Genomic DNA, 230,686 nt, shown 5'->3' on the forward strand with positions numbered 1-230,686 from the left:
CGGTTCGGTCGGCATCGCCAACTTCCGCTCCGGCGGCGAGAACACCAAGACCGACACCTGGACCATCGGCCCGTTGTCGGTGTCGGTGCCGATCTTCGACGCCGGCCGGCGCCGCGCCAACGTCGACGCGGCCGGCGCGCGCTACGACTCCGCCGTCGCCAGCTACCGCTCCACCGTGCGCCAGGCCGTCAGCGAACTGGAACAGGCGCTGGTCAACCTGGACGGCACGGCCGCCCGCGCCACCGATGCCCAGACGGCGTTGGAGGGCTACCGCGTCAATTTCACCGCCGTCGAAGACCGCTACAAGAACGGCATGGCGAGCCTGTTCGAACTGGAGGACGCGCGCCGCACCCGCCTGGCCGCCGAGCAAACCGTCATCAACTTGCAGCGCGAACGCAGCGCCGCCTGGGTGTCGCTGTACCGCGCCGCCGGCGGCGGCTGGAGCGCGCCGGCCGGCGGCGCCCCGGCGGTCGCCACCGCAGGTGCCAACACCAATGCCAGCGGCACCAACGTCCAATAAAAACAACCTATTCGTCCAATCATGAAAACTCTGAAAACCAATCTGAAACCGCTCGCCATCGCCGTGTTGGCAGTCTTCGTCGTTGCCGGCATCGGCATGGCCGTGTACTCGCCGGCCACGCAGGCCGCCGATGAAAAGAAAGCCAACGCGCCCAAAGCCGCGCTGACCGTGACCACCACCAGGCCATCGACCGCCAGCGCGCCGATCAAGCTGGCCGCCAACGGCAACGTCGCCGCCTGGCAGGAAGCCAGCGTCAGCAGCGAATCGAACGGCTTGCGACTGACCGAGGTGCGCGTCAACGTCGGCGACGTCGTCAAGGCCGGCGACGTGCTGGCCGTGTTCTCGGCCGAGACCATCAACGCCGATATCGCCCAGTCGAAAGCCGCGCTGCAGGAAGCCGAGGCCAACGCCGCCGACGCCGTGGCGAATGCCGCCCGCGCGCGCACCCTGCAAAACTCCGGCGCCCTGAGCGCCCAGCAAATCAGCCAGTACAACACCACCGAGCAAACCGCCAACGCCCGCATCGCCTCGGCCAAGGCGGCGCTGGCGAACCAGCAGCTGCGCCTCAAATACACCAGGGTGGTGGCGCCGGACAGCGGCATCATCTCCGCCCGGACCGCCAACGCCACCGTCGGCTCGGTGTCGGCGCCGGGCACGGAATTGTTCCGCATGATCCGCCAGGGCCGCCTGGAATGGCGCGCCGAAGTGGTGGCCGCCGACCTGCGCAGCCTCAAGCCGGGCACCCCGGCCATCGTGAAGGCTGCCAACGGCAGCGAAGTGACGGGCAAGGTGCGCATGATCGCGCCGACCGTCGACCTGCAAACCCGCTCGGCGCTGGTGTATGTGGACCTGCCGCTCAACGCCGGCGCCGGCGAGGCGCCGTTCAAGGCCGGCATGTTCGCCAGCGGCCAGTTCGAGCTGGGTAAATCCGACGCGCTGACCGTGCCGCAGCAATCGATCGTGGTGCGCGACGGCTTCAGCTTCGTGTTCCGCCTGAACACGGACAGCAAGGTCAGTCAGATCAAGGTGCAACCGGGCCGCCGCCTGGGCGAGCGCATCGAGGTCAAGGGGGGCCTGACGGCCGACATGCAAGTGGTGCTGCGCGGCGCCGGCTTCCTCAACGACGGCGACCTGGTACACGTCGTCGCCGAGGGCGCGCCCGCGCGCGCCGCCGGCCCGTCGGCAGTCTCGCCTGCGGCAAAATAAGGACACGCGATGAATTTTTCCTCCTTATCGATCAAGAACCCGATCCCGGCGATCATGCTGTTCGTCCTGCTCACGTTGGCGGGGCTGATGGCCTACAAGGCCAATCCGGTGCAGGACTTCCCCGACATCGAACTGCCGATCGTCACCGTCACCGCCACCCTGGACGGCAGCGCCCCGGCGCAACTGGAAACCGAAGTGGCGCGCAAGATCGAAGACGCCGTCGCCACCTTGCAGGGCGTGAAGAACATCCACACGACGGTGCTGGACGGCGTCTCGACCACCACCATCGAATTCGTGCTGGAGAAGCAGATCTCCGACGCCGTCAACGACGTGCGCGACGCCGTGGCCCGCATCAAGGCCGACATGCCGGCCGAGCTGCGCGACCCCACCGTGACCAAGGCCTCCACCGCCGGCCGCGTGGTGCTGACGTTTACAGCCGCCGCGGCGCAAGTGCCCGGCGAAAAAATGGACCAGCAGGAGCTAAGCTGGTTCGTCGACAACGTCGTCGCCAAACGCCTGCTGGCGGTGCCCGGCATCGGCTCTGTCAAGCGCGTGGGCGGCGTGTACCGCGAAATCCGCGTGGAGCTGGACGAGGGACGCATGGCGGCGCTGCGCGTGTCGGCGCTGGACGTGTCGCGCCAGCTGCGGCTGGTGCAGAAGGAAGCGCCGGGCGGACGCGGTGACGTCAGCGGCGCCGAGCAATCGGTGCGCACCATCGGCACCGTCAAGAGCGCGGCCGAACTGGCGGCCATCGACCTGCCGTTGCCGGACGGGCGCCGCGTGCGACTCGACCAGGTGGCCACCATCACCGACACCGTCTCCGAGCCGCGCGCCATCGCGCTGCAGGACGGCAAACAGGTGATCGGCTTCGAGATCTTCCGCAACAAGGGCGCCAGCGAACTGGCCGTGGCCAAGGGCGCGCGCGCGGCGGTCAAGGAGCTGGAGGCGAACAACCCGAAAGTGGTGCTGAAACAGGTCATCGACAACGCCCTGCCGGTGGAGGAAAACTTCGACGGCTCGATGGAGCTGCTGTACGAAGGCGCGCTGCTGGCGGTGCTGGTGGTGTGGTGGTTCCTGCGCGACTGGCGCGCCACCCTGGTGGCCGCCGCCGCGCTGCCGCTGTCGGTGATGCCGGCCTTCCTGGGCATCTACCTGTTCGGCTACACGCTCAACACCGTCACCCTGCTGTCGCTGGCGCTGGTGGTCGGCGTGCTGGTCGACGACGCCATCGTCGAAATCGAAAACATCGCGCGCCACCTGCGCATGGGTAAAACTCCGATGGAGGCGGCGATGGAAGCGGCCGACGAAATCGGCATGGCGGTCATCGCCACCACCTTCGCGCTGGTGGCGGTGTTCCTGCCGACCGCCTTCATGAGCGGCGTCGCCGGCCTGTTCTTCAAGCAGTTCGGCTGGACCTCGGTGATCGCGGTGCTGGCGTCGCTGGTGGTGGCGCGTTTGCTCACGCCGATGATGGCGGCCTACCTGCTCAAGCCGATCGCGCATGCGGAGGAAAAAGACAGCTGGATGATGCTGCGCTACCTGCGCGTGATGCGCTGGTGCCTGAAGCATCGCGGCATCACGGCGCTGGCCGCCGCCGCGTTCTTCGTCGGCTCGATCTCGCTCGTGGGCCTGCTGCCGACCGGCTTCGTGCCGGCCGCCGACCGCGCGCAAACCCAGATCAACCTGGAACTGCCGCCCGGTTCCACCCTGGCGGAGACCAGCGTCATCGCCGAACGCGCACGCCAGGCCGCGATGGAAGTACACGGCGTCAAATCGGTGTTCAGCTCCATCGGCGGCGGCTCGAGCGGCGACGCCTTCGCGCCCGGCGCAGCGGCCGAGGCGCGCAGCGCCGTGCTGACCATCACCACGGTCCACCGCACCGACCGCAAGGAATCGATGGCCGACATCGACGACCAGATTCGCAGCCGTCTCGACGCCATTCCGGGCGCCCGCTTCAAGGTCGGACCGCCGGACAACGGCGTCAAGCTGCAGCTGGTGCTGCGCAGCGACGATCCGGTCGTGCTGCAAGCGACGGCGCAAAAGGTCGAACGCGAAATGCGCACGCTGCAAGGCGTGGGCAACGTGCGGTCCAGCGCCTCGCTGGTGCGTCCGGAGATCATCGTCACGCCGGACTTCGCCAAGGCCGCCGACTTGGGCGTGACCGCCAACGCCATCGGCCAGACCGTGCGTGTGGCCACGGCCGGCGACTACGACACCGACCTGACCAAGATGAATCTGCCGGAGCGCCAGGTGCCGATCCGCGTCAAACTGCCGGATTCCGTGCGCGCCGACCTCGATGCCATCGGCCGCCTGACGGTGCCGGGCAAAAACGGTCCGGTGCTGCTGGCGACCGTCGCCACCATCACGATGGAAAGTGGTCCTGCGCAAATCAATCGCCTCAACCGCAGCCGCAACGTCACGTTCGAAGTGGAGCTGGGCCGGCGCGCGCTCGGCGAAGTCGATGCGGAAGCGCGCGCGCTGCCGTCGCTGAAAAACCTGCCGCCGTCGGTCAAGATCGCGGAACTGGGCGACACCCAGGAGATGGCCGCGCTGTTCGCCAGCTTCGGCCTGGCGATGCTGATCGGCGTGTTGTGCATCTACTGCGTGCTGGTCCTGCTGTTCAAGGACTTCATGCAGCCGGTAACGATTCTGGCGGCGCTGCCGCTGTCGATCGGCGGCGCCTTCGTCGCGCTGCTGATCACCCGCAGCGCGCTGTCGATGCCGTCGATGATCGGCTTGATCATGCTGATGGGGATCGTTACGAAAAACTCAATCTTGTTGGTCGATTATGCTATTCTGGCGCGCCAGGAAGGCATGAACCGCTTCGACGCTTTGGTCGATGCATGCCACAAGCGTAGCCGCCCGATTCTGATGACCACCATCGCCATGGGCGCCGGCATGATGCCGCTGGCGCTGGGCTGGGGCGCCGACCCGAGCTTCCGTTCGCCGATGGCGATCACCGTGATTGGTGGCCTGATCACGTCGACGCTGTTGAGCCTGCTGGTAGTGCCGGCGGTGTTCACCTACATCGACGACTTCGAACATCTGCTCGGGCGTCTGGTGCGCAAACTGCGCCGCCACCCGGCGCCGGTTGACGAAAAGGACCAGCCGCTGCGCAAAGTCGCGGGCGGACATTAATCAAGCATCAGGAGACCAACATGGAATACGAGATCAAGGAATTACCGGCGGTGCGCGTCGCGTACCTGCGCTACAAGGGGCCGTTCGGCGCCGCCATTGGCGAGTTCTGGAAAGAGGTGTTCACGCCGTGGCAGAAAGCCTTCGGCCTGCACAACCGCGTGACGTACGGCGTGGCGCAGGACGACCCGGGCACCACGCCGCCAAGCGAATGCCGCTACGACGCCTGCGTCGGCGTGGCGGCCGATTATCCGATCGCCGAACCGGCCAAGGAAGCGACGCTGCCGGCCGGCCGCTATGCAATTGCGCAGTTCGAGGGCACGGCTGACCAGATGCCGGCGGCATGGGGAGAGTTCTTCGGGCGGATACAGTCAGAGGGCATCTTCGCCCCCGGCCTCTGCATGGAGCGCTATCCCGCCGATTATGCGATGAACCCCGAGACCGGTGTGTTCTCCGCTGAACTCTGCATTCCAGTCAAATAAGCCGCACGGCCCGTTTGATCGCCGACAACACGATGCAATGGCGATCCAAACGGGTTCGATGTACTATTGTTGGAGACACGCTTCAGGCACGACGCTCACCCTTGGGAGAGACAAATTCCGTCTATCATCGTTTCGCGAATAACATGGGGCCAAAGCGCGGAACCATTGTCCATTGGCGGAATGACTCAGGCCATTATCAACCGCCTGCAGTAAGGGCGAGTTATGCTGGGCTGCCTCTTGGATTATTTGTTGAGTACTGAAGGGGGTTCGCATGAATAACCAAACTCAGATTGAAATCAAGCTCAAAGGATTGGCATCCGAAGATGCGGCAAGTTTCCTAATGGAGACTTTTCCGATCGAAGCTGCAAACTACAGTGACGCTTTCAAAGTCATCCCGCATCGGTCATGGAAAAAAACCGATCAATTGCGCTTGGCGCGCTTTTACTTGAAGAAGACTCCGTTCGCAAGCTCGAAACCATATGAAGTATTTGCTTCATTCATGTCCTTGTCCGCGTTGATTTCGGTGGTCAAGGAGGCGATATCGAACAAGCCAAATGATCGCCAATTCATTGCGTATCATGTCGCTCCTGTGCTCAAGAAGAGCATTAAGACCGAGAAGGATCGCGATCTTGTCGCGCGGTTCATCACGGAGTTGGAGTCCTAACCAAGCCCCTTCTATCGATCTTTAAGCGCGGGACAACTCATATCCCCTTCCCGGCATTCCTGCAGCGCTTTGATCTCCTTCAAGCGGCTCTCGGTTTTCGCGGCGAGACAAGTGCTGCGCACCATCGGATATGCACTGCCTCCTTCCGCGCCCGAGCTCTCGAATGCGCACGACAGATCCCTGAACTTCACCCACGCAAGCTGCGCCTCCGTCAGCTTCTTCTTTTGCCCGGCATTCAGCCGGGCGCGATACTCGTTATAGGCGAGGTTCAGCTTTTTATCCGCCGCCGAATAAGCCTGCCCGGCGCACTGCGTCATCTCGGACTGGGTCGAGGGCGCGCTGCAATCCGCCCATGCGCTTGCGGACAGCAACGCCAGCACCAACGCCGGCAAGACAAATCTTCTCATCTCCATCTCCTTCTATAGTCAACCGGAGGTGGCGGGTTGAAACGCTATGACGGCCATGCCGCACAAGGCAAGCGCCGCACCCGCCAAGTCCCAGCGGCTTAGCGCAATGCCGTCTACAAACCGAAGCCACAACAACGCCACCACGAACAAACCAGCTAATTTCAAGATATCCAAACAAGCCCCTTGCGAAAGACTACGGCTGCGCCACCCAGCCGCCGCCCATCGCGCGATAAAGATCGACCGACGCCACCAGTATCCGCGTGCGCAATTGCAGACGTCCGACGTCGGCGCTGTACAAGGTGCGCTGGGCGTCCAGCTCCTCCAGATACGAGGCGTAGCCGTTGCGATAGCGATTGTGCGCGATGCGCAAGGTCTCGGCGGCCGTGGCGCGACGCGCGTCGTTCTGGACCGCCTGCTCGTTCAACTGATAGAGCGCCCCCAGACTGTTATCGGTTTCCGAGAACGCCGTGCGCACCGCGTTCTCATACGCGAAAGTCAGCTGGTCGCGCTGCGCCGCCACCGAGTCGGTCTGCGACTGCACGCGGTCGCCCTCGAACACCGGCGCGGCGATGGCGCCGGTCAGCCGCCACAGCGCCGTCGGCGAATTGAGGAAGTCGTGCATTTTCAGGCTCTGTATCCCGCCACCGGCCGTCAGCTTGAATGACGGCAGCAACTGATCGCGCGTGGCCCGCAGATTGGCATTGACGGCGACCAGATTGTATTCCGCCCGCGCGATATCCGGGCGCCGGCGCAGCAGTTCGGACGGCAGCCCCTCGGGCACCGGCGGTGGCGCCAGTTGCGCGAGCTCCGCTCCGCGCGGAATCGGCCCCGGATTGCCGCCGGTGAGGATGGACAACGCATTCTCCTGCTCGAAGATCGAACGCTTCAACTGCGGCACCTGCTCGGCGGTGGTCTGGTACTCGGCCTGCGCCTGCAGCCACTCCAGCCGCGAACTGTAGCCGACATCGAACTGGCGCTTGGCGAGGTCGCGCGACTCTTCACGCAGCTTGAGCGTCTGCTCGGTCAGCGCCAGTTGGGCATCCAGCCCGCGCAGGTTCAGATATCCGGTGGCGACGGTGGCGGCGATGGACAGGGCCACCGCGTCCGCGTTGGCCTGCTCCGATTGATAGGTGGCGGTGGCGGCGTCGGTCGCGGCGGCCAGGCGGCCCCACAGGTCCACTTCGTAGCTGGCCTGGATTTCTGCCTGATAGATGTTGGTGACATAAGGCTGGCCGTTGGACGCCAACTGGCGCGCGCGAGTCGGCGTCGCATCCACGACGACGTTCGGCTTTTGCCCCGCCGCCGCCACGCCCACCAGCGCGCGGTACTGCGCCACCCTGGCGCGCGCGATGCGCAAGTCGCCATTGTGTTCGAGCGCCTTGGTCACCAATGCGCTCAGCACCGGATCGCCGAAGGCCTGCCACCATTGCCGCTCGACCGGCGCGGCACTTTGGCCTGCGCCGATTTCGGACGCGGTACGCCATGCGGCGGGCGTCTCCAGCGTCGATGCGGGTGGCGGGCCAACCCTGGCGGCGCAACCGGCCAGCGCCAGCATGGCCGCGATGGATACGACGCGCAGCGCGCCGCGCCGGCTATGTAACCGTGTCCGGCACTTCATCGGCCTGCTCCGGCGCGCGCCGTGGCGCGCTTGCCATCCGAGTCATCCAGAACGGCGGCCGTGTCGATGCTGACGATCACCGACATCCCCGGCGCCAGCCGCACCGCCTTGGCCTGTCCCGGATCGATCCGTATCCGTACCGGTATGCGCTGGGCGATCTTGACGAAATTGCCGGTCGCGTTATCGGCCGGCAGCACGCTGAATTCCGATCCGGTGGCCGGCGAGATCCGCTCCACCTGCCCGGTCAGCACCGCGCCGTCCAGCGCATCGACCTTGAAGGTGGCGCTCTGCCCCACCTGAACATTGTTCATTTGCGTCTCTTTCAGGTTGGCGATCACCCACAGCTGGCGTGGCACCAATCCCATCAAGTTGGCGCCGGTGTTGACATAGGCGCCCTTGCGCACGGTGACCTGCCCCAGCTGGCCGTCCTCCGGCGCGATGATGCGGGTGTTCTCCAGATCCACCCTGGCCGCCTTGAGCGCGGCCTCCGCGTTGGCCACCGCAGCCTCCAGGGACAGCTTGTTGACGGTCACGGATTGCACCTGCTGTTTGGCGATATCCAGATTGGCGCGCGCCTGCGCCACGGCGGCAACCGTCTGCGCCTGGGCAGCCTTCGACGCGTCCTGCTCGCGCAGCGACAGCGAGCCGTCGGCCGCCAGCGAATTGACGCGGCCAAGGTCGGCCTGCGACTTGGCCGCCTGGGCCTGCGCGTTGGCCAGCGTGGCCTGGTTCAGCAGCACGCCGGCCGCCGCCGTCTTGCGCGACTGCTCCCAGTTGGCCAGCGCCGCCTTCTGCGCCGCCAGTTGCGCCTGCGCCTGTTCGTAGCGCTGCTGGTAGATGCGATCGTCGATCTGCACCAGCAAATCGCCCTGCTTCACTTGCTGGAAGTCCTGCACCTTGACGTCGACGACATAGCCGGACAACTGCGTGCCGATCAGCGTGACCTGCCCGCGCACCAGCGCATTCTCGGTCGAGACGATGGCGCTGGTGAAAGGCGGCAGCCGCCATGCGTACAGCACGATCAGCACGCCGATCAGGGCGACCAGCGAAAACGCGATGGTGGAAACGATCTGCCCGCGACGGCCGGGCGCTGCGGCCACCGGCGGCGGCGCGGCGGCGGGGGCAGGTGCGGCCGGGGCGGAAGGAGGAGCGGAAGTATCGGGAGTATTGGTAGCCATGTCGTTCAGCGTGATCCGGAATTGTTAAGAGAGACGTTGGCCATGCCGGTCTGCGCGTTTTGCGCGGGACTGGGTTGGCACACCACACAGATCGACCAAAGGTGGCGCGCCAGCATCCACGCGAGCGTGAGCACCGCCACCAGTGTAATCATCAGGAAGACATCGTTGTAAGCGAGGATGTTGGCCTCGCGCGAAGCGGCGGCGCCGAGCGACGCCACTCCTTGCGCATTGCGCATCGAGGGATCGGCCAGCGTCGCGCCAAGCGAAGCGCCGCCGCTTTGAATCCGCGCAGCCACCTGCGGATCGAGAAGGGTCAGATGTTCGACCAGGATGCTGGAGTGGTACTTCTCGCGCACCACCTGGAAGGTGCCGACGATCGCGGAGCCGAGCAAACTGCCCAGCGTTTGCGTGATCGAGAACATGACGGAGAAACTGACAAGATTACTTGGCGCCGCGATCACCGCGCCAAAGCCGGAGACGAACGTGGGCCCGATGAACAAGGCACCGCCGAAGCCGAGCAGGAACTGGCTGACATACATATCGACCGGACGTGTCAGATTGGTGGCGTTGGAATCCATATACGCGCCGATCGCCATCACCACCAGCGACACCATCAACTGCGCGGGAATGCGCGCCGGCGTGATCGTCAACGCGCTCGCCAGCAGGCCGGCCAGGGTGCCGATCATGACGATGATCCACAGCGTTTGCATCTGGTCGTTGGTCAGTCCGAGCGCCTGCAGGAAGCCCACCGTGCCGCTGGCCTCGGACTGCACGATGCGGATCAACAGCACCGACAACGCCAGCCGCGCGATGTTGGCGGTACTGAGCCAGCGCGTGTTGATCAATGGGCGGGCGCGGTTATGCTCGATCAGCAGCGCGCCGGAGATCAGCACGATGGCGCCGGCCAGGCAAAGACCCAGCCAGCGCGACTCGAACCACCATACGGTGCGGCCCAGCGCCAGCACCGCGGACAACAGCGCCACGCCCGGCGCGAACAGCGCGAAGGTGACGAAGTCCATTTTCTCGAAGGCCTTGATGCGGTCTCCCGGCGGCAGCTTGAGGAACAACACGCCGGCCAGCGACACCAGGGCCAGTCCCAGCTCGAAGAAGTACAGGCCGCGCCACTCGCCGAACTCCATCAGGTCCGACGAGAACAGGCGCGCCATCGGCAGCGCCAATTGTGAGAAGCCGATGCCCAGCACCACCGCCTTGACCCGGTACTGCGCCGGGAAGGCTTGCAGAATGTAATAGAGGCCGAGGGTGGACAACGCGGCGCCGCTCATGCCGTGGGCGGCGCGCACCGCGATCGCCGACGCCAGCCCGTGCACGAACAAGTGCGCCACGGTGGCGACCGCGTACAGCACCAGGAACAATTCGGTGAAGAGCCGCAGGCCATACTGCTGGCGGAATTTGACCAGCAGGAGGTTCATCGAGACGTTGGTCATCACATAGGCGGCCGGCAGCCACTGGATCTCGGCCGAGTAGACGCCGAGCGAGCCTTGGAGGTAAGGCAGGTTGACCAGCACCAGCGCGTTGCCCAAGCCGCCGGTGATGGCGACGATGAAGCCGATGACGAAGAACGCCAACCGGCGCTCGGTCGTGTGGATAGGACTCGATGGCGATCCGGGGAGTACCGGTCGCTCGTGCGGAAGCCAGACTTGAGGGGCGTACACGTCCATCGATGCCAGTTCTTATAGGTCTTTAAAGGAGAGAAGTTGTCGGGATGAGCATATCACTATGCACGCCATAGTTGAAGTTCTGGAGACCCGCCAAAAGGAAGGGGCGCCGGTTTTCGACCGGCGCCCCTTCGACCTAAACGAACTGCAGGTTACAACGCAGCCGCGTCAACCTCGCGCTGGAAGTTGCGGTGCGCGCCCAGGGCGGCCTTGAACTCCGTCAGCGCCGGCAGCACGCCGCCAGCCGCCACACACCACAGCGATGGGTCGGCCGTACCGTCTTCCAGCTTCTCCGGCACGCCGGCCTTGCGCAGCAAATCGGCGCCCGCGCCCACGGCCAGAATCGGTTTGCAGTGACGGAACTGCTGGCGCACGAAATCGAGTGCGTCGGCATCGCCCATCAACATCTTGGCACTGGCTTCGCCGTCGGCCACGATCACCGCGTCGTACAGCACCGGCGGGCCGCCCTGGATGGTGATTTCCACATCCAGCGCGCTGCCGTCGGCGGCGACCAGTTGGCCCAGGTGCGGCGCCACCAGTCGCGGCACCGCGCCGGCGGCCAGCAACTCGGCGTAGATCGCCTTGACACCGGCGGCGTCGACGCCATGCGCCGCCAGGATGGCGACCTTGCGCGCCTGGACACCGACGGCGCCGGGACGCGCCAGCAGCGACAGCGCCGGCGACGGTGCATAGTGGGGCTGCGGCGCGGTGGTCGCCAGCGGCATCGGCGCCGGCACCTCCAGGCCCAGGCCCTGCGCCACGCCTTCGGCCAGCACCGGATCGACGTTGGCCAGCATCGACAGCAGGCGCACGCGAATCGCAGGCGTCTGCACGCGACCCAGCTCGAAGCTGAAGGCGTTGACGATGTGGGTTTGCTCCGACGGCGTCTGGCTGATCCAGAACAGGCGCGCCTGCGAGTAGTGGTCGGCGAACAGTTCCGGCTTGCCGCGCACCTTGTCCTCCGGCGCCTGCTTCACGCTGCTGAAGGCGGTCTGGAAGCCGGCCATGCCGGCCTGGAACGGATTGCCGCCGGCAAGCGAGTTCGGTTCGTAGGCCACGCGTCCGCGCGCGATCGCCTGCCGATGCATGCCGTCGCGCTGGTTGTTGTGCACCTGCGCCACCGGCGTGTTGATCGGAATCTCGTGGAAGTTCACGCCACCGAGACGGCTGATCTGCGTGTCCAGATACGAGTGGATACGGCCTTGCAGCAGCGGGTCGTTGGTGAAGTCGATGCCCGGCACAATGTGCGCGGTGCAGAACGCCACCTGCTCGGTCTCGGCGAAGAAGTTGTCCGGATTGCGGTTCAACACCATCTTGCCGACGATCTGCACCGGCACCAGTTCCTCCGGCACGATCTTGGTCGAATCGAGCACGTCGAACGGGAATTGCTCCGCCTGTTCCTCGGTGAAGATCTGCAGGCCCAGTTCCCATTCAGGATAGGCGCCGGCTTCAATTGCTTCCCACAGGTCGCGGCGGTGGTAATCGGGATCGGCACCGATGATCTTGGCCGCTTCGTCCCATACCAGCGAGTGCGTGCCCGGCACCGGATTCCAGTGGAATTTGCAGAACACCGATACGCCATCGGCATTCACCAGGCGGAAGGTGTGCACGCCGAAGCCCTGCATGGTGCGGTAGCTGCGCGGGATGGCGCGGTCCGACATCTGCCACAGCAGCATGTGGGTCGATTCCGGCATCAAGGTGACGAAATCCCAGAAGGTGTCGTGCGCGCTGGACGCCTGCGGCATCGCAAAATGCGGCTCGGGCTTGACGGCGTGGACCAGGTCCGGGAATTTCATCGCATCCTGGATGAAGAAGACCGGCATGTTATTGCCGACCAAATCCCAGTTGCCTTCGTCGGTGTAGAACTTGACGGCGAAACCGCGCACATCGCGCACGGTGTCGGCCGAACCGCGCTCGCCGGCGACGGTGGAGAAGCGCACGAACACCGGCGTGCGTTTGCCTGCGGCGGCGAACGGCGCGGCGCGCGTGACGGCGCTCAAATCGCCATAGCTTTCGAAGTAGCCGTGGGCGGCCGAACCGCGCGCGTGCACCACGCGCTCGGGGATGCGCTCATGGTCGAAGTGGGTGATTTTTTCGCGCAGGATGAAGTCTTCCATCGCGGTCGGGCCGCGCAGGCCGACTTTGAGCGAATTCTGGTTGTCGGCGACCGGCACGCCCTGGTTGGTGGTCAGGCGCTGGTCGGCGGAATCGACACGCACGCGGTCCAGCGGCTCGATGGTGGCGTTGACGCTGTGTGGCGGCACGCCGCTGCCGACTTTGGGCGAAGCGGTGGTTTCGCCCGTGGTGCTGGCGCCGGCGATGGGATGCGGTGGTGCGACGGTCTGGCCGGGCTGCGGCGTGCGCGATGCGTCGCCATGTTCGCCCGGCTTATTGACGTTGAAGGGCATGCCCTCGGCGACCGCCTGGGTACCGCCCACTTTGGCCAGCAAGGCGGCTTCCTGGGGCACGCCGCCCAAACTGGTCGGGGGCGTAGAGGTTGATGGTCCTGCGACGGTGCTCAATACGGAGCCAGCCCCCATTACGGAGGCCGGCGTCTTTTTGCTAGTTGCCATTGGGTTTCCCTTGGTGATCGGCGCCCGCACGGGCCGCCGGTCGCACCAGCAGCGATACCGGTCGGGCAGCCTGGATTACTTGCGCGAGTTAAGCAGCTTGGAGATGCCGTAGCCCGCGGCGGCGGCGATCAGCACCGAGATCGCTGGGCTGGAGCGCACATGGCTGCGGCCCGATTCGGCCAGCTTCTTGTAGCTTTCGGTGACTTGCTTGCTGCGGACGGCCAGACGCTCGGAGACGCTGTCCACGGTGCCGGAAACGCTTTCGACGCCGTCAGCGACTTTGTCCACGCCGTTGTGGGCGCGGGTGGCCAGACGGTCGGCGGTTGGTGGAACCTTGTCGGCGACACGGTCGATGGCGGCGTGCGCGTCGGCGCGCAGGTCCTTGCCAATTTGGGTCACGCCGTCGCGGGTGCTGTTGCCGGCGTTGTTGCCGGTGTTATTACCAGTGGTACCGTTGATTTTAGTATCGATGCTGTTTTCCATGATGGTTCCTCTCGGTTGTTGGTCGTTTGTATTCAACACTGCAGGAACCAAGATAGGCTTGTTGGTCAAACGCTACCGTGCGCAATCTAACAAAAAGACGACCTCGGGCGAAGTTATCGGTTGATGCGCCGCTAAGTGAGTTGCCACACTGACGGGCCCGCCGATAAGGCGGATGCTCGGATAAAATACCGTCAAACCGATTCGAGGAGAGCGCTATGTTTCCCATCTCATCCACCACGCTGAGCGGGCCGAATCCGGCGAACTTTCCGCTGGTGTCGCCTGCCGCGTCAGTCGACGCTGTCAACTCCTCGACGATCGCCCCGGTCGGTTCCGCACTTGATGCCCCAGCGCAAGCATCGGTCCAGGTGGATTTGTCGCCGGTGGCCAACTTCTTGCTGACGGTATCGCAGTCCCGCGAGCAAATCGCCCAGTTGCAGACGGCGGTCGCCAACGGCGCCGATCCGCAAGAGGCCGCAGCCCGCGCCGCGACATTAAATGACGCCACGCAAAATGTAGTGAACGCCTTCAACTTATTGCCGAGCGTGGATTTCAACCAAGCCCAGCCGCCAGGGCCGTCCCTGCTCAACAATCTGGTGGACAGTTTGAACCGGCAGACTTTCGGTGCGCAGGCGTCACAGCAACTAAACCAGGCCAACCAGCCGAATCAACCGCAGAGCGCCGCCCAAAGCCTGGCGCAGAGCCTGTCCCGGATCGGCGTCACCTTGCAGCCGCCGCTGTTGTCGGACGCCGCGGCCGGCCTGTCGCTCGACAACGAGATCCTGCGCGCCTCCTTCAACACCGACAACCAGTCGACCACCAATACGCTGCAAAACACGCTCGACACCTTCAGCGAGCTGGCGACGCGCTTTGCGGAGCAGTTGAGCGCCGCGGGCAGCGGCGCCCTGCCCGCGCTGGCCAGCGCGCAGCAAAATGCGTTGACGCCGGAAGATCTCGTTGCCAACGCGCGACTGGACCTGGCGCGCGCCGAACTCGATCTGCTCAGGCAGATTCCGTTGCCCGACACCGCCGCCGACCGGCTGGCGGCGCAGCGCGCGGAGTTGGAGCAGCCGCTCGCGCCACGGGCGACGGCGCCGGATTCGCCGATCGTCAATCCGCTGCAGGCCTCCACCGCCGAAGTCATCGCCGCGCAGAACGCCGAGGCGCGGGAAGCGATCGCGCGGCAGGCCACCGCGCAGGCAGCCGACACGCAGGAAGCCAACATCGACGCGCTGCCATCCCAGCAAAGCCAAACCGCGCAGTCGCTGCAAGCTGCCGATCAGGCGGAGCGAAACCAGGCCACCGCGGCCGATACGGCGCAAGAGAACCAGGCAGCGGCCAATGCCAATACGGAGCGCAGCGCGGCGCAGGCGGCGTCCGACGCCGCGCAGGCCACGGCTGCCGCACAGGCGGCGCGGCAGCAGGCCGCATCCGGATTGAGCGCGGCAAGCGCCGCCAGCACGCAGGCGGCGGCGCAGGCCAACGCCGCGCAGAACGCGGCGGCCGCCGCAGCCGCCGCCAATTCCACCAACGCGACCGCTGAGCAGCAGGCTGTCGCGGCGCAAAACGCGGCGACCAATCTGGCGGCAGCCAACGCCGCCGCCGCGTCGGCACTGGCGCAGGCGCAGGCTGCGCAAAGCGCCGCCGACGCCTTGGCGGCGCAGAGCGCCGAAGCCAGCGCCCTGGCGGCGCAGGCACGCGCCGCGCTGGCTGCGGCAACGTCGCCGGAAGCGGCCAACGCCGCCGGCGCGATCGCCGCCCAGCAGGCCGCAGCCGCACAAACCACCGCCAGCAATCTGGCAGCCGCCAACGCGGCGGCGGCCGATGCACAGCAACAGGCCCGCGCCGCCCAATTGGCCGCCGTGCAGGCGTCCACGGTGCAAACCAATCCGCTGCAGGGCAATCCGGCACTGGCGGCGGCCATCGCCGCATACAACATCACCGACCCGGCGCTGCTGGGCGCCAATGCGCGCGCCACGCAATCGGCCGTCAGCGCGGTTCCGCGCGTTTCGGCCGTCAGCGCGACGGCCCGTGCCCGCGGCATCGGCCCTGGCCAGTAACGCCTGCGGCATGCAGCCCGCTGCATGCGGAAATCGGCACAAGGATGGCGCGTCAACGGCGCGCCATCACGCCACCGCCACATTTGACCACCTCCCGCCTACCGAATTAAATTTCGATCGCCCGGCATTTAAAGGCCGATCGTGTCAAATAATTCCCGATCCCGTGCCAAAGTCACACGATAATACGATTCGTTTTTAGCGATAATCACGGATTGCATTTCATAACCATCGACATCGGGAGTTCGCATGACTTTGAAGCACAGCGTGAAGCACAGCGTGAAGCACATCGCCGCCGCCACGGCGCTACTGGCCGCCACCGGCGCCTACGCCCAGGACACCGTGGTCAAGATCGGCCATAGCGGCCCGCTGTCCGGCGCCCAGGCGTTTTCCGGCAAGGACAACGAGAACGGCGCCCGCCTGGCGGTGGAGGAGCTCAACGCCAAGCCGATCACCGTGGCCGGCAAGAAGCTCAAATTCGAACTGCTGTCGGAGGACGACCAGGGCGACCCGAAAGCCGGCGTCGCCGCCGCGCAAAAGCTGATCGACAACGGCGTCAAATACGTGGTCGGCCCCTACAACTCCGGCGTCGCGATCCCCGCCTCGCGCGCCTATAACGATGCCGGCGTGCTGGTCGCCACCATCGCCACCAATCCGAAGATCACGCTGCAAGGCTACAAGGGCCTGTTCCGCGTCAACGCCAGCGACTCCCAGCTCGGCTCCAAGATGGCGCTGTACGCGGCCAATGAACTCAAGTTCAAAAACGTCGCCGTGATCGACGACCGCACCGCCTTCGGCCAGGGCGTGGCGGAAGAATTCAAGAAGCAGGCGAAAGCCTCCGGCATGACCGTGGCCGGACACGAGTTCACCACCGACAAGGCGTTCGACTTCAACGCCATCCTGACCAAGCTGAAAAACAAGAAGGTCGAAGCGATCTTCTTCGGCGGCTACGCGCCGCAGGCGGCGCCGATGGTGCGCCAGATGAAGCAGCTGGGCATCACCGCCAAACTGCTCGGCGGCGACACCATCTGCACCAGCGAGATGGGCAAGCTGGGTGGCGACGCGGTGGCCGACAACGTCCTGTGCTCGCAAGGTGGCGCGATCCTGGACAAGGCCTCCAGCGGTCCGGCCTTCAAGGCCAGGTACAAGGCGCGCTACAAGCAGGACGCCGACGTCTATGCGGCGTCGTACTACGATGCGACCATGATGTACGCGCAGGCGATGCAGAAGGCGAATTCGATCGATCCGCAGAAAGTGTCGGCGGTCATCGGCGCCGGTTCGTACAAGGGCATCGCCGGCACCTATGCGTTTGACGAGCGTGGCGACATGAAGCAATCGCCGGTGACGATCTTCACCTTCAAAGCTGGTCAGCCGGTGCCGTTGACCAGCTATTGACCCGCTTTTAATTCGATATCGAACCTGTGGCCGATCGCGCGCGGTTCAGCGCGATCAGGCTGTCGAAAGCCCGCCGGGCGCCGTCGCAGGCGTCGGCGATTTCCCGCGCGTCCACCACCTGTTCGCGCAGCGCCGCGACGAACTGCTGCCAGTGCGGACCTGGCGAACCGGCGCCGCGCAGATAGTTGAGCGGATGCGGCGCCAGCCGCTCCGCCAGCCTTTTATACAGCACCGCCCCGCCCAACTGCGAGCCTTCGATCACATAGCACGCGCCCCAGCGCCACGCCGCCCCGCTCTGGGCGGGCCAGGCCACCGCAGCCCCGCTGTGCGGCGCCGCCGGCATCCCAGCGAATGCAGCATGCGCCAGATCCTTCCTGATCGCATCCAGATAAGGCGGCAGCTTCGGCCCCTCGTCGAAGCGTTCCATCCACTCCTGGATCGGCGCCAACCACTGCTCCAGCAGCCGCAAATGATCGTGGTAAGCGCGCAGATCGACGTCGCCCGCCGCCAAAGGCGTGTTGGCGTCAAGCTCGGCGTGCCGCTGCGCGGTGGCCTGCCGCAAGGCGGCGAGCACATCGCGTTCCCTGACGGAAATTTCTTCCAAGATATTTCCCACTTTCTTATCGATGACAAGATTTTACACAGTGAAATGCTAGCGCGCGCACAGTAGACGCGCGCAACTTCTGGAAAAATGGAGCTAAGGTAAAATTTAATTACTATCAGCATACTGCCTATGAACCAAAACCAATCCCAGAACTGCTCCGTCCTGCTCATCGACGACGAGGCGATGGCCGAAGACCTGATCGGCTATCACATGGCGCGCCAACAAGGCATCACGCTGCGCTATGACAATCGCGCCGAACTGGCGGTCCAGTTGTGCAAGGAAGTCGATGCCAACGTGCTGCTGGTCGACCTGCGCATGCCCGGCGCCGACGGCTTCGATGTGATCCGCATGCTGCGCGCCGATCCGCACACCGAGCATCTGCCGGTGATCCTGCTGTCGTCCGAGGACGACGCCGATATCAAGGCGCAGGCCTTCGCGCTCGGCGCCAACGACTATCTGGTCAAGTGGCCGGAGGCGCGCGAGCTGGAGGCGCGCATCCGCTACCACTGCGCCGCCTACCAGGCGCGCCAGCAGCGCGATGCCGCCTTCCTGGAATTGCGCCAGCGCGAAGAGGAACTGCGGGTCAGCCAGGCCGCCCTGCACCAGGCGCAGAAAATGGAAGCGATCGGCCAGCTGACCGGCGGCGTCGCCCACGATTTCAACAACGTCCTGCAAATCATCAGCGGCAACCTGCATCTGCTGCAGATGGTCGGCGACGTCAACCCGCAAGGCATGGCGCGCATCGAGAACGCGCTCAATGGCGTCGAGCGCGGCGCGCGGCTGGCCGCGCACCTGCTCGCATTCGCGCGCCGCCAGCCGCTGCAAAGCGCGGTGGTCGACCTGACGCCGGTGCTGGCCGATATGGACGACATGCTGCGCCGCGTGCTCGGTCCGCGCGCGGTGGTCATCGCCGATATCGCGACGCGCTTGTGGAACACCGACGTCGATGTCGGCCAGCTCAATAATGTGATCCTGAACCTGGCCATCAACGCGCGCGACGCCATGGGCGGCGACGGCACCTTGACCATCCGCGCCCGCAACCTGCCTTCCGGCTCGGAACAGCTATCCAAGATCGGCGACGGCCAGGGCGACTACGTGTTGATCGAAATCGCCGACACCGGCTCCGGCATGTCGTCGGAAGTCATGCAACGGGCGTTCGAACCGTTCTTCACCACCAAGCCGACCGGCCAGGGCACGGGACTGGGACTGAGCATGGCCTACGGTTTCGTCAAACAGTCGGGTGGCGAGATCTGCCTGCAAAGCACGCTGGGCGCCGGTACCTGCGTGCAGATCTACCTGCGCCGCAGCGAGGCGCAGGCGGAACCGGGGCACATCGCCTCATTGCCGGCGTTGACCGGCGGCGTGGAAACGATCCTGGTGGTGGAAGACGAGGAGGCGGTGCGCGCCGCCACCGTCGACATGCTGTCGACGCTGGGCTACAAGGTGTTGAGCAGCGCCGACGCCGAACAGGCCACGCACCTGATCAACGGCGGCGTCCATATCGACCTGCTGTTCACGGACGTGATGATGCCTGGCCGCGTGAGCAGCCTGGAATTGAGTGAACTGGTGCGCGAGAAGCTGCCGACCACGCAGATCCTGTTCACGTCGGGCTATGCGGAAGGGGTGCTGTCGCACGATGGCAAACTGCCGCCGGGGGTCAATCTGCTGCAAAAACCCTATACCGTCGAAACCCTCAGCTCGCGCATCCGCCACCTGCTGCGCAAGCGCGTGGCGACTACCGCGGCCTAGCTACTGCGGCTTGACGTAGCGGTGCGATCCCGGCGGCGGCTCGTTGAGCACCGCCCAGAAAATCCCCAGGTCGGCGATGGCCCGCACAAATTCCTGGAAATCGACCGGCTTGACCACGTAGGCGTTCACGCCCAGCTCATAGCTGCGGATCAGGTCCTGCTCCTCGCGGGACGACGTCAACATCACCACCGGGATGCTTTTAAGGGTGGCGCTGCCACGGATCTCGGCCAGCACTTCCAGGCCGTCGACCTTCGGCAGTTTCAGATCCAGCAGCACCACGGCGGGGTTGCCCTGCTCGCGGTTGGCGAAAGTGCCGCGCGCGTGCAGATAATCGAGCGCGTCGGCGCCATCGCGCACGACGATCACTTCATTGGCCAATTGGCTGCGTTCCAGCGCAATCAGCGTCAGCTCCAGATCATGAGGGTTGTCTTCAACCAGCAGGATAGGCTTTAACATAGGCGTGCCTCAAACTTTATCGGTATTTGTATTGGTATTGGTCGGTATGGCGAAGGAGAACGTCGCTCCTTCTCCCGGCGCCGACCGCGCCCAAACGCGGCCCCCATGGCGCTCCACGATACGCCGTACATTCGCCAGGCCGATGCCCGTACCCTGGAAGTCCTCCATGCGGTGCAGCCGCTGGAAAACACCAAACAGCTTGTGCGCGTAATCCATGTTGAAGCCGACGCCATTGTCGGCGACGTGAAACACGGTCTCCCCGGGTAGCTGCTCGCTGGTGATGCGTATGACGGCCGGATCGCTCTGCGCGGTGAACTTGACGGCGTTGGAAAGTAGATTGTACAACGCCAGCTGCAGGAACGACGGATCGGCGACGATGACCGGCAGTGGCGACACCTGCCAATCGATGCGCCGCGCGGGCGTATCCGGAGCCAGTTTGTCGATGCAGCCGCGTACCAGATCGTCCATGCGCACGCGCACCGGCCGCAAGGCGGCGCGGCCCATCTGCGAAAAACTGAGCAAATCGTCCACCAGCTTGCCCGCCAGCCGCGCCGATTCCTTGATGTTGACCAGGAAGCGCTGGCGCCGTTCCGGATTGTCGCTGCCGGCGGTCTCCATCAGCAAGTCGGAGAAACCGACGATGTGGCGCAGCGGCGCGCGCAGGTCGTGCGACACCGAATACGAAAACGCCTCCAGCTCCTTGTTGGCCCGGCCCAGTTCCTCGGCCAGGTCGGCCATCTGCTCGGCGCGTTCGAGCGCGATACCCAGCAGCGCGGTGCGGAATTCCAGCGCCAGCTCCAGTTCACCCTCGTGCCACGGCGCGGAAGTGCCGTGCACCGCCTCGCGCCAGCTGGCGAAACTGGTGCGCGGCGACAGCATGCCGGGGGACTTCTCCATTTTTTCCGGGCGGCCGGCCCAGTCGATCGAGTACACCACCTCGGGACGGAACCACAGCAGGTAGTGCTGGTGGATGCGCGAGATCTGCATCGCCATCAAACCGCTGGCGGAGGCGGTGTAGGCGGCCGCCGGCGGATAGACGGTGCCGAGGCGGTCGCTGTGGAACAGGTCTTCGTGGACGTTGGCGCTGAGCCAGGCCACCAGGCCGCGGATCTGGTCGTCGTCCGGCGTGTGGCCGTAGCTGATCAACCGGTCGTCGACCACGATGGCGACGCCGCCGGCACGCGCGAAGCGCAGCAGCTCGGGCAGCACGCTGCGCAGGTTTTCGATGAAGTCCGCGCCCTGCGTCAGCCCGCCCAGCAGGTTGACCATCACGCGCCGCACCTCCAGCCGGAACTGCAGCTGGTCGGCATCGGCGCGGTTGCGGATGCGCAGCGCCAGGATTTGTCCCAACTGCTCGCACACGCTGCGCTGGTGGAAACTGAGGTGGCGCGCCTCCGAATGGTGGCAGGAAATCAGCCCCCACAGCTTGTCCTTGACGATCAGCGACACCGACATCGACGCCATCGTGCCCATGTTGCGCATGTATTGCAGGTGGATCGGCGAAACGCTGCGCAGCGACGCGAACGAGAGGTCGTTGGGTTTGCCGGTCAGCGGATTTTCGGCGGGCACCAGCCGGGAGGGCTGGTAGTCGGCGTCCTGGATCAGGCGGATGCGGTTGGCGAGATACAGCTCGCGCGCCTGGCGCGGAATGTCGCTGGCGGGGAAACGCTGGCCGACGTAGCCGTCGTAGCCTTCGCCGATACATTCTGCCAGCACGTTGCCGTGGCCTTCCTCGTCGAAGCTGTAGACCAGCACCCGTCCAAAACCGGTCAGCGCGCGGATCTCGGTGGCGGCCAGCTGGCACAATTCGACGATGGTGTCGGCGTCGGTGATCTTGTTGAGGAAATCGCCCACCAATGGATAGAGCTGCTGGATGCCGGCGTCGATGGTGCCGCGCGCGCGCTCGAATTCGAGCACCAGCAAGTTGTCGTAGGCGTGGGCCAGCACGTCGAACGGTTCGCCTTCCATGCCGACGGTGGCGATATAGGCGGGACGCTCGCGCAACTGGCCGCCGCGCAGGCTGTGCTCGAGCGCCTGCGCGCTGCGGGCGCCGATGACGTCCGTGAGTGGGCGGCCGAGCGCCTTTTCGGGCGCGATGCCGGTGAAATCGGCGAGATTGTCGCTGACCTGCAGCACCTCGAGCTGGGGCGAGAGCGCCAGCAAAAAGCCATGCGGCTGAATGCTGCCGGGCGTGCGTATAGGCTCGCTGTCACATGTCGCTAATTCGGTGTCGATGCTGGCCTGTGGCATGATGGCTGCGGGCGAACCCGGTGTTAACAAAGCCACATCATATCAACTTTTCGGCGGCCCCGACGCACGATGCGCCCCAATAACGGGTCAACGGCGCAGTCAACTCTAAGGGCGAAGCCCAAGACCCGTCAACCGAGTTGCAGCTCCCAGTAGCCCATATCGATCCAGCGGTCGAACTTGCGGCCCACCTGTTTGAAATGGGCGACTTTTTCAAAACCGAGGCGCTCGTGCAAGGCCACGCTGGCCGGATTGGGCTGCGCGATGCCACCGATGGCCATGTGGATTTCGCGCGCGCGCAGTTCCTCCAGCAGGGTTGTGTACAGCGCCGAGCCGATGCCCTTGCCGCCCTGCCCCGGCGCGACGTACACGCTGGTCTCCGCCGAATAGCGGTAAGCGCTGCGCACGCGCCATTTGGTCGCATACGCATAACCGAGCACGGTGCCCTCGGATTCGTACACCAGCCAGGGCAAGGTTGCCATCACGTCGCGGATGCGGCCGGCCATTTCGTCCGGCGTGACGGGGCGCTCTTCAAAACTGATCACCGTGGTGGCGACGTAGTGGTTGTAGATTTCGACGATGGCGCTGGCATCGTCCGGTGTGGCGGGTCTGATCATCGGTATATCAATACGTGTTGTAAAAGTCATCGAAAACAGGAATGATGGCGAGCGACAGCACCACCAGCGCCAGCGGGACGGTGGCGATGAACCCCAAGAATCTGAAACCGAACGCGCCCAGTAGGCCACCGAGCAGGAAAGCGCCCAGCAAGGAACATAGCAAGGATAACCGATTGCGGTCCGCCACGACCTTGTCCCGCGTCGCGCCATCTCCGCTTGCCTGCCCCACGTTCCAGTAAAACAGCTTGCCCAATTCGATGCCGATATCGGTCACCAGCCCGGTGACGTGGGTGGTGCGGATCTCGGCGCGCGAGACCTTGGTGACGATGGCGTTCTGAAGTCCCATCACAAAACAAAGCAGAGCGACGATCGCGGTGATATGGCCATGCTCCGCCAGCCCGCTACCCATCAGGCCAAAAACCATCAGCAGCGCCGCCTCCAGCATCAGCGGCAGCGCGTAGCGGCTATGCGCGCCGCGGCGGCGGCCCCAGTTGATCAGGATCGCGGAGGTGGCCGCGCCCAGGAAGAAGGCAACCAGCGAAATCGTCCCCGCCAGCAGCAGCGCCATGTCGCCCAGCGCGGCGTTGTCGGCCAGCGCAGAGACGATGCCCGACATGTGGGAGGTGTATTGTCCGACCGCGAAAAAACCGCCGGCGTTGACCGCGCCGGCCACGAAGGCCAGCGCGCGGCCAAGGCGGCGGTTGCTGATATCGGTGCGGTGCGGCCCGGTCAAGGCCCGCAGGTAGTGCATGGGCATGGCGGCCTCGCTTGCGTCTACAGTCGGCAAGACGATTGTAATCGATCCGGACACCTGGATCAGAAGTCGTGGTTGGCGGGGTAACCCGAATAGAAGTCGTTGTCCCACTTGAAATGGGTGGTGGAGATGGTGATGGTGACATCGAGCGCCTCGACGAAATGCCACCAGCCCACCGGCAGGAACAGGATCTCTCCCGGCGCCAGTACGCAGTCGGTCACCGGAACGTTCGCCATCATGGGGAAGCGCTGCAGATCGATGGCGCGCCCGTCGACCGGCGTAAAGCAGTGCCGCTGGTTATACAGATGGGGAATGTCGCACGGCGCGATCAAGCGCACGCGCTTGCGGCCAGCGATCTGGATCATGAAATTGTTGGTCAGGTCGTGGTGAAACGGCGTGAGCGTGCCGGCCGGCCCGAACCAGAAAAAGCCGCGCCGCTCGTCGTTCAGATACTCGGCCAGCGGCGGCAGGTCGGCCATCAGCTCCCGCAGCGCCTCGCGGTTTCTCTCGTCGTTATTGGCGGTCATGTAGAAATCGTTGGTGCGCCCGCTGGCGCGCACCAGTTCCACGTATTCGCCAAAAAGCATGCGGCGCTTGTGCGCCTGGCTGTTCAATTCGTAATTCGGATCGGCATCGCGGCCGAACTGCACCTCCACCTCGCGCTCGCCCAGATGCCCGCTCAAATAATCGAACGTCCATTTGGTGCGGGCGACGCAGTCGTCCAGCATGCCGGTGATGATCACCGGCCGGTTGCTGCGGTAGTGCTCTTCGAGGAAGGCATCGCCGGACAGGCGCGCGCGGCGCGGCACCCCGGTCGGCGCCAGACGGTTCAATCGCGACTGGATGCCCAGCACCCAGTCGCGCTTCGCCAGCCGGTTGTGCAAGCGCGACGCACCCTTGAGGTAAGGGCTGCGCAGCGCGGCGTCGACCTCCGCCAGCGCCTCCTGCTCGCTGACGCCGGACTGGATCAGAATGCCGACCAGGCCTTCCGGCCGGCCGCCCAGCATCAGGTTCTCGGCGATCCAGGTGCGCCATGCGTCGTTGACAGCTACGGGTGTAACGGCGGCATGACGCGTCATCGCTTATCTTCCTATCCAGACGGCGTTGGTGAGGGCGCCGTTGGCGTCGCCGTCCAACTCCCAAGAGAAGGCGCCGCGCAGGTTTTGATCGCGCACGTACTGCATCTTGGTCGCGATTACGGTGGGGTCGTCGTAGCTCCACCACTCACCGCTGCCGGTGTAGAGGTACAGCTGCTTCGTCACCGGATGATACCAGCGCGACCCGGTTTTGTTAATCAACACCTTGTAGTCGTCGATCCCCGCCTCGTAGGCGCCGGCCGCCGCGCCGCCGGTGCTTTGATACAGGCCGTTGCCGTTCGGTCCAGCCGCCACGCCTTTCCATCCGCGTCCATAGAACGGCACGCCGAGCAGGATCTTATTGCGCGGCATGCCTGCCGCCACCAGCGCGGTGATCGAATCGTGGCTGTTGTACTTGGCCAGATTGCCGGTCGATGGATCGGCCGGATCGTGGTACAGCGGCGCGTGGAAGTTGGTGGTCGATTCCCATCCGCCGTGGAAGTCATAGGTCATCAGGTTGACCCAGTCCATGTACTGGCCGTACAGCGCCGGTTCGGTCTGGGCGATCTTCTCGCCGCCCGCGCCGATGGCCGCGGTCAGCGCATAGCGCTTGCCGTCGATGGCGCCCTGCGCGTCGAGCTGCGCGCGGAATTCGGCCATCAGCAAGGTGAAGTTGCGCTTGTCGTTGACCGTGTCGACGGTGTTGTAGGTCTGGCCGCCACCGCCCGGGTATTCCCAGTCGATGTCGATACCATCGAAGACACCCTTGGCCGCGCCCGCGCCGCCGCGTCCATCCTGGACCGGCAGGTCGCCGGCGATGAACATCTTCACGCAGGACTTGGCCAGCTGCTTGCGCAGCGCGTCGGTCTTGGCGGCCGCCGAGAAGTTCTTCGACCAGCTCCAGCCGCCCAGCGAAATGAAGATCTTCAGGTTCGGGTGCGCGGCCTTGAGCAGCTTCAGTTGCAGGAAGTTGCCGCTCAACGGCGCATCCCACGGCACGGCCTGACCGTTGACGGTGCGCGCCGGCGAGCGCTGATAATCGGCGTAGGCATCGCCGCCGGTGCCGGCGTCCGGCGAACCGGGATTCGATCCGCCGGTTTCGGCCTTGGTCACCATGTCGCATTCATAGCCGCCGTTCTTGGCATAGGTATTGGCGAAGGCGTAGTTGATGAACGTGAGCTGGTCGGCGACGCTGGTCTGCACACCGTTGACCGGCGTTTTGGTGGTGTGGATGTCGGCCACTTCGTAACTGCGGCCGTAGACGCCCCATTGCGCGAAGTAGGAGCCGATTTCACGGCCGCCAGGGACTGGCGTGGGCGTTGGAGTCGGTGTTGGAGTAGGCGTTGGGGTGGGCGTCGGGGTTGGTGTTGGAGTGGGTGTAGGGGTGGGCGTCGGCGTTGGAGTGGGCGTCGGTGTCGGCGTGGTGGTTTGCAAAGCCCAAGGTCCCCACTGCTCCGTGCCTGGGACGTTATTCTGCGTCCACCACTTGGCCTTGTAGACGGCGCCGTTGTAGGTCACGCACATATCGACCGTGTAGATCGCCGTGGACGACCAGGCCGGACAACTATCGGCGGCCGCCGCAGCGGTTTGAACCGCCGCCAGCAACTTGTTCGATGTATCGGAAGCGGGGGTGTCGCTCCCCCCGCCGCACGCCGCCAGCATGCCGGCGATCAGGCCCATCACGGCCGCATTCCCCTTCACTGCATGTTCCATCATCTCTCCTTCGGGTGGGTGATCTATGCTTTTCTTGTTTTTTCAGGATGGAACCGAAAGAATTGGTAGTCAAGTGGTTTTAATAATTGCATCCACTCTAATACCAATTGCGCAAGGAAAACAGTCTCGGGAGAAATGAACCATAACAGTCACGACACAGATAGTAAGCGCCCACTAACGACGTCGACGAGATGCCTTATCTGGGCATGAAACTGGTAAAAGAGTACCCGCGGATAAACACTTTGTTTATCGGCGAGTACCAATTGGGCGGGATAAAAAAGTGGTACTAAAGCGGGTGTGAATATAAACAGATTAATTCGCGACTTGCATCACGGCGCGCGCAATACCGTCGTGGATTTCCAGGACCCGTGGCGAGCGTTTACCGAAACTCATTTTGTAGCAAACCTGGCCGTCTTTCCAGGCCGTCGGCAATACCATCAGCAATTGGAAAGCGCTCGGATCTTCGTCCTTGCATGGAAAGATCGTCGGCGTACCGGCAAGCACGATGGCCTGCATGGGCTGTTCGCCGTCGATTTCGACGTGATGGCCACGCACTGAGATAGCCTTGCTGGCGCCGGAAAAATCATCCAGCTGAACGTGGCCGACGACGCTATCGTTGCGCCCGTCGACGACAAGATTCAACCGCAAGGTCGGACCGCCATCGACGGGGCTGTTGACTTCATAAACGGCGGTAAATAGTTGACTCATGATGTACTCTCCGGTGGACGCAATGCATGGATGCACTGTAGCGGCCGACCGGGAATACCACCTTCCGTATACCTTCCGATCCTCAAGTAGCTGTTTTTAAAGTAGTTTTACCAATCAAAAAAAACAACTACAGGCGATATCAGCGCTTCGGCAGCCGCCAGTCCGGACGGACGTAATGGCAGGTGTAGCCGTTGGGAATACGCTCCAGGTAATCCTGGTGCTCGGGTTCCGCCTCCCAGAATGTACCTGCCGGCGCCAGCTCGGTCACCACTTTGCCAGGCCACAAGCCGGACGCGTTCACATCGGCGATGGTGTCCTCGGCCGTCGCTTTTTGTTGGTCGTCGACATAGAAAATAGCCGAACGATAACTCATGCCCACATCGTTACCCTGGCGATTAGCGGTGCTCGGATCGTGAATCTGGAAAAAGAATTCCAGGATTTTGCGATAGCTGATCACCGATGGATCGAAATGAATCTCGATCGCCTCGGCATGCGTGCCGTGATTGCGATACGTTGCATTGGGCACGTCGCCGCCGCTATAACCGACGCGCGTGGTTTCGACACCCGGCATTTTACGGATCAAATCCTGTATGCCCCAAAAACAACCGCCGGCCAGAATGGCTTTCTCAATCGTCATCATCATTCCTTTTCGATATTGGATCTGAACTCAAGTGGTGACGACCATGCAATTATTCAAGAAATAGAGCCGCTTATACGCACAGAAATGTTAAATACCTTGCCTTCAGATACTGGTTTAGCCCTATAATCTGGTTCAGGAAAGCAATTCTCTTCCTGCCCGCCGTGCCCAGATTCAACGCACGCGCAACCAAACCCGGCCTGGCCCCTGCCGAAAGACGCAACGCTTCAGTTGCTCACTTTTTCGATCGATATCATGGACCAGTCCAATTCCACCAAACGTCTACTCATCATCGACGACAACAGCCAGGCGGCGGACGTCGCGGCAGAGTTGCTGGGTCTGTACGGCTACCAGACCGCCGTCGCCTACAGCGGCGCCGAGGGATTGCAGAGCGCAAAGGACTTCGCGCCTGACGTCATCCTGCTGGACCTGGGCATGCCGGTCATGGACGGCTTCCAGGTCGCCGCCGCCTTGCGTGCGCAGCCGGAATTCAGCAATCTCGCGCTGGTTGCCTTCACCGCCTGGGGCGACAAGGGCACGCGCCAGCGCACGCACGATGCCGGCTTCGACCAGCACATCACCAAACCGGCCGGCATGGAAGAAATCCTGCGCGCCATCGGCACCGCGTGCGACATGCGCGCCAGCTTCGCCCGCAAGAGCGCGTAACGGCCGCCGCGCAGGCATGTGCCGGCGTGCGGTGGGTGCGCGCAAGGCCATTGCTTTTGTGATACTGTCCTCTTAACGACAGGAGGCCATATGATGACAGAACGACGTTCCCGACCCGACCGCGCCAAGGCCATCGCCGTGCACGCCGGCATCGCCATGCTTGAGACCGACGGCCGTGAAGCCGCCGCCATTTTCCTGGAAGACGCCGGCGTCCCGCTCCCGGTCATTGCCCGCGTGCTCAACGAGCCCGACAAGCGCCGCGCCGCCGACAATCTATAACGAAGACCGACAGCCGACGAGCCAATCTAAACCACGTAGGGCGGATTAGCGAAGCGTTATCCGCCATGCATGCGCCGCCAGCGGCCCACCGATCACACGATTACTTATCACCCACCAATTGCACCGCATCGATGACCTTATAGTCATGCTGCAGGTTGTTCGCGTAAGTCACCTTCACCGCCTTGGCCTTGTACGCGGTCTTGCTGAAAGTCTTCACGAACCAGGTACGGTTGCCGCGCTCGTCTTTCTTCACATCGCTCACGCCTTCCCACACGGTATTCCACTTGCCGTCGGTATCCTGCAACTCGACCTTGTTAACCGCCTCCACGCCCTGCCCGCTCGGCAGCACAAAGCGCACCTCGGTGGCGTTGACCGGCGTCGCGAAAGCGGTCTCCAGCCAATCGAAACCCTGATCGATATGGTTATTGGTCCACGTATTGCCATCGCTCGGACCGACCGCGTTCTTGGCCAGGTTGGAATCGGACGGCGTCTTGCCGTCCTGGTCGCCGAAGACCGAGCTGGCCTTGGCCTCCGTCGCCCACTGCGCGCGCGGATCGTTGATGTATTTATCCTCCATCACGCCGTAGGCCAGCAGCGCCTGCTTCTTGGCTGCCTCGCGCTGTTCGTCGGTCTGCTCGGCCGCCGGAACCTTGCCTGCGCCGGCGGGGTCGGGCGCGGTGACAGGCACGGGCGCGGCGACAACCGGTGCCTCCTCGACCTTCTCATGCTTTTTGCAAGCCGCGAGTGCTGCGGCCACGATCATGGCGCCTATGATGGCATTGCGTTTCATCCGGTATTCTCCCTAGTGAAGTAAGTTATCAAAATGATCTTACATTATTTAGGCGCTTGGGAGCGCACTTAACGCTAGAGGTTTGGCAACACGGAAGCATCAAATCGAGGCTGTGGTGGGTACGTGGAGCTACTTAACGCGATACAGCGCACACAGCTTATTCCCGTCCGGATCGCGAACATAAGCCAGATGCATCGCCCCCAAGCTGCCGTCACGCAGGCCTGGCGGCTCTTCGCACGACTTGCCGCCATGCGCGACCGCCACGTCGTGAAACTCCCGCACCTGCTCAGGAGAGTTGCATTTGAAACCAATCGTGCCGCCATTCGCGCAACTCGCCTGCTCGCCATTGATCGGCTGAGTAATGACGAAGGTATTTCCTTCGTGTCGATAAAAAAGCCGCTCATGGCCGGTAGCTGCGGTATTGCGGAACGGCTCACCCGCGCCCAGGACGCCAAGCACGGCGTCGTAAAACCGTTTGGAACGTTCGATATCATTCGAACCGATCATCACATGACTGAACATTTTCTAGGCCTTTATTCTATTGAAGTCGAGTGGCGATGCGCCGCAGCTAGTGTAACGCCATCGATCCGACCAAATCAATCGCGGCGCGTGTATGCTCTCGCCATGGACTCTTTGATCGCCGCCTCCGCGCGCAGTCCGTCAAGGTGCTCGGCGAAAGTGCACTCATTCGGACCGGATCCTGGCTGCTACAAGTCGCTGCCGTGACCTCTGCTCTCTTATTTCGCAGCGCTTGACTGCCACAGGTAACCGGTGCACCAAACGAATATCCGCTCCATCGCCATAGCCGCAGTAAACATTTCGTTTCGATGTACTTGACGCGAGAAATTCGAAGGCACAGTGGCACGATCTGGTGTAACCTTGGCCTTATGAAAACGCCCCTTTCCCCCATCGAATCGGAATTTGCTACTGCGGAAGATGCGGCAGCTTATGATCGTTGGTTCCGTGAACAAGTGCAGGCATCCCTCGACGACCCGAGTCCGAGCATTCCGCATGATCAGGTCATGGCTGAAATGCGAGCGCTAATCGCGTCCAAACGGAGTAAGAACAAACCGAGCGATGCATCGTGAAGCCAGAATGAATACAGGTTCGCTAAACTGTATTTTCTGGAGGATGGATGCTTCTGGTTCGGTGGCTTCCAAGGGCCAGGGTCAACCTGGCCACGATCATCGACTACATTGCGGAGCGCAATGACGTCGCCGCCTCCAAGCTACAGGATGAAATCGAACGCGCGACATCACAGTTGCCGCAGCATCCCTACCTCTACCGTGTTGGACGACTCGCCGGCACCCGAGAGATCGTTGTGCACCACAACTACGTGATCGTGTATCGCGTTTCGCCGAACGTAATCGAAATCGTGTCGGTACTGCATTCCCGCCAGCGATATCCAGCCGAACGACAGTAAACGACAAAAAACCCGCGCCTCCTGGGGAGAACGCGGGTTTCAAGACTTCTGGTACAGCAAACTACTGTGTTCTGGTGCCGCTTGCCGGAATCGAACTGGCGACCTTTTCATTACGAATGAACTGCTCTACCAACTGAGCTAAAGCGGCGAAGTCGCACATTCTAACAAATATTTCTTACTGCACGCTAGCCCTAAACCAATAAATTTTAGCCGTGCTGCAAAAATGTCATTGCTTTGTGCGCCAAACAGGCTAGAAACCGCCCAATCAGCCCTGATGGTAGCCCGTCACCACCGCCACCTCATCGCGCGATCCCAGGAACACCGGCACGCGCTGGTGCAGCTTGTGCGGCTGGATCTCCATGATGCGCTGGGTGCCGTCGGTGGCCGAACCGCCCGCCTGCTCGACGATGAAAGCCATCGGATTCGCCTCGTACATCAAACGCAGCTTGCCCGGCATCGACGTGTCGCGCGTATCGGCCGGGTACATGAAGATGCCGCCACGGTTCAGGATGCGGTGCACGTCGGCGACCATCGAGGCCACCCAGCGCATGTTGAAGTTGGTGCCGCGCGGGCCGGTTTCGCCTTCCAGCAGCTCGTCGACGTAACGCTTGACCGGCGCGTGCCAGTGGCGCGCGTTCGACATGTTGATGGCGAATTCCTTGGTCTTGGCCGGGATCTTCATGTCGCGCTGCGTCAGCACCCACGAACCCATTTCGCGGTCCAGCGTGAAGCAGTTGACGCCATTGCCGGTGGTGAGAACCAGCATGGTCTGCGGGCCGTACACGGCGTAGCCGGCGGCGACCTGCTTGGTGCCGGCCTGCATGAACGCTTCCTCGGTCGGTTCGCCCATGCCTTCCGGCGCCTTCAGCACCGAGAAGATGGTGCCGATCGAGACGTTGACGTCGATGTTCGACGAGCCGTCCAGCGGATCGAACGTCAGCATGTACTCGCCCTTCGGATAGCGGTTCGGGATCGGGTGGATGGTTTCCATCTCTTCCGACGCCATCGCCGCCAGGTGGCCGCCCCATTCATTCGCTTCGAGCAGGATCTCGTTGGAGATGATGTCGAGCTTTTTCTGCACTTCGCCCTGGACGTTTTCGGTGTCGGCGGTGCCGAGCACTTCGCCCAGCGCGCCCTTGCCCACGGCGTGGCTGATGGTCTTGCACGCGCGCGCGACCACTTCGATCAGCAGACGCAGTTCGGCCGGGATCGTGTTGTTCTGGCGCTGTTCTTCGACCAGGTATTGAGTGAGGCTGATGCGTTTCATGGTTTCCCTTGTGGTGAAATATAAATCGTTTAAATCGTTGTTAGTTCGCGAGTGCCTTGGTCACCACTTCGAGCACGTCGTTCGAGAGCTTGGCGCGGGCCGCGACCTTTTCCAGCGCGCGCTTCATCTTGGCTTGCAGCGCCGGGGCGTATCGGCGCCAGCGGTCCATGCCGCGCGCCAGCCGCGCGGCGACCTGCGGATTGATGGCATCGAGCTTGATCACGTGCTCGGCCCAGAATTCGTAGGCGCTGCCGTCGGCGGCGTGGAACTGCGACGGATTGCCGCTGGTGAAGTTGAAGATCAAGCTGCGCGCGCGGTTCGGGTTCTTCAGCGTGAAGGCCGGGTGCTGCATCAACTTGCGCACGCCGGCGACGTTGGTGGTCGGCGCCGACGCCTGCATGGCGAACCATTTGTCGATGACCAGCGCTTCGCTTTCGAAGTCTTCGTAGAAGTTCTTCAGATACGGGCCGGCTTCGGCGCCGCTGTGGATCATCGCCACCAGCGCGGCGGAGCGGTCGGTCATGTTGCCGGCCTTTTCGAACTGCTGCTGCGCGAGCTTGAGCTCCGCCATGTCCGGCGCCACCATCAGGTACGACAGGCACAGGTTCTTCAACGCCCGCTTACCGGCCGACAAGGCGTCCGGGCTGTAGTCGCCCGGCGTCTGATTGGCGTGGTACTGCGACAGCAGCTCGGTCTTGAGCGCGGCGCCGATGGTGCGGCGCATGAACTGGCGCGCGGTGTGGATCGCTTGCGGGTCGACCACGTCCATCTGCTCGGCGATGATGGTTTCCGACGGCAGGATCAAGGCCAGCTCGCGGAAGGCCGGATCGAGCGTGTCGTCGGTCAGCAAGGTGCGCTGGGCGGTGATGAAGGTGGCGTCCAGTTTCAGGCCGGCGTCGCTGCCGCCGGCGGCAGCCACTTGCGCGGTCAGCTTGAGCAGGCGCGCCATGGCCAGGCGCTGGCCCGCTTCCCAGCGGTTGACCGGGTCGCTGTCATGGCTGAACAGGTGCAGCAGTTCGGCGTCGGTGTAATCGTATTCCAGCACCACCGGCGCCGAGAAGTCGCGCAGGATCGACGGCGTCGGACGTTCGTCGACATTGCGGAAGCGGAAAATCTGCTCTTGCTCGGTCAACTCCAGGACTACCGTGGTGGCGCCCTTGGCGTGCTTGCCGCCTTCCAGGGTTAAAGGCAGGTCCTTACCGCTTGCCGACAGCAGGCCGACCGCCACCGGAATGTGGAACGGCAGCTTGTCCGGCTGGCCGGCCGATGCGGCGCAGCGCTGGCTGAGGATAATGTCGAAGTTGCGCTTGACGGCGTCGTAGCGCGTGCGCGCGGTGACCACCGGCGTGCCGGCCTGGCTGTACCAGCGCTCGAACTGGCGCAGATCGCGGCCGCTCGAATCGGCCATGGCGGCGCGGAAGTCGTCGCAGGTCACCGCCTGCCCGTCGTGACGTTCGAAGTACAGGTCCATGCCCTTGCGGAAGCCTTCGCGGCCCAACAGGGTTTGATACATGCGCACCACTTCGGCGCCCTTTTCGTACACGGTCACCGTGTAGAAGTTGTTGATCTCGACGAAGGAGTCGGGACGCACCGGGTGCGCCATCGGGCCGGCGTCCTCGGGGAACTGCGCCTGGCGCAGGGTGCGCACCTGGTCGATGCGGGTGACGGCGCGGCCGCTGTCGGTGCCGATCATGTCGGCGCTGAACTCCTGGTCGCGGAACACCGTCAGGCCTTCCTTCAGCGACAGCTGGAACCAGTCGCGGCACGTGACGCGGTTGCCGGTCCAGTTGTGGAAGTACTCGTGGCCCACCACCGCCTCGATGCCGGCGTAATCGACGTCGGTCGCCACGCGCGGATTGGCCAGCACAAACTTGGTGTTGAAGATGTTGAGGCCCTTGTTCTCCATCGCGCCCATGTTGAAGTCGCCGACGGCGACGATCATGAAGCGGTCCAGGTCCAGCTCCAGGCCAAAGCGCTCCTCGTCCCAGCGGATCGAGTTTTTCAGCGACTGCATGGCGTAGTCGGTCTTGTCGAGGTTGCCGTCCTCCACCCACACCTGCAGCAGCACCTCGCGTCCGGAGTTGAGCGTGTACTTCTCCTTCTGGCACACCAGGCGCGCGGCGACCAGCGCGAACAGGTAGGACGGCTTCTTGAACGGGTCTTCCCATTTGGCGTAGTGGCGGCCGTCGTCGAGGTCGCCCTCTTCGATCAGGTTGCCGTTCGACAGCAGCACCGGGTAGGCGGCCTTGTCGGCGCGCAGCATGACGGTGTACTTGGCCATCACGTCCGGACGGTCCGGGAAATAGGTGATGCGGCGGAAGCCTTCGGCCTCGCATTGCGTGAAGAAGTTGCCGTTCGATACGTACAACCCGGACAACGTGGTGTTTTGCACCGGCGCGCACAGCGTTTCAATCTCCAGCACCACATCTGCGGGGGCCTTCCGGATCGTCAAGGTCGAGCCGTCGAGCTTGTATTCGGTCGGCGCCAGCGCTTTGCCGTTCATGCGCAGCTGCACCAATTCGATCTCCTCGCCATGCAACACGATGTCCTGACTCTGGCTCGCCGGGTTGTGCCGCATCGTGATGCGGTTGGCCACCACGGTGCGGTCGGGATCGAGATCGAAGCCCAGTTCAACCGTATCGACCAGGAACGCTGGAGGGGTGTAATCTTTGCGATATATCGTCGTGGGGCTGCTATCTGTGCGCATGGGGGCTCTGGGTGGACGTAGGCAAAAGCCTATTTTACCAATACCAGCGCCTGTGGACGTGTGAATTGCCTGCGACGGACATGGCCGCGGCCAAGTTGGCGCAATAAGTTGCCATGAATAAGTTGCTTGTTTCCACGCCGCCGTAACAATCTGTAATAATCGTGCACGGTCCCGGCGCGCGTCGTAAACTTCAGTACTGGAAAATACCGTCTTACCTGAGAGGTCACCACCATGAAATATCTCGCCATCCTGGCGACTGCCGCCGTCATGCTGTTGAGCGGCTGCGCCACTACCATCCGCAGCAATGTCACCGCCTTCAACGACTGGCCGGCCGACCTGCCGGACAAAACCTATGCCTTCGAAGCGCCGCAGGGGGCCGACGACACGCTGGAATACCGCAGCTACCAAGTTCTCGTGAGCAATGAGTTGGGCAAGCTGGGCTTCCGCCAGGCCGCCGAGGGCCAACAGCCGAAATTACTGGTGGGCATGAAATACGTGACCATCGACCATCCGGTGCGCGTGCTGGAAGCGGACGATCCGTTCATGGGATCGTACTGGGGGCCGGGCTACGGCCGTTACGGCTGGGGTTATTCGCGCTGGGGCTACGGCTATCGCCCGTATTTTTATGATCCGTTCCGTTTCCACACGATGCGCGTGGAAGAGCGCATCAAGCACCAGTACCAGCGCCAGCTGCGCGTGACCATCAACACCACGACCGGCCGCAAGCTGTATGACGTAACGGTGCAAAATACCAGCTTGATCCAGGCCACGCCGTATGTGATGCCGGCCTTGGTGCAAAGCGCGTTCACCGGCTTCCCCGGCCAGAGCGGCGTGCCGCGCCGGGTCGACCTCAAGATCGATCCAAGCACCCAGACGGTGGAAGCGCCGGCGGCGGTGGCCGGGCAGGCCGCGCCGGCCCGCTGACACCGGCGCCAGTGGGCCCGGTGATTGCGACCGGGTTTCAACTTTGCTCCACAACCAAAAAGCCCCTGTGTGCCGAAGCACCCAGGGGCTTTTTTCAATTGCGACCTAAATTACTTGGTGGCGATTTTGGCGGCTTCTTTCAGGTCGCCGACTTTCTCTTGTACTTTACCTTCGGCTTGGTTAGCCAGGCCTTTGGCTTCTTGCTCTGGCGAGTCGATCAGATCGCCGACTTCTTCCTGAATCTTGCCGCCGATGTTTTTCAGCTTACCTTCGATTTGGTCTTTGTTCATGATGTTGCTCCTGTTTGGTGCAAACCGGAATGGCTTGGCTTGAGAGACAGAATAGCCAAGCTGAGCTAACTCATCTGTACGCTTGCGTACTTAACTTGCATCCTCGATTTTTTTTGCTCAACGAGACGCGAACCGTCGAGTTCGCTGATGTACACTGCGGACGTGCCACTAGCCCAGACCCCGCGAGACCGCACAACTTTTTACCGCGAAATCCGTCCCGGGTCCTTGGAGCTTTATGGAAACACACGATCACACCGCATTGATAGCGGCGAGCGCCGACGCGCTGCGCCAGCAGGCCCACCTGTCGATCTTCGAAAACAGCCCCGACTGCGTCAAGATACTTGGTATCGATGGCAGCCTGATGGCGATGAACATCAACGGCCAATGCGTGATGGAGATCGACGATTTTGGCGCCGTGTGCGGCGCGATGTGGCCCAGCCTGTGGCCCGAGGCGGCGCGCGAACACGTTGACCTGGCGATGGCCACCGCCCGTGCCGGCAGCATCGGTCAGTTCCAGGCGCTCTGCCCCACCGCCAAAGGCACGCTCAAATGGTGGGACGTGGTCGTCAGCCCGCTGCTCGGCAGCGACGGCTCGCTGCAAGGCCTGCTGTCGATCTCGCGCGACATCACCAAGCAACGCGACGCGGACGAGCGCGAACGCAAGCTCGCCACCAAACTGCGCTTCGCGCTGGAAGTGGCGCGCTACGGCGAGTGGGACCTGGACGTGCGCTCGGGCTGCATCAGCTTCAACGCCGCCTTCGAACAATGCTTCGGCCTCGACGACGGCACCACCGGCTGGCGCCTCGAGCACCTGCTCGCGCGCGTGCACGCGGCCGACCGCAAAAGCGTCTCCGCCGCCGTGCAATCGACGCAAACCGGCGCCGCCGGCATTGACCTTGAGTTCCGCGTCGTCTGGCCCGACACCAGCATCCACTGGGTCCACATGCGCGGCAGCCGCTATCTGCAACCGGGCTACGACAACCACCTGACCGGCCTCATCTCCGACGTCACCGGCCGCGCGCTCGACGCCGAGGCGCTGCGCGACGCCTACCGCAAGCAACACGAATCGGTCTCGGTGCTGGAGCGCCGCATCAACCAGCAGGCCGCCGACCGCGACCGCATGTGGCGCCTGTCCACCGATTTGATGCTGGTGGCCAACTTCAACGCGGAGATCATCTCCATCAATCCGGCCTGGACCGCGATCCTCGGCTACGAGGCGCCCGCCATCGTCGGCCGCAACTTCATGACCCTGGTGCATCCGGACGACCAGGCGGCCACCTCGAGCGAAGTGGGCCGGCTGGCCAGCGGCCTGACCACGCTGCGCTTTGAAAACCGCTACCGCCACGCGGACGGTTCGTGGCGCGACATTTCCTGGACGGCGGTGCCGGACATCGACCTGATCCACGCGGTCGGGCGCGACATCACCGACGAAAAACGCGCTGCCGAAGCGCTGCGGGAAACCGAATCGGCGCTGTTGCAGGCGCAGAAGCTCGAATCGATCGGCAAGCTGACCGGCGGCGTCGCCCACGACTTCAACAACGTGCTGCAGATCATCTCCGGCAATTTGCAACTGCTGCAACTGTCGGCCGGCGCCGACCAGGCCACCATGAAGCGGCTGACGACGGCCACGACCGCGGTCGAACGCGGCGCGCGGCTGGCCTCGCAGTTGCTGTCCTTCGCGCGCCGCCATCCCCTGAAACCGGTGGTGGCCGACCTGCGCGAGCTGCTGGGCGCGATGGACGACCTGCTGCAACGGGCGATAGGCGAATCTGTCGCGGTCGAACTGGCGGTCGACAACCACCTGTGGCACACGCTGATCGACCCCAACCAGTTGGAAAACGTGCTGCTCAACCTGGCGATCAACGCCCGCGACGCCATGGATGGCCAGGGCAAGCTGACGATCGAGCTGCGCAACACCGAGCTGGACGCCGCCTATTGCGCCGGCCATCCCGAAGTATGCGCCGGCCAGTACGTCATGCTGGCCGTCTCCGACACCGGCTGCGGCATCCCGTCCGATCTGTCCGACAAGATTTTCGAGCCCTTCTTCACCACCAAGCGCGAGGGCGAAGGCACCGGCCTGGGGCTGAGCATGGCCTACGGCTTCATCAAGCAAAGCGGCGGCCACATCAAGGTGTACAGCGAAGTCGGCCACGGCACGACGTTCAAGTTGTATCTGCCGCGTTCGATGGCGGAGCTCGATAGCTTGCCGGCGGCGCTCAACGGTCCTGTGGTCGGCGGCAACGAAACCGTGCTGGTGGTCGAGGACGACCTGCAAGTGCAGGAAACGGTGGTGGAGATCCTCAAGGGCCTCGGCTACACCGTGCTCAAGGCGAGCGACGGCCAAAGCGCGCTATCGATCATCGACAGCGGCTTGCCGATCGATCTGCTGTTCACCGATGTGGTCATGCCGGGCGAGCTGCGCAGTCCGGACCTGGCGCGCAAGGCCAAGGCCATTCTGCCGGGGCTGGAGATCCTGTTCACCTCCGGGTACACGCAAAACGCCATCGTGCATGGCGGTCGGCTCGACGCCGGGGTCGAGTTGCTGAGCAAGCCTTACCGGCGCGAGGATTTGGCGCGCAAGATCAGGTTCATGTTCGCCAACCGCCAGCACGTCGAAGCGCTGCACAGGGAAAGGTCGAGCATGAAGGCGGCGCCGGCACAGCCGGGCTGCGGCCGCCGCCGCAGTATCCTGCTGGTCGAGGACAACGAGGACGCGCGCATGCTGACGGCGGAGTTGCTGGAGTCGCTGGGGCACCTGGTCGACGCGGTGGGCTCGGCCGAAGAAGCCCTGCAGCGCATGGCGCGCGGGGATATCGAGGTGCTGCTGACCGACATCAGCCTGCCGCGCATGTCCGGCATCGACCTGGCGGCGCAGGCGCGCGCCGGGCAGCCCGGGCTTGATATCGTGTTCGTCAGCGGGCATGACAAGGACAATGCCGGATTGTCGGACGCGTCGGCCAAGTTTTTGCTGAAGCCGTTTAATTTCGCGCAGCTGGAAAACGCGCTGGGCTGAAGTTCAACGCGCTTTAAACGCCGGAATGCCGCTTCAAATACATCGGCATCAGCCACCACGCGACGGCGATCAACGCCGCCATGATGCCGGCCGTGGCCATGCCGACGGTGGACCCGAACACCTCCGAGATCACCAGGTCGGTGCCCAGCACCAGCGCGATCGCCAGCGCGAACGAGCCGGCCACGATCTGCTTGGTCGCCACCCGCTTGAAGCGCGCCCGGTCTTTCAATGGCCGCATCAAGCGGTGCTGGATCGCCGGCGCGCTCAGCAGCACCAGACTGGTCAAGGCCAGGAAAAACGTCGCCAGGAACAGCAGCTTTTCCGTATGGTCGATATGCGCGAAACCGGCGTTGAACGGCAGGATGATCAGGAAGGCCGACAACATCTGCGCGCCCGGCAGCAGGATGCGCATCTCACTGAGCATGTCGGAGAAGTCGCCGTCGTCTTCCTCTTCGTCGTCGCGCAGCTGCTTGCCCCTGACCTTGTCCTCCTCGAAAATGCTGCCGCTCATGGCAGTATGATCGTCGAGCCGGTGGTCTTGCGCGCTTCGAGATCGCTGTGCGCCTGGGCGACATCGGCGAGGTTATAACGCTGGCGCACGTCGATCTTGACCGCGCCGCTGTTGACGACGCCGAACAGCGACTTGGCCGCCGCCTCCAGGTCCTCGCGCGTGGCCATGTAGGCGCCCAGCGACGGCCGCGTGACAAACAGCGAGCCACGGTTGGCCAGCTCGCTCAGCGCGAACGGCGGCACCGGTCCGGACGCGTTGCCGAAGCTGACCATGGTGCCGAGCGGCGCCAGGCAGTCCAGCGATCCGATGAAGGTGTCCTTGCCGATCGAATCGTACACCGCGCACACGCCCTTGCCGCCGGTGATCTCGCGTACCCGCTCGGTGAAGTTCTCGCGGTTGTAGTTGATCACGTGGTCGGCGCCGTTCTCGGTCGCCAGCGCCGCCTTCTCGTCCGAACCGACGGTGCCGATCAAGGTCACGCCCAGCACCTTGGCCCACTGGCAGGCGATCAGGCCGACACCGCCGGCGGCGGCGTGGAACAGGATCGTGTCGCCCGCCTTCAGGTGCACGGTGCGGTGCAGCAGATACTGCACCGTCAAGCCTTGCAGCATCATGGCGGCGGCGATATCGAAGCCGATTTTCTCCGGCAGCACCAGCAGCTGCGAGGCCGGCATGTTGCGCGCCTCGGCGTAGGCGCCGTTCGGCCGGCCCGCATAGGCCACGCGGTCGCCGACCTTCACTTCGGTCACGCCCTCGCCCACAGCCTCGACGGTGCCGGCGCCTTCCATGCCCAGCCCGCCCGGCAGCGGCTGCGGATACAGGCCGGTGCGGAAATACACGTCAATGAAATTGAGGCCGATGGCGCCGTGGCGCACTTGCGCCTCGCCGGGGCCGGGCGGCGGCAGGTCCACGTCCACCAGCTCCATCACCTCCGGGCCGCCCACGCGGTTGATACGAATTGCCTTGGTCATGATTGCCTCCGTTACTCAATATCCGCAGTGTAACGCCGAATACAACTTCGGCCACACGCGACTGAAACAATCTAAACCACGTAGGGCGGATTAGGCGGAACGCCGTAATCCGCCATCTTTGAGCCGCCGACTACGCATACATGGCGGATTACGCTACGCTAATCCGCCCTACGTGATTTAACGGTTATTGCCGGGTTATCTAATTACCGGCGGCGGCGAGCGACTGCAGTTGCGACAACACCAAATGCGCCGACGACACGTTCGTCGCGCACGGCGTGTTGTGCACGTCGCACGCCCGCACCAGCGCGTTGATGTCCGGCTCGTGCGGCTGCGGCGTCATCGGATCGCGCAGGAAGATCACGCAATCGATCTCGCCCTGCACCAGCATCGACCCGATCTGCAAATCCCCGCCGAAAGGCCCGGAATGCTTGCGGTCCACCTCCAGCCCCAGCTCGCTGATCAAACGCCCGCCCGTGGTGCCGGTGGCAACCAGGTCGCAGGTCGACAGGAAAGCGCGGTATTGGCCCGCCAGCAGGATCATGTCGTCTTTTTTCTTGTCGTGGGCAATCAGGGCGATGCGGGTTTTCATAACGTTATCCATGTATACGGTTTATCCAGTTTTATTTTTTACTCTTGGACAGCAGATAAATCCCGGCGATCACCAGCGCGGTGCCGGCCAGTTGCCAGGACGTGACGGGTTCGCCCAACAGCAGCGCGCCCAGAAACAAGGTTGACACGGGACCGATCATGCCCGCCTGCGAGGCGGCGCCGGCGCCGATGCGCTCGACGGCGGCCATCGTCATAAACACCGGCATCACCGTGCACAGGATGCCGTTGACCAGCGACAGGCCGTACACGCCCATCGGCTGCGCCAGCGCCGACACCGGCCGCAGGATGAAAAACTGGGCGATGCAGGCCACGCTGGAGACGCACATCGCGTACGACACCAGCCGCAGCGCCCCGAGCCGCTTGACCATCTCCCCCGACAGCAGCAGGTAGACGGCGTAGGCGGCGGCCGATCCCGTCACCAGCATCGCGCCCAGCGCCACGTTGGCGCCGCCGTTGCCCAGGTCGTGCAGGAACACGAACACGATGCCGCAATAGGAGGTCAGCAGCGCCAGCCACTGCTTGCCGCTGATGTGCTGCTTGAGCAGGGTGGAGCTGATCAGCAGCACGAAGGTCGGCGTCAGGAACAAAATCAGCCGTTCCAGGCCGACCGTGATGTACTGCAGCCCGAGGAAATCGAGGAAACTGGATAAATAGTAGCCGACCAGCCCCAGGCCGATCAGGCGCCAGCGGTCCGCCTTCGACAGCGCCGGCCCGGTGCGCATCTTCCAGACGGCGACGGCGGCAAACACCGGCAGCGAAAAGATCATCCGGAACGCCAGCACGGTGACGGCGTCGAGGTCATAACGGTAGAGCAGCTTGGCGACGATGGCCTTGGTCGAGAACAGCACCGCGCCGCCGATGGCGATTCCCAGGCCGCCCAGATAGGCCGAACGGGCCGGGCTCACATTCGTTATGCTTTTGTCCATCCCTCGATTGTACGGCCAAACGGCCCCGGCCGCAGAGGGCGGCGGTTTCGGCGCCCTGCCTTATGTTAAAATACCGCCCTCACCGCATAGCAACGACTATCGCCAACCCCGAATAAAACCGCGCCGAAGGAAGACTGAACATGGCTGGACACAGCAAATGGGCCAATATCAAGCACAAAAAGGCCGCTACCGACGCCAAACGTGGCAAGATCTGGACACGTCTGATCAAGGAAATCACCGTCGCCGCGCGCATGGGCGGCGGCGATATCCAGACCAACCCGCGCCTGCGCCTGGCGGTGGACAAGGCGGCCGACGCCAATATGCCGAAGGATAACGTGCAACGCGCGATCACGCGCGGCACCGGCGGCGAGGACGGCGCGGCCTACGAGGAAGTGCGCTACGAGGGCTACGGCATCGGCGGCGCGGCCGTCATCGTCGACTGCATGACCGACAACCGCGTGCGCACCGTGGCCGAAGTACGCAACGCCTTTAACAAAAACGGCGGCAACATGGGCAACGAGGGTTCGGTGGCGTTCATGTTCAAGCATTGCGGCCAGTTCCTGTTCGCGCCCGGCACCAACGAGGATGCGCTGATGGAAGTGGCGCTGGAAGCCGGCGCCGAAGACGTGGTGGCCGATGAAGAAGGCGGCTTCGAAGTGCTGTGCGGCCCGCACGACTTCGCGACCGTCAAGGATGCGCTGGAAGCGGCCGGTTTCAAGGCCGAAGTGGCCGAGATCATCATGAAGCCGGCCACCGAAACCGTCATCACCGGCGACAACGCCGTCAAGATGCAAAAACTGCTGGACGCGTTGGAAGCGCTGGACGATGTCCAGGAAGTCTATTCCAACACGCTGATCGAAGACTGAGGATTTATGAAAATATTGGTAGTCGGCTCCGGCGGCCGTGAACACGCGCTGGCATGGAAATTGGCGCAATCGGAACGCATCCAGATGGTCTACGTCGCCCCCGGCAACGGCGGCACCGCGCGCGATTCGCGCCTGGTCAACGTCAACATCACCGATCTGCACGAACTGGCGACCTTCGTCGAGCAGGAGCACATCGGCCTGACCGTGGTCGGCCCGGAAACCCCGCTGGCCGGCGGCATCGTCAACCTGTTCCGCGCCCGAGGCCTGAAGGTGTTCGGTCCAACGAAGGAGGCGGCGCAGCTGGAGTCGTCGAAGGACTTCGCCAAGGCGTTCATGCAGCGCCACGGCATCCCGACCGCCAAATACCAGACCTTCTCGGACGTGGCGCAAGCGCACGCCTACATCGACGCCAACGGCGCGCCGATCGTCATCAAGGCCGACGGCCTGGCCGCCGGCAAAGGCGTGGTGGTGGCGATGTCGCTGGACGAAGCGCATCAGGCGGTCGACGACATGCTGGCCGATAACCGCTTCGGCGACGCCGGCGCGCGCATCGTCATCGAGGAATTCCTGGCCGGCGAAGAAGCGAGCTTCATCGTCATGTGCGACGGCAAAAACGTGCTGCCGCTGGCGACCAGCCAGGATCACAAGCGCCTAAAGGACAACGACGAAGGCCCGAACACCGGCGGCATGGGCGCCTACTCCCCGGCGCCGATCGTCACGCCGGCGATGCACGCCCGCGTGATGCGCGAGATTATCAATCCGACCATCGCCGGCATGGCGAAGGACGGCATCGTCTTCACCGGCTTCCTGTACGCCGGCCTGATGATCGACGCCGCCGGCAATCCGCGCACGCTGGAATTCAACTGCCGCATGGGCGACCCGGAAACGCAGCCGATCATGTCGCGCCTGAAGACCGACCTGGTGACGGTGATGGAACACGCCGTCAACGGCACCTTGGACACGGTCGAACTGGAATGGGACCGCCGCACCGCCGTTGGCGTGGTGCTGGCAGCCGCCGGCTACCCGGACGCGCCGCTCAAGGGCGCCGTGATCGAAGGCATCCCGGCCGAAACGCCGGAATCGGTGACCTTCCACGCCGGCACGGCCGAAGTGGGCGGCCAGCTGCAAGTGACCGGTGGCCGCGTGCTGTGCGTGGTCGGCCTGGCCGACAGCGTCAAGCTGGCGCAAAAGCAGGCCTACGAAGTGGTCGACCAGATCTCCTTCGAAGGCATGCAGTGCCGCCGCGACATCGGCTGGCGCGGCCTGAAACACTAAATACAATGCTCTCCGCCCCGAATCCAGCGGCTGTCAAGGCCTTCCTGCTCGATCTGCAGGCCCGCATCATCGACGCGCTCGAAGCGCTCGATGGCAAGGCCTTCCTGCGCGACGAGTGGGAGCGCCCGGAAGGCGGCGGCGGGATTTCGCGCCTGGTCGAAGAAGGCAACGTCATCGAACGCGGTGGCGTCAATTTCTCGCACGTGATGGGCGCCAAGCTGCCGCCGTCCGCGTCTGCCGCGCGTCCGGATTTGGGCGGCAACCCGTGGGAAGCGATGGGCGTGTCGCTGGTGATCCACCCGCGCAATCCATACGCGCCGACGGTGCACATGAACGTGCGCTTCTTCACCACGACCACCATCAACGGCGAGCCGGCATGGTGGTTCGGCGGCGGCATGGACCTGACGCCCTATTACGGCGACAAGGAAGACGTCAAGCACTTCCACCAAAGCTGCCACGACGCGCTGGCGCCGTTCGGCGACGACCTGCACGCGCGCTACAAGAAGTGGTGCGACGAGTATTTCTACCTGAAGCACCGCAAGGAGGCGCGCGGCGTCGGCGGCATCTTCTTCGACGATGTGAACGAAGAAGGCTTCGACCAGAGCTTCGCGCTGATGCAAAGCGTCGGCAATTCGTTCTTGACGGCCTACCTGCCGATCCTGGAACGCCGCAAGGACACGCCGTACGGCGAGCGCGAACGCGATTTCCAGGCTTACCGGCGCGGCCGCTACGTCGAATTCAATCTGGTGTTCGACCGTGGTACCCTGTTCGGCCTGCAGTCGGGCGGCCGCACCGAGGCGATCCTGATGTCGATGCCGCCGATCGTCAAATGGCGCTATCGCTGGGAACCCGAGGACGGCACGCCGGAAGCAGCGCTGTACACCGACTTCCTGCCGCACCGCGACTGGCTGGCCGCGTGACAAAGGCCATGGCACAGCGGGTAGCACTGCTGGGCGGCAGCTACGATCCGGTCCACCACGGTCATATCGCCCTCGGCGCCTATTTCGCGCAACTGCTGCAAGTGGACCAGCTGCGCGTGATTCCGGCCGGCTTGCCGTGGCAAAAAGCCATGCTCAAAGCGACGCCGGAACAGCGTGCCGAGATGGTGTCCATCGCCTTCAAGGGTCAGCCGTTCGACGTCGCCATCGACATGCAGGAAATCGAGCGCGCAGCGCGCGGCCTGCCGACCTACACCATCGAGACGCTGCGCCTGGTGCGCGCCGAACTGGGACCGGACGCCTGCATCGCCTTCGTGATGGGCGCCGACCAGCTGCAGCGGCTCGACACCTGGAATGAATGGCAGGCGCTGTTCGACTACGCCCATATCTGCGTAGCGGCCCGCCCTGGCTTCGACATAGGCGCCGCCGGCCTTCCGCCGGCGGTCGCCGCGGCGTTCTCCAGTCGTATCGGAACGCCTGAACAAATCCGCAACACGCCGCACGGTCTGACTTATCTGGCACAAGACTTCGCGGTGGATATCTCCGCCACCGAAATACGTGCGGCATTACAACGGGGGGAACAGGCAAACTCGCTTATCCCGCCGCTAGTGCTAGACTATATTGAACAACACAATCTATACAAAAGCTAAATGGACATCAAAAAACTGCAATCCCTCGTCGTTGACGCCCTCGAAGACGTCAAGGCACAAGACATCACGCTGTTCGACACCACCCACCTGACCAGCCTGTTCGACCGCATCGCCATCGCCTCCGGTACCTCCAACCGCCAAACCAAGGCGCTGGCCGCCTCGGTGCGCGACAAGGTCAAGGCCGCCGGCGGCGACGTCTACGGCATGGAAGGCGAGGACACCGGTGAATGGGTGCTGGTCGACCTGGGCGACATGATCGTCCACATCATGCAAGCGCCGATCCGCGCCTACTACCGCCTGGAAGAGATCTGGGGCGACAAGCCGGTCAAGCTGGGCGCCGCCAAGCGCAAGTCGACCAAGGAAGGCGAGGAAGCCGACGAGCCGAAGAAAATCTCCAGCCACCTGGCCGCCGGCAAAAAAGCCGTCGACGCCTCGCCGGTGATCGAGAAGAAAACCCCGGCCCGCAAAGCCGCCGCCGCCAAACCGGCCGCCGAGAAGAAACCGGCTGCCAAGAAGGCCGCGATCCCGGTCGGCAAAACGATCAAGGTCGGCAAGACCAAGAGCGCCGTCGCCTCGGCCGAAGCGCTGAAAGCCCTGCCACCGAAGCCGAAAGCGCCAAAGGCCGCCAAGCCGAAAGCCGACGAAGCGCCGGCCAAGACGGTCATCAAGCGTATCAAAAAAGTCGCGGAATAATCCACGATGCAGCTGATCATCGCTGCGGTCGGCCATAAAATGCCGGCCTGGATCGAAACGGGCTTCGCCGAATACGCCAAGCGCATGCCGCCGGAACTGAAGATCGTGCTCAAGGAAATCAAGCCGGTCGACCGTTCGGGCAGCAAAACCGCTGCCACCGCGATGGCGCTCGAACGCGAGCGCATCGAGGCGGCGCTGCCCAAATCGGTGCGCATCATCGCGCTCGACGAACGTGGCAAGGACCTGACCTCGGTCGGCCTGTCGCAGCAGTTGGAAGCCTGGCAGCAGGACGGTCGCGATACCGCCTTCCTGATCGGCGGGGCCGACGGCCTCGATCCGGAGCTCAAGGCGCGCGCCGAAGGCCTGATCCGGATTTCCAGTATGACGCTCCCTCATGGTATGGTACGGGTATTGTTGGCCGAACAACTGTATCGCGCCTGGTCGATCACCCAAAATCATCCGTACCACCGGGTTTGACGGCGTCAGAAAATATCAAATGAAATTCGTCGAAAAGAAGATCTACCTCGCCTCTAAAAGCCCGCGCCGGCGCGAACTGCTGCGCCAGATCGGCATCGATTTTGAATTATTGTTATTGCGTGCCGACGGCCCGCGCGGCGCCGACGTCACCGAAAACGTCATTGAAGGCGAAGCGCCGCTCGACTACGTGGCCCGCGTGGCGCAGGAAAAAGCCGCCTTCGGCTACAACCTGGTGCAGCGCCGCCACCTCAAGCCGCGCGCCGTGCTCACCGCCGACACCACCGTCACCATCGACGGCCAAATCCTCGGCAAACCAGCCGACCGCGCCGAAGCCAGCGCCATGCTCACGCAGCTGTCGGGCCGCACCCACCAGGTGCTGACCGCCATCGCCGTGCATTCGGCCGACTTCACCGGGCAAATCACGCAGGTGTCGGAAGTGCGTTTCGGCGTGCTGTCGCCGGCCGCCATCGCCGCCTACTGCGCCACGCTCGAACCGTACGACAAGGCCGGCGGCTACGGCATCCAGGGGCCCGCCGCGCAATTCATCGAACATATCGCCGGCAGCCATTCCGGCATCATGGGCCTGCCGCTGTACGAGACGGCGCAGCTGCTGCGGCAGGCGGGTTTGCCGCTGCCGTAAGTGGCGTGTATGATCAGTCTTCACATAGCCACAGAAGCCGCGCCAGCCGGCCGCCGAGACAAATGAACGAAGACATCCTGATCAACATCACCCCGCAGGAAACCCGGGTCGCCCTGATCTTGCAAGGCGCCGTGCAAGAGCTGCACATCGAACGCACGCTCACGCGCGGCCTGGCCGGCAACGTCTATTCCGGCAAGGTGGTGCGGGTGCTGCCCGGCATGCAATCGGCCTTCATCGACATCGGCCTCGAACGCGCCGCCTTCCTGCACGTGGCCGACATCTGGGAGGCGCGCCCGCACGACGGCGGCCAGAACGCCGCCCCCACCCCGATCGAAAAAATCCTGTTCGACGGCCAGGTGCTGACGGTGCAGGTCATCAAGGACCCCATCGGCACCAAGGGCGCGCGCCTGTCGACGCAAATCTCCATCGCCGGCCGCATGCTGGTGTACCTGCCGCAGGACGCCCACATCGGCATCTCGCAAAAGATCGAAAAGGAATCGGAGCGCGAAGCGCTGCGCACGCGGCTCCAAAGCCTGCTGCCGGCCGACGAAAAAGGCGGCTACATCGTGCGCACGCAGGCGGAGGACGCGTCGGACTCCGACATCGCCGCCGACGTCGAATACCTGCGCAAGACCTGGGGCGCCATCGTCCACGGTGCCAAGACGCGCCCCGCCACCACCCTGCTGCACCAGGATTTGAGCCTGGCGCAGCGCGTGCTGCGCGACTTCGTCCACGACGACACGGCCACCATCCAGGTCGACTCGCGCGAGAACTACCTGAACCTGGTCGAATTCGGCAAGGCCTACACGCCCGGCGTGCTGCCACGCCTGCAGCACTACACCGGCGAACGGCCGCTGTTCGACCTGTATGGCGTCGAGGAAGAGATCCTGCGTGCGCTGGGCCGGCGTGTCGATCTCAAATCGGGCGGCTACCTGATCGTCGACCAGACCGAGGCGATGACCACCATCGACGTCAACACCGGCGGCTTCGTCGGCGGACGCAATTTCGCCGACACGATCTTCAAGACCAACCTGGAGGCGGCGCACGCGATCGCGCGCCAACTGCGCCTGCGCAATCTGGGCGGCATCATCATCCTCGACTTCATCGACATGGAGAACAACGAGCACCGCAACGCCGTGCTGCAGGAGCTCAAAAAGACCTTGTCGCGCGACCGCACCAAGGTCTCGGTGTCGAACTTCTCGGCGCTTGGACTGGTGGAGATGACGCGCAAACGCACGCGCGAATCGCTGGCGCACATCCTGTGCGAGCCCTGCCCGGCCTGCGCCGGCAAGGGTCAAGTGAAAACTTCGCGCACCATCTGCTACGAGATCCTGCGCGAACTGCTGCGCGAAGCCAAGCAGTTCAACCCGCGCGAGTTCCGCATCCTCGCTTCGCAGGAAGTGGTCGACATGTTCCTCGAGGAGGAGTCGCAGCACCTGGCGATGCTGGGGGACTTCATCGGCAAGAAGATTTCGTTGCAGGTGGAGACGGCGTACCACCAGGAGCAGTACGACGTCATCTTGATGTAGCTTGATTAGCAACCGCCATCTGGAGATGGGCAATGAAGAAAATAAAACTGACACCCCTTCTTTGCGCGGTTGCGTTGACGGGGTGTGTTGGTGTCCACAGCAACTCGCTTGAATCAAAAAGTGCTAAGGCGCCACAGGCTGACCAAGCCACGTGGATTCAGCTATTCAACGGGAAAGACTTATCCGGCTGGACTCCGAAGTTCAAAGGCCATCAGGCCGGCGTCAACTACAAAAACACATTCAAGGTTGAAAACGGCATCCTCAAAGTCGACTACAGCGAGTACGACAAATTCAACGGCGAATTCGGTCACCTGTTCTGGAAGCAGAAGCTGTCGCACTACCGCATCCGGGCGGAATACCGTTTCGTCGGCAAACAGCTCGCGGGCGCTCCGGGTTGGGGCTTTCGCAATAACGGCATCATGATTTTTAGTGAACCGCCCGATACCATGGAACTCGACCAGGACTTTCCCGCGTCGATTGAGGTGCAGATGCTTGGTGGAGGCGGCCCAGGTGACCAGAACAACGGATCGTTCTGCACCCCGCACACCAGAGCGGTCTTCAACGGGCAGCTCACCACCACCCACCGCACTTCGGCCAAATCGAAAGTGTATATGGGAGACGAATGGGTAACAATCGAGGTTGAAGTTCGCGGTGGAAAATTAATCAAGCATATCCTTGATGGCGAGACCGTGATCAGCTACAGCCAGCCTCAGCTGGACCCGCGCGATCCCCACAGTCGCGGACTGATGGCGAAAGGCTTCCCCCAGATGCTGGAAAGCGGCTACATCGCCATCCAGGCGGAGACCCATCCAACGGAATTTCGCCGGATCGAAATCCTGCCACTCGATGAAACGCTTTAGGCAAACATGAAAACTGAGATGCCAGGCAGTTCAATCCGTGAGAATTCGCATCATCACATCGCCGCGACCATGCGCTTGATGGTGTCCGGCGCGATGCGCAGCAGCAACGGCATCAGTTTGGTGGCGCCGGGTAGCGCCAGCGGCCGTCGGCGTTCCAGCGCCTTCAGCGTAACCGCCGCCACCTCTGCGGTGGAAATCTTCTTCACCGTCAGGTTTGCGGTCATCGGCGTGTCGACCGTCGGCGGAACGACTTCCAGGACATGCGTTCCCCTCGGGGCCAACTGCCGACGCAGCGCTTCGGCATAGCCCCTCAATCCAGCTTTCACGGCGCCATAGGTGGGTGCGCGCGTGGGCGACACCAGCGCGAAGCCCGAGGTGACAAACACGATCGCGTCGATCGCAGGCCATCGATTCAGCACCTCGCCGGTCAGTTCGATTGGCGCCGTAAGATTCAGCGCGACCTCCTCCTCCAGACCTCCCGTGGCGTCGTCGCCCGAGGTGAAATCGCGCTCGATGAAGCTGCCCGCATTGTTGATCAAAACATCGAGCCGGCCGAAGCGCCGGGCAAGCTCTGCCAGTATGGCGCTGCGGTCCGCAGCGCTGGTCACGTCGGCCTTGATGGCGACAGCGGCCGGATGGTCGCGGGTAAAGCGTTGAAGCCCGGCGTCGGAACGGCCGCATACGACCACCTGCGCGCCGCGCCCGATGAAGGCATCGGCCAATCCGAGGCCGATGCCGGAGGTTCCGCCGGTGATCAAGACAACTTGTTTCATGTTTGGATAGCTCCTGTTGAGAAGGAGATACAATGGTCTCCTTTGGTTACCTACTCTATACAGGAAACCAACGTATGCCAAGGAGGCACTTTTGTGAAACCAAGTCACACCGATGAAACCGGCGGCTGCGCGCGCCTGACCTGCGCCCTTGCCAGGGTAGGCGATAAATGGTCGATGCAAACCGTCACGCAGCTCGATGCGGCGCCGTTGCGCTTTAGCGAACTGCGGCGGGCGATAGGGGGAATCTCTCAGAAAATGCTGACCGTCACGCTGCGAGGACTTGAGCGCGACGGCTTCGTTTCCCGGACCGTGTATCCGACCAAGCCGCCCAGCGTCGAGTACGCCCTGACGGAGCTTGGCCGGGAGATGGTCGAACCCGTCAGGGAGCTAGGCGCTTGGGTGGCGCGCAACCTCGACCGGATCGAAGATGCTCGGGCCCGGTTCGACGCCGGGGTCAAGCAACAATGAATGCCGGCTCGTCAAGCCAGATCCGCGTCAATGCCCTTGATAAGGCCATCAGCATTGACATGGATCCGGAGAGCCCCCGTCTCGTGGCCAAAGGTGCCGGTGAAATCGGCACCGGCAAGCGCGACCAGGTCGAGTGCTGCCATTCCTTGTAAGTAAGAGGTGGTCCTGAGCGATTAATGCTGGGGCGGAAACGGCGTTCGCTCAGGAGCTCCTGGGCTGAATCACATCCGATCCAGCGCGCCCTCCCCTAGTGCTTGATACCTTCGCGCTCCAGGTAATCGAGCAACGGTCCCGGCTCGTCGGTCTGGATGGTGTCGACGCCGGCTGAGAACAGCGCGCCCCACGTCTTGCCAGAAGTGCGCAGCGCCTCCAGGTCGCCACCCATGCCGATCACGCTGATGACGCCGACCGCCGTCAGGCTGTTGGCCCACAGCCTCACTTTGGCCTGCGACACCAGTTCGCGCAGCGGCTGGAACTGCGCCGACGGCAGGAAAACCAGCTCCACGCCGACCGGCTTGCGCCGCCCGGCCAGCTGCCGCTCAACGATGCGCGCTCCGCTTTGCGCCTTGGGCGCGCCGGACCACGGACCGATGATCGGCATATAGGGCACCGACGCGAACGGCAGCTGGTCGGCGACCGCCTGCGCCGTTCGCTCATCGACGAAACTTTTGACCAGCACGTACTGGCCCATGCCGTGTTTGACCGCTTCGGCGATGGTCTGCGCGTAAATGTCGTCGTCCTTGATATCCAGATTGAGCATGATGCGGCCCTTGGCCGCCTCCAGCATCTCGGCCAGCGTGGGCACGCTTTCGCCGGTGGTCTCCGGCGACATGGCGCCGCCGAGGTTCTGCTTGAGCCGCAGGCCTTTGATCTGCGCCAGCGTCATCGTCGACACCTTGCCGTGGCCGTCGGTGGTGCGGTCGACCGTGGTGTCGTGGATCACCACAAGGGTGCCGTCGGCGGCGCGGCGTACGTCGAGCTCCATCATGTCGACACCCAGCCGCACGCAGTGTTCCAGCGCCGGCCGCGAGTTCTCCGGCACTGCCGACAGCGCCAGCCGTGGCGAGGCGTTGTGACAGCCCCGGTGGGCGGCGATGAAAACGCCGGCGGCGGGATCGAGCAGCTTCTGGCGGATCTGCTCGGCCCTCGTGGTGGCGGTGGCGGTGGCGGACGCGGCGCTTAGCGCGGCGAGAGCCGCCAGCGCGAAGGCGGCCAGCCGGGGAAGGGAAAATAAAGAAGTCATGGGTTGCGGGTCCAGTCAAAACATTAAAAGTTCGGCGTGTAGCGCAGGCCGATCCACGCAACCATCGGCACCGAGTAGGTGTCCTTGAGCAGGCTCTGCGACGGGCCGGTGTAGCTGGTCATCCGGCGGCGGTTGAGGTTTTGCACCTGGCCAAACACCGTCCACTGCGGGGCTATCCGGTAGCTGGCCTGCAGGTCGATCTGCGCACGCGGCGCCCAATACAAGTCCTGCCAGGCGATATCGGGCACGATCGAGCGCAGCGCCTTGCCCTGGTAGTTATAGGCGGCGCGCAGCTCCAGCCCCTTGCTCGCATAAAACACTGTCAGGTTGCGGGTCTGGTCGGGCTGGCCCACCAGACGGTCCAGGCGGCGCATCCCACCGGCGGCTTTCAGCACGCTCATCTGGCCGTCCAGCAAGCTCCAGTTCGCGCTGAAGCCGACGTCCGCCAGCACCGGATGCACCCAGCCCAGCGAATTGACGACGACCGCCGCCTCCACGCCTTTGACCGAGGCGTCCGACGCATTGGCCGGCATCGACACCAGCGCGTTGGCGTACGTCACGCCTTGATAGGTGTAGCCGAGCGAGGACTGGTTGAAGATCTCGTCGCGGATCTCCTTGTTGAACACCGCCAGCGACAGCAGGCCGTTGGCCGCCTTCGGCAAGCGGTAGTTCAGCGCCAGGTCGGTATTGGTCGACAGGCGCGGCTTGATCTGCGGATTGCCCACAGTGACCGTGACGCCCTGCGCGTTCGGATTGCCGGCGTCGCCGACGTTGACGAAGCTGATCGACGTGCGCGCGGCGTAGGAATCATAGGTCGGCCGGCCGATGGTCTGGCTGGCGGCGGCGCGGATATCCAGTTCCGGCGTCGCCTGGTAGGTCACCTGCGCCGACGGCAGCAGGAAGTCGTACCTGGAACTGGTCGGCAAGCCCACCCAGCTGCCGGCCACGAGCGCGCGGCCGTTGGTTTCCTGTTCGGTGCGGTCCTCGCGCAGGCCGAACAGCGTTTTCCACTTGTCCGCGTTGAAGCTCACCTGCGCGTAGGCACCGACGGTTTTTTCCACGTGCTCGAAGTTGTCCTGGTTGCTGAAGTTGACCTGGTTGGTGGTGTTCAAGCCGCCGGCCGCCCGCAGCGCGGCGATCTGCGCGAGCGCCGCCTGCGGATCGATGGTGATCAAGTTGAGCCCGCTCCGGTTGTACTTCAGCGGCGCGCCGGGACCGGTGACGCCGGCGAGCGTCAGCGCCGGCATGCCGGTGTTGGGCTGCATGTCGTTGCGGAAGATGTTGTAGCTCGGCCGGTCCAGCGTGTACGACACGCCAGCGGCAAAGCCCAGGCCCGGCCGGTCGAGGTTGCGGCGGTAGTCGGCGCGCACGTTGCCGATGGTGTCAGTTGCCGAACGGACATAATTGTCGCGGTAATACAGCAGCTTGTAGTTGGCCAGGTTGTTGTAGGCGGCCGGTGAGACGTTGAACGAATGATTCAGGCCGCTGGTGTCGTAGTTGAACGCGTATTCCGGCGTCGCCACCGGCGTAGCGCCGCCAATGCCGGGCGCGCTGTAGCTGGCGTTGGTGGCGTATTTAATCATCTGGATCGGCTCGCGGTACGTTGCGCGCGAGACGTTGGCGCGCAGGCTCACGGTCTGGCTGTCGTCGATCTTCCAGTCGGCGCCGCTTTGCAACAGCTTGGTGGCGCTGGTCATGTCCTGCTGCGAGAAACCGACCTCCACGTCGGCGCCCGGGTAGGAACCGGACGTCGGCGTCTGGTTGAAGACCAGCGCCGTGTTGCGCGGGTCGATCAGATTTTCGTTACGCTGCATCAGGTCGCGGAAACGGTAATAGCCGGCCGTCAGAAAGCCGTAGACCTGGTCGTTCGGCTTGGCTTCCAGCTTGACCGTCAGGCCGAGGCGGGTGCGCTCATCCTGCACATACCAGTATTTGTCCTGCTGCGGGACGGCATAGCCGTTGCCCAGATTGTTACCACTGAGGCGGTTGCCTTTGCTGTCGTAGAAATTTTCAAAGACCGTGTCGGTGGTCATGTGTGTGTCGGTGCTCGTCTCCAGTTTCTGGTAATTGGCCGACACCACCGCGCCGTATTGGCGCGCCGGGCCGAAGGTGAAGCTGCCGGTGCCGACCGCGCGCTGGCCGACGCGGTCCTGGTCGCGCGGACGCGAGGTGTCGCTGGCCGTCCCGCCCGAACCCTCGAACGTGAAGAACGGCTTGCCGCCGCGCTCGAAGGCGCTGCGGGTTTTGAGGTCGATGGCGCCGCCGATGGCGTTCGGCTCCTGGTCGGCCGAGAAGGTTTTCGACACCACCAGCTCGCTGATCATCGACGACGGCAGCAGATCGAGCCGCACGCCGCGGCCGATCGAGCCGAGGTTGCCGTTCGGGGTACCGGGCGAAGCCAGCGGCGAGCCGTCGATGGTGACGTTGTTGTAGGCGGCGCCTAGGCCGCGCAGCACCGGCGTGGCCGCCTCGTCGCGCGGATGTTCGTTGTCCAGCGTTGGCAGCACCGACAAGCCGGGCACGCGGCGCAGGGTTTCGACGATGGTGTTGTCGGGCAAGCCCTGCACCTCGTTGGCGCTGACGACATCGGCGATGCCATTACGGTCGAGTTTGCTTTCGATGGCCCGCAGATAGGCACGCTTGATGCCGGTGACGTTGACGACGGCCGTGGGCGCCGCCTCGTCCGGGCTCTCCTTGCCGTCCTGCGCGTGGGCGTCGAGCGCGAAGCCCAGCGCGAACGCCGAGGTGGCCATCAGCCGGCAGCGCTTGGAAATGGTGTATTGCATGGTCATGCTCTCCGATCCAGGTGGTGGTGCGAAACGCGGTTTTCCGGCCGGTGCGGCCGGATCGCTTTCAACGCAGGGCAGTGTAGAGCGGCGCTCGCAAGTGTTTTTCCGTTTCACGGTGAAAAATCACCGTGAAACCCGGCGCATCGAACGAGGCGGGGCAATCGCGCGCGCGTTTCGCCCCGACGCCGGCGGCGCAACGACAACCAGGGAACAGGCCATGCGAGGGAAGGCGTCGAGGATCAGGACTGGTCGACGCGCAGGCCGAGCACCTGGATGTCGGTGCTGCCGTTGGCTTGCAGCACGCATTGCAATAGAACCTCGAAGCCGGCGATCGCGCCGTCCGGCCGCAGCGCCTGCTTCATCAGCGTCGCCATCGACGCCGGGCTCATCAGGTACTCGATGGCGGCGTCGGTCCCGGCCGAGGTGGTGCCGCCCAGCAACAGCGTGTAGCCATCGCCGCTGAGATTGCGCTTCAAGCCGATCAGCGCATAGCCGCGCCGGCCCGGGTCGCGGCCGGAGAACGCGTACAGCGCTTGCTCGCCCTGGCGCGGGCGGTCGTTGCGGATGGTGTAATCGCCCGAGAGTGGATCCCAGTCGATGTGGAAATTGAACTGCTTGCGGTACAAGGCCCACCACGGATTGGAGTTTTCGACGCCGACCAGGATGGCGTTACCGTGTTTGAGATCGGCAAGATGCACATCGCGCGCGAAGCGGACATGGAAGCGCTGCGGCGCGGCGCGCGCGCGCTTGCCCAGCTCGGACGCCAGCGTTACCGACGACATGGCGGTGTAGCGTCGGGCGCCATAGTGGACCACGCTTCTGGCGGCGCCCGCCGTGTCGGCATCACCGGGATAATTCGTGTTGTAATCGCTCAACCCGACCTGCCGGCGCACCTCGCTCTGGTACATCACCAGGCCGTTGTCGGCCACGATCAGCGAGGTATCGGTATCGCCCGGGAGCATGGCAGCCCAGAAGCGCTCGCTCGCGTCGACGGGCGTTGCCGCACCGCGTCCGACCAGCCAGGATGCCAGGCCCGCCAGCAGCGCGATCGTCAGCAGCGCGAACAGCCAGCGGCGGCGCGCCGGCATGGATGCGGCCATGGGCGCTGCGGGAATAGCAGTGGCAGGAGCACACCGGACGGCGGCGGGCGCAACGGACGCGCTATGCTCGATCGCGGTCGCCGCGACCGGCGCCGTGCTGTCAGCCGGCGGCTCGTCCCCGGCGCGCATTGACGCGGCCGCGTGCGCGCCGGTCGCGAAAGGCGGCGGCGCAGCGGCGGCTAACACCGGCACATAGGAACCGCGTGGGATGCTGATACGGAAGCGGTCATCGCGCCCCTCTTCCTCGTAATAGGTGGCCAGGCGCTGGCGCAGCAAGCGCGCGCTGCTGCGCACGATGGTGTCGTCGGAAGGATTGTAATGGTCCGGACGGCCGAAGACTGCGGTGCCGATATTCTGCTCGCACAACACTTTCTCGGCGCCCTCGGCGGTGGTCATGCACACATAGCGCAAGAATGCCGACAGCCTGGCGCTCTTCGAAAACGTGCGGCTGGCAAGAATGCGCGACATCGCTTCCATGAAATGATCACAATGGGCGGCCGGCAACGAGTTTTCGTCGGGCTTGATCGCTAATGCTTCCATGGACATCCGATGACTTCCTTTTTGACGTCATCAGTATAGACAGGATTTGTGACAGTCGCATGAAATCAAGGCAAGTGGATCGAGACACGCACCACCAGAAGCAGTACGACGCGATCTACGTGTAGCAGGATCTGGAAGACGCCAACAGGTGCCTGCTGCGATCGTCATTCCAGATCCGCGTCGATGCGATCGAGGGCGGCGACGGCGTTCCCGCTGCGCGTCACCGCCGCACAACTCCAGTTACGACCTGCGCGCGCGCGTCTTGTGGCGAACCGCCCCGCCCAACATGCCCAAGCCCAGCAAGTACATCGCCGCCACACCCGGTTCCGGTACCGGGCTGACAGTATTCCGCGCGATGAAGGACAGGTTATCCGCGTAGCCATCGTTGTCGCCCGAAACCAGACGCTCCATCGACAGCCAGAACGATAGCTTGCTGGTGCCAGCCGGCATGATTCCCGACGATTCCCGGTAGAACAGGCCGGTCTGGTTGCCGCGATCTTGCGGGGTGACGGGACCGATCGCCGCGCTTCCTATCTCATTGTTCCCCGCATCGAGAAACTGCACATAGAACAGGGCGTTGTCGCCCTGGTCGGTCCAGCCGCCGAGCCATCCGCTCAGGGAATAGGAACTGTTCTGGGCCGTCGGCACGCCGAAGTCCAGGGTCTGAACGCCCACGGCATACTGCCCGGAGCCGGCGAACATCTTGGTGCCGCGATCGACCGGGCCAGGCTGGGTGGGCAGGACCCAGTTGTTGCCATAGTCCACCGCCTGGAAATTGTTGTAATCGGAGTAGCCGGTCCAGCCGGTCAGGCCTGCTTCGGCATCGCCGTTGACAATGAGGTTCTGACCATAGGTAACGGCAGCGTTACCACTACACGCCACGGCGAACAACGCCGCGGCGACGAGAAATTTGCACTTCATGAAAAGCTCCTTGTAAAAATCAGACCACGCGGTACTGGTCAAGTTGCGCTGCCCCGCCGATCGCCGGGTCGCTGATCGACGGCAAGCCGTTTTCCAGGTGGCCGGCGAAGCGGCGCAACCAGCCCGGCAAGCCAGCCACGCGCACGCTGTAGTCGTACCAGTTGGAACTCGATGCCAGCGGCAGCCGGACGCTGCTCCGCGAACGTGCGACGACGCGCACTTCCATCGGCTTGTTCGCGTAATACTTGTTGGCGGTCAGTTCAAAGGTGCACGGTTGCGCGCCATTGTTGACCAGGTCGATGAGCAGCTCGCCGGCTTTGCGGTCGGCGCGCACGCTGATCTCCGGCCATGCGGCGTTGCCCGCACCGCGCACGTCCCCGACGATGTGGCGATGGAAGCCGTTCGGTCCCAGTATCCACAGATCGTAGGCGGCTGCGGTGTTCCAGCGGCCGGTCAGCTGTTTGCCGGGTTCGACCGTATAGCGGCGCGGGACCTGCTCCAGCGCCAGGCGGTCGTACACGTGGAACACCGCCCCGGCTTCGCCCAGGTTGTCGAATCTGAGCTCCACCAGGCCGCCGCCCGCCGGCACCTGCGCCTGCACCTGCAGCTCGTAGGGCAGCGCGCGTGCCGGACGCACGCCGGCGGCCTGGACGGGCGCCGTCAGGGTGGCCGGCGTTGCCGGCACCTTGGTGTTTGGCAGGCTCAGCGCCATCGAACGGCGCGCAGCCGTTTCCGGCAGCAGTTGCTTGAAGCCGTTGTCGTTCGGGTTGGCGAAGTCGAAACAGGACAGCAAGTCGCCGCTCACCGCGCGGCGCCATGGGCTGATCAGCGGCTCGCGCACACCGAAACGCGCCTCAATGAAACGTATCACCGAGGTGTGGTCGAAGACCTGCGAATTGACCCAGCCGCCCTTGGTCCACGGCGAGATGACATACATCGGCACGCGCGGCCCGAGACCGTAGGGGCGATGGTGGGTCCGCGCATCGGCGCCGTTGAGCACGTGATGGTACTCGCCGGTCGTGTCGACGGTCGATGCGCCGGCCAGCTGCGACTGCGCCGGATTGCTGCTGTAGCTCGTGTACGCCGGCACCGCCGGCGGTGGCATGTGGTCGAAGAAGCCGTCGTTCTCATCGAAGTTGATCAGCAGGACCGTCTTGCTCCAGCTCTCCGGATTGGCGGTCAGGGCGTCCAGCACGCGAGCGATGTAGTCGGCGCCCGACGCGGGACTCGAGGGGCCCGGATGTTCGGAGCCTTCGGCGGTGGCGACGACCCAGCTGACCTGCGGCAGGCGGTTGGCCAGCACGTCGGCTCTCAGCAGGTCGAGGTCGCGCGTTGTGGTGCCGCGCTCGCGCAGGGCTTGCGAATAGCCCGGCCGGCGGTACCACGCGTTGCGGAAGGAGCGGAATCCCGCCAGCGAGTTATCGGTGAAGTTGTCCGCCATGTTCTGGTAGACCTGCCAGCTGACGCCCGCCGCTTCGAGCCGCTCCGGATAGGTGGTCCACAAGTAGTCGGTGGACATGTCCGGATTGAAGTCGTCGCGGCTGTTGTCGGTCGACGGGCCGCCGGCGGCCGCCAGGGGATCGTTGTGACCGGTGAACAGGAACAGCCGGTTGGTGTTGGTGCCGGTCTGGGTGGCGCAATGGTAGTGGTCGCAGATGGTGAAGGCGCGCGCGAGCGCGAACTGGAAGGGAATGTCGGCGTCGGCGTAATAGCCCATCGAGTGGTTCTGCTTGACCGCGCACCAGTCGTTCATCCGTCCGTGGTCCCACGCCAGCTGGGCGTCGAGCCAGCTATGTGGCGTCCCGGCCACGCGCATGACGGGAAAGTCCTGCACCGTGTTGAGCCGGAACGGCGCGATGGCGCGGCCCTGTGGCCAGTTGGGCCGGCCGGGCACCGGCGCCCCGCCGGCAGAGCGCTGCACGAAGACCGATTTGCGATTGAAGAGGTTTTGCCGGTCCATCACGGGAATCGGGAACGGATCGCCGAATCCCCTTACCCCTTCCAGGGTGCCGAAGTAATGGTCGAAGCTGCGGTTCTCCTGCGTCAGCACGACGATATGCTCGACATCCTGCAGGCTGCGGGTGCGCTGGTTGGCGGGCAGGGCCAGCGCCTTTTGGATGGACGGTGGAAACGTCGCCAGCACGGCACTGGCACCGGCCGACTTGCCCATTGTGCGGAGGAAGTCACGGCGGCTCATGCATGCACCTGCGTGCGGGCGAGCGCAAATTTAAAAATATGCATTTGATTGATCCAGGTCGATTGTCGGGGGAAACACGAAAACGGCGGTCATGCAAGACAACAGCTTATGCACCAACGATGAAATGTTGATGACATGCCATGCATTTACTGCACTTTTCTTATTTCGGTAACAATCCTGTCCAAGCGGTACCCCCACACCCGCGCAAGTACCTTTCTTTGCGGCACCGCGTGCTAGACTAGTCGGCATCGACCGGCCCGGAACCTGTTCATGAGCGCGCGCCGGTCCGTCCAATCCGTTCCGACCCGTTTTACAATGGCAGCTGCCCGACCATGTTGATGTCCCTACCCCGCCTCTCGCTGCTACTTGGCCTGTTCTTGTCGGCGAGCGCCGTCGCCGCCACGCCGGCGCCGTTCGCGCAACCGCCCAGGTTCGCGCCGATCCCGGTGCTGTCGATCTTTCGTCCGGTACAGCCCAACGGCTCGGCAGACGACGCCCTCGCCAGCGGCCGGGTGGTGCCAGGCAAGTACCGCATGGCGGCGCCGGCCAGCAAGCACTGGCGCATCGCCTTCCTGTTCCCCCACCTGAAAGACCCCTACTGGGGCGGCTGCGCCTATGGCGTGGTCAGCGAAGCCAAACGCCTGGGCGTGGCCGCCGACATCCTGCCGGCCGAGGGCTATAACGACCTGGCCGGCCAGCTGCGCATGATGGACCGGGCCATCGCCGGCAAATACGACGCCATCGTGCTGTCGCCGATCGGCATGACGGCCAACAACGCCTCGATCGCCAAGGCGCGCGCCGCCGGCATTCCGGTGATCGAGCTGGCCAACGACAGCCGCAGCGAGGACCTGGCGCTCAAGGTCACCAGCTCGCTGCGCGGCATGGGCCTCGAGGCCACCCGCTGGGTGGTGCGCGACGCCCAGCGGCGCGGACTGAAATCGATCAACATCGCGCTGCTGCCCGGCCCCATGGGCGCGGGCTGGGTCAAAGGGGAAGTCGACGGCACCCGCATCGCGGCGCAGGACGCGGCCATCCCGGTCAACATCCTCGACATCCGCTACGGCGACAGCGATTTCGCCGGCCAGCAGCGGCTGGCGGCCGAGCTGCTGGCCAGGCACGGCGGGCAGCTCCACTACATCCTCGGCTGCACCGGCTGCGCGCCGGCCGCGCTCGAGCCGCTCAGGCAGGCCGGCTTGAGCGGCAAGGTGCGGCTGGTCGCCTACGACCTCACCGGCGAGATCGCACGGCTGATCCATAACGGCGACATCGACGCGGCGGCCGACACCAAGGGCGTCAGCCAGACCAGGGTGGCCATCAACGCCGCCGTCAACCTGCTGGAACGGCGCGCCCAGGAGACGCCGCACACCATCCTGGTCGAACTGGGCATGGTCGACCGCCTCAACTACGCCTCCTACCCGTTCGATACCTCGATCGCGCCGGCCGGCTACAAGACGGTGCTGTCCTACGATCCGGCGCACAAATAGGCCGCCGCCCGGATTACTTGGGCAACTTCGCCACCACCTTGATCTCGAACTGGAAGCCGGCCAGCCACGTCACGCCGACCACGGTGGCGGTCGGGAACGGCGCCTGGCCCCAAAACTCGGGCGCCACGTCGCCCCATATCATTTCGAAGACCTGGTCCGGATTGATCATGAAGATGGTGACATCGACCACATCGTCGAATGTGCAGCCGGCGGCGGCCAGGATCGCGTTGAGGTTCTGGAACGCCAGCCGCACCTGCGCCTTCAAATCCGGCTCCGGCGAGCCATCCTCGCGGCTGCCGACCTGTCCGGACACGAACAGCAGGCCGTCGGCGCGCACGGCCGGCGAGTAGCGGTGCTTTTCATACAGGGCGTGGCGGCCTGGCGGGGAAACAACATCACGGGTTGCCATGGGTAACTCCTCAAACTGTTTAGAAGACCGTCAGTCTAATGGCAATCAAACTGAAGATAAACGCCAGAAATATCCCATCACTGTTTGTATAATCCAAACAATCAATTGAGGGAGACGACATGGACAGGTTCGATGCGATGACGGCGTTCGTCCGGGTGGTGGAGACCGGCAGCTTCACGAAGGCGGCCGAGACGCTCCACATCAGCCGCACCAGCGCCACCCAGCTGGTGCAGCAGCTCGAGGCGCGCCTGCGCGTCAAGCTGCTCAACCGCACCACGCGCAAGGTCAACGTGACGGCCGACGGCGCGGCGTATTACGAGCGCGTGGTGCGCCTGCTGGCCGACCTCGACGACACCGAATCGGGCCTGTCCCACGCCTCGGCCCAGCCCAAGGGCAAGCTCAAGATCGACGTCCCCAGTCCGCTGGCGCGCATGATCCTGATGCCGGCGCTGCCGGCGTTCCACGCCCGCTATCCCGACCTGCAAATCGACATGGGCGTCAGCGACCGCACGATCGACCTGATCGGCGAGAGCGTCGATTGCGTGATACGCGGCGGCGAACTGCGCGACCTGTCGTTGAAGGCGCGCCACGTCGGCGACCTGCAACTGGGCGTGTACGCGGCGCCGGCGTATCTGGCACGCAACGCCGTGCCCGCCCATCCGCGCGAGCTGGAACACGGCGCGCATCGCGTGGTCGGTTTTTTATGGGGCCGCACCGGCAAGACCTATCCGGTGGTGTTGCGCCGCGGCGACGAGACGCTGACCATCGAGGGCCGCTACGTGGTCGCCGTCGACGACGGCAACGCCTATCTGGCGGCCGGCCTGGCCGGCATGGGCGTGCTGTGGCTGCCGCGCTATATGGCCAAACCCCATGTGGCCGGCGGCGAACTGCTGCCGCTGCTGGAGGACTGGCGCCTCGCCCCCATGCCGCTGCACGTGGCGTATCCGCAGAACCGCTACGTCAGCACCAGGCTGCGCGTGTTCATCGACTGGGTGGCCGAGCTGATGAAGGAGCATGCGCCCATCGGGGCCCGATGAAAAGCCGATGAGAGCGTCTCGGATTGTGATAACGTTGTCGAACAAATTACAATTAAAGGAGACAGTATGCGCAACAGCATCACCTTGAAAAGTTGTATCGCCTTTTGCCTGGTCCTGGCCGGACCGTTCGCACTGGCCGAGGCCCACTTGCCCGCGCCGACGCCCACGCCCGCCGTCGGCGACTCCTGGACCTACCAGTACACGGACGTCTGGAAAGGCGTCAAAGGCAACGTCAACAAGATGGAGGTGACCGCCATCGACGACGCCGGCGTGCATGTGGAGGTGCGGCGGGCGGCGGGCAACGCGCTGGTGGCCAAGCAGCTCTTCAGCCCCGAAATGAACCCGGTCGACCGTGGCGCGATGCACTTCTCGCCGTCGTTCGCGCGCTACGCCTTCCCGCTCACGCCCGGCAAGGAATGGAACACCGAGGTCACCGGCGACAACCCGAAACAGGGCAAGCACTGGCGCTACAGCATCAAGGGCAAGGTGCTGGACTGGGAAAAAATCAAGACGCCGGCCGGCGAATTCGACGCCATCAAGGTGGTGGTCGAGGCGCTCTACCGCGGCGACGAAACCAACAGCAACGGCGGCAACGGCCAGCTGACTGAGACGGTCTGGTTCGCTCCGGAACTGAACAACTTCGTCAAGCTCGACTACCGCGACACCGACTGGCAGGGCCGCACTTTCAACCGCGACAGCTGGGAGCTGACCTCCTACGTCCGCAACAAGTAACGGCGTGGGGACGCACCGTGGCCACGCAGTCCCCTTCCCCGACCCCGCCCGGCCCGCATAGCGACGGCCGGCTGCGCGCCCGTCCGGCGTTGCGGCCGCTGGCGCTGCTCGAGCAGCCGCCGCCGCTGCAACTGCCGCCAGGGCGCCACACGCTGGCCTTCGCCAACGGCCGCCAAGCGGTGCTGCACGTGCCGTCCCCGGTCGACGGCGCGCCCGCGCGTCCGTTGCAATTGATCGTGCTGCTGCACGGCGTGCGCCAATTGCTCGGCGGCGCCGACGACAGCGCCATCGCGCACGCGCAACGCCACGGCGCGCTGCTGCTGATACCGCGCTCGCTGACCGATAGCTGGGACGTGATACGGGGCGGCTACGGTCCCGACCTGGCCTTCCTCGACCGCGTGCTGGCGTGGACCATGCGGCGCTACAGCGTCGATCCGGACGCGCTGGTGATCGGCGGCTTTTCCGACGGCGCTTCCTACGCGCTGTCGGTCGGCTTGATGAACGGGGATCTGTTCAGCGACATCGTGGCGTTTTCGCCCGGCTTCATGAAACCGATGCGGCGCGTCGGACGGCCGCGCATTTTCGTCGCCCACGGCGCCGGCGACCAGGTGCTGCCGGTCACGCAGGGACGCGCCATCGCCAGCCAGCTCGCGCGCGAGGACTACGAGGTGCAATACACGGAATTCGACGGCGCCCACGTGGTGCCGGCGCCGGTCGCGTACAAGGCGCTGCGCCGGATCGCCGCGCGCTGATGGCTTACTTCGAAATGCGCAGGATGGCACTCGCCAGCTTGGAGAAGCATGGCGTCAGGTCGGCCTGGGTGGCGGCGTAGCAGTAGACCCCGATCGGCTTGGCGGGGTTGAAGCAGCGGCTCGGCGCGTCGGTGGCATTGGCCATGCATTTGAGCGTGTCTTCGCCCTTCTCGCCATCGGCGCCACTGCCGGCCTTGAGCGCCGAGCCCAGTCCGAGCGTGAAGACGAAGATCCCCTCGTCGCGCGATTTGGCCGCCATCGCCTCGACCAGGTTGCGCGCGGCGCGGTTGACATTGCGGTAGGTGATCGCGTTGGTCACCACGCGCGGCGAGTTGGTCACGATCGGGTACTCGTATTTCGTCGTCGGGTCGATGTACCTGTCATACGGAACGTGCGCGTTGTAGAAGGCCGGCAGCGCGGAGGCGCGGTTCTTCAGATAGGTGGGGTTGTTCTCCGTCTCCGGGGTGCAGCCGCCGCCAACGTCGTCGGATTGCTGGTCGAGTTTGTACAAGCCGCCAGGCTCGCCGCTACCGTCGTCATCGGTGGTCACGGTGCCGGGTGTTTTGCAGTTGACACCGTTGTTCCACGTCAGATAGCTGCCGAAGGAATTGGGCGCGCCGTCCGAGAAGAACACGATCACGCGCAGGTTGGAGCGATTCAGGTTCGCCGTCGGCACGCTGTTGATCTGCTCGCGCGCCATGAACATGCCTTCGGGCGAAGCCGTCGAGCCGGTGAACGAGTACCCCTTGATGTGGTTGGTCATGCTGGTGCGGTCGAAACCGCGCAAGATCGGACGTATCGGATCGTCGAGCACGGCGCCGTAGGAAAAATGCAGCAGGCCGACCCGGTCGCGCTCCGAATTGAATTGCTTGAGGAAGGTGATCGCCGAGCTGCGCACGGTGGCCGCCTGGCCGCTGAGCGAACCGGAGGTGTCGAGCGTGATGACCATGTCGAGGTCCTTGCGCTTGGTCTCGGTCAGCACACCTGGCGAGAGCGGCCCGGACACCACACCGCCCATCAGCACGCTCGGCATAGTGGCCGAGGCGCTGACGTTGATCGTCACCTCGCCGCCGTTGAAACTCACCTGGGTCTCGTTGAGCGTGGGGGTCGACAACAAATAGTTGGCCGGGAAGTTGGCGTTGAAAAACCGCGTCGCCGCCGCCCGCGCGTTGGCCGTCTGCGTGGCCTGGTCGCCGCCGATGCTGGTGGCGCGCGCGGCGGCCAGGCTGGCGGCGTCGGTGGCCGCGTTGAGCTTGGACTTGATCATGTAGCTCAGGCCGGCGCTGAGGACCAGTCCGACGAAGGCGATCAGCACCGTCACGCAGATCGCCAGCAGCACCGTCACCATGCCGCGTTGTTGGGGTTTGGAAAAGCGTCTCATCAGAACACCGTCATCGAGTAGAGGTCGGGGCCGATGGTCGAAGTCGACACCGAGCCGAGGGAAAATGGCGCGAACACCATGTTGAATTTGTAGAACGTCTCGACCACGTAGATCACCTCGCCGTCGGCGAGCGAGCCGCTCATCAGCGACACCGCCGGCGCGTTGGCGCCGGTCGGCACCGCGCAGGTGCCGGCCACGGCGCCGGCCCAGCTGCCGCACGTCCAGATCTTGCTCGCGGGCGCGTAGCCGCTGACGCGGAAGCCGCGGTTGTTGACCGAGTCGTCCCAGCGGTACTGCTCGAGCACGATGCTGCGCGTGGTGCCGTTGCTGGCCAGCCCCATGATGCGGGTCACATAGATCATGCCGCGCTCGTTCATGTCCAGCGGCGAGCCCGAGGCGGCGACCTGGCCGATGATGACCTGCGCGTTCTCCGACAATTGCAGCTTGCCGCGCGAGGCCAGGTTGGCGCCCTCCCGGCTCAGGTTAATCAGGATCATATTGGCCTGCACGCCGCGCGCGATGTCGACCAGCGCGACGATCAGCAGCAGCAGCAGCGGCAGCCACAGCGCGAACTCGACGGCGGCCACGCCGCCGGCGCGGCGGCGCGGCATGTGGGGGGGCGTGTGGAGTGGCATACGGCGCCTCATTGGTAGGTCTCGTTGCGCATCGTCGTCGCCACGGAAAACTTCAAAGTCCCGTTCGGGAACATCGCGCCGATGATCGGCGTAACGATCCGCCAGCTGCAATCGAGGCGGATGACGACCACGTCGTCCGGGCCGCCGAACATCGTTGCCGAATAGGCGTTGGCGGTGGCGTAGGTGGTGTTGTTGACCGTGATGACGGGGTTGACCGAATCGTACATTCCCACCGAATTGTCCTTGATCGACTGGATGATGGCCAGGTAGCGCTGGCGGTTGCTGGCGGCCGGGTCGCGGTCGCTCTGGCCGGTGATGGCGTAGCGCGAGCCCTCGCGCACGGCGTACTGCATCGTCAGCGACGTGAAGAAGATGATCGAGAACTCGAACACGGCCATGAGCAGCAAAAACAACACCGGCGCGATAAACGCCATTTCGACCGCTGCCGAGCCCTTCTGGCGCGCGCGCGGGTATCTGGATACATTCATAACAAGGCTTCCGTGAGGCGGACAGCAGGGGGACAGGCAAGAGCGCATGCGGCGCGGCACTGTGGTGGAGGCGATTCCGGTGGCTTGCATACCGGCGCCGGCGCCACTGGATCGGGGTGGCGGTACAGGCATTGTAGCGCGCTTATTTTGTTTCGCGTAGACATTTAATGTTTTTCCTCAACATCATCCACGCGCACTGTGCTAGATCCGGCTAGACAGGACATGCTTCTGTGCGTAGACTCCGACGTGTCGCCAGCGCAACTATTTTGACGATCATTTAATATATGTTCACTATAGTGAAACCAATGCTCTCGGGCAACCGTATAAGCTCCATGGGCCGTTAGAGAGCCACACATTGGACAGCTTAGCCACAACTTTCATGCAAATAGCAGCACAACCGCGCAACAACGACGTCGCCGGCGCCTCGATGATTTTCATCATGCGTCTGGTGCTGGCCGTCTCGGCGCTGCTGACTTTGTTCATCGCACCTGACGACATGGGCGCCTACGAGCGCCAAGGCGCACTGACCTGGGTAATCTTCATCGGCTACCTGCTGCACAGCGCCACCTTGCTGGTGGCGGTGCGCTACCACGGCAACCCGTTCTGGCATGGCAAAGTCGTCTATTGGCTCGACCTGGGCTGGTACTGCCTGATGATTTACTGCACTGGCGGCGGCAGCAGCTATTTCTACCCATTTTTCTTCTTCGTGATCCTGACCTCGTCGTTCCAATGGGGTTTCGACGAGGGCGCGCGCATCACGCTGGCGGCGGCGGCGGCGCTGACGGTGGCGACGTGGCTGGCCAACAACAGCACCAACCAGGGCCAGCTGTGGTTGCGCACCACCTTCGTGCTCGCGCTCGGCTACATGATCGCCTACTGGGGCGGCCTCGGCCTGATCCAGCGGCGCCGCCTGGCCCTGCTGCGCGAGGTCAGCCAGCTGTCCAATCCGCGCTTCGGCGTCGACCAGACCATCGCCTCGATCCTGCACCAGACGCGCGACTTCCACCATGCCAGCCAGTGCCTGCTATTGATGCGCGACGGACCGGAAGATCTGTGGCGCCTGCATTCGACCAGCGCGCGCGGACAAGCGCGCCAAGGCGCCCAATCCATGCTCAGCGAGGCCGCCGCCGCGCCGCTGCTGGCGTTCGGCGACGACGTGCTGGTGCACTACACGCGGGCGCTGCACCCGCGCCTGCCGCGCACGCTTGAGGCGGGGCAGCGCGGCAGCGGCGCGCCGGCCTGGCAGCGGCTCGGCGCGGACGCCGTCGAGCCGCTGGCAGACCTGCTCGACGCGGCCTCGTTCGTCAGCGCGCCGCTGCCGCTGCGCAAGGGCGAGGGCCGCATCTATCTGGTGTCGGACCAGCAACGCCTCAACCGGGGCGACGCCGTGTTCCTGCAGCAGCTGGCGGCGCAGGTGTTCCCGGTCATCGAAAACATCATGCTGCTCGACCGCCTGGCGTCCGACGCCGCCTTCCGCGAACGGCAAAAGATCGCCCGCGACCTGCACGACAGCACCATCCAGCCCTACATCGGCCTGCGCCACGGCATCAGTGCGGTGCGCCAGAGCCTGGAGGCCGAGCACGCGGCCGCCGCCGAACTGGACCGCTTGCTCGACATGACCGGCCAGGTCATCGCCGACATGCGCGCATTCGCCAAAACCGTGCGCCAGGGCGCGGCGCGCCAGGAGGCCGAACTGCTGGTGGCGCTGCGCCGCCAGGCCGGCCAGGTGCGCGCCTTCTACGGCATCACCATCGAGGTGCGGGCGGCGGACGACCTGAGCGTGAGCGACCGCCTGGCCGCCGAGGTGTTCCAGATCGTGAATGAAGGCATGAGCAATATCCGTAAGCACACGCGGGCGCGCGGCGGGCTGGTCGACCTGAGCAATGTCGACGGCCAGCTGCTGATCCGCATCGAAAACGACAGTCCGGAACCGCCAGCGGCCCCATTCCTGCCCGGTTCGATCGCCGAGCGCACCGCCGCGCTGGGCGGTACGATAGCGATCGAACACCTGGCGCGCGGCGCCACGGTGGTCAGCGTTGCCATTCCGGTCTAACCTGGAACTACCTCATGAGCACTGCCACCGCCACCCCGATCCGCCTGCTGTTGGTGGACGACCACAAAACCATGCTGTGGGGCCTCGAAAAACTGGTCGAGAGCGCCGGCGCCGAGCTGCAACTGGTCGGCACCGCCCACAACAACGACAGCGCGCTGCTGGAGGCGCGCCGGCTGCGCCCGGACCTGATCGTGCTCGACCTCGACCTCGAGGGCCGCAGTTCGATCGAGATCCTGCCGGCGCTGCTGGCCGACAGCGGCGCGCGCGTGCTGATCCTCAGCGGCAACCGCGACCAGGCGCTGCTGGGCGAGGCGGTGCGCCTGGGCGCGCGCGGCGTGGTCGGCAAGGAGGCGCCGGCCGAGGTGGTGCTGGCGGCAATCCGGCAAGTCCATCGGGGCGAGCTGTGCCTGGACCCGGCGCTGACCCACGCGCTGCTCAACAAGATGGTCACGGCGGCGCCGGCCGATCCCGAGGCGCCGCGCATCGCCACGCTCACGCCCAAGGAGCGCAAGATCGTCGCCGTCGTCGCCGACAGCAACGGCGCGCCCAACAAGGAGCTGGCCGCCAGGCTGTTCATCGCCGAGCCGACCCTGCGCAACAACCTGACCACGATCTACCAAAAGCTGGGCGTGGCCAACCGCCTCGAACTGTACGTCTACGCCACCCGGCACGGCTTGAACGCCTCCTAGACGCCCTCCTCCCCGCAACACCGCGCCAAAGGCCGCCCCCGTGACATTTGTCACGGCGCGGCCGGCGCACATCGTGACAATCCTCCCCCGACAAAGTGACATCCGTCTGATGTGGATCAAGACGGGCTTCCGTAGAATTCAATACATCAGCAGCGAACTTGAAACAGCTGAGAGGAAATCAGCCAGGAACGACCAACAGGAGTGCGGGATGCAAGGATCAAAAGGCAGGGGACGCGACATCGGCCGGTTCATCGGCGACGCCGGCGGCGCCAGCCTGATCGAATATGCATTGATCGGCGCGCTCGTTTCAGTGGTGGTCATCATTACGCTGCTAGCAGTCTTAGGACCTAAAACCTGACCCCCGTTTTAGTGGAATGCCGTAACACCATTTCGCAATCTCACATACATACATCGAAGGAACGACCATGAACGCCATCAAAAATTTCATCAATGACGAAGCCGGTGTCACCGCCATCGAATACGCTCTGATCGCCGCCGGCATCGCCGTCGTCGCCGGCGCCGCCGCCACGACGATGGGTCCGCTGCTCAAGGCCAAGTTCGACGCCGTCATCGCTGCACTGCGTTAATCGCTGCAAGCGACACCGCAAGACCGGCCAACGCCGGTCTTTTTTTTGCCTGGCGCAAACACGCTGCGCTACTATCGCAGCATCTCCCCTTTCCGGTCCAACGCGTCATGAACAAGCTGCCCCTGATCCTGCTGTGCACCCTGCTGGCGCTGGCCGTCTGGAACGACCTGCGCGCGCGCCGCATCCCCAACACGCTGGTGTTCGGCGGCGCCGTGCTGGGCATCGCGCTCAACTGCCTCTATCCGAACGGCGCCGGCCTGTTCATCGCGCCGCAGGGCGGGATCGGCTTCCTGGGGTCGCTGGCCGGCCTGGCGACCGGGCTCGCGCTGCTGGTGCCGATGTACGCCATGCGCGCGCTCGGCGCCGGCGACGTCAAACTCATGGCCATGGTGGGCGCTTTCCTGGGACCGTGGGGAACCGTCGTCAGCGTGCTGCTGACCTTGTTGGCCGGCGGCGTGCTGGCGCTGGCGGTCGCGGCCTGGAACGGCCGCCTGCGCGCGATGGTGCGCAACACCTACCACATGGGCGTGTACGCACTGATGCGCCGCCTCGGGGGTGAGGCGATCAAGATCGAGGCGCCGGCGGAGGCCAGCGGCCGCCTGCCGTACGCGCTGGCCATCGCGGCCGGCACCCTGCCCTACTTGGTGTGGGGCGCTATGCACGGGCAAGCGTTGTTTTCCTGAGAAGTGTGTCTTTTTTTAGCCACGCGATACACATGAACCGCGCATGATGTTGACCTGGATCAATTATCTGCCGACAATCTTCATATCCGTATCACGACAAGGAATTCATGCACGCCGAGCCGGACCTCATGGCCGCCACAGCCGAGCGCGACGCGCCGGCCAACGCCCGCGCGCCACGCAGCATCGAGGAAACTGGACTGCCATTCCTGTTCCTGACCGAACTGGTGGCCAAGGTCCTGTTCCAGCGCGGACAAGTGCGGCTGCCCGAACTGGCTAGCCACTTGAAATTGAGCATCAGCGCCATCACGCCGCTGGTGACCTTCCTAAAGACTGAAAAACTGGTCGAGGTCACGCGTAGCGGCCACAGCGGCACCGACGCCGACCTCACCTACAACCTCACCGAAGCGGGCGCGCAGCGCGCCGTCGCCTGCCTCAACCGCAACGCCTACGCCGGCCCGGCGCCGGTCACCCTGGCCGCCTACGTGGCCCAGGTGGCCGCGCAAAGCGTGCGCCACCTGCACGTCACGCGCGAGCACGTGCGCGCCGGCTTTCACGACGTGGTCGCCAACCAGGCCGTGCTCGACCAAATGGGCGCGGCGATGAACTCGGGCCGCGCGATGTTCATCTACGGCCTGGCCGGCAGCGGTAAAACGTTCCTGGCCGAGCGCCTGTGCAGCCTGCTGCACGGCGTCATCGCCGTGCCCCACGCCATCATGATCGATGGCGAGGTGGTGCCGTTCTACGACCCGGTCCAGCACCGCGCGGCCGCCGGCGACCAGCCGCCCGAGCCGGCCGAGGGCGGCGAGCTGCTGCGCCAGCTCGACGCGCGCTGGGTGCGCGGCGTGCAGCGTCCGGCCGCCCTCACCGGCGGCGAGCTCACGCTCGAAATGCTGGACCTGCGCTTCGACCCCAACACCCGCCTGTACCAGGCGCCGCCGCATCTCAAAGCCAACAACGGCATCTTCATCATCGACGACCTGGGGCGCCAGCGCTGCTCGCCGCTGGAGCTGATGAACCGCTGGATCGTGCCGATGGATCGTGGCGTGGATTATCTTTCGTTGCATACAGGCCACATTTTTCAGGTACCTTTTGATGTGGTCGTGGTATTCTCCTCGAACTTCTTGCCAGAGCGATTATCCGACGGCGCCTTTCTGCGCCGGCTGGCCTACAAGATCGAAGTGCCGCCCCAAACCCAGGCGGAATATGAGCTGCTTTTCAGACAGGCGTGCACGCAATACGGCATGGAGTTCGATGCCGACGCCTTTGCCTACCTGCTCAGCGAACACCACGCGAAAGAAGACACGCCGCTGCTGGCCTGCTATCCGCGCGACCTGATTCGTCAGGTACGCGACCTGGCCCGCTACGAGGGTGCGCCCGCGCGCGTCGACCGGCGCGCGCTCGACTGGGCGTGGAACAACTACTTCGCCGGCGCCGGCGCGCGCCGGGTCAACGATCAGCAGAAAAAAGAACGCGACCGCCGCGACCAGCCGCCAACGGCCTAACTGGCGCCTGGCCGCGCCCGCAGGCAACAACGACGAATAACCACGAAAGCACAGCATGAGAAATACGCGGGCCTTGACGATGATAGCGGTGGCGCTGGTGATGGCGCTGGCGGCGGTGGTGCTGGCCGCGCAGTGGATCGCCGGCCAGTCGGCCAGCAACAGCAACAAGGTCGCCGTGGCGCTGCTCGACATCGGCATGGGCACGCGCGTCGCGCCCGAGCTGATCCACATGGTCGACTGGCCGGTGAACTCGATGCCGCCCGGCGCCATCGTCGACGCCAAGTCGCTCGAAGGCCGCATCACGCGCACCAACATCCTGCGCGGCGAGCCGCTAATGGAAAGCAAGCTGGCCCCGGCCGGCACCAGCGGCGGCCTGTCGGCCGTGGTGGCGGCCGGCAAGCGCGCCATGACGGTGCGCGTCAACGACGTTGTCGGCGTGGCCGGCTTCGCGCTGCCGGGCAACTTCGTCGACATCCTGGTCAACACCCAGAGCGAGAGCGGCGGCGACAACGGCGTGCGCGAGCAGGCGATCTCCAAGATCGTGCTCGAACGCATCCTGGTGCTGGCCATCGCGCAGGAATCGAACCGCGACGACACCAAGCCCAAGGTGGTCAACGCCGTGACACTGGAGCTGACGCCGGAGCAGGTTGAAAAGCTCGACCTGGCGCGCAGCGTCGGCACGCTGTCGCTGGTGCTGCGCAACCAGATCGATCCGCTGTCGGCCAACACCGAGGGCGCCACCAAGAGCAGCCTGCTCGACGAGGGCAAACCACAGCCGGTGGCGCACGCGCCAGCGCCGGCACCGGCCCCGGCAGCCGCTGCGCCACGACCGGCCGCGCCGCGGCCGGCGCCGGCCGGCGACAAGGTGGAAATGATCAAAGGCCTCGACCGCAGTTCCCAGCAGTTCTAAACGATACAGCCCTCACCAGAGAGATAGCCTTGATGACTGCAACCACGCGCGCGGCCCGGCCGGCGCCCTCCCGTCTCCCGCTGCTGGCATGCGCCACCGTGGCCGTGCTGTGCGCGCTGCCGGCACTGGCGAACGCGGCCCCCGCGCCCATCGCTTCCGCCCCCGCCCTCACCGCCGCGCGCGGCACCGAACTGGCCGCGCTGATGACCTTGTCCGAAGGCAAGTCGACCCTGATGCACCTGCCCTATCCGGTGGCGCGGCTGGCCGTCGGCGACGCCAAGGTGGCCGACGTGATCCTGCTCAATCCGAGCGAAGTGTATTTGCTGGGTAAATCGACCGGTTCGACCAACCTGATCCTGTGGAACAAGGCCAACCAGGCCACCATCATCGACATCGTCGTCGGCCTCGACAGCACAGCGCTGCGCCAGCAGTTCGACCAGCTGTTCCCGACCGAGAAAGACATCCACATCACCGTCTCCGGCGGCGCGTTGATCCTGTCGGGCGTGGTGAGCGATTCGGTCAAGGCGGCCCAGATCGTGTCGGTGGCCGGCGCCTACCTGCAGCGCAACAGCCGTCCCGGCGCGGGGTCGGCCCCGGCGGCCCCGGCGGCTCCGGCGGCGGGCGGCGCCGATCCGGCCGCGCTGTTGTCGTCGGCCACGCCGGCCACCAGCGCGGCGGCCCCAGCCTCCCCGACCGGCGCCGGCGGCGCGGGCGGGCGCGTCATCAATATGCTGGCCGTGGCGGCGCCGCAACAGGTGATGCTGGAGGTGCGCATCGCCGAAATTTCCAAGACCTTGGTCGACCAGCTCGGCGCCAGCGTCGGCCTGGTGGGCAACAGCGGCAGCTGGACCTACACCCTGCTGAGCAATCTGCTCAGCGGCAACCCCGGCAAGCTCGACGCCTTCAACGGCAAGAACGGCAAGTTCCTCACCTTCGACGCGCAAAAGAACGACGGCCTGGTCAAGATCCTGGCCGAGCCGACGGTGATGGCCATCAGCGGCCAGGAGGCCAGCTTCCTGGCCGGCGGCAAGATCTATATTCCCGTCGCGCAAAGCAACGCCGGCGGCACCCCCACCATCACACTCGAGGAAAAGGAATACGGCGTGGCGGTCAAATTCACGCCAACGGTGCTCGAGGGCGGACGCATCAACCTGAAGGTGGCCCCCGAGGTGTCCGAACTGAACCGCGAAGGCGTCGGCATCGCCAGCGGCAACAGCGCAGCGACGACCGTGTTGCCATCGTTTACCACGCGCCGCGCCAGCACCACGGTGCAGCTGTTCGACGGGCAGAGCTTCGCCATTGGCGGTCTGATCAAGAACAACGTGACCACCAACATCAAGGCCTTCCCCGGACTGGGCGAGATCCCCGTGCTCGGCGCGCTGTTCCGCAGCAGCGATTTCCAGAGCGACCGCACCGAGCTGGTGTTCATCGTCACGCCGCACCTGGCCCGGCCCCTGCCGCCCAACCCCAAACTGCCGACAGACGGCTACAGTGAGCCGAGCCGCGCCGACTTCTTCTTGCGCGGCAAGCTCGAAGGCGGCGCGCCGCCTGCGCAGTCCGCACAGCCCGGCCCGGCCGGCTTCGACGTGAAATAGGACATCCAATGCCCGCACAACCTTCTTCGATGCGCCGCTGCGGCGCCCGCCTGCTGGCCCTGGCGGCTGCCTGCGCGCTGTCGGCCTGCGCCAACGCGCCCAATATTGACCGCCAGTTCGGCGCCAGCATGCGCGCGGCTGTTGCCGCGCAGACGCTGGACCCGGCCGCCGTCAACGACCGCCGCCCCGTCAACGGCCTCGACGCGAAAGCGGCGGCCGCCGCCTACGAGAACTACCAGCGTTCCCTGACCACGCAGGACTTGCAGCAAAGCGGCCCGACCATCGGTTCGGGCATCAGGTAACCGGCCGACCCACCCACCAGCGAGCAGGAATCAAATTGAAGATAGCTGTCATTTCCCGCGATGAGCGGCACCTGGCCGACGTGATGCGCATGCTGCGCGCGCGCTCGCCCTCGGACGAGGTCGACCACCTGGGCGGCGGCGTGGCGCGCCTGTCGATGCTGGGCGACGAACAGTTGCCGGACGTGCTGGTCATCGACCGCCCGTCGGTCGAGGACGGCGACCTCGACCTGCTCGAACGCTTCTCGGCGCAACACCCGCGCATCGCCTGCGTGGCCCTGTGCGAAGCGCGCGACCCGGAGTTCCTGATGCAGGCCATGCGCGCCGGCGTGCGCGAGGTGCTGCCGTCGCCGGCCACCAGCGCCACCCTGAACACGGCCATCGAACGCATCGGCGAAAAGCTCGAACGCCGCAGCCAGGCCAACGGCAAGGTGTTCGCCTTCATCTCGTGCAAGGGCGGCAGCGGCGCCACCTTCCTGGCCACCAACCTCGGCTACGCGCTGGCGGCCAGCGGCAAATACAAGGTCGCGCTGATCGACATGAACCTGCAGTTCGGCGACGCCTCGCTGTTCGTCTCCGACCACAAGCCGCTGGCGACCCTGAGCGACGTGGCCCAGCAGATCCACCGGCTCGACCCGTCGTTCCTGGCCTCGAGCATGCTCAACGTCACGCCCAACTACGGCGTGCTGGCCGCGCCGTCGGACCCGACCCACGCCAACGACGTCAAGCCCGACCACATCGACGCCATCCTCAAGCTGGCGCGGCGCCACTACGACTTCGTGCTGCTCGACGTCGGCCGCAGCCTCGACGCGGTCACTATCCGCGCGCTCGACCACGCCGACCAGATCTATCCGGTGCTGCAAACGACCCTGCCCTACATCCGCGACGGCAAGCGCATGCTCAACGTGTTCCGCTCGCTCGAATACGGCAAGGACAAGATCAGCGTCATCGTCAACCGCCACGACAAGGGCGGCGAAATCAAGCTCAAGGACCTCGAAGGCGCATTCGACACCGATGTCAGCATCACCATGCCGAACCACTACGACGCCGCCGCGCGCTCGGTCAACCAGGGCGTGCCGGTGATCCAGCTGGCGCCGACCAGTCCGCTGAGCGTGGCGCTGGTCGAACTGTCGCGCAAGCTCAGCGGCGAGGCCGCGCCCGAGCAGCAGGGCGGCGGCTGGCTGTCCAAACTGCGTGCGCGCAAAGCCTGACCCCGCGCCCCCTTACCAAGGCTAAACGACCATGTCCACACCTCCCATCTCCCTGCGCGAACGGCTCGAAAGCGGCGAAACCCGCGTGGCCGGCCAGCGCGCCGTCGCCATCGACAACCGCGCCTACCAAAAGCTCAAGCAGCGCCTGCACGCGCAGCTGCTCGACCGGGTCGACCTCGAAAGCATGCAGCGGCTGAGCCAGGACCAGATCCGCATCGAACTGCGCAACCTGGTCGAAAAGCTGCTCGAGGAGGACGCCGTCGTCATCAACGACGCCGAGCGCAAGACGCTCACGCGCGACATCCAGAACGAGATGCTCGGCTTCGGCCCGCTCGAGCCGCTGCTGGAGGACCCGACCGTCTCCGACATCCTGGTCAACACCCACCGCCAGATCTACGTCGAGCGGCGCGGCAAACTCGAGCTGACCGACGTCACCTTCAGCGACGACGCCCACCTGATGAAGATCATCGACAAGATCGTCTCGCGCGTGGGCCGGCGCATCGACGAATCGAGTCCGATGGTCGACGCCCGCCTGCCCGACGGCTCGCGCGTCAACGCCATCATCCCGCCGCTGGCCATCGACGGTCCGATCATGTCGATCCGGCGCTTTTCGGCCGACCCGCTGCGCCTGGCCGACCTGGTCGCCTACGGCAGCATGACGGCCGACATGGCCGAGGTGTTGCAGGGGCTGGGCAAGGCCAAGGTCAACATCCTGATCTCCGGCGGCACCGGCTCGGGCAAGACCACCATGCTCAACGTGATTTCCGGCTTCATCGGCCGCACCGAGCGCATCGTCACGGTGGAAGACGCGGCCGAGCTGCAACTGCAGCAGCCGCACGTCGTGCGTCTTGAAACGCGTCCGCCCAACATCGAGGGCAAGGGCGAGGTCAGCCAGCGCGCGCTGGTGCGCAACGCGCTGCGCATGCGGCCCGACCGCATCATCCTGGGCGAGGTGCGCGGCGCCGAGGCGCTCGACATGCTGGGCGCCATGAACACCGGCCACGAAGGTTCGATGGCGACCATCCACGCCAACACCCCGCGCGACGCCCTCACCCGCCTGGAGAACATGATCAGCATGGCGGCGGCCAACCTGCCGACCAAGGCCATGCGCCAGCAGATCAGCAGCGCCGTCGGCGTGGTGGTGCAGGTCTCGCGCATGACCGACGGCAAGCGCAAGGTCATGTCGATCCAGGAGGTGACCGGCATGGAGGGCGAGATGATCACGATGCAGGAAATCTTCACCTTCAAGCAGACCGGCCTGGGCGACGACGGCGCGGTGCACGGCCACCACACCGCCAGCGGCGTGCGCCCGCGCTTCATCGAGCGCCTGCGCAACTTCGGCATCAACGTCTCGACCGGCGCCTTCGATCCGGTGACCAAATAGGACCCGCCATGGACCTTCGTCTGATCCTGTTCGGCGCGCTCGTGTTCGGCGCCGTCGGCCTGCTGGTGTGGGGCGTGTTCACCGGCTGGAACAAGACCCGCAGCCCCGAGGCCGAGCGCGTTGCGCGGCGCCTGCGCGCGGCCATCGGCGACAGCGGCACCGAGCTGGCCGTATCGATCACCAAGGAGCGCACCTACAGCCGCGATGCGTCGCTCAACCGCCTGCTGGCGGCAGTGCCGGGCATCGCAAAGCTCGACCGCCTGCTGCTGCAGGCCGGGCGCACCATGAGCACCGCGCAGCTGTGCGCGCTGATGGGCGGCTGCGCGCTGATCGGCTTCATCGTGTTCTCCAGCATGGGCCTGCCCTGGGTGGGGCGCCTGGTGCTCGCCGGCCTGTGCGGCTGGCTGCCGGTGCTCGAGGCGATGCGCGCGCGCCGGCTGCGCATCACCACCATCGAGCGCCTGCTGCCCGAGGCGCTCGACATGATGAGCCGGGCGATGCGCGCCGGCCACGCCTTTCCGACCGCGCTCAAGATGGTCGGCGAGGAGATGCACGACGTCGTCGGCGCCGAGTTCCGCGTCGTCTTCGACGAGGTCAACTTCGGCGTGGCCATGCCGGACGCGCTGATGAACCTGGCCACGCGCGTGCCCAGCACCGACCTGCGCTACTTCGTCATCGCCGTGCTGATCCAGCGCGAGACGGGCGGCAACCTGACCGACCTGCTGAGCTCGATCAGCGCCATCATCCGCGACCGCTTGAAGCTGCTCGGCCAGGTGCGCGTGATGTCGGCCGAGGGCCGCATGTCGGCCTGGGTGCTGGGCCTGTTGCCGTTCGCCGTCGGCGGCCTGGCCACCTTGGCCAACCCCGGCGGGCTCGATCCCTTGTTCACCGATCCGCTCGGACGCAAGATGCTCTACGGCGCCGCCGGTATGATGCTCATCGGCGTCTTGGCCATCCGCAAAATCACCCATATCCGGGTCTGAGGAGCTTTGATGACGCTGATCCAGATCCTGTTCCTGGCCGTGCTGTTTGTGTTCGTCTTCGGCGGCGTGCTGCTGGCGGTGCGCCTGCTGACGGCCAACCCGGTCAAGGACCGGCTCGAGGCGCTGCAGGAACGCAGCCAGGTCACCCGCCGCGGCGCGCGCTGGCTGGAGACGGCCATCAATCTGGCCGCGCCGCTGGCCAAGCTGTCGGTGCCGGCCGAAGGCTGGGAAAACTCGCCGGTGCGCACCCGCTTCATCAACGCCGGCTGGCGCACGCCGTCGACCCCCGGTCTGTTCTACGCCGGCAAGACCGGCTTGGTCGTTGCCTTGCCGCTGCTGGTGTTCCTGTACCTGAGCAGCCGCGCCTCCGGCCCCGGCGACTTCAAAATGGTGTGGCTGGTCTCGGCCGCCGGGCTGGGCTACTACCTGCCCAACGTCGTGCTCAACCACGTGCTGAAAAAACGCCAACGCGACATCTTCGAAAGCTTCCCCGACGCGCTCGACCTGATGACGGTGTGCGTCGAGGCCGGTCTGGCGATGGACGCGGCGCTGGCGCGCGTGGCCAACGAGATCGGCCTCAAAAGTCTGGTGCTGGCCGAGGAGCTGCAACTGGTGACCCTAGAGCTGCGCGCCGGCAGCGCCAAGGAAAAGGCGCTGCGCAACCTGGCGCTGCGCACCGGCGTCGAGGACGTCGAGGCGCTGGTGACGCTGCTGATCCAGGCCGACCGCTTCGGCACCAGCATCGCCGATTCGCTGCGCGTGCAGTCCGAACTGCTGCGCACCAAGCGCCGCCAGCGCGCCGAGGAGCAGGCCGCCAAGATTTCGCTCAAACTGCTGTTCCCGCTGATCTTCTTCATTTTTCCGAGCCTGTTCGTAGTGCTGCTGGGGCCGGCGATACTGAACATCTACCGCAACCTGATACCGTCGCTGACGGGAAGCAACTGATGGCCGCGCGGCTGCTACCGTTGCTGGCATTGGGCGCCTTGCTGGCAGGCTGCGGCGCCGCGCCGACCCGGCCGCACTGGACGGTGGCGCCACTCATGCGTGTCGAGCACGGCGGCGACGAAGCCGACGCACTGTACCGCCTGGGCCGCTACCACCAGCAGCGCGGCGAGCAGGCCGCCGCCGACGACGCCTTCTCCCGCGCGATCGCGCTGCGTCCCGACCGGCTTGACGCCCGCAACGCCCGCGCCGTGCTGCTGGCCGGCGAAGACCGGCAGGCGGAGGCCGTCGACCTGCTGCGCCAGCTGGTGGCGGACTTTCCCAGGGAAGCCCAGCCGCTGAACAATCTGGGCTATTTGTACTATCTGCAAGGCCAAACCGGGCCGGCGCGCGCGGCCCTCGAGCAGGCGCTGCGCATCGATCCGTTGCACGCGCAGGCCCGCGCCAACCTGGCGCGCTTGGCGCCGGCGACGGCCAACGCGACACTGTCCGCCGCCACGGACGCTGCAACGCCGGCCCCGGCCGAACCGGTCGCGGCCGACGGCCCGGCACGCGCGCGCTGGCAACTGGTGCCATTGGCGCCAAACGAATTCAGCTTGCAGGCGGTCGCCGCCACATCGGCCACGGTGCCGTCGTCCCCGGCCTCCGCCGTAGCTAACCCGCACGATGACGCCGGCGGCATCCAGATCGTCAACGGCAACGGCACGCGCGGGTTGGGCGAGCGCACCCGGCGCCTGCTGACGGCCAGCGGCGCGCTCGGCATGGCGGCCGGGGTCGACATCGTCAACCAACGCGGCCACCATCAGCGCGACACCATCATCGAATATCTTCCCGGCCAGCGCGACCGCGCCGACCTGGTGCGCGCAGCGCTCAAGGGCCGCGCCCGGCTGCTGCCGGCGCGCGCCCTGCCCGGCGGCCTGGCGCTGCGCCTGGTGCTGGGCCGTGACCACGTCGCGCCGGGACGGGCCACGCGCGCCGCCCGCGCGACCGGAACCGCCGCACCCAAACGCTTGCCCGACGTCGCGCTGTTGACAATGAACAGCACCGCCGCCCCCCATTTCAATCAGGAGTAACCATGCTCAGAACAATACCGTCCCCGCGCTGGGCCAACAATTTAGTGGCCGCTTGCGCCACCGTGCTGGTCGCCGTCGCGCTGACCGCCTGCGGCGGCGGCTCCGGCGGCGCCAACGGCGGCTGCACCACCATCGATCCGAGCCGGCCCAGCAGCTTGCCCGGCTGCGGCACAACTCCCGGCGCGCCTGCCACCGGCGCGGCCGCCGTTACGCTGGCGTTGACCGACGGCAGCGGCGCGGCCGTCGCCAGCGTCACGCCCGAGCGCGGCGCCACCGTCACCGCCACGCTCAGGAACGCCGCCGGCCAGGCCGTCGCCAACACGCTGGTCACCTTCACCACCACCGACAAGACCGGCGTGTTCACGCCGGCCAGCGGCAGCGCCATCACCGACGCCGGCGGCAAGGCCAGCATCACATTGGCGGCCGGCGGCGTGTCCGGCGCCTTCGCCGTCAGCGCCACCGCTACCGTGGCCAACGCGATCGTCACGGCCAACGCCCCATATTCCGTGCAGGTGCCGCAGCTGACCCTCGGCGCGCCGGTGGCCGCCCCGACCACCCTGGCCGCCGGCGGCACCGCCAGCCTGACGGCCACCGTGCTCAATGGCGGCACGCCGTACGCGCCGGCGCAGTCGGTCGCGTTCACGTCGCCGTGCGTGGCCAATGGCAAGGCGCGCATCGCCTCGCCGGTAACCACCGTCAACGGCGTGGCCAGCACCTCTTACACCGACCTCGGCTGCGGCGGCGTGGACGTGGTCACCGCCAGCTTCACCTTCAACGGCAACCCGATCAGCAGCAGCGCCAGCCTGACGGTGCAACCGGCCAGCGCCGGCCAGTTGGCCTTCGTCTCGGCGCTGCCGCAAAACATCGCGCTCAAGGGCAGCGGCGGCGCCGGCCGCCAGGAAAGCGCCACCATCACCTTCAAGGTGCTCGACCGCAGCGGCAACCCGGTGGCCGGCCAGGCCGTCAACTTCTCGCTCAACACCACCGCCGGCGGCCTGACGCTCAATCCGGCCAGCGGCACCACCGGCGCCAACGGCCTGGTGACCACCACGGTGGCCGCCGGCACCGTCAATACGCCGGTGCGGGTGACGGCCAGTCTGCCGGGCACCAGCCTGAGCACGTTGTCGGACCAGTTGGTGGTGTCGACCGGCGTGCCGGAACAAAGCAGCTTTAGCCTCAGCGCCGTGGTCAAGAACCTCGAAGGCGGCCAGTTCAACGGTTGCCCGGCGCCGGCCGGCACGCTCGTCACCGCCCGCCTGGCCGATCATTTCCGCAATCCGGCGCCGGACGGCACCGCCGTCAGCTTCACCGCCGAGGGCGGCTCCATCGACGCCTCCTGCCTGACCGGCCTGACCAGCACCACTTTGACCGACGGCACCGTCATCACCCAGAAAGGCACGCCGGGCGAATGTACGGTGCGCTACTGCGCGGGCAATCCGCGTCCGGCCGATGGCCGCGTCACCATCCTGGCTTACGCGCTGGGCGAGGAAAGCTTCGTCGACGCCAACGGCAACAACCTGTTCGAGAGCGGGGAAAGTTATACGGATCTTGGCGAGCCGTTCCGCAACGACCGCGCCGTGACCGACGCCAACGCCAACTTCGGCGACGACATCTGGAAGAGCGGCAACGCGGCGCGCGCCAGCGGCGAGCAGTACATCGATTCGAACGGCAACGGCGGCTGGAACCAGGGCGGCAACGGCGCCTACAACGGCGTGCTGCAAGCCACGCCGAACGTCAACACCGGCGGCGCCAACACGGTGCACGTGCGGCAAGGGATGGTGATGGTGCTGTCCAACAGCACGGCCAATGTCTCGCTGCTGAATGAGGCGGCCAACGGCGCGCCAACCATCGGCACCCTGGCGCTGTCGCAATGCGTGACCGGCACCAAGTTCGACAACTTGCCGCGCAGCTACCAGTTCGCCATCCGCGACGACAATCCGACCGTGTTCGCCGGCAACCAGCGCGCGGCGCATGCGGGCGATCCGTTGTGGCTGTTCGACCGCCCGGGCAATCCGCTGCCGGCCGGCACCGTGATCACCTTCGCCGCCACCAACGGACTGCTGATGGGTGTGCCAAGCTACACGGTGCAAAACACGAGTTCGGCCGACTCGGCGGCGTGGACCTATAGCGTGACGTTGATCAGCGATGCCGGCCAGGACGCGTCCAGCTTGCTGTGCACAAACCCGGTGCGCTCGGGCGCGCTGACCATCACCGTCACCACCCCGAGCGGGGTGGTCAGCCGGTTCAATTATCCGGTCACGGATTAAGCGGTATTAAGCAGGCGCGGCCCGCACCAGCATGGGCCGCAAGCTATTCCACACCAATTCGGGCGCCATCTGCACCATGCAGTTCTGGTGCCCGAGCGGGCATTCGCGCTGTTTGCACGGCGAGCAATCGAGCCGCAGCGAAATCGACGCGGCCAGGTCCGAGAACGGCGGCGCGTGATCGGGATCGGTCGGCCCGTACAGGGCCACCACCGGCCGGTTGAGCGCCGAGGCGATGTGCAGCAGGCCCGAATCGTTGGCCACCACCGCCGCCGCGCGCGCGATCAGCGCGATCGCCTCGGCCAGGCTGGTGGCGCCGGCCAGGTTGAACACGGCCGCGCCGGCGGGCATGGCGGCGGCCACCTCGGCGCACGCCTCCATGTCCTTGGGCGAGCCGAGCAAGGCGATCTGCGTGGATGGATCGTTGGCCAGGATGGCCTGGCCCAGGCCGGCGAAATGGCGCGCCGGCCAGCGCTTGGCGCCGCCGAATTCGGCGCCCGGCGCGAACGCCACCAGCGGCCGCGCCGGATCGATGCCGGTGCGCGCGCACACGGCGGCAATCTGCGCCGGGCTGGCCAACAGGCGCGGACGCGGCAGGGCGGCGCGGAACGCCGCGCCCTGGAGCGCACCGTGCGCCAGCGGCGCGGCGGCCAGCGCCGCGTAAAACGCCACCATCGGGCGCGGCGGCGTCTCGTCATGGTGCATGACGTTGATCAGGCCGTGCCGGCTCTCGCCCTTGTAGCCGACCCGGCGCCGGATGCCGGCCAGCCAGGGGATCAGCGCATATTTAATGGTATTGGGCAGCACGTAGGCTTGCCCGTAGCCGCGCCGGCGCAGCAGCCGCGCGTATTTCCAGCGCTCGCGCAACTGCAGCGCGCCGTGGCGGAACGGCGTCTCCAGCACCTCGTCGACCTCGGTCATCTGCCGCCACACGGGCGACACCGCCGGCGGCGCCAGCACGTCGATCGGCTGGTCCGGATGGGCGGCGCGCAACAATTGCAGCAGGGGCTGGGCCATCACCGCGTCGCCGATCCAGTTGGGGGAGATGACCAGGATGCGCGGCGTGCCGCCGGCGAGGACTTTCTTTTCTTGCAACACGGGCTCTTTCCATCGTCGGGACGGCGCCCGGGGCGGGTCGATTATCGCCCATCGCCGCCACCGCGACAAGCCGCCGGACCCCGCTGCGAAGCCGGATAGTGCCACAATGAACTGCTATAATCGGCCTTTTCCGCTGCGGCCCTCCGGCCGGCCCGTGTGCCAATGAATACTGCCAGTAACCCGCCGCTGCTGCCCGAAAAAGGCAGTCCGCTCGCCTCCACGCTTCTGTTCGCCCTCCCCGCGCTGGCGCTCGGCAGCAAGTCCGGACTGGGCGCGGTGCAACTGGTGATCCTGCTGGTGTTCCTGATCCGTTTCCGCCCCGTCTGGAGCGCCTACCAGCAATACTGGTTCGAGCTCTCGGGCGTGATCCTGGCCTTTTCCGCCTACTTCTTCGTCTCGCTGGTGCGCCTGGTGCTCGACGACCAGGGCCTGCGCACCCTGGACGGGCCGGCGCGCCTGCTGCTGGGCCTGACCTGCATCGGCGTCATGTACCACCTGCGCCCGCGCGCGCGCTATTTCTGGATGGGACTGTGCGCCACCACGGTGGTGTCGGCGGCGGTGGCCGTATACCAGGTCGCCGCCGGCGTCGGCGACGAGGGCCGCGCGATCGGCTTCACCCACCACGCCATCACGTTCGGCAACCTGGCGCTGGCGTCGGGCCTGATGGCGCTGTGCGGCGTGTCGGCCTTCCGCGGCACGCGCCTGGCCTGGGTGCCCGGCGTGGCGCTGCTGTGCGGCTTGCTCGCTTCCATCCTGTCGGGCTCGCGCGGCGGCTGGCTGGCGCTGCCGCTGGTGATGATCCCGCTGGCCGTCTACGGCCGCCGCGTGCTGGGCTACAACATGCTGGTGCTGTTCGGCCTGCTGCTGGCGCTGGTGGCGGTGGCGTGCGCGGTGCCCGCGCTGGGCATGGCCGACCGCATCGCCATCGCCGTGGCCGAGGTGCAGCGCTACCTCGCCACCGGCGACGCCAGCACCTCGGTCGGCATCCGCCTGGAATTGTGGCGCGCCTCGGTCATGATGTTTGTCGACCATCCGTGGCTGGGCGTGGGCCGCGACGACTTCCACGCCGCGCTCAACGCGCTGGCGGCCCAGGGCCGGCTGCAACAGGGCCCGGCGCTGACCTTCAGCAGCGGCCACAACGACCTGCTGCACTGCCTGGCCACCGGCGGCCTGCTCGACGCCGCCCTGCTGCTGCTGCTCTACATCGCGCCGATGCGCTACTTCATCGGCCAGCTGCGCCGTCCGGACCAGGGCCAATACCCGCTGGCGCTGGCCGGCCTGGTGGTGGTGGTGGCGTTCATCGGCTTCGGCCTGACGGACGTGATGTTCTGGCTGATGAAGACCAAGGTGTTCTATGTGATGATGGTGGGCAGCCTGGTCGGGCTGTGCCTGGCCACGCAATACACGCCGCCGCCGCGCCGCATCATGATCACCCGCACCGACAACATCGGCGACGTGGTGCTGACGTTGCCGCTGGCCGGCTACCTGAAGCAGGTGTATCCGCAGGCCGAGATCACCTTCCTGTGCCGCCGCTACGCCGCCGCCGTGGTGGCCCAGTGCCGCCACGTCGACACCGTGCAGGCGCTGGAGGACTGGCACGGCGACCTGGCCGGCGGCATGGCCCGCAGCGGCTGCGACACGGTGATGTTCGCCTATCCGCGGCGCCAGCTGGCCGTGGCCGCGCGCCGCGCCGGCATCGCCCGCCGGGTCGGCAGCATCCGCCGCTTCTACCACTGGTTCACCTGCAACCGCCTGGCCCACATGCGCGCCAAGTCGCTGCCGATCCTGCACGAGGCGCAGCTGAGCTTCAAGCTGCTGCAGCCGCTCGGCTTCAGCCACATCCCGAGCCTCGACGAGATCGCCTCGCTGTACGGCCTGGACACGCCGCGCCATCCGGCCGCCGACGCCGTGCTGGCCGCCCCCGGCTTCAAGCTGATCCTGCATCCGAAATCGAACGGCAACGGCCGCGAATGGCCGCTGGAGCACTACACGACGCTGGCCAGGATGCTGGGACCGGACGCCGGCGTGCGCGTGCTCGTCACCGGCAGCGCCGCCGAGGGCGAATTGTTGGCCGGCCTGGCGCCGGAGTTGCTGGCGCTGCCGCACGTGGAGAACCTGTGCGGACGGCTCGACCTTGACGGCTTCACGGCGCTGGTCGGCGGCTGCGACGGCCTGGTCGCCAGCGGCACCGGCCCGCTGCACCTGGCCGCCGCGCTGGGACGGCCGGTGGCCGGGCTGTTCCCGCCGCTCAAACCGATCGACCCGTCGCGCTGGGCCGCGATCGGCCCGCGCGCAACCAACCTGGTCAACAGCACCATGTGCGGCCATTGCAGCGATCCGGCGCGCTGCACCTGCATGCTGGCCATCACGCCGCAACAGGTGTTCGCGGTGATCGAAGGCTGGCGCGCCGAGGCGGCGCGGGCGGCGGCCTGACCGGGCGTGCGCGCCGGCAAATCAAAATCCGTTACCATGGTTTTTTGTCCCAAGGAGGAAATGCCATGCGTGTGGATATTTATTGCCGAGATGAAGCAGAAGGTAAGCACAGCTATCTGGCCGTGCCGGAAGGAAAGCCGATTCCCGAGGAGGCGACCAACACCGACTGGCAGCCGGAGGCGCAAAAAGTGGAGGTCGACGACGACAGCGACGACCTGCCGCGCTATCACATCGTGCACCCGCTCGAGCAGATCGGCGCCAAGGGGTACGCGATCACCAGCCTGAACGAGCAGATTTAACATTTTCAACCCGTACCTCGGGCACACCGGGGTCTGACCCCGCAGGGTCAGACCCCATCGGGTCGGGTTGCGGGTGAATCCTCTTAGTACTCGATTTCGACCTCGCTGGCGCCCAGGCCCTGCTTGAGCGCCAGCTGCAGGTCGTCCGACGGCGCCACGCGCCAGCCCTCCCCCAGCTGCAACACGCACTTGACGCCCTGCGGCGCCACCTTCATCGCCACCGGCAGACCATCGGCCATGCGGTGCGGCGCCAGCAACTCGGCCATCTTCTTCGCGTCCACAGTGGTCGGCAGCGACATCGCCAGCTGCTTGCCGTAGTTGACCCGCGCGGTGACGATGTCGAACACCCGCTCGGCCGAGATCCGCAGCCCGCCCGAGAAGCGGTCCTCCGACACCTTGCCGACGACGGCGAGGAACTCGTCGTCCTTGAACATGCGCTTGTTCTCTTCGAACACCTCGGAATAGACGGTCACCTCGACCACCGCCGTCTTGTCGTCCAGGGTCACGATCAGGATCTTGCCACGCTGCGTCATCTGCGGCCGGATGCCGGTGATCACGCCGCACAACATGCGCGGCTCGCGCGACGGCTCCAATTCCGCCAGCTTGGTGCGGGCGAAGCGGCGCGCCTCCGGGGCGAACGAATCGAACATGTGGCCCGACAAATAGAAGCCCAGCGCGATCTTTTCTTCGGCCAGCTTCTGGCGGTCGGTGAACGGCGCGCACTTCACATACTCCGGTGGCGCCACCAGGTCGCTGTCGTCGCCGCCGAACAGGCTGACCTGGTTGGCCGCCTTGGCTTCCTGGTCGGCGCACTCCATCGCGAAGCCGACCGACGCCAGCAAAATCGCGCGGTCGATGTTGAGGCAATCGAAGGCGCCGGAACGGATCAGGGACTCGATGGTGCGGCGGTTGATCTGCTTCTTGTCGACCCGCTTGCAGAAGTCGAACAGGCTGGTGAACGGTCCGCCGGCGGTGCGCGCGGCGATGATCGCTTCGATCGCGCTCTGGCCCGAGCCCTTGACGGCGCCCAGCCCGTAGCGGATCTGCGTGACTTTCTTGCCGGTCACCGACGGCGGCGGGCCGTCCGGCATGAAGCGGTAGTCGGACTTGTTGATGTCCGGCGGCAGGATGGTCAGGCCGCAAATGTCGATCGAATCCTCGACCAGGATCTTGACCTTCTCGGTGTCGTCCATCGCCAGCGACATGTTGGCCGCCATGAACGCGGCCGGGTGGTGCGCCTTCAAATAAGCGGTGTGGTACGACAGCAGCGCGTAGGCGGCGGCGTGCGACTTGTTGAAGCCGTAGCCGGCGAACTTCTCCATCAAGTCGAAGATCTCGTCGGCCTTCTGCGCGGTCAGGCCGTCCTTGGCGGCGCCGGCGCGGAAGATCTCGCGGTGCTCGGCCATCTCCTCGGCCTTCTTCTTGCCCATCGCGCGACGCAGCATGTCGGCGCCGCCCAGCGAGTAGCCGCCGACGATCTGCGCCATCTGCATCACCTGCTCCTGATACACCATGATGCCGTAGGTTTCGGACAAAATGGATTCGGTGCGCGGATCGGGATAGTCGAATTTTTCGCCGTGCTTACGTTTGCAGAAGTCGGGAATCAGGTCCATCGGGCCCGGACGGTACAGCGCCACCAGCGCGATGATGTCCTCGAACCGGTCGGGACGCGCGTCCTTCAGCATGCCCTGCATGCCGCGCGACTCCAGCTGGAAGACGGCGACGGTTTTCGCCTTGGTGAGCAGCTCGTACGACGGCCGGTCGTTCAGCGGCAGGCGCGCCAGGTCGAAATCAGCTTCCTTCGGATCGAGCGCCTTGATGTAGCGTACCGCGCGATCCAAAATCGTCAACGTGGTCAGGCCCAAAAAGTCGAACTTGACCAGGCCCACGGCCTCCACGTCGTCCTTGTCGTACTGCGACACCACGCCGCCGTCGCCGCCCTGCGTGTACAACGGGCAGAAGTCGGTCAGCTTGCCCGGCGCGATCAACACGCCACCGGCGTGCATGCCGATGTTACGGGTGATGCCCTCGACCTGCTGCGCCAGATCGAGCAGCTGCGCCACCTCCTCCTCGTTCTGCTGGCGCTCCTTGAGCATCGGCTCCTCCTCGATCGCCTCTGCGATCGACACCGGCTTGCCCGGCTTGAACGGAATCAGCTTGGAGACGCCGTCGCAGAAGTTGTAGCCGAAGTCCATCACGCGGCCGACGTCGCGGATCGCGCCCTTGGCCGCCATGGTACCGAAGGTGGCGATCTGCGAGACCGCTTCCTTGCCGTACAAATCCTTGACGTGCTGGATGACGCGGTCGCGCCCCTCCTGGCAAAAGTCGATGTCGAAGTCGGGCATCGAAACGCGTTCCGGGTTCAGGAAGCGCTCGAACAGCAGATTGTATTTCAGCGGGTCCAGATCGGTGATCAGCAGCGAATACGCCACCAGCGAACCGGCGCCCGAACCGCGGCCCGGTCCGACCGGCACGCCGTTCTCCTTGGCCCACTGGATGAACTCCGCCACGATCAGGAAGTAGCCCGGGAACTTCATGTTGCAGATGGTATCGGTCTCGAACTTCAGGCGCGCCTCGTAGCGCGGCCTTTCCTTCTCGCGCCGCTCCGGGTCCGGGTACAAATGAATCAGGCGCTTTTCCAGGCCGGCCTTGGACTCGGCCACCAGGAACTCGTCGATCGTCATGCCCGGCGGGGTCGGGAAGTTCGGCAGCTGCGGCTTGCCCAGCACCAGCGTGAGGTTGCAGCGCTTGGCGATTTCCACCGAGTTTTGCAGCGCCGCCGGCAGGTCGGCGAACAGCGTGCGCATCTCGGCCTGCGACAGGAAGCGCATGTTCTCGTTGAAGCGGCGAACGCGCTTGTTATTGGCCAGCATCTCGCCTTCGGCGATGCAGGTGCGCGCTTCGTGGGCGATGTACTCGTCGCCGGAGATGAACTGCACCGGGTGCGTGGCCACCACCGGCAGGCCCAGTTTGGCCGCCAGCGCCACCGCATGGCGCACCTGCGTCTCCTGGTTGGCCTGGCCGGCGCGCTGGATCTCGATGTAGAAATGGCCGGGGAAGATCGCCGCCCATTTTTGCGCGTTCTTTTCGGCCAGCGCCGGGTTGCCGTTTTCGATGGCGATGCCGACGTCGCCGAAATGAGCGCCGGACAGCGCGATCAGGCCGTTGGCCGGATTATCGTCGGGCAGCAGGTCGTAGGTTTTCGATGCCAGCTCGGCCAGCCACTCGGTGCGGATCTCGGCGCGGCCCTTGTACTGGTTGGTCAGCCAGGCGGTCGACAGCAGCTCGCACAGCTGCAGGTAGCCCATGCGGTTTTTGGCGAACAGCATCAGGCGCGAGGGCTTGTCGCGGTTGTCGTCGTTGGTGATCCAGACGTCGACGCCGATGACCGGCTTGATGCCCTTGCCGCGCGCGCTCTTGTAAAACTTGACCATGCCGAACATGTTGGACAGGTCGGTGACGGCCAGCGCCGCCTGCTTGTCCTTGGCGGCGGCGCCGACCAGGTCGTCGATGCGCACCAGCCCGTCGACGATCGAATACTCCGAGTGCACCCGCAGATGGACGAAGGCCGGGCCGACCGGGGCCACGACGCCTTCATCCGGCGCCACTACGTGTTCCACCACTTGCTCGTTTGCTACCATGTTCATATGCTGCCCACCGCTGGTTCAATAACCGGCTATTTTACAGCGCCTGCGCACGAGCCGGGTTTTTGATATCCTGCCGACTGCCTATTTAATAAGCAAAAGAAAACGCGTATAATACCGGCTCTTCCGTTTTTTTGATCCCATCCATCATGCTCGCTAATACCGCTTTACAAGCTGAAGCGCATGCCGCCGCCATCGCAGCCGCTGCCGCCCACGTCAATATCGCCGCCTACAAGTTCGTCACCTTCGACAACACCGAAGAAATGCGTCCGCTGTACCAGGAGATCTGCCAGCGGCTCGGCCTCAAGGGCACCATCCTGCTCACACCAGAGGGCATCAATATGTTCCTCTCCGGCCCGCGCTCGCACATCGACGAGTACCTGGCCTGGGTGCGCAGCGACGCCCGCTTCGCCGACCTGGAAGTGAAGGAAAGCTATTCGGTCGAGCAGTCGCACAAGCGCATGCTGGTCAAGATCAAAAAAGAAATCATCACCATGCGCATGCCGCTGATCAAGCCCGAGGAAGGCCGCGCGCCGTTCGTCGACGCCCACACGCTCAAGCGCTGGCTCGACACCGGCGTCGACGACCACGGCAAGCCGGTGGTCATGGTCGACACCCGCAACGACTTCGAGGTCGACGTCGGCACCTTCGACAACACGGTCGACTACCGCATCAGCAAGTTCACCGAGTTCCCGGAAGTGATCGCCGCCCACAAGCCCGACTTCGACGGCAAGACCGTGGTGACCTTCTGCACCGGTGGCATCCGCTGCGAAAAAGCGGCGATCCACATGCAAAACATCGGCTACGACAGCGTCTACCAGCTCGAAGGCGGCATCCTGAAGTACTTCGAGGAAGTCGGCGGCGCCCACTACACGGGGGACTGCTTCGTGTTCGACTACCGTACCGCGCTCAACCCCAAGCTGGAGCCGACCGAAACGGTGCAATGCTTCGTCTGCCGCGCCGTGGTCACGCCGCGCCAGCAGTTGTCGCCGGAGTATGTGTACGAGAAGTCGTGCCCGCATTGCCACGGGAAGAAATAGCGGCGCTGGCATAAGCCGGCGGCGGCGGGCCGCCACGCCGCTACAGCATTTTCAGCTGTTTCCAGATCGGCAGCCTGTCGCGTAAAACCACCTCCACCCGCCGCCGCAATTCGGCCAGGTTGTCGGCCTCGCCGTCCACGCGCTGTCCGTCGCGCAGCATGCTGCGCCCCGAGGCGCTCACTTGCCGCCAAGCCTGGCTGGTCAAGTCGTCCACCCCCACCGTGCCCGCGGCCGCGGACAGCAGACCGAAAACGATGCGTTCCACCATATCGGCGTTGAGCCCGTTGCCGGTCAGCGGCGTCGCCAGGACCTGGTACTCGTCGCTGTAGCGCACCTGTCTTGCCAGCGCGGCGTTCATCCGCTTCGCAGCGGCCGGATCGGGCCTGGCGGCGCCGCCCAGGTAGGCCAGCGCCTGGCCGCTGGCCGCCAGCAAGGCCGCCACCTGCATCATATTGGCGATGCTCTGGCCGGCCGCGGCCGGCAGCGCCATCAGCTCGCCGACCGTATGGGGGCGCAGCGCCAGCGCGTCGCACACCGCGTTGTACAGCTCCGGCTTGCCGTGGAACGTGCCGATCGCCGTGTTCATCGCCAGATCGACGGCGCCACGCGCGACGGTCAGCGCCACGCCCACCCGCGCCAGCACTTCGGCCTGCCGCACCGGGCCCATGCGGCGCAGGCCGCGCACGAAGATGTCCTTGCGGAAACTCGTGTTGAGGAAGTAATCCTTCAGCGTCTCCTGCATGACCGCGTCGGGCATGGCGTCGACGACGGCCTGGCGCTCCGGGGTCAGATACAGCAGCGGGTAGGACATCGGCAGCACCGCCGAGCCGGCGAACTCCACCTTGGCCTGGGCGAAATCGCGCGCCACGTCGGCGTGGTAAAGCGGCTGCCAGTGCTTGTGCATGTACTCATGCACAAGATAGTTGCGACTGCCGGTCTTGAGCGTATCGAGCCGGCCTTTGAGCGAGGGATGATTGTCGATATACGCCGAGGAGGACTGCGCCAGTTTCTCGACGAAGGCCGCCGCCCCCTCCATCTGGATGTTGCTGCGGTTGGGAAAGGCGTCGCCGTATTCCACCAGCAGGCGCTGCAGGGGCTGCATGGCGGCCCAGCCCGGCATCGCGTTGTAGCTGGTGTAGACCGCGCCGCCCGGCTTGAGGTAACGCTTGATGAAGTCGACGATATGCTGGCGGTTCTCCGCCGTCACCCACGTGTAAATACCGTGCAGCGTGATGTAATCGAATAGCGGCAGGCCGGCCACGCTTCCCTGCGCCAGCTCCTCGAAACTGTTTTCGAGCAAGGTCAGATTGTCCAGCTGCGCCTCGGCCGCCAGCGCCCGCGCCCCGGCGACATGGGCGGGGTTGAAGTCGGCGGCGTAAAACGTGCCATGCGGGTTGCCGGCGGCGAGCACGTTGGCGGTCAGCCCGCGGCCGAAACCGAGCTCGCAATACGTGAACGGCGCGCCCAGCGATGGCGGCTCGCAGCCGTTGAGCGCGCACACCAGGTTCAAATACCCCGGCCCCTGCTCGGCGTAAAAGCCCGCCGTGTATTCGATATCCGACGCGTAACCAGCGGTCCAATCCATCAGCGCTCCCCCCGATTGTGACATAGAGCGGCCAGTATGCCATTGTTTCGCCGCGCCGGTAAGCTTGTCGTTTCGGCCAGGGCCGGGCCAGGACTACACCATGTCCAGCTGCCGCCAGATCGGCAGCTGGCCACGGACGATGGCCTCGACCCGCGGCAGCAATTGGGCGACGTTGTCGGCCTCGCCGCTCAACAGCGCGCCGTCGCGCGCCAGGCGGCGCCCGACCGCGTCCATCGCCGCCCACACCTCGCGGGTCAGCGCGTCGAGCCCGATGTCCTGGCGGTCGTCCCCGGGCCGCCGCGCCAGCACGCCATAGACGAACCGTTCGATCACGTCGGCGCCGACCGCGCCCCCCACCGACGGCGCGCACAACACCTTGAATTCATCGGTGTCGCGCAGGCGTCCGACCAGCGCGGCGTTCAGCCGGCGCGCCGGCGCCGGGTCGCTGGCGCCGCCGCCGCCGTGCAAGCCGACGCCGGCCTGGCCGCTGGCCGACAGCAGCGCGGCCACCTCCATCAGGCTGGCGATGCCGTTGCCCGCCAGCGCGGGCAACGACGCCAGCTCGGCCAGGGTGTGCGGGCGCCGCGCCAGCGCGTCGCAGACCGGATGGTACAGCGCCGGCGCGCCGTTGAGGGTGCCGAGCGGGGTTTTGAAGGCCAGGTCGACGGTGGCGCGCGGGACGGTCAGCGCCACGCCCACCCGCGACAGCAGCTCGGCCTGGCGCGCCGGTCCCGTCTTGCGCAGCCCCCGGACAAACACATCCTTGCGGAAACTCGTGTTGAGCAGGTAGTCCTTGAGCGTCTCGCGCATCACCGGGTCCGGGAAGGTGTCGATCAACGCCGCGTGCGCCGGCGTCAGATACAGCGGCGGATAGGCCATCGGCAGCGCCGCCGAGCCGGCGAACTCCAGCTTGGCCAGGGCCAGGTCGCGCGCCACGTCGGCGTGGTACAGCGGCTGCCAGTGCTTGTGCATGTATTCGTGCAGCAGGTAATTGCGGCTGCCCGAGCGGAGCGCCTCGAGCCGTGGCGCCAGCGACGGCTGGGCGTCGATGTAGCCGCAGCCCGCCTGCGACAGGCCGGCCACGAAGCGCGCGGCGTTGTCCATGCGGGCGTTGCCGCGCTCGGGGAAGGCGTCGCCATGCTCGACGAGCAGCCGCTGCAGCGGTAGCGCGCCGGCCCAGCCGGGCATCGCGTTGTAGCCGACATACACCACCCCGCCCGGCTTCAGGTAGCGGTTGATGAAGGCGACGATATGCCGGCGGTTCTCCGCCGTCACCCAGGTGTAGATGCCGTGCAGCGTGATGTAGTCGAAGCCGGGCAGGCCGGCGACGGCGCCCGCGGCCAGTTCCTCGAAACTGTTTTCGAGCAGCGTGAGGTTGTCCAGCCCGGCCTCGGCGGCCAACTCGCGGGCCCCGGCCACGTGCGCCGGATTGAAATCGGCGGCGTAGAAGGTCCCGCCCGGATTGCTGGCCGCCAGCACGCTGGCGGTCAGGCCGCGCCCAAACCCCAGTTCGAAATACGTGAACGGCCCCGCCAGCGACGGCGGCTCGTTGCCGTTCAGCGCGCACACCAGGTTCAGGTGGCCGGGCGCCTGCTCCGGGTAAAACCCGGCGGTGTATTCGATATCCGACGCGTATCCCGCGGTCCAGTCCATCCGTGCCCCTTGTCGATCGGTTGTGAAAACAACCGTCGGCAGTATGCCACAGGCCGTCCCCGCGCAAAAAAAAACGCCATCGCGCGGGCGCGATGGCGTCATGGCGGGGCCGGTGGCGGTCAGCGGAAATTGGCCGCCATCTCGCGCACGTCCGTCTCGTCGAGCGTGCCCACCGAGGCGCGCATGCGCAGCGACGTCAACAGATAGTTGTAACGCGCCTGCGCCAGGTCGCGCTTGGTGGTGTACAGCTGTTGCTTGGCGTTGAGCGCGTCCAGGTTGATGCGCACGCCACCCTTGATGCTTTGCTCGGTGGCCTTGATCAAGGTCTCCGACGAGCCCACCGACTTGAGCAGCGCGTCCACCCGCTTGACGCTGCTGGCCAGCACGCTGTAATCCTTGCGCAGCTCGAGCAACACCTTGTCGGTCTGCGCCTGCAGGTCGGCCTTGGCCTTCTCGCGGTTGGCCACCGCCTGCCGGGCCGCGGCGCTGGTCTGACCGCCCGAGTAGAACGGAATGTTGACCTGGATGCCGATGCTGCGGATCTTCTGGTCCTGGTTGAACGTGTTGATCGAATCGGAGGCGGTCTTGCCGTAGGTGCCGACCGCGTCGACCCGCGGCGCGTGGCCGGCGTAGGCCTTCCTGACCTCCTGGTCGGCGATCTCGACGCCGTAGGTCAGCGTCTTGATGTCCGGATTGGTGTCGATCGCGACGCCTTTCCAGTACTCGAAGCTCTGGCCGTCGCCGGGGCGCACGCGGAACTCCGGCACCAGGTCGTCGACGCTGTCGACCTCGGCGCCGACGATGGCGCCCAGGTTGGCGCGCGACAGCGACAGGGAGTCCTCGGCCTCCAGCATCTGCGCCTCGGACACGTCCAGCCGCGCCTGCGTTTCGAGCATGTCGGTGCGGGTGCCCTCGCCCTTGTCGAACATGCGGTCGTTGACCTTGCGCTGTTCGACATACAGTTCGTGCTCGACCCGGGCCAGCTCCAGCAGGTCGCGCTTGAACAGCACGTCCAGGTAGGCGTTGACGACGCGGAAGATCACCTCCTGCTTCTGGCTGTCGAACTGGGCCGCCGCGTACTTCGATTGCGCCACGCCCTGCTTGTAGCGGGCCCATCCGTCAAGATTGAACAGCGTCTGGCGCACCTGCACCGTGGCCGAGCGCGAGATGTAGTCGCGCGGCACGCTGAAATTACCCTGGGTCAAGGTAGTACGGTTCTGGCTGCCGCTCCAGGAGCCGGCCACGTTGGGCAGCAGGTTCGACAGGCCCAGATTGCGGTTTTCCTGGCCGGCGTCGTTGGCGTGCACGGCGGCGCGGTAGGCCGGATCGTTCTTCAGCGCCGCCTCGTAGGCCTGGTACAGCCCCAGCGCGGAGGCGGCCGGGCTGTACGCGAAGGCGAGCGCGGCGGCCAGCGCCAGGCACAATGGACGGGTGTTCAACATGGCGGCCACGATCATTCCTCCGTCAGCGAGGTTTTGGCGCGGTCCATGACCGGCTTGAGCAGGTAGCTGATCATGCTGCGCTCGCCCGTCTTGATGAACATCTCCACCGGCATGCCGGCCTGCACGTCGAGCTTCTTGTGCGCGATCGTCTTCAAGCCTTCCGGCGAGACCTTGGCGCGGATCTTGTAGTAGGCCGCGCCGGTGCGCTCGTCGGTGGTGCGGTCGGCCGACACCTGCGACAGCACGCCGGCGATGTGCGGCGTCTTGTTGGTGTTAAAGGCCGAGAAGATCAATTCGACCGGCAGGCCGACATGCACCTTGTCGATCAGGTTGACGGGCAGTTGCGCCTCGACCACGAAGGCCTCGCCGTTGGGCACCACGTCCATCATGTGGAAGCCGGACTGCACCACGCCGCCCTTGGTGAACACGTTCAGGCCGACGACCACGCCGTCGACCGGCGACTTGACGTTGACGTTTTCCAGGTCCGCCTGCAGCGCGCGCAGCTTGGTCTCGGCCACTTCGCGGTCGCGCTGGACGTCGGCGAGCAGGGTGTTGATCTCCTTCTGGTACTCCTGCAGCCGCTGCTGGCGGCGCGCCGAGATCTCGCCGATCTGGCGCTGGTAATGGCCGAGATTGCCGTTGATTTCGGCGATCGAGCCGTTGACCTGCGCGTAGTTGCGCTCGACGTCGAGCAGGCGGCTGCGGGCGACATAGCCGTCCTTGGCCAGGTCGCGCAGGTTCTCGACCTGCTCCTTGAGGATGGCGGCCTGTTCCTTGTTGCTGTCGCGCGAGGCCGTCAGGCCGATCATCTGGCTTTTCAGGCCGGCGACGTTTTGCTCGTAGGCGGCCATCTCGTTTTGCAGCGCCATCTGGCGCGCCAGCAGCAACTGGTCCTGCAGTGCGATGGCGGTGGCGGTGGCCGGGTCGTTGCGCTTGCTCAGCAGCGACTCCGGATAGGCGACCGTTTTCTTGCCGGCGCGCTCGGCGATCAGGCGCGCCTCGGCGGCGCGGTCGGCCAGTAGCTGGCTGCTGACCATATCGACCTGGGCGCGCGGCTGCACATCGTTCATTTTCACCAGCGTCTGGCCGGCCTTGACCCGGTCGCCGTCCTTGACCAGGATTTCCTCGATGATGCCGCCCTGCAGATACTGCACGGTCTTGCGGTTGCCTTCCGAGGCGACGGTGCCGACCACCGGCACGCCCTTGTCGAGCGGCGCGAAGAAGGCCCACAGGAAGAAGCCGCCCACCCCGAGCAGCACGATGAGCCAGCCCAGGCGCGCATAGGCGCGGGCGTCGGTGTTGACGGTCAGCGGCGTGACGTCATGGCTGATGACCTCGACGGCCTCGTCCTTTTTTTCGATCAATTGGTTCGACATCGTTTACTCCTGTTCCTTGATGGCTTCGGCCGCGTGCACGGCGTCGCGCGCCTGTTCCTGCTGGGCGTTCTGGGCCTGCTGCGCCTGGGCTTGTTGCAGGCCGGCGCCGGCCTGTTGCGCCGCCTGGCGCTGCGCCGCCTCCTGCAGCGCGGCCAGCACCTGGTTGGTCGGCCCGTAGGTTTCGGCCATGCCGTCGCGCAGCAGCAACAGCTTGCTGGTGGCGCCGATGATGCTGGTGCGGTGGGTGATCAGAATGATGGTTTTGCCGCGGCGGCGCAAATCGTTGATCGCCGCCAGCAGCGCCTGTTCGCCGATATCGTCCAGGTTGGAGTTCGGCTCGTCGAGCACCAGCAGCGCCGGGTCGCCGTACATCGCGCGCGCCAGGCCGAGGCGCTGGCGCTGGCCGCCGGACAGGCCGGCGCCGCCGTCGCCGAGCGCGGTGTCGTAGCCCTGCGGCAGGCGCAGGATCATCTCGTGCACGCCGGCGCGCTGCGCGGCCAGCACCACCTGCTCCGGATCGACGTCGCCGAAGCGGGCGATGTTGTCGCTGACGGTGCCGCCGAACAGTTCGATGTCCTGCGGCAGGTAACCGATGTGCGGGCCGAGCTCGGCCTTATTCCATTGATAGATGTCGGCGCCGTCCAGGCGCACCTTGCCCACGGTGGCCGGCCACACGCCCACCAGCAGGCGCGCCAGGGTCGACTTGCCCGAGCCGCTCGGGCCGATCACGCCGACCACGTCGCCCGGCGACACCACGAAGCTGACCGCCTTGAGTACCGGCGCCTTGCTGCCCGGCGCGGCGGCGCTGACGCCCTCGACGCTGATCTGGCCCAACGGCCGCGGCAGTTCCATGCCGGCCTCGCGCTTGGGGTTTTCCTCCAGCAGCTTGACCAGCCGCTCGTAGGCGCTGCGCGCGCCGCTCCAGCTTTTCCATACGCCGATCACCTGCTGCACCGGCGCCAGCGCGCGGCCCAGCAGGATCGAGGCGGCGATCATCATGCCGGGGCTGATGCGGTTTTCCAGCACCATCAGCGCGCCCAGGCCGAGCACCAGCGACTGCATCGACACTTGCACGAACTTGGTCACCGCCGAGACGGTGCCGGCTTTTTCGCTGGCCTCGGCCTGCAGCGTCAGGAAGCGGGTGTGCAGCTTGAACCAGCGCGCCATCAGGTTGGGCAACATGCCCATCGATTCGATCACCTCGGCGTTGCGCAGGTTGTTGGTGGCCAGGTTGGTGGCCATGATCGCCATGCCGCTGGCCTCGGCCAGCGGCTTTTTCGACACCGCCTCGTTCACGAAGGCCAGGATCACCAGCAAGATGGTGCCGCCCAGCGCGAACAGGCCGAGCCACATGTCGAAGGCGAAGATCACCGCCAGGTACACCGGGAACCACGGGGCGTCGAAAAACGCGAACAAGGCGTTGCCGGTCAGGAACTGGCGGATATTGGTCAGGTCCTGCAGCGATTGCCCGGCGTTGCCGCCGCTGCGCTTGAGGTTTTGTTCGAAGGCGGCCGAATACACGCGCTTGTTGAGCGTCATGTCGAATTTGGCGCCGACGCGCACCAGCACGAAGCTGCGCATCAACTCGAGCGCGCCCATGACGACGTAGGCGCCCAGCATGCCAAGGGTCAGCATCAGCAGGGTGATCTCGTTGCGGCTGCCCAGCACGCGGTCGTAGACCTGCAGCATGTACAAGGACGGCACCAGCATCAGCAGGTTGGTGATGCCGCTGAACACGCCGACGGTGTAGAACGTCCGCTTGAAGCCGGCCAACGCCAGCTGGATTTCATTTTTTGTATCGAGAAGTGTTTTCATATGGGTGCGTAAGCGGTGGAGGTGGCGCGGGCGGGCGGCCGTCCGTAATTTTCCAACAGGACAGATTATAAGCCAATCCGTGCGATTTATGTGATGCACATCACAATTTTCGCGATTCAAGCGACACCACGCCGGTGACACCCATAAAAAAACAGGGCCAGACTCGCGTCTGGCCCTGCTTCAGCTCATGCCGGGGGTAAGCCCGGCACTATTCCGGTGGGAATTAAGCTGCGACGTAGGTCACGATACCGGCGGCGCTGGTGGTGCTGGCCGACAGATCGACCAGACCGGTCAGCTTAACGATTTGATCAACACCGTTGGCGAACGAGGTGGCGGTCGAAGCGTCGTTGACAACGTAGGTGTCGCCACCGAACTGGAACCACTTGATTTCGCCAGCGGTGGCGCCAGCGGTAGCTGCGCCCAGGAAGTCGGCGAAGGCGGCGGTGCCGGCCAGGGCCAGTTTGGCGCCCAGGGTGGCCGAACCAGCGTAAGCGCCAGCGTCGGTGAAGGCGATGGTCTCACCAACGGTGAAGTCGGCGATGGTCGCGTACGTGTTGCCGTTGGTGACGGTCACGCCAGCCAGGCTGAACGAATCGGTACCAGCGCCGCCGGTAACAACGCTCAGGCCGGTGCCCAGGTTGATGATGTCGTTGCCTGCACCAGCGTTGACGGTGGCAGCACCCGAACCCAGGGTGATGACGTCGGCGCCAGCGCCGGTGTTGACAACAGCAACGCCCGAACCGGTGGTGATGGTGTCAACCGCTGCGCCACCGGTGACGGTGATTGCTTTGGTCGTAGCACCCAGGTCGAAGGTGTTGGCACCAGCGCCACCGGTGATGGTAGCGGCGGCAGCCAGGTCACCCGAAGTCCAGCTTACGGCACCCTTGGTCACGCCCGAAGCGTCGAACGAGGTCAGCGCGGTGCCAGCGAAGGTCAGCGCCAGGCCGGCGTCGCCGGTCACGGTGATGGCTTTAGCGGCAGCGTCGGTCAGGGTGGCGGCGTGCTGGATACCGGTCGTGGTGGTGGCGGTGTCGTCGGTTGCGAACTTGACGGTCTCGACACCAGCGGCGGCAACGGTACCGGCGCTGATACCAGCAACGGCAGCTTTGATGCTGACGTTCAGGGTGTCGGCGGTGCCGGTGTTGTCGGCCAGGTTGGCGGTGGTGGTCTGGCCGGTGGCGGTACCGGTGAACTCAACGGTGTTGTTCGCGGTCATGCCGTTGACGGTCAGCGCGGCGGTAGCACCAGCGACGATCACTTTGGTGATGGTGTTGGCACCAGCGTTGTTCAGGTTGGCCAGGTTGATGGCCGAACCGGCGCCGACAGCGCCCAGGCTCAGAACTTCGAAGCCGGTGACTTTGCCAGCCAGGGCTGCGTCAGCCGAAGCGGTGACAGCGTTAGCTGCCGACAGCGCCAGGGTGTCGGAGCCAGCGCCGCCGGCGATGGTGCCGGTCAGAGCAGCGACGGACAGGTTGACGACGTCGTCGCCAGCGCCCAGAACGATGGCTTTGGTGCTTGCGCCAACGGTGATGGTGTCGGCGCCGGCGCCGCCGGTGAAGGCCACGCCGCTAGCCAGCGTCGAGGTCAGGGTCAGGCCAGCCGAAGCCGAAGCGTCGATGGCGGTCAGGGCTGCGGTTGCGCCCAGGGCGACGGAAACGGCTTTGGCGCCGGTCACGGCCAGGGTGGTCGCTTTGTCGGCGGCCAGGGTCACGGTCGATGCTGCACCGGTGGCGTTCAGGGTCAGCGAGGTGGCTTCTGCGTCGGTGACGGTTGCGCCGCCGGTGACGCCGTCAACGTTGACGGTCAGTGCGCGGGTAGCGGCAGCTGCGGTCACGGTGGCGCCGACTGCGGTGCCTTTCAGCGACAGGCTGGTCAGCGCGTCGGACTGGATGGTGGCGGTCGCGCCGGTGTTGCCCGACAGCGAAACGTTGGTCAGCACGTCGACCGCGCCGGTGACAGCGGCGGTGTTGATGGCAACGTCCTTACCACCGGTAACGGAGACAGCGGTCAGGCCGCCGGCGTTGCCGTTGACGATGACGGTGCCGGCACCGTTGGTGATGGTGGCCGACTTGCCGCCAGCGACGGTTACAGCGTCGGCGGTGGTGTTGGTGATGGTCGAGCTAACGGTTTCAGCAACCTTGACATTGACAACGCCAGCGGTCGTGGCGTTGAGCGTGGTCAGGCCGGTGATCGTGGTGGTGTCATACACACTGCTGGCAGTGCCGGTGATGCCGGCCGAGGTGGTGACGTTGAACACCTGGATGTTCTTGATGCTCGAACCTGCTGGCAGGCCGGCGGTGAACGAACCGTCCGGATCGAGCACGGTCAGCATGTTGGTGCCGGCGCCGCCGTCGATCTTGTCGAGTGCGGTGAAGGTTTTGCCGGTGCCGGTGAAGACGTCGTTGCCGGCGCCGCCGAGCACGTTATCGGTGGTTTCGGTCAGCGCGGTGGTCACCACTGGTGGCGCGGTGATCACGCCGATGGCGGCGTTGATGTTCGCGTTGTAGGCGGTCAGGTCGGTGGTGTTGTTGACGCCGGTCAGCAGATCACGGCCGACGCCTGCGGCGGCGTTGCCCGAGTAGGCGTTGATTTCAGGGATGGTGTCCAGGGAATCGGTGAAGGTGGTGGCGACGGTGGTTTTGTTGGTCACGGTCTGCGCATCCAGCAAGCCTTGCGGGGTGGTGTTACCCAGCGCGCCCAGGGTGATGGCCAGTGCTGCGTTGGCTTTGGTCAGGTTGCCGTTGACGATGGCGTTGATCCAGAAGGTACCGCCTTCGGTGTCGGCGTCGCGGCCCAGGATGTTTTTGTAGATCGCGTTGACGAACTTGGAGATTTCGATGCGGCTGGTGCCGGTGCCGTACAGGTCGATCGACTCTTGTGCGTTATTGAAGCTCGAAACCAGTTGGCCGACGGCCGAATTCGGAGCGGCTTGCGCTGCTTCGTTCAGTTCGGTCAGGGTTTTTGGCGCGCCAGCGGCGTCCATGCGCTCAGCGAAGGCTTGCAGGCCATAGGTGTCTGCAGGACGGCCGAAGTAGGAAACGTACAGTTGTTGAACAATACCGAAGTAGTCAGATGCCGCCATGATGATGATTCCTTAAAAAGTTTTTGGTTTAAACCATTGAATTCCGCAGTTCAGAGCATACAGCGCCGTATGACACTGAACCCTTTTGCAGAAGGTAGGAGTATATTGCCATACCGCAGAACAATTGTTGTGACGGGCATCACAAATCAAAAGGTTTTTCCACGGAATTTGCAACAAGTTGTTAATTAGCAGTCGATTATGTATGCGAAAACACAAATAATCACCAATTCCCACTATTGCTTAAGACAACACTCTATCCGGCGCACTTTATATCACATCAGATCGTTTACGCAAAACGGGTGACGCCGCCGATGCCGCATCACCCGTTTTAACGGCACCGCGCGCGGGCGCGGCACCGGGATATTCACCGACGATATTAAATCGCTACCGACGCCAGGCAGTGGCGCCGTTGACCGTGACACCGAATGTCTTATATTGGAATAAATAAGCCGCCTCTTCCGCATTGGCGCCGCCGAGATAACCTTTGATGCGCGAATTGGTCAGCAGGGAACTATTGACCAGTTCGCCCAGCCGGGTGACGTCGCCGTTGATATTGACCGGCACCCGCATCTCGTCGCCCACCACGGTCATGCCGGTCTGGAAGGTGCGCGCGCCGAAATCGACCGTCAGGAACGCGCCCTGCACCGAAGCCGGCACCGCCACCCGGTCGGTGCGCTGCAACGTCGCCTCGCTGGCGGCCAGCGCGAACGAGGCCGTGCCCTCGCGCGGCGGGACGTACGCGCTCGACTTCAAGCGGGCGATCTGATAGTCGCCCAGGAACGCCGGGTTGGCGTAGCTGCCACTTTTGATCTTGTCGGTGACGGCGTTGTCGGCGGCGGCGCCGGCAATGGCGGCGTAGCGTCCCCAGATCACCTCGGTCGGCCCAGGATTGACCACCGGCGGCAACACCGTCACCGGCTGCGGCAACGGCGTCAGCGGCAACGGCGAGATGGCCACCTCGGGCGGCGGCTGCACGTTCGGCGCCGCCGTGCCGGCCGGGTTCAGTTGCTTGTTGCCGGTCAGGACGTTGCCCGACTTCTGGGCGTCCAGATTGACTTCTGCGCCGCCGGCGCCCGGGGCGCCGATCTTGCCGCTGGGCTCATCGGGGCGCGCCGGCGGGCCCTTCTCCGCCGGCGACAGCACCTGGCCGCGCAGCAGTTGCGGGCTGGTGTGGCCGCGCTCGACCTGCAGCATCAGCCCGGCCTGGCCGGCGAACAGTTCGCGGCTGCCGCCGCCCTCGCACGGTCCGCCGCCGTCGGGACCGCAGCCGCCGGCGAAACCGCTGACCACCACGCCGCCGGCGACCACCGTCACGCGCGAGGTTTTGTCGTCGGTGTAGACCACGAAATCGGTGCCGCGCACGCCGATCGCGGCGACCGGGGTGTTAAAGCGGAAATTCTGGCGCGCCTGCTTGACGCCGGTGCCCGAGATGCTGCGCGCCACCCCGCTCGTCAATTCGAACTTGACGCGCGTGTTGGCCGGATTCTTGTCGTCGATATGGTAGGCGACGATGCGCGCCTTGCTGCCCGGACGCAGCACCAGAAAGCCGTTGTCGACCGTCTTCACATATATATAGCCGTCGGCGCCGGTGGTGAGCTCGTCGCCCTCCTGCACCGCCGCGTCGAGCACGGCCGGGCGGGCGCCAAGCGTGGCGCCGCCAGTGACGAACACGACCGTTCCAGCCTGCCCGGCCAGCGCGCCGGCGCTCGCGCCGACGCCGCCGAGCAGCGCGGCGACTAATAAAACGAGATGAAATTGTTTGCGCATGATATTCCCCTTCAGTATCGCATTTTGCGCCATCCTGCTTTAAAGTATGTGACGAAGGTCACTTTCTTGCATTTGGATACAATTTGCGGCCAAAACCCGCACACGGCGAGCGCTGACGCGACATATTATTGTAATATAATTAATATTTGCTTGTTGGGGCGGCGATCGGGACGTTATACTCGCGTATTATTTTTACTACTGGGCAATAGCTTACAGCTTGACGCGCCCCCAGCGGCCGCCCTTCCCACCGACCACACTATTTTGCGCAGCCCGCCCTCCCTCACCGCCCTGGCACGCAACGGCCTCGCCATCGCGGCCGTGCTGATCACCGCCTGGTTCCAATGGGACCAGGGCGGCGTGGCCGGGCGCGCCAACGACTGGGTGCGCGACCAGTATCTGCGCCTGCAGGCCGACACCCGCCCCGATCCCCGCATTCTACTGGTCGACATCGACGAGGCGAGCCTGCAGCGCTATCCGTGGCCCTGGTCGCGCGCGCGCATGGCCGACCTGGTCGAGGCGCTGCTGGCCGACGGCGCGCGCGGCGTGGCGCTCGACATCCTCCAGGAAAAGCCGGCCGACGCCGGCGGCGACGCCCGCATGGCGATGCTGGCGCGCCATGCGCCGCTGGTGCTGGCGCAATTGTTCGACTTCGGCCGGCGCCAGGAGGCGCTGCGCGCCGGCGTGCTGGGCGCCGGGCTGGCGCCGGCGCCGGCCCTGGCGGCGGCGGCCGTCCCGGCGCACGGCTACATCGCCAACCACGCCGGCCTGGCCGGCGCCGCCCACGTCGGCAACATCGGCGTGGCGCCGGACGCCGACGGCATGCTGCGCCGGGTGCCGATGTACACCGCCTTCGAGGGCCGCTGGTACCCGACGCTGTCGCGCGCGCTGTTCGATTGCTGCGCCGGCGGCGCGCCGGCGGCGCCGGCCGGCGCCGGGCCGGTCCGGGTGCCGTACGCGCGCGCGTGGGACGCCTACACCTGGGCCAAGGCGGCCGACCTGCTCGACGGCCGCGTGCCGCCCGAGCTCGTCGCCGGGCGCCTGGTGCTGGTGGGTTCGTCGGCGCTGAGCATCGGCGACCGCGTGCCCACGCCGCTGGCGCCGCTCACGGCCGGCCTGCTGGTGCACGCCTCCATGCTCACCGGCCTGCTCGACCGCCAGGCCGGCTTGGCGCCGGCGCCGTGGCCCGGCGCGGCCGTGGCGGTGCTGTTCTGCCTGGCCGTCGCCGGCCTGGCCAGCTACACCTTGCCGCGCATGACGGCGGCGGCCAACGTGGCGCTGCTGGCGGCCGGCGCCGGCCTGTGGCTGCTGCTGGCCCACCTGGTCACCCCCCACGACGACCGCTACGGCCCGGCCGGGCCGCTCGTGTCGAGCCTGTTCCTGCTGACGACCGCCGTGCCGTTCCACTGGCAGCTGGCGCAGCAGCGCTCGCGCCGCCTGCTCGACACCTTGCGCCAGTACGTGGCCGGCGACGTCGTCGACGAACTGTTGCGCAGCAACCTGCAGGACCCGCTGGCGCCGCGCCAGCTGCAGGTGACCACCCTGATCGCCGACATGCAAGGCTACACCACCCACGTCGAGGCGTTGTCGGTGGAGGCGGCCGCGCGCCTGACCACCGACTTCCTCGACTGCCTGACGCGCCCGGTGCTGGCGCTGCGCGGCACGCTCGACAAATACACCGGCGACGGCCTGGTGGCGTTCTGGGGCGCGCCGCTGCCCAACGACGACCACGCCAACCTCGCGCTCGACGCCGCCGGGGCGATCCTGGCCGCCGTGGCGCGCTTCAACCAGCGCCGCGCCGAAGACGGGCTGGCCCCGGTGCGGGTGCGCATCGGCGTCGAAAGCGGGCTGGCCATGGCCGGCGACTTCGGCAGCGCCGCGCGCAGCATCTACACGGCCGTCGGCGACAGCGTCAACACCGCCGCCCGCCTGGAGCAGGCCGCGCGCGATTTCCCGTACGACGTCATCATCGGCGAGGGCACGCGCCAACGCGCCAGCCGCCACGCCTTCGTGCCGCTGGGCGAGCACACGCTGCGCGGCAAGGAGCGCCCGCTGCAACTATATACGCTGGAGGCGCCGCCATGGGAGCGCTGAGCGCCCTGCTGGTGTCGCTCAGCCTGGCCGGGACCGCGCCGGCGGCCGACACCACCGCCAACGCCCCCGCCGCGACCGCGACCGCCGCCGACACCGCCGCGGCCGGCGAGGCGGCGGCAGCCACGGGCGAGGCGGCGGCGCCGGCCGGCGACGCCACCCTGTACCGCGAGGCGATGCGGGCGCTGACCAACGACCAGCCCGAGCGCGCCGCCGCCCTGCTGCTGCGCTTTCTGGCCGACCAGCCGCGCCACGCCGGCGCCTGGCTCGACCTGGCGCTGAGCCAGTGCGCGCTGGGCCACGCCGACGAGGCCGAGCGGCTGTTCCGCGAGATCGAGACGCGCTTCGCGCCGCCGCCCGGCATCCAGGAACTGATACGGCAAAACCGCGAACGCGGCTGCAACACCAAGCCGTCGTGGAAGGCGCTGTGGGTGGCGACCCTGGGGCGCGGCTACGACAACAACGTCAACCAGGGCGCCAGCAACGCGCTGTTCAGCACCGGCAGCGGCAGCAACCTGATCCAGTGGGAGCTGGCCGAAGACTTCCGCCCCAAGGCCGACCACCACAGCTCGGCCGGCCTCGATTACATGCAGCAGATCGACGAGAACGGTTCGCTGCTGCTGGCGCAGGCGCACGTGCGCCGCAACGACCACGTCGACGAACAGGACTACGCCTCGCTGCTGGTGGGCTACGAGCGGCCGTGGGAATGGGGGGCCTGGCGCGGCTACGGCACCGTGGCGCTGAGCGCGCTGCGGCTGCAAAACCAGTTGTACCAGCGCCAGGAGCAGCTGCAAGTGCGCGCCACGCCGCCGCTGGTGCTGGCCGACAAGCTGCAATGGACCTTGCTGGGCAGCGTCAGCCACATGCGCTATCCGACCCGCACCCGCTACGATTCGACCACGTTCGAACTGGGCTCGAGCCTGTCCTGGCGCGGCGCGCGTCAGCTCACCGCCTCGCTCAGCGGCCTGGTCGACCGCGGCCAGAACGGCCGGCTCGGCGGCGACCGCCAGGGCTGGTACGGCGCGCTGCAGCTGAGCCAGCCGCTGGGCGACAAGCTGCGCCTGGACCTGGGCGCCACCCGCCAGGTATGGCGCAGCGACGACGTCTACGCGCCCGACCAGATCGACATCGTGCGCCACCAGGACACCCGGCAATTGCGGGCGGCGCTGCAATGGTCGTTCAGCGCGCGCCAAAGCCTGCAGCTGGAGTGGCGCGCGATAAGAAATCAGGAAAACATCTCGCTGTTTCAATATAATAGCCGACTGGTCCAGCTCAATTGGCGCTGGGATAACTTCTAACACGGCGCCGCGCGCCGGCCGTGACACCGAGCGGATTTTTCTCGACTTATGACGCATTCCCCCCTTCCCCCGCGCGCCGCGCCCGGCGCCGGCGCCCGCCCATGACCGAGGCCACCGATCCGGGCGCGGTCACGCTCACGGCCGAGGAGGCGCTGGCCGCGCTGCAGGCCGGCCAGCCGGTCAACATGCAGATCCACCTGCGCAAGATCCCCTTGCTCGCCGAGCTGACCGAGGAGGAAATGCTGCGCGTGCGCGCCGACCTGCGCGTGCGCCAGTACGCCAAGCGCGAGGTGGTGCTGCAAAAGGGCGCCAGCGGCGACAGCCTGCTGTTCCTGCTGCAGGGCCAGCTGCAGGTGGTCGACATCACCGAGGACGGGCGCGCCATCGGCCTGCGCATGCTCGCGCCGGGCGACTTCTTCGGCGAGATCGCCGTCATCAACGGCACCATGCGCTCGGCCTCGGTGGTGGCGCTGACCCAGGTGCTGGTGGCGCTGCTGCCGCGCGCCACCGCCCTGCACCTGTTCTCGCACTCGCCGTCGGTGGCCAACCAGATGCTGCGCTTCCTGGCGGCCAAGGTGCAGCGCGACTCCGAGTTCCGCGCCCTGCTGAGCATTGGCAACACCGCCAAGCGCATCTACACCTTCCTCGAGCTGATCAAGGAAAAACAGGCCGACAACGTCGAGGTGGTGGAAAACCTGCCGACCCACCAGGACATCGCCAACATGATCAACACCAGCCGCGAGACGGTCACCCGCACCCTGCTGGCGCTGGTGCAGCAGGGGGTGATCAAAAAAGGCGCCCACCGCCTGATCATCGTCGACCCGCAGGCGCTGCAAAAGCTGGCGCGCAGCTAGGATGCGCGCCATGGGCGCCATGCTATAATCCGCCGCTTTGCCACCCGGCCCCGCGCCCCGCACCGATGACGAACCCGATCCGCACCCGCCGCCGCCCCGGCCGTTCCCGCCGCCACCGCGGAGCGGCGCGCTGATGGCGCGCGCGCTGCTCGGCGCGATCTGGCGCTACCGCGGTTTCGTGCTCGGCAGCGTCAAGCGCGAATTCCAGTCGCGCTACCGCAATTCGCTGTTCGGCGCCGCCTGGACGGTGCTCAATCCGCTGGCCATGATCGTGGTCTACACGGTGATCTTTTCGCAGGTGATGAGCAGCCGGCTGCAAGGCAACAGCGGCACCTTCGCCTACAGCATCTACCTGTGCGCCGGGGTGCTGACCTGGGGCCTGTTCGCCGAGATCGTCACGCGCAGCCAGACGATGTTCATCGACAACGCCAACCTGATCAAGAAACTGCAGTTCCCGCGCATCTGCCTGCCCGTCATCGTGGTGCTCAACGCGCTGGTCAACTTCGCCATCATCTTCGGCCTGTTTACCGCCTTCCTGCTGCTGTCGGGCACCTTCCCCGGCCCGGTCTACCTGGCCCTGTTCCCGGTGCTGCTGCTGCAGGTGCTGCTGGCCATCGGGCTGGGCATGGTGCTCGGCGTGCTCAACGTCTTCTTCCGCGACGTCGCCCAGTTCTTCGGCATCGTGCTGCAATTCTGGTTCTGGTTCACGCCCGTCGTCTATCCGGCCGCCGCGCTGCCGGCGCCGGTGCGCGAGGCGCTGCGCTACAACCCGCTGGCGGCGGTGATCGGCGCCTACCAGCACATCCTGGTCGACGCCCGCGCGCCGCAATGGGGCGAGCTGCTGCCGGCGGCGCTGCTGGCGCTGGCGCTGTGCGCGCTGGGCCTGCGCCTGTTCCGCAAGCGCTCCGGCGAGATGGTCGATGAACTCTGAGCCGTCCCGGCACCACCCCACCGCGAGCACACCATGGGCACCATAAGCGTCAAACAACTGGGCAAGGCCTACAAGCAGTACCACACCCGCTGGGGCCGCCTGGCCGAGTGGGTGCTGCCGGCGCTGGGCCGGCGCCACCGCCTCAAGTGGGTGATCGAGGACGTCAGCTTCCAGCTCGCGCCCGGCGAGGCGGTCGGCATCATCGGCGTCAACGGCGCCGGCAAGAGCACCCTGCTCAAGCTCATCACCGGCACCACCGTGCCGACCACCGGGTCGGTAACGATCACCGGGCGCGTGGCCGCGCTGCTTGAACTGGGCATGGGCTTCCATCCCGACTTCAGCGGCCGCCAGAACGCCTACATGGCCGGCCAGTTGCTGGGCCTGACGGTCGAGGAGATCGGCGCGCTCATGCCCGAGATCGAGGCCTTCGCCGACATCGGCGAGTATATCGACCAGCCGGTGCGGGTGTATTCGTCGGGCATGCAGATGCGCCTGGCCTTCAGCGTGGCCACGGCGCGCCGCCCGGACGTGCTCATCGTCGACGAGGCGCTGTCGGTCGGCGACGCCTGGTTCCAGCACAAAAGCTTCGAGCGCATCCGCGCCTTCCGCAAGCTCGGCACGACCTTGCTCATCGTCAGCCACGACCGCGCGGCGATCCAGTCGATCTGCGACCGCGCGCTGCTGCTCGACCGCGGCCGCCTGGCCCACCAGGGCACGCCGGAGGCGGTGATGGACTACTACAACGCCCTCATCGCCGAGCGCGACGGCGCCGCCGTGGCCCAGAGCGAAACGGCCGACGGCCGCACCCAGACCAGCTCGGGCAACGGCAAGGCCACCGTGACGGCGATCACGATCGAGAACGCCGACGGCGCGCCGGCCGAGGTGCTCAACGTCGGCGTGCCGGTGACGTTGCGGGTGCGGGTGGCGGTGCACGCCGACCTGCCGCGGCTGGTGCTCGGCTACATGATCAAGGACCGGCTCGGCCAGCAGATCTACGGCACCAACACGCACCACATGGAACAGGCGCTGACCGACCTGCGCGCCGGCGAGCAGGTCGAATACCGCTTCCGCTTCCCGCTCAACCTGGGCCCGGGCAGCTACTCGGTGACCACCGCGCTCACCAGCAGCGAGACCCACCTGGCCGACAACTTCGAGTGGCGCGACCTGGCGCTGCTGTTTATCGTGATGAATATGAACCGTAGAGAATTCGTGGGGACCAGCTGGATGGAGCCGGCGGTCGAGATCGCCCGATGAGCGCCGGCTTCTACCGCGCCTTCGAAGACCGCTACCGCGGCGCGCGCGAGACCATCAAGCAACGCCTGACGGCGTACGCGCCGTTCATCGCGCCGCTGGCGACGCTGCAGCAGCCGCCGCGCGCGCTCGACGTCGGCTGCGGCCGCGGCGAATGGCTCGAACTGCTGGGCGAACAGGGCTTCGCCGCCCACGGCGTCGACCTCGACGACGGCATGCTGGCGGCCTGCCGCGAGCGCGGCCTGAGCGTCGAGCTGGGCGACGCCATCGACTGCCTGCGCCGCCTGCCCGACGCCAGCCTGACGCTGGTGTCGGCCTTCCACCTGGTCGAACACATCCCGTTCGAGCTGCTGCAGGCGCTGGTGGAACAGGCGCAGCGGGTGCTGCTGCCGGGCGGCCTGCTGATCATGGAAACCCCGAACGCGGAAAACCTGGTGGTCGGCGCCACCAGCTTCTATCTCGATCCGACCCACCTGCGCCCGCTGCCGCCGCAGTTGCTGGCCTTCGTCACCGAGTACGGCGGCTTCGCCCGTCCCAAGGTGGTGCGCCTGCAGGAGGACCCGGCGCTGCGCGGCGACGCCCCGATCGGCCTGATCAACGTGCTCGACGGCGTCAGCCCCGATTACGCGGTGGTGGCGCAGAAGGACGCGGACGCGGCCGTGCTGGCGCCGTTCGCGGCCGCCTTCGCGGCCGACTACGGCCTGGCGCTGGGACCGATGGCGCTGCGTTTCGAGCAGCGCCTGCTCGCGCGCGACGCCGCCCAGCGCGCCGCCGTGGCGGCGCTCGAACAGCACACCATCGACAGCAAGCTGCGCCTGGACGGCGTCGAGCGCGCGCTCGGCGGGCTGACCCGGCTGGCCGAATCGAACGCCGCGCAACTGTCGGCGCAGGCGGCCGCCATGCGCGCGCGCCTCGACGAGCTGGCCCATCAGCGCGCCGAGGCCGAGGCCCGCGTCGCCGCGCTGCTGGCGAGCAGCTCGTGGCGCATCACGGCGCCCTGGCGCCTGGTGGGCGGCTACGCCAAACGCGTGCGCGGCGGCGGCCGCGCGCGCCTGAAGGCGCTGGCGCTGGCGCTGGCGCGGGTGGCGATGCGCCGTCCGCTGGCGGCCGGGCTGGCGCGGCGCCTGCTGACGCGCCTGCCGTCGCTCGAAGCGCGCCTGCGCGCCATGCTGCACCACGCCGCCGGCAACATGGCGCTGCCGCCGGAACCGCCGGCGCCGACCGGCGACATGACGCCGCGCACCGCGCGCATCCACCAGGATCTGCAGGCCGCGCTCAAGAACAAAACAAGGAAACACTGATGCGTATCGTCATCGACCTGCAGGGCGGCCAGACGGCCAGCCGCTTCCGCGGCATCGGCCGCTATTCCGTGGCGCTGGCGCAAGGGATGGCGCGCCACGCCGGCCGGCACGAGGTCTGGCTGCTGCTGAACGGCGTGCTGGGCGATGCCATCGGCGAGCTGCGCGCCGCCTTCGCCGGCCTGGTGCCGCCCGAACGCATTTGCGTGTTCGAGGTGCCGGCCGGCCTGGCCGAGGCCTATCCCGGCCACTTGCCGCGCAGCCGCGCCGCCGAGCTGCTGCGCGAGTACGCGCTGGCCCAGCTGCGACCGGACGCGGTGCTTGTCACCAGCCTGTTCGAAGGCTATGTCGACGACGCCGTGGTGTCGGTGGGCGCCTTCGCCGGCGGCGCGCGCACCGCCGTGGTGCTGTACGACCTGATCCCGTTCCTCAATCCCGACAACTACCTGCGCACCGCCGCCCAGCGCCAGCACTACGAGCGCAAGATCGCCTCGCTGCGGCGCGCCGGCATGCTGCTGGCCATTTCCGACTACTCGCGCCAGGAGGGCATCGAGGCGCTGGGCCTGGCGCCGGAGCGGGTGGTGGCGATCTCCTCGGCGGTGGACCAGAGCTTCCACCCGGCCGCGCCGGACGCCGCCCGCTGGGGCGCGCTGTGCGAACGCGTCGGCATCAAGCGGGCGATGGTGATGTACGCGCCGGGCGGGTTCGACCCGCGCAAGAACATCGACGGCCTGATCACCGCCTACAGCCTGCTGTCGCCGGCCCTGCGCGCCGGCCACCAGCTGGTGGTGGCCAGCAAGCTGGGCGACTTCGACCACGCCCAGTTGACCGCGCACGCGCGGCGCCACGGCCTGGCGGCGGACGAGCTGGTGCTGACCGGCTACGTCAGCGACGAGGATTTGATCGAGCTGTACCGCAACGCCGCGCTGTTCGTGTTCGCCTCGCGCCACGAGGGCTTCGGCCTGCCGGCGCTCGAGGCGATGGCGTGCGGCGCGCCGGTGATCGGCGCCAACCGCAGCAGCGTGCCGGAAGTGATCGGCTGCGACGAGGCGCTGTTCGATCCGGACTCGCCGCCGGCCATCGCCGACAAGATCGCCGCCGTGCTGGGCGACCCGGCCATGCGCGAACGCCTGCTGGCGCACGGCCGCGTCCAGGCCGCGCGCTTCTCGTGGGATGTGACGGCGCAACGGGCGCTGCGCGCGCTCGAAGTATGGGATACCGCCGCCCGGCCGGACGCGCTGCCGACCGCACCGGCTGCGGCGGCGGCGCGGCCGCGGCTGGCGTTCGTCTCGCCGCTGCCGCCCGAGCGCACCGGCATCGCCGATTACGCGGCCCAGGTGCTGCCGGCGCTGGCCGAACACTTCGACATCGAACTGGTGCTCAAGCAGGACAAGCTGGCGTTGCCGCCGTCGCTGGCCGCGCTGCCGCGCCGCACGGTCGAGTGGTTCGAGGCCAACGCCGACGGCTTCGACCACATCCTCTACCAGTTCGGCAACAGCCCGTACCACAGCCACATGTTCGGCCTGTTGCGGCGCCACCCGGGCGTGGTGGTGCTGCACGACTTTTACCTCAGCAACGTGCTGTGCTACGAGCAAATGTGCGGCAACATGCCCGGCGTCTGGTGGCGCGCGCTGTTCGACAGCCACGGCTATCCGGCGCTGCAAGCCGCGCAGCGGCCGCAAGACAACGCCGCCACCGGCGACCGCTATCCGGCCAACCTGGACGTATTACAGGATGCCACCCACGTGATCGTCCATTCCGACCATGCGCGCGACCTGGCGCGCCAGTGGTACGGGCCGCGGGCGGGCGCCAACTGGGACGTGGTGCCGCTGCCGCGCGCGCGGCCGGCGGCGCAGGACCGCGGCGCGGCCCGCCGCGCGCTCGGCATCGCCGACGACGCCTTCCTGGTGTGCAGTTTCGGCTTTGTCGCGCCAACCAAGATGAGCCTGGAGCTGGTGCAGGCCTGGAGCGCCTCGCGCCTGCAGGCCGACCAGCGCTGCGTGCTGGTGCTGGTCGGCGCCAACCACGGCGGCGACTATGGCGAGGCGATGGACGCGGCGCTGGCCGCCGGCGGCGGGCGCGTGCGCATCGCCGGCTGGACCGACGAAGCGGTCTACCACCAGTACCTGCAGGCGGCCGATGTCGGCGTGCAGTTGCGCAGCGTCTCGCGCGGCGAAACCTCGGCGGCGGTGCTCGACTGCATGAACTACGGCCTGGCCACCATCGTCAACGCCAACGGTTCGATGGCGGCGCTGCCGACCGACGCCGTCTGGCAGTTGCCCGAGCATTTCGCGCCGGCGGCGCTGGGCGCGGCCATCGAGACGCTGCACGACGACGCCGCGCGCCGCCAGGCGCTGGGCCGGGCGGCGGCCGAACTGCTGCGCACGCGCCACAGTCCGGAACACGCGGCGCGCCTGTACGCGGCGGCGCTGGCGCGCGCGGCCGACGACGCCGGCCACGGCCGGCCGGCCCTGTTGCGCGCGCTCGCCGCGCGCGACGACCTGCCGACCGACGAGGCCAGCCTGCAACAGCTGGCCGCCTGCATCGCGCGCGCGCCGGACCCGACCCAGCCGCGCCAGTTGCTGGTCGACGTCACCAACATCGCCCGCCACGACCTCAAAAGCGGCATCGAACGGGTGGTGCGCCAGCAGGTGGTCGAGTTGCTGCGCGCGCCGCTGCCGGGCTGGCGGGTCGAGCCGGTGTACCTGAGCGACGCCGGCGGGCGCTGGCACTACCGCTACGCGCGCGCCTACACCGCGCGCCTGCTGGGCATCGGCGGCGAGCACCCCGACCCGGCCGCCGACACCAGCGCCGGCGACGTCTTCTACAGCGCCGACTACGCGCCGGGCGCGGTGATGGCCGCGGCCGACGCCGGCCTGTACGCGCACTGGCGCGCGCGCGGCATCGCGGTCAACTTCCTGGTGCACGATCTGCTGCCGGTGCTGCGGCCGGAATTCTTCCCGGCCGGCGCCGATGCGACCCATGGCGCCTTCCTCGACTGCGTGGCCGCCAACGGCGACCGCCTGATCGCCATCTCCGGCGCCGTGCGCGACGAGCTGGCGCAACGGCTGGAGCAGCGCCGCGCCGCCGGCGGCCCGGCGCCGTCCGCCGCGCCGCGGCTGGCCGTGCTGCACCACGGGGCCGACCTCGGCGCGGCGGCCGACGCGGCCGCGGGCAGCGACGACCCGGCGCTGGCGCGCTTCGCCGAGCGGCCCAGCTTTTTGATGGTGGGCACGATCGAGCCGCGCAAGGGCCACCTGCAGGCGCTCGACGCCTTCGAGCAGCTGTGGGCGCAAGGGGCCGATGTCAACCTGGTCATCGTCGGCGCGGAGGGCTGGACGGCGCTGCCGGCCGCCGCGCGGCGCACCATTCCGCTGATCGTGCGGCGGCTCACGCAGCACCCGGAGCTGGGCAAACGCCTGTTCTGGCTGCGCGGGCTGGACGACCATGCGCTGGCGGGCCTGTACCGCGACTGCGCCTGCCTGCTGGTGCCGAGCGAGGGCGAGGGCTTCGGCCTGCCCCTGATCGAAGCGGCGCGCCACGACCTGCCGGTGCTGGCGCGGGCGCTGCCGGTGTTCAAGGAAGTGGCCGGCGCGCACGCGCAGTATTTCGACGGCATGGACGGCGCCAGCCTGGCGACGGCCGTGCGCGAGTGGCTGGCGCTCGACGCCCGCGGCGCCAGCCCGTCCTCGGCCGGCATGGCATGGCGGACCTGGGCCGACAACACGCGCGCGTTGCTGGCGCTGCTGCAAGAGCGCGGCGACGCGCCCGGCTAAAGCGCGGCGGCACAAAAAGGGCGGCGCCATCCTCGGCGCCGCCCTTTTTTTATCCGCCGCCGGCGGCCGCTAAGGCTTTTCGTGGAACCGTTCCAGCCCGTACTGCAGGGTGCCGGTGCTGGCGCCGCCGTCGTGATAAAGGATCAGCAGATCCATGTTCCCGCGGTCGCGGAACAGATACTGCTTGAGCCGCGCGATCTGTTCTGTGCTCAGTTGCGAGACGTTGTTGGTGGCCACCTGCTCGACGTCCGAATAGTAGCGCGCGTACCAGCCGGCGATCTTGGAGCCGAACGAGTCGGTCAGCATCACCAGGCGGCGCTTGGGCGCCTTGGGATTGTGGAAGCGCGAAATGTCGTACAAGGTTTCCGCGTACTCCTGGAACTCGGGGAAGCAGCGCCCGCCGTAGCACGAGGCGACGCCGGCGGCGGCGAAATCGGCCTCCTCGTTCGGCCGCAGGATCTCGATGCCCTGGAACAGGTTGGCGACGTCCGAGGCGCTCTGGTAGCGCACCAGCGGGAAGGCCGGCGCCGGCGTTTCCGGCGCATGGCCGAACAGCGGCAACGTCAGTTGCGCGACCTCGTCGAGGCCGCCGCCGTTCCAATGGAACCAGTTTTTCGGGAACACCATCTTGCGACCGGCGATCTCGCGCATCTGCGCCAGCGGATAGAGCGTGGCGCGGCGCACCTCGGGGTCGAGCGCGTCGCCGGCCAGCAGCTCGGCGAACGGCGTGGCCGGCGAGGCACAGCGGGCCGCCAGCCAGCGCGGCAGGTCGCCGTACTCGACCACCGGGCCGGACGGCGCGATGAGCATGCGCGGTTGCAGGCCCATGGCGTGGAAGTCGCGGAACAGGCGGTTGATGTAATCGGTGGTGCCGGGCTTGAACTGGCCGCCGGCGCATACCGCCGTGACGGCCAAAAACGGCGGCGAAGCGGCGTTGTGCGAGGTCAGGAAGATGCGGCCGTGGCGACCGGCCGTCATCTGCACCGACGGGAACTCGCCGAACAGGCGGTAGCGCAGCCGGTTGTGGGCGCGCAGCAGCACGCCGCGGAAGCCGAAGTGGTCGTTGATCCAGGCGTCCATCCTGGCCGGCAGCGCCAGCAGGCCCGGCCAGTCGGCCGGCATGGCCGGCAGCGCCGACAGGGCGCGGTTTTCGCCGCGCTGGTCGCCCGCGCGCAGCGCGCCGGCCAGCGCCGGCACGGACAACAGCGCCACCAGCGCGATCTTGGCGGCGTGCCGGCGCAGCGGCCCTAGTGAGGAAGACGTCATATCAGAAACGGAAATAGATGAACGGGTTGTAGGTGCCGGCGGCCATGTTGAGCACGCACAGCAGGAGGGCGCCGGCCAGCGCGGCCGCGCGCAGCGGCGCGCCCAGGCGCCCCAGCGCGGCCGCGCGCAGCGGCGCGCCCAGGCGCCCCAGCGCGGCCGTGGCGCGCGGCGCGGCGCGGCCCGGGCGCACGGTGGCGATGAGCACGCCGATCGCCAGCGCCGCCGCCGACGAGGCCGTGAAGTCGGCCTGCCAGGCGTGCGGCGCGGCCACCGCCGGCTGCAGGCCGGCCATGGTGCGCAGGAACGACAGCGCGTGCGGCACGCTGTCGGCGCGGAAAAAGACCCAGCCGACCATCACCACCAGCAAGGTCCAGGCCTGCGCCAGCGGCGCCGGCGCGCGCGCCAGCACGGCGCCCAGGCCGAGCCGCTCGGCGATCAGCAGGGCGCCATGCCACAGGCCCCAGATGACGAAGGTCCAGGCCGCGCCGTGCCACAGCCCGCACAGCAGGAACACCAGGCCGAGGTTGCAGTAGGTGCGCAACGGGCCGTGGCGGTTGCCGCCCAGCGGGATGTACAGGTAGTCGCGGAACCAGCTCGACAGGCTGATGTGCCAGCGCCGCCAGAACTCGGTCACCGACAGCGCCGCGTAGGGCCGCTGGAAGTTGGGCGGGTAGCTGAAGCCGAGCATGTGGCCGATGCCGATCGCCATGTTGGAGTAGCCGCCGAAGTCGAACAGGATCTGGATCGTGTAGCAGGCGATGCCGAGCCAGGCGCCGCCGGTGGTCAGCTGCGCCGGGTCCTGGGCGAACAGGCGGTCGGCCGCCAGCGCCACGGTATTGGCGATCAACATCTTCTGCGCCAGGCCGATGATAAACTGGCGGAAGCCGGCCCAGATGCGGGCGTTGGGCAGGTCGCGGTGCGCGATCTCGTGGGCGATCTGGCGGTAGCGCACGATCGGGCCGGCGATCAGTTGCGGGAACATGGCCTTGTACATGGCGAAGCGCCAGAAGCTGCTTTGCACCTCGATGTCGCGCCGGTACAGGTCGATCAGGTAGGAAATGCCCTGGAAGGTGAAGAACGAAATGCCCAGCGGCAGCACCACGGCCGGCACCTTGACGTCGTGGCCGAACGGCGCCATGACGTCGTTGAGCATGCCGGCGAAAAAGCCGATGTATTTGTAATACATCAGGAACAGCAGGTTGGCGGCCACGCCGGCGACCAGCACGGCCTGCCGGGCGCGCGCGGTGGCGGCGGCGATCAGGTAGCCGAATCCGTAGTTGAGCAGCGCCGACAGCAGCAGCAGCGGCACGAAGCGCGGCTCGCCCCAGGCGTAGAACACCAGGCTGCCGATCAGCAGCACGCCGTTTTTCCACGGCAGCGCGTAGTACAGCAGCAAAAACAGGGGGAAGAAATAAAACAGGAACGTGGCGGAACTGAAAACCATGAATGACCTCGGGCTGACCGGCGGCACGGCGTGGCGGTCGGGATGGCGTATTTGTAGTGGGCGCCATGATAAACCAAAAATTGCTTTTGACAATATATTAAATGGGAGCCCTCCCGTATAATCACGTTCCGGAATTGATTGCCTTAAATGTAACGAGTTGTAACCAAGCGCGGGCGCCCGGCGCCGCGGTTTTTATTATCGGATTCTATGCCCCATACCAACGCCCCCACCGTCGCCGTCGTCATCCCCAGTTACAAGGTGACGCGCCACATCCTCGGCGTGCTGGCCGCCATCGGCCCCGAGGTCGACCGCATCTACGTGGTCGACGACCGCTGTCCCGACCATTCGGGCGACTTCGTCGAGGCCAACCACAGCGACGCCCGCGTGGTGGTGCTGCGGCACGCGGAAAACCAGGGCGTCGGCGGCGCCGTCATGACCGGCTACCAGGCCGCCATCGCCGACGGCGCGCACGTCATCGTCAAGGTCGACGGCGACGGCCAGATGGACCCGGCGCTCATTCCCGCCTTCATCGCGCCCATCCTCGCCGGCGAGGCCGACTACGCCAAGGGCAACCGCTTCTTCAACCTCGAGCAGATCCGCAGCATGCCGCCGATGCGCCTGTTCGGCAACGCCGTGCTGTCGCTGATGACCAAGCTCTCGTCGGGCTACTGGGACTTGTTCGACCCCACCAACGGCTACACGGCGATCCACCGCGACGCCGCCCGCCTGTTGCCGTTCGCCAAGATCAGCCGGCGCTATTTCTTCGAGACCGACATGCTGTTCCGCCTCAACACGCTCAGCGCCGTGGTCCACGACGTGCCGATGGACGCCGTCTACGGCGACGAGGTCAGCAACCTGAAGATCTCCAAGATCGTCACCGAGTTCATGGCCAAGCACGTGCGCAATTTCAGCAAGCGGGTGTTCTATAACTATTACCTGCGCAATATGTCGCTGGCCTCGATCGAATTGCCGCTCGGCGTGCTGCTGCTGGGCTTTGGCAGCGCCTTCGGCGGCTGGAAGTGGATCGCCTCGGCCCAGGCCGGCGTGCCGACGGCGGCCGGGGCCGTCATGCTGTCGGCCATGCCGATCCTGATGGGCCTGCAACTGCTGCTGGCCTTCCTGGCCTACGACATCGCTTCCGTGCCGCGCCGTCCGCTGCAAAAGCGCGCGCCGCTGGCAAAGCGCGATGCTTAAGCGCACGTTCCTGACACGCCGGTTCCTGGTCTACGTCGCCGGCGGCGTGCTCAGCGCGCTGGTCGACATCGGCCTGCTGCGCCTGCTTTTGGCCTACCACGTCGCGCTGCTGCCGGCCACCAGCGCGGCGTTCCTGGCGGGCCTGCTGGTCAACTACGGCTTCCACGCCAACCTCACGTTCCGCGACCACGGCGGCCAGGGCGCCTTCGGCCGCTACCTGTGCGTGGTCGGCCTCAATTACCTGGCGACGCTGGCCTGCGTCGGCGCGGCCCAGCTGCTGCTGGGCCAGCCGCTGGCCGGCAAGGTGCTGGCGCTGCCGCTGGTGGCCGCGATCGGCTACCTGGCCGGCAAGCACTGGATTTTCAAACCCCAATGACTGGACGCATGCAAGCCTTCCTCCGTTTCTTCCCGCGCGCGCGCAGCGGCGCGTTGTTCCCGGCGGCCCTGGTGGCCGTGTTCGCCTATGTGGCGCTGCGCAACATCGGCCAATATCCCAGCGTGTTCGGCGACGAGTGGACCTATAGCAGCTTCGCCCGCCTGATCCCGTTCGCCCGCGCCGAGATCCCCAACTACCTGTACTACACGGTCTACCGCTTGAGCAACAGCTGCGGCGACGGCTTTCTCGAATGCGCGCGGCTGCTCAACGCCGGCTTCCTGGTGGCCGCCGCGCCGTTCATCTACCTGATCGCGCGCCAGTACATGGCGCCGGCGGCGGCCGCCGCCGTGGCGGTGCTGTCCATCCTGGCGCCGAGCAACACCTACACCAGCTACTTCATGCCCGAGGCCATGTACTATTGCGGCTTCTGGCTGTTCAGCTGGTGCGTGCTGCGCGCCCGCGGCGCCACCGACACCGGCTCGGTGGCGCTGGCGTCGGCCGTGCTGGGGGCGCTGGCCATGGTCAAGGTGCACGCGCTGTTCCTGCTGCCCGGCTATCTGGTGTATCTGGTGTGGCGCGCCCACCTCCAGCGCGACCCGGCGGCCGGCCACGGCGCCTGGACGCGGCGCGCGCTGCTGTGGCTGGCGGTGGCGCTGGCCACGGCGGCGGCGGTGCGCTTCGGCGTCGGCCTGCTGTATGCCGGACGCAACGGCCTGTACCTGCTGGGCACGATCTACGCCAACCAGGCCCAGACCCGGCCCGGCACCGGCGTGCTGATCGGCCTGGCGCTGGGCAACCTGCGTGGCCACCTGATGGCGCTGGTGCTGTTGTTCGGCATGCCGCTGGCGGCCGCCGCGCTGCACGGCGCCAGCCGGCGCCAGCGCGACGCCGCCGCGCCCGGCACCGGCGCGCTGCTGGCCTACACGGCGCTGATGCTGCCGGCGCTGATCGGCGTGACGGCCCTGTTCACCGCCATCGTGGCCGGCAGCGGCGCCGAGAGCGGCGCCCGCCTGCACATCCGCTACTACGATTTCGCCCTGCCGCTGCTGCTCATCGTGGCCGGCGCGCAGCTGTCGGCGCCGGCTGCCCGGCGCGCGCCGGCGCCGCTGGCGCTGGGCCTGGGCGCGGCGCTGGCGCTGCTGGTCGGCGCCAGCGCCGTGTACCTGCTGCCCGCCTACACCCCGAACCACATCGACAGCCCGGCGCTGTTCGGCGTCGCGCTCGGCGCCCGCGGCTGGGCGTTGCCGGTGCTGTCCACGCTGGGCGCGCTGTGCGCGCTGGCGTGGGGCGCGCGCGCGCGCCTGGGCGCCCAACTGTTCCTGTTCGGCTACGTGCCGGCCGCGCTGCTGGTCGGCGCCGTCCAGGTCAACCATGTCGCCGGCGGCCAGAAAAAAGCGGACGATTATGTCAAGGCCGGCCTGTTCGCGCACCAGTACCTCAACCGCAGCGAGACCGAGCGCCTGACCATCGTCGGGCCCGACATCGCCGCCCTGTTCAAGACCCGCTTCTTCCTCGACAACACCAAGGTCGAACTGCTGGCGCTGCCGGCCGGCAGCGCCATCACGGCGGAGCAGCTGCGCTACCCCAACGGCTGGTTGCTGGCCATCGGCCACTACGAGCTGCCGGCGGCGGCCACCCGCCACAGCGGCGACCGCGGCTACACGCTGCTGCGCGTGGCGCCCCCCGGCGCGGCCGATCTGTACGACTTCGCCGACAGCGAAGGCGACCGCATGCGCAGCACCGGCCTGTCCGGGATCGAGGACTGGGGTCGCTGGTCGGACGGCCCGCTGGTGACGCTGCGCTTCGCGCAGCCGCTGCCGCGCCGCTTGCGGCTGCGGCTGGACGTGGCCGCCTACGGCCCCAACGCGCAGCGCGACATCGCGGTGACCATCGACGGCCAGACCGTGCCGCTGCGGGCGCCGCCCGCGCACGGTCCGCGCGAGCTGGTGTTTACCACCAGCGGCGCGGCGCGCACCGTGCGCATCGCGATTCCGCAACCGACCTCGCCATACGAGCTGGGCAGCGGGCCCGATCAACGCAAACTCGGCCTCGCCCTGTACACCCTGCAGGTGATCGACGACGCCCAGCCGGCCGGCGCGGCGCCGGGGGCGGCGAAATGACTTGCAATTAAGGTCATACTGCAATAACTTTAAGCTCCTTTCTTAAGCAAGCATCTGGAGCGAACCATGGGATGTATCGTTTGCGGCGCCAGCACCGTGGCCGGGTTGTCGGACTGGCACCGGACCTGCCCGGGTTGCGGCTATGAAAGCGCAGCGCTGCAACCGACCATCAACGAAGCGGCGGCGCACACCCGCCTTAACGAGGCCGACCGCGAAGCGGGCCTGAAGGCGATCCGGCAGGAGAACTTCCGCACGCTGGTCGACTACGCCGCGCGCCACGCGCCGCCGGGGGCCTCGACCCTGCTCGACGTCGGCAGCGCCCACGGCTGGTTCCTGGAGGCGGCCGCCGCCCGCTTCCAGGTGCTCGGCCTGGAGCCGGACACCGGCGTGGCGGCCGCCACCGTCGCCAAGGGCCTGCCGGTGCGCAACGGCTACTTCCCCGACGCGCTGCGCGAGGGCGAGCGCTTCGACGTGATCGTCTTCAACGACGTCATCGAGCACATCCCCGACATCGGCGCGGCGCTGGCGGCCTGCCACGCGCGCCTGGCGCCGGACGGCATCCTGATCCTCAACCTGCCCAGCAGCGCCGGCCTGTTCTACCGCCTGTCGAAGCTGCTGGCGCGCGCCGGCGTGCGCGGACCGTTCGAGCGGCTCTGGCAAAAAGGGCTGCCGTCGCCGCACGTGCACTACTTCCGTCCGGCCAACCTGGCGCGGCTGGCGGACAACGCCGGCTTCACGCAAGTGCTCAGCACGGAATTGCCGGCCGTGCGCGCCGGCGGCCTGATGGCGCGGCTGCGCTGCGCCGGCGACCTCGGCATCGTGGCGCTGTACGCCAACTACGTGGCCGTGATGCTGGCCCTGCCGCTGCTGCGCGCCTTCCCCAGCGATATCGTGGTGGGCGTGTTCCGCAGGCGCGCCGCCTGAGCAGACCCGCGCACCGGTGGGAATTGGTGAGAATGTAATGGCTCAGGCCGGTTAAAATTGCGCCGCGCCCAAACCATGCGTCTCACCGGAACATCGTTACATGAATCATCGGAAAAACCTGGACTGGATCCAGTTGCTGCGCGGCGTGGCCGCGCTGCTCGTCGTACTGACCCACGCCCGCTACGCCCTGCTCGGCACCCCGGCCTATGCGCTGGCCGACCAATGGCTGGGCCCCGGCGCCATGGGCGTCGACCTGTTCTTCATCATCAGCGGCTTCATCATGTGCTACACGACCGCCGGCAGCGGCGGCGGCGGCGCCGAGGCGGCGCGTTTCGCCATCAAGCGCTTCGCCCGCGTGTGGCCGGTCTATGCGCTGGTCACGCTGCTGGGCGTGGTCGTGCTGTACGACGGCTACCTGCACGTGGCCGAGAACCGGCGCGCGCTGTGGCACACCTTGGCCATGTTGCCGGCCGATCCACGCCATGCGCCGTATTTCGGCCTGAGCCTGCCGGTGGCCTGGACCTTGGCCTTCGAAATGTATTTTTATCTGGTGTATGCGGCCGCCATGCTGCTGCCGCGCTGGCGCGGCCTGGCGCTGACGGCGTGGGTGCTGCTGACGGTGCTCGTGCTGCCCGGCATGGACGCGGCCTCCGCGATGGACGTGCAGCGCGACCTCGGCTACCGGGTCGGCTATCTGGCCATCGTCACCAACCCGTTCGTGCTGGAGTTCCTGGCGGGGGTGGGCATCGGCTGGCTGTACCTGCAAGACTGGACCCGGCTGCGCAGCCGTGCGCTGGCCTGGCATCTGCTGGGCCTGGCCGTGGCGTTGGCCGGCTGGAGCGTCTATGGGGGACTGGGGATCACGCACGGTCCGAGCGGCTATGGCTGGCCGCTGGCGCTGCTGGTGCTGGCCATGGCGCTGGCCAGCAAGACGGTCGAGATCCGCGTGCCGTCCCCGCTGTTGTGGCTGGGGACGATTTCATATTCGCTGTATTTGACCCATTTGCTGGCGCAGAAGATCACACTCGACGCGCTGACGGCGTTGGGCAAGCAGCAGTTGTATGCAACCTGGGGCTATGTGTTCCTGTCGACCGCGCTGGCGCTGTCGCTGGCCGCCTTGTCGCAGCGTTATCTGGAACAGGGGCTGTCGTCGCTGGTGCGCCGGTGGTTGCTCAAGCTGGTGCCGGACCGGCGTGCGCCGCCGGACGGCGCGCCGGCGCACGCCGTGGGCGCCGGCGGACGCGGTTGATCACTTGGGCGCGCCGCCCAGCAGGAAGGCCAGCTTCTGCTTGGGCTTGGCGGTGGCGCCGCCCAGGGTGGCGCCAGGCGCCGGCGCGGCGCTCTTGGCCGGCTCGTAGGGCTTGAGGAACCAAGGATCGACCTTCTCGCGGCGGGCGCCGCCGTAGCCGGAGCCGCCGGCGCGCGGGGCGCGGTCGCTCCGCTCGGCGCGTTCGGGCCGCTCGCCGGCGCGCGCGGCCGGGGCGCGGCTGGCGCCATCGCGGCTGCCGCTGTCGTCGCGGCGCGGACGGCGCTCGGCGCCCTCGCCGAAGGCCGGCGCCGGATTGAAGCCGGTCAGCTCGCCGCGGCGGATGGTTTGCTTGATCAGTTTTTCGATGTCGGCCAGCAGGCGCTCGTCCTTGTCCGAGTAGATCGACAGCGCGTCGCCGGAGGCGCCGGCGCGGCCGGTGCGGCCAATGCGGTGCACATAATCCTCGGCGTTGTACGGCAGGTCGTAGTTGATCACGCACGGCAGGTCGGTGATGTCGAGGCCGCGCGCGGCGACGTCGGTGGCCACCAGGATGTCGATCTCGCCCTTCTTGAACGACTCGAGCGCGGCCATGCGTTCCTGCTGCGTCTTGTCGCCGTGGATGGCGACCGCGCTCATGCCCTCCTGCTCGAGCCCCTTGGCCAGGCGCGAGGCGCCGATCTTGGTGTTGGAGAAGATGATCACCTGCTTCAAGTCGCGCTGGCGCAGCAAGTGCGCGGTCAGCGCGTGCTTCTGGTTTTCCGGCACCTTGTAGACCACTTGCGTGACCTTGTCGGCGGTCTGGTTGCTGCGCGCCACCTCGATCGTGACCGGGTCGGTCAGGAAGGTGTTGGCCAGCTTTTTAATTTCCGGCGAGAACGTGGCCGAGAACATCAGGTTCTGGCGCTGCTTCGGCAGCAGGTTGATGATGCGCTGCAGGTCCGGCAGGAAGCCCATGTCGAGCATGCGGTCGGCTTCGTCCATGACCAGCATCTGCACCTGGCCGAGGCTGATGTTCTTTTGTTCGATATGGTCGAGCAGGCGGCCCGGGGTGGCGATGACGATCTCGACGCCGGCCTTGAGGATGACGGTCTGGCCCTTCATGTCCATGCCGCCGAACACCACGGTCGAGCGCAGCGGCGTGTGCTGGGCGTAGGCCTTGACGTTCTCGGCCACCTGCACCGCCAGTTCGCGGGTCGGCGTCAGGATCAGCGCGCGCACCGGATGGCGCGCCGGCGAGGTGCTGGTGCTGGCGTGGGCCAGCAGCATCTGGATGATCGGCAGCGCGAAGCCGGCGGTCTTGCCGGTGCCGGTCTGGGCCGCGCCCATGACGTCGCGCCCCTTGAGCAGCACGGGAATGGCTTCGGCCTGGATCGGCGTCGGGTGCACATAGCTCTGGTCGTTGAGCGCGCGCAGGATGTCCGGCGACAGGCCGAAATCGGCGAACCGGACTTGTTGCGCTTCCGGCGCCGGCGGGGCTTCCTGCGGTGCCGATGCTGCGGCGGGTGGCGCTGGCTGTGGCGTCACTGGCGCTTCTGGCGTGGCGGCGGCTTGGGCGGCGGCCGGTTCGATGGCGGACGGGGTGGTGATCTCGGTTTCGGACATAGTGTATGCGGCGGTCCTGCGGCGGACAGCCAAGCTTTCTTCAATTAACGACAAATTCTGCGCTGCCCGCCCCGGCGGCGCGCCCCACGACGGAGGCGGCACCGGGGAAGTGCGAAAAGGATGATGCGGTGGCAGCGCTATGGCAGCAAATACAACGAGCAGGAGACAATAAGCGCCGTAAACTATACCCTAAATAAGGCCAATACGCTAAAAGTGCCGGCTTTTATATCGAAACCATTGCATCATTGGCATGTATAATAGGGTTTCTATACAGAATTTATCTTAACCGGGCTTAACATCGCCCGCTGACGTGCACCCCGTTACGCCATCGGATACTCCACCATGTTTGTGCTATCACCGGCCTTACGCCGCGGCCATCGCCTCTTGCTGTCCATTTCGCCCGCCCTGCTGGCCACGCTGCTGACCGCGCTGCCGACCGCGCTGTTGGCCATGTCGCCGGCCGCGCAGGCGGCCCCGGCGGCCCCGGCCCAATCGGCGCCGGCGCCGTCGCTGCGCTTCAAGAAACTGGGCCCGCTGGGCGGCGACGAGCCGTCGATGCTGTCGATGATGCAGGACCGCAAAGGCTACGTCTGGGTCGGCACCCACACCAACGGCCTGTACCGCTACAACGGCTACCAGGCCGTCAAGTACACCAACATCCCCACCGACCCGAGCAGCCTGCCCCACGACCGCGTCTCGGCCATCTACGAGGACAAGCAGGGCCGCATCTGGGCCGGCACCCAGGCCGGGCTGGCCCGCTTCAACCCGGAGAGCAACAACTTCACCGTGGTGGCCCCGCCCAAGGCGCCGAAGAACCACCGCATCGTCAAGAACATCATTTCCGACGGCAAGGACGGCATGTGGATCGGCAGCTGGGGCGGGCTGCAGCACTTCAACCCCAACACCGGCAAGTTCACCGTCTACGCCCACGACGACAACGACCCCGACAGCCTGGCCAGCAACGACCTCAACGCGCTGGCGCTGGACGACAAGGGCGGCGTGTGGATCGGCACCTGGCCCGGCGGCCTGGACTACCTGGCGCCCGGCGGCAAGGTGTTCCGCCACCACCAGGTCGATCCGGCGCCGGTGCCAGACGCCCGCGTCAACATCGTGCGTGCGCTGCAGTTCGACCGCTCCGGCGCGCTGTGGATCGGCACCGAGTCGGGCGTGATCCGCTGGGACGGCAAGAGCGACTGGAACACGCGCAAGGCGATCGATTCGCCGTACAGCCGCATCACCAATTTCGACGTCGACGACAAGGGCGTGCTGTGGTGCACCACGCTGTCGGCCGGGCTGCTGCGCTGGAACGAGGCCAACGGCAAGTTCGACCAGTTCGTGCACGCGGCCGACGATCCGTACAGCCTGCCGGGCGACAACCTGCGCGCGGTGATGCAGGACCGCGGCGGCATGCTGTGGATCGCCTCGTTCACCGACGGCATCGCGCTGGCCAACCTGTCGAGCGAGGGCTTCACGCGCCACGTGCCGTTCCGCATCGACCGCCGCTCGGCGCCGGCCAGCAACGCCTTGCTGAGCCTGGCGCGGGCGCCGGACGGGCGCCTGTGGATGGGCGGCAACGTCGGCATGAGCTTGTACGATCCGGCCACCAGCACCGTCGTCAAGAGCTACCACGCCGACGACAAGACGCCGGGCAAGCTGTCGCATTCCATCGTCTACAGCATGTTCCAGGACACGCGCGCCGACAAGGACGGCAAAAAGCCGCTGTGGCTGGGCACCTCGAACGGCCTGAACCGCCTCGACACGCCCGACAGCCCGTTCCAGGCCATCCACTTCGGCAACACCGCCAGCGATTACATCAATGCCATCGCGCCGGCCAGCGGCGGCGCGCTGTGGCTGGCCACCGGCAACAGCCTGATCCGCTACGACCCGAAGACCGACGCCCGCAAGATTTATTACAACGATCCGCAGAATATCAGCAGCCGCAGCGTCAACGGCACCTCGGCGGTGCTGGAGGACGGCAGCGGGCGCGTGTGGGCCGGCTCCGAATGGAACGGCGGCGGGCTCGACCTGCTCGACCAGGCCAGCGGCAAGTTCACCCACTTCCGCCATGCCAACAACGACACCGCCAGCCTGTCCGACGACAACATCGTCAGCCTGCACGAGGACGCCAAGGGACGGATCTGGGTCGGCACCAGCAAGGGCCTGAACCTGATGCAGACCCGGCCGGACGGCAAGATCGGCTTCAAATCGTACGCGTCGGCGATGCGCGCGCACAAGATCCTGGCCATCGAACACGACCTGGAAGGCAATATCTGGTGCAGCACCATCGCCGGCCTGTACCGCCTCGACCCGGAGACGGGCAAGGTCAGCCACTACACCTCGTCGGACGGCCTGACCGAGGGCTTCACCGTCAACTCGTCGGCCACCTCGGCCGACGGCGTGCTGTACTTCGGCGGCGTGCACGGCATGACCGCCGTGACGCCGGCCGACGTGCGCACCCGCTCGGTGCCGCCGCAGGTGGCGATCACCGACATCACCGTCTTCAACCACTCGCTGCAGAACGGCCAGCCGCGCGCCGACGTCAAGGCCGAGGGGCCGGTGACGGCGCCGACCGCGCTGACCCTGTCGTCGCAGGCGTCGGTGTTCTCGCTCGAGTTCGCGGCGCTGCACTACACCGAACCGTCCGAGAACCGCTACGCCTACCAGCTGCAGGGCTTCGACCGCGAGTGGGTGCACACCGACGCCTCGCACCGCAGCGCCAGCTACACCAACCTCAATCCGGGCCACTACCTGTTCCGGGTCAAGGCCGCCAACCACCTGGGCGTGTGGAACGAGGAGCCGGCCACGTTGAAGATCACCATCACGCCGCCGTTCTGGCAGCGCTGGTGGTTCCGCTTGGGCATGGCGCTGCTGATCGTCGGCTCGCTGGTGCTGGCCTACAAGATCCGCATCCACCGCCTGACCCGGCACCAGCTGGAGCTGGAGGCGCTGGTGGCCGCGCGCACCGGCGAGCTGGAGGAATCGAACCGCAAGCTCGCCGCGCTCAGCACCACCGACGGCCTGACCGGCGTGAGCAACCGCCGCGGCTTCGACCTGGCGCTCGAGGCCGAATGGCGGCGCGCCGCCCGCACCGGCCAGACCCTGGCGCTGTCGATGCTCGACGTCGACTACTTCAAGAAATACAACGACCACTACGGCCACCAGGCCGGCGACGCCGCGCTGCGCAGCGTCGCCGAGCTGATCACCTCGCACGGACGGCGCACCACCGACATCGTGGCGCGCTACGGCGGCGAGGAGTTCGCGCTGCTGGCGGCCGCCACCGACGCCACCGACGCCTTCGGCGCGGCCGAGGAGATTTGCGCGCAACTGGTGCTGGCGCGGATGCCGCACGAGCAGTCGCCGTTCGGCATCCTGACCATCAGCGTCGGCGTGGCCGTGATCGTGCCCACCGAGGACACCTCGCCCGAGGTGCTGGTGGAGATGGCCGACCGGGCGCTGTACCGCGCCAAGGAAAAGGGCCGCAACATGGCGCTGCTGGCGATGCCGCCGCTGTGATGGAGGGCAAGGCGATGAAGGCCGACGATCCCGAGCCGGTGGCGCCGCCAGCGCCGGACCCGCGCGACTGCTGCCATAGCGGGTGCACCTGGTGCGTCGACGATATGTACCAGGAGGAGCTGGAGAAGTATCGCGCGGCGCACGAGGCGTGGCTGGCGCGCAAAAACAGCCACGGAGGCACGTAGGGCGGATTACGCTGCGCTAATCTGCCCTACGTGGAACTGTGGTTTAGAAGGTTTCCCATTCGTCGCCATTGGCGACCTGCTTGACCGGGTTGGCCGCCTTTTTCGGCGCCGCCGCCACCAGCGGCTTGCGCGCCACGCTCGCCCGCGCCACCGGCGCCGCCATCGCGGCCGTCCCGCCCAGCTTGAAGATGCTCACCACCTCGCTCAAGCGCGCCGCCTGCTCCTGCATCGACTCGGCCGCCGCCGCGGCCTGCTCCACCAGCGCCGCATTCTGCTGCGTGACCTGGTCCATCTGCGTGATGGCCACGTTGACCTGCTCGATGCCGTCGCTCTGCTCGGCGCTGGCCGAGGTGATCTCGCTCATGATGTCCGTCACCCGCGTGATGCTGGAGACGATCTCGTTCATCGTCGTGCCGGCCTGGTCGACCAGTTGCGAACCGGCCTCGACCTTTTCCACCGAATCGTTGATCAGCGACTTGATGTCCTTGGCCGCCGCCGCCGAGCGCTGCGCCAGGTTGCGCACCTCGCTGGCGACGACGGCGAAGCCCCGGCCCTGCTCGCCGGCGCGCGCCGCTTCCACGGCGGCGTTGAGCGCCAGGATGTTGGTCTGGAAGGCGATGCCGTCGATCACGGAAATGATGTCGACGATCTTGCGCGACGATTCGTTGATCGACGACATGGTGCCGACCACCTGCCCCACCACGTCGCCGCCCTTGATGGCGATGCCGGAGGCCGACTGCGCCAGCTGGTTGGCCTGGCGCGCGTTGTCGGCGTTCTGCTTGACGGTGCTGGTCAACTCCTCCATCGACGACGCCGTCTCCTCCAGGCTCGACGCCTGTTGCTCGGTGCGCGACGATAAATCCTGGTTGCCGGCGGCGATCTCGGCCGACGCGGTGGCGATGGTGTCGGTGCCACTGCGCACCTGGCTGACCAGGCGCTGCAGATTATTGGTCATGTCCCGCAAGGCGCCCATCAGTTGCCCCGTTTCGCAGGCGCTTTCCACGTCGATGGTGCGGGTCAGGTCACCGCCGGCGACGGCGGTCGCCACCGACACGGCTTGCCGCAGCGGCGCCGAGACGACGCGGGCGATCCACAGCGCCAGCGCAATGCCGACGCCGATGTTGACCACCAACAAAATGATCGAGGTCAGGCGCGCGTTTTCGTAGGTGACGGTGGCGGCGTCGCTGGCCGCGTCGCCGCCGTCAATGTTCAGTTTGACGAGCTTGCCGGTGGCGTCGGTCACCGCGCTCAGCTTGGCGGCGGACGTGCCGCGCGACAAGGCCAGCGCCTCTTCCTTGCGTCCGGCGGCGGACAATTCCATCATCTTGCCATGGTCGCCAAGGAAAGCGGCCCAGGCCTTGTCGAACTCGGTCACAATGGCTTGTTCGTCGGAACTGCTGATCAGTTTTTCGTAGGCTTCGCGGTGTGTCTTCAGCGTCGCCAGCGTTTCCTCGAAGCGCTTGTCGTAGGTGGCGTAGCGCGCCGTTTCCGTGTTGAGCAGATGCGCCAGTTCCCACCGGCGGAACTCGCCGACGTCGGCGCGCAATTCCATCGCCATGCGCACGCTGGGCATCCAGTTCTCCGCCATGTCGCTCGAGGCTTGGTTAACCCGTGATGTCGACACCATCGCGGCCAGGCCCATCACCAATGTCAGCAGCAGCACGGCACCAAACGAGACGATTAATTTGGTAGCGATTTTCAGGTCATAAAACCATTTCACGGCGCACTCCTCAATAGCTGAACGGACAGAACAGTATGAGGCGGCGCACACGGCGCTGCCAGCGCCACGCTTGTAGTTGTATCCCATAAGCGACGAAAGCGTTCCAGTCTCTAAACCTTGCGCGATACGCAAAATTTATCGATTGGAACGCCTTGTTGCCGCCGCAGCGGAAGCCTATGGTTTTAGCTTACAGCTTGCCGTTCAGGGTGACGAAGATCTGACGCGGCGCGCCGGTCAGCAGGGTCTGCGCGGTGCCGTTCGGATCGCGGGCCTGGAAGCCGTTGGTACCGATCGTGCTGATGTATTCCTTGTCGAGCAGGTTGGTCACGTTCACTTGCAGCGACAGTTCCTTGAGCATGCCCAGCGACTTCATCTTGTAGCCGGCCGACAGGTTGGCCAGCCAGAACGACGGCACGCCGTTGTCGTTCATGTAGGTGTAGTAGCGCTTGCCGGTGAGCTTGCCGCCGAGGCGGGCGAACCAGCTGACGGTCTCGTACGACGCTTCGGTGCTGAACAGGTTGCGCGGCGCGTTGACCACGGTCTTGCCGCTGACCGGCACCAGGGTGCTGCCATCCATGTAGTCCGACTTGTACTTGGAATCGTTGAAGGTGTAGGAGTTGAACCAGCTGATTTCGCGGTTCAGTTTCCACACGGCGATCGCTTCCACGCCCTTGGTGTCGACCTTGCCGACGTTGACGAAGGTCGACGGGCAACCGACGATGCCGGCGCAGGTGGCCACGCTCAGCTGGCGGTCGTCGAAGCGGGCGTTGTAGACGGCCAGCGAACCCTGGATGTCGGCGCGCTTGAAGCGGTAGCCGAGGTCGACGTTGGTCGAGGTTTCCGGCTTCAGGTTGGCGACGCCGGCGTTGTAGGCGTCTTGCGTTTGCGAGAACGGACCGCTCACGCCGGGCTGGTGCGCGCGCATGTTTTTCGAGGCCGAGGCAAATACTTCGTCGTCGGCGCTGAGGGCGTAGTTGACGCCGGCCTGCGGCAGGAAGTTCTTCTCGGCCGACAGCTTGCCGGCGGCGCGGGTGCCGACGATGTTACGGGCGGCGATGTCCACGCTCATGCTCTTGAAGCCGGCGTTGATCTTGAGCTTGCCGTCCATCAGGCTCAGGCTGTCCTGCACGTAGTACTGGGCGGTGGTGGTGATGAAGTTCTGCGCCCAGTCGGTGCGGAACGGGTTGCGCAGGTAGACCATCGTGTCGGCCGGGCCGGTGACGGCGTAGTAGTTGCGGCTGCCGGTGTGGTCGTTGCGCTCGCCCCAGGCGCCGGCGGTGATGGTGTGGTTGCCCAGGTCCCAGGTCAGGTCGGTCGTCACGCCGTGGCGCTTGATTTGATACTCGGTGGTGCGCAGCGAGATCGGGTTGGCGGCGTTGGTGGCGACGTACGGCGTGTACCAGTGGCCCTGGCCTTCGTTCTCGTGGTTGTAGAGCGTGGTCTTCAGCTGGAAGGCCGGCGTGAAGTTCAGGTCCAGGGTCAGGCCGCCCAAGGTGTCCTTGCGCAGGCCGCCGGCCGAATAGTAGGCGTCGTCGAGGCTGTTGACGCCGCCGCTGAACTGGCCCTTGGCGGCGTTGACGGCGCGCTGCCAGTCCGGCTGGTAGTTGTCCCACTCGTAGCCGAGGCGGTTGATCATTTCCTTCGACATGTCCTGATAGTCGACTTCCTTGCGGTCCGAATGGTTCAGGAAGCCGGTCAGGCTGTTGTCGCCGAAGTTGAACACGAAGCGCGAGTTGATCTGGTCCTGGTCCTGGGCGCCCTCGCCCTTGGTCTTGTCGGTGCGCTGGCGGGTGCCGCTGATGAAGGCCTTGACGGCGCCGTTGATCAGGCCGGTATCGACGCGCACGAAGGTGCGCGAGGTCGAATCGCTGCCCAGGGTTTGCGAGGCGGTCAGGCCGAATTCGTCGGTCGGCGCCAGGGTGAAGAACTGCACAGTGCCGCCCAGGTTGCTGGTGGAGGCGGTGCCCAGCGAACCGGCGCCCTGCGACACTTGCACGCTGCCGATGTTTTCCGACGAGATGGCGCGGCTGATGTGCAGGCCGTTGTTGTTACCGTAGCTCATGTCGCCCAGCGGCACGCCGTCCAGGGTGAAGCCCAGCTGGCTCTGGTTGAAGCCGCGGATGCTGAACGACGTGGACCACTCGTAGGCACCGAACGGGTCGGCGGACTGGAAATTCACGCCCGGCAGCTTGTCGAGCACCTTCAACGGGCTGGTGCCCGGCAGCGCCTCGGCCAGATCGGCCTTGTTGATGTTCTGCACCTGGCGCGACTGGCCGCGGCCGGTGATTTCCACCGACTGCATCGGACCGGCCAGGGCGCCCGCCGCGGCGGCGCTGTCGGCGGCGTCGGCGGCGTCGGCGGCATAGGCGTGGAAGGCCAGTGCTTGCAGGACCACCAGGCACAAAGGTTTCAGAGGGAAGCGCTGTTGCATGAGTGTTCTTCTTTCTTGCGGGTTAGTGGAATGATCAACTCGCAAGATTGTAGGAACAGCATGTGACGTTACGATGACCGCGACATGACATCTGAATGACATGACAACAATTTGCAAAGGGAATCGGCTAAGCCGCCATTTTGATGCGGCCCCGGCCTTGCCATGTTGCGGCTAATCACAGGCCGGATCGTTGCCGTTCGCCGGCAAAGCGCAGCAACTCGTCCGGCGCGATCGGCCGCGAGAAATGGTAGCCCTGCAGGTAGTGGCAGCCCATCCTTTCCAGGATCGCCGCCTGGCCGGCGGTCTCGACGCCCTCGGCCACCAGTTGCAGCCCCAGGCTGTGTCCCATGGCGATGATGGCGTTCACCAGGCTGTTGCTGCGCTCGCTGTGCTCGATATCCATGACAAAGGCGCGGTCGATCTTCAAGGTGTTCAGCTGGAAGCGGGTCAGGTAGCTGAGCGAGGAATAGCCGGTGCCGAAGTCGTCGAGCGAAATGCTCACGCCCAGGGTGCGCAAGCGCCCCAGCACCGCGCGCACCTGGCCGCCGTCGTCGATCAGCACGCGCTCGGTCAATTCCAGCTCCAGCCGGTGGCCGTCGAGGCCGTTGCTGGCGAGCGCCTGCTCCACCAGCGTCACAAAAGCCGGGTCCGCCAACTGCCAGGCCGAGACGTTGATGCTGATCGTCAAACCGTCCAGCGGGCCGCCGCGCCATCGCGCCATCTGGCGGCAGGCCTCGTTGAGCACCCAGGTGCCGATGGCGACGATCATGCCGCTGTCCTCGGCGACCGGGATGAAGCGGTCCGGCGGCATCCACCCCAGCTCGGCGCTATGCCAGCGCAGCAGCGCCTCCACCTTGGTCAGCCTGCCGGTGCGGGCGTCGACGATGGCCTGGTACAGCAGATTGAATTCGCCGGCCTCGATGGCGCCGCGCAAGGCGCCGTCGATCACCAGCGCATCCTTGGCGGCGGCGTTCATGGCGTCGTTGAAAAACCGCAGCTCGCCCCGCCCGGCTTTCTTGGCCTCGTACATGGCGATGTCGGCGTTGCGTATCAGCATATCGCTATCGCTTCCGTGCAATGGATAGCAGGCGACGCCGACGCTGGCCGACACGGCGATCGCATGGTGGGACAGGTCGAAGCGGCTGGCCATGGCGCCGATGACGCGCTCGGCGCACCGGGCGGCCATTTCCGTCGCCGTGCCCGGCGCCAGATCGGGAATGACGATGATGAACTCGTCGCCGCCGAAACGGGCCAGCAAGTCGTCCGGGCGCAGCACGCCATATAAACGGTGGGCGGTCTGGCGCAGCAGTTCGTCGCCGATGGCGTGGCCGAAGGAATCGTTGATCCGCTTGAACTTGTCCAGGTCGAGGAACAGCACCGCGCATTCCCGCCCCGCCACCGCCGCGTCCGCGACCTCCTGTGCCAGCGCGGCCGACAGCGCGTGGCGGTTGAAAAAGCCGGTCACCGGATCGATGCGGGCGGCCTGGTACAGCATGTCGTCCTTTTTCTTGCGCTCGCTGATGTCGAGCAGCTGGACCAGGCAATACAAGCGGCCGCGCTCGATGTATGGCGACCCCATCATCTCGACCGGCAGGCGGGTGCCATTGTTTAATCTAAACGTTGCCGTTTCGGTCACGGGATACTGGACGTCCTTGGCATCGAAGCGGCGAAAATACTCGTCGGCCATCTGCTCGGTCAGGTCGGGCAGCAACTGGCACACGTGCTTGCCGATCAGGTCGGAGGCACGGTCGAAGCCCAGCAAGCGGGCGCAGCGTTCGTTGGCGACATGGACGTAGCCGCGCCGGTCCCGTATCAAAAAGCCATGACTCAGACTGTCGATGGTGCGCACGTAGCGTTGCTGGATCTCATCCTGTACCGCATAAATCAGGCCGAGCATGGACAGCGTCTTGAGGATGGAGGTGCCGGCAAACCAGAGCAGATAAAGTTCCGGTCCCAGGGTAATGGAGGAGACGACGTTGAATATTCCGCGCGCGACCAGGGTATATCCCAGCCAGCGGTAACGATATTGCGCCTGGATTAAGCGCGCGCCCATCCACAGCATCACCACGCCGCTGATCGATGCGGTGGCGGGCACCACTATGTCATAAAACGCATTCCACAGCAGATAAAATATTCCGGTTAAACCGGCAGCGGCAATCAATATGGCGCGCAAATGGTGGCGCCGCAAAGAACCGAGAAAATACTGGGTTCCGCTCCAATAACCGACCATGCCCACAGTCAGCATCAGCGCGCAGATAAAAAGGCGGATTTGATGCGGCAGTAATTGAGCGCCGATAAACCACGTCATCACACCGGTCATTATCGCCAACTGGCCCACGCCCCAGAATAAGGCATGTTTCTCTTTGCGCTGTGTGAGCCAGAGAAAGATAAGCAAGGTGCTGAGAATGGCATCCGACGCAAAGGCCGCCGCCATTGTCGATTCGCTTAAATAATTGCCGGGTTCTATGCTCATTTCTTCCCACTCGATCGGCGCGCCACAATTCTGGCAACTATCAGCATTGTATGCGAAATGCAGCGCGACTCGTTCCCAGTGGAAATAAATTTACAACCAGATTAAGTTACCTGCCCAAAGGAGCATGCAATCTGCGGCCGGAGTGACGTTTTTATGCCAAAAATCAGCATGATCCAGCAATTTTTGAGCTTATCCCCGTCCGCCCCCTAGAGGAACAAGGTGACCGCCAATATCCACATCACCACTGCGATCACGCCGTCCAATACCTGCCAGGCACGCGGACGTGCGAACACCGGTATCAAGAATCGCGCGCCCAAACCCAGGCTGCAAAACCATATAACAGATGCCAGCATCGCTCCCAAGGCAAAATAAGTCCGTCCATCGCCGGGCTGCTGGCCGCCTATCGATCCAAGTAGCACCACGGTATCGAGATAAACATGCGGATTCAATAAACTAAACGCCAGCATCGCCGCGATGACCGCATATCGGCTGGCGGCGGGTTTATCATTGTCGGTTTTCATCGCAACCGGATTGAATGCGGAACGTGCTGCCCTCACCCCGTACCAGAATAAAAACCCGGCGCCGGCCAATTTGATCCACAACAGCAGTGCCGGCGCCTCGACAATTAACCGGCCCATGCCGGCAACGCCGGCGCCAATCAGCATCACGTCGCAGATAATACAAATGGCGATACACGTCAGCACGTATTCCTTCTTCAACGCCTGGCGTAATAAATAAGCGTTTTGCGATCCGATGGCAACGATCAATCCGCCGCCCAGTCCCATGCCCTTTAAAAATGCGGTCACTTCCATGCGTTCTCCCGTGTTGAAGGACGACAGCTTAGCTTGCGCCAAAAGATAAGTATAATTAATATTACTGACCAAATATTAGGAGCGCTAATGAGCCGCATCGACTATCGGGGACTGGCGGCGCTGGACGCCGTGATCGACTATGGAAGTTTCGACAAGGCCGCTGCGGCCTTGTCGATCACCCAGTCGGCCGTGTCGCAGCGCATCCGCATGCTGGAAAACAGCGCCGGCGAATTGCTGATCGTGCGTAGCCAGCCGCCGGTGGCAACCGAGGCCGGCCAGCGGCTGATCGCCCATTACCGCCAGGTGCAACTGCTGGAAGCGGCCTTGACCGAGTTCCCGCGCGCCGGTCCCGGCGCCCCGGCTCGGCCGGAAATCGCCATCGCCATCAATGCCGACAGCGCCGCCACCTGGCTGCAGGAAGCGGTCGCTCCCTTGATGAGTTCGGGCGAGTGCCTGTTGCAGATCCGCCTGGACGACCAGGACCACACGATGACGATGTTGCGCGAAGGCCGTGTGTTCGGCTGCGTCACCAGCGAAACCGTACAAGTGGCCGGCACCTCGGCCACGCCGCTGGGGGCGATGCGGTATCTGTGCGTCGGCAGTCCGGCCTTCGCCGCGCGCTGGTTCCCGGACGGATTCACGGCCGAGGCGGTGCAGCAGGCGCCCAGTTTGTATTTCGACCGCAAGGATGCGCTGCAAACACGCTTTATTGCGCAGCGCACCGGCTATACGGGACGGGTGCCGCACCACTCTTTGTCCAGCTCGGAAGGGTTTGTGCGCTTTCTGGAAGCGGGATTCGCCTATGGCATGTTGCCTCTGCTGCAATGCGAAGCGCTGCTGAAGGCGGGAACGTTGGTGGATCTGGCGCCGGGCCACGTGCTGGACGTGCCGCTGACCTGGCATATCTGGGATATCCAGACGCCGTTTACCCGCACGCTGTCGGACAATATCGTCGCGACCGCGCGTAAATGGCTGCTCTAGGCGGTGCGCGCCCGCGCGTTCATCGCTTCCAGGTCCTGCCGCGCCCGCGCTTCCCACTCCACCGGGTCCGGTTGATGCGGATGCGTGATGTCCGCCGGCGGCAGCGATTCCAGCGTGCCGGTGCGTTTATACAGCATCACGTTGGTCCAGGCGACCGTGCCGGCCGGGAAGTAATGCAGCAAGGTGAACGCGGGATGCTTGAGCGCGTAAGTGGTGGTCGTCACCAGCGCGCCCTCTTGCAACTCGCGCGCCAGTTTGTCGGCAAGCGCGTCCATCAGCGGGCCGAAACAGGTGCTGTACAAGAACACCAGGCTGGCGCCGCGCACGTCCACCTTGAACATGTCGCTTTCGACAAAGGCGATCCGCGAGGCCAGCTCGATCAGATGGCCGCCGGTGGCGGCGTCGCCGAAAGGCAAGGTCAGCGGGGCATCGGGGGTGAGCGGCGTCGGCAGGTGCGCCACGCCGCGCTCGGCCAGCACCAGCAGATTGTGCAGGCGCTGCAAGGCCATGCGATGGCGGTAACCCATGCATTCGACACCGATGCAGCGCTCGAACGGGAACGCCAGCGCCGCCGACATCACGACCTTGCCCAATCCGCTACCGAGGTCGACCATGACGCCGCCGGGGCGGATCGACGGCGCGATGGCGTCGAACAGGTTATCGAGCTCGTAGCGGGCGAATTCGCCATAGATCAGGCCGCCGTCTTCGATCAGCCAGGCGCGGATTTCGTCGTCGCCGATCTGTTGCAGGTCGCGAAAACCCGGCGGCGCCGGTTGTTTGGGCAGCATGCCGTGCGGCTGTATGCTCGCCGGCAAAGTGCCGATCAGCACGTCCAGATGCGGGCGCAGGCGCTGTAGCAGGTAGTCGCGGCGGGATATGTCTTCCAGGCAGGCGCGCAGCGCGTAGCCAACCTCGATGAAGCCGAGAAAGTGGGAATCGGGCACCAAGTCCAGCAGCGGCCGGACATGCTTTTCGCCGCCTTGTATGCTTTGAAACAGCGCTTCAAAGATATCGGCGGGTTGCTTGAAGCTGGCGACGGGTGTGACCGGACCGTCTTCGGTGCGAAAAACTGGCGGCATCGTATGACTGTTCATCGGCGGCTTCAGGTGGGTGAGTCTCATACTGCATCTCAGCAGTATTCTAGAACAGATCGATCCCGCGCGTGGTCACTATCTCAATAGTTTCAGCTTGACCATGGAATGAACACGGCGTCAGCCCCGCAGGCCGACCAGCAACCTGGCCACGTCCTCGTGCGCCGCCTGCCAGCCGGACGTGGCCAGCGCGGGCGCGCAGACCGGGCACACCTCGAACGGATTGCAGTCGTGCGGCAATTCCTGGTACAGCTTGCCGATTACCGATTTGCCGACATAGGAGTCGACCGAGGCCGGCTTGGCCTTTGGCGCGGCGGCGGCCTTGGCCGGCACGAAATCGGCGCCGCCGGGCGGCAACCAGCGTTCGAACGCCTCGGTCGGCTTACCGTCCGGCACGTACCACGATTTGCGTTCGCCGTTCCAGCGGGCGCCCAGCGCCTTGGCCTCGTCTTTTTCCGCAAACGGCACTTTAAGAAACATCATCTTCGCTACTCCGCTAGGGGGAAGGCGTCATTTTACCGCCTGCCATGCGCGCCATGTTGACCGCACGGCGCAACAACGCTATAGTCGGCAAAAGTACTTGCCGAAGGCAACTAATAGCAAACCGAACGGGGTCATATGGATCAGCAAATGCAACAACAGGCCGAAGTGGTGCGGCAATTCAACCGTTTTTACACCGTGCATCTGGGACTGCTGCGGGGGCGCTACCTCGACACCGACTACTCGCTCAGCGAAAGCCGGATGATGTACGAGCTGTCGCACTGTCCGGGCTGCACCGCCAACCATCTGCGCACCAAGCTCGGGCTGGACGCCGGCTACATGAGCCGCATGGTGCGCTCGCTGAGCGAGCGCGGGCTGATCGAGGGCGTGCGGTCGGCGCAGGACAAGCGCGCCACCTTGCTGAGCCTGACCGCCAACGGCCAGGCCGCGATCGCCGACATCAATCGCCGCGTCGCGTCGGAAACGGTGCGCATGCTCGACCAGTTGGGCGAAACGCAGCGCGCGGAGTTGATGGCGGCAATGAGCAAGGTGCGGGAAATCCTGGCGCCGCCGTCCACCCACCTTGTGCGCGCCACGGCCGCTCAGTTGAACGACGCGCGCCACTTGCTGTACGAATATTTCGACGTCATCGGCGTGGTGCTGCGCGACGACGACCACGCCATCCGCGCCTTCCTCGACGATGCCAGCTCGGCGATGTGGATCGCGTACGTGGACGGCGACCCGGCCGGCTGCGTGGCGATGCGGCCGCTGCCCGGTGTCGACACCGGCGGTGCCGAGGGCGGCGCGGTCGAGTGCAAGCGCCTGTATGTGGCCGACCGCTACCGCCGGCGCGGCTTGTCCCAGGCGCTGATGCGGGCGCTGGAAGAGCACGCCGCGCAGGCAGGCCACAGCGCCGTGTATCTGGACACCAAGGACGACCTGCACGCGGCGATCAAGCTGTACGACCAGCTAGGCTACGAGCGCTGCGAACGCTACAACGACAATCCGCAGGCGACCATTTTCATGCGCAAGCGGCTGGGCTGAACGTCGGCCGGCGTTACTGGGCGACGGCGCGCGCGAGGTAATCGCCGACGTAGGGCATGGTGGACACCTTTTTAATGATGTCCGCGCGCACGCCAGCCATGTGGGCTTGCAAAGCATCCCTGTCGATGGCGGCGACAAACGGATCGTCGACCTTCGGCACCACGCCCAGCCCCAGCAACATCGAGATGAACGACGGATCGCCGAAACCGTCCTGGTCGTAGATGACCACCCTGCCCGTTTCGCGGAACAGCTCGATCTGGTGCCGCACGCTGTCCGGGATCGGCATGTTGGCGCAGTAACGCCAGAACTCGGTGTCGGTGCGCTGGGTCAGCTTGTAATGCATGATGATGAAGTCGCGCACGGACTCGTAGCGATACGCCATGTAGCGGTTGAACTCGGCGGTAGATTCAGGCAGGAAATCGCGATCCGGGAAACACTCGATCAACTTGCCCACCGCGTTCTCGATCAGGTTGATGCTGGTCGATTCCAGCGGCTCGATGAAGCCGGCCGCCAGGCCGAGGGCCACGCAGTTCTTGATCCACGATTTGCGGCGGCGGCCGGTGACGAAGCGCAGTTGCCGTGGCTCGTCGAGCGGCGCGCCGTCCAGGCCGTCGATCAGCACGCGGGCCGCCTCCTCGTCGGTGGTGAAGGCGTTGCTGTAGACGTGGCCGTTGCCGGTGCGGTGCTGCAGCGGAATGCGCCATTGCCAGCCGGCCGCCTTGGCGGTGGCGGTGGTGAACGGTTCCAGCTTCTCGGCCTTGGCGCACAGCATCGCCAGCGCGCTGTTGCACGGCAGCTGGTCGCTCCAGTCGTCATAGCCGGCCTTGAGCGCGCCCTCGATCAGCAAACCGCGGAAGCCCGAGCAATCGATGAAGAAATCGCCATCGATGCGGCGGCCGTCCTTCAACTTCACAGCGGCGATAAAGCCGTCTTCCGGGCGCAGCTCGACATCGTCGATGGTCGCTTCGATGCGCGTCACGCCGCGCTCGATGGCGTACTCGCGCAGATGGATCGCGTAGAGCGCGGCGTCGAAATGGAAGCCGTAGGAATACGGATCGTCGGGGTTGGCGGGCGCAAAGCGGTGGTTGCGCGCCATCACCGTCGATATCGACCAGTTTTCATACGATGGAATGTTCTTGTCGACGCGCGCCAGATGCAGCCAGTGCATATGCGGCGAACGGCCTTGTATCTTCGGCCCGAAGTCGCCGAAGCCGTGGAAGAAACGGTTGCCGATATAGCCCCAGTCCTTGAATTCGATGCCCAGCTTGAAGGAGGCCTGCGTTTTGCGCAGGAATTCGGCGTGGTCCAGCCCCAGCGAGGCGTTGAAATAGCGGATGGTAGGCAAGGTCGCCTCGCCGACGCCGACGGTGGCGATGTCGGGCGACTCGATCAGCACGATCTGGCAATCCTTGCCCAGCCGCTGGGCCAGCGGCGCGGCCGCCATCCAACCGGCGGTGCCGCCGCCAACGATCACTATCTTCTTCAACCTGCGGTCCGTCATATCGTCTCCAGAGTCTGGACAGTCGAATGCTGTCTCGCCGGAAAGTATAACAACGACTTCGTCGACAGTAGCCGTCCTGGGCAAAATCAGCGGGTCAAAACGTCAAAATCGTAATCGCCGGCACAACAAGTTGGCGCGGGATGCAAGCGACTGTGAGAAAATGGCGCCCAATAATTGACGATTCGACTAGCGCCCATCATGCCCACGATTGAACCCCTGACCCTGACTTTGGCGGAACTGGCTGCCCGCTGGAATATGACGGCAAAACAAGTGCTGGAATACGCCCCGGCGAACGGCTTGCCGATGTACTTCTACTTCGACGGCCTGGTGTTCAACTTCGGCGACAAATGGCACCGCGCCAACGGCGACGCCAGCATCGCCCAGGACCTGGACTCGCATCAAACCCGCGCCGCCGCCATCGAGATCGACCTGCAACGGCAGACCTTGCACAAGCGCGGGCTGCTGAAACTGACGCAGTGGGAGGAAGCGCTCACCGACGACGAGCTCAGCCATCAGCAGGCGGAGTCCGACCGCTTGACGGAGGAGATCGTCCGGCTGACGGCGCTGCTCAAGCAGCGCGGCGAGGATCGGCAGAACCATGTGCGCAACGGCCTGCTGCGCGCCGCGCCGAGGACTTTGCACGAAATCGCCGAACACGGCAAAACGCGCTTTCCGCAATTCGCCTTCATGCCGCACACGCCGCCGGGCGGCGAAGTGGAGGAAAAGGTGACGGCGGGCGCCGTGATCGCCATGGAGGACGGCTTCCCGCTGAAGGAACTGCTGACGGAGGACGACCTCGTGATCTCGATGCTGGACATCAAGATCGCCGAGGAAGCCCGCAAAGCCGAAGGTTAAATTACAGCACGATGCGCTTTTGCTCGCGGGCCGACTTGTAGATCGCTTCGATGATGCGCATGTCGCGCAACCCTTCCTCGCCGGGCACGATCGGCTCGCGGTTGTCGATCACGCAGGTCGACATATGGTCGAGCTGGCCCGCCCACTGTGTCTTGCCCGGTCCCGGCGGCGGCGTGATCTCGTTGCTGCGGCCATTGCCCACCCACATGCGATGGCCGCTGTAAGCGGTGCCGGGCTCCAGCTCGATGCGGCCCTTGTCGCCCATCAGCAAAATGTGGTTTTGATTCGCGCTGTACATCGACATGCATGAACCAATCACGCCGGAAGGAAACTCCAGCTGGAACTCGATCATGTCCTCGACCTCGCGGAAACGCGGATCCGAGCGGTCCGTGGTCTCCTTGGCGTACACGGCGATGGGCTCCTCGCCCGTCATGTAGCGCGCTGCCTGCAGCGCATAGATACCGATATCCATCAACGAACCGCCGCCCGACAGCGCCTTCTTCAAGCGCCACGACGACGTCCCGCCCGCCGTGAACCCGTGCTCCGAACGGAAATAGCGCAGCTTGCCGATCTCGCCCGCGCGCGCCCGGCGTATCGCCTCCAGGTTGTACGGCTCGAAGTGACTGCGGTAGCCGATCATCAATTTCTTGCCGGCTTTTTTACAGGCCGCGATCATCTCCTCGCACTCGGCGGCGGACAAGGCCATCGGCTTCTCGCACAGGATGTGCTTGCCTGCGGCGGCGCCACGGACCGTGTATTCCTTGTGCATGAAGACGGGCAGGCAGATGTAGATGACATCGACCTCGGGATTGTCCTTGAGCTTGTCGTAGCTCTTGTAATCGTAGATGCCGGACTCCGGCACGCCGTACTCGGCCGCCACGCGCTTGGCCTTGGCGGGATCGCCGCTGACCAGCGCGACCAGCTTGCTGTGCTGGCAGTTTTTGAACTGCGGAATGATGATGCCGAGGCCGTAACCGCCCAGGCCGACAATCGCATAACCGAGCTTGCGCTCGGGCGTCGCGGCCCACACCGGAGCGCCAACCGTCGCTGCCGCCAATGCACCGCCAGCGGCCAGAACCAGACTGCGCCGATCCAGATCTATCATCCCGTTTCTCCTATTGAGTGTTCATTTTGAATGGCGATTTTAGTATAGAAGCAACGCGCGCGATTGGATGTGGCCGGAAAAAATCCGGCTGGTCCGGTGTGGTTTCTCAGCGAGCGGACGCCAGCAGCGAAACGAACATCGATCCCGAAAACGCCAGCAGTACGCCAGCCGCGATGCGGTGCACGAGCGGCTGGCGCGGCGTCGCGCTCGGGTAGGCCAGCACCGCCGAGCCCATCGCGATCCACAGCGCGGCGATCGGCAGCAACAGGCTACTGAACAGCAAGTAAGCCTGCGACAACGCGGCGGCGCCATCGGACAGCGGAGGAAACACCACGGTGGCGAAGAAGAACGCCTTCGGATTCAGCAAGGTTACGAAGAACAACTCGCGCGGACCGATGGCCGCGCTGCCGGCGGCGCCGGCCTGGGGCGCGGTGCGCCACAATTTGACCGCCGAGTACGCGATGTAGGTCGCAGCGCAGGCGCGCGCGACGGTTGGCGCCCAGGGCGCGACCGCGGCGGCCAATGCAAGGAAAGCGCACCAGATGCTGATGGAGATCATGTAGCCGCCCCACTCCGCAGCGATCAGTCGCAGCGAGCGGCGGAAGCCATCGCGGCTTCCCGCCAGGAACAGCAGCGTATTCGTGGGGCCTGGCGTCAGCAACACGGCGGCGATGGTCAGCGCCATCAGGGTGGTGCCGTGTGGCGCCAGTTGCGACAGGGAAGGCAAATTCATTCGATTATCCTTTTTGTGGAAGCGCTTGCGGCGGTAATTTTGGCATGTATGCAACTGGATGCCCAGCAAAATAAATTTGGTGGGCATCTTCGCGCGGCCGGCGCTGGCATGACAGCGATGACTCTTGGCTTGACGCGTCCCAACGTACCCCGCTATGGAACGGGTAACAATGCTTCCAGTAGTCACCCAATCACCTACGGAGGCATCATGGCAATCGACGTATACCTGCAAATCGAAGGCATCAAGGGCGAATCGATGGACGATAAGCATCGGGACTGGATCGAGTGCGAAGCCATCCACTGGAACATCACACAGCCCAGGTCCGCGTGCTCCTCGTCTAGTGCGGGCATAGCGCCGAGCGGTGTGAGCTGAGCGACATCCTCTTTCGCAAGCTTGCAGACCGATCATCGCCGATTCTAATGCAAACATGCGCGATGGGTAAAACCATCCCGAAGGCCAAATTCGAATTCATGCGGGCCGACGGCCAAGGTCAGCCAATCAAATATTTCGAGATCGAACTCGAAAACGTTTTGATCGGGCAAGTTACCCCCGCCATTGAAGCTGGTAGCATTTTGAACGAGAGTGTCGCGTTGAAATTTTCAAAGATTAAGTGGAAGTACACTCAGCAAAAAGTTGGGGGCGGCACGGGCGGCAGCACTGCCGGTGGATGGGACGCGAATGCAAACAAAGTGGCATAGGATTTCCTCGCCATGAAATTTCCTGAGACTTTGCTGTTGCTCACCATCGGGGCTGCCGGGCAATCACCAGCGGCTCCTGAACAAGGCGATATTTTCCCGCCGTATCTGACAGCCGATATGTTCGTTGCGGAATATCGGGGCCTTCCACATCCCAGCGTTCCCGGCGCCGGAAGTCCCTACGTTCTCCATCACGCGCAAGGCTACTTGGCCGGAGTCGCAGATGCTGGCCAAGGCCGCGATTGGTGTTTGCCGACCGGCAAAACGGAGGCCAACGCTGGAAAGTGGGCATTGAGGGAACTGGAAAAAAATTCTCCAAAAGTAACGGACAGCCGCTTGAATTTACTGCTGTCGAGTGCAGGGAAAATTCTGCGCGACCAACTTGTGGCGAAGTTTCCCACGGCCGGAAATTGCGTCTTTACTCCCCATCTAACCGGCGAAGAATTCATACGCCAGCTAACTGGGAATTCCTCCATGCCCTCATCGAACCAAAGTGCCGATTCGACAAACAAGCAGCGCTACGCCGAGGGTTATCTGGCGGGCGTGATCGATTCCACCCAAGGTATCAGTTGGTGCGCGCCACGAAAATTAAAACCGATGGAGGTGGAGTCTCGAATGCTGACGGAATTGGACAAGCGAGTGGCAACTAGCCCACTCCCTGACAATGCCGCCCCGTTGCTGCTCGAACTGTTCAACGAAAAATTTCCCTGCCCTCAAAAATAGGTGCCGCGATGCTGACTCCCCCTCCTTTCAACGTACTTTGGAAAAACTATTCATCCAACAAAATTGTGAAGCTCCCCGAACTTTTCAAGGAAATCGGTTGGGACGATTTGATCACCAATGAAGTCTACGCCAACACCTGTGCCATCCGTGTCAGCCTTGCCTTGATCAAGTCGGGTGTACCGATTCCCGAGGGGCGCATGCCGATCAAATCGGGGATACACCGAGGCAAACGAATCGAACCGGGACAGTCCAAACTGTCAAATATTCTATCGAAGAAATCAATGTTAGGCCGGCCTGAAAAGTTCAAGGCGGGAGAACATGAAAAAGGGATAGCAAATCGCAGCGGTATCGTTTCCTTCTTCCATTTGATGCCTGGTGTCTACGAGAACGGCCACATCGACCTCGTCGCGCCTCTGGCCGGCGGCGCAAAGAAATGCGCGAGCGATTGCTGGTGGTCAAGCAAGGAAGTCTGGTTTTGGGAACTGACTTAATTAGCGCTATCGTCCGCAGCGCCCCTTGCTGTTCTTGGCCGGGACACCTGCACTGAATGAGCGTATATTTATAGCTCATTCGCGGAGTACAGAGAGGGTCTGTCATTTATGGGTAAGCTCGTCGGCAAATTAGGATTGGTCATCGTGTGTGCAGTGGCTTCCGTGAGCGCCACTGCGGCAGCCACGGTCACTTTCATCAATCCCGAAAAAATGACCGATGTGCCGCGCTTCGCTTCCGACCGCGAATCGATGGAAATGATTTTCCGTGAACACCTGAATCTGCTAGCGTTGAAGCTGCCGGAAGGCCAACAACTGAAGGTCGAATTTATCGATATCGATCTGGCCGGCGATGTGTTTCCGAGAGTGCCGGTGCGGGATATCCGCGTGATGAAGGGCCAGGCTGACTGGCCGAGGATGCATCTGCGTTACAGCATCGAGCAGGACGGCAAAGTGCTACGCAGCGGCGACAGCGAGTTGTCCGATCCAAACTATCTGATGGGTTCGCGCAGCTATAACCAGGATCTGTACGGACACGATAAACAGATGCTTGATGACTGGTTTAAGAAGGAAATTATGCCGGCGCGTTAGGGCGTGACACTCGGCTGCGAACGACTGGGTGTAGACACATAAATAATCCCGCTAGCGCGGGCTTGTTTCTTACATAAGTCCAAAATTCTTCAACAGCCCAGGTAGTATCTGCGCAAGAATGACGGCGGTGGCAACCCACAAAATAATAGTGGTCTTAGCCTCCGACACTGTCGCCCTGAGCTCAGCGATATCAGACTTTGTCGCGCCATTGGCTTTGATGATTCCAATATCCAATTTGATCGCGGCAAGCTCGGCTTCAAGTTTTTCGACGCGCTTTTCCATCCGCCCATCATCCGCGCTGTCTGATGCCCTGTCAACCGGAGGAGGCGACGGTGGTCGGGTTTCGTGAGTCATCGTCATATCAGCAGTCGAAGAATCAATTTTCTGGGTGCACGAGTATGGGCTTTTTCTATTGGAAGGCTCGTAGCGCATCAGCATTTTCTGCCATGACGTCATTTCCAACTTCGGATTTTACGGGTACCAGCCGCCCCGGCCACGATCCAAAGCAAACTCGCCGACGGAACTTGGCCGCGTCGCTAAGAACATATCACCAGATCTAGCTTCCGAAAGCACCGGGCAGCTGCTGCGCCAAGACCAGTTATGGTTACGGTGAATAGAAAGATTTAGCTGATTCCCATAGGAGCAAACCGCTTTCTGAATATGAAAAATGAATAGCATCATGAATACCTTCGCATGCTAGTTTGCCAATAGGTCCCGGCCGATTTCGCCCTGTTGGGGAAGGAGGTTTCGCAGCCACAAATAAAAAAGGGTTAGCGCGATCGCCAACCCTTTGTGCCACTGCTTTTATGTCACTACCGAATTTGGTGGGCCTCCCGTGAGTCGAACACGGCACCAACGGATTATGAGTTTGCCGTTGAAACCGTGCACATAGGGAAATGGACGTAAAGTAAGCAGGGGTTGGTGAAGGCAAGAGTATACAACGAATCAATGGGTTAGCGAAATCTACGTAAGTCAAGAGATCGCTACGCGTGTACCGCCACTGTACCGCGCCCGTGCCGCTTTTGTTCGCGACGGCACACGCTTGGCCGTTTGGCACAACGCATCAACAGCTGCCCCAAGGATTCGCCCGCAAAATAACAACAATGCCAATCAACTAACGAAAGAGCCGAATTGTGAAAAGTTCTCCGTCTTCGACCAACTCGGGTTCGGTGCCGTTGTGTTCTCTCATGCACTTTACGATCTTGCGCGGAACGCCCATTCCGGAATGCTCAAGGTAGCGGTAGTCGCGCATCACATCTTTAATAAGCTGATTTCGTGACGCACGGCAACCAGTCAGCATACGTGCCGGCGTAATGCCGTTCGGCAAGCGGCCGGGAGAAATGATCTCAATGCGGTCGTCGTAAATCGAAAGTTCAATGTCCGTGCTCGATAGCAAGTAGTCCCGGTGGACCAGCGCATTGACGATCGCTTCGCGGATGGCCTCTCGCGGATAGTCAGAAGTTTCCTCACGACGGGCGCCCCCCTCTTCAAGCTGCCCTACAACGGCGGTGTTTCGCTGAACAAAGGCAAGGGCTTGCTCAACCAGCCCGGCTTCGACGATCTCGCCGGCATCGTTTAGAAGCGGCGTTATCGGACCGCGCAAAGCACTACGCTCGCGGGCCGCATATTCCTTGTTCAATCCAGGAAATGCTACTGCGTCGATGCCAGCTTGCGGCAGGAATCGATTGGGGGTTCGTCCAAACAAAAGAATGCCTGAAACAGTAATGCCGTCTTCAACCATGATCTCCGTATTGAAAAGAAGCGTTTTCCATCCGGCTTCGTCATTGTCATCCGGCACATCCTGCTCCCTGATGCCGACAAAATAGTTCTTTAAACGCCGCATATCCAAATCGGCGAGCGCCACACCGGATACCGGACGGAGTTCAGCGCGGAAGCTGCCCCGCTGCTGAAACAGGCGACCGAGTTCTTCCGGGGTCGGCTCACGACTTTGGGTTCCGACTCGAATAAAATATGCATTTTTATTGTTGTGCCAAAGAGTATGCACGTCGAAACCTCGTGAAACGCGCACGATAGCAACGTCCTTGCCAGGCTCAAAATCCTTGACTTGCTCATAGAATGGAATGAGGCCCGGCCGTATCTTGTCACGGCAGGCCGTCATGACCCATTCTTCGAGCTTCGGCCGTGTAATGCCACTAATGGTGCCATCATCTTCAACCCCAAGCAGAACAATCCCGCCTTCAAGGTTTGCAAAGGCAACGAGTTCCTTTGCCAGGTCGTGGTTCTGAATGTCATCGCGCTTGAATTCAACGCCGGAATTTTCGCCATTGCGAATAATTTCCAGTAGTTCGGTGTGAGTTATTGTCATGTCTAAAATCCGTATTTTTGGCGTCTCATCTCGAAAGCAGTTTTACCGCCCTCAAGAATTTCCTCGACCATCTCGCGCACAGGCTGGATGTCAATTGAACCCATGTGCCTTTCGTTGATCCGTCCTTGAACGGACTCATTCTGAATACCAGTCGAAAGACCAATAATTAACTCCGCGTCGCCAAGCACCGGGATGTTGGCATTATGGGTCGAAAAAATGAATTGCCGTTTGCGTTTCTCATCCTTCATCGTCGGTACGACGCCATCCGTAATAAAGCGGTTGTCTAGGTCGTCCTCTGGCTGATCTATGACGAGCGGCGCCTCCGATTCAAGCAACAGTAGCAACAAAACAGCCGTCGCTTTTTGCCCCGTCGATAGTGCTTCAAGAGTCTGCCAAGTTGCTTGTTCGCCGTCAGGTGCTGTGTTCAACTCGATCTTGGTGGTTGCTGGAAGTTCAAGCTCTTCGATCTTCATGAACACATCGGGCTTGGCCTGGGCCAGTCGCTCAGCGCCGGCCGGCGGAAGTCCATAATTGTTCACCAGTGCATCCTTGCCCTCTCGGCAGCGTTGGGCTAGATCAGGCAACGACAAGCTCGTGTTGCCATCGCCTAATTGCTGCAGCATAGAACCTTTCTTCAAGCGATCCAACAATGCGGCCAGATTGCCGCCCACTTCATCGCGCAACAGCTTTTCGAGCGGGTCAAGATTGCCCCCCATCGCGACCATCGCACGAACCCGTCCGTCGAGCTTCTTCGATACCCGTTTGGCGGCCTTCTCAAGAGCGCGATATTCCGCAGATTGAAGATTGAACCATTCATCAAGCAAGTTCCGGCGATTGGCCTGGTATACCCCTAAGTCGCGAATCAGCGTTTCCTTCTTTTCCCGTAGAGGCCTTAATTCCTCGATCTGGCGACGCAAACGGATAAATTCCTCGCCGTCGATCTTTGATTTTTGAAGCTCGCGCAACACGGTTTGATAGTTGGTTTCCGCAACCTGCTTACGCTCATTCCATCGAGCGCGCAAGGTTGACACTTCACTTTCGGCCTGGGAAATGGATTGACGAATTTGGCCCGTGATTACTTTTAGACTATTCGTGACACGGTCAAGGATCGATGCGCCCTCAATAAGCATTGCGCAGTTTGGTAAACCTTCGAGCGCCTTGGGTGACAGAAATGCAGCATCAATCGGCAACAACTCAGCAAGCTCCTGCTGCACGGAAGTAATAGGTGCAAGTCTTTCTTCAAGTGTCTTTAAGACTTGCTCTTCACGAACCAAAAGACTTTTCTCTTTAAGGCGGTCCTCAAGTCCAGCATCTTGGAAGCGCTTCTGCGTCTCTTCAAGACTGGGCAGCAATGAAAGACGCTCTTCGATTTGTATCATCTCGCGTTGCGCTTCAGCGATCCGACTGCGCGACCGCTCCAGGTCAAGGCGCAATTTCGCCTTTTTGGTATTGGCATTCGGATCACGTTCGACGAACCGCTCCAACAGAAGTGTCAACTTTTCGCGGCTTTTAGTCAGCTCAGATATTTCGTGTTGACCAAACACCTCCACGCCGGGCGCTACGTCACGAGGCGACAGGTTCAAGACGTTGCCGAACTCATCCTTAACGACCGGAGGATTCGGGATCGTCCGCTCGACTGTGTAGTCGTGCTTGGCCGGATGGTGCGACCGAACAAGCAATGAAATTTTTGTGCCACTCTTCAATACGTGTTTGAGAACACCTTGATGCGCCTTGACTGCCTCTTCGCCGATGGGATCGATGGCCAAGACATGCCGAAGGCTCTCAATGATGGTCGATTTTCCAGTGCCTCGTCCGCCGATTAAGACATTTAGGTTTCCGTTGAAATGCAATCGGGTGCCGTCAAGAAAGCCGCCTTCCCAAGCCATAGCTATGAATTCCGCATGTGCCTCCGGGGCAGGATCAGAATTCAGGCGAATTCGCGAATCAGGATCAAGGAAAGCTTGGCGTAACCCCTCAATCGAAAGGGCTGACATCTTGATAAAACAGCTTGATCGTGCCTCGTTAAGTGCTTCCGGGCTGTTCACGTCAGATGCGTTTATTACGGCAACTGGCCGTTCACGTTTATGCTGGGCATCCTTGTTTTCCAGGATGGCGCGCACGTTTTGCGGAGCTGCATTAGTTGGGCCGGGCAGCGCACAGGCAAGAAGGTCTGGCGATTTCCAGGCGCTCATTCGCGGCTGGCCTCCAAGCGTCACTAACAAGCCGTTATCGGCGGCGACATGTGCTGCGATAGCGATCCCGCCTTGGTGGCGAACGCATTCGAGAAGCTCCAGACAATCCTTGTCGCCATTGGGAGAAAGGTCGCTGGTATTGTGAATACCTAACCCACCGATGCAATGCTCTAACTTGTCGTCTTTTTGGGGATCATATAGGCAAAGAAAGTGGACACCGTCCTTCGACGCGGCCTCGAATCCGCCAAAAACAAAGATGCCACGTTCCCGCGCCAAGCGAATCAGCCCCCACGAATCCGCCACACGATAATGATCGGTGACGGCTATGGCCTCGATGCCGTTAGTGATGCAAGCATCGACGACGGCGTTATTGTAGTCAACCTCGTTCTGAAACACCGTCTGCTTGCTGTGCCGTCCGTGATAGGCGAACGGATTCACTTGAAGCGCACACCGATAGAACCGCGCACCATTCGGTTGATTCAACGCCTCATTCAGGACATTTGATCGCGTCTTATTACTTTCCATAATTTCCATCTCCGGTTCCCCGAATTGTATTTTCGCTACGGAGCATAAGATAGTTACCCAACATTGACTGGCACTAGCGTCATCGTGTCGTTCCCAAAAATGTCAATCACCTTGACCGCAACGAAGTACCGTCCGGGGCGGTCGTAAGTATGTTGCGCAGTAGAAAGCTCCAAATCCCGGCTTTGTTTGGTGCGGAAGCTCTGCCACTCGTTCTCGAAAATGTATCCTCCCGTCCACCGCTCCTCGAACTGTGGAAGTGCAATTCCATCCTGCTGCGAATCATGTCCTGCCAGTGATGTAACGCCTCCAAGTCCGGCCCCGACTGGCACCTTGATTATCTCCTTGCGCTGCATGTAGTCGAAATCTACTGCCCAGTAATCTATCCAGTCCGTCCAAAGCTTGGTGAGCCGGTCTTTTTTGACTATTCCGTCCTTGCTCTTGCTCACTTTATAGAGTTGCCCGTGTTCACACATGACCTCGCTTTTGCCTTCCTTCATGGCGGAAATCGCTGCTTCGGCTGTACCCTGCGTGTAATAAACTGAAAAATCAGTTAGCTCGATCTTAACCGCGAGTTTGTTTTTCTTGTCATAGCGCGGTGTGGCCTCGACAAAGCTGATGTCGTGGAAAACCACCTGGCCTTTGTCCACCGCACGTTTGTCGAACACTTCCGCAGGAATGTATTTCGGAGCAAGCTCAATGCCCTTGCTGCGCGCCTCTTCCAGCACGGCAGGGAACAGTCCCATTTCGAACTCGAAGGCCAGCACGTCTACACGGGACGCCCCGCGCTTGCGGCATTCAATGATTACCTCCTCGACGAATAGCCGACCAACAGGCAAATTGATTGGACCGATTACAACGAGCCGACCATTGCGCGCACCATGAAAAAATCCGTCCTGCGCTTGTCCAACTTCGTTGCTGCCAAAGGCGGTAGCCTTGTAAGCGCGCAGGATCAACTCGCGGAATTCGTTTTCCTTCTGGGCAAGAGCTCGCGTCTTCTGTTCGCCCGATAGGCGCCCACCGATATTCAAGTAGGCTTGGCGCTCGTAGCGGCCAAGGTTCAACACCTCAAAAGCACGGAAGTCTTGCTCTGCTGCCTTTTTCTCGCGCTGTACGCCAATCAACCGCTTGCGCGTGGTGTGAATACCGAACTTACCAAGGTCGGTAGCGATCCATTTTCGGCCCAACTTCTCCGCGACAGCAGCAGTTGTGCCAGACCCGCAAAAGAAGTCCGCAACTAAGTCGCCTTCGTTACTGCTGGCTTTGATGATGCGATCAAGGAGCGCTTCGGGCTTTTGAGTCGGGTAATCCAGTCGTTCCTTTGCCATTTGATTTACGGGGAATATGTCGTCCCAGATGTCGCCGACTCTCGTGCCCTCATTTCCATCGAAGAAGCGTTTCACATATGGAACGCCGTTCTTCGAGAACACGATCATGCCTTCCTTCATACCTTCATCAATGCGATCTTGCGACCAAATCCAATGCTTTCCAGGCGGCGGCGCAAGGAGCTTGTCGCCGAACTGGCGCGCCGGGCCAGTGCCATTTTGAGTGAAATTATCGAGGTTGTACCGACGACCTGACTTTTCATCCACGTGGCGATAATGGGTGTCCAGTAGCCGCTCATCTTTATCAACAAATTGGGCAGAAAACAAAGGCGAATCAGAGCGGGCGAAGATAAAAATACTATCTTTGATATTGGAAAAATGTCCGGTTTGCCCCTTAGGTGATCGAAGCTTTTTCCAAGCGACTTCAGCGATGAAGGCGCCAAAAACCTCATCCAGCGCGAGCCGAATATAAGAGCTTACCCGCCAATCACAATGCACATAAATTGTCCCATCCTTCGCCAACAAATCACGCATTAAGATTAAGCGCTCATAAATCATTGCAATGAATGAATCGGTCCCGCGCCCCCATGTGTCACGGTAGGCAATTTGCTCCAACAAGTTGGCTTCCTTGTGGAAGGTCTCGCCGCCGATCTCGATGTCCATACTAAAATCCGCCCCCACGTCAAAAGGCGGGTCGATGTAGATTAGCTTGAGACCGCCCGCATCCTCGATTTGCTGACGCAACGCACCCGCCTTCAGCGATGACAAGATCAACTTGTTATCGCCCCAGATTAGTTTGTTTGTCCAACCGTGCAACTGACGGCCACGACTATCGAATAAGTCTTCCTGCACCTTGGTTTCGGTGCGAGGCTCGTCAATGTGTTCGAGCGTTTGGAAGGGCAGTACCGTGGTGCATACGTCACGCGTCTTGCCATTCCAGACCAGCTCGACTTCGCGCTTGTCCTCGAACAGGATGAATCGGTATTTCTCTGGTAAGGATTTTCCTTGCTGAATCAACGTAACTAGATCGCGCTGCTCGGCTTCGCTCAAGTCGTAGGTTTTTTTGTCTTGACGTGCCATTCTCAGCCCTCTTGGTATTCACGAAAAGTTGTCGCCAGCCCCGCGAACGATGACGGCTTGTGCTGCTCGAAACTCTTCTGATCGACATAAACGAAATGGTAGCTTGGGCCGCCGTCGTCCTTGGTTGCTTCAGTGGCGTCTTCGCACCATTGACGTAGGCGTGCCATTTTCTGCGGCAGGTCAAGCTCCTCGCGACCTTTGGTTTCGACAACCCAGACCAAGCCATCCGTGGTGCGAACCAGAAAATCTGGCGTGTAGCTAGACAACTCGCCGTTGCCTCTAACGTATTCGATCTTGAAGCCTACGGCCATATAATTCTTGCCAAACGCCTGCACGTCAGGTGCAGCTTCTAGGAACGCTGCAAATGCGAGTTCGAGACCGTCGGCATTGACTTCGCCGACGATGCGATTGAAAACCGACTTTTTCGCCTGCACGAAGCCACGCGGCTCCGTTCTAAACGGCCGGGTGTCACGCAACCGAATGTACCCGTCAATACGCGAGCTACCGTCTTCGTAAATCGTCAGCGCGTTGATCGCAGCACGGAAGTTATCGACCACCACCTTGCCGACTTCCGGCTCGGACAGGTTACGTAGGATCACTGGGTCATCCAGATCGACAGCGCCGGTGAAAAGGTGATCTCGGACGAACGTCTTGACCTTGGGATAGAGTTGATCGTAACCGCCAACGAGACGCAAGTCTTTAAGAAGTTGGCGGGCAAAAAATGCAACCACAGAACGATATTCGCCAGGCCCAGCTCCATCCAGTTGCACGGTGTGATCTATCTCGGCGTCAAGCATGGTCTTGAAAATAATTTCCCGAGTTTCTTCCGGAGTAAATGCCTTGATGGCTAACTTAGCATTTCCAAATACTTCTGGCTGAAGCTCCGTCAGGTCTTTGAATTCCCGGTTAAAGCGCCTGGTCAAGCGCGGCAACGTGATGTCAAGCTCGTCGATATTTTTGTCAGGCGACTCCGTTTCAACTTCGACCACCAGCGAATCCTGCCGTTCCCGCCCGCCAGCACCACCCATTGGAACACGGTCGAAAGTGACGCCTTCGTTTTGGATAGACTCAACAAACTCCATGAAGGCAGGGGTGCCAATAACCGAGACGGTCTCGCGTTGGTCACTGCCGAAATACATACGCCGCAGGCCACGTCCGAGCGTCTGCTCGGGCAAGATGTTACTTTTGGCGGCATAGGCTCGTAGGCCGACGATGACGGTCACGTTGCGCACGTCCCAGCCTTCTTTAAGCATGAGAACCGACACAATCGCTTTGAAGGGCGATTTCCAAGTGTCAATTTCATTCGACTGCTTACGCAAAACCGCTAACTCTTCCTTGTTCTTGCTGGATGCGGCTTCGGAAATCTCCCCGTTGGCTTTAGTGTGGATCACCAGCACCCCGTCCTCCAATTCGACGCATATCTTTTTCAGGTACTCACCCACTTCGTCACAATTCTTGGTGTCGTCTACCATCACAAATAGCACAGCCTTCTTGCCTAGCTTTTCGTGCTCGGCGTAGCTCTTGCGCCACTCTTCAATGCCAAGCTGAAGATAATCAGCATACTTCTCGGTAATGATCGGGCTTTTTTGTTCGGTGAGCTTGGCTCGGCTGGCAGCATCTGGCAATACCGGATGCTTCACGACGTTCTGGGCAATGGCCTCGACCAAGGGGTAGTCGCTCACGGTTTGCACGAAGATCGCGCCGTTGTCGTGACGAGGTGTAGCCGTCACGTCAACCTGCATTGCCAAGCGTAGGTCCTTTTGCAGCAACCGATGATGTATGTCCTGGATACATTGAAACCACGCTAGGCGGCTGTCGTGGATGTGGTGTGCCTCGTCGTTAAATACAGCGAGTTCGTCGATCTCGCGCACGATCTCGCCAAGATCAGTATTGCTATCGGTTGTCTTGCCAACTGGCTTCGCGCCGAACGGAGCAAGAAAATAGTCGCGCAAATCGTCATCGTCGAGGGATGGGTCCTGCACGTCGCCCAGATAGACCCTGTGGATGTTGGTCAAAAAGAGATTCCCTGTTGGGCGCACGATGCGCACATCGTCCTGAATGTGCAGCGCAATCTGAAAGTCATCCCGCCAGTTGTGGCCCGCATGTCCATTGTCTGGCAGCACTGGGTCATTGAAGAATATACGTAGCCCGTCGAAATCGGTCCGCAGGCGGTCGAGCACAATGATGTTCGGCGCGATCAACAAGAAATTGCGTGCCAGCATAGAGCCCGCCTCGTAGAGCTTGTGAAAATAGCTCCAGGCGATCAGCAGCGATAGCACCTTCGTCTTACCAGCGCCCGTAGCCATTTTGACCACGAAACGCGGCCAGTCCTCATCGAACATGTTACTGGATACCGCGCCGGAGGCATCGAAACGCAATAGGTCGAATTTGTCGCGTGCGCCACGCACGTCATAGAGCCAGATGACACTCTCGACCGCTTCGCGTTGCGCGAAGTAGTAGCGAAACTGGCTCGGCGAGCCTTCCGATTGTTCAACAAGGTGGTCAGTTTCAAACCACCATGCCAGAAGCGCACGCGATGTGCCGGACGCGCCTGCATATCCCGCATCCCGCCACGCCTTCACCTCTTCACGCACCTTCGCCACCAGCGGCGGAAGCAGCTTTTCGTAGGCCGTACTGCGAAGTTCTTCCGCCGCAGGAAACCAACGTTGTTCTGTATTCAACGTTTCGTAGGGTGACAGGGGGAAGTTTGGATGCAATGCCATTTGATCGGTGTTCCTCTTTCTTGTTGTTCTACCCGCCTGGTTTCGCTGTCACAAAACATGTTTTCCGACATGGCGAAATCACACGTCCGCGCTGTTTTCCATGTACGTATAGAAATACACGGAAAACAGTGTCGCTATGATATACCATACGCAAATCACTCACTTAGGGTTTTCGTACATGCTTGTCGGTTACATGCGGGTATCGTCCGAGTCGGATAGCAAGACCGCCATCGAGCAGCGCAACGCGCTCATGGCGGCTGGCGTCGATAGCCGGCATTTATTTGAAGACCATGGTACGGGCGCCAAAGATGAGCGACCAGGATTGACGGATGCGCTGGCGGTCGTACAACCTGGTGACATTCTGGTGGTCTGGAAACTGGACCGACTGGGCCGTTCGTTATCGCATCTGTTGTCCATCGTCAACTCGTTGAAAAAGAAGCAAGCTGCCATCCGCTCGCTTTCCGAGGGAATGGACACTACGATGCCCTCCGGCGAGTTGTTCTTCCAAATATTTGGAGTTTTGGCCCAGTACGAAAAAGCATTGGCGCAAGAACGGGTCGTCGTGGGCTTGGCTGCGGCCAAGCGGCGTGGACGGGTTGGCGGACGGCCACCCATCATTGCTGGCGAGAAATTAGAGGCGATCACCACTGCGTTAAGAAGTGGCATGTCGAAGGCGGCTGTCTGCCGTAATTTCGGCGTCAAACGAACCACATTGATTGAAACGCTCGCTCGACTTGGCTGGCCGGACTCAATCCGCGCCGAGGATGGACACGATTGCCCACTGAACGACCTATAATTGGTCAAGGAGGACTCGAATGAAAACCCTTGAAAACCTGATTCTTAGCGATACCTTCACGGAAGCGGCAAGGCAAGCAGTGAAAATAGCGGTTGCTGAGGCAGATGCTGCGAACTTGACAAAAGCATACGAGCCTGCCTTTTCGCTGGCACGAAGCTCAGTTGGCGAAAAAATTCCGACCAGCGATGCGCAATAGATTGGTGTAACTCAATAGCAGTTGATGGTGGAGCGACATGCCCCCCGCGAGCGTCCCACGTCCTCTGCTACTGAAATAGCGCCAGCGCCGGGCTGGCGGCTGGACTACTGAAGCGTCGGCATTCCGTGCTATTCAACAATATTTTCATTAGATGAGATTTGCATATGGGAACACGCTTTGGCCGTCACGCAGCTGACGGCACAACTGAATATCACGACAGCAAGGAATCCTTGATCCAGGCCGAACGCCGCGAAAGCCGCGAAGCTCGGGCCGGTTTATTTGGATTTATCGGACTGTTGATCGGCGGAGTTCTTGCCTATGTTGCATTCCTCAAACTGGGTGGCATGGCATTGCCTAAGTGGATTCGCTTTACTGGAGTCATCGTCGGCGCCGGCATGAGTGCATATGTGTTTGCCAAACTTTCCAACCTCATATGGAACCTGATTTTGATGGCCATTCTTGTCGCCATCGTCTTCGGTATCGGCTCGGCCATCTGGCGAGCTGTGTGAATTAACAGCGTAAAAGTAGTCTGGCGCAACCTTTCAGGTCGCAACCAGTTATTCATCCCCTGGCAAATACGCTTCAGAAGAAGCGCGTCCTTCGTCACCCACAAGCCAAACGGGCACCGCATCATCGAATGCTTCCGCAACGTTTTCCGCATCCCAAAGTTCGAGCGGTGACACCACAATTTCGTCTGCGTCATCGTCCTGCCACGCCAAATAGCGTTCGGCGCCGATTGCCAGAACGTATCGCAGCACGCCGGCACCTCGGTTTTGCAGCGTGTCGTCAAACACGTGGCGAATGGACATTTTCCGGGCCATCGTCACTATTGCTGAAGCAATTTCAATACTGCTTTGCATTGTCAATTCTCCTCGTCAGAAATTCCGCAAATTCATTGATCGCCGGCTTCCCCTGCTGGCAAAAGTGGTCGGCCGCCATCGTCTGGAAAAGTGACACTGCATTTCGGCGCCGCATTCCAATTCGTGCAGTACCAGAACAGTCCATTTTTTCCTTCCTTGCATTTCAGGCGACCAGTGCTGCATTTCGGGCACGGTTCCGCAAGGCGGTCGTTGGCGTCCATGTACGCCGTTACTTTCGCTTTGCTTTGCGAAACGAACAGCATCGGCAGTTGCTCCAAGAATTTCTTGTTGCGCTCCACCATGAGCGCGTGCGCCGCGACTTTGTCCGGCGGGGTCGGCAATGTGAACGCCAACCACTCACGCAGGCCGTCAAGCATGCCGACCACCAACTGCTGTTCTGCACGGTCCTTTTCCACCTGGCGGCCGAGCCGATTGATCGCGGTCGCGATCCTCATTTCCACTTCGGACAAGTAGTCCTTTTAATCCTGCTGCCGCAGGAAGTCAGTGATCGCGCCACGGATGAGATGCCCGACCGGCAACCCGATCCCGCCCGACCGCTCCTCCAGCTGCCGCCGCTGCTCATCGTCCAAGCGCACTGAATATGTCCGTTTTGCCGCCATGAATACCTCCAAAATCCGTATTGCAAGTACGTGTTGCGTTCGCAATACTATTCTTCAAAACGCAGTACGCGGCAAAGCCGCATGCTGCAACGTAAAACCAAGAAAACAGCGGCGGAGCGCAATACCCCCTTTATGTTCCCCTAAGAAAAATAGTCTGGGGTTGCGTAGTACGATTTCCACCCAACTGCGAACACGGCTCCGACACCGCGCCATCAAGTGCCACCACTGCTCCGCCGCCGCCCATTGCCACAACAGAAAGAAGGCTGCCATCGGCGCCGTTACCTCTTTTTATGCAAAACGGAGGCGTGTACACGCTTCCTTTCGACGTGAAGCCTCGGCGTCTCGCTTAGCCGATTGACACCGTTTTGTAATCTTTTTGTAATCCTGCTGGAACCGCCGTGTAACCCTCTTGTAATCGAATTGGTATCTCGTGTGATCGATCTGTAACCTCTTTGTTTTTGGCGCCGCAGTTCGTGGGGCGACATCGACGCCAAAAAGGCTAAACAATTACGGTCCCCTTGCGCTCGCCCAACATGCGAATTTTGTCGAGGACTCGTTTGTTGCCTCTGCGTCTCGGCGGCGTCGGCACGGGCAAGTTCTCCTCCCGATAGGCCGCTTTGATTTCATCCCACTTGGCCTGCAATGCCGTTATCGCTTCCTCGTAACCAGCAGCCTCGGCCCTTGCTCCTGGGTGCTCCTGGAGCCACGCCGTCCAAGCCGTAGAGCCACGTCGCACCGAAGGGAATATCTCCACGGCGAACCCGTCAATTTTCAATGCCTTTTTCATTCGGATTCCTTCTCGTCAATGTGATGACTGACTCATCAATATTCATTTCAAATTCGATTACTCAGTCATCGGATTTGCCTACACTTCCCCGTGATGCGTCTGGATTGAGCCGCCCGCCGCGCCGCCAGTCTTCTCCATTTCACGGAGCACCTGTTTTGCTGCGTCGGCCGCGATACTCGCGCCCGCCGGGGATGGACTTACCGGATGCGAACCTGGAGTGCCGCTGTTTCCCCCGCTTGCGGCCGGCGATGTGGGGGCCGCAGGCGCGCTTATAGAACTTCTGGGTGCATCGGTGGCAGGCGCGCTCGCCGAATCTGCCGGCGTGGCCGTAGAGGACGGTGCTGACGGCATAGCGGTGGTTTGTTCCGCAACGGGCAAAACCGGGCCACTCATTCCACCGCTCGCTCCATCACTAGGCGCAGGCGGCGTTTCGCGTGTTGATGCCGGCGGCGTGACAGCGCTGGCCGGCGGTTGATCCGCGCTCGGGGCCGGCGGAACCAAGCTTGGCGGTCCAGCTGGCGATGCGGGTGCTGCTGGCTGCCCACCAGGAACTGAGGCAACCGGATTGCCAGCTGCTTTTGCCTCCCGGATGTTTGCTGTTTTGGCGTCAATCCGATTTGCCAGTTGACCGCCAGCTGATTGAGCACCGAGCCCCTTCACCTTGCCCATTGCGGCCTCGCCAACGGCGCTGCCAATCGCGCCGGCTGCGCCGGCCGTGGTCGCCATCACTCCACTTGCCCCTTTTTCACGTGCCTGGCCGATAGCGGATTGGCCGGCTTTGATTGCACCGGCGACGCCGTTGGCAGCACCGGTTCCAAGCGCATAGGCCCCGCCCGCCACAGCGCCGATTGCACCGCCGGCGACCAAGCCCGCGCCGACACCATCGCCAGCAGACAAGGAAGCGGTCCCGCCCAAGAGGTCAGACGCCAAGGTAGGAACCTTTAACGTCAACATCAGCAGCAGCACCGAGCCGGCCAACACAGTCCAGATCGGCGCGAGGTTGGTCAAGGACAGGTTCGCAATCTCGGTGCCGAATGCGGCCGCGAGCGTAGTGCCGACTGCGATAATGAAGTAGATCGCCATGAATCGAACGCCATACACAATTGGCGTAGTGATGACTTTCATAGCCATGTCTCGGGTGAACGTCAGCGCGCCAAATGCCAGGACAATCGGATAGACGGCAAGATAGAACCAGAGCTGCACCCATGCGACGGCGAACTGGGCGGCCAGAATCGCGAAGCAGACCACGATGATGATGAGCGCCATGCCGATCAGGATCGCCGCGAACGGATTGCTCATCGCTGCGATTCCGGCCGGGACCGGCACGCCCATCACCGTGGAACTATCCGAAAACTTTGTCATCATCAGATTCACCAGGTCGATGCCTTGCCAGAACACGTCGCCGGGGCTGATTGCCGATGTGCCGGCGCCAGTCTTCCCGATCTGGATGAAGCTATTGACGAAGGCGAGCGGAACGCTTGGATTGTTGATGATCCAAACTACGAGGCCGATCCACATGATGCGCATGATGACGGCGGTGCCGATTTCGATGGTGTCGGCATTCTTGAAGATGCGGTTTAGCACCAGCCAAGCGATATCGAGCGTGAACAGGGTATAGGTCAGCTTCAGGGCAATGGCGGTAATATTCTGTCCGAACTGCGTAGCAGCCGTTTGATACTGCGTCATGATTGAACCCAGATCGTACTCGGGGCCTGCAAAGGCCGGAGAGGCAACCAATAGAAGGCAAGCGACCAGCACCCACAACTTTCTGTTCTTCATGGCTAGTACCCCTTAAAGCCGCTTTGGCCCGGTTTGCGCACCGTGCCGTCGCCCTGGTGGGTAAGTTTCTTCATGGCGGCATCCTGCTCTTTTTGGCGTTGCATTGCTTCTTCATCCGCTTTGCTGTGGCACCCCGTCAGGAGTGAAAATATCGCGACGATCAAAATGGCAGCGGCGAGGGAACCCCATTTCTTTTGTCGGCGCGTTAGGTTTCTGGTCAGATCATTTAGCGTTTGCATTTGATGATTCCCCCTGGTTAGAAGTTCGTGAATCCGCTTTGGCCGGACTGCCGTACCGTCCCATTGCCTTGCTTCATGAGGGTCTGCGTCGCGTCGGTCTGGTCGGCTTGAACTTGTGCCTGGGCGGCCAAGTAGTTCGACTGCGATTGCGTTTGAGCGGCCAGCAGTTGGCGCAGCTTTTGGAGTTGATCAATCGTCTGTGACGCGATCATATTGCCGGCCTGGATGGCCTGTAACGAACCTTGCGAGCCACCTGACATACCTTGAATCTGCTGGATTGCTGCGCGCTCGCTGGTAAACTGCGAGGCGTTCAGGCCAGCTGACTGTAAGGCCGAATTCAGACCGTCCATGGCTTGGCCAATCAGTGCTTTGTACTTGTTTCCGTAATTGGTCGCGCCAGCGCTTTTTGCATACCCAGGATAGGCAGCGCGAAACGTTTGGTCGATATTGCCGGCCGCATAGCTGATCGCGGTGGTCTGCGATACAAGCTGCGCCAGTTGGGTCAAGTCCTGCTGCGCTTGACCCCAAAGCTGTTGCGGGGCATTCAGCAAATTTTTCAACTGCTGCTGTTCCATCTGGACCTGCTGAATCGCCTGCTGGACCTGTTGATACATTTGTGCCGACTGTGTGACCAGCTCGAAGTTGTTCAGAATTTGTGTTATCTCGGTCGAGCCGCCGTTGCCGGCGACGCTGCCGGCATGGGCCATGGACATGACCACTGTGCCTGCAAGTACGCCCAGAATGTGTTTTCGCATCGTTGCATGAGTCATAGCTATTTCTCCTTTGGTTTCATTGATTGAATTTCCCGACATGCCGATGACAGCGACACGTCCGACGTGCGTAAAAGTCCGTGTTGGCGGACATGGTTAAGAAAAGGTTAAAGACTGGTTAGCGCCTGTGGAAAATCACGGCAAAGCCAGGCCAGGACTCGCGCTCGTCGCGTCTGCGCGTACTTCATGGGGCTACACTTGCGAACCTCATCAGGCGGTAGTGCTTACTTCATACGGCGGCAGTTCGTCCTTCAAAGGGCGGTACTCCGTACCTCATACGGCGGTAGCACTGGTATGCTGGCGCCGAAGCAAACGGCAAGATCACGCACGCGCCACGACGACCAACTCGCCCTGGATGACGCTTCCTTTTTTTAGAAATCCGACGCGCTCCAGCTCGACCAATGCGGCCATCGCCAGTTGCTTGAATTTGCGCGGACTGCCGGTGCCGCAACCGCACCCTCGTTGCAACGTGCTCAACTTGATCGGAACGGGCTTGCGGTGCGACGCGTAATATCCATGCAACCACGTCGCCAATCCCGACGGCAGTGCCAGACGTTGCTCCCAGAGTAGGTAGGTAAAATGCACGCTTCCAAAGAGATCAACCAGCTCGGGCGCGATGAACACCCGCCACTTCGGCAGACGTTTTCCTGTTGACTCGTCCTGCCATTCAAACCGTGGGATCATCGAAAGACTGACACCGTGCGCGAGCCGTTTTGAGTAGATAGATAGTGCTGTGGCTTGCATCCGTTGAAGGCTTTCAAGCAGCCGCGCAGTGTGGCCGGCGTTCGGCTTGCCCTTTGTAAGCCGCAGCGCTTTTATCATGCTGTAGCCGGTGAATTCAATCGGCGCTCCTGCGGGCAACCCCTTCGCCAGGTGGATTAGCTGCAGCCAGACCAATTCGTCGTTCTGGCGAAGCTCTTCGCCGGTGAAAGTGATGCGAGCAAACTGATCGATGATCGCGATGGACTCGTTCTTGAAGTAGCGCCGAGGCTCATTGCGGTTTCGAGCGTTGAAGAGTGCCGAACGCAAGATTTCGTTCGGCATGCATCTGATCTCGTCGGCCCACAAGGGAAGCTGGCGCGCCATCATCGGACTCGGAAGTTCAGCCTGACGGGGCCGCGCCTTGGCACGGGCTGCCACGTCTTCCACGTACTTGAGCAAGTCGTTGGACGCCGGCGCAACTACCTCGCGGATGGAACGGAAGGTCATGTTTCAGTTCGTTTTCGAGGAGACGATGAGAGTCACTGCATACGTCCTATTGGCCGTTCAGAACCTGAGCAATTTCCGCCGTCCTGAAGTACAGCCGACGCCCGACCTTCACCTTCGCCAGGTTGAGGCGCTGCGCACTTTCACCGTTCGAGCGAAGAAATACGCGAACGCTTTCCGGCGACCGATCAAGAACCGACGAGAGAGCTGTGACCGACATCAACGGCCCATATTTTGTTACCAGTGTTTCTTCGATGGTCATGACTAAACCTTCCTTTCTATGGCTGCGTATGGCATTGCGTTGTAAGATGGAAGGATGTTAAATCTCGACCCCACAGAATTTAAGGGGGGCAAAACTACGAGTTTCGCCCCCCCTGCACCGGATATGACAGGCCGGCAAGCATGCCCGTCAGCCCACGCTCGTCGTTCGGCTGAGGTATTGGTTTTAGGAAAAGCCAGAAAGAAAGGCGGCCGCCCCAGCCGGACGGAGGATGAAACTAATCGTTTGGCGATTAGGATTAAGGCTTGGTTTTACGCCGTCGCGAAGTCGCTTGATGAGGTGAAGGCACGCCCGAAGGTTATTGGTCGCAAAATGCAGCTGTTATCCGAAGCGGCCGGCGACTACGACAGCAATCATGCAGAAGGAGATCGCTGGAAAAACTACAAAAAAGGGACGCAACGGCCGGATAGCGACACATTGGATTTTGTCGAAACAGTTGCGCCGGGAACAGCGGAAATTTTCTTGGATGGTCCGGCGGGACTATGGAGGGCATTGTGGGGCGACGTTAACGCCGTCGATCTGCCCGAAGATACGGCGGAGTCCCTTTTCGATGTGCTGCCCGCCGCGTTCGACCTCACTTGGCTTACCGCGCTGCTCACAGCGTGGCGAAAAAGAGCTGATGTATCAAAATTCGGTTGGGCAGGCAAAGCGACGGACGGATTCTATGAAGCCGTGACTTTAGCCTTGAGCCAACCGGCGATAAGGACTCAGCTAGAAGCCCTCCATGCGTGGTCGCATGTGCTTGAGTCAGTCAGGGCGCAGGAGCAAGCCCAACTGCTGCTCGATACGGGAAAAATACAAGAGCTTTTGGCGGCCGGTTCGTACTTTACGAAAAACCCGATTCGAGATTATCTCGACGATCCGCTTGAATTTTTTGCCAAATCACTCAGCTATCAAGCGAAGTCGTCATCGAAGCTAAAGCTTGTTTGACGAGGCCAAGAAAATTCATTTTGAAACGGCGACTGAGTTACTGCCAATAGTGAGCGCCCGGCTGCGAAGGCCTTGTCGTATTCGCGTGCCAGCGTTTCAGCGGTGCGACTGCAGAGACGCCAGTTCGGAAAGGTATTGCCCCAGATCAGCGACACAAGCCTGCCGCAGCAAGTCGGCCACGCGCATTGAGCGGGCCTCGTTTTTGGGCAGTAAAACCGCCTTGGCGTTTTCAAAAGGGCGCGGCAGATGATGCCACAGCCAAGTGGCACGAAAAGCCACCATGGCATCGTGGAAGCCCAGAGATATGTTGGTTTCGTCCGAGATGACGAACATCTCGAAGTCACGCCGTAACGAAGCGATGGCAACCGCGTTCAGGGAGTATGTGTATAGCTCCCCGCGCAGCGGCACCGGCGCAGGCAGACGCGCGGCGATGTACTTGGCCGCTGCAAAGTGATGCGAACCGCCGCTATTGATGAGGAAGAGGCGCCCGTCCCACAAATAGCGGCCGAAATGGTCGCTGCCCGGAGAGTGGATGATACGGATTTCCCGGTGCGCGAGATTTTTCTTCAACTTCTCGTGGGAGATCGCGTCGATCATGTCGGTAGAGTTTGTTTCGACCATCTCATCGGTGCTAACGAAGTCTCGAAGTTCAGACTTTGAGGCCGAAAAGCCATGTATCTCGGTTATGTCGCATGTCCAGTTTTCCGAGATTTCGCGCTGTCCAATCTGCTCGTACTCAGGCCGATGCAGAATGAAGCTACCGTACTCGCACTTGCCGCGCATTTTCCAGCCATGCAGTGTGCCGCGTCGATGGCTCGGATAATGGTCATATGGCGATTCACCTAGATCGTTCCAACGCACAATGCTATGCGCGTCGATGCAACGCGGCGGGGCGTCGAGCGGCACCCGGACTTCGGGGTGTTCGGAGAGGAGGCGTAAAAGGCTGACCGGCGCGCCTAAATCCTCTCGAATGCTGTCGATTATTTTCTTGAATAGGTTTGGCAAAATAGTCTCGTTCAGGTGTTCGCGTTCTTGAGGCTATCAAGCTTCGCCACTAAGTCCTCGGCCCTCAAGTGCGTATATCGTCTCAACATCTGCATTGACTTGTGCCCGCTAATGGATGCCACTTCCTGGTCGCTCAACCCAGACTCCACCAGGCGGCTCACCGCCTCGTGGCGAAGATCATGAAACTTGAAGTCGGTGACGCCCACACCCTTCTTAACGTCCGCCCATACCTTGTTGAAGTTGTACGGCCGGCGCTTTCCATCTCGACCAGGCTCACCGTAAAAGATGAGGTCCGTTCCATCCGGCCGAACCGGATTATTTAGAGCAAGGCGAAAGCTTTCGGTGGCGGCCATCGAGAGCGGAACCGTGCGAGGCAGCGTATTTTTTGTTTCAATCAAGCGAACGATGCGGCGTTCAAGTTCGACCTGGGAGAGTCGCAGCGTCGCGATCTCGGACGACCGCATACCGGTTTCGATGGCGATGCGAACGATCCAGCTCAGCATCGGATTGGAGTGTTTATCGACGGCGGCCAAGAGGCGCGACTCTTCGTCAGCACTCAGGCGACGATTGCGGCCTGGCCCCGGCGAAGGACGGCGCAAATTCAGCACCGGATTGTACGGAAGGCCAAGCCCCCATTCCTTCACCGCAACGGTGAAGAGGTGGCCAATCAAGGCCAGATCGAGCCGTACCGTGTTTGCGGCGCGGGGCTGGGCCTTGCCGTCCTTCGGTCGATCTTCGCCGGCAAGCCGTGCATCGCGGTACTGCGCGATCAATTCTGTCGTGATCGCCGCCAGCGAGTATTTCCCGAAAAACTCGACCAAAGAGACGGCTCGGTTTTTCTCGGCATTCTGCGTGAGCGGCCGCTTCGTCGGCGTCACGTCAGCCAAATAACGCTTCATCGCCGCCGCAAACGTCATCCGCTCGGAAGGTCCACGCTGTATGAACAAGCCGCGCACCATCTCGTCTTCGGTTCGGCGCGACCAGTCGTCCGCGTCTTTCTTCAGGCGAAATGTCTTGATGGTGGTAGGCCATCCGGCCTTGCGGATGAGCGCTTTCCAGGTGCCCGAGGGGGTCTTTACAATGGTAGCCATTAACTCTCCAGTACTGTCGAATTTTGCTTACTGTACCGAAATTGTACCGGACCACGCCATAGAAGCGAAAAAAGGACTTAGATTTTCACCTAAGTCCTTGATTTTATTGGTGGGCCTCCCGTGAGTCGAACACGGCACCAACGGATTATGAGTCCGCTGCTCTAACCAAGCATGAGCTAGAGGCCCAGGGTGTTGCAGATGCGCTGGGAACCGGCTAGCCCCTCTTACACGCGCTCGCTTTTAAAACGAACTCGCGAGCATAAGGGCTAGCACAGCCGCTAGTCAAGCCTTAGTTGCCTTCTAAGAAGCTTTTCAGCTTGTCGGAACGGCTAGGATGACGCAGCTTGCGCAGGGCCTTGGCTTCGATCTGACGGATGCGCTCGCGCGTGACGTCGAACTGCTTGCCGACCTCTTCCAGCGTGTGGTCGGTCGACATTTCGATACCGAAGCGCATGCGCAGCACCTTGGCTTCGCGAGGCGTCAGCGAGTCGAGCACATCTTTGACGACGCCGCGCATCGACGCGTGCAGCGCCGCGTCGGACGGCGCCAGCGTATTGTTGTCCTCGATGAAGTCGCCCAGGTGCGAGTCGTCGTCGTCGCCGATCGGCGTCTCCATCGAAATCGGTTCCTTGGCGATCTTCATGATCTTGCGGATCTTATCTTCCGGCATTTCCATCTTGATGGCCAACGTCGCCGGATCCGGCTCGGCACCGGTTTCCTGCAGAATCTGGCGGGAAATACGGTTCATCTTGTTGATGGTTTCGATCATGTGCACCGGAATACGGATAGTGCGCGCCTGGTCGGCGATCGAGCGCGTGATGGCCTGGCGGATCCACCAGGTCGCATAGGTCGAGAACTTGTAGCCGCGACGGTATTCGAACTTGTCGACCGCCTTCATCAGGCCGATATTGCCTTCCTGAATCAGGTCGAGGAATTGGAGGCCGCGATTGGTGTACTTCTTGGCGATCGAGATCACCAGACGCAAGTTGGCCTCGGTCATTTCGCGCTTGGCCTTGCGCGCCTTCATTTCACCGGCCGCCATCTGGCGGTTGATGTTGCGCAAGTCCGGCAGCGGCAGCACGACGCGCGCTTGCAGGTCGATCAGGCGCTGCTGCAGTTCCTTGATCGTCGGAATGTTGCGGCCGAGGATGGCGCTGTATGCGTGGCCGGCGTTGACTTCGCCGTCGACCCAGTCCAGATTGGTTTCATTGCCCGGGAAGACCTTGATGAAGTGGGCGCGCGGCATGCCACACTTGTTGACGGCGACGTCGAGGATTTGCTTCTCGATGTGGCGCACTTCGTCGACCTGGCCGCGCAGGGTGTCGCACAGCTTTTCGACCACCTTGGCGGTGAAGCGGATGCCCAGCAGTTCGTACGAGATCGCTTCCTGGGCTTTGATGTAAGCCTTGGAGTTGTAGCCTTCCTTCTCGAAGGCGCGGCGCATCTTGTCAAACTGGGTGGAGATGACGTCGAACTTGTCGAGCGCGGCGTTCTTCAGCGCTTCGAGCTGTTCGGCCGAGAAACCGGCGGCACCCGAGGCGCTCGCTTCTTCCTCTTCCTCTTCTTCCTCTTCTTCCTCTTCCTCTTCCTCGTCGTCCTCTTCGGCCGGCGCGGCAACGACCGGCGCAGCGGCGACCTCGTCGCTATCATCGACCAGGCCGTCGACGATCTCGTCGATCTTGATCTCGTCGGCGCGGATGCGGTCGGAGGCGGCAATGATCTCGGCGATCGTCACCGGGCAGGCCGAGATGGCCTGAATCATGTCCTTGAGGCCGTCTTCGATGCGCTTGGCGATTTCGATCTCGCCCTCGCGCGTCAGCAGCTCGACCGAGCCCATCTCGCGCATGTACATGCGGACCGGGTCGGTGGTGCGGCCGAAATCGGAGTCGACCGTCGACAGCGCCGCCTCGGCGGCGGCCTCGGCTTCGTCGTCGCTGGTGACGGTGGCCACGTTGTCCGACAGCAGCAAGGTTTCGGCGTCCGGCGCGTGCTCGTAGACGGCGATGCCCATGTCGTTGAAGGTGCCGATGATGCCCTCGATCGCTTCCGGATCGACGATGTTCTCTGGCAGGTGGTCATTGATCTCGGCGTACGTGAGGAAGCCGCGTTCCTTGCCGAACTTGATCAGGGTCTTGAGTTTCTGGCGGCGGCGTTCGAGCTCTTCCTCGGTCGCTTCGGTGTCCGACGAGAAGGCGTCCTTGAGCAACGCCTTTTCCTTGGCCTTGCGGTCCTTGGCCTTGGCCTTGTCGACGGCCTTGAGCTCGGCGCGTTCGACCGCGTTCAGCGCGGCGACTTCGTCGTTTTCTGGCTGGAATTCTTTCGGTTTGCGCCCGCGCCGGCCCGGCACTTTGACCGATGGCAGCACGTAGCCCGAGGTATCGATGGCCGCGAGCGTGGCGGCGTCCGTGGTCTGGCTGACCACGGGCGGGTTGCCGCTGGCGACGCGCGTTTCCGACTTGTCCGCGGTTTTGGCGGATTGGGCGGTCACTTTGCTCGGCTTTGCAGCCGCTTTGGATTCAGGTTTCTTGATTGGCACAGGCGCTTTCGATTACACAACGACTTGCTTATTTAGGATAAAGTTTCTTGCGGTTCAATTTTTTTGGAACCTACGTCTTCGAACTTGCCGAGCAGTTCGACAATACTACGACTTACTTACACCCGGTCAGACCGATCGACGTCCACAGAAATCCACCGCTGTCGGCAAAATTCTACTGCATCCGGACACGTGCGTGGGGGCAAGAAACCATGACTAGGTTAGACAGCAAACAGAAGGTCCGCTGATAGCGTCCCCACGGGAGGTTCGCCGACTAAACCAAAGCTGGCCCTGGCCGCCGACACTGCGTCTTTCCATGTCGATCAAGAGCCTAACTTACTGAAAACAAACACACTCTGAACAAAAAACGATGCCAAAAGATACAACACTTAGCGTTTTATTATAGCACGCCACTTTTCAATATCCAGAGGGAAGAGCCCCACTTCCCCCGCCGGAAACATGACAAAAAGATGACATCCAAAAACGCATTGCAACTCCACTCCATCGCACCGCAACATTATCGGTTCGCCAACTCCGCCTGCGCTTCGCGCAATAGTTGGTCTTGCTGCGAAGTCAGCTCCCGATAGCGCACGCCAATCTCGTCGGATGACAGGCCGGCGGCGAACAACTGACTCAATTCCTGCTTCAACGCGTCGTTTTTGACCTGGCGGATCGCTCCGCGCAGGAACGCCCGCACCGCATCAAAATCGGACTCGGACTCCTTGACCACTTCGGCGATGATGCCGTCGTACTCGTCTCCCTGCGATTTCAAATGTTGCGCGAACGCCGCAAAACTGCCGTTCGGGCCCATCGCCTGCGCCGCGCCCACCAGTTGCGCCAGCCGCTCCGCCGGCTCGGCGCCGAAGAATTCGAAGGCCTTCAACGCCGCCGCATCGATATCGAGCGACAACGGCGGATGCGCCACCAGCAGCCGTACGATCTGCAATTCCAGCCCGACCGGCACCGGACGCCCGCTGCGGGGCGGTGCCTTGCGGGCCACCGCGACCGGCTTGGCCAGCTCGAACAGCACCTCGATCTCGGACGGCGTGGTCTGCGTCAGCTGCGCCAGGCCGCGCACGATCTGCAGCCGCAACGCCGTCGGCGTCATGGATTGCAGCAAGGGCTTGGCGTCGAACTGCGCGCGCGCCCTGCCCTCCGGACTTTGCAAATCATGCTCGCCGACCACTTCCTTGATCAGGAACTGCGACAGCGGCATCGCCTCATGGATCTCCTGCTCGAACGCTTCCTTGCCATGCGCGCGGACATAGCTGTCCGGGTCGTGCTCGGTCGGCAGGAACAGGAACTTGATGGTCTTGTTGTCCGTCACGTGCGGCAGACAGGCTTCCAGCGCGCGCCGTGCGGCGCGGCGGCCGGCCTTGTCGCCGTCGAAACTGAAAATCACCATGTCGGTCTGACGCAACAATTTCTGTACATGATGGGTGGTGCAGGCCGTGCCCAAGGTCGCCACCGCTTGCGGGAACCCCATCTGCGCCAGCGCCACCACATCCATATAGCCTTCCGTCACCAGCACGTAACCCGCGTCGCGGATCGCCTGGCGCGCTTCGAACAAGCCATACAACTCGAATCCCTTTGAAAATAAAGGCGTTTCCGGAGAATTCAAGTACTTTGGTTCGCCATGGTCGAGGACCCGGCCGCCAAAGGCGATGACCTGGCCTTTGGTATTCTTAATAGGAAACATGATCCGCTCGCGGAAGCGGTCGTAGCGTTTGCGGTTGCCGCCATCCTCGTCGACCTTGTCGATGACCAGGCCGGCCTCGGCCAGCGCGACCGCCTCGTAGTCGGGGAAGATGCTTTTCAAGCCGTCCCAGCCGGCCGGCGCGTAGCCCAGGCCGAAGCGGGCGGCGATTTCGCCGGTCAGGCCGCGATTTTTCAGGTAGGCGATGGCGTCGGTGGCGCCGCGTAGCTGGGCGCGGTAAAAGTCGCACGCCTGGGTCATCGCGTCGGACAAGGCCAGGCTTTGGGCCTGCATCTGGGCGCGTTGCGCCGGCGGGATCTTGTCATCCTGCTCGGGCACCACCATGCCGACGTTCTGCGCCAGGTCCTTGACGGCGTCGACAAAGCCCATGCCGGAGTATTCGATCAGGAAGCCGATCGAGGTGCCGTGGGCGCCGCAGCCGAAGCAATGGTAAAACTGTTTGGTCGGGCTGACGGTGAAGCTGGGCGACTTTTCACTATGGAACGGGCACAGGCCCATGAAATTCGCACCGCCTTTTTTCAGCTGCACGTAGCGTCCGACAACGTCGACGATATCGACGCGGTTCAACAAATCGGAGATAAAAGATTGTGGGATCACAGGGCTGAGCGGTCGGGTAATTTTTCAGACTATACCGCCGCGCCGATCCGGTTTTGATGCGAATCAAGGCACGGCGGAGGTAAAAACAGCGCCAGGTTACAACAACCCGGCGGCATGCTGATTATGCCGGGGACAACGCCTTTTTGACCAGTGCCGACACGACGGTCATGTCGGCGCGCCCGGCCAGCTTAGGCTTGACGATGGCCATGACCTTGCCCATGTCCTGCGGACCGGCGGCGCCCGAGGCGGCCACGGCCGCAGCCACTTCGGCGGCGATTTCCTCGTCCGACAGGCCGGCGGGCATGTAGGCGGTCAGCACGACCAGCTCGGCTTTTTCGATGTCGGCCAGATCCTGGCGGTTGCCGGCTTCGAACTGGGTGATCGAATCCTTGCGCTGCTTGATCATTTTTTCCACGATGGCGACGGTCTGGTCGTCGTTGACCTCGATACGCTCGTCGACTTCCTTGCGCTTGATCTCGGCCAGGATCAGGCGGATGGTGGCCAGGCGCGACGCTTCCTTGGCGCGCATCGCGTTTTTCATGTCTTCGGTGATTTGTTCTCTCAGGCCCATGTGGATTTCCCTCGGTAAATGATGGTGTATAAATGCGAAAACCCGCTGCGGATGACCGGAGCGGGTATCTTCTAAAACTCAACCCGCGGCGCAAGCGCCATGCTGCCGGGTTGGGTCTGCGTAAAGCAGAATTAGAACAGTTTTTTCGGCAGTTGCTGGCTGCGGATGCGCTTGTAATGACGCTTCACGGCAGCTGCCAGCTTGCGCTTACGCTCAGCCGTTGGCTTTTCGTAGAACTCGCGTGCGCGCAGTTCGGTCAGCAGACCGGTTTTTTCGATGGTGCGTTTGAAGCGACGCATTGCGACTTCGAACGGCTCGTTTTCTTTAAGGCGAATAGTGGTCATGTAAAAATTCAAACCGTTTGAGGTTATAGGGAGAAAGAGACTATAGCAGCTTTTGCAGCAAAATGGAACCCCACAGGCCGCGTGGACGGCCCGTCGTGTGGTTTTCCCTGCAAAAACAATGCGGCATCAGTGACACAACCTGAGGCAATCTTTCTATAACTTCAACGATTGCACAAGCGCCGCTACAGCAGGAACGACGAGTATATCAGACGGACTGCCCCGCCGCCACACCCGATGCCCACGCCCACTGGAAATTGTAGCCGCCCAGCCAGCCGGTGACGTCCACCGCCTCGCCGATGAAGTACAGGCCCGGCACCTTGTTGACCATCATGGTCTGCTGCGACAGCTCGCGGGTATCGACGCCGCCGCGCGTCACTTCGGCCTTTTTATAGCCTTCCGAACCGTTCGGCGTCAGCGTCCACTGGTTGATCGCGGCGCCAAGCTTGCGCAGATGCGCGTCGGGCATGTCGGCCAGGCGCGCGTCCAGCGCGAAACCGTGCGCCAGCAGCAAACCTTCGGCCAGGCGCGCCGGCAGCCATTGCGACAGCACATTGCCCAGCTGCTTCTTGATCGTGCCCTTGCCTTCGATCAAGGTAGCGGCCAGGTCCAGTTCAGGGATCAGGTTGATGACGATCGGCGTGCCCGGCGTCCAGTAGCTGGAAATTTGCAGGATCGCCGGACCCGACAGGCCACGGTGCGTGAACAGCAAGTCTTCGCGGAAGCGCCCGCCGGTCGGATTGCGGCCCTTGAAGGAACCGGTCTCGACATCGACTTCCAGCGCGATGCCGGCCATTTCAACGAACGGTGCCCACGCTTGCGGGTCGAAGGTCAGCGGCACCAGCGCCGGGCGCGGCTCGACCATGCGCAGTTCGAACTGCTGGGCGATGCGGTAGCCGAAGTCGGTCGCACCGATTTTCGGGATCGACAGGCCGCCGGTGGCGATCACCACGCTATCGGCTTCGATCGTGCCGCTATCGGTCTGCAGGATAAAGCCGCCCTCGCCGCCTTGTGCGACGCTTTCGACCTTGCACGGCATCCACCAGTGGACGTCGCCGGCGGCGCATTCGTCCTTGAGCATGTCGATGATCTGTTCGGCCGAGTCGTCGCAGAACAGCTGGCCGCGATGCTTCTCGTGGTAACCGATACGGTGCTTCTTGACCAGCGCGACAAAGTCGGCGGCCGTGTAGCGCGACAAGGCGCTCTTGCAGAAGTGGGGATTCTCGGACAGGAAATTGGCCGGACCGGCATTGATGTTGGTAAAGTTGCAGCGCCCGCCGCCGGAGATGCGGATTTTCTCGGCCAGCTTGGTCGCATGGTCGACCAGCACCACGCGCTTGCCGCGCTGGGCCGCCGTCGCCGCACACATCATGCCGGCTGCGCCCGCGCCGATTACTGCCACATCAAACTTTGCCATATTGAGTTCCCATCAGATAAGGGGCGGTATTGTACGCGAGTCGCGCGGCCCGCCCCACGCTGCCGATTTACTCGATCGGCTCGCTGACCCGCTGGCGCGACTGCAAAGTGCGCGACACCAGCAGGCACTGCGCCACCTGCTCGGCGATCGACGGCGGCACCGGCACGTCGCCGCGCAGCACCGAGGCGATCCACTCGGCGGTGGCCGCCGCGCTCTTATCTTCCGGCAGCAACGGCAGCTCGCCGACCTGGGTTTGCTTGGGCACCAGGGTCGTACGCAGGCCGCCGTGGAACCAGTCGATCTGCTGCGCCTTGTTGGCGTTGGCCACGGTTTCGCCCTCGGTGCCGCGCATCAGGAAGGCGTCGCCGCGCTCGTGCAGCGCCGACGTGGTGAAATATTCTCCCAGCATTTCCAGGTATTCCGGGTGGGTATAGGACACCAGCCGCAGCGCCGGTCCGGCGAACGGCTGCATGATCTTGACCAGGGTATGGGTCGAATTGCGCACGCCCAGCCGGCGCCGCAGCGACAGCATATACGCCAGCTTCGGCGCCAGCGCGTCGATGGTGATGAAGGCGACGTGGCCCTTGGCCATCTCCTCCTCGGCCTCGGCGCGGTGCCGCACCGATGGCACGCCCAGCGCCTCGAACACCTCGGCGCTGGCGACGCGGCCGAGGTCGTGCGCGACGCCGTGCACCAGCACCGGCACGCCTTCGCGTGCCAGCAGCATGGCCAGCAGCGGCGTCAGGTTGGCCATCTTGCGGGCGCCGTTATAGCTTGGAATACACACCGGCGCGAACTGCCCGGGCGGCGCCGTCAGCGGTTCGAACGAGCCCTCGGCCGCGTCGAGGAAGCCGGCGATTTCCTCCACCGATTCGCCCTTGATGCGCATGGACAGCAAAATGCCGCCCAGCTCCAGGTCGGACACGCGTCCGTCCAGCATGGCTTGGTAGAGGTCTTGGGCGTCGTCGCGCGTCATGCTGCGGGCGCCGTTTTTGCCGCGGCCGATCTCCTTGATGAGTCGGGCGGCGAGGAAGGGTTCAGTGTTCGATATCGTCATGACGTCAAGCTTAAACGATTTTGCCGAAATGTGAAAAAACCTTACTGGCGGAACCGGTATTAGCTAATTCGGCTACACTATCTATCCCCCAGAAAAGAAATACAGTCCAATCATGATTTCCCCAGACATCGAAAATATCAACGTCACCTCGTTCGCGCCAATGCCGTCGCCCGAGGCCCTGCACGCCAAGCTGCCGCTGACCGACAGCGCGTCCGAGACCGTCATGAAGGGCCGCGAAGCCTTGCGCAACATCATCGACCGCCAGGACAAGCGGCTGTTCGTCGTCGTCGGCCCGTGCTCGATCCACGACCCGGTCGCCGGCCTGGACTACGCCCGCCGCCTGAAGGCGCTGCAGGCCGAAGTGGCCGACACCATGCTGCTGGTGATGCGGGTGTATTTCGAAAAGCCGCGCACCACGACCGGCTGGAAGGGTTATATCAACGATCCGGACATGGACGATTCGTTCCGCGTCAATGTCGGCATGGAAAAGGCGCGCCAGTTCCTGCTGGACGTCTGCGAACTGGGCCTGCCGACCGCGACCGAGGCGCTGGACCCGATCTCGCCGCAATACCTGGGCGACCTGATCGCCTGGACCGCGATCGGCGCGCGCACCACCGAATCGCAGACCCACCGCGAAATGTCGTCGGGCCTGTCGACGCCGGTCGGCTTCAAGAACGGCACCGACGGCGACATCAGCATCGCCATCAACGCCATCCTGTCGTCGGCGCATCCGCACGCGTTCCTGGGTATCAATGCGCAAGGCAATGTATCGATCGTGCGCACGCGCGGCAACGCCTACGGCCACGTGGTGCTGCGCGGCGGCGACGGCCGTCCGAACTACGATTCGGTGTCGATCGCGATCGCCGAGCAGGCGCTGGCCAAGGCAAAGTTGCCGGCCAACCTGGTGGTCGATTGCTCGCACGCCAACAGCTACAAAAAGCCGGAACTGCAACCGCTGGTGATGGGCGACGTCATCCATCAAGTGGTGCAGGGCAACCAGTCGCTGGTGGGCGTGATGATCGAATCGAACATCGTCGGCGGCAACCAGAAGATCCCGGCCGATCTGAGCCAGCTGAAATACGGATGCTCTGTGACCGACGGCTGCATCGATTGGGAAACCACCGAAAAGATGCTGCGCGACGCACATCAGCAGTTGCTGAAGCGCCCTTAAGCTAGCCGAAGGCCATCACCCTGGTGGCCACGCCGAACGAGCCGGCCAGCGCCGCCTCGGCCTTGCTGGCCGGGGCGCCCAACTCCTCCAGGTCCAGGTAGACCTTGCAATCCTCCACCTTGACGGAATAGCGCCGCGCAACGCTCTCGCGCGGCTCGACGTCGACCGTCTCAAGCACGGCGAACACGCTTTCCTCGTCGGTGCGGAACAGCGCCACGCCCGGCAATTCCTGCCAAGCCAGTCCACGCGGCACAAGGCGCGCCCCGCTCAGCGGCACATCCTTCACTTTGCAAATCAGCTTCCATTGTTCCGACATAGCGCCCTCCGGCTGTCAACTTTCAGATCCTTCTCTAAGCAAAACTGGTGCCACACGGCAAATACGTTAAATCGAGGTAAAACACTGTCCGAACGGCAAAACCGCGCACCCGGCCGGTGCGGTGCCCGCATCGAGTGGTGCAGCGGCGCAAGGTCAACGGGCGCGCTTTCCATTACAATGGCGGATTACCCTTTCACCTTGCAGCCCTTTCATGATCGTTCTCGGCGTCGAATCCTCCTGTGATGAAACCGGCCTTGCGCTGTACGACACGCAACACGGACTGCTCTCCCACGCCCTGTATTCGCAGGTGACGATGCACGAGGAATACGGCGGCGTGGTGCCGGAGCTGGCCTCGCGCGACCACATCCGCCGCGCCATTCCGCTGCTGACGCAGACCCTGGAAAGCGCCGGCAAGTCGCTGGCCGACATCGACGCCATCGCCTACACGCAAGGCCCCGGCCTGGCCGGCGCGTTGCTGGTGGGTTCGTCGGTCGCGTGCAGCCTCGGCCTGGCGCTGGACAAGCCGGTGTTGGGCGTGCACCATCTGGAAGGCCATCTGCTGTCGCCGCTGCTGGCGTCGCAGCCGCCGGAGTTTCCGTTCATCGCGCTGCTGGTGTCGGGCGGCCACACGCAACTGATGCGGGTGGACGGCGTCGGCCAGTACACCTTGCTGGGCGAAACTTTGGATGATGCCGCCGGCGAGGCGTTCGACAAATCGGCCAAGCTGCTGGGCCTGGGCTATCCGGGCGGACCGGCGATCTCCCGCCTGGCCGAGTTCGGTGATCCGACGGCCTACAAGCTGCCGCGCCCGATGCTGCACACCAAGGATTTCAATTTCAGCTTCTCCGGCCTGAAGACGGCGGTGCTGACGGTCGTGAAGAATCATGACGAGAAGGTCATCGCCAATATTTGCGAGCAGGACAAGGCCAACATCGCGCGCGGTTTCGTCGATGCGATCGTCGAGGTGCTGACGGCCAAGTGCGTGTCGGCGCTCAAGCACACGGGGTTGAAGCGATTGGTGATTGCCGGCGGGGTTGGGGCCAACTCCCAGCTGCGGGCCTCGCTGAACGAAGCCGCCGCCAAGAAGAAGTTCAAGGTGTACTACCCGGAACTGGAGTTTTGCACCGATAACGGCGCGATGATCGCCTTCGCGGGCGCGATGCGGTTGATGATCAACCCGGACGCGGCCAAACGCGATTATTCGTTCAACGTACGGCCGCGCTGGCCCTTGGACGAGATCAAGGTGGTGTGATCAGCTTAGCCTTGGGCGAAGGCCATCGAGGCCAGCACGGCCAGACCAACCAGCGGAATCAGGTATTTGCCCTTGACCTTGCTCAGGGACACGCCACGCGCGGCGATACGTTCGCTGCGCGAACGGTGCTCGTCCGCCGACGATTCATGGAACAGATTCGATTTTGCTTTGTCTTCAGTTGCGTTCATAACGTTCCTCCTTAAGATTCGATCTTCTTCCTTTCTCAATAGCAATGCAATTGTCGTGCCAAGAAGATTGGACAAAGTTTGTCCTAATCGATCTATTCTAGAGATTTTTGTCTCAAAGACACCACACGATACGGCTAGGCAAGCACTAAAAACGTGCATCCGCACCATTATTGTCGATGGGGGACCGAGAAATCGAGGGGACACGTAGGGCGGAATTACGGCGTTCCGCCTAATCCGCCTACGTGGAAAAGTGGTAATTTTAATGCTTTGGTAGAAGCAAATCCTCACGCGGATAGCCCCAACCCGGTACGCCTTGCGGACAGGCAGCCGCAGGCGCGATGTGCAACGTGGTGAAATTCCCACGCGGCGTCAAAGCAAACCGATAATCCGACAATTCGCCCTTGGTCAGGTCCAGCCACGGCGCGCGACCGAAACGCAGCCAGGCGTCGGCCTGGCAATTGCCGTTCTTCAACGCACGCAGCGCGGCGAGACTGCCGTCCTTGGTCTCGAACTGCATCACCGACGACGACAACGCCTGCGCGGACTGCGATTCCACCAGCGCCGCCGGACAGGAAAGCGGCGCCAACCAGGTCGGTGCGACGCTCGCCACTCCGCGCCGCAAGCGATAGCTACCGGCCGCCTCGTGGCTTTCCACGCTGATATAACTCCAGCACAAAGGCTGCGACGGATATGCCGTCATCACCACGTCGAGCACGCGCGACGACGAATCGGCCTGATGCAGCGCCGAGACGATCAACCGCCGCCCCAGCTGCGAAGCGGCGCCCTGCACCGCGATAAAGCCGATACCGACGCCCAGCGCCAGCAGCAGCCCGGCCCTGCCGTTGGCGCCGGCCCGCCACTGGGCCGCGCCGCACGCCAGTGCGATCAGCAGCAACGCGGCCACCGACGGCCAGCCCAGATATTCCCTCGACGCGAAGAACACCAGCGCCGCGAACAAGCCGGCAAACCCCAGCCAGCGCGCCAAGCGCCAGCGCATGATCAGCGCCATCGGCGTGCCGATCGCCACCCAGAACAGCGGTTCGACGATGAACACCATGTCGCCGAAGAACCAGCGGCCGCTGAACGGATACCACGGATGCACGCCGTACGAGTTGGTGTAGTCCATCAACAGATGCAGCGCGAAGCCTGTCGTGATGCTTGCCGCCAGGCCCCAGCGCGCCGTGCGGCTGGACTGGAGCAGCGCCCGCGCCGACGGCCAGCACAGCCACAGCAGCGCCGCCAGCAGCAAGGCCTGCGGCAACGCCAGCAAGACGGTATGCGTATGGCCGCGATGGTGCAGCAGATAGCCCAGCGGGTCGGGCAGCAGCCGGGTCAGGAACAGGTCCAGGTCGGGAAAATTGCTGGCCAGCGCGCACGAGACCAGCAACAAGCGGTGCCGCACGCGCTGCGAGCTGTCATCCGCTTCGCGCGGCAAGCTGCGGTGCACCAGTTCTCCAACGCCAAAACCGATGATGCTGTGGGTAAAATTATCCATTTGCTAGACGCGCTCGGACCGAACAGTCAACCCCGGCAAATACCGTACTGCCAATAACACCGTCATCTAGCGCTGCACGTCCACGCCGCGCCAGAACGCGATGTGGTCCTTGATTTGCGCCGCCTTGTCCAACGGCTGCGAGTAATACCAGGCGGCGTTTTCGTTGTCCTTGCCGTCGACGCTGACGGTGTAATAGCTGGCCGTCCCTTTCCACGGGCAGCGGCTGCTGTGGTCGCTCGGCTTCAGGTATTCGGACTTGACCGCCGATGGCGGGAAGTAGACGTTGTTCTCGACGATTTCGACTTCGTCGTCGCTCGCTTGCGCGATGACGGCGCCGTTCCAGGTGGCAGTGGGCATCAGGTAATTCCTTTCAGTGTCGTTCAAGGACCGCGCCCTCGACGCGGTTGCGTCCGGCATGCTTGGCGCGGTAGAGGGCGGCGTCGGCCTGGCGCAGCAGGCTCTCGGCGTCGGCGATTTCCATGTGGTCGAACGCGCCGACGCCGAAGCTGGCCGTGACCGGCAGCGGCCGCGCGCCCGCGTAATGCAGCTGCGCCTCGATCTTGCCGCGCAAGGTCTCGGCGAACTTGAGCGCCCCGTCCAGCGGCGTGTTGGGCAGGATCACGCACAATTCCTCGCCGCCGTAGCGGCCGGCGATGTCGATCACGCGCACGCTTTCGCGCAACAGGCGGCCGACGCCGGCCAGCACCTGGTCGCCAACCGAATGGCCGTGTTCGTCGTTGATGCGCTTGAAGTGGTCCAGGTCGATCATCACCGCCGACAACGGCGAGCGGAAGCGCTTGGCGCGCGCCGCCTCGAAGCGCAGCCGCTGCAGCAGCGAGCGGCGGTTGTGCAGGCCGGTCAGCTCGTCGGTGGTGGCCAGCAGCTCGAGCTCGCGCACGGCGTCGGCCAGGGTGCGTTCGCTGGCGCGCAATTCGATCAGCGCCATCACCTGGCGTCCCAGCCGCGACAGGATCGAGCGCTGCTCCTCGTCCAGGCCGCCCGGCTTGGTATCCATCACGCACAAGGTGCCGATGGCGAAACCGTCCGACGACGTCAGCGCCACGCTGCTGTACATGCGCATATGCGGCGCGTTGACGGTCAGGGCCATCCGCGCGGTGCGGTAGTCCTCGGTCAGGTCGGGAATCTCGGTGGCGGCCTCGCCCAATACCGCCAGCGAGCAGTAGCTCTCGCCGCGCGGCAGCTCGCCCATGTGCATGCCCGCGCAGGATTTGATCCACACCCGGTCGGCGTCGACCAGCGACACGAATGCGTAGGGAACGTTGCAAATGCGCGCCGCCAGCTCGGTGAGGAAGCTGAAGTCTTCGCAGGCGGGGGTATCGAGGATGTCGTAGCGGTGCAGCGCGGCCAGACGGAACTGGTCGGCTGGCGGGCGGGAGGTGGTCAGCGTGTGTACGTTGTCTGCGGCCAACATGGGGTCCCCGGGGTAGCGACGCGATTTTATTATAAGTGGATGCTGCCAGTTAATTTTATAACAAAACCAGGAGTCGCGGACATCCGCCCCGGCGCTGACCCGCAAATTATTTAGGGTTGCGCCATGATCTCGCGCAGCGCCTTTTCAAACACGGCGGCCGGCTGGCCGCCCGAGATCAAATGGCGTTCGTTGATGATCACGGCCGGCACCGAGTTGATGCCATGGCGCTGGAAGAACTGCTCGCGCTCGCGCACGTCGGCGGCATAACGGCCCGATTGCAGCACCTCGGCGGCCACGGCCGTGTCCAGCCCCACCTCGCCGGCCACGCGCAGCAGCACCTCGTGGGAGCTGGGGTCGTCGCCCAGCGTGAAGTAGGCGGCGAACAGCGCCTCCTTCAGCGCGCGCTGCTTGCCCTCGCCTTCGGTCTCGGCCCAATGCAGCAGGCGGTGGGCGTCGAAGGTATTGTAGATGCGGCTGCGTTTGTGCATGGCAAAATCGAAGCCCACCTCGGCGCCGCGCGCGCGGATCATACTGCGCGCCTGGTCCTGCTGTTCTGGCGTCGAGCCGTACTTCTCGGTCAGGTGTTCGTCGATGTTCTGGCCTTCGGGGGCCATCTGGGGATTGAGTTCGAACGGCTGGAAATGCAGGCTGACGTCCGCCTCGCCACCGATATTGTCCAGCGCTTGTTCCAGCGACTTGAGGCCGATCGCGCACCAGGGACAGGAAACGTCGGAGACGAAATCGATTTTGACAGGAGTGCTCATGCGGGGGCCTTTGCTGAAAGTGATAAGTCAGCATATAGCGGCGCTCGTCTCAAATTCAAGCGCCGTTCCCTCGAAGACTTTATTTTTTGGCTTTGGCGGCGTCTTTGCTCTTGCTGCCGATGCGGCTTTCCTTGCCCGCGATCAAGTTCGAGATATTCTTACGATGACGGAAAATCAACAACACGCACATGATGAACACGGCGGCCAGCTGCGGATCGAAGCCGAACAGCAAGCCGTAGTAGAACGGCGCGAACAGCGCCGCGATCAGCGCCGCCAGCGACGAGTAACGGAACGCGAACGCCACCGCCAGCCACGTCACAAAGGTCGCCAGGCCCAGCCAGGGGTTCAGGCCAAGCAGCACGCCCAGCGCGGTCGCCACGCCCTTGCCGCCGACAAAGCGGAAGAACACCGGCCACAGGTGGCCCAGGAACACCGCGAGCGCCACCAGCGCGATGGTGGCGTCGCCGATCTGTAACTGTTGCTCAAAACGCATCGCCAGCCACACCGCCAGCCAGCCCTTGGCGCCGTCGCCGATCAAGGTCACGATGGCCGCCGCCTTGTTACCGCTGCGCAAAACATTGGTGGCGCCGGGGTTTTTGGAACCGTAGGTGCGGGGATCGGCGATGCCGAACAACTTGCTCGTGATCACGGCAAACGAGATCGAGCCGAGCAGATAAGCGGCCACGGTCATCCAAACTGTATTCATTGTTTCCTCAAAAAATGTGACATCCCCACGGGGGACCCAAGAATATACACTGCCAGCGCTCAGTCGGCCAGAGCGCAGTGGACCGGCTTGGCCCCCAGTAGGTCGACCAGCACTTGCGGCGCGATGCCGACCAGATATCCCTTCCTGCCGCCATTGATATAAATGGTTTCCAGCGCAAGGATGCTATCCTCGACGTACACCGGCAGCGCCTTGCGGGTGCCGAACGGCGAGGTGCCGCCGATCTGGTAGCCGCTGTGGCGCGTGGCCACGTCCGGTTTGCAGGGCTCGACCGACTTGCAGCCGATGCCGCGCGCCAGGTTCTTGGTCGACACCTTGCAGTCGCCGTGCATCAGCACGATCAACGGTTTGGCGGTCTCGTCCTGCATCACCAGGGTCTTGACGACGTGGTGTTCGTCCACGCCCAGCTCGCGCGAGGACACGCTGGTGCCGCCGTGCTCCTCGTAGTTGTAGGGATGCTCGGTGAAAATGACCTTGTGCTTGCGCAGAAACTGCGTCGCCGGGGTCTCGGAGATGTGCTCTTTTTTGGCCATGCGTGATACGCTGTTCGTGAAGGTTGTCGTCTACAGGAGTTTCTCATTATGCAGCAGGAAATTCGCTTTGCCACTTTCAATGTTTGCAATCTTTCCCAGCCTGGGGCGAAATTGTACGACAACTTGGCGCCGCTCACGCCGGACCAATACCAGGCCAAGGTGGTGTGGACGGCCCAGCAGCTCGACCAGCTCGACGCCGACGTCATCGGGTTGCAGGAAGTGTTCTCGATGGCGGCGCTGCGCGACGTGCTGGCCGCCAGCCGCCGCTACCGCGACGCGTCGCTGTCCGGCTTCGATCCGGCGCCCGATCCGCACACCGGCGAGCCGCGCCTGACGCCGCAAGTGGCGCTGATTTCGCGCCTGCCGCTGGCGGCGCCCGCCCACGCCTACCAGCTGTTCCCCGACGGCGTCGCCATGCCCGAGGGTAACCGCGACGCCGACCGCTTCGCCCGCGCGCCGCTGCACGCGCAGGTGGTCTTGCCGGACCAGCGCATCATCGACGTGCTGGTGATCCACCTCAAATCCAAGCGCCCCGACTACCGCCACGGCGACCCGGGCGACGAGGCCATGCTGTACGCGCAGGCCAACCTGCGCTCGCTGATACGGCGCGGCACCGAGGCGGTGGCGCTGCGCGCGCTGCTGAGCCAGATGGACCGCGACGGCCGCCGCCCGCGCATCGTGCTGGGCGACTTCAACGACACCGCCGACGCCGTCACCACCACCATCGTCATGGGCTCGGGCTGCGTCGGGCTGGCCGACGAGGAATTGAGTGGCCGGCTGTTCGACAGCAACCAGATCCAGCGCGGCCGCGACCGCCTGCGCCACGTCGGCTACACCAACATCCACGAGGGCCATTACATGACCATCGACCACGTGCTGGTGTCGGAGGAATTCAACCCGGCGTCGCGCTTCGCGGTCGGCGAGGTGATGGACGTGACGTACCTGAACGACCACCTGTTGCAGGCCAAGCCGGAGGCGTCCGACCACGGCCAGGTGCTGGTGCGGGTGCGCATGTACGACGAGCGGCGCGGCCGCGAACGCGCCACCGAGATGTAGCTGGCGTTGACGCGGTGACACGTAGATACCGTCTTGATCGTCAAGACTGAATGGCAAAATTTTTATCGTAAGCCCGTCCAGTCTTGACGACACCGAAGCACAAATGTGCGAGCTTGCGCATGGCAGCCCCAATGGCGGACATTTTGGATTTGCCGCGCTCAAGCAAGCGCTCGTAGAGTGCCTTAATGTGTGGATTGCGTTTTACTGCCACGATTGCTGGCATGTACAGCAGCTTCCTCAAATGGGCCGGCCCGGCTTTGGACATACGTGGCGGTACGCGAACCGAGGTTCCAGACTCCCAGCTGACCGGAATCAGGCCAAGGTAAGCGGCAAGCTGCTCCCCACTTTTAAAGTCACGCCCGGCCAGCAGGCAAGTCATGTGATTCGAAACCCGTTCCCCCACGCCTGGAATGGAGTTCAACAATTCTCTTTTACCGCGCATGTCCGGGTCGTTATCTATCAGGTCATCGATGCATTTTTGCAGCCGCTTTAACTCGGCCTCGATGAATTTGATTGACCCCTCCACCGACTCAGTAACCAACTGGGGCGTCTCAGTAGCCTCCAGTTTTTCCTGTCGATTCTTCTCACGCAGCAGATCGTCGGCGACGGCGTCACGTCGTGCCAGCAAGGCTTTAAGGGTGCGTGCTGCGGCCGACGGTGGTTCCCAAGGCGCGGGCTTGTGCTCGGCGCCAAAGCGAGCCAGGACCTGGCTGTCCATCTTATCCGTCTTGGTTTTCACGTTGATTCCACCAGCATATTTTCGAAGCTGGACGGGATTAACCAATGAAATAGTGAGACCGGCGTCGACAAAAAAGAAGGCGGCCAACTCGTGATACACCCCGGTGGGCTCCATGATGATGTGTGGCGACGGCGCGTCGTTTTTCTTCAACCAGTCCAACAGCTTTTGGAATCCCTCAGCTGTGTTCGGGATTACCTTCGTCTTTACTTTGCCGCTGTCAGCGTTGCGCAAGGCGCAGTCTAGTTTTGCTTTGGAAACATCAATGCCGAGATAGAACATAATCTAAAATATCTTGAAGTTGATCAATCACACCCACTCACCTTGTACATACAGGGTCATTGCCCTTGGCTACCGTCCAGTGTCGAATAATTGGTGTGGAGGAGAGGTGAAGGGCCTAATCTACGTGACAAGGTCGAGCCTTCAGGGCGGATACAGGATGTCCCTCACCTCAGTTAATGGTAGCTAACCACTAACTCGTTCAAGATACAAGGGCGGATTAGGCGGTACGCCGTAATCCGCCGATGCGTGCGCCGCCGAAACGCACGCATTGGCGGATTACGCTGCGCTAATCCGCCCTACGTGCTTTAGAAGTGTTTTGGGTTACCTCAACCATCTAGCAGACCGCCTAAACCGTCGAGGCTTCCGCTTACCCGCGCATAGCGCCCTTGATACTGGTCGCAGCCATGTTCGCGCAGGAAGCGCAGCTGCGCCTCGGTCTGCACGCCCTCGGCCAGCACCGTCAGCCCCAGGCTGTGCGCCATGGCGATGATGGCGTTGACCACCGGCGCGTGCACGACCGAATTCCCCTCCCCCTCCCCCTCCCCTTCGCCGATGCCGCTGACGAACGACAGGTCGATCTTCACCTTATCCAGCGGATATTCCTTCAGATGCCCCACCCGCGTGTAGCCGGTGCCGAAATCGTCCAGCGCCAGCCGCACGCCCAGCGTCCGCAGCGCGCCCAGGGTGACGGACGCGCCCGCGCTGTGCTTCATCAGCATCGCCTCGGTCAGCTCCAGCTGCAGCAGCGCCGGCGGCAGGCCGGACGCCGCCAGCGCGGCGCGCACCTTGTCGACCAGGTTCTTTTGCAAAAACTGCGTCTGCGACAGGTTCACGCCCACCACCAGCGGATGGCCGGCGTCGCGCCAGCGCCGCGCCGCCAGGCAGGCCTGCTCCAGCACCCACTCGCCGATCCGCACCATCAGCCCGCTGTCCTCGGCGACGCCGATGAAGCGCTCGGGCCGCAGCAATCCCAACGTCGGATGGCGCCAGCGTATCAGCGCCTCGGCCCCCAGCGGCTCGCCGCTGGCAATGTCGACCTCGGCCTCGTACTCCAGGATAAATTGCCGGTTGGTCAGCGCGCGCCGCAGTTCGTTCTCGAACGCCACGCGCTCGACGATCTGCGCGTTCATCTCCGGGCTGAAGAACTGGTAGCCGTTCCGGCCGCTTTCCTTGACGTGGTACATCGCCAGGTCGGCGTTTTTCATCAAGGTCTCGATGTCGGCGCCGTCGTCGGGAAAGATGCTGACGCCGATCGACGTGCTCACGTGCAGCCGGTGCGGCTCGAGCACGAACTCCTGGGCGATGGCCTGCTGGATGGTGGCCGCCACGTGCGCGGCTTGGGCGATGCTGCCGATATCGGCCAGGATGACGACGAACTCGTCGCCGCCCTGGCGGCTGACCGTGTCCACGCCGCGCACGCATTTGACCAGCCGCGCCGCCACCTCCTTGAGCAGCAAGTCGCCGACATGGTGGCCGAGCGTGTCGTTGATGTACTTGAAGCGGTCCAGGTCGAGGAACAGGATGGCGGCCATGCGCTGGTTGCGCCGGGCCGCCGCCAGCGCCAGGCTCATGCGGTCGAGCAGCAGCACGCGGTTCGGCAGGTCGGTCAGGAAATCGTGCTCGGCCAGATGGCGGGTGCGCGCCTCGGTACGGCGGCGGTCGGCGAGGTCGGTCATCAGCGCCAGGTACATCGTCAACTGCTCGGTGCGGCGCGCGGAAATATCGCGGATCGCCGTGTACAGCAACACGCCGTCCTCGTGCGCGACGGCCGTCATCAGTATCTCGGCCCAGAACTGGCGGCCCCGGCGGCCGACGCAGCACCATTCGAAGCGATGGTTGCCGTCGCCGTGGGCGCGCGCCGCCAGCTCGCACAGCAGCGGCGCCGACAGCACGCCCTCGGCCTGTCGCAGCGGCGAAAAGTCGGCCAGCGCCTGCCCGAGCATGTCCGCCGGCGCATCGCATTCGAACATGGCCAGCGCGGCCGGATTGGCACCGACGACGCGCCCGTCCCGCACCAGCAATATGGCGTCGCTGGTGTTTTCGTAGATCAGATGAAAGTCGACAGACACATGGGCCTCTTTTGGCGATCGCGCCCTCGCAGGCCTTCGCCATTCTTGCGCCTGCGGCGGAACCCCCATTGACTTGCCTCAAACACGCTTGATCCCGGTTTTATGCATTTCAGCCGCGCTTTTGCGCCACTCGTCGCATTTCGATGGCGACCGCCCTTGCAAATTCATAAAGTACCAACATGCGCGGTCCCTCCGGCGTCACAACATTCGCAGAAGAACGATATGAAAATTGAAACCTTGCCCCTTGCTTCGATGCCCACGGTCCGCAATAAAAACTGGCGCAAGCCGGTGGCTGTCCTGATCGTGCTGGGCCTGGCGGCCGGCGGCTGGACCGTCATGCGCGGCAACCAGGCCGCGCCGACGCCACCCGTGGCGCAGGCCGAGGGCAAGAAAGAGAAAAACAGGAAGTCTTCGAACTGGCCAGCGGCGACATCGCGGCCATCGATGCCAGATCATTGGCGGTCAGCTTGCCCTTATCCGGCTCGCTGGCGCCCCTGAGTTCGGCCACCATCAAGTCCAAGATCTCGGGCGTGGTGGAGGCCACCACGGTGCAGGAAGGCATGGCCGTCAGCGCCGGCCAGGTGCTGGCGCGCATCGACCAGGCCGACCTGCGCGCGCGCCTGCAACAGCAGCAGGCCATGCTCGACGAAGCCCAGGCCAAGCTGTCGATGGCGACCAAGAACGAAGCCAACAGCCAGGCGCTGCTGTCGCAAAAATACATCTCGCAAAACGCCTTCGATTCGACCCAGAACACGGTCGCGCTGGCGCGCGCCAACGTCAAGTCGGCCGCCGCGATGGTCGAGATCGCGCGCATCGCGCTTAACGACGGTATCATCAAGGCGCCCATCAGCGGCGTGGTCAGCAAGCGCCACGTGCAGGCCGGCGAGAAGCTGGCGCCGGACATGCCCATCTACAGCATCGTCAACCTGTCGGAACTGACCCTGGAGGCGCAGGTGCCGGCGTCGGAAATCCCGCGCGTGAAAGTCGGCCAGGACGTTCGCTTCAAGGTCGACGGCTTCCAGAAGCGCGAGTTCGCGGGCAAGGTGGCGCGTATCAATCCGGCCACCGAGGCCGGTTCGCGCGCGATGCTGGTCTACATCGCCGTGCGCAACGACGACAGCGCGCTGCGCGCCGGCATGTTCGCCAAGGGCAGCATCGTCACCGAGCGCTCCGGCGTCGCGCCCATCGTGCCGATGACGGCGCTGCGCGACGACCAGGGCAAGCAGGTGGTGTACAAGATCGAGAACGGCAAGGTGGTGGCGCAGCCCGTCAGCTTGGGCTTGCGCAACGACGACGAAGGCTATGTCGAAGTCACCGACGGCCTCGACAAGGGCGCCAATGTCATCGTCTCCAAGCTGAACGCGGTCAAGCCTGGCGCGCTGGTCAAGCTGCCCGCCTCAGCGACGCAGGCCGAGGGTAAAACCTTGGCCAAAGCGGCCATGCTGGCGAAAGGCTGATCATGTGGATCACTAAAACCAGTATCCAGAACCCGGTGTTCGCCACCATGGTGATGGTGGCGCTCGTGGTGCTGGGCATGTTCTCGTACCGCGAACTGGGCATGGAAGCGATGCCCAACGTCGACATTCCCGCCGCGATGATCGAGGTCAACTACCCGGGCGCGTCGCCCGAGGCGGTCGAGAACGACATCACGCGGCCGATCGAGGAAGCGGTCAACACCGTCAGCGGCATCAAGACCCTGCGCGCCAACTCGTGGGAAGGCCGCGCCGGCGTCTACGTCGACTTCGAGCTGTCGACCAATATGGACAAGGCGATGCAGGACATCCGCGACAAGATCGCAATGGTGCGCCCGCGCTTCCCGAAGGAAGCCAAGGACCCGTTCATCGTCCGCTTCGAGGGCGAGAACAGCCGCCCCATCGCCCAGATCGGCCTGACCGCCACCGCCCACACCTTGCGCGAACTGTCGACCATGGCCGACCAGGTCATCGGCAAGCGCTTCCAGGGCGTGGCCGGCGTCGGCCAGGTGCGCCTGAACGGCATGGCCGCGCGCCAGATCCTGATCAGCCTGCGTCCCAACGACCTGACCGCGCAAGCCATCGGCGTCGACGAGGTCATCGCCGCGATCCAGGCCACCAACACCAACCTGCCGGCCGGCTCGATCAGCTTCGCCGGCAACGAGCAGCTGGTGCGCGTCGAGAACAAGATGAAGGAGGCGCGCGACTTCAACAAGATCATCGTCGCCCGCCGCGCCAACGGCCCGGTCTACCTGGAACAGGTGGCCACGGTGATCGACGGCGCCCAGGAGGAGATGTCGATCTCGCGCCTGAACGGCCAGCGCGCCGTCACCATCGACATCACCAAGGTCCAGGACGCCAACGTGGTCGAGGTCGGCACGCGCATCCAGAAGGTGGTCGCCGAGCTGCAGAAGTCACTGCCGTCGGACATCACCTTGACCTTGCTCAACGACGAATCGGTCAAGGTGCAGAGCCAGCTCGACAACGTCAAGCGCACCATCGTCGAAGGCGCCGTGCTGACCATGGTCATCGTGTTCTTCTTCCTGCACTCGTGGCGCTCGACCATCATCACCGGGCTGACGTTGCCGATTTCGGTCATGGCCAGCTTCATCGCGATGAAGGTGTTCGGCTTCACCCTGAACTTCCTGACCCTGATGGCCCTGTCGCTGTGCATCGGCCTGCTGATCGACGACGCCATCGTGGTGCGCGAAAACATCGTGCGCCACCTGGGCCTGGGCAAGAACCACCGCAAGGCGGCCGAGGACGGCACCAACGAGATCGGCTTGGCCGTCATGGCCACCACCTTCGCGATCGTCGCCGTGTTCATTCCGGTGGCCTTCATGCAGGGCATCATCGGCCGCTTCTTCCTGCAGTTCGGCATCACGGTGGCGGTGGCGGTGATGGTGTCGCTGTTCGTCAGTTTCACGCTCGATCCGATGCTGTCGTCGGTGTGGCCCGATCCGGTCAAGGACCGCTTCAAGTACGTGCCGTGGCTGGGCCGCCTGATGCATTGGCTCGAAGGCGGCGTCGATAAGCTGCACGTGGTGTATGGCAAAGTCCTGGGACTGGCGCTGCGCTGGCGCAAGCTGACCCTGGCGTTCGCCTTCGCGCTGTTCGCCGGCAGCCTGATGCTGGTGCCGATGATCGGCGGCGAGATGATGCCGGAGCAGGACAACGGCTGGGTCAACCTGCAGATGAAAACGCCGGTCGGCTCCAGCCTGGAATACAACGACAACAAGGTGCAGCAGGTCGAGGCGGCGCTCAAGGAGTTCCCGGAGATCGCCAGCGTCATCGCGGTGGTCGGCACCGAGGACGGCCGCAACACGGCGCGCATCGACATGAAGCTGGTCGACCGCAAGACCCACAAGCGGCCGTCGCAGAAAGTCATGGAAGGCAAGATCCGCGAACGCTTGTCCAGGATCGCCGGCATCACGATGTCGGTCGGCTGGAAGCCGATCTTCATCGCCATCCTCGGCACCGACGAAGGCAAGCTCGACGCCGTGGCGCACCGTCTTATGGACAAGATGCGTCCGATCAAGGGTCTGGTCGACCTGGAGTACAGCCAGGAAGGCGCCAATCCGTCGACCACGGTCAAGATCAACAACGAGCTGGCCAGCGACCTGGGCCTTACCGTGCAGCAGATCGGCACCGCGCTGCGTCCGTTCGTGGCCGGCGACACCACCAGCCACTTCCTCGCCCCCGACGGCCAGAACTACGACGTCAACGTGCAGTTGCCCAAATCGGGCCGGCAGAAGGTGGCCGACCTGGCGGACCTGTCGCTGGCGTCGAGCAAGCTGGGCCCGGATGGGCGTCCGGTGATGGTGCCGCTGCGCCAGGTGGTCGACTTCGTGCCGTCGTTCAGCCCGCAGGTGCTCAAGCGCCAGGCGCTGCAGCGCCGGGTGGCGATCTACGCCAACACCGAGGGCCGTCCGGGCGGCGACGTCGACGGCGACGTGCGCAAGGCCATGAAGGAAATCGACTTGCCGGACGGCGTGCGCTTCGACGTCGGCGGCAACGCGCAGGAAATGGAAGAGAGCATGACGTCGGCCATGATCGCGCTCGGCATCGCGGTGATCTTCATCTACCTGGTGCTGGCGTCGCAGTTCGGCAGCTTCCTGCAGCCGGTGGCGATCATGATGTCGCTGCCGCTGTCGCTGATCGGCGTGCTGGTGGCGCTGCTGGCGACGGGCAGCACGTTGAACATCTTCTCGGTGATCGGTTTCATCATGCTGATGGGGCTGGTGACCAAGAACGCGATCTTGCTGGTGGACTTCACCAACCAGGCGCAGCGCGAGGGCGCGGGGCAGTTCGAGGCCATCATGAGCGCGGGCCAGGTGCGCTTGCGGCCGATTCTGATGACGACGTTGGCGATGGTGTTCGGCATGCTGCCGATGGCGATCGGCCTGGGCGAAGGCGGCGAAACGCAGGCGCCGATGGGCCGCGCGGTGATCGGCGGGGTGATCACGTCGACCATTTTGACGTTGGTGGTGGTGCCGGTGGCTTATACGTATCTGGACAACCTCGGCAAGCGCTGCGTGCGGTATTTCAAGCGCAGGCAGCATGAGGAACATGAGGAAGTCGTCGAGCACTTGCACGAAGTCAAACACCACGCCTGAACCGCATGAACGCCTGGGAGACACGTAGGGCGGATTAGGCGGCACGCCGTAATCCGCCAAGCGCCGCCGACAACGCATGCATGGCGGATTACGCGCTCCGCGCTAATCCGCCCTACGTGGAACCGCGGCCGGCTTGCTTCGGCTTACTCCTTGGCCGGCTCGGCGCTGGGCTCGCCGCCCTCTTCGTCGTCCTCGACCACTTCGCCCTCCTCGGCCAAGCCCGGGTTGGCCTTCAGCTCGGCCTTGCGCCGGGCTTTTTCATCCGCTTTTTTCTTCTTTTCCAGCTCGCGCTGACGTTTTTCGTACTGGAAGTTTGTCTTCGCCATTTGCTACCTCTTCTCTATCCGGTTGATTACCTGCTCACATTATGACGCAGATACGGCCGATGCAAGTTTTTCAGCCTCGGGGATGATGTTGCGCATGCAGATGTTTCAGGCGTTCCCGTGCGACGTGGGTGTAGATTTGCGTGGTGGAGATGTCCGAATGACCAAGCAATAACTGCACCACGCGCAGATCGGCGCCATGGTTGAGCAAGTGCGTGGCAAAAGCATGCCGCAAGGTGTGCGGCGACAACGGCGCCGTGATGCCTGCCTTCAACGCATGTTTTTTGATCACCACCCAGAACATCTGCCGCGTCATCGGGCCGCCGCGTCCGGTGACGAACAGCGCATCGTCGACCTGGCCGTTCAGGATCACGCCGCGCGCATCCTTGACGTAGCGCTCGATCCAGATCCTGGCCTGCTGGCCGAACGGCACCAGCCGCGTTTTCGCGCCCTTGCCGGTGATGCGCAGCACGCCGTCGTTCAGGCTCAGCTCCAGCATCTTGAGGTCCACCAACTCCGACACGCGCAAGCCGCTGGCGTACATCAGCTCCAGCATGGTGCGCTCGCGCAGGCCCAGCGGAGTATTGACGTCGGGCGCCGCCAGCAAGGCCTCAACTTGAATTTCGCTCAAGGTGTGGACGAAGCGGTGCGGCTGCTTGGCCGATACCAATTTGAGGCTGGGATCGTCGGTGATGCGGCGCTGTCGCAGCATCAACTGGTAAAAGCGCTTGATCACCGACAGCCGCCGGTTGGACGAGGTGGCCTTGCCGCTGTCCTCGTGGCGCGCGGCGATATAGCCCTGGATATCGTGCGTGGCCACGGCCGCCAGCCCGGCCACGTTGGGCCGCTGCGACTCGAGCCAGCGGGCGAACAGGCGCATGTCGCGCCGGTAGGCTTCGAGCGTGTTCTTCGACAGGCCGTCCTCCAACCACAGGCTGTCGCAGAACTCGTCGATCAGAGCAGTGTTGTCTGTTGCCATGCGTACTCGCTCGAACCTTCGTGGGCCAGCAGCCAGCGTTTGATGCCCAGCAGGTAGCCGTTGGGATCGTCGCTGTTGGCAAAGCCGCCCAGGCCGGCGGCGGAGGTGACGCGGTGGCACGGCACCACGATCGGGAACCAGTTGGCGCCGCAAGCCTGCCCCACCGCGCGCGGCGCCGAACCGATGTGCTTGGCGAGCTCGCCGTAGGTGCGAACGCTGCCGCGCGGAATGGAACTGATGGCGCCCCATACGGTCTTCTGGAAGTCGGTGCCGGCCTGCTTGAGCGGCAAGTCGAAGCGGTAATCGGCATCCGCACAATACGCTTGCAGTTGGGTAACCGCCTCCGCCGCCGTCGCGTCCTCGGCATCCTTTGCATCAAAATGGGGCGGCAGGTAACACAGCTCCGTGATCAGACCACTTGCGGTGCGCACTCCAATTTTCCCGAATGGCAATTCCACGATGGCAGAAAAAATTTCACGCTGCTGTTGTATATTCGTCACAGTTGATGCACCAAAAGGGGTCTTCGTTGATCTCAGCCGTTTTTCGCAACGCACCATGATGTTGCGTGTCCGCGACAACCTTTTTTGGTGGAAGTCGCGAAAGGCGTCCGGCGGCGGCGCGAAGGTTTTCACGCCGCGCCCGCATTGTAAATCGCCAGGCGAAAAAAAAACGCACCGAAAGGTGCGTTTTTAAACCTGCTTCACGTTCCCGGTCGTTTGCGTGTCCCCGTAGCGCGCTTGTGGCGGCCTGCAGCGACTATCACAACGACATTCTGTAAAACGTGTGTCTCCTCGATCGATTGCCGGTATTAAGTACCGTTTCTATCACACTCCCCACCTACAATTCCTTGCCCTTGCTACCGAACCAACTTTACTTATTCGGGAACCCCTGAGAGCGACGCCATCATAACGCATCTTTTTCGGTTTTTCCCGTTTTTTTCAGGTTGCAGCGCAGCGTTACTTTAAGAGTAAATTAAATTCGGGAGCCACAAAGAAATTTGTGGTACATATGTGACCAAGATCAAGAAGCCCAGCATTGTCAGTAGCCATGGCCACACGGCAACGGTCAATTCTGTTATGCCCATCTTGGTGATACCCGACGCCACGTACAGGTTCAGGCCGACCGGCGGATGGCACATCCCCACTTCCATGTTGACTACGATCAAGATCCCGAAGTGCACCGGATCGATGCCCAGTTTCATCGCCACCGGGAACAGAATCGGCGCCATGATCAGCACGATCGACGAGGGTTCCATGACGTTGCCGGCCAACAGCAGCAGCACGTTAACCACCAGCAGGAAAGTGATCACGCCCAGGCCCTGTCCGGTGATCCACTCGGCCATCGCCTGCGGAATGTTCTCACTGGTCATCAGGAACGAGAACAGGATGGCGTTGGTGATGATGTACAGCAGCATCGCCGACATGGCCGCCGAATCGAGCAGCACCTTGCCCACCTGCTTGAGCTTCAAGTCCTTGTAGACGAACACGGCGATGAAGAAGGCGTACACCGCCGCCATCGCGGCCGCCTCGGTCGGCGTGAACGCGCCGCTGTAGATGCCGCCCATGACGATGACGATCAGCAGCAGGCCCCAGGCGCTCTTGCGGAAGGTCGCCCAGCGCTCGCCCCAGCCGGCCTTGGGCATGCGCGGATAGTTGTTCTTGCGCGCCAGATACCAGGTGGTCAAGCCGAGGAAAAAGGCCAGCATAATGCCGGGCACCACGCCGGCCATGAACAGCTTGCCGACCGAGGTGTTGGTGGTGACCGAGTACATCACCATCACGATCGACGGCGGAATCAGGATGCCCAGCGCGCCCGAGGTGGTGATGACGCCGGCGCCGAACGCCTTCGGATAGCCCTGGCGCACCATGGCAGGCAGGATGATCGATCCGATCGCCACCACGGTGGCCGGCGACGAGCCCGACACCGCAGCAAACAAGGCGCAGGCCAGCACGCCGCCCAGCGCCAGGCCGCCGTGCCAGTGGCCGACCATCGACGTGGCGAAGTTGATCATGCGCCGCGCGACGCCGCCGTGGGTGAGGAAGTTGCCCGCCAAAATGAAGAACGGGATGGCCATGATCTCGAATTTCTCGATGCCGGTGAACAGCTTGAGCGCCACCGTATCGATCGGCACCTGGGTCATGGTGAACAGGAAGGTCAGCACCGTCAGGCCGAGCGAGATGGAGATCGGCATGCCGGTCAACATCAGGCCCAGCAGCAGCACGAAGATAATCAGGGCGTTCATGCTTTGGCTCCTTTGTCGGCCGACAGTTCTTCTTCCAGACCCTCGACGTGCGAATGGTCATGTTTGGGCAGGTCGCCGGTCTTGACGAAGGACACCAGCACCTGCAGGAAGCGGAAGCACATCAGGTAGGAGCCGAGCGGCACGGCCAGGTAGACGATCCACATCGGCATTTCGAGGTCGGCCGAGGTCTGGTCGGTCTGCGCCATGTGATGGACGAAGTTGGCGCCCAGGGTGCCGATGATGCCGGTGAACACCGCGCCAGCCAGCAGGCCGAACACGACGAACTTGGCGCGCCACGGCGTGCTCATGCGGTTGATCAGGACGTCGACGCCAACGTGGATGCCGGTGCGCACGCCATAGGCCGCGCCGAACTTGGCCATCCAGACGAACATGTAGATGCAGGCTTCCTGCGTCCAGCTGGTATTGAGTTGAATCAGGTAGTCCTGCAGGCCGGGGATCGGCAGGCCGGACAGGTACCGGTGTACGACCGAGATAAAGATCAGAATGGTGGCCACGCCCATGAGGGTCGCGATGAGCCATTCTTCGAGTCTATCGAGGAATTTCATGGAGGGATCCTTCAGTGAGGAATTGTGGACGGGGCGGCGAGCGCCGCCCCGTCAGGCAGGCTTATATTGCCGCTTTTATTTTGCCGCTTCTTTATTGATGGCCGAGATCAGGTCTTTGCCGATCCGGCTTTCCATCGATTGCTGTACCGGCAGCAGGGCCTTGCGCCACTCCGCCTGTTCTTTCACGCTCAAGGTGTAGATCTCGGTCTTGCCGGTCTTCTTGATCGCTTCGAGCGCCAGATCGTTGTCGCGCTGGGCGATGGCTTTCTCGAACGTGGTCGCCTCCTTCATCGCCTTGTCGAGCGCGGTGCGGATGTCCGGCGGCAGGCCGTCCCAGAACTTCTTGTTGACGATGACCGCGTAGCCCAGGTAGCCGTGGTTGGACACGGTCACGTACTTCTGCACTTCATGCATCTTCTGGGTGTACATGTTCGACGGCGGATTCTCGGTGCCGTCGACCACGCCGGTCTGCAGCGCTTGATACACTTCCGAGAACGCCAGCACCTGCGGGTTGGCGCCCAGCGCGCGCATCTGCGCGTCCAGCACTTTGGACGACTGGATGCGCAGTTTCAGGCCTTTGAAGTCGGCCGGCACGCGCAGCGGCTTGTTGGCCGACATGACCTTGAAGCCGTTATCCCAGAACGCCAGGCCGGTGATGCCCTTCGGCTCCAGCTTTTTCATCAGGCCCTTGCCGATTTCGCCTTCGGTGACGTTGTACAGCGCGGTTTTGGAAGGGAAGATGAACGGCAGGTCGAAGGCTTCGAATTCCTTCACGCCCAGCGGGCCGAACTTGGCCAGCGACGGCGCCAGCATTTGCACGGCGCCCAGCTGCAGCGCTTCGAGTTCTTCCTTGTCCTTGTACAGCTGGCTGTTCGGATAGACCTCGACCTTGACGCGGCCGTTGGTGGCTTTTTCGGCAAGTTGTTTAAACCGCTCTGCCGCCTGGCCTTTCGGGGTGTCGGTCGCCACGACGTGGCTGAATTTGATGACGATAGGCGCTTGCGCGTAGGCGTTAAAGCTCAATGCCGCGCTCAGCACGAGCAGTGCGTGTTTCAGTTTCATACGGTCTCCAGAGGGATGTAAAAGTACACTATTATTGTAGTTTGATAGATTCTTCAGGACAACGTCGCATTATTCAATTGTGGAAAACCACAATGACTCCGTTCCGCCAACGCTATACCCTGAGCGCCCATGACAAACCCGCATTCCCAGCCGCTCCCAGCCCGACGCCCCAGCGCAAACTCGACGCTGCGCTGGGTTTTGCCGATCGTGCTGGTGTTGTTTTTTCTGGCGATTTTGATCTGGCTGCCGTGGCAGGCGCGCCAGATGGAAAGCAACGAACGCCAGGAACAGCTGATCGCCGACACGCTCTGGGTTGAGCAAACGATACGCTTTCAATTAGGCAGGGACGAGGAAAGCCTGGCCGCGCTGGCGCAGGAGATCGGCATCGGGCGCCTGACGCCGCAGCAGGGCCACGACCGCCTGTCCCGAGTGCTCAAGAACGGCAAGGAACTACTGCGGGTGGTCTGGCTGCGGCCGGACGGCTCGCTGGTCGCCACCAGCGACCCGCAAGCGACGCCGGTGGTGTTGACCGCGGCCTCGCGCGCAACCATGGAGCTCACCCGCAAGACCCGCAACGCGATGTACACGCAGCCGGAGGTGCAAGCGGCCAACCCCTCAGCCGCGCCTTCGGAAGTGCTGATGGATTACCACGTGCCGCTGTTCAACGGCGCCGACTACCTGGGCGACCTGGTCGCCACCTATAAAACCAGCGCCCTGCTCGACGAAATGGTGCCGTGGTGGTTCGCGCAGGACAACCAGGTCACCTTGGTCGACCGCGACGACAAGGTGCTGGCGCGCCGCGCGGCGGCCGGCCCGGGGCACGGCGTCTACACCCACAAGCGCGCGCTCGACCTGCCCGGGGCCTCGGTGCGGCTGGTGACGGACAGCGTCAAGAGCGCGCCCAAGCTGCTGCCCAATTTGCTGGTCGGCTCGGTCATCGTGCTCTCACTCGGATTATTATGGAGCCTGGTGGCGCTGTGGGGCCACATCTCGCGCAGGCTCGCCGCCGAAGGCGCGCTGCGCCAGCAGATGTCGTTTCGCACCGCGATGGAAAATTCGCTGGTGACGGGCCTGCGCGCGCGCGACCTGGAAGGACGCATCACCTACGTCAATCCGGCGTTCTGCCAGATCGTCGGCTATCCGGCCGAGGACATCGTCGGCCGGCTGCCGCCGATGCCCTACTGGGCGCCGGAAGCGATGGAGGAATACCAGACCCGCTTCGCCTCGGTCCTGGCGGGCAAGGTCACGCCGCAGTTCGAGACCTTCTTCCAGCGTCCGGACGGTCAGCGCGTGCCGGTGCTGGTGTTCGAGGCGCCGCTGGTGGACAACCACGGCAAGCAGACCGGCTGGATGGGCTCCATCCTCGACATCTCCGACCGCAAGCGCGTGGAGGAACTGAACCGCCAGCAGGAGGAAAAGCTGCAGGCCAGCGCGCGCCTGGCGACGATGGGCGAAATCGCCTCGATGCTGGCGCATGAACTGAACCAGCCGCTGGCCGCCATCTCCAGCTACACCACCGGCGCGCTCAATGTATTGGGACGCGCGCAGGACAAGGGCCACGCGGTCGACGCGGGATTGCTGAAACCCGCGCTGGAGCAGGCCAGCGCGCAGGCGCAGCGGGCCGGCCAGATCATCCGCAGCGTCCACGAATTCGTCAAGAAGCGCGAACCGCTACGCCAGTCGGTCGGCATCCAGTCGCTGCTCGACGGCATCCAGGCGCTGATCGAGTTGCAGGCGCGCCAAAGCTACGTCTCGTACCAAACCAACATCCCCCAGGATCTGCCGGCGGTGCTGGCCGACCGCGTGATGATCGAACAGGTGCTGCTCAACCTGACCCGCAACGCCATCGAAGCGATGCAGCACATTCCGCCACAGCGGCGCATGCTCAACGTGGTGGCGGAGTATGATGCGGCCACCGCGCAGGTGAGCGTGGCCGTGATCGACCAGGGGCACGGCATTCCGGACGAGGTGGCGCAGCGTTTGTTCTCGCCCTTCTTCTCGACCAAGGCCGAGGGGATGGGCATGGGATTGAACATCTGCCGGACTGCGATAGAATTCCACGGCGGTTCGCTCACTTACAGCCCCAATCCGCAAGGCGGAACCATATTTACGTTCGTGCTGCCGGCGGTGACGGCGGTCACGGAACAGGAGACCTGACAAAATGCTGCATATCGTCGATGACGAAGCGGTCGTGCGCGACTCGCTGACCTGGCTGGCCACTTCGCGCGGGATCTCGTCGCGCGCCTACGAAGGCGCGCTGCAATTCCTGCAGCAGGTGGAGATGGGCGAATTCGACGCCGACGGCGATTGCCTGCTGCTCGACGTGCGCATGCCGGACATGAACGGCGTGGCGGTGTTCGACCAGCTGGCCGCGCGCGGACTGACGCAGCGCATGCCGGTGATTTTCCTGACGGGCCATGGCGACGTGCCGATGGCGGTCGATACCTTGAAGCGCGGCGCCTTCGATTTCTTCGAGAAGCCGTTCAACGACAACCAGTTGATGGACCGGGTGCAGGAAGGCCTGGCCGGCTCGCGCAAGGCCGGCGAGATGGCGGCCGTGCACGCACGCCTGGCGACGCTGTCGGTGCGGGAGCGCGAGGTGCTGGACCTGATCCTGGCCGGAAAAATGAACAAGGTGGTGGCCGACCAGCTGGGCATCAGCATGCGCACGGTGGAAGTGCACCGCGCGCATATCTTCGACAAGATGCAGGTCAAAACGGCTGTCGAGCTGGCGGGCTTGCTGAAGTAAAGCCCCATCAACTTGCTTGATTTCCCTCATATCGCCGCCTAACATGGGATGACATGATCGTCCGATGATTACATGGGACGACAATAAACGGCGAGAAAACCTACGGAAACACGGCATCGATTTTGCTGACCTGGAAGCCGTTTTTGACTATCCAATGCTGTCCGAGCAGGACAGCGGCGCCGGGCACAACGAAATACGTTTAAAAAGCCTGTGCATGTTTCGCGGGAACGTTGTCGTCATGATCTGGACAGCACGTGACGACAACGCGCGCATCATCTCTTGCAGATACGGTGACAAACATGAAACGCAAAAGTATTTTAGAAACCTATTTCACCCAAGAACAAATTGACGCGGCAATTGCCAGGGCACCCGATTGGGTTGACGATCCGGATTCGCCTTACGATCCAAATGATGAGGCAGCGGTAGAGGCCTACTGGTCAAAGGCCAAGATCACGCTGCCCGGCGAACACCCGTTCAAAAAAGCGCCAAAAAAAACGGGTACCTGACGCGCGTCACCCCTTCTGCGTGGCGATCCACTCGTCCACCACTTTCTCCAGCACCGACAGCGGCACATCGCCCGTCTGCAGCACCGTGTTGTGGAAGCCCTTGATCGAGAACTTGTCGCCCAGCGCCTTCTCCGCCTTCGCGCGCAGGTCGAGGATGCGGATCATGCCGATCTTGTACGCGCACGCCTGCCCAGGCATCACCACATAACGCTCCACCTCCGACGCCGGAATGCCGTAATCGATGCCTTGCTGGCGCGTCCACTTCATCGCGTGCAGGCCGGTATCGACCACCAGCCGCTTGGCGCGGAACAGCTCCGCGTCGAGCTGGCCCAGACGTCCAACGGTATCGCCGTCATACCACTTGTTCTCCGACGCCAGCTGCTCCGCGTACAGCGCCCAACCTTCAACATACGCCGACCCCGATGCGAACACGCGGTCGCGGCGATAGCGCGGCAAGCCCGTATTCTCCTGCTGCAGCGCGATCTGGAAGTGATGGCCCGGCACCGCCTCGTGATACACCAACGTGCGCATGCCGACGATGCGGAAGTCCGGTCCCGGCATCGGCGCCCAGAAGACGCCCGGCAGCGTGCCGTCCTTGGCCGGCGCCGAATAATGCGCGGCAGCCGTTTTCTCCGTGAACGCCGGTTCACGTTTGACCACCACCGGCGCCTTCGGCGTGATATCGAACAAATCCTTCGCGCGCGCCTCGGCGTTGCGCATCAACGCGTCGTAACGCGCCAGCATCGCCGGTCGCGGATCGGCCTCCTTCGGCTGCGAATCGGCCTCCAGCTTGACCATGCGCTCCTTGATGCCGCCCTCCTTGTAGCCCAGCGATGCCAGCAAACCATCCATCTCCTTCTCGATGCGCGCCACTTCCTTCAGGCCGATGTCATGGATCTGCTGCGGCGTGTAGTCGGTAGTGGTCATGCGGCGCAGCGCCAGCGCGTAGGCCTTGTCGCCATTCGGCAGGCGCCACAGGCCGGCGTCGGCGGTAGTGCGCGGCAGCTGTTCCTTCAGCAGCGTGCGGGTACGCTCGAACGCCGGCAGGATCGCCTGCTTGACGGTCGCCGTGGCCTCCGCCGTGAACTTGGCCTGCTGCTCCGGCGAGACTTCCTTCAACGCCGCCATGCGCTGCGCCAGCGAGGCGACCAGCACGTTCTTTTCAGCGCCGCCGTCGAGGAAGCGGTCCAACTGGCCGATCGCCGATTCCGTGATAAAGGTCGGCATCAGGAAGCCACGGCTGGCGGCGCCCTTTGCGCGCGCGATGCCGGTGTCGATCTTGCCGGCGACGGACTTCAGGCGCGCCAGATAGTTTTCAACGTCGCGCTGGTTGCGGATCGGATGCTGCTGCGACAGGAAGTTCACCATCTGCACATGCAGGCCGGTGAACTGGTTAAACACGAACTGGTGATCCTCAAACTCCACCGCGTCGACCGCACCCTGCAGATTCCACGCAATGGCGGCGGCGCTGGCGCGCTGCTGCGGCGTCAATGGCTTTTGATCAATGGCCGCCAGCTGCTTGAGCGCGGCCTTGGCCTTGGCCACTTCGGCCTTGCGGTATTCCGGCGTGTTCGGCGTCAGCGCGCGGTCCAGCGCGTCCTGCTCCTTGCCGCTGAAGTACTGCTTCTGCGTGGCCTGTTCCGGATCGCTGCGCACCTTGGCGTCGGCCACCTTGTCGGCCCATGCGTCGAAGCTGACCGCCTGCGCGGCGAGGGAGAAGGAGGCGCCGGCAAGCAGCGCTATGAACCTGGTTGAAGTTTGCATGGGCATCGGTCTTTTAAAGGAAAATAACCGCATGAGTGTAGCCCAATCGGGCCACGCGAACCAGTGCTCAGGCCTGGGTCGCGGTGCCTTCGGCGTGGCAGGCCAGCGCCCACTCGACATGCTCGCGTACCAGCGCCGACGGGTGCGCCAGACGCGCCGTGAGCGCGGCGACGATCGCCGCGTCGCCCGCCGCGCCGGCCGCTGCGGCGTTGCCCAGGCCGACCGCCAGATTGCGCAGCCAGCGCTCATGGCCGATGCGGCGGATCGGACTACCCTCCATTTTGCGGTTGAATTCCTCTTCGCTCCAGCCGAATAGCTCGACCATCGAGGCGCTCCCCAAACCATGGCGCTCGTCGAAATCGGGCAGCACCGCGCGCTGCGCGAACTTGTTCCATGGGCAGGCGGTCTGGCAGTCGTCGCAGCCGTACACGCGGTTGCCGATCAGGGGCCGCAGCTCGGCCGGAATCGCGCTTTTCAATTCGATGGTCAGGTAGGACACGCAGCGCCGGGCGTCCAGGCGCCCCGGCCCCAGGATCGCCTGTGTGGGGCAAATGTCGATGCACGCCGAGCACTGGCCGCAATGGGCGCCGGTCGGCGGATCGACCGGCAGCGGCAAGTCGACCAGGAATTCGCCCATGAAGAACATCGAGCCGGCGGTGCGGTTTAGCAGCAAGGTGTGCTTGCCGCGCCAGCCCAGGCCCGCCTTTTCGGCCAGCGGCAGCTCCATCAGCGGCGCCGAGTCGGTGAACACGCGGTAGCCGAAGTCGCCGATTTCGGCCTTGACCTTGTCGGCCAGCTGCTGCAACCGGGCGCGCAGCACCTTGTGATAATCCCTGCCGCGCGCGTAGACCGAGATGACGGCGGCGCCGGGATCGGCCAGCCGGCGCCGTTCATGCTCGCGCCAATCGCCGGCCTCCGGGGCCGCCTCCTGCCCGGTTTCCGCCTCCCTCGGCAGGTAGTTCATGCGCGCGCTGATCACGCGCACCGTGCCGGGCACCAGTTCGGCCGGACGGGCGCGCATCATGCCGTGGGCGGCCATGTAGTCCATTTCACCGTGCATGCCGGCGTCCAGCCACGCCCGCAGGCCCGCCTCGGCGTGACTGAGGTCGATGTCGGTGATGCGGATTTCGGCAAAGCCCAGTTCCACGCCCCAGCGCTTGATGCTGAGGGCGAGTTCGGCTAAATTGGATACAGGCAAGGACATCAGTGGCTTATGAGGGTACACCCCGGAAGGACGCGGGCGGTTACAATGGCTGGCGATTCCACCAACATGACATTCTATTCGATGCAGCACTTCACAGCCCATCTCCACGACGAAGCCGCGACCGCCGCACTGGGCGCGGCCCTGGCGCGCGCGCTGGCGCCGGGCCTGACGATCTACCTGCACGGCGACCTGGGGGCCGGCAAGACCGCCCTCACCCGTGCCCTGCTGCACGCGGCGGGCCACGCCGGCACCGTCAAAAGCCCGACCTACACCTTGTCGGAACCCTATCGCATCGCACTCGGCGGCCGCGCCGTAGGCGTCATCCATTTCGACCTTTACCGCATGGGCAGCCCCGAGGAATTCCTCGACGCCGGCTTCCGCGAAGACTTCAACGGGGACAACATCTGCATCGTCGAATGGCCTGAAAAGGCCGACCGCGTGCTGCCACCGCCCGACATCGACCTGTACCTGACCGTGGCCGGCAACGGCCGTGATGTAGAATTGCAGGCGTCCACCGCCCTGGGTAACTCATGCCTTCAAAGCCTCAAATTCGCCCCCAACATGTGAGCGCGGAGCCCACTCCCGCCGTCTCGCGGCGCACCGTCCTGAAGGCCGGCGCCACCCTGATGCTGTCCGTGACCTCGCTCGCCGCGCCGCTGCGCGCCAGCGCCGCGCAAATCCTCGCCGTACGCGTGTGGCCGGCCGACGACTACACCCGCGTCACGCTGGAAAACGACGCCGTGCTAAAGGCCACGCACTTCATCGTCAAGGACCCCGAACGCATGGTGGTCGACATCGAGGGGCTGGAGCTCAATCCGACGCTCAAAAGCCTGGTCGCCAAGATCCAGTCCAACGACCCGTACATCAAGCAGGTGCGCGTGGGCCAGAACCGGCCCAACGTGGTGCGCCTGGTGTTCGACCTGAAAGAGGAAGTGCGGCCGCAGGTCTTCACGCTGCCGCCGGCCGGTAACTACAAGGACCGCCTGATCTTCGACCTCTACCCCGTCAAGGAAGTCGACCCGATCGCGGCGATGATCGAAAAGGGCAACTGGTCCAGCGATGGCAAGCCGCCGCCGGAATCGTCGTCGGCCGCCGCCGGCAGCACGCCGAAAGGCGACATGCCGCCGCTCAAACCGGGCGAGGCGGAAATGGCCGCCAACGCCCCGACGCCTCGGGAACAGCTCGACGCGCTCAAGCCGGACATGAAGGCCGAGCCGCGCGCCGAACTGCGCGACCAGGTCAAAACCGCCGAGGCCCAGGCCAGGGCCGCCGAAAAGGCCGACAAAGCAGACAAGAACAACGTTGTGCGGATGATCACCATCGCGCTCGATCCCGGGCATGGCGGCGAAGACCCCGGCGCCTCCGGCAAGAACGGCAGCAAGGAAAAAGATATCGTGCTGGCGATCGCCAAGCGCCTCAAGGCCAAGCTGGAGGAAGCGCCCAACATGCGCGTGATGCTCACGCGCGACGGCGACTACTTCGTCCCGCTCGGCAAACGCGTGGAAAAAGCGCGCAAGGTGCAGGCCGACCTGTTCGTGTCGATCCACGCGGACGCCTTCGTGCAGCCGTCCGCGCGCGGCTCGTCGGTGTTCGTGCTGTCGGAAAAAGGCGCCACATCGACTGCGGCGCGCTGGCTGGCGGACAAGGAAAACCAGGCCGACACCATCGGCGGCGTCAACGTCAAGAACCACGACCGCCAGCTGGCCAGCGTGCTGTTCGACCTCTCCACCACGGCGCAGATCAACGACAGCATGAAATTGGGTAAGTCGGTGCTGGGCGAGATCGGCGGCATCAACCGCCTGCACAAAGGCTCGGTCGAGCAGGCCGGCTTCGCGGTGCTCAAGGCGCCGGACATTCCGTCCATCCTGATCGAAACGGCCTTCATCTCCAATCCGGAGGAAGAGGCCAAGCTGCTCGACGACGGCTACCAGAACCAGATGGCCAACGCCATCGTCAAAGGTATCCGGCGCTATTTCGCCAAAAATCCGCCGCTGGCGAAGAACCGGCTGACCTGAGCCCGACCTAACCACCTCATTCACTTTACGGAAGAACCATGGCTGTAGTTACGATGACTGAATTCGGCGCCCTGCCAGCGGTGCAAATCACCGCCGCCGATGGCGCGCAAGCGACGGTGTCGCTGTTCGGCGCCCATTTGCTGTCCTGGAAAACCGCCGACGGCAAGGAGCGCTTGTTCGTCAGTTCGCAAACGCCGCTCGACGGCAGCAAGGCGATACGGGGCGGCGTGCCGGTCATCTTCCCGCAGTTTAATGTGCGCGGCCCCGGCCTGCGCCACGGCTTCGCGCGCGTCAGCACGTGGCGCCTGACGGACAGCGGCGGCGACGGCGGCCATTCCTTCCTGGAGTTCAGCCTCGATCAGGACGATCTGGCGGCGGAACATGCGCAAGCGTGGCCGCACGCCTTCGCGTTGACCTTGCGCTTTACCCTGCACGGCGACGCGCTCGACGCCGAGTTCACGGTCCGTAACAGCGGCGCGCAGGCCTTCCCGTTCGGCGTGGCGCTGCACACCTATTACGACGTCGGCCACCTGAGCGCGACCAGCATCAGCGGCCTGCAACACCAGCAGTACACCGACCACCATCTGAATACGGCCACGCAGGAGCATCCGGCGCTGCATTTCACCGAGAAGCACGACCGCCTGTACCAATCGACGCCGTCGCTGACGCTAAACACGGCCAACGCCACCTTGCGGCTGGACCAGCAGGGTTTCAGCGAATGGGTGGTGTGGAATCCGGGTCAGGCCGATGCGGCCGCGCTGGTGGACCTGGCCGACGACGAGTATCTGCGCTTCGTCTGCATCGAGCCGGCGCGCGCGGACCAGCGGCCGCTGGAAGCCGGCGCCACCTGGACCGGCAAGCACCGCATCTGCGCCGACTGACTTAAAACCCGTCCTCAGTTCGATTCCTTGACGATGCGGCCGGAGCCCGGCTGGACCGGCCGCGCATTCAAGGGATAGAGGCGGCTGAACAGCGCCAGCTGCGCCGGCGAGGCCTGCACCGGCTCCTTCATCACCAGCCATAACACGCCCTCCTGGCAGGGCGGCGTCGTCATCGATCCCATGAAGGTGAAGTAATCGCGCCGCGCCGGCAGCAGGTCCATCGGATCGAGCACCACCGACGGCGCCAGGGTCTCCAGTTTTTCCAGCGGCAGGTTGTTCCACACCGTCTGGATCACCGGCTGCGGCTTGCCGCGCTCCAGCAGCAGCGCCAGCATGGCGATGCGCCCTTCCACGTCCTTGTGCACCAGGTGCACCACCATCTCGTAGCCCTTGCCGTTGATGCGCTCCTCCGACGGCCGATGGAAATGGAACTGGACCAGTTCATACATGCGGTTCTGCGCCGTGAGGAAATTGCCGCCGCCGACCATCACCTGCACCGTGTGGCCGTTGTCGGTCACATTGAACGTCGAGGGGTGGTAGTCAAAGCTGATCTGTTCCAGTTCGACCTTCATGCCGTCGCGGATATCGATCGGCGACTGACGGTTGCCGCTGCCGCACTTGGCCCAGGCGGGATTGATCTTGCCCCAGTTGGCGGGACCGGTCTCGCCCTCGTAGGACCAGGTGTTGCTGAAGAATTTGGGGGCCGCCGGCGGTGGCGCGGCGGCGGCCACCACGGCCGCCTTCTTGGCCTTGGCCGCAGCGGCGGCGCGGGCCTGCTGGTTGGCGCGCATGATGGCCAGGCGGGCGGCGATCTTGGCCGACAGTTCGGCCTCGGCGTCGCCCTCGGTCGGCTTGCGCACCGGCGACGCCGCACTGGACGCGCTGGCGGCGCTGGCGGCGGACGCACCGCCGGCGCGCACGCTGCCCACACCGGCGATCGGGGATTTCGCCGACGGCGAAACGGGCGGATCGGTTGCGGCGCCGGCGGTCGTGACGACGCAGCAGCATGCAATCAGGGTGAGCAGGGAGGGCACGGTACGCATGAGTTTCCAGAGTAAGAGAATTACCTACTGGTTTACGGATGCATTTGGGCAAAACTTGAGACGCGCCGGCGTTGGCGGGGAGAATTATTTCAGGGGAGTTTACAAAGCGACACGCCGCGCGGACCGCGCGGCGTGCTTGAAACCGTCAAGGATCGAGGCTGGATGCGGCTTAGCGGCCCATCACGCGGCGGCCCAGCTTCCAGGCGCCGCCCAGCAACATCGGCACCACGGCCACGCCGACGCCGACCATGACGATCTCGGTCAGGTGGTCGCGCACCAGCGGAATGTTGCCGAAGAAGTAGCCGGCGGTGGTCAGCAGCACCACCCACAGCACCGCGCCGGTGATGTTATACAGCTGGAAGCGGGTATGCGTCATGTCGGACACGCCGGCCACGAACGGCGCGAAGGTGCGCACCACGGGCACGAAACGCGCCAGCACGATGGTCTTGCCGCCGTGCTTTTCGAAAAACTCGTGCGTCTTGCGCAAGGCGTCCTTGTTGAGCCAGCGGTAATCGTGGGTGAAGACCTTCTGGCCGATGGCCTCGCCGATCCAGTAATTGAGCGTATTGCCGGTCACCGCCGCCGTAATCAGCAGGAACATCAGCAGCGCAAGGTTCATCTCGCCCACCGCGCACAGCGCGCCGGCGATGAACAACAGTGTGTCACCTGGGAAGAAAAACAGCACCACCAGCCCGGTTTCGCAGAAAATAATGGCGAACAGCACAGCGTAAACCAGGGTGCCGTATTGTTGAATGATCACTTCTAATGTTTTGTCGACATGAAGGATCATGTCGAAGAATTGCATAAAATCCATATTCTTCCCATAAAGTGTGCGCCGGAATCATACACCACCAATGCCGCGAAAGGTCGAAGTTTCCAGCCCCTCCCAACCAGTTTACAATCGTCCGCGTACCCGCAGCAAGCGGATACGTCCAACCAAGGAGATTCCGGATGTCCCTGACCGATTTGCTACGTACTTGTACTTATATAGTCCCGCTCAGCGCGCTGGCCGCCACGGCCTTCGCCGCCGACCTGCCGGCCCGGCCCAGCGCCGGCGATCTGGTCAAACAATCCACACCGGCCGACTGGCGTCCGCTGGACCCGAACAACACCCTGTACATGGAGCTGCCGGCCGGACGCGTGGTGATCGAACTGGCGCCGGATTTCGCGCCCCTGAGCATCGCCAACCTCAAGACCCTCGTCGGCGAAAAGTACTTCGACGGCCTGGCCGTGCTGCGCTCGCAGGACAACTACGTGGCGCAGTGGGGCGATCCGGACGCCGAAACAAAACCCAGGCCGCTCGGCAGCGCCAAGGCCAAGGTGACGGCGGAGTTCACCGTCCCCATGTCCAACGATAAGCATTTTGTGCGCCAGATGGACTTCGACGGCTACGCGCCGCAAATCGGCCACTCCAACGGCTTCCCGGTCGGACGCGATCCGAAGACCAAAACCACCTGGCTGGCGCACTGCTATGGCATGGTCGGCATCGGCCGGGACAACGACACCGACAGCGGCAGCGGCGCCGAACTGTATGCCGTCAACGGCCACGCGCCGCGCCACCTGGACCGCAACGTGACGGTCATCGGACGGGTGGTGTCGGGCATGGCGCTGCTGGCGACGCAGCCGCGCGGCGGCGAGGCGATGGGCTTTTATGGTGCGAACGAAGCCAGGACGCCGATCAAATCGGTGCGCCTGGCGGCCGACGTGCCCGAGGCGGAGCGCAGCAACCTGGAGGTGATGCGCAGCGAGGCGCCGATCTACAAGCGGGTGATCGAGGCGCAGCGCAATCGCGGCGGCCCGTGGAACAAGTTCTCGCCCAACTACGTGGAGCTGTGCAACGCGCCGATACCGGTGCGCGAGCGCCCGGCGTTATAATCGCTGCGATGAACGCGCCAGACACCCAAACCCTCGCCCCCGCCGCTCCCCGCCCGATCCAGGCCCTGCCCGACCAGCTGATTTCGCAGATCGCCGCCGGCGAGGTGGTCGAACGACCGTCCGCCGTTGTCAAGGAGCTGCTGGAGAACGCCCTCGACGCCGGCGCCACGCAGATCACCGTGCGGCTGGAGGAAGGCGGCGTCAAACGCATCGCCATCACCGACAACGGGCGCGGCATCCCGCCCGAGCAGATGCCGCTGGCGCTGGCCCGGCACGCGACCTCGAAGATCGCCTCGCTGAACGACCTGGAAAACGTCGGCACGCTCGGCTTCCGGGGCGAGGCGCTGGCCTCGATCGCCTCGGTGGCCGCCGTCACGCTGACGTCGCGTACCGCCGACGCCGCGCATGCGTGGGAAATCGTCGGCTCGCACAACGGCGTCGTGTCGCCGTCGTCCGGCGCCCTGGGCACCACCATCGACGTGCAGGACCTGTACTTCAACACGCCGGCGCGCCGCAAATTCCTCAAGTCCGAGCAGACCGAATTCGGCCACTGCGCCGAAGTCGTGCGCCGCATCGCGCTGGCGCGCCCGGACGTGTCGTTCTCGCTCACTCACAACGGCCGCACCATCGACCACTGGAACGTCAGCGAGATGGCCAAGCGCAGCGCCCACATCCTCGGCGACGGCTTTGCCGAAGCGCGCCTGCCGATCGACGAACGAGGCGGCGCGCTGCGCCTTCACGGCTACGCCGGCCTGCCGACCGCCTCCAAGGCACGCGCCGACGGCCAGTTCTTTTATGTGAACGGGCGCTTCGTGCGCGACAAGGTGCTGGTGCACGCGGTCAAAGCCGCCTACCAGGACGTGCTGCACGGCGACCGCTTTCCTTCCTACGTGCTGGCGCTCGAACTCGATCCGGCGCTGGTCGACGTCAACGTCCACCCGTCGAAGATCGAGGTGCGCTTCCGCGACAGCCGCGCGGTGCACCAATTCGTCTTCCACGCGGTGCAGCGCGCGCTGGCGTCGACATCGGCCACCGCGCACGGCAGCGTGCCGTCGCCGCTGCCTGCGGCCGAAAGCCTGGGCAGTGCGGCCTGGCGCGGCGAACAAACCTCGTTCGGTCTGGGGCCGGCGCTTCTGGATCCCGCTTACTCGCCGACATTCTCGCCGTCGCCGTTCGGATCGCGCAACGGCGACGCCGGCGGTATGGGCGGCAACGGCCCAGGCTTCGGCACGGGCGCGGGCCTCGGCGCGCCGCGCTTCGGCGGCAACGAGGGCGGCGTCGCCCAGAGCACCGAGAAATACGGCGCGCTGTTCGGCGGCGCCGGCCGCATCGACGGCTACCGCGCCGAAGCGGATATGGCGCTGCCGCAGGCCAGCCCGTTCACCGTGTCCTCCGCCGCGATGGCGCAGGAAGAGTTCCCGTTAGGTTTTGCGCTGGCGCAGCTGCACGGCATCTACATCCTGGCGCAGAACACCAAGGGCCTGGTGCTGGTCGACATGCACGCCGCGCATGAACGCATCCTCTACGAACAATTGAAGACCGCGCTGGAGAGCCGCGTCGCCGGCGAGGAGATGCAGGTGCAGCCGCTGCTGATCCCCGTCACCTTCTACGCCGACGCAGTGGAAGTGGGCACCGCGCAGGAGCACCAGGAGACGTTGCAGGCGCTGGGCTTCGACATCGCCGCGCTGTCCCCGACCACGCTGGCGGTGCGCTCGGTGCCGGTGCTGCTGAAGAACGCCGACGCCCAGACGCTGGCGCGCGACGTGCTGCGCGACGTGCGCGAATTCGGCGGCTCGCGCGTGCTGATCGAGCGCCAGAACGAGCTGCTCGGCACCCTGGCCTGCCACACGGCGGTGCGCGCCAACCGCATCCTGTCGACGCAGGAAATGAACGCCCTGCTGCGCCAGATGGAAATCACCGAACGCGCCGACCAGTGCAACCACGGGCGCCCGACCTGGGTGCAGGTGGAAATCGGCGCGCTCGATAAGCTCTTCCTGCGCGGCCAATAAGATGAATGCATCCGTATCAAAGCCGTTGGCGGTGGCCATCATGGGACCGACGGCCTCCGGCAAGACCGCGTCGGCGCTGGCGATCGCCCAGCGTATTCCGTCCGAGATCATCTCTGTCGATTCGGCGCTGGTGTATCGCGGCATGGACATCGGCACCGCCAAGCCGACGCGCGAGGAGCGCGCCGCCGCGCCGCACCACCTGATCGACATCCTCGACCCGCTCGATTCGTATTCGGTGGCGCAGTTCCGCACCGATACCCTGCGGCTGGTCGACGAGATTGTCGCGCGTGGCAACCTGCCCTTGCTGGTCGGCGGCACCATGCTGTACTTCAAAGGCCTGGCCGATGGCCTGGACGACCTTCCGGGCGCCGATCCGGCCCTGCGTGCGGAACTGGAAGAGGAAGCGGCGCGCGTCGGCTGGCCGGCGATGCACGCGAAGCTGGCGGCACTGGACCCGGAAACGGCGGCGCGGCTGGCCCCCAACGACGCCCAGCGCATCCAGCGCGCGCTGGAGATCTGCGCCCTGAGCGGCAAGCCGATGTCCGAGCTGCTGGCGCTGCGGGAGAAGACCGAACTGCCGTTCGAACTGCTGTCGTTCGCTCTGGAGCCGTCGGACCGCGCGGTGCTACACCAGCGCATCGCGCGCCGCTTCGACATCATGCTGGAAGAATCGGAAGACGGCAATCTGATCACCGAAGTGGAAGTGCTGCGCCGGCGCGGCGACCTGCATCCGGGACTGCCGTCGATGCGTTGCGTCGGCTACCGGCAGGCGTGGGAGTATCTGGACGGGACGATCGACTACGCGACCATGCGCGAGACCGGCATCATCGCCACGCGCCAGCTGGCCAAGCGCCAGTTGACGTGGCTGCGTTCCATGCCGGAGCGCGTGGCGCTGGACTGCCTGGCGCCCGATCCGGCCGGCGCGATGCTGGCGCGGATCGCCGACAAGCTGGGATAGACCGCTACGCCGTGACGTGCGTTACGTGGTCGGCGGAGCCGAATCCATATAAATGATTTCCCACAGATGACCGTCGAGGTCCTGGAAGCCGTGGCCGTACATGAAACCGTGATCCTGCGGCTCCTTGTAGGCGCTGCCGCCGGCCCCGATGGCCTTGTTGACCAGCGCCGTCACCTGGTCGCGCGACTCGACCTGCAGGCACACCAGCACCTCGGTCGAGGTGCGCGCGTCGCTCAGCGGCTTGGGCGTGAAGGTCTTGAAGCGCTCCTCGGTCAGCAGCATGACGAAGATATTTTCGGCGACGATCATGCAAGTGGCGCCCTCGTCCGTGTAATGCTGGTTGAACGAATAGCCGAGGTGGGTAAAGAACTGCACCGATTTCGGCAAGTCGCGCACAGGCAAATTCACAAAAATATTGGTGGCCATACCCTCTCCATTTCGTTATATGCTGATAGTCCCGGCGTCAGGATACCAGCATCAGGATACCAATATGCTAACGTTTTAGCGACAGCCACGCGATTGCACGCACTTTTTTAGAAAAATCTTTGGACCACCCTTGACAGTCCAAAGCCCAACCCCGATAATGCTGGGCGTTGCAGGTGATATAGCTCAGTTGGTTAGAGCACAGCATTCATAATGCTGGGGTCGGTGGTTCAAGTCCACCTATCACCACCAAGAATTCACTTCAGTCCGCATGACTAAGTACAAAAACAAACCGCCCTTCTCGCAGTGAGAACGGCGGTTTTTTTGTTATGAGCGCCCCAAAGATCCCTTGAGGTCGATCGATTGGCTTTTCATTCGGTAGCGGTAAGTTTTGCCAATACCGGAGGTTGGATTTCCAGATACGCCCTCGATCAATTCCAGATAGCGAATTCATCAAACCCACGCAACCGGTTGATTTTATAGGATTTTTTCTATAAAATTTGAGATAATTATTGACAGTTCTCTCAATAACGTTTGATACCTCTATGAATAGTCCCAGGTTCCAGCATTTCGAGCTCAAGTTATGCAACCCGACTTTTGACTCGCCGCTAGTCGATGTCGTCAATGAACTGGAGCATCTTCGCCGACTACAGCTAGGCGGAACCACGCCTGTTGGCGTGTTCTTCCAGCTCAAGCACATTTTCCACATGCTGGAGAGCTTGGGATCCGCCCGCATCGAAGGCAATCACACCACATTGGCCGATCTTGTCGACGCCGCTGTGGGCGGCGGCGATGGGACCATGGTTGGCGACCATGATCAGATGAAAGAAATCACGAACATCGAAGAAGCCATGCGATATGTCGACGATGCCATGGAGCCAGGTGCGGCGCTGACGGAAACGTTCATACGCGACCTGCACAACATCGCCGTCAGCGCCCTTGAGCGTGAAGGGGACAAAACCCCAGGTGCATATCGCGAAGGACCCGTAAAGATCGCGATGTCGTCGCATCTTCCGCCTGAGGCGGTCGCAGTGCCGCAGTATATGAAGGAATTAACTGACTTCGTAAATACCACGTCGGCACCAAAGTATGACCTGATGAAAGTGGCACTCACCCATCACCGTTTCGGATGGATCCATCCTTTTTCAAACGGAAACGGCCGTGTTGTCCGGCTGCTGACATATGCCTTGCTCATCAAGTATGGCTTCAACGTAAAGGACGGCCGGGTGCTAAATCCGACCGCAGTCTTCTGTAACAACCGAGAGCTCTACTACCAAATGCTTGGCGACGCAGACACGGGAATTTCGCAAGGAATCGAAAACTGGTGTACCTACGTCTTGCAAGGTATTTTGCTTGAACTTCAAAAAGTCGATAGGCTGACACAGTACGATTACATCGAGCAAAAAATTCTTATCCCTGCACTCAATATATCTCGATCCCGGCAGTTGATCACTCTCGACGAGTATCATGTTCTACTTGAGGTTGTTCGGCTAAAAAACGCGAAGTCGGCGGACCTGAAGAAGATTATGCCGAAGCTGTCCGACAATCAACGCACATATCAAATAAAAAGACTGGTCGAGCTGAAAATGCTTCAACCAATCCACCCGGGCGCGAGGCAGTACTCGATCTGCTTCACCAACAATTATCTGTTACGCGGAGTCATAAAGGCACTGACCGACGAAGGGTTCGTCCCCAACTCCCTCGGATAAAAATCAACTGCCATCAACCGGCGTCGTAGACCTAATACACTCCAGACCGTCCCACCCCCTGTTTTCAGCAAACAACAGCAACAGGGCGAGATCCCCAATTTCGGTCAAACGGGTGCGGACCGCGATGAAGGGAATATAGGCCCCGTGCTTTCGAACCGCCTGAAGCGCAAATTTGCGCACGGGTAAGGCGTCGTCCATTAACGCCGCAAGGGCGACGTCATCTTTTTCGTTCGGAGACATCTTGATCCAAGCCATTAACGCAGCTCTTCGCACGGAAAGCTCTGGATGCGACGCCTGCGTTTTTACCAACGCGATGTCGTCCGGACTCCGCAATTCAAGGCCAACGTATCAAGTCCTTCTCGAACGCCTCGATCGATTGCGCATCTCGGTTCGTCCAGCGGCGTGTAGATGGTGAATCGCTGGCAGCGTCGCGAGCAATTGCGCCGGCGGCACCTTATGGGACATCGCCATGACGGCGTCGCGCGCGGCTTGACGGACCGCTGGCACCCAGTCATTAAGTCGCCCGACAACGATCGACAACAGCTCCGGTCGACACAAAGCAGCGCAGCGGTCCACAGCCGCCTAGCGGACGTAACCCGAGTAATCGCGAGAGAACTCACTACGGTCAGATACAGATTCGGCGGCATTCGCTGCGTTGATCTCGCCGATCAACCTGCCTGCAGCGCAGCCGTTCATCCTTGGTCAGCCGACGGCATTAACTGCTTCTGGCTCGCCCAATAGCCGTAATCGACATCAATATTCTCCAGCAGCGCGACGAAATTCGTGGCCTGGTTGCCCAGCAACTGCGCGAACTGCGACGACAAATTGCACTGCTTCTCCAGCAACTTGGACATGGTGTTAGCCTGCCGCAGCTGCCCGTAATCTTCCAGCAGCACCGTGCAACCGGTACGCCAATTCTGTCCTTGCGCCTGCAAGCGGCGTAGAATGGCCGCCTGTAACTGCATCGACTCGCTCCAGACCTCGGGGTCCCACAGCCGCGTCGCCAAGCTCAGCGACAAAGCGCCGTTGTTGGCCATGCTCGCTGCGTATTTTTTCGCCAGCCTGTGCGTGGTCAGCACATGGGCGACGGACGTCAGCGCACTCGACGCGAGCGCCTCTGACTCGGCAGCGGGGTCCGGCGCGGCGCCGGTTTTCGATCCGACGGAAACGGGAAATTGGGTCATGACATCCTCCTGGTGGCTTCAAGCGCAAAGACGGTCGAGCATGGCGTGGATGGCCTTGATCTGGACCGCGTCACGCGAATAGAAAAGCGACTTGGCATCCTTGCTGCTGTAGCCCCACCAATCCCAGCAACCGTCCGGATTCTGGATCTCGCCGTTGTCCGTGCCTTCGGCTTGCGGGTACAGCACGATGATGTCGTTGCTTTCGGCCATCTGGTTGTAGCCGGTGGTGGTGATATAGCGGTTGCCATAGGGCGGCCGGTTGGCGGTGTCGGCGCGGCCGTTGACGTAGTCGGTGTAGTTGTAGCCTTGTTTGCAGCCATGCAGGGCGATATGCACGCGCGGCGCGGCCACCTTGGCAGCCACAACCTGGGACGGAATGTAGGCGTAGCCGAAGCGGCTCATGCTGGCCCAGCGCGCGTCCGCGCCCAGGAACTCGGTCTGGTCGAAACGGACAAGCTGCCCCGCCAGACGCTCGGCGGGCGGTTTCAGCCCCTCATAAATATGATCCAGGATCTCGTGCGATTGCATGAAACCGCCGTTGTTGATGTACGGCGGCTGGTTCATCGCCAACACGGAATCCTCCGGGTTGTTGGTGATGATGGAATGGCCCGCCGGCACGTCGTCGCGGTAGGCGATATTTTCCGGTTTGACGCCCAGCATTTCGTAGAACTGGCGGGTGCGCGCCACCACGTCGGAATACACCACGTCATCCCGGCTGCCGGTGAAAATGTAGAGCCGGTCGTCGGCCAGGTTGGCCAGATTGTCGATCAGGCCAGCCGCTGCGGTGTCGCGCGTCATCTGCGCCAGCTTTTTGGGGTCCGGCGAGGTTTGCGCGATCAATGGACTCATACAGATGTACAGCGAGTTCTCTATATAGGCGTCTTCGGCGGCCACCACCTCGCGCGAGCGATACGTCTCGGCGCAGCGGAACGGTCCGCCGGCGATGATGCCGGCGCCCGAAAAGCTGGCCGAACGTGCCAGGTGCAGCTGCACCGTCATGAAGGCGCCGGACGACAGGCCGGAGATCGAATTATCCCGCTTCGACGCCGCATACGATCCCAGTTGAACAATTTTCTCACCCGCGCTCGCGACCATCGTACGCCTCCTGTTTTAGCTTTTGGGACGGATCGGCATCGATGTTCTAGCCGCGTAGAAATAGTATTGATCTATGCGGGGCAAGCTATTGAGATTGATCAACATTTACAGGAGGCGTTGCGGCGACGCCTCATTCAAACCTATTTTCCGATGACCTTCACCAGCTTGACCAGCGCCTTGTCGCTGCCGCTCAAACTCTGCGTGGCGTCGTTCCAGCGCAAGGTGGTGGTGGTCGCACCCTTGCCTTTCTCATAGTCGTAGCTGGCGCCATCGTCGTCATACAGGTTGAACTCTCCATCCCTGCCCGGATAGACATGGATCGCGGCGATCGCCTGTTTGGTCGCCGTCGACTGGATGTCCGCGCCGACCGGCACGATCGATCCCGCCTTGACGAACACCGGTATCCGCTCGATGGGCGCGGCCACCTTGACCCACTGGCCGCCGCTGAATTTCTGGTTGGTCCAGTAGTCGTACCAATCGGCGCCCGCCGGCAGATAAACATCCTTCTGCGTCTGTCCCTGCTCGGTCACCGGCGCCACAAGGAAGGCGGGGCCGAACATGTATTCGGTGCCGATATTGGCGACGTTTGGATCGCCGGCGAAGTCCATCCAGAGCGGACGCATGAAAGGCGCGCCTGTGTCCCAGGTGGTCTTGGCGCTCGAGTACAGATACGGGATCAGGCGATAACGCAGGCGGTCGTAGTCGGCCAGGATGGTCTCGGCGGCGCGGCCGAAGGACCACAATTCATTGCCCTTGCGGTCACCATGCACGCGCAACGTCGGCAGGAAGGTCCCGTACTGGAACCAGCGCGTGAACAGTTCCGGATAATCGTGATACTGGCCGATCACGTCGCGCGCATCGGATGGATCGAGCAATGGCGCCTTGGTGGCCGTGGTGGCCTGCGGCAGTCCCTGCCAGCCGCCGATGTCGTTGCCCCAGTAGGCGATGCCGGAGGCGGTCATGTTCAAACCGGTCGGGATCTGCCGCGCCAGCGCTTCCCAGCTTGGATGGATGTCCGAAGACCAGAACAGCGCGCCGGTGCGCTGCGAACCCAGATACGCGGCGCGCGAGAGGATCAACACGCGCTTGTTCGGCTTCCACGCGCGCATGCCCTGCGCGACGCCTTCCACGTGCAGCAGCGGGAACAGGTTGTGGTAACGGTCGCCCGAGCCGATCGCGTAGAAGAAGCCGTCCGGCACCAGGTCAGGCTCGGTCTCGTCGAGCCATGGATAGTCGAAGCCGCGCGCGAGGATGTTGTCGCGCGCCTTTTGCCAGAACCACGCGCGCGCGGCCGGATTGGTCGGGTCGATCAAGCCGCCGGTGCGGTCGGAGCGGAACGGCAGGCCGTCGACGGTCTTGCCATCCTTGTCCTTGAGCAGATAGCCCTTGGCATCGAGCTCGTTGAAATAGCGGCCCGACGTTTCATAGCGCGGCCAGATCGAGATGATCGACTGCATGCCCATGTCATGGAATTGCTTGTTCATGCCGTCCGGGTCCGGGAACTCGGCCGGGTTGATGTCCATCTGGCCCATGCGGGTCCAGTAGAACCAGTCGAGCACCATCACGTCGAGCGGGTACTTTTTCTCGCGGTAGGTCTTGGCCACCTTGAGCATCAGGTCCTGGCTGTCGTAGCGCGCCTTGGACTGGATCAGGCCAAAGGCCGCCTTGGGCGGAATCGGCGTCTTGCCGGTCAGCCGCGCATAGCCCGAGTACAGCGCCTCCGGCTTGTCGCCGGTGATGACGAAGAAGCTGACGCGCTCTCCCACCTTGGACTGGAACACCGTGCGCCCGTTGATGCCCGCGACAAAGCGCGTGCCCGACGGGTTGTCCCACACGATGCCGTAGGACTTGGAGCTGACCATGAACGGCACGCAGACCGTCTCGCCGGCCGGCGCGTCGTACCAGTGGGCGCAGTCGATGGTGCGGCCGCGCAGGTCCAGCGCGCCGGTCGATTCCTGGTTCTGGCCCATGCCGTAGTAATGCTCGTCGGCCGGCGCGGCAAACGATGCGCCCACCTGGTAGGTCTTTTCGGTGTTGACCGTGTGCGGCGACATCTCCCAGCCGCTCATGCTGAGGATGGTCTCGCCCCTGGCGTTTTTGACTTGCAGGCCGACCGGCGCCAGTTGCGGCGCGAAGTACTTCTCGCCGGTGCTCGGCACGCGCGGCGCCGGCGCGGCATTGACATGCAACGTCAGCGCGGACGAGGCGAAGGTGTCGCCGTCGGCGCCGGCCGTGTGTTTGAAGCCGCTGGCGTCCGCGTGTTCGGCGATGATGCCATAGCCCGGCGCCTTGAGCGCCTCGTCCTTGTCGGCGGCGATGGAGACGTGGACGATGTTCGGGCCGTACGCCTGCACCGCCACCCAGGCGCCGCTGCGATCGAGCGTGACGAGCGGTGCGGCATGGGCGGTGAAGGTGGCCGATGAGGCGAAAACGAAGGCGAGCGCCGTCGACGCGGAGCGGAGTGAAAACAGTTTCATGGCACGGTTCCTGTGATGACAGGCCGATAAGTTTGTATTGATCACCACGGCGTCGCAAGTGTGAAAATCACCAAACGCCCGACTGAAATTTAACGCCGGGCGCCCGGCCGGCAAGTAGACCGAATCATCACCTTGCTCGAAGCGTCGGTTTTTTTCCACAAGTCGTATAGAAAAATTGCTTCCGCCTATACGAAGTGGGAATAGCACCACGCGCAAATAATCATCTTGGTGATTGTTTGTGGCCATTATGGCAACTAACTACTCATCCTTTGCAAGTCACCCGTGTCCGCTTACCCGCACGCCAGGAGGGAAACACGGGATTCTTCCCACACGGAAACCGTTTAACTGGCGGTCGCCAGCGGCCCTGCCGCGAGTTGCTCAGTGTTTGCTAATTGACTAGTCTTGACTCTGCCAAGCAGGAGACGGCTTAGGCAACCCAGAAATCAAACACTGAGGATAAAAATGAAAAAGAAGACATTGGAGACAATGGTGGCGCTGGCGCTGGCCGCCATGTACACGCCTGGGGTGATTGCGCAAGAAACCCCAGTGGCCGGCGCCGACGCGGCGCCCGCAGCACAAGACAAGGTCGAAACCGTGGTCGTCACCGGTTTCCGCTCCAGCCTCCAGAAGGCGCTCAACCTCAAAGCCCAGGCCATCGGCGTGCGCGATTCCATCGTCGCCGAAGACATCGGAAAATTCCCCGAGGCGAACGTCGCCGAATCGCTGCAGCGCGTGCCCGGCGTAATCCTGAACCGCGACGAATCGTCCGGCGAAGGCCAGCGCATCTCGATCCGCGGCCTGCCGACCGACTACTCGGTCACCACCCTGAACGGCGCGCCGGTCAACACCACGTCGACATCGACCATCGGCAGCGCCGCGCGCGGCTTCAACTACGACGTATTCGCGTCGGAGCTGTTCGGCCGCGTCGACTTCTACAAATCGCCGCTGGCCGAACTGACCGAGGGCGGCCTCGGTGGCGTGGTCGATCTGCAGACCCCTCGCCCATTCGACAATCCGAAGCGCACCATCCGCTACGGCCTGACCGACACCTACAACACCGCCTCCAAGCACCATGACCCGAACGGCTTCGTGCTGTTCTCGAACACCTGGGACAAGCTGGGCTTCCTGATCGGCGCCTCGCATTCGGGCAGCGTCAACACCCGCTCCGGCTTCGAGGCGACGGGCGGCTACAACAGCTCCTTCAACGGCAGCCAGAATCCGGTGAAAGGCAATTTCGCGCTGACCCTGGACTATGACGATCCGCGCGCCAACCTGTCGGGCTACACCCGCGACCAGATCGACAAGGCCCTGCTGCCGCGCATCTACCGCTTCTACGGCTCGCAGAACGAGCGCACTCGCGACGGCCTGGTGTCGTCGCTGCAGTGGAAGACGCCGACGCTCAACCTCAGTTTCGACACGATGTACTCGAAGCTGGAGAACACCCGCGAGGAGACGCTGTTCGGCATCCTGGTGCGCAGCACCAAAACCACCAATCGCACCTTGTCCCCGGGCGCCAACGGCAACAACGGCCTGATTCCGGTCAACGTCAAGATCGATCCGGCCACCAATCTCTTGACCGGCACCTTCGCCAACACCACCTACAACGCCGGCGCCGGCTATACCAAGGACGAAACCGAATTCGGTTACGGCGCCTTGAACGGCAGCTGGAAGGTCAGCGACAAATTCACGCTGACCGGACAGGCCAGTTTGAACCAGAGCAGCGCCACCAGCGCGACCGGCCAGTTGTCGGGCTTTATCTATGGCGCGCAATCGACCATCGACTACGGCAGCGACCATGTCTACCCATCGATCTCGTCGCCGACCAGCTACACCGATCCGAACAACTGGAGCGGTTTCGCCGTCAGCACCGGCTGGACCAAGGAAACCGACAAGGGCAAGCAGGCGCGCGTGGTCGCCGACTGGGACTACGACCTGCCCGGCGAATGGACCGGCCACCTGAAAGCCGGCCTGACGTTCGTCTCGACCACCAAGGGCGTCAACAAACGTAACGGCACCTCGCTGGCGACGGCGAAGTTGAACAGCATCGGCGCCGCCGGCATGCGCAACGCCATGACCAGCAACCTGCCGATCGACCACTTGGACTTCGGCGCCGGCTGGCCGCATTCGTGGAGCACCTGGGACAGCAACTACTTCTACTCGCAATTCGATCCGAACACCTACAATCCTGGATCGGCATTCACGCCTTCGCAAAGCTTCACCGCGCAGGAAGATGTCAAGACCGCTTTTGTGCAGTCGGACTTCAAGGGCAAGGTGGCCGACCACGAGTTGCGCATCAACGCGGGCGTGCGCTTCTCCGGCACCGATACCAAGATCGACAACTTCAAGCAGCAGGGTGCAAGCCTGGTCTACTCGCCGAATCACGAAGACGGCTCGTACAGCAATGTGATGCCGGCCATCAGCGGCGCCTTCGACCTGACCGAGAACCTGATGTGGCGCGCGTCGTGGGGCAAGACCATCACACGCGCGTCGCTGTCGGTGATCGCCGCGCAAACCGTGATTCCCAACCAGTTCGACAACACCGCCACCTCGGGCAATCCGAACCTGCGCCCACAACAATCGAAGAACCTGGACACCAGCCTGGAATGGTACTTCTCGCCCGGCAGCCTGCTGTCGGCGGCCTACTTCAAGAAGGAGCTGACCGACGCAACCGTCGCCAACACGCAGATCGTCACCTTCGGTTCGCTCGGCCTGCCCGACACCGCGCTCGGTCCCCTGTTCCAGGACGCCAACGGACGGGTGGACCCCAACCTGGCCATGACCCTGCGCAGCTACACCAACGCAGGCGAGCAAACGCTCAAAGGCTACGAGCTGGCCTACCAGCAGGCGTTCAGCTTCCTGCCGGCGCCATTCAACGGCATGGGCGCGCTGGCCAGCTACACGCACATCGATCCGTTCAACAGCGCCAAGTGGATCTCCAACGCCGGCAAGGAGATCGAGGTCAACTCGGTGCCGAAGTACGCCTACAGCACCACGCTGTATTTCGAGAACGGTCCGATCGCGATGCGCATGTCCTATAACTACAAGGGCAAATCGCTCAACGGCGACAATCCGCGCAACCTGGGCGACGATTTGATCCGCTGGCGCGCCGGCCGGGGCTACCTCGACGCCAACATCAGCTATAAGATCAACGACAAGCTGGAGTTCCGCATCGACGCGCTCAACCTGAGCAATACGCTGGCCTACGACTACTTCGAAGACGCCAGTGGCCAGTACGGCAGCGGCAAGAAGACACGGATGGACTATGCGAAGTATGATGGCCGCACCATCAAATTCGGCATCCGCGGAAAACTCTAAGGGAGCATCACCAACCTATGATGAAACGACTCTTCGCAACCGGCGCGATCGCGCTCGGTTTGGCCGGCTGCGGCACCCTGCCGCCGCCGGCGGTCGACACCTCCGAGCAGGAGGTCGTCGCCATTATCAACAAGGTCAACGACTACTGGCAGCAGCGCGAAACGCCGCAGAAGTGGGCGTTCTGGGACATCGCCGCCTACCACACCGGCAATATGGAAGCCTACAAGATCACCGGCAATCCGCGCTACCGCCAGTATTCCGAGGACTGGGCCATCCACAACCAGTGGCAGGGCGCGAAATCCACCGACAAGGCAAAATGGAAGTACCAGTACGGCGAGACCGACGAGCATGTGCTGTTCGGCGACTGGCAGATCTGCTTCCAGACCTACGTCGACCTGTATGAACTGGACAAGGTCAAGGACCCGCGCAAGATCGCCCGCGCGCGCGAGGTGATGGAGTACCAGATGAACACCGCGCAGAAGGACTACTGGTGGTGGTCGGACGGCTTGTACATGGTGATGCCGGTGATGACCAAGCTGCACAAGGCCACCGGCGAGCGCAAATACCTCGACAAGCTGCACGAGTATTTCGATTATTCGAACAGCATCATGTACGACAGCGAGGAGCGGCTTTATTACCGCGACGCGCGCTACGTCTATCCGAAGCACAAAAGCGTCAACGGCAAGAAGGACTTCTGGTCGCGCGGCGACGGCTGGGTGTTCGCCGGCCTGGCCAAGGTGCTGGCCGACCTGCCGAAGGACGACGCGCACCGCGCCGACTACGTCGCCAAGTTCAAGGGCATGGCGCAGGCGCTGAAGAAGGCGCAATCGGACGATGGCTACTGGACCCGCAGCCTGCTCGATCCCGCGCACGCGCCGGGACCGGAAACCAGCGGCACCGCCTTCTTCGTCTACGGCTACCTGTGGGGCATCAACAACGGCGTGCTCGATCGCGACGAGTACCTGCCGACGGTCCGCAAGGGCTGGAACTTCCTCAGCAAGACGGCGCTGCAACCGGACGGCCGCATCGGCTATGTGCAGCCTATCGGCGAGCGCGCGATTCCGGGCCAGGTGGTCGACCAGAATTCGACCACGCCATTCGGTGTCGGCGCGTATCTGCTGGCGTCCTCCGAAATGGTGCGGCTGCTGAAAAAATAAGAACGGAGACACGATGGAACGACGTAATTTCATACAGGCCGTGATGGCCGGTTCGGCGGCGGGTGCAACCGCCGGTGCCGCGTTCGGCGCGCAAAGCGCCATCGCGGCGACGCCGGCTGCGGGAGCGGCTTCGTTGGCCAACGCGGACGGCAAGACCGCGCGTGTGCAACTGGCCGCGTTGGCGCAAAAGATGACGGAACCGGTGCTGGCCAATATGGCGGCCGGCACGCTGAAGAAAAACTTCGCGCTGGAAGTCAGCCCGACCTGGGATGGCCGCGACAAGGGCGTGGCCTACCTGGAGTGCTTCGGCCGGTTGATCGCCGGCGTAGCGCCATGGCTGGCGTTGGCCGACGACGGCACGCCGGAGGGCCGCACCCGCAAGCGCCTGCACCAACTGGCGCTGCAAAGCTACACCAACTCGGTCGACCCGGCCAATCCCGACTATCTGCTGTGGAAAGGCCCGGGCCAGACGCTGGTCGATTCGGCCTACTTCACCAACGCCCTGATCCGGGCGCCCAAGGCGTTGTGGGAGCCGCTCGACGCCAGGACCAAGCAGCGCATCATCGCCGAGATCAAATCGCTGCGCCGCATCGAACCGCCGTACATCAACTGGATGCTGTTCGCGGCCATGAACGAAGCCTGGCTGATGTCGATCGGCGAGGAGTTCGACCCGCTGCGCATGAACGTGGCGATCCGCAAGATCAACGAATGGTATGTGGGCGACGGCTGGATCAAGGACGGCGACGCCTTCCACTTCGACTACTACAACGCCTTCGTCATGCACCCGATGCTGGTGGAGATCCTCGACGTGCTGGATCAGAAAAAAGGCGCGTTCTGGAACGGCAAGCCGGAGGAGCTGCGCGCGCAGGCGGTCAAGCGCATGCAGCGCTACAGCGAGCACCTGGAGCGCTTCATCTCCACCGACGGCAGCTTCCCGCCGATCGGCCGCTCGCTGACCTACCGCACGGCGGCGTTCCAGCCACTCGCGCTGCTGGCGCTGCGCAAGCAGCTGCCGGCCAGCCTGCCCGAGGGCCAGATCCGCGCCGCGCTGCAAGCGGTGCACAAGGCCGTGTGGACCGCGCCGACCAATTTCACCAAGGACGGCTACCTGACCATCGGCTTCGTCGGCCACCAGCCGGAGCTGGGCGACTGGTACTCCAACAACGGCAGCATGTACATCGCCTCTGCCAGCCTGCTGCCATTGGGCCTGCCGGAAAGCGACAGCTACTGGACCTCGGCGCCGCAGGACTGGACCCAGAAAAAAGCCTTCTCCGGCGCCCGTTTCCCTAAAGATTACCCAGTCAACTACTGATCCTATGACCACATATTCCGTAAAACGCCGCGAGGTGCTGCGCGGCGCCAGCGCCGCCATGGGCAGCCTGCTGCTGCCGGTGTCGGCCCAGGTACACGCCGCCGCCTCCGCGCGCTTCGCCATCGGCGACAGCGACTTTCTCCTCGACGGCGAGCGCCTGCAGATCCGCTGCGGCGAAATGCACTTCGCCCGCGTACCGCGCGAATACTGGCCACACCGGCTGAAAGCCATCAAGGCCATGGGCCTGAACACCGTCTGCGCCTACCTGTTCTGGAACTACCACGAATGGCGCGAGGGTAAATACGACTGGGCCGGCCAGCGCGACGCGGCCGAATTCTGCCGCCTGGCCCAGGCCGAGGGCCTGTGGGTGATCCTGCGCCCCGGCCCCTACGCCTGCGCCGAGTGGGAAATGGGCGGCCTGCCATGGTGGTTGCTGAAAAAACCCGGCGACAGCTTCCTGCGCACGCGCGACGCCAACTACATGGCGCCAGCCAAGCGCTGGATGAAGGAAGTCGGCCGCGCGCTCGGCGTCCAGCAGATCACCAAGGGCGGTCCTATCCTGATGGTGCAGGTCGAGAACGAGTACGGCTTCTTCGGCGAAGACCTCGACTACATGCGCGAGATGCGCCAAGGGTTGCTGGACGCCGGCTTCGACGTCCCGCTGTTCCAGTGCAATCCGACCAACGCCGTCGCCAAGACCCATTTGAAGGAGCTGTTCTCGGTGGCGAACTTCGGCAGCGATCCAACCGCCGGCTTCAAGGTGCTGGACCAGGTGCAGAAAGGGCCGCGCATGTGCGGCGAATACTACTCCGGCTGGTTCGACACCTGGGGCGCGCCGCACCGCCGCGGCTCGGCCGCAGGCGCGGTGGCCGACATCCAGACCATGCTCAAGGCGAACGGCTCCTTCAGCCTGTACATGGCGCACGGCGGCACCACCTTCGGTTTGTGGGGCGGCTGCGACCGGCCCTTCCGTCCGGACACCACCAGCTACGACTACGACGCTCCGATCAGCGAAGCCGGATGGATGGGTGAAAAATTCCACGCCTACCGCGACGGCATGAAGCCCTACCTGATGGCCGGCGAAACGCTGCCGCCACCACCGCCGCAAAATCCGCTGATCGCCATCGCGCCGTTTACGATGAAGCAGTCGGCGTCGGTGTCTTCGGCGTTGCCGGCCGACGCCATCAAGGCCGTCTCTCCCCAGCCGATCGAGCAGTACGACATCAGCCGGGGCCTCGTGTCCTACCGCGTCACCCTGCCCGCCGGTCCGGCCGGCACCTTGGAAGCGGCCAAGGTGCGCGACCTTGCCTGGGTCTACGTCGATGGCAAACAAGTCGGCACGATGGACACGCGCTACCGCCGCTTCAAGGTCGACCTGCCGGCGCGCAGCCGCCCGGCGACCCTTGAAATCCTGCTGTACACCATCGCGCGGGTCAATTTCGGCGTCGAGATCCACGACCGCAAGGGCATGCACGGGCCGGTGCGTTTCGCAGGCCAGCCGCTGGAAAACTGGGAAATCCGCGCCATTGACTTCGACGCCGACGGCCTGCTGCCGCCGCTGACGTGGAAAACCGGCCGCGCCAAGGGCCCGGCCTTCTGGCGCGGCAGCTTCGACGTGCAGCAGACCGGCGACACCTTCCTCGACATGTCGAGCTGGGGCCAGGGCGTGGTGTGGGTCAACGGCCGCTGCCTGGGACGTTACTGGAACATCGGACCGACGCAAACCATGTACCTGCCCGGCCCCTGGATCAAGCGTGGCCGCAACGAGGTGGTGGTGCTCGATTTAACCGGGCCGCAAAGCGCGCGCATCGCCGGACTGAAGGCGCCGATCCTCGACAAGCTGCGTCCCGAACTCGATCTGGCGCGGCCGCCGAACAACGACAAACCGGCGCTGGACGGCGTCAAGCCGGCGCACGAGGGCGAATTCCAGAACGGCGCCGCAACCCAGGATGTGAAGTTCGCGCTGGCCGTCAAAGGCCGCCAGGTGTGCCTGGAGTCGCTCGACGCCTTCGACGGCAAGCAGTTCGCCGCCATCGCGGAACTGGCGCTGCTTGGCGCGGACGGCAAGACCTTGAACCAGTCCAACTGGACCATCGCCTATGTCAGCAGCGAGGAGCGCACCAGGGAGGACGGCACGGCGCTCAACGCCATCAACGGCCAGGCCACGGACTTCTGGCATAGCGCCTACAGCGGCAAGGCGCCGCATCCGGCCCACCCGCACCGCATCATCCTCGACCTGGGACAGTCGGATGCGGTGGCCGGCTTGCGCTACACGCCGCGCCAGGGCGCCGACGGCGTGACCGGCCGCATACGCCGCTACCGCGTGTACGTCGGCGAGCAGCTGGTCAAAACCGGCTAACCGGCCAATCGCCCATCGGCCGCCGGCGCGACGGCCGGCTGGCCGGCGGGTTGCGTTGGCGCCTTGCCCGCCAGCTGCCGGTACTGGCTCGGGGTGACGCCGGTGGTGGCCTTGAACTGGCGCGTGAAGGCGGAATGGTCGCCGTAGCCGCAGGCCTGGGCGATTTCGGCCACGCTGGCGCCGCCGCCCAGCATGCGCGACGCCGCCTCGACGCGGGTCTGGATGATCATCTGCCGCGGCGTCAGGTGGAAAATGCGCAGGAAATAGCGCTCGATCTGCGCCACCGACATATTGGCCGTGCGCGCCAGCTCGGCCAGATGCAGCGGCTGCCCGTACTGCTCCAGTATCAGGTTCACCGCCGCCGCCACCTTGCGGTAGGCGGGATTCTTCTTGTCCGCCATCGCCAGGTCGCGCGAGACGCCGGTCAGGCCGACGATGCGGCCGCCGGCGTCGCGCAGCGCCGTCTTGCGCGTCAGGCACCAGCCGGGATCGCGGCTGGGGTATAGATGCAGCTCCAGCTGGTCCTCGATGTCGTTGCCGCCGGCGAGCACCGCCATGTCCTGCGCCACGTAGGACTGGCCGAAGGGGTGGGCGAACACCTCGGCCGGGGTGCGTCCGATCAGCGCCGCTTTGTGCCGGCGGCCGCACCGCTGCACCAGCGTCTGATTGACCACGACATACCTTCCCTGCGCGTCCTTGACGAAGAAAACCACGTCCGGCAGCGCGTCGAAAAGCGCCTCGGCGAAGAAGGGATCGGCTATGCCTGCGCCCAGCGCGAGGCGGACCGGGTCGTCGGGAAGGGAGGAATTGTCCATGCTTGCGATTGTGCCAGCGGTCCGCGCCGCAGTCTGCTGTTTTTTCGCGATTGTGCCGATTTCGTCATTTAACGTGCGCAGGCGGTGCAAGACAGCTGGACCCGGGAAGCCTAAGATTTGACCATGAAAACCATTACCATCATCGATTCCCATACCGGCGGCGAGCCTACCCGGCTGGTCACCGAGGGCGGCCCGGATCTGGGCAACGGTCCCCTGGACGAGCGCCTGGCGCTGCTCAAGCGTGAACACGACAACTTCCGCTCCGCCGTGGTGTGCGAACCGCGCGGCTCCGACGTGCTGGTCGGCGCGCTGTTGTGCGAGCCGCACGCCGCCGATTGCGCGGCCGGCGTCATCTTCTTCAACAATGTCGGCTACTTGGGCATGTGCGGCCACGGCACCATCGGCCTGGTGGCCTCGCTGGCCTTCATGGGCCGCATCGGGCCGGGCCGCCACCGCATCGACACGCCGGTCGGCGTGGTCGAGGCGGAGCTGCATGAAGATGGCAGCGTCACCGTCGACAACGTCGCCGCCCACCGCAGCCGCGAACAGGTCACCGTGGAGGTGCCGGGCTACGGCGCGGTCACCGGCGACGTCGCCTATGGCGGCAACTGGTTCTTCCTGGTCGCCGGCCACGGACTGGAACTGAACGTCGCCAACGTCGAGGCGCTGACCGCCTACAGCGCGGCCGTCGGCGCGGCGCTGCAGCGGGACGGCGTCACCGGCGACGGCGGCGCGCTGATCGACCATATCGAACTGTTCGCGCCATCGCGCACCGGCGCCGACAGCCAAAGCTTCGTGCTGTGCCCCGGCAAAGCCTACGACCGCTCGCCGTGCGGCACCGGCACCAGCGCCAAGCTGGCCTGCCTGGCGGCCGACGGCAAGCTGGCCGAGGGCGCGCTGTGGAAGCAGGAAAGCGTCATCGGCAGCGTCTTTGAAGCGTCCTACCGCTATCGCGGCGAGCAGCTGATTCCCAGCATCCGCGGCAAGGCGTGGGTCAACGCGCAGGCCTGGCTGATCCTCGACCCGACCGATCCCTTCCAGTGGGGCATCCGGTGAACAACACCGACGTGATCGTCGTCGGCGCCGGCATCGTCGGCGCCGCCTGTGCGGACGCGCTCAGCGAGCGCGGACTGCGGGTGGCGGTCATCGAGCAGGATATCGCCGGCGGCGGCGCCACGGCGGCCGGCATGGGCCACCTGGTGGTCATGGACGACAACGCGGCCGAACTGGCGCTGTCGGCGTATTCGGTCTCGTTGTGGAACGACCTGGTGGGCGAGCGCCCGCAGCGCCATGAGTACAGCGGCTGCGGCACCATCTGGGTCGCCGCCGACGAGGAGGAAATGGACGCCGCGCGCGTCAAGGCGCAGACGCTGTCGGCCTACGGCATCACTT

General features: G+C 63.9%; 198 protein-coding genes, 3 tRNA genes and 2 pseudogenes (2 of these 203 cut by a window edge). 96 read left to right on the forward strand and 107 right to left on the reverse strand.

Annotation, left to right across the window (positions count from 1 at the left end):
- From AC0IYS_RS25340 to AC0IYS_RS25360, 5 genes are all read left to right on the forward strand, one after another.
- On the forward strand, nt 1-520 hold the end of the coding sequence (locus AC0IYS_RS25340) for an efflux transporter outer membrane subunit (RefSeq protein WP_471707761.1). 962 nt of this gene lie to the left of the window's left edge; the window shows 520 of its 1,482 coding nt (coding positions 963-1,482); its start codon lies beyond the left edge, outside the window; its stop codon occupies nt 518-520.
- Between the two features lie 21 nt (nt 521-541).
- Nucleotides 542-1,726 carry an efflux RND transporter periplasmic adaptor subunit gene (locus tag AC0IYS_RS25345; RefSeq protein ID WP_471707762.1) on the forward strand — a complete coding sequence of 395 codons (1,185 nt, stop codon included), beginning with the start codon at nt 542-544 and terminating at the stop codon, nt 1,724-1,726.
- A gap of 9 nt (nt 1,727-1,735) precedes the next feature.
- On the forward strand, nt 1,736-4,864 hold the full coding sequence (locus AC0IYS_RS25350; RefSeq protein ID WP_471707763.1) for an efflux RND transporter permease subunit: 3,129 nt from the start codon (nt 1,736-1,738) through the stop codon (nt 4,862-4,864).
- A gap of 20 nt (nt 4,865-4,884) precedes the next feature.
- The gene (locus AC0IYS_RS25355) at nt 4,885-5,343 is read left to right on the forward strand and encodes an AraC family transcriptional regulator (protein WP_471707764.1); all 459 of its coding nucleotides are present in this window, start codon (nt 4,885-4,887) and stop codon (nt 5,341-5,343) included.
- Between the two features lie 271 nt (nt 5,344-5,614).
- A complete protein-coding gene (locus tag AC0IYS_RS25360; protein ID WP_471707765.1) occupies nt 5,615-6,007 on the forward strand; it encodes a hypothetical protein in 393 nt (130 codons plus the stop codon).
- A gap of 11 nt (nt 6,008-6,018) precedes the next feature.
- Here the strand turns inward: AC0IYS_RS25360 and AC0IYS_RS25365 are convergent, their stop codons facing one another.
- The 7 genes and pseudogenes from AC0IYS_RS25365 to AC0IYS_RS25395 all read right to left on the reverse strand — a co-directional run bounded on the left by AC0IYS_RS25365 (nt 6,019) and on the right by AC0IYS_RS25395 (nt 13,942).
- Nucleotides 6,019-6,414, reverse strand: a complete 396-nt coding sequence (locus AC0IYS_RS25365) for a lysozyme inhibitor LprI family protein (RefSeq protein ID WP_471707766.1) — start codon at nt 6,412-6,414, stop codon at nt 6,019-6,021.
- 18 nt (nt 6,415-6,432) lie between these two features.
- A pseudogene (locus AC0IYS_RS25370) lies at nt 6,433-6,567 on the reverse strand (YnfA family protein); the annotation flags it as partial.
- A gap of 40 nt (nt 6,568-6,607) precedes the next feature.
- Entirely contained in the window at nt 6,608-8,032 is a 1,425-nt protein-coding gene (locus tag AC0IYS_RS25375) for an efflux transporter outer membrane subunit (protein ID WP_471707767.1), read from the reverse strand.
- Entirely contained in the window at nt 8,029-9,210 is a 1,182-nt protein-coding gene (locus AC0IYS_RS25380; protein WP_471707768.1) for an HlyD family secretion protein, read from the reverse strand. The genes AC0IYS_RS25375 and AC0IYS_RS25380 overlap by 4 nt, the downstream gene beginning before the upstream one ends.
- A 5-nt stretch (nt 9,211-9,215) precedes the next feature.
- On the reverse strand, nt 9,216-10,796 hold the full coding sequence (locus AC0IYS_RS25385) for an MFS transporter (RefSeq protein WP_471707769.1): 1,581 nt from the start codon (nt 10,794-10,796) through the stop codon (nt 9,216-9,218).
- A gap of 242 nt (nt 10,797-11,038) precedes the next feature.
- Nucleotides 11,039-13,459, reverse strand: coding sequence for a catalase (locus AC0IYS_RS25390; RefSeq protein ID WP_471707770.1), 2,421 nt, complete (start codon nt 13,457-13,459; stop codon nt 11,039-11,041).
- 75 nt (nt 13,460-13,534) lie between these two features.
- Entirely contained in the window at nt 13,535-13,942 is a 408-nt protein-coding gene (locus AC0IYS_RS25395) for a hypothetical protein (RefSeq protein WP_471707771.1), read from the reverse strand.
- A gap of 215 nt (nt 13,943-14,157) precedes the next feature.
- Here AC0IYS_RS25395 and AC0IYS_RS25400 point away from each other — a divergent pair, with 215 nt between their 5' ends.
- The gene (locus AC0IYS_RS25400) at nt 14,158-15,999 is read left to right on the forward strand and encodes a hypothetical protein (protein ID WP_471707772.1); all 1,842 of its coding nucleotides are present in this window, start codon (nt 14,158-14,160) and stop codon (nt 15,997-15,999) included.
- A gap of 246 nt (nt 16,000-16,245) precedes the next feature.
- Nucleotides 16,246-17,391, forward strand: a complete 1,146-nt coding sequence (locus tag AC0IYS_RS25405; protein ID WP_471707773.1) for a branched-chain amino acid ABC transporter substrate-binding protein — start codon at nt 16,246-16,248, stop codon at nt 17,389-17,391.
- A gap of 7 nt (nt 17,392-17,398) precedes the next feature.
- Here the strand turns inward: AC0IYS_RS25405 and AC0IYS_RS25410 are convergent, their stop codons facing one another.
- The gene (locus AC0IYS_RS25410; RefSeq protein WP_471707774.1) at nt 17,399-17,995 is read right to left on the reverse strand and encodes a biliverdin-producing heme oxygenase; all 597 of its coding nucleotides are present in this window, start codon (nt 17,993-17,995) and stop codon (nt 17,399-17,401) included.
- 129 nt (nt 17,996-18,124) lie between these two features.
- On the opposite strand from AC0IYS_RS25410, the gene AC0IYS_RS25415 reads away from it, so the two are divergent.
- Entirely contained in the window at nt 18,125-19,744 is a 1,620-nt protein-coding gene (locus tag AC0IYS_RS25415) for a response regulator (RefSeq protein ID WP_471707775.1), read from the forward strand.
- Here AC0IYS_RS25415 and AC0IYS_RS25420 read toward each other — a convergent pair whose 3' ends face one another.
- The 8 genes from AC0IYS_RS25420 to msrA form a co-directional block, all read right to left on the reverse strand.
- A complete protein-coding gene (locus AC0IYS_RS25420) occupies nt 19,745-20,200 on the reverse strand; it encodes a response regulator (protein ID WP_209724445.1) in 456 nt (151 codons plus the stop codon).
- Nucleotides 20,201-20,209: 9 nt separating this feature from the next.
- Nucleotides 20,210-22,450, reverse strand: coding sequence for an ATP-binding protein (locus AC0IYS_RS25425; protein ID WP_471707776.1), 2,241 nt, complete (start codon nt 22,448-22,450; stop codon nt 20,210-20,212).
- Between the two features lie 128 nt (nt 22,451-22,578).
- Nucleotides 22,579-23,064, reverse strand: coding sequence for an arsinothricin resistance N-acetyltransferase ArsN1 family B (locus AC0IYS_RS25430; RefSeq protein WP_471707777.1), 486 nt, complete (start codon nt 23,062-23,064; stop codon nt 22,579-22,581).
- 7 nt (nt 23,065-23,071) lie between these two features.
- Nucleotides 23,072-23,821, reverse strand: coding sequence for a YoaK family protein (locus AC0IYS_RS25435; RefSeq protein ID WP_471707778.1), 750 nt, complete (start codon nt 23,819-23,821; stop codon nt 23,072-23,074).
- Nucleotides 23,822-23,880: 59 nt separating this feature from the next.
- Nucleotides 23,881-24,897, reverse strand: a complete 1,017-nt coding sequence (locus AC0IYS_RS25440; protein WP_471707779.1) for a cupin-like domain-containing protein — start codon at nt 24,895-24,897, stop codon at nt 23,881-23,883.
- Between the two features lie 3 nt (nt 24,898-24,900).
- The gene (locus AC0IYS_RS25445) at nt 24,901-26,607 is read right to left on the reverse strand and encodes a glycosyl hydrolase family 18 protein (protein WP_471707780.1); all 1,707 of its coding nucleotides are present in this window, start codon (nt 26,605-26,607) and stop codon (nt 24,901-24,903) included.
- A 312-nt stretch (nt 26,608-26,919) separates the two neighbouring features.
- Nucleotides 26,920-27,315, reverse strand: coding sequence for a DUF1842 domain-containing protein (locus tag AC0IYS_RS25450; RefSeq protein WP_471707781.1), 396 nt, complete (start codon nt 27,313-27,315; stop codon nt 26,920-26,922).
- A gap of 139 nt (nt 27,316-27,454) precedes the next feature.
- Nucleotides 27,455-27,958, reverse strand: coding sequence for a peptide-methionine (S)-S-oxide reductase MsrA (gene msrA / locus AC0IYS_RS25455; protein ID WP_471707782.1), 504 nt, complete (start codon nt 27,956-27,958; stop codon nt 27,455-27,457).
- Between the two features lie 249 nt (nt 27,959-28,207).
- On the opposite strand from msrA, the gene AC0IYS_RS25460 reads away from it, so the two are divergent.
- A complete protein-coding gene (locus AC0IYS_RS25460; protein WP_471707783.1) occupies nt 28,208-28,618 on the forward strand; it encodes a response regulator in 411 nt (136 codons plus the stop codon).
- Nucleotides 28,619-28,708: 90 nt separating this feature from the next.
- Nucleotides 28,709-28,897, forward strand: a complete 189-nt coding sequence (locus AC0IYS_RS25465) for a hypothetical protein (protein ID WP_471707784.1) — start codon at nt 28,709-28,711, stop codon at nt 28,895-28,897.
- A 100-nt stretch (nt 28,898-28,997) separates the two neighbouring features.
- Here AC0IYS_RS25465 and AC0IYS_RS25470 read toward each other — a convergent pair whose 3' ends face one another.
- The gene (locus AC0IYS_RS25470; RefSeq protein ID WP_471707785.1) at nt 28,998-29,687 is read right to left on the reverse strand and encodes a hypothetical protein; all 690 of its coding nucleotides are present in this window, start codon (nt 29,685-29,687) and stop codon (nt 28,998-29,000) included.
- Between the two features lie 129 nt (nt 29,688-29,816).
- On the reverse strand, nt 29,817-30,209 hold the full coding sequence (locus AC0IYS_RS25475) for a VOC family protein (RefSeq protein WP_471707786.1): 393 nt from the start codon (nt 30,207-30,209) through the stop codon (nt 29,817-29,819).
- A gap of 365 nt (nt 30,210-30,574) precedes the next feature.
- Between AC0IYS_RS25475 and relB the strand changes: the two genes are divergently transcribed.
- Both relB and AC0IYS_RS25485 read left to right on the forward strand, forming a co-directional pair.
- On the forward strand, nt 30,575-30,775 hold the full coding sequence (relB, locus tag AC0IYS_RS25480) for a type II toxin-antitoxin system RelB family antitoxin (protein WP_471707787.1): 201 nt from the start codon (nt 30,575-30,577) through the stop codon (nt 30,773-30,775).
- Nucleotides 30,776-30,822: 47 nt separating this feature from the next.
- On the forward strand, nt 30,823-31,110 hold the full coding sequence (locus AC0IYS_RS25485) for a type II toxin-antitoxin system RelE/ParE family toxin (protein ID WP_471707788.1): 288 nt from the start codon (nt 30,823-30,825) through the stop codon (nt 31,108-31,110).
- Nucleotides 31,111-31,182: 72 nt separating this feature from the next.
- Here the strand turns inward: AC0IYS_RS25485 and AC0IYS_RS25490 are convergent.
- The 3 genes from AC0IYS_RS25490 to pepN form a co-directional block, all read right to left on the reverse strand.
- Nucleotides 31,183-31,258 (reverse strand) — tRNA-Thr (locus AC0IYS_RS25490).
- Between the two features lie 117 nt (nt 31,259-31,375).
- Nucleotides 31,376-32,377, reverse strand: a complete 1,002-nt coding sequence (locus tag AC0IYS_RS25495; protein WP_315214123.1) for a class 1 fructose-bisphosphatase — start codon at nt 32,375-32,377, stop codon at nt 31,376-31,378.
- Between the two features lie 40 nt (nt 32,378-32,417).
- Nucleotides 32,418-35,084: an aminopeptidase N gene (pepN, locus tag AC0IYS_RS25500; RefSeq protein WP_471707789.1), complete on the reverse strand. Its 2,667-nt coding sequence runs from the start codon at nt 35,082-35,084 to the stop codon at nt 32,418-32,420.
- A gap of 231 nt (nt 35,085-35,315) precedes the next feature.
- Between pepN and AC0IYS_RS25505 the strand changes: the two genes are divergently transcribed.
- Complete coding sequence (locus tag AC0IYS_RS25505; RefSeq protein ID WP_471707790.1) at nt 35,316-36,008, forward strand: DUF4136 domain-containing protein; 693 nt, start codon at nt 35,316-35,318, stop codon at nt 36,006-36,008.
- A 110-nt stretch (nt 36,009-36,118) separates the two neighbouring features.
- On the opposite strand, the gene AC0IYS_RS25510 is transcribed toward AC0IYS_RS25505, so the two are convergent.
- The gene (locus tag AC0IYS_RS25510; RefSeq protein WP_315399639.1) at nt 36,119-36,298 is read right to left on the reverse strand and encodes a CsbD family protein; all 180 of its coding nucleotides are present in this window, start codon (nt 36,296-36,298) and stop codon (nt 36,119-36,121) included.
- A 235-nt stretch (nt 36,299-36,533) separates the two neighbouring features.
- On the opposite strand from AC0IYS_RS25510, the gene AC0IYS_RS25515 reads away from it, so the two are divergent.
- Entirely contained in the window at nt 36,534-39,311 is a 2,778-nt protein-coding gene (locus AC0IYS_RS25515) for a hybrid sensor histidine kinase/response regulator (protein ID WP_471707791.1), read from the forward strand.
- Nucleotides 39,312-39,324: 13 nt separating this feature from the next.
- Here the strand turns inward: AC0IYS_RS25515 and AC0IYS_RS25520 are convergent, their stop codons facing one another.
- The 4 genes from AC0IYS_RS25520 to AC0IYS_RS25535 form a co-directional block, all read right to left on the reverse strand.
- The gene (locus AC0IYS_RS25520; RefSeq protein WP_471707792.1) at nt 39,325-39,822 is read right to left on the reverse strand and encodes a DUF6328 family protein; all 498 of its coding nucleotides are present in this window, start codon (nt 39,820-39,822) and stop codon (nt 39,325-39,327) included.
- Nucleotides 39,819-40,793 (reverse strand): quinone oxidoreductase family protein, encoded by a 975-nt coding sequence (locus AC0IYS_RS25525; protein ID WP_471707793.1) that lies wholly within the window; start codon nt 40,791-40,793, stop codon nt 39,819-39,821. Before AC0IYS_RS25525 ends, AC0IYS_RS25520 begins: the two co-directional genes overlap by 4 nt.
- Nucleotides 40,794-40,992: 199 nt before the next feature.
- A complete protein-coding gene (locus AC0IYS_RS25530; RefSeq protein ID WP_471707794.1) occupies nt 40,993-41,382 on the reverse strand; it encodes a methylglyoxal synthase in 390 nt (129 codons plus the stop codon).
- Nucleotides 41,383-41,413: 31 nt separating this feature from the next.
- On the reverse strand, nt 41,414-42,328 hold the full coding sequence (locus tag AC0IYS_RS25535; RefSeq protein WP_471707795.1) for a DMT family transporter: 915 nt from the start codon (nt 42,326-42,328) through the stop codon (nt 41,414-41,416).
- Nucleotides 42,329-42,468: 140 nt separating this feature from the next.
- On the opposite strand from AC0IYS_RS25535, the gene AC0IYS_RS25540 reads away from it, so the two are divergent.
- The 9 genes from AC0IYS_RS25540 (at nt 42,469) to AC0IYS_RS25580 (ending at nt 50,256) form a co-directional block, all read left to right on the forward strand.
- Nucleotides 42,469-43,194: a YebC/PmpR family DNA-binding transcriptional regulator gene (locus AC0IYS_RS25540; RefSeq protein ID WP_471707796.1), complete on the forward strand. Its 726-nt coding sequence runs from the start codon at nt 42,469-42,471 to the stop codon at nt 43,192-43,194.
- Nucleotides 43,195-43,200: 6 nt separating this feature from the next.
- Nucleotides 43,201-44,469 carry a phosphoribosylamine--glycine ligase gene (purD, locus tag AC0IYS_RS25545; protein WP_471707797.1) on the forward strand — a complete coding sequence of 423 codons (1,269 nt, stop codon included), beginning with the start codon at nt 43,201-43,203 and terminating at the stop codon, nt 44,467-44,469.
- A gap of 5 nt (nt 44,470-44,474) precedes the next feature.
- On the forward strand, nt 44,475-45,389 hold the full coding sequence (gene hemF / locus AC0IYS_RS25550; protein ID WP_471707798.1) for an oxygen-dependent coproporphyrinogen oxidase: 915 nt from the start codon (nt 44,475-44,477) through the stop codon (nt 45,387-45,389).
- A gap of 8 nt (nt 45,390-45,397) precedes the next feature.
- Entirely contained in the window at nt 45,398-46,057 is a 660-nt protein-coding gene (locus tag AC0IYS_RS25555) for a nicotinate-nucleotide adenylyltransferase (RefSeq protein WP_471707799.1), read from the forward strand.
- On the forward strand, nt 46,058-46,750 hold the full coding sequence (gene rsfS / locus AC0IYS_RS25560; RefSeq protein WP_090323208.1) for a ribosome silencing factor: 693 nt from the start codon (nt 46,058-46,060) through the stop codon (nt 46,748-46,750).
- 6 nt (nt 46,751-46,756) lie between these two features.
- Entirely contained in the window at nt 46,757-47,227 is a 471-nt protein-coding gene (gene rlmH / locus AC0IYS_RS25565) for a 23S rRNA (pseudouridine(1915)-N(3))-methyltransferase RlmH (RefSeq protein WP_020701344.1), read from the forward strand.
- A gap of 19 nt (nt 47,228-47,246) precedes the next feature.
- The gene (locus AC0IYS_RS25570) at nt 47,247-47,867 is read left to right on the forward strand and encodes a Maf family protein (protein ID WP_471707800.1); all 621 of its coding nucleotides are present in this window, start codon (nt 47,247-47,249) and stop codon (nt 47,865-47,867) included.
- A 62-nt stretch (nt 47,868-47,929) separates the two neighbouring features.
- Complete coding sequence (gene rng, locus AC0IYS_RS25575; protein ID WP_471707801.1) at nt 47,930-49,396, forward strand: ribonuclease G; 1,467 nt, start codon at nt 47,930-47,932, stop codon at nt 49,394-49,396.
- A 32-nt stretch (nt 49,397-49,428) separates the two neighbouring features.
- Nucleotides 49,429-50,256 (forward strand): 3-keto-disaccharide hydrolase, encoded by an 828-nt coding sequence (locus AC0IYS_RS25580; RefSeq protein WP_471707802.1) that lies wholly within the window; start codon nt 49,429-49,431, stop codon nt 50,254-50,256.
- 53 nt (nt 50,257-50,309) lie between these two features.
- On the opposite strand, the gene AC0IYS_RS25585 is transcribed toward AC0IYS_RS25580, so the two are convergent.
- Nucleotides 50,310-51,029 carry an SDR family NAD(P)-dependent oxidoreductase gene (locus tag AC0IYS_RS25585; RefSeq protein ID WP_471707803.1) on the reverse strand — a complete coding sequence of 240 codons (720 nt, stop codon included), beginning with the start codon at nt 51,027-51,029 and terminating at the stop codon, nt 50,310-50,312.
- A 93-nt stretch (nt 51,030-51,122) separates the two neighbouring features.
- On the opposite strand from AC0IYS_RS25585, the gene AC0IYS_RS25590 reads away from it, so the two are divergent.
- Entirely contained in the window at nt 51,123-51,497 is a 375-nt protein-coding gene (locus tag AC0IYS_RS25590) for a winged helix-turn-helix transcriptional regulator (RefSeq protein ID WP_471707804.1), read from the forward strand.
- 11 nt (nt 51,498-51,508) lie between these two features.
- Here AC0IYS_RS25590 and AC0IYS_RS25595 read toward each other — a convergent pair whose 3' ends face one another.
- The 6 genes from AC0IYS_RS25595 to AC0IYS_RS25620 form a co-directional block, all read right to left on the reverse strand.
- Nucleotides 51,509-51,640, reverse strand: a complete 132-nt coding sequence (locus AC0IYS_RS25595; RefSeq protein WP_471707805.1) for a hypothetical protein — start codon at nt 51,638-51,640, stop codon at nt 51,509-51,511.
- A gap of 104 nt (nt 51,641-51,744) precedes the next feature.
- On the reverse strand, nt 51,745-52,740 hold the full coding sequence (locus tag AC0IYS_RS25600; RefSeq protein WP_471707806.1) for a glycerophosphodiester phosphodiesterase family protein: 996 nt from the start codon (nt 52,738-52,740) through the stop codon (nt 51,745-51,747).
- A 23-nt stretch (nt 52,741-52,763) separates the two neighbouring features.
- A complete protein-coding gene (locus AC0IYS_RS25605) occupies nt 52,764-55,526 on the reverse strand; it encodes a TonB-dependent receptor (RefSeq protein WP_471707807.1) in 2,763 nt (920 codons plus the stop codon).
- 242 nt (nt 55,527-55,768) lie between these two features.
- Nucleotides 55,769-57,169 (reverse strand): hypothetical protein, encoded by a 1,401-nt coding sequence (locus tag AC0IYS_RS25610; RefSeq protein WP_471707808.1) that lies wholly within the window; start codon nt 57,167-57,169, stop codon nt 55,769-55,771.
- Nucleotides 57,170-57,409: 240 nt separating this feature from the next.
- Nucleotides 57,410-58,090 (reverse strand): PEP-CTERM sorting domain-containing protein, encoded by a 681-nt coding sequence (locus tag AC0IYS_RS25615; protein WP_471707809.1) that lies wholly within the window; start codon nt 58,088-58,090, stop codon nt 57,410-57,412.
- Between the two features lie 19 nt (nt 58,091-58,109).
- Nucleotides 58,110-60,287: a phosphocholine-specific phospholipase C gene (locus AC0IYS_RS25620; protein ID WP_471707810.1), complete on the reverse strand. Its 2,178-nt coding sequence runs from the start codon at nt 60,285-60,287 to the stop codon at nt 58,110-58,112.
- Nucleotides 60,288-60,625: 338 nt separating this feature from the next.
- Here AC0IYS_RS25620 and torT point away from each other — a divergent pair, with 338 nt between their 5' ends.
- Entirely contained in the window at nt 60,626-61,771 is a 1,146-nt protein-coding gene (gene torT / locus AC0IYS_RS25625; protein ID WP_471707811.1) for a TMAO reductase system periplasmic protein TorT, read from the forward strand.
- 13 nt (nt 61,772-61,784) lie between these two features.
- Here the strand turns inward: torT and AC0IYS_RS25630 are convergent, their stop codons facing one another.
- On the reverse strand, nt 61,785-62,180 hold the full coding sequence (locus AC0IYS_RS25630) for a RidA family protein (RefSeq protein ID WP_471707812.1): 396 nt from the start codon (nt 62,178-62,180) through the stop codon (nt 61,785-61,787).
- 119 nt (nt 62,181-62,299) lie between these two features.
- Here AC0IYS_RS25630 and AC0IYS_RS25635 point away from each other — a divergent pair, with 119 nt between their 5' ends.
- From AC0IYS_RS25635 to AC0IYS_RS25645, 3 genes are all read left to right on the forward strand, one after another.
- The gene (locus tag AC0IYS_RS25635) at nt 62,300-63,217 is read left to right on the forward strand and encodes a LysR family transcriptional regulator (protein ID WP_471707813.1); all 918 of its coding nucleotides are present in this window, start codon (nt 62,300-62,302) and stop codon (nt 63,215-63,217) included.
- Nucleotides 63,218-63,283: 66 nt separating this feature from the next.
- Nucleotides 63,284-63,949 carry a DUF3108 domain-containing protein gene (locus AC0IYS_RS25640; protein WP_471707814.1) on the forward strand — a complete coding sequence of 222 codons (666 nt, stop codon included), beginning with the start codon at nt 63,284-63,286 and terminating at the stop codon, nt 63,947-63,949.
- A 17-nt stretch (nt 63,950-63,966) separates the two neighbouring features.
- Nucleotides 63,967-64,701, forward strand: coding sequence for an alpha/beta hydrolase (locus AC0IYS_RS25645; RefSeq protein WP_471707815.1), 735 nt, complete (start codon nt 63,967-63,969; stop codon nt 64,699-64,701).
- A gap of 4 nt (nt 64,702-64,705) precedes the next feature.
- On the opposite strand, the gene AC0IYS_RS25650 is transcribed toward AC0IYS_RS25645, so the two are convergent.
- From AC0IYS_RS25650 to AC0IYS_RS25660, 3 genes are read right to left on the reverse strand one after another with little or no spacing between them, the layout of a single operon-like run.
- Nucleotides 64,706-66,082, reverse strand: a complete 1,377-nt coding sequence (locus AC0IYS_RS25650; RefSeq protein WP_471707816.1) for a VWA domain-containing protein — start codon at nt 66,080-66,082, stop codon at nt 64,706-64,708.
- On the reverse strand, nt 66,082-66,717 hold the full coding sequence (locus tag AC0IYS_RS25655) for a TadE/TadG family type IV pilus assembly protein (protein WP_471707817.1): 636 nt from the start codon (nt 66,715-66,717) through the stop codon (nt 66,082-66,084). Before AC0IYS_RS25655 ends, AC0IYS_RS25650 begins: the two co-directional genes overlap by 1 nt.
- Before the next feature lie 8 nt (nt 66,718-66,725).
- Complete coding sequence (locus AC0IYS_RS25660; RefSeq protein ID WP_471707818.1) at nt 66,726-67,205, reverse strand: TadE/TadG family type IV pilus assembly protein; 480 nt, start codon at nt 67,203-67,205, stop codon at nt 66,726-66,728.
- Between the two features lie 379 nt (nt 67,206-67,584).
- Between AC0IYS_RS25660 and AC0IYS_RS25665 the strand changes: the two genes are divergently transcribed.
- The 15 genes from AC0IYS_RS25665 to AC0IYS_RS25735 all read left to right on the forward strand — a co-directional run bounded on the left by AC0IYS_RS25665 (nt 67,585) and on the right by AC0IYS_RS25735 (nt 83,383).
- A complete protein-coding gene (locus AC0IYS_RS25665) occupies nt 67,585-69,258 on the forward strand; it encodes a sensor histidine kinase (protein ID WP_471707819.1) in 1,674 nt (557 codons plus the stop codon).
- Between the two features lie 14 nt (nt 69,259-69,272).
- Nucleotides 69,273-69,947 carry a response regulator gene (locus AC0IYS_RS25670; RefSeq protein ID WP_471707820.1) on the forward strand — a complete coding sequence of 225 codons (675 nt, stop codon included), beginning with the start codon at nt 69,273-69,275 and terminating at the stop codon, nt 69,945-69,947.
- 40 nt (nt 69,948-69,987) lie between these two features.
- Nucleotides 69,988-70,305: a Flp family type IVb pilin gene (locus tag AC0IYS_RS25675; RefSeq protein WP_471707821.1), complete on the forward strand. Its 318-nt coding sequence runs from the start codon at nt 69,988-69,990 to the stop codon at nt 70,303-70,305.
- A 67-nt stretch (nt 70,306-70,372) separates the two neighbouring features.
- Nucleotides 70,373-70,534, forward strand: coding sequence for a Flp family type IVb pilin (locus AC0IYS_RS25680; RefSeq protein WP_471707822.1), 162 nt, complete (start codon nt 70,373-70,375; stop codon nt 70,532-70,534).
- 107 nt (nt 70,535-70,641) lie between these two features.
- Nucleotides 70,642-71,217: an A24 family peptidase gene (locus AC0IYS_RS25685; RefSeq protein ID WP_471707823.1), complete on the forward strand. Its 576-nt coding sequence runs from the start codon at nt 70,642-70,644 to the stop codon at nt 71,215-71,217.
- 128 nt (nt 71,218-71,345) lie between these two features.
- On the forward strand, nt 71,346-72,719 hold the full coding sequence (locus AC0IYS_RS25690) for an ATP-binding protein (protein ID WP_471707824.1): 1,374 nt from the start codon (nt 71,346-71,348) through the stop codon (nt 72,717-72,719).
- Nucleotides 72,720-72,774: 55 nt separating this feature from the next.
- Nucleotides 72,775-73,629 (forward strand): Flp pilus assembly protein CpaB, encoded by an 855-nt coding sequence (gene cpaB / locus AC0IYS_RS25695; protein WP_471707825.1) that lies wholly within the window; start codon nt 72,775-72,777, stop codon nt 73,627-73,629.
- Between the two features lie 32 nt (nt 73,630-73,661).
- A complete protein-coding gene (locus AC0IYS_RS25700; RefSeq protein ID WP_471707826.1) occupies nt 73,662-75,224 on the forward strand; it encodes a type II and III secretion system protein family protein in 1,563 nt (520 codons plus the stop codon).
- An 8-nt stretch (nt 75,225-75,232) separates the two neighbouring features.
- Nucleotides 75,233-75,526 carry a hypothetical protein gene (locus tag AC0IYS_RS25705; protein ID WP_471707827.1) on the forward strand — a complete coding sequence of 98 codons (294 nt, stop codon included), beginning with the start codon at nt 75,233-75,235 and terminating at the stop codon, nt 75,524-75,526.
- Between the two features lie 35 nt (nt 75,527-75,561).
- Nucleotides 75,562-76,734, forward strand: a complete 1,173-nt coding sequence (locus AC0IYS_RS25710; RefSeq protein WP_471707828.1) for an AAA family ATPase — start codon at nt 75,562-75,564, stop codon at nt 76,732-76,734.
- A gap of 46 nt (nt 76,735-76,780) precedes the next feature.
- Nucleotides 76,781-78,118: a CpaF family protein gene (locus AC0IYS_RS25715; protein WP_471708937.1), complete on the forward strand. Its 1,338-nt coding sequence runs from the start codon at nt 76,781-76,783 to the stop codon at nt 78,116-78,118.
- Between the two features lie 8 nt (nt 78,119-78,126).
- Nucleotides 78,127-79,101 carry a type II secretion system F family protein gene (locus AC0IYS_RS25720; protein WP_471707829.1) on the forward strand — a complete coding sequence of 325 codons (975 nt, stop codon included), beginning with the start codon at nt 78,127-78,129 and terminating at the stop codon, nt 79,099-79,101.
- A gap of 9 nt (nt 79,102-79,110) precedes the next feature.
- Complete coding sequence (locus AC0IYS_RS25725) at nt 79,111-80,046, forward strand: type II secretion system F family protein (protein WP_471707830.1); 936 nt, start codon at nt 79,111-79,113, stop codon at nt 80,044-80,046.
- Nucleotides 80,046-81,116, forward strand: coding sequence for a LytR C-terminal domain-containing protein (locus AC0IYS_RS25730; protein ID WP_471707831.1), 1,071 nt, complete (start codon nt 80,046-80,048; stop codon nt 81,114-81,116). Before AC0IYS_RS25725 ends, AC0IYS_RS25730 begins: the two co-directional genes overlap by 1 nt.
- A 2-nt stretch (nt 81,117-81,118) precedes the next feature.
- A complete protein-coding gene (locus AC0IYS_RS25735; RefSeq protein WP_471707832.1) occupies nt 81,119-83,383 on the forward strand; it encodes an Ig-like domain-containing protein in 2,265 nt (754 codons plus the stop codon).
- A 6-nt stretch (nt 83,384-83,389) separates the two neighbouring features.
- Here AC0IYS_RS25735 and waaF read toward each other — a convergent pair whose 3' ends face one another.
- Nucleotides 83,390-84,478, reverse strand: coding sequence for a lipopolysaccharide heptosyltransferase II (gene waaF / locus AC0IYS_RS25740; protein WP_471707833.1), 1,089 nt, complete (start codon nt 84,476-84,478; stop codon nt 83,390-83,392).
- Nucleotides 84,479-84,640: 162 nt separating this feature from the next.
- Between waaF and AC0IYS_RS25745 the strand changes: the two genes are divergently transcribed.
- Together AC0IYS_RS25745 and AC0IYS_RS25750 are read left to right on the forward strand one after the other, a co-directional pair.
- On the forward strand, nt 84,641-86,911 hold the full coding sequence (locus tag AC0IYS_RS25745) for a glycosyltransferase family 9 protein (RefSeq protein ID WP_471707834.1): 2,271 nt from the start codon (nt 84,641-84,643) through the stop codon (nt 86,909-86,911).
- Between the two features lie 65 nt (nt 86,912-86,976).
- Nucleotides 86,977-87,210 (forward strand): DUF6139 family protein, encoded by a 234-nt coding sequence (locus tag AC0IYS_RS25750; protein WP_471707835.1) that lies wholly within the window; start codon nt 86,977-86,979, stop codon nt 87,208-87,210.
- Between the two features lie 83 nt (nt 87,211-87,293).
- Here AC0IYS_RS25750 and dnaE read toward each other — a convergent pair whose 3' ends face one another.
- Nucleotides 87,294-90,857: a DNA polymerase III subunit alpha gene (gene dnaE / locus AC0IYS_RS25755; RefSeq protein ID WP_471707836.1), complete on the reverse strand. Its 3,564-nt coding sequence runs from the start codon at nt 90,855-90,857 to the stop codon at nt 87,294-87,296.
- Nucleotides 90,858-91,003: 146 nt separating this feature from the next.
- Between dnaE and AC0IYS_RS25760 the strand changes: the two genes are divergently transcribed.
- Complete coding sequence (locus AC0IYS_RS25760) at nt 91,004-91,894, forward strand: sulfurtransferase (protein WP_471707837.1); 891 nt, start codon at nt 91,004-91,006, stop codon at nt 91,892-91,894.
- A gap of 40 nt (nt 91,895-91,934) precedes the next feature.
- On the opposite strand, the gene AC0IYS_RS25765 is transcribed toward AC0IYS_RS25760, so the two are convergent.
- The 7 genes from AC0IYS_RS25765 to AC0IYS_RS25795 all read right to left on the reverse strand — a co-directional run bounded on the left by AC0IYS_RS25765 (nt 91,935) and on the right by AC0IYS_RS25795 (nt 104,614).
- Complete coding sequence (locus AC0IYS_RS25765) at nt 91,935-93,479, reverse strand: class I SAM-dependent methyltransferase (protein WP_471707838.1); 1,545 nt, start codon at nt 93,477-93,479, stop codon at nt 91,935-91,937.
- A gap of 93 nt (nt 93,480-93,572) precedes the next feature.
- The gene (locus AC0IYS_RS25770; protein ID WP_471707839.1) at nt 93,573-95,132 is read right to left on the reverse strand and encodes a class I SAM-dependent methyltransferase; all 1,560 of its coding nucleotides are present in this window, start codon (nt 95,130-95,132) and stop codon (nt 93,573-93,575) included.
- 119 nt (nt 95,133-95,251) lie between these two features.
- On the reverse strand, nt 95,252-96,574 hold the full coding sequence (locus AC0IYS_RS25775) for a TolC family outer membrane protein (protein WP_471708938.1): 1,323 nt from the start codon (nt 96,572-96,574) through the stop codon (nt 95,252-95,254).
- Nucleotides 96,575-96,585: 11 nt separating this feature from the next.
- Nucleotides 96,586-97,950, reverse strand: coding sequence for an HlyD family type I secretion periplasmic adaptor subunit (locus AC0IYS_RS25780; RefSeq protein WP_471707840.1), 1,365 nt, complete (start codon nt 97,948-97,950; stop codon nt 96,586-96,588).
- A gap of 3 nt (nt 97,951-97,953) precedes the next feature.
- Nucleotides 97,954-99,765, reverse strand: coding sequence for a type I secretion system permease/ATPase (locus AC0IYS_RS25785; protein ID WP_471707841.1), 1,812 nt, complete (start codon nt 99,763-99,765; stop codon nt 97,954-97,956).
- A 223-nt stretch (nt 99,766-99,988) separates the two neighbouring features.
- Nucleotides 99,989-102,847, reverse strand: coding sequence for a beta strand repeat-containing protein (locus AC0IYS_RS25790; protein ID WP_471707842.1), 2,859 nt, complete (start codon nt 102,845-102,847; stop codon nt 99,989-99,991).
- 384 nt (nt 102,848-103,231) lie between these two features.
- On the reverse strand, nt 103,232-104,614 hold the full coding sequence (locus AC0IYS_RS25795; protein WP_471707843.1) for a FecR family protein: 1,383 nt from the start codon (nt 104,612-104,614) through the stop codon (nt 103,232-103,234).
- Nucleotides 104,615-104,875: 261 nt separating this feature from the next.
- On the opposite strand from AC0IYS_RS25795, the gene AC0IYS_RS25800 reads away from it, so the two are divergent.
- The 7 genes from AC0IYS_RS25800 to AC0IYS_RS25830 all read left to right on the forward strand — a co-directional run bounded on the left by AC0IYS_RS25800 (nt 104,876) and on the right by AC0IYS_RS25830 (nt 116,110).
- Nucleotides 104,876-106,705 (forward strand): CHASE2 domain-containing protein, encoded by a 1,830-nt coding sequence (locus tag AC0IYS_RS25800; RefSeq protein ID WP_471707844.1) that lies wholly within the window; start codon nt 104,876-104,878, stop codon nt 106,703-106,705.
- Nucleotides 106,693-108,000 carry a tetratricopeptide repeat protein gene (locus AC0IYS_RS25805; RefSeq protein ID WP_471707845.1) on the forward strand — a complete coding sequence of 436 codons (1,308 nt, stop codon included), beginning with the start codon at nt 106,693-106,695 and terminating at the stop codon, nt 107,998-108,000. Before AC0IYS_RS25800 ends, AC0IYS_RS25805 begins: the two co-directional genes overlap by 13 nt.
- A 101-nt stretch (nt 108,001-108,101) precedes the next feature.
- On the forward strand, nt 108,102-108,854 hold the full coding sequence (locus AC0IYS_RS25810; RefSeq protein WP_471707846.1) for a Crp/Fnr family transcriptional regulator: 753 nt from the start codon (nt 108,102-108,104) through the stop codon (nt 108,852-108,854).
- Between the two features lie 133 nt (nt 108,855-108,987).
- On the forward strand, nt 108,988-109,785 hold the full coding sequence (locus tag AC0IYS_RS25815) for an ABC transporter permease (protein ID WP_471707847.1): 798 nt from the start codon (nt 108,988-108,990) through the stop codon (nt 109,783-109,785).
- A 33-nt stretch (nt 109,786-109,818) separates the two neighbouring features.
- Complete coding sequence (locus tag AC0IYS_RS25820) at nt 109,819-111,039, forward strand: ABC transporter ATP-binding protein (protein ID WP_471707848.1); 1,221 nt, start codon at nt 109,819-109,821, stop codon at nt 111,037-111,039.
- Nucleotides 111,036-112,337, forward strand: a complete 1,302-nt coding sequence (locus tag AC0IYS_RS25825) for a class I SAM-dependent methyltransferase (protein ID WP_471707849.1) — start codon at nt 111,036-111,038, stop codon at nt 112,335-112,337. Before AC0IYS_RS25820 ends, AC0IYS_RS25825 begins: the two co-directional genes overlap by 4 nt.
- Entirely contained in the window at nt 112,337-116,110 is a 3,774-nt protein-coding gene (locus AC0IYS_RS25830) for a glycosyltransferase (protein ID WP_471707850.1), read from the forward strand. Before AC0IYS_RS25825 ends, AC0IYS_RS25830 begins: the two co-directional genes overlap by 1 nt.
- Before the next feature lie 69 nt (nt 116,111-116,179).
- Here AC0IYS_RS25830 and AC0IYS_RS25835 read toward each other — a convergent pair whose 3' ends face one another.
- Together AC0IYS_RS25835 and AC0IYS_RS25840 are read right to left on the reverse strand one after the other, a co-directional pair.
- Nucleotides 116,180-117,376 (reverse strand): alginate O-acetyltransferase AlgX-related protein, encoded by a 1,197-nt coding sequence (locus AC0IYS_RS25835; protein WP_471707851.1) that lies wholly within the window; start codon nt 117,374-117,376, stop codon nt 116,180-116,182.
- Nucleotide 117,377: 1 nt separating this feature from the next.
- Nucleotides 117,378-118,820 carry an MBOAT family O-acyltransferase gene (locus AC0IYS_RS25840; RefSeq protein ID WP_471707852.1) on the reverse strand — a complete coding sequence of 481 codons (1,443 nt, stop codon included), beginning with the start codon at nt 118,818-118,820 and terminating at the stop codon, nt 117,378-117,380.
- Nucleotides 118,821-119,027: 207 nt separating this feature from the next.
- On the opposite strand from AC0IYS_RS25840, the gene AC0IYS_RS25845 reads away from it, so the two are divergent.
- The 5 genes from AC0IYS_RS25845 (at nt 119,028) to AC0IYS_RS25865 (ending at nt 124,683) form a co-directional block, all read left to right on the forward strand.
- Entirely contained in the window at nt 119,028-120,014 is a 987-nt protein-coding gene (locus tag AC0IYS_RS25845) for a glycosyltransferase family 2 protein (protein WP_471707853.1), read from the forward strand.
- Nucleotides 120,007-120,390 (forward strand): GtrA family protein, encoded by a 384-nt coding sequence (locus AC0IYS_RS25850; protein ID WP_471707854.1) that lies wholly within the window; start codon nt 120,007-120,009, stop codon nt 120,388-120,390. Before AC0IYS_RS25845 ends, AC0IYS_RS25850 begins: the two co-directional genes overlap by 8 nt.
- A gap of 8 nt (nt 120,391-120,398) precedes the next feature.
- Nucleotides 120,399-122,510: a DUF7024 domain-containing protein gene (locus AC0IYS_RS25855; RefSeq protein ID WP_471707855.1), complete on the forward strand. Its 2,112-nt coding sequence runs from the start codon at nt 120,399-120,401 to the stop codon at nt 122,508-122,510.
- Between the two features lie 66 nt (nt 122,511-122,576).
- The gene (locus AC0IYS_RS25860) at nt 122,577-123,434 is read left to right on the forward strand and encodes a class I SAM-dependent methyltransferase (protein ID WP_471707856.1); all 858 of its coding nucleotides are present in this window, start codon (nt 122,577-122,579) and stop codon (nt 123,432-123,434) included.
- 100 nt (nt 123,435-123,534) lie between these two features.
- On the forward strand, nt 123,535-124,683 hold the full coding sequence (locus tag AC0IYS_RS25865) for an acyltransferase family protein (RefSeq protein ID WP_471707857.1): 1,149 nt from the start codon (nt 123,535-123,537) through the stop codon (nt 124,681-124,683).
- Here AC0IYS_RS25865 and AC0IYS_RS25870 read toward each other — a convergent pair whose 3' ends face one another.
- Nucleotides 124,684-126,285 carry a DEAD/DEAH box helicase gene (locus tag AC0IYS_RS25870; protein ID WP_471707858.1) on the reverse strand — a complete coding sequence of 534 codons (1,602 nt, stop codon included), beginning with the start codon at nt 126,283-126,285 and terminating at the stop codon, nt 124,684-124,686.
- A 342-nt stretch (nt 126,286-126,627) separates the two neighbouring features.
- Between AC0IYS_RS25870 and AC0IYS_RS25875 the strand changes: the two genes are divergently transcribed.
- On the forward strand, nt 126,628-129,798 hold the full coding sequence (locus AC0IYS_RS25875) for a diguanylate cyclase (protein ID WP_471707859.1): 3,171 nt from the start codon (nt 126,628-126,630) through the stop codon (nt 129,796-129,798).
- Nucleotides 129,799-129,812: 14 nt separating this feature from the next.
- Entirely contained in the window at nt 129,813-129,983 is a 171-nt protein-coding gene (locus tag AC0IYS_RS25880; RefSeq protein WP_471707860.1) for an oxidoreductase-like domain-containing protein, read from the forward strand.
- A 43-nt stretch (nt 129,984-130,026) separates the two neighbouring features.
- Here the strand turns inward: AC0IYS_RS25880 and AC0IYS_RS25885 are convergent, their stop codons facing one another.
- The 4 genes from AC0IYS_RS25885 to AC0IYS_RS25900 all read right to left on the reverse strand — a co-directional run bounded on the left by AC0IYS_RS25885 (nt 130,027) and on the right by AC0IYS_RS25900 (nt 137,419).
- Entirely contained in the window at nt 130,027-131,703 is a 1,677-nt protein-coding gene (locus tag AC0IYS_RS25885; RefSeq protein WP_471707861.1) for a methyl-accepting chemotaxis protein, read from the reverse strand.
- A 187-nt stretch (nt 131,704-131,890) separates the two neighbouring features.
- The gene (locus AC0IYS_RS25890) at nt 131,891-134,134 is read right to left on the reverse strand and encodes a TonB-dependent receptor (RefSeq protein WP_471707862.1); all 2,244 of its coding nucleotides are present in this window, start codon (nt 134,132-134,134) and stop codon (nt 131,891-131,893) included.
- Nucleotides 134,135-134,309: 175 nt separating this feature from the next.
- Complete coding sequence (locus AC0IYS_RS25895; protein WP_471707863.1) at nt 134,310-136,229, reverse strand: putative bifunctional diguanylate cyclase/phosphodiesterase; 1,920 nt, start codon at nt 136,227-136,229, stop codon at nt 134,310-134,312.
- 584 nt (nt 136,230-136,813) lie between these two features.
- Nucleotides 136,814-137,419 carry a LysE/ArgO family amino acid transporter gene (locus tag AC0IYS_RS25900; RefSeq protein ID WP_471707864.1) on the reverse strand — a complete coding sequence of 202 codons (606 nt, stop codon included), beginning with the start codon at nt 137,417-137,419 and terminating at the stop codon, nt 136,814-136,816.
- Between the two features lie 87 nt (nt 137,420-137,506).
- Between AC0IYS_RS25900 and AC0IYS_RS25905 the strand changes: the two genes are divergently transcribed.
- Nucleotides 137,507-138,400, forward strand: coding sequence for a LysR family transcriptional regulator ArgP (locus AC0IYS_RS25905; protein ID WP_471707865.1), 894 nt, complete (start codon nt 137,507-137,509; stop codon nt 138,398-138,400).
- On the opposite strand, the gene AC0IYS_RS25910 is transcribed toward AC0IYS_RS25905, so the two are convergent.
- Together AC0IYS_RS25910 and AC0IYS_RS25915 are read right to left on the reverse strand one after the other, a co-directional pair.
- Nucleotides 138,397-139,521 (reverse strand): histone methylation protein DOT1-like protein, encoded by a 1,125-nt coding sequence (locus AC0IYS_RS25910; protein WP_471707866.1) that lies wholly within the window; start codon nt 139,519-139,521, stop codon nt 138,397-138,399. The genes AC0IYS_RS25905 and AC0IYS_RS25910 overlap by 4 nt on opposite strands.
- 90 nt (nt 139,522-139,611) lie before the next feature.
- Nucleotides 139,612-139,974 (reverse strand): DUF5710 domain-containing protein, encoded by a 363-nt coding sequence (locus AC0IYS_RS25915; protein ID WP_471707867.1) that lies wholly within the window; start codon nt 139,972-139,974, stop codon nt 139,612-139,614.
- A 147-nt stretch (nt 139,975-140,121) separates the two neighbouring features.
- Here AC0IYS_RS25915 and AC0IYS_RS25920 point away from each other — a divergent pair, with 147 nt between their 5' ends.
- Nucleotides 140,122-141,015, forward strand: coding sequence for a bifunctional helix-turn-helix transcriptional regulator/GNAT family N-acetyltransferase (locus AC0IYS_RS25920; RefSeq protein WP_471707868.1), 894 nt, complete (start codon nt 140,122-140,124; stop codon nt 141,013-141,015).
- Nucleotides 141,016-141,028: 13 nt separating this feature from the next.
- Here AC0IYS_RS25920 and AC0IYS_RS25925 read toward each other — a convergent pair whose 3' ends face one another.
- Nucleotides 141,029-142,516 carry a tryptophan halogenase family protein gene (locus AC0IYS_RS25925; RefSeq protein ID WP_471707869.1) on the reverse strand — a complete coding sequence of 496 codons (1,488 nt, stop codon included), beginning with the start codon at nt 142,514-142,516 and terminating at the stop codon, nt 141,029-141,031.
- 198 nt (nt 142,517-142,714) lie between these two features.
- Between AC0IYS_RS25925 and AC0IYS_RS25930 the strand changes: the two genes are divergently transcribed.
- A complete protein-coding gene (locus AC0IYS_RS25930; protein ID WP_471707870.1) occupies nt 142,715-143,371 on the forward strand; it encodes a hypothetical protein in 657 nt (218 codons plus the stop codon).
- A gap of 1 nt (nt 143,372) precedes the next feature.
- Here AC0IYS_RS25930 and AC0IYS_RS25935 read toward each other — a convergent pair whose 3' ends face one another.
- The gene (locus tag AC0IYS_RS25935) at nt 143,373-144,476 is read right to left on the reverse strand and encodes a Gfo/Idh/MocA family protein (RefSeq protein WP_471707871.1); all 1,104 of its coding nucleotides are present in this window, start codon (nt 144,474-144,476) and stop codon (nt 143,373-143,375) included.
- A gap of 106 nt (nt 144,477-144,582) precedes the next feature.
- Complete coding sequence (locus AC0IYS_RS25940) at nt 144,583-145,209, reverse strand: LysE family translocator (protein ID WP_471707872.1); 627 nt, start codon at nt 145,207-145,209, stop codon at nt 144,583-144,585.
- 207 nt (nt 145,210-145,416) lie between these two features.
- Between AC0IYS_RS25940 and AC0IYS_RS25945 the strand changes: the two are divergent.
- The 4 genes and pseudogenes from AC0IYS_RS25945 (at nt 145,417) to AC0IYS_RS25960 (ending at nt 147,706) form a co-directional block, all read left to right on the forward strand.
- Nucleotides 145,417-145,907, forward strand: a pseudogene (locus AC0IYS_RS25945) (Hcp family type VI secretion system effector).
- Between the two features lie 12 nt (nt 145,908-145,919).
- On the forward strand, nt 145,920-146,627 hold the full coding sequence (locus tag AC0IYS_RS25950; protein ID WP_471707873.1) for a Rap1a/Tai family immunity protein: 708 nt from the start codon (nt 145,920-145,922) through the stop codon (nt 146,625-146,627).
- Between the two features lie 8 nt (nt 146,628-146,635).
- Nucleotides 146,636-147,118 carry a T6SS effector amidase Tae4 family protein gene (locus AC0IYS_RS25955; RefSeq protein WP_471707874.1) on the forward strand — a complete coding sequence of 161 codons (483 nt, stop codon included), beginning with the start codon at nt 146,636-146,638 and terminating at the stop codon, nt 147,116-147,118.
- A 108-nt stretch (nt 147,119-147,226) separates the two neighbouring features.
- Entirely contained in the window at nt 147,227-147,706 is a 480-nt protein-coding gene (locus tag AC0IYS_RS25960) for a DUF3016 domain-containing protein (RefSeq protein WP_471707875.1), read from the forward strand.
- A gap of 69 nt (nt 147,707-147,775) precedes the next feature.
- Here the strand turns inward: AC0IYS_RS25960 and AC0IYS_RS25965 are convergent, their stop codons facing one another.
- From AC0IYS_RS25965 to AC0IYS_RS25985, 5 genes are all read right to left on the reverse strand, one after another.
- Nucleotides 147,776-148,162, reverse strand: coding sequence for a hypothetical protein (locus AC0IYS_RS25965; RefSeq protein ID WP_471707876.1), 387 nt, complete (start codon nt 148,160-148,162; stop codon nt 147,776-147,778).
- A 658-nt stretch (nt 148,163-148,820) separates the two neighbouring features.
- On the reverse strand, nt 148,821-150,032 hold the full coding sequence (locus AC0IYS_RS25970; RefSeq protein WP_471707877.1) for an ATP-binding protein: 1,212 nt from the start codon (nt 150,030-150,032) through the stop codon (nt 148,821-148,823).
- A gap of 2 nt (nt 150,033-150,034) precedes the next feature.
- Nucleotides 150,035-152,758, reverse strand: coding sequence for a TrlF family AAA-like ATPase (locus tag AC0IYS_RS25975; RefSeq protein ID WP_471707878.1), 2,724 nt, complete (start codon nt 152,756-152,758; stop codon nt 150,035-150,037).
- A gap of 44 nt (nt 152,759-152,802) precedes the next feature.
- Nucleotides 152,803-155,151, reverse strand: coding sequence for a DNA methyltransferase (locus AC0IYS_RS25980; protein ID WP_471707879.1), 2,349 nt, complete (start codon nt 155,149-155,151; stop codon nt 152,803-152,805).
- Nucleotides 155,152-155,153: 2 nt separating this feature from the next.
- Nucleotides 155,154-157,874, reverse strand: a complete 2,721-nt coding sequence (locus AC0IYS_RS25985; RefSeq protein ID WP_471707880.1) for a DEAD/DEAH box helicase — start codon at nt 157,872-157,874, stop codon at nt 155,154-155,156.
- 178 nt (nt 157,875-158,052) lie between these two features.
- Here AC0IYS_RS25985 and AC0IYS_RS25990 point away from each other — a divergent pair, with 178 nt between their 5' ends.
- From AC0IYS_RS25990 to AC0IYS_RS26000, 3 genes are all read left to right on the forward strand, one after another.
- The gene (locus AC0IYS_RS25990) at nt 158,053-158,670 is read left to right on the forward strand and encodes a recombinase family protein (protein ID WP_471707881.1); all 618 of its coding nucleotides are present in this window, start codon (nt 158,053-158,055) and stop codon (nt 158,668-158,670) included.
- A 19-nt stretch (nt 158,671-158,689) separates the two neighbouring features.
- A complete protein-coding gene (locus tag AC0IYS_RS25995; protein WP_471707882.1) occupies nt 158,690-158,866 on the forward strand; it encodes a hypothetical protein in 177 nt (58 codons plus the stop codon).
- A 164-nt stretch (nt 158,867-159,030) separates the two neighbouring features.
- Nucleotides 159,031-159,375, forward strand: coding sequence for a hypothetical protein (locus AC0IYS_RS26000; protein WP_471707883.1), 345 nt, complete (start codon nt 159,031-159,033; stop codon nt 159,373-159,375).
- Between the two features lie 48 nt (nt 159,376-159,423).
- On the opposite strand, the gene AC0IYS_RS26005 is transcribed toward AC0IYS_RS26000, so the two are convergent.
- The 9 genes from AC0IYS_RS26005 to AC0IYS_RS26045 all read right to left on the reverse strand — a co-directional run bounded on the left by AC0IYS_RS26005 (nt 159,424) and on the right by AC0IYS_RS26045 (nt 165,389).
- Nucleotides 159,424-159,726, reverse strand: coding sequence for a hypothetical protein (locus AC0IYS_RS26005; protein ID WP_471707884.1), 303 nt, complete (start codon nt 159,724-159,726; stop codon nt 159,424-159,426).
- A 32-nt stretch (nt 159,727-159,758) separates the two neighbouring features.
- Nucleotides 159,759-160,196 carry a hypothetical protein gene (locus tag AC0IYS_RS26010; RefSeq protein WP_471707885.1) on the reverse strand — a complete coding sequence of 146 codons (438 nt, stop codon included), beginning with the start codon at nt 160,194-160,196 and terminating at the stop codon, nt 159,759-159,761.
- Between the two features lie 9 nt (nt 160,197-160,205).
- Nucleotides 160,206-160,346 carry a ribbon-helix-helix domain-containing protein gene (locus tag AC0IYS_RS26015; protein ID WP_471707886.1) on the reverse strand — a complete coding sequence of 47 codons (141 nt, stop codon included), beginning with the start codon at nt 160,344-160,346 and terminating at the stop codon, nt 160,206-160,208.
- A gap of 499 nt (nt 160,347-160,845) precedes the next feature.
- The gene (locus AC0IYS_RS26020; protein WP_471707887.1) at nt 160,846-161,133 is read right to left on the reverse strand and encodes a hypothetical protein; all 288 of its coding nucleotides are present in this window, start codon (nt 161,131-161,133) and stop codon (nt 160,846-160,848) included.
- 78 nt (nt 161,134-161,211) lie between these two features.
- Complete coding sequence (gene trbL / locus AC0IYS_RS26025; protein WP_471707889.1) at nt 161,212-162,912, reverse strand: P-type conjugative transfer protein TrbL; 1,701 nt, start codon at nt 162,910-162,912, stop codon at nt 161,212-161,214.
- A 2-nt stretch (nt 162,913-162,914) separates the two neighbouring features.
- The gene (locus AC0IYS_RS26030) at nt 162,915-163,151 is read right to left on the reverse strand and encodes a hypothetical protein (RefSeq protein ID WP_471707890.1); all 237 of its coding nucleotides are present in this window, start codon (nt 163,149-163,151) and stop codon (nt 162,915-162,917) included.
- A 17-nt stretch (nt 163,152-163,168) separates the two neighbouring features.
- On the reverse strand, nt 163,169-163,921 hold the full coding sequence (trbJ, locus tag AC0IYS_RS26035) for a P-type conjugative transfer protein TrbJ (RefSeq protein ID WP_471707891.1): 753 nt from the start codon (nt 163,919-163,921) through the stop codon (nt 163,169-163,171).
- Nucleotides 163,922-164,242: 321 nt separating this feature from the next.
- Complete coding sequence (trfA, locus tag AC0IYS_RS26040) at nt 164,243-165,130, reverse strand: plasmid replication initiator TrfA (protein ID WP_471707893.1); 888 nt, start codon at nt 165,128-165,130, stop codon at nt 164,243-164,245.
- Between the two features lie 46 nt (nt 165,131-165,176).
- Nucleotides 165,177-165,389 (reverse strand): DNA-binding protein, encoded by a 213-nt coding sequence (locus AC0IYS_RS26045; protein WP_471707894.1) that lies wholly within the window; start codon nt 165,387-165,389, stop codon nt 165,177-165,179.
- A gap of 54 nt (nt 165,390-165,443) precedes the next feature.
- On the opposite strand from AC0IYS_RS26045, the gene AC0IYS_RS26050 reads away from it, so the two are divergent.
- On the forward strand, nt 165,444-166,337 hold the full coding sequence (locus AC0IYS_RS26050; RefSeq protein WP_471707895.1) for a hypothetical protein: 894 nt from the start codon (nt 165,444-165,446) through the stop codon (nt 166,335-166,337).
- A gap of 96 nt (nt 166,338-166,433) precedes the next feature.
- Here AC0IYS_RS26050 and AC0IYS_RS26055 read toward each other — a convergent pair whose 3' ends face one another.
- The 9 genes from AC0IYS_RS26055 to ybiB form a co-directional block, all read right to left on the reverse strand.
- Nucleotides 166,434-167,342 (reverse strand): DUF6685 family protein, encoded by a 909-nt coding sequence (locus tag AC0IYS_RS26055; protein ID WP_471707896.1) that lies wholly within the window; start codon nt 167,340-167,342, stop codon nt 166,434-166,436.
- Between the two features lie 11 nt (nt 167,343-167,353).
- Entirely contained in the window at nt 167,354-168,433 is a 1,080-nt protein-coding gene (locus AC0IYS_RS26060) for a tyrosine-type recombinase/integrase (protein ID WP_471707897.1), read from the reverse strand.
- 107 nt (nt 168,434-168,540) lie between these two features.
- Nucleotides 168,541-168,619: transfer RNA gene (locus AC0IYS_RS26065), tRNA-Ile, on the reverse strand.
- A gap of 103 nt (nt 168,620-168,722) precedes the next feature.
- Nucleotides 168,723-170,969, reverse strand: coding sequence for an RNA polymerase sigma factor RpoD (rpoD, locus tag AC0IYS_RS26070; RefSeq protein WP_471707898.1), 2,247 nt, complete (start codon nt 170,967-170,969; stop codon nt 168,723-168,725).
- Between the two features lie 514 nt (nt 170,970-171,483).
- A complete protein-coding gene (gene dnaG / locus AC0IYS_RS26075) occupies nt 171,484-173,280 on the reverse strand; it encodes a DNA primase (protein ID WP_315213904.1) in 1,797 nt (598 codons plus the stop codon).
- 121 nt (nt 173,281-173,401) lie between these two features.
- Entirely contained in the window at nt 173,402-173,851 is a 450-nt protein-coding gene (locus AC0IYS_RS26080) for a GatB/YqeY domain-containing protein (protein WP_471707899.1), read from the reverse strand.
- Between the two features lie 131 nt (nt 173,852-173,982).
- On the reverse strand, nt 173,983-174,195 hold the full coding sequence (rpsU, locus tag AC0IYS_RS26085; RefSeq protein ID WP_008451879.1) for a 30S ribosomal protein S21: 213 nt from the start codon (nt 174,193-174,195) through the stop codon (nt 173,983-173,985).
- Nucleotides 174,196-174,400: 205 nt separating this feature from the next.
- A complete protein-coding gene (locus tag AC0IYS_RS26090; RefSeq protein ID WP_471707900.1) occupies nt 174,401-175,609 on the reverse strand; it encodes a BaiN/RdsA family NAD(P)/FAD-dependent oxidoreductase in 1,209 nt (402 codons plus the stop codon).
- 67 nt (nt 175,610-175,676) lie between these two features.
- Nucleotides 175,677-176,666, reverse strand: coding sequence for a DNA-binding protein YbiB (ybiB, locus tag AC0IYS_RS26095; protein WP_471707901.1), 990 nt, complete (start codon nt 176,664-176,666; stop codon nt 175,677-175,679).
- A 112-nt stretch (nt 176,667-176,778) separates the two neighbouring features.
- On the opposite strand from ybiB, the gene AC0IYS_RS26100 reads away from it, so the two are divergent.
- The gene (locus tag AC0IYS_RS26100; protein ID WP_471707902.1) at nt 176,779-177,837 is read left to right on the forward strand and encodes a 3-deoxy-7-phosphoheptulonate synthase; all 1,059 of its coding nucleotides are present in this window, start codon (nt 176,779-176,781) and stop codon (nt 177,835-177,837) included.
- A 1-nt stretch (nt 177,838) separates the two neighbouring features.
- On the opposite strand, the gene AC0IYS_RS26105 is transcribed toward AC0IYS_RS26100, so the two are convergent.
- On the reverse strand, nt 177,839-178,153 hold the full coding sequence (locus AC0IYS_RS26105; protein ID WP_471707903.1) for a Rieske (2Fe-2S) protein: 315 nt from the start codon (nt 178,151-178,153) through the stop codon (nt 177,839-177,841).
- A 211-nt stretch (nt 178,154-178,364) separates the two neighbouring features.
- On the opposite strand from AC0IYS_RS26105, the gene tsaD reads away from it, so the two are divergent.
- Nucleotides 178,365-179,405 carry a tRNA (adenosine(37)-N6)-threonylcarbamoyltransferase complex transferase subunit TsaD gene (gene tsaD / locus AC0IYS_RS26110; protein WP_471707904.1) on the forward strand — a complete coding sequence of 347 codons (1,041 nt, stop codon included), beginning with the start codon at nt 178,365-178,367 and terminating at the stop codon, nt 179,403-179,405.
- Between the two features lie 5 nt (nt 179,406-179,410).
- Here the strand turns inward: tsaD and AC0IYS_RS26115 are convergent, their stop codons facing one another.
- From AC0IYS_RS26115 to AC0IYS_RS26145, 7 genes are all read right to left on the reverse strand, one after another.
- Nucleotides 179,411-179,593: a hypothetical protein gene (locus AC0IYS_RS26115; RefSeq protein ID WP_471707905.1), complete on the reverse strand. Its 183-nt coding sequence runs from the start codon at nt 179,591-179,593 to the stop codon at nt 179,411-179,413.
- Between the two features lie 259 nt (nt 179,594-179,852).
- On the reverse strand, nt 179,853-181,088 hold the full coding sequence (locus AC0IYS_RS26120) for a metal-dependent hydrolase (protein ID WP_471707906.1): 1,236 nt from the start codon (nt 181,086-181,088) through the stop codon (nt 179,853-179,855).
- 66 nt (nt 181,089-181,154) lie between these two features.
- The gene (locus tag AC0IYS_RS26125) at nt 181,155-181,445 is read right to left on the reverse strand and encodes a DUF427 domain-containing protein (RefSeq protein ID WP_471707907.1); all 291 of its coding nucleotides are present in this window, start codon (nt 181,443-181,445) and stop codon (nt 181,155-181,157) included.
- 13 nt (nt 181,446-181,458) lie between these two features.
- Complete coding sequence (locus AC0IYS_RS26130; protein ID WP_471707908.1) at nt 181,459-182,520, reverse strand: sensor domain-containing diguanylate cyclase; 1,062 nt, start codon at nt 182,518-182,520, stop codon at nt 181,459-181,461.
- A 110-nt stretch (nt 182,521-182,630) separates the two neighbouring features.
- Nucleotides 182,631-183,284, reverse strand: coding sequence for a DsbA family oxidoreductase (locus AC0IYS_RS26135; protein WP_471707909.1), 654 nt, complete (start codon nt 183,282-183,284; stop codon nt 182,631-182,633).
- A 79-nt stretch (nt 183,285-183,363) separates the two neighbouring features.
- Complete coding sequence (gene plsY / locus AC0IYS_RS26140) at nt 183,364-183,990, reverse strand: glycerol-3-phosphate 1-O-acyltransferase PlsY (protein WP_471707910.1); 627 nt, start codon at nt 183,988-183,990, stop codon at nt 183,364-183,366.
- 59 nt (nt 183,991-184,049) lie between these two features.
- Entirely contained in the window at nt 184,050-184,541 is a 492-nt protein-coding gene (locus AC0IYS_RS26145) for an aminoacyl-tRNA deacylase (RefSeq protein WP_471707911.1), read from the reverse strand.
- A gap of 48 nt (nt 184,542-184,589) precedes the next feature.
- Here AC0IYS_RS26145 and AC0IYS_RS26150 point away from each other — a divergent pair, with 48 nt between their 5' ends.
- On the forward strand, nt 184,590-185,597 hold the full coding sequence (locus tag AC0IYS_RS26150; RefSeq protein ID WP_471707912.1) for an endonuclease/exonuclease/phosphatase family protein: 1,008 nt from the start codon (nt 184,590-184,592) through the stop codon (nt 185,595-185,597).
- A gap of 40 nt (nt 185,598-185,637) precedes the next feature.
- Here the strand turns inward: AC0IYS_RS26150 and AC0IYS_RS26155 are convergent, their stop codons facing one another.
- Together AC0IYS_RS26155 and AC0IYS_RS26160 are read right to left on the reverse strand one after the other, a co-directional pair.
- Nucleotides 185,638-186,615: an IS110 family RNA-guided transposase gene (locus AC0IYS_RS26155; protein ID WP_471707913.1), complete on the reverse strand. Its 978-nt coding sequence runs from the start codon at nt 186,613-186,615 to the stop codon at nt 185,638-185,640.
- A gap of 326 nt (nt 186,616-186,941) precedes the next feature.
- Nucleotides 186,942-188,684, reverse strand: a complete 1,743-nt coding sequence (locus AC0IYS_RS26160; RefSeq protein WP_471707914.1) for an EAL domain-containing protein — start codon at nt 188,682-188,684, stop codon at nt 186,942-186,944.
- Between the two features lie 222 nt (nt 188,685-188,906).
- Here AC0IYS_RS26160 and AC0IYS_RS26165 point away from each other — a divergent pair, with 222 nt between their 5' ends.
- From AC0IYS_RS26165 to AC0IYS_RS26175, 3 genes are read left to right on the forward strand one after another with little or no spacing between them, the layout of a single operon-like run.
- Entirely contained in the window at nt 188,907-189,182 is a 276-nt protein-coding gene (locus tag AC0IYS_RS26165) for a hypothetical protein (RefSeq protein WP_471707915.1), read from the forward strand.
- Nucleotides 189,152-190,141 (forward strand): efflux RND transporter periplasmic adaptor subunit, encoded by a 990-nt coding sequence (locus AC0IYS_RS26170; RefSeq protein ID WP_471707916.1) that lies wholly within the window; start codon nt 189,152-189,154, stop codon nt 190,139-190,141. The genes AC0IYS_RS26165 and AC0IYS_RS26170 overlap by 31 nt, the downstream gene beginning before the upstream one ends.
- A gap of 2 nt (nt 190,142-190,143) precedes the next feature.
- Nucleotides 190,144-193,272 carry an efflux RND transporter permease subunit gene (locus AC0IYS_RS26175; protein ID WP_471707917.1) on the forward strand — a complete coding sequence of 1,043 codons (3,129 nt, stop codon included), beginning with the start codon at nt 190,144-190,146 and terminating at the stop codon, nt 193,270-193,272.
- 143 nt (nt 193,273-193,415) lie between these two features.
- On the opposite strand, the gene AC0IYS_RS26180 is transcribed toward AC0IYS_RS26175, so the two are convergent.
- The 3 genes from AC0IYS_RS26180 to AC0IYS_RS26190 form a co-directional block, all read right to left on the reverse strand.
- Nucleotides 193,416-193,598 (reverse strand): hypothetical protein, encoded by a 183-nt coding sequence (locus AC0IYS_RS26180; protein WP_471707918.1) that lies wholly within the window; start codon nt 193,596-193,598, stop codon nt 193,416-193,418.
- A gap of 70 nt (nt 193,599-193,668) precedes the next feature.
- The gene (gene xerD / locus AC0IYS_RS26185; RefSeq protein WP_471707919.1) at nt 193,669-194,574 is read right to left on the reverse strand and encodes a site-specific tyrosine recombinase XerD; all 906 of its coding nucleotides are present in this window, start codon (nt 194,572-194,574) and stop codon (nt 193,669-193,671) included.
- Complete coding sequence (locus tag AC0IYS_RS26190; protein WP_471707920.1) at nt 194,550-195,005, reverse strand: methylated-DNA--[protein]-cysteine S-methyltransferase; 456 nt, start codon at nt 195,003-195,005, stop codon at nt 194,550-194,552. The genes xerD and AC0IYS_RS26190 overlap by 25 nt, the downstream gene beginning before the upstream one ends.
- Before the next feature lie 28 nt (nt 195,006-195,033).
- Between AC0IYS_RS26190 and AC0IYS_RS26195 the strand changes: the two genes are divergently transcribed.
- Complete coding sequence (locus AC0IYS_RS26195; RefSeq protein WP_471707921.1) at nt 195,034-195,267, forward strand: hypothetical protein; 234 nt, start codon at nt 195,034-195,036, stop codon at nt 195,265-195,267.
- 268 nt (nt 195,268-195,535) lie between these two features.
- On the opposite strand, the gene AC0IYS_RS26200 is transcribed toward AC0IYS_RS26195, so the two are convergent.
- From AC0IYS_RS26200 to AC0IYS_RS26210, 3 genes are all read right to left on the reverse strand, one after another.
- The gene (locus tag AC0IYS_RS26200; protein ID WP_471707922.1) at nt 195,536-196,816 is read right to left on the reverse strand and encodes a TRAP transporter large permease; all 1,281 of its coding nucleotides are present in this window, start codon (nt 196,814-196,816) and stop codon (nt 195,536-195,538) included.
- Entirely contained in the window at nt 196,813-197,382 is a 570-nt protein-coding gene (locus AC0IYS_RS26205) for a TRAP transporter small permease (protein ID WP_471707923.1), read from the reverse strand. The genes AC0IYS_RS26200 and AC0IYS_RS26205 overlap by 4 nt, the downstream gene beginning before the upstream one ends.
- A gap of 75 nt (nt 197,383-197,457) precedes the next feature.
- Nucleotides 197,458-198,444 (reverse strand): TRAP transporter substrate-binding protein, encoded by a 987-nt coding sequence (locus AC0IYS_RS26210; protein ID WP_090323476.1) that lies wholly within the window; start codon nt 198,442-198,444, stop codon nt 197,458-197,460.
- A gap of 129 nt (nt 198,445-198,573) precedes the next feature.
- Between AC0IYS_RS26210 and AC0IYS_RS26215 the strand changes: the two genes are divergently transcribed.
- From AC0IYS_RS26215 to AC0IYS_RS26230, 4 genes are all read left to right on the forward strand, one after another.
- Nucleotides 198,574-200,601 carry a sensor histidine kinase gene (locus tag AC0IYS_RS26215; protein WP_471707924.1) on the forward strand — a complete coding sequence of 676 codons (2,028 nt, stop codon included), beginning with the start codon at nt 198,574-198,576 and terminating at the stop codon, nt 200,599-200,601.
- Nucleotides 200,602-200,605: 4 nt separating this feature from the next.
- The gene (locus AC0IYS_RS26220) at nt 200,606-201,193 is read left to right on the forward strand and encodes a response regulator transcription factor (protein ID WP_471707925.1); all 588 of its coding nucleotides are present in this window, start codon (nt 200,606-200,608) and stop codon (nt 201,191-201,193) included.
- Nucleotides 201,194-201,257: 64 nt separating this feature from the next.
- On the forward strand, nt 201,258-201,542 hold the full coding sequence (locus tag AC0IYS_RS26225; RefSeq protein ID WP_463454299.1) for a BrnT family toxin: 285 nt from the start codon (nt 201,258-201,260) through the stop codon (nt 201,540-201,542).
- Nucleotides 201,493-201,699 carry a hypothetical protein gene (locus AC0IYS_RS26230; RefSeq protein ID WP_471707926.1) on the forward strand — a complete coding sequence of 69 codons (207 nt, stop codon included), beginning with the start codon at nt 201,493-201,495 and terminating at the stop codon, nt 201,697-201,699. Before AC0IYS_RS26225 ends, AC0IYS_RS26230 begins: the two co-directional genes overlap by 50 nt.
- A 6-nt stretch (nt 201,700-201,705) precedes the next feature.
- Here AC0IYS_RS26230 and AC0IYS_RS26235 read toward each other — a convergent pair whose 3' ends face one another.
- Nucleotides 201,706-203,463, reverse strand: coding sequence for a DUF885 domain-containing protein (locus AC0IYS_RS26235; protein WP_471707927.1), 1,758 nt, complete (start codon nt 203,461-203,463; stop codon nt 201,706-201,708).
- 67 nt (nt 203,464-203,530) lie between these two features.
- Nucleotides 203,531-204,667, reverse strand: a complete 1,137-nt coding sequence (gene queG / locus AC0IYS_RS26240) for a tRNA epoxyqueuosine(34) reductase QueG (RefSeq protein ID WP_471707928.1) — start codon at nt 204,665-204,667, stop codon at nt 203,531-203,533.
- Nucleotides 204,668-204,748: 81 nt separating this feature from the next.
- On the opposite strand from queG, the gene tsaE reads away from it, so the two are divergent.
- From tsaE to AC0IYS_RS26255, 3 genes are read left to right on the forward strand one after another with little or no spacing between them, the layout of a single operon-like run.
- Nucleotides 204,749-205,234 (forward strand): tRNA (adenosine(37)-N6)-threonylcarbamoyltransferase complex ATPase subunit type 1 TsaE, encoded by a 486-nt coding sequence (gene tsaE / locus AC0IYS_RS26245; RefSeq protein WP_471708940.1) that lies wholly within the window; start codon nt 204,749-204,751, stop codon nt 205,232-205,234.
- A complete protein-coding gene (locus tag AC0IYS_RS26250) occupies nt 205,198-206,682 on the forward strand; it encodes an N-acetylmuramoyl-L-alanine amidase (RefSeq protein WP_471707929.1) in 1,485 nt (494 codons plus the stop codon). Before tsaE ends, AC0IYS_RS26250 begins: the two co-directional genes overlap by 37 nt.
- A gap of 38 nt (nt 206,683-206,720) precedes the next feature.
- Nucleotides 206,721-207,563: a D-hexose-6-phosphate mutarotase gene (locus tag AC0IYS_RS26255; RefSeq protein WP_471707930.1), complete on the forward strand. Its 843-nt coding sequence runs from the start codon at nt 206,721-206,723 to the stop codon at nt 207,561-207,563.
- Nucleotides 207,564-207,577: 14 nt separating this feature from the next.
- On the opposite strand, the gene AC0IYS_RS26260 is transcribed toward AC0IYS_RS26255, so the two are convergent.
- Together AC0IYS_RS26260 and AC0IYS_RS26265 are read right to left on the reverse strand one after the other, a co-directional pair.
- A complete protein-coding gene (locus AC0IYS_RS26260) occupies nt 207,578-208,606 on the reverse strand; it encodes a carbonic anhydrase (protein WP_471707931.1) in 1,029 nt (342 codons plus the stop codon).
- Nucleotides 208,607-208,775: 169 nt separating this feature from the next.
- Entirely contained in the window at nt 208,776-209,420 is a 645-nt protein-coding gene (locus AC0IYS_RS26265) for a VTT domain-containing protein (RefSeq protein WP_090323500.1), read from the reverse strand.
- Between the two features lie 137 nt (nt 209,421-209,557).
- Between AC0IYS_RS26265 and AC0IYS_RS26270 the strand changes: the two genes are divergently transcribed.
- Genes AC0IYS_RS26270 through miaA form a run of 3 tightly spaced genes read left to right on the forward strand, consistent with a single transcriptional unit; the run spans nt 209,558 to nt 213,448 of the window.
- On the forward strand, nt 209,558-210,481 hold the full coding sequence (locus tag AC0IYS_RS26270) for a peptidylprolyl isomerase (RefSeq protein ID WP_471707932.1): 924 nt from the start codon (nt 209,558-209,560) through the stop codon (nt 210,479-210,481).
- Between the two features lie 8 nt (nt 210,482-210,489).
- Nucleotides 210,490-212,490, forward strand: coding sequence for a DNA mismatch repair endonuclease MutL (gene mutL, locus AC0IYS_RS26275; protein WP_471707933.1), 2,001 nt, complete (start codon nt 210,490-210,492; stop codon nt 212,488-212,490).
- Between the two features lies 1 nt (nt 212,491).
- The gene (gene miaA, locus AC0IYS_RS26280; RefSeq protein WP_471707934.1) at nt 212,492-213,448 is read left to right on the forward strand and encodes a tRNA (adenosine(37)-N6)-dimethylallyltransferase MiaA; all 957 of its coding nucleotides are present in this window, start codon (nt 212,492-212,494) and stop codon (nt 213,446-213,448) included.
- 21 nt (nt 213,449-213,469) lie between these two features.
- Here miaA and AC0IYS_RS26285 read toward each other — a convergent pair whose 3' ends face one another.
- A complete protein-coding gene (locus AC0IYS_RS26285) occupies nt 213,470-213,874 on the reverse strand; it encodes a VOC family protein (protein WP_471707935.1) in 405 nt (134 codons plus the stop codon).
- A 172-nt stretch (nt 213,875-214,046) separates the two neighbouring features.
- Between AC0IYS_RS26285 and AC0IYS_RS26290 the strand changes: the two genes are divergently transcribed.
- A tRNA-Met gene (locus AC0IYS_RS26290) sits at nt 214,047-214,123 on the forward strand.
- 293 nt (nt 214,124-214,416) lie between these two features.
- Nucleotides 214,417-215,580: a Fic family protein gene (locus tag AC0IYS_RS26295; protein WP_471707936.1), complete on the forward strand. Its 1,164-nt coding sequence runs from the start codon at nt 214,417-214,419 to the stop codon at nt 215,578-215,580.
- A gap of 3 nt (nt 215,581-215,583) precedes the next feature.
- Here the strand turns inward: AC0IYS_RS26295 and AC0IYS_RS26300 are convergent, their stop codons facing one another.
- The 4 genes from AC0IYS_RS26300 to AC0IYS_RS26315 all read right to left on the reverse strand — a co-directional run bounded on the left by AC0IYS_RS26300 (nt 215,584) and on the right by AC0IYS_RS26315 (nt 220,336).
- The gene (locus AC0IYS_RS26300) at nt 215,584-215,835 is read right to left on the reverse strand and encodes a hypothetical protein (protein ID WP_471707937.1); all 252 of its coding nucleotides are present in this window, start codon (nt 215,833-215,835) and stop codon (nt 215,584-215,586) included.
- 437 nt (nt 215,836-216,272) lie between these two features.
- On the reverse strand, nt 216,273-216,764 hold the full coding sequence (locus tag AC0IYS_RS26305) for a hypothetical protein (RefSeq protein WP_471707938.1): 492 nt from the start codon (nt 216,762-216,764) through the stop codon (nt 216,273-216,275).
- Between the two features lie 18 nt (nt 216,765-216,782).
- A complete protein-coding gene (locus AC0IYS_RS26310) occupies nt 216,783-217,859 on the reverse strand; it encodes an extracellular catalytic domain type 2 short-chain-length polyhydroxyalkanoate depolymerase (RefSeq protein ID WP_471707939.1) in 1,077 nt (358 codons plus the stop codon).
- Nucleotides 217,860-217,999: 140 nt separating this feature from the next.
- A complete protein-coding gene (locus tag AC0IYS_RS26315) occupies nt 218,000-220,336 on the reverse strand; it encodes a glycoside hydrolase family 31 protein (protein WP_471707940.1) in 2,337 nt (778 codons plus the stop codon).
- 462 nt (nt 220,337-220,798) lie between these two features.
- Here AC0IYS_RS26315 and AC0IYS_RS26320 point away from each other — a divergent pair, with 462 nt between their 5' ends.
- From AC0IYS_RS26320 to AC0IYS_RS26335, 4 genes are read left to right on the forward strand one after another with little or no spacing between them, the layout of a single operon-like run.
- Complete coding sequence (locus AC0IYS_RS26320) at nt 220,799-223,651, forward strand: TonB-dependent receptor (RefSeq protein WP_471707942.1); 2,853 nt, start codon at nt 220,799-220,801, stop codon at nt 223,649-223,651.
- Nucleotides 223,652-223,668: 17 nt separating this feature from the next.
- A complete protein-coding gene (locus AC0IYS_RS26325) occupies nt 223,669-224,808 on the forward strand; it encodes a glycoside hydrolase family 88/105 protein (RefSeq protein WP_471707943.1) in 1,140 nt (379 codons plus the stop codon).
- A gap of 13 nt (nt 224,809-224,821) precedes the next feature.
- Nucleotides 224,822-226,120, forward strand: a complete 1,299-nt coding sequence (locus tag AC0IYS_RS26330) for a DUF2264 domain-containing protein (protein ID WP_471707945.1) — start codon at nt 224,822-224,824, stop codon at nt 226,118-226,120.
- Nucleotides 226,121-226,124: 4 nt separating this feature from the next.
- Nucleotides 226,125-228,479, forward strand: coding sequence for a beta-galactosidase (locus AC0IYS_RS26335; RefSeq protein WP_471707946.1), 2,355 nt, complete (start codon nt 226,125-226,127; stop codon nt 228,477-228,479).
- On the opposite strand, the gene AC0IYS_RS26340 is transcribed toward AC0IYS_RS26335, so the two are convergent.
- Nucleotides 228,476-229,294, reverse strand: coding sequence for a helix-turn-helix domain-containing protein (locus AC0IYS_RS26340; RefSeq protein ID WP_471707947.1), 819 nt, complete (start codon nt 229,292-229,294; stop codon nt 228,476-228,478). The two genes, AC0IYS_RS26335 and AC0IYS_RS26340, sit on opposite strands and share 4 nt — an antisense overlap.
- 123 nt (nt 229,295-229,417) lie before the next feature.
- On the opposite strand from AC0IYS_RS26340, the gene AC0IYS_RS26345 reads away from it, so the two are divergent.
- Nucleotides 229,418-230,350 (forward strand): 4-hydroxyproline epimerase, encoded by a 933-nt coding sequence (locus tag AC0IYS_RS26345; protein WP_471707948.1) that lies wholly within the window; start codon nt 229,418-229,420, stop codon nt 230,348-230,350.
- Nucleotides 230,347-230,686, forward strand: partial view of an NAD(P)/FAD-dependent oxidoreductase gene (locus AC0IYS_RS26350; protein ID WP_471707950.1) — the beginning only. 767 nt of this gene lie beyond the right edge of the window; only the first 340 of its 1,107 coding nucleotides appear in the window; the start codon lies at nt 230,347-230,349; its stop codon lies off the right edge, out of view. The genes AC0IYS_RS26345 and AC0IYS_RS26350 overlap by 4 nt, the downstream gene beginning before the upstream one ends.

The organism is Duganella sp. AC237, assembly GCF_979254035.1.

Bases quoted from the DNA above. Each gene is read 5' to 3' on its own strand.
- AC0IYS_RS25345 (WP_471707762.1), top strand. From the start codon at position 542: ATGAAAACTCTGAAAACCAATCTGAAACCGCTCGCCATCGCCGTGTTG.
- AC0IYS_RS25350 (WP_471707763.1), top strand. From the start codon at position 1,736: ATGAATTTTTCCTCCTTATCGATCAAGAACCCGATCCCGGCGATCATG.
- AC0IYS_RS25355 (WP_471707764.1), top strand. From the start codon at position 4,885: ATGGAATACGAGATCAAGGAATTACCGGCGGTGCGCGTCGCGTACCTG.
- AC0IYS_RS25360 (WP_471707765.1), top strand. From the start codon at position 5,615: ATGAATAACCAAACTCAGATTGAAATCAAGCTCAAAGGATTGGCATCC.
- AC0IYS_RS25365 (WP_471707766.1), bottom strand. From the start codon at position 6,414: ATGAGAAGATTTGTCTTGCCGGCGTTGGTGCTGGCGTTGCTGTCCGCA.
- AC0IYS_RS25375 (WP_471707767.1), bottom strand. From the start codon at position 8,032: ATGAAGTGCCGGACACGGTTACATAGCCGGCGCGGCGCGCTGCGCGTC.
- AC0IYS_RS25380 (WP_471707768.1), bottom strand. From the start codon at position 9,210: ATGGCTACCAATACTCCCGATACTTCCGCTCCTCCTTCCGCCCCGGCC.
- AC0IYS_RS25390 (WP_471707770.1), bottom strand. From the start codon at position 13,459: ATGGCAACTAGCAAAAAGACGCCGGCCTCCGTAATGGGGGCTGGCTCC.
- AC0IYS_RS25395 (WP_471707771.1), bottom strand. From the start codon at position 13,942: ATGGAAAACAGCATCGATACTAAAATCAACGGTACCACTGGTAATAAC.
- AC0IYS_RS25400 (WP_471707772.1), top strand. From the start codon at position 14,158: ATGTTTCCCATCTCATCCACCACGCTGAGCGGGCCGAATCCGGCGAAC.
- AC0IYS_RS25405 (WP_471707773.1), top strand. From the start codon at position 16,246: ATGACTTTGAAGCACAGCGTGAAGCACAGCGTGAAGCACATCGCCGCC.
- AC0IYS_RS25415 (WP_471707775.1), top strand. From the start codon at position 18,125: ATGAACCAAAACCAATCCCAGAACTGCTCCGTCCTGCTCATCGACGAC.
- AC0IYS_RS25420 (WP_209724445.1), bottom strand. From the start codon at position 20,200: ATGTTAAAGCCTATCCTGCTGGTTGAAGACAACCCTCATGATCTGGAG.
- AC0IYS_RS25425 (WP_471707776.1), bottom strand. From the start codon at position 22,450: ATGCCACAGGCCAGCATCGACACCGAATTAGCGACATGTGACAGCGAG.
- AC0IYS_RS25430 (WP_471707777.1), bottom strand. From the start codon at position 23,064: ATGATCAGACCCGCCACACCGGACGATGCCAGCGCCATCGTCGAAATC.
- AC0IYS_RS25435 (WP_471707778.1), bottom strand. From the start codon at position 23,821: ATGCCCATGCACTACCTGCGGGCCTTGACCGGGCCGCACCGCACCGAT.
- AC0IYS_RS25440 (WP_471707779.1), bottom strand. From the start codon at position 24,897: ATGACGCGTCATGCCGCCGTTACACCCGTAGCTGTCAACGACGCATGG.
- AC0IYS_RS25445 (WP_471707780.1), bottom strand. From the start codon at position 26,607: ATGGAACATGCAGTGAAGGGGAATGCGGCCGTGATGGGCCTGATCGCC.
- AC0IYS_RS25450 (WP_471707781.1), bottom strand. From the start codon at position 27,315: ATGAGTCAACTATTTACCGCCGTTTATGAAGTCAACAGCCCCGTCGAT.
- msrA (WP_471707782.1), bottom strand. From the start codon at position 27,958: ATGATGATGACGATTGAGAAAGCCATTCTGGCCGGCGGTTGTTTTTGG.
- AC0IYS_RS25460 (WP_471707783.1), top strand. From the start codon at position 28,208: ATGGACCAGTCCAATTCCACCAAACGTCTACTCATCATCGACGACAAC.
- AC0IYS_RS25465 (WP_471707784.1), top strand. From the start codon at position 28,709: ATGATGACAGAACGACGTTCCCGACCCGACCGCGCCAAGGCCATCGCC.
- AC0IYS_RS25470 (WP_471707785.1), bottom strand. From the start codon at position 29,687: ATGAAACGCAATGCCATCATAGGCGCCATGATCGTGGCCGCAGCACTC.
- AC0IYS_RS25475 (WP_471707786.1), bottom strand. From the start codon at position 30,209: ATGTTCAGTCATGTGATGATCGGTTCGAATGATATCGAACGTTCCAAA.
- relB (WP_471707787.1), top strand. From the start codon at position 30,575: ATGAAAACGCCCCTTTCCCCCATCGAATCGGAATTTGCTACTGCGGAA.
- AC0IYS_RS25485 (WP_471707788.1), top strand. From the start codon at position 30,823: ATGCTTCTGGTTCGGTGGCTTCCAAGGGCCAGGGTCAACCTGGCCACG.
- AC0IYS_RS25495 (WP_315214123.1), bottom strand. From the start codon at position 32,377: ATGAAACGCATCAGCCTCACTCAATACCTGGTCGAAGAACAGCGCCAG.
- pepN (WP_471707789.1), bottom strand. From the start codon at position 35,084: ATGCGCACAGATAGCAGCCCCACGACGATATATCGCAAAGATTACACC.
- AC0IYS_RS25505 (WP_471707790.1), top strand. From the start codon at position 35,316: ATGAAATATCTCGCCATCCTGGCGACTGCCGCCGTCATGCTGTTGAGC.
- AC0IYS_RS25510 (WP_315399639.1), bottom strand. From the start codon at position 36,298: ATGAACAAAGACCAAATCGAAGGTAAGCTGAAAAACATCGGCGGCAAG.
- AC0IYS_RS25515 (WP_471707791.1), top strand. From the start codon at position 36,534: ATGGAAACACACGATCACACCGCATTGATAGCGGCGAGCGCCGACGCG.
- AC0IYS_RS25520 (WP_471707792.1), bottom strand. From the start codon at position 39,822: ATGAGCGGCAGCATTTTCGAGGAGGACAAGGTCAGGGGCAAGCAGCTG.
- AC0IYS_RS25525 (WP_471707793.1), bottom strand. From the start codon at position 40,793: ATGACCAAGGCAATTCGTATCAACCGCGTGGGCGGCCCGGAGGTGATG.
- AC0IYS_RS25530 (WP_471707794.1), bottom strand. From the start codon at position 41,382: ATGAAAACCCGCATCGCCCTGATTGCCCACGACAAGAAAAAAGACGAC.
- AC0IYS_RS25535 (WP_471707795.1), bottom strand. From the start codon at position 42,328: ATGGACAAAAGCATAACGAATGTGAGCCCGGCCCGTTCGGCCTATCTG.
- AC0IYS_RS25540 (WP_471707796.1), top strand. From the start codon at position 42,469: ATGGCTGGACACAGCAAATGGGCCAATATCAAGCACAAAAAGGCCGCT.
- purD (WP_471707797.1), top strand. From the start codon at position 43,201: ATGAAAATATTGGTAGTCGGCTCCGGCGGCCGTGAACACGCGCTGGCA.
- hemF (WP_471707798.1), top strand. From the start codon at position 44,475: ATGCTCTCCGCCCCGAATCCAGCGGCTGTCAAGGCCTTCCTGCTCGAT.
- AC0IYS_RS25555 (WP_471707799.1), top strand. From the start codon at position 45,398: ATGGCACAGCGGGTAGCACTGCTGGGCGGCAGCTACGATCCGGTCCAC.
- rsfS (WP_090323208.1), top strand. From the start codon at position 46,058: ATGGACATCAAAAAACTGCAATCCCTCGTCGTTGACGCCCTCGAAGAC.
- rlmH (WP_020701344.1), top strand. From the start codon at position 46,757: ATGCAGCTGATCATCGCTGCGGTCGGCCATAAAATGCCGGCCTGGATC.
- AC0IYS_RS25570 (WP_471707800.1), top strand. From the start codon at position 47,247: ATGAAATTCGTCGAAAAGAAGATCTACCTCGCCTCTAAAAGCCCGCGC.
- rng (WP_471707801.1), top strand. From the start codon at position 47,930: ATGAACGAAGACATCCTGATCAACATCACCCCGCAGGAAACCCGGGTC.
- AC0IYS_RS25580 (WP_471707802.1), top strand. From the start codon at position 49,429: ATGAAGAAAATAAAACTGACACCCCTTCTTTGCGCGGTTGCGTTGACG.
- AC0IYS_RS25585 (WP_471707803.1), bottom strand. From the start codon at position 51,029: ATGAAACAAGTTGTCTTGATCACCGGCGGAACCTCCGGCATCGGCCTC.
- AC0IYS_RS25595 (WP_471707805.1), bottom strand. From the start codon at position 51,640: ATGGCAGCACTCGACCTGGTCGCGCTTGCCGGTGCCGATTTCACCGGC.
- AC0IYS_RS25600 (WP_471707806.1), bottom strand. From the start codon at position 52,740: ATGACTTCTTTATTTTCCCTTCCCCGGCTGGCCGCCTTCGCGCTGGCG.
- AC0IYS_RS25605 (WP_471707807.1), bottom strand. From the start codon at position 55,526: ATGCAATACACCATTTCCAAGCGCTGCCGGCTGATGGCCACCTCGGCG.
- AC0IYS_RS25610 (WP_471707808.1), bottom strand. From the start codon at position 57,169: ATGGAAGCATTAGCGATCAAGCCCGACGAAAACTCGTTGCCGGCCGCC.
- AC0IYS_RS25615 (WP_471707809.1), bottom strand. From the start codon at position 58,090: ATGAAGTGCAAATTTCTCGTCGCCGCGGCGTTGTTCGCCGTGGCGTGT.
- AC0IYS_RS25620 (WP_471707810.1), bottom strand. From the start codon at position 60,287: ATGAGCCGCCGTGACTTCCTCCGCACAATGGGCAAGTCGGCCGGTGCC.
- torT (WP_471707811.1), top strand. From the start codon at position 60,626: ATGTCCCTACCCCGCCTCTCGCTGCTACTTGGCCTGTTCTTGTCGGCG.
- AC0IYS_RS25630 (WP_471707812.1), bottom strand. From the start codon at position 62,180: ATGGCAACCCGTGATGTTGTTTCCCCGCCAGGCCGCCACGCCCTGTAT.
- AC0IYS_RS25635 (WP_471707813.1), top strand. From the start codon at position 62,300: ATGGACAGGTTCGATGCGATGACGGCGTTCGTCCGGGTGGTGGAGACC.
- AC0IYS_RS25640 (WP_471707814.1), top strand. From the start codon at position 63,284: ATGCGCAACAGCATCACCTTGAAAAGTTGTATCGCCTTTTGCCTGGTC.
- AC0IYS_RS25650 (WP_471707816.1), bottom strand. From the start codon at position 66,082: ATGAGACGCTTTTCCAAACCCCAACAACGCGGCATGGTGACGGTGCTG.
- AC0IYS_RS25655 (WP_471707817.1), bottom strand. From the start codon at position 66,717: ATGCCACTCCACACGCCCCCCCACATGCCGCGCCGCCGCGCCGGCGGC.
- AC0IYS_RS25660 (WP_471707818.1), bottom strand. From the start codon at position 67,205: ATGAATGTATCCAGATACCCGCGCGCGCGCCAGAAGGGCTCGGCAGCG.
- AC0IYS_RS25665 (WP_471707819.1), top strand. From the start codon at position 67,585: ATGCAAATAGCAGCACAACCGCGCAACAACGACGTCGCCGGCGCCTCG.
- AC0IYS_RS25670 (WP_471707820.1), top strand. From the start codon at position 69,273: ATGAGCACTGCCACCGCCACCCCGATCCGCCTGCTGTTGGTGGACGAC.
- AC0IYS_RS25680 (WP_471707822.1), top strand. From the start codon at position 70,373: ATGAACGCCATCAAAAATTTCATCAATGACGAAGCCGGTGTCACCGCC.
- AC0IYS_RS25685 (WP_471707823.1), top strand. From the start codon at position 70,642: ATGAACAAGCTGCCCCTGATCCTGCTGTGCACCCTGCTGGCGCTGGCC.
- AC0IYS_RS25690 (WP_471707824.1), top strand. From the start codon at position 71,346: ATGGCCGCCACAGCCGAGCGCGACGCGCCGGCCAACGCCCGCGCGCCA.
- cpaB (WP_471707825.1), top strand. From the start codon at position 72,775: ATGAGAAATACGCGGGCCTTGACGATGATAGCGGTGGCGCTGGTGATG.
- AC0IYS_RS25700 (WP_471707826.1), top strand. From the start codon at position 73,662: ATGACTGCAACCACGCGCGCGGCCCGGCCGGCGCCCTCCCGTCTCCCG.
- AC0IYS_RS25705 (WP_471707827.1), top strand. From the start codon at position 75,233: ATGCCCGCACAACCTTCTTCGATGCGCCGCTGCGGCGCCCGCCTGCTG.
- AC0IYS_RS25720 (WP_471707829.1), top strand. From the start codon at position 78,127: ATGGACCTTCGTCTGATCCTGTTCGGCGCGCTCGTGTTCGGCGCCGTC.
- AC0IYS_RS25725 (WP_471707830.1), top strand. From the start codon at position 79,111: ATGACGCTGATCCAGATCCTGTTCCTGGCCGTGCTGTTTGTGTTCGTC.
- AC0IYS_RS25730 (WP_471707831.1), top strand. From the start codon at position 80,046: ATGGCCGCGCGGCTGCTACCGTTGCTGGCATTGGGCGCCTTGCTGGCA.
- AC0IYS_RS25735 (WP_471707832.1), top strand. From the start codon at position 81,119: ATGCTCAGAACAATACCGTCCCCGCGCTGGGCCAACAATTTAGTGGCC.
- AC0IYS_RS25745 (WP_471707834.1), top strand. From the start codon at position 84,641: ATGAATACTGCCAGTAACCCGCCGCTGCTGCCCGAAAAAGGCAGTCCG.
- AC0IYS_RS25750 (WP_471707835.1), top strand. From the start codon at position 86,977: ATGCGTGTGGATATTTATTGCCGAGATGAAGCAGAAGGTAAGCACAGC.
- dnaE (WP_471707836.1), bottom strand. From the start codon at position 90,857: ATGAACATGGTAGCAAACGAGCAAGTGGTGGAACACGTAGTGGCGCCG.
- AC0IYS_RS25760 (WP_471707837.1), top strand. From the start codon at position 91,004: ATGCTCGCTAATACCGCTTTACAAGCTGAAGCGCATGCCGCCGCCATC.
- AC0IYS_RS25765 (WP_471707838.1), bottom strand. From the start codon at position 93,479: ATGGATTGGACCGCTGGTTACGCGTCGGATATCGAATACACGGCGGGC.
- AC0IYS_RS25770 (WP_471707839.1), bottom strand. From the start codon at position 95,132: ATGGACTGGACCGCGGGATACGCGTCGGATATCGAATACACCGCCGGG.
- AC0IYS_RS25775 (WP_471708938.1), bottom strand. From the start codon at position 96,574: ATGTTGAACACCCGTCCATTGTGCCTGGCGCTGGCCGCCGCGCTCGCC.
- AC0IYS_RS25780 (WP_471707840.1), bottom strand. From the start codon at position 97,950: ATGTCGAACCAATTGATCGAAAAAAAGGACGAGGCCGTCGAGGTCATC.
- AC0IYS_RS25785 (WP_471707841.1), bottom strand. From the start codon at position 99,765: ATGAAAACACTTCTCGATACAAAAAATGAAATCCAGCTGGCGTTGGCC.
- AC0IYS_RS25790 (WP_471707842.1), bottom strand. From the start codon at position 102,847: ATGGCGGCATCTGACTACTTCGGTATTGTTCAACAACTGTACGTTTCC.
- AC0IYS_RS25795 (WP_471707843.1), bottom strand. From the start codon at position 104,614: ATGCGCAAACAATTTCATCTCGTTTTATTAGTCGCCGCGCTGCTCGGC.
- AC0IYS_RS25805 (WP_471707845.1), top strand. From the start codon at position 106,693: ATGGGAGCGCTGAGCGCCCTGCTGGTGTCGCTCAGCCTGGCCGGGACC.
- AC0IYS_RS25810 (WP_471707846.1), top strand. From the start codon at position 108,102: ATGACCGAGGCCACCGATCCGGGCGCGGTCACGCTCACGGCCGAGGAG.
- AC0IYS_RS25815 (WP_471707847.1), top strand. From the start codon at position 108,988: ATGGCGCGCGCGCTGCTCGGCGCGATCTGGCGCTACCGCGGTTTCGTG.
- AC0IYS_RS25820 (WP_471707848.1), top strand. From the start codon at position 109,819: ATGGGCACCATAAGCGTCAAACAACTGGGCAAGGCCTACAAGCAGTAC.
- AC0IYS_RS25825 (WP_471707849.1), top strand. From the start codon at position 111,036: ATGAGCGCCGGCTTCTACCGCGCCTTCGAAGACCGCTACCGCGGCGCG.
- AC0IYS_RS25830 (WP_471707850.1), top strand. From the start codon at position 112,337: ATGCGTATCGTCATCGACCTGCAGGGCGGCCAGACGGCCAGCCGCTTC.
- AC0IYS_RS25835 (WP_471707851.1), bottom strand. From the start codon at position 117,376: ATGACGTCTTCCTCACTAGGGCCGCTGCGCCGGCACGCCGCCAAGATC.
- AC0IYS_RS25840 (WP_471707852.1), bottom strand. From the start codon at position 118,820: ATGGTTTTCAGTTCCGCCACGTTCCTGTTTTATTTCTTCCCCCTGTTT.
- AC0IYS_RS25845 (WP_471707853.1), top strand. From the start codon at position 119,028: ATGCCCCATACCAACGCCCCCACCGTCGCCGTCGTCATCCCCAGTTAC.
- AC0IYS_RS25850 (WP_471707854.1), top strand. From the start codon at position 120,007: ATGCTTAAGCGCACGTTCCTGACACGCCGGTTCCTGGTCTACGTCGCC.
- AC0IYS_RS25855 (WP_471707855.1), top strand. From the start codon at position 120,399: ATGCAAGCCTTCCTCCGTTTCTTCCCGCGCGCGCGCAGCGGCGCGTTG.
- AC0IYS_RS25860 (WP_471707856.1), top strand. From the start codon at position 122,577: ATGGGATGTATCGTTTGCGGCGCCAGCACCGTGGCCGGGTTGTCGGAC.
- AC0IYS_RS25865 (WP_471707857.1), top strand. From the start codon at position 123,535: ATGAATCATCGGAAAAACCTGGACTGGATCCAGTTGCTGCGCGGCGTG.
- AC0IYS_RS25870 (WP_471707858.1), bottom strand. From the start codon at position 126,285: ATGTCCGAAACCGAGATCACCACCCCGTCCGCCATCGAACCGGCCGCC.
- AC0IYS_RS25875 (WP_471707859.1), top strand. From the start codon at position 126,628: ATGTTTGTGCTATCACCGGCCTTACGCCGCGGCCATCGCCTCTTGCTG.
- AC0IYS_RS25880 (WP_471707860.1), top strand. From the start codon at position 129,813: ATGAAGGCCGACGATCCCGAGCCGGTGGCGCCGCCAGCGCCGGACCCG.
- AC0IYS_RS25890 (WP_471707862.1), bottom strand. From the start codon at position 134,134: ATGCAACAGCGCTTCCCTCTGAAACCTTTGTGCCTGGTGGTCCTGCAA.
- AC0IYS_RS25900 (WP_471707864.1), bottom strand. From the start codon at position 137,419: ATGGAAGTGACCGCATTTTTAAAGGGCATGGGACTGGGCGGCGGATTG.
- AC0IYS_RS25905 (WP_471707865.1), top strand. From the start codon at position 137,507: ATGAGCCGCATCGACTATCGGGGACTGGCGGCGCTGGACGCCGTGATC.
- AC0IYS_RS25910 (WP_471707866.1), bottom strand. From the start codon at position 139,521: ATGAGACTCACCCACCTGAAGCCGCCGATGAACAGTCATACGATGCCG.
- AC0IYS_RS25915 (WP_471707867.1), bottom strand. From the start codon at position 139,974: ATGATGTTTCTTAAAGTGCCGTTTGCGGAAAAAGACGAGGCCAAGGCG.
- AC0IYS_RS25920 (WP_471707868.1), top strand. From the start codon at position 140,122: ATGCAACAACAGGCCGAAGTGGTGCGGCAATTCAACCGTTTTTACACC.
- AC0IYS_RS25925 (WP_471707869.1), bottom strand. From the start codon at position 142,516: ATGACGGACCGCAGGTTGAAGAAGATAGTGATCGTTGGCGGCGGCACC.
- AC0IYS_RS25930 (WP_471707870.1), top strand. From the start codon at position 142,715: ATGCCCACGATTGAACCCCTGACCCTGACTTTGGCGGAACTGGCTGCC.
- AC0IYS_RS25935 (WP_471707871.1), bottom strand. From the start codon at position 144,476: ATGATAGATCTGGATCGGCGCAGTCTGGTTCTGGCCGCTGGCGGTGCA.
- AC0IYS_RS25940 (WP_471707872.1), bottom strand. From the start codon at position 145,209: ATGAATTTGCCTTCCCTGTCGCAACTGGCGCCACACGGCACCACCCTG.
- AC0IYS_RS25950 (WP_471707873.1), top strand. From the start codon at position 145,920: ATGAAATTTCCTGAGACTTTGCTGTTGCTCACCATCGGGGCTGCCGGG.
- AC0IYS_RS25955 (WP_471707874.1), top strand. From the start codon at position 146,636: ATGCTGACTCCCCCTCCTTTCAACGTACTTTGGAAAAACTATTCATCC.
- AC0IYS_RS25960 (WP_471707875.1), top strand. From the start codon at position 147,227: ATGGGTAAGCTCGTCGGCAAATTAGGATTGGTCATCGTGTGTGCAGTG.
- AC0IYS_RS25965 (WP_471707876.1), bottom strand. From the start codon at position 148,162: ATGACGTCATGGCAGAAAATGCTGATGCGCTACGAGCCTTCCAATAGA.
- AC0IYS_RS25970 (WP_471707877.1), bottom strand. From the start codon at position 150,032: ATGACAATAACTCACACCGAACTACTGGAAATTATTCGCAATGGCGAA.
- AC0IYS_RS25975 (WP_471707878.1), bottom strand. From the start codon at position 152,758: ATGGAAATTATGGAAAGTAATAAGACGCGATCAAATGTCCTGAATGAG.
- AC0IYS_RS25980 (WP_471707879.1), bottom strand. From the start codon at position 155,151: ATGGCACGTCAAGACAAAAAAACCTACGACTTGAGCGAAGCCGAGCAG.
- AC0IYS_RS25985 (WP_471707880.1), bottom strand. From the start codon at position 157,874: ATGGCATTGCATCCAAACTTCCCCCTGTCACCCTACGAAACGTTGAAT.
- AC0IYS_RS25990 (WP_471707881.1), top strand. From the start codon at position 158,053: ATGCTTGTCGGTTACATGCGGGTATCGTCCGAGTCGGATAGCAAGACC.
- AC0IYS_RS25995 (WP_471707882.1), top strand. From the start codon at position 158,690: ATGAAAACCCTTGAAAACCTGATTCTTAGCGATACCTTCACGGAAGCG.
- AC0IYS_RS26000 (WP_471707883.1), top strand. From the start codon at position 159,031: ATGGGAACACGCTTTGGCCGTCACGCAGCTGACGGCACAACTGAATAT.
- AC0IYS_RS26005 (WP_471707884.1), bottom strand. From the start codon at position 159,726: ATGCAAAGCAGTATTGAAATTGCTTCAGCAATAGTGACGATGGCCCGG.
- AC0IYS_RS26015 (WP_471707886.1), bottom strand. From the start codon at position 160,346: ATGGCGGCAAAACGGACATATTCAGTGCGCTTGGACGATGAGCAGCGG.
- AC0IYS_RS26020 (WP_471707887.1), bottom strand. From the start codon at position 161,133: ATGAAAAAGGCATTGAAAATTGACGGGTTCGCCGTGGAGATATTCCCT.
- trbL (WP_471707889.1), bottom strand. From the start codon at position 162,912: ATGAAGAACAGAAAGTTGTGGGTGCTGGTCGCTTGCCTTCTATTGGTT.
- AC0IYS_RS26030 (WP_471707890.1), bottom strand. From the start codon at position 163,151: ATGCAAACGCTAAATGATCTGACCAGAAACCTAACGCGCCGACAAAAG.
- trbJ (WP_471707891.1), bottom strand. From the start codon at position 163,921: ATGACTCATGCAACGATGCGAAAACACATTCTGGGCGTACTTGCAGGC.
- trfA (WP_471707893.1), bottom strand. From the start codon at position 165,130: ATGACCTTCCGTTCCATCCGCGAGGTAGTTGCGCCGGCGTCCAACGAC.
- AC0IYS_RS26045 (WP_471707894.1), bottom strand. From the start codon at position 165,389: ATGACCATCGAAGAAACACTGGTAACAAAATATGGGCCGTTGATGTCG.
- AC0IYS_RS26050 (WP_471707895.1), top strand. From the start codon at position 165,444: ATGTTAAATCTCGACCCCACAGAATTTAAGGGGGGCAAAACTACGAGT.
- AC0IYS_RS26060 (WP_471707897.1), bottom strand. From the start codon at position 168,433: ATGGCTACCATTGTAAAGACCCCCTCGGGCACCTGGAAAGCGCTCATC.
- AC0IYS_RS26080 (WP_471707899.1), bottom strand. From the start codon at position 173,851: ATGGGCCTGAGAGAACAAATCACCGAAGACATGAAAAACGCGATGCGC.
- rpsU (WP_008451879.1), bottom strand. From the start codon at position 174,195: ATGACCACTATTCGCCTTAAAGAAAACGAGCCGTTCGAAGTCGCAATG.
- AC0IYS_RS26090 (WP_471707900.1), bottom strand. From the start codon at position 175,609: ATGGCAAAGTTTGATGTGGCAGTAATCGGCGCGGGCGCAGCCGGCATG.
- ybiB (WP_471707901.1), bottom strand. From the start codon at position 176,666: ATGACGATATCGAACACTGAACCCTTCCTCGCCGCCCGACTCATCAAG.
- AC0IYS_RS26100 (WP_471707902.1), top strand. From the start codon at position 176,779: ATGATTTCCCCAGACATCGAAAATATCAACGTCACCTCGTTCGCGCCA.
- AC0IYS_RS26105 (WP_471707903.1), bottom strand. From the start codon at position 178,153: ATGTCGGAACAATGGAAGCTGATTTGCAAAGTGAAGGATGTGCCGCTG.
- tsaD (WP_471707904.1), top strand. From the start codon at position 178,365: ATGATCGTTCTCGGCGTCGAATCCTCCTGTGATGAAACCGGCCTTGCG.
- AC0IYS_RS26115 (WP_471707905.1), bottom strand. From the start codon at position 179,593: ATGAACGCAACTGAAGACAAAGCAAAATCGAATCTGTTCCATGAATCG.
- AC0IYS_RS26120 (WP_471707906.1), bottom strand. From the start codon at position 181,088: ATGGATAATTTTACCCACAGCATCATCGGTTTTGGCGTTGGAGAACTG.
- AC0IYS_RS26125 (WP_471707907.1), bottom strand. From the start codon at position 181,445: ATGCCCACTGCCACCTGGAACGGCGCCGTCATCGCGCAAGCGAGCGAC.
- AC0IYS_RS26130 (WP_471707908.1), bottom strand. From the start codon at position 182,520: ATGTTGGCCGCAGACAACGTACACACGCTGACCACCTCCCGCCCGCCA.
- AC0IYS_RS26135 (WP_471707909.1), bottom strand. From the start codon at position 183,284: ATGAGCACTCCTGTCAAAATCGATTTCGTCTCCGACGTTTCCTGTCCC.
- plsY (WP_471707910.1), bottom strand. From the start codon at position 183,990: ATGAATACAGTTTGGATGACCGTGGCCGCTTATCTGCTCGGCTCGATC.
- AC0IYS_RS26145 (WP_471707911.1), bottom strand. From the start codon at position 184,541: ATGGCCAAAAAAGAGCACATCTCCGAGACCCCGGCGACGCAGTTTCTG.
- AC0IYS_RS26150 (WP_471707912.1), top strand. From the start codon at position 184,590: ATGCAGCAGGAAATTCGCTTTGCCACTTTCAATGTTTGCAATCTTTCC.
- AC0IYS_RS26155 (WP_471707913.1), bottom strand. From the start codon at position 186,615: ATGTTCTATCTCGGCATTGATGTTTCCAAAGCAAAACTAGACTGCGCC.
- AC0IYS_RS26165 (WP_471707915.1), top strand. From the start codon at position 188,907: ATGAAAATTGAAACCTTGCCCCTTGCTTCGATGCCCACGGTCCGCAAT.
- AC0IYS_RS26175 (WP_471707917.1), top strand. From the start codon at position 190,144: ATGTGGATCACTAAAACCAGTATCCAGAACCCGGTGTTCGCCACCATG.
- AC0IYS_RS26180 (WP_471707918.1), bottom strand. From the start codon at position 193,598: ATGGCGAAGACAAACTTCCAGTACGAAAAACGTCAGCGCGAGCTGGAA.
- xerD (WP_471707919.1), bottom strand. From the start codon at position 194,574: ATGGCAACAGACAACACTGCTCTGATCGACGAGTTCTGCGACAGCCTG.
- AC0IYS_RS26195 (WP_471707921.1), top strand. From the start codon at position 195,034: ATGGCAGAAAAAATTTCACGCTGCTGTTGTATATTCGTCACAGTTGAT.
- AC0IYS_RS26200 (WP_471707922.1), bottom strand. From the start codon at position 196,816: ATGAACGCCCTGATTATCTTCGTGCTGCTGCTGGGCCTGATGTTGACC.
- AC0IYS_RS26205 (WP_471707923.1), bottom strand. From the start codon at position 197,382: ATGAAATTCCTCGATAGACTCGAAGAATGGCTCATCGCGACCCTCATG.
- AC0IYS_RS26210 (WP_090323476.1), bottom strand. From the start codon at position 198,444: ATGAAACTGAAACACGCACTGCTCGTGCTGAGCGCGGCATTGAGCTTT.
- AC0IYS_RS26215 (WP_471707924.1), top strand. From the start codon at position 198,574: ATGACAAACCCGCATTCCCAGCCGCTCCCAGCCCGACGCCCCAGCGCA.
- AC0IYS_RS26220 (WP_471707925.1), top strand. From the start codon at position 200,606: ATGCTGCATATCGTCGATGACGAAGCGGTCGTGCGCGACTCGCTGACC.
- AC0IYS_RS26225 (WP_463454299.1), top strand. From the start codon at position 201,258: ATGATTACATGGGACGACAATAAACGGCGAGAAAACCTACGGAAACAC.
- AC0IYS_RS26230 (WP_471707926.1), top strand. From the start codon at position 201,493: ATGAAACGCAAAAGTATTTTAGAAACCTATTTCACCCAAGAACAAATT.
- AC0IYS_RS26235 (WP_471707927.1), bottom strand. From the start codon at position 203,463: ATGCAAACTTCAACCAGGTTCATAGCGCTGCTTGCCGGCGCCTCCTTC.
- queG (WP_471707928.1), bottom strand. From the start codon at position 204,667: ATGTCCTTGCCTGTATCCAATTTAGCCGAACTCGCCCTCAGCATCAAG.
- tsaE (WP_471708940.1), top strand. From the start codon at position 204,749: ATGCAGCACTTCACAGCCCATCTCCACGACGAAGCCGCGACCGCCGCA.
- AC0IYS_RS26250 (WP_471707929.1), top strand. From the start codon at position 205,198: ATGCCTTCAAAGCCTCAAATTCGCCCCCAACATGTGAGCGCGGAGCCC.
- AC0IYS_RS26255 (WP_471707930.1), top strand. From the start codon at position 206,721: ATGGCTGTAGTTACGATGACTGAATTCGGCGCCCTGCCAGCGGTGCAA.
- AC0IYS_RS26260 (WP_471707931.1), bottom strand. From the start codon at position 208,606: ATGCGTACCGTGCCCTCCCTGCTCACCCTGATTGCATGCTGCTGCGTC.
- AC0IYS_RS26265 (WP_090323500.1), bottom strand. From the start codon at position 209,420: ATGGATTTTATGCAATTCTTCGACATGATCCTTCATGTCGACAAAACA.
- AC0IYS_RS26270 (WP_471707932.1), top strand. From the start codon at position 209,558: ATGTCCCTGACCGATTTGCTACGTACTTGTACTTATATAGTCCCGCTC.
- mutL (WP_471707933.1), top strand. From the start codon at position 210,490: ATGAACGCGCCAGACACCCAAACCCTCGCCCCCGCCGCTCCCCGCCCG.
- miaA (WP_471707934.1), top strand. From the start codon at position 212,492: ATGAATGCATCCGTATCAAAGCCGTTGGCGGTGGCCATCATGGGACCG.
- AC0IYS_RS26285 (WP_471707935.1), bottom strand. From the start codon at position 213,874: ATGGCCACCAATATTTTTGTGAATTTGCCTGTGCGCGACTTGCCGAAA.
- AC0IYS_RS26295 (WP_471707936.1), top strand. From the start codon at position 214,417: ATGAATAGTCCCAGGTTCCAGCATTTCGAGCTCAAGTTATGCAACCCG.
- AC0IYS_RS26300 (WP_471707937.1), bottom strand. From the start codon at position 215,835: ATGGCTTGGATCAAGATGTCTCCGAACGAAAAAGATGACGTCGCCCTT.
- AC0IYS_RS26305 (WP_471707938.1), bottom strand. From the start codon at position 216,764: ATGACCCAATTTCCCGTTTCCGTCGGATCGAAAACCGGCGCCGCGCCG.
- AC0IYS_RS26310 (WP_471707939.1), bottom strand. From the start codon at position 217,859: ATGGTCGCGAGCGCGGGTGAGAAAATTGTTCAACTGGGATCGTATGCG.
- AC0IYS_RS26315 (WP_471707940.1), bottom strand. From the start codon at position 220,336: ATGAAACTGTTTTCACTCCGCTCCGCGTCGACGGCGCTCGCCTTCGTT.
- AC0IYS_RS26320 (WP_471707942.1), top strand. From the start codon at position 220,799: ATGAAAAAGAAGACATTGGAGACAATGGTGGCGCTGGCGCTGGCCGCC.
- AC0IYS_RS26325 (WP_471707943.1), top strand. From the start codon at position 223,669: ATGATGAAACGACTCTTCGCAACCGGCGCGATCGCGCTCGGTTTGGCC.
- AC0IYS_RS26330 (WP_471707945.1), top strand. From the start codon at position 224,822: ATGGAACGACGTAATTTCATACAGGCCGTGATGGCCGGTTCGGCGGCG.
- AC0IYS_RS26335 (WP_471707946.1), top strand. From the start codon at position 226,125: ATGACCACATATTCCGTAAAACGCCGCGAGGTGCTGCGCGGCGCCAGC.
- AC0IYS_RS26340 (WP_471707947.1), bottom strand. From the start codon at position 229,294: ATGGACAATTCCTCCCTTCCCGACGACCCGGTCCGCCTCGCGCTGGGC.
- AC0IYS_RS26345 (WP_471707948.1), top strand. From the start codon at position 229,418: ATGAAAACCATTACCATCATCGATTCCCATACCGGCGGCGAGCCTACC.